162 protein-coding genes, 1 tRNA gene, 1 pseudogene and 1 riboswitch (2 of these 165 only partly in view) are annotated in these 230,686 nt (G+C 49.2%); of the genes and pseudogenes, 75 read left to right on the top strand and 89 right to left on the bottom strand.

Going from position 1 to position 230,686, the window contains the following annotated elements; genetic code table 11:
- The 3 genes from GWG06_RS18780 to GWG06_RS18770 form a co-directional block, all read right to left on the bottom strand.
- Positions 1–5,010 carry the beginning of a T9SS type B sorting domain-containing protein gene (locus GWG06_RS18780; protein ID WP_160715114.1) on the bottom strand. The gene continues 5,928 nt to the left of window position 1, outside the view, so only the first 5,010 of its 10,938 coding nucleotides appear in the window; the start codon lies at positions 5,008–5,010; its stop codon lies beyond the left edge, outside the window.
- 272 nt (positions 5,011–5,282) lie between these two features.
- Positions 5,283–5,993, bottom strand: a complete 711-nt coding sequence (locus GWG06_RS18775; RefSeq protein WP_160715112.1) for a LytR/AlgR family response regulator transcription factor — start codon at positions 5,991–5,993, stop codon at positions 5,283–5,285.
- Positions 5,990–7,015 carry a sensor histidine kinase gene (locus GWG06_RS18770; protein WP_127041522.1) on the bottom strand — a complete coding sequence of 342 codons (1,026 nt, stop codon included), beginning with the start codon at positions 7,013–7,015 and terminating at the stop codon, positions 5,990–5,992. The genes GWG06_RS18775 and GWG06_RS18770 overlap by 4 nt, the downstream gene beginning before the upstream one ends.
- Positions 7,016–7,312: 297 nt before the next feature.
- Here GWG06_RS18770 and GWG06_RS18765 point away from each other — a divergent pair, with 297 nt between their 5' ends.
- The gene (locus GWG06_RS18765) at positions 7,313–8,194 is read left to right on the top strand and encodes an alpha/beta fold hydrolase (RefSeq protein ID WP_160715110.1); all 882 of its coding nucleotides are present in this window, start codon (positions 7,313–7,315) and stop codon (positions 8,192–8,194) included.
- A 31-nt stretch (positions 8,195–8,225) separates the two neighbouring features.
- Positions 8,226–8,588, top strand: a complete 363-nt coding sequence (locus GWG06_RS18760) for a DUF4260 domain-containing protein (protein WP_160715108.1) — start codon at positions 8,226–8,228, stop codon at positions 8,586–8,588.
- A 137-nt stretch (positions 8,589–8,725) separates the two neighbouring features.
- Here the strand turns inward: GWG06_RS18760 and GWG06_RS18755 are convergent, their stop codons facing one another.
- The gene (locus tag GWG06_RS18755) at positions 8,726–9,676 is read right to left on the bottom strand and encodes an FkbM family methyltransferase (protein ID WP_148128186.1); all 951 of its coding nucleotides are present in this window, start codon (positions 9,674–9,676) and stop codon (positions 8,726–8,728) included.
- A gap of 237 nt (positions 9,677–9,913) precedes the next feature.
- Between GWG06_RS18755 and GWG06_RS18750 the strand changes: the two genes are divergently transcribed.
- Positions 9,914–12,280: an ABC transporter permease gene (locus GWG06_RS18750; protein WP_160715106.1), complete on the top strand. Its 2,367-nt coding sequence runs from the start codon at positions 9,914–9,916 to the stop codon at positions 12,278–12,280.
- Between the two features lie 396 nt (positions 12,281–12,676).
- Here GWG06_RS18750 and GWG06_RS18745 read toward each other — a convergent pair whose 3' ends face one another.
- A complete protein-coding gene (locus GWG06_RS18745) occupies positions 12,677–13,129 on the bottom strand; it encodes a hypothetical protein (protein WP_127040193.1) in 453 nt (150 codons plus the stop codon).
- Positions 13,130–13,300: 171 nt separating this feature from the next.
- Here GWG06_RS18745 and GWG06_RS18740 point away from each other — a divergent pair, with 171 nt between their 5' ends.
- Positions 13,301–15,286, top strand: a complete 1,986-nt coding sequence (locus GWG06_RS18740; protein ID WP_160715104.1) for a tetratricopeptide repeat-containing sensor histidine kinase — start codon at positions 13,301–13,303, stop codon at positions 15,284–15,286.
- Entirely contained in the window at positions 15,273–15,914 is a 642-nt protein-coding gene (locus tag GWG06_RS18735) for a response regulator transcription factor (RefSeq protein ID WP_127040199.1), read from the top strand. The genes GWG06_RS18740 and GWG06_RS18735 overlap by 14 nt, the downstream gene beginning before the upstream one ends.
- On the opposite strand, the gene GWG06_RS18730 is transcribed toward GWG06_RS18735, so the two are convergent.
- Positions 15,911–17,737 carry a cytochrome c peroxidase gene (locus GWG06_RS18730; protein WP_160715102.1) on the bottom strand — a complete coding sequence of 609 codons (1,827 nt, stop codon included), beginning with the start codon at positions 17,735–17,737 and terminating at the stop codon, positions 15,911–15,913. The genes GWG06_RS18735 and GWG06_RS18730 overlap by 4 nt on opposite strands.
- Positions 17,738–17,830: 93 nt before the next feature.
- On the opposite strand from GWG06_RS18730, the gene GWG06_RS18725 reads away from it, so the two are divergent.
- Positions 17,831–20,179 (top strand): metallophosphoesterase, encoded by a 2,349-nt coding sequence (locus GWG06_RS18725; RefSeq protein WP_160715100.1) that lies wholly within the window; start codon positions 17,831–17,833, stop codon positions 20,177–20,179.
- 32 nt (positions 20,180–20,211) lie between these two features.
- Positions 20,212–21,090, top strand: a complete 879-nt coding sequence (locus tag GWG06_RS18720; protein ID WP_160715098.1) for a protease complex subunit PrcB family protein — start codon at positions 20,212–20,214, stop codon at positions 21,088–21,090.
- A 144-nt stretch (positions 21,091–21,234) separates the two neighbouring features.
- Here the strand turns inward: GWG06_RS18720 and GWG06_RS18715 are convergent, their stop codons facing one another.
- Together GWG06_RS18715 and GWG06_RS18710 are read right to left on the bottom strand one after the other, a co-directional pair.
- On the bottom strand, positions 21,235–21,621 hold the full coding sequence (locus GWG06_RS18715; RefSeq protein ID WP_160715096.1) for a DoxX family protein: 387 nt from the start codon (positions 21,619–21,621) through the stop codon (positions 21,235–21,237).
- Positions 21,622–21,836: 215 nt separating this feature from the next.
- Positions 21,837–22,655, bottom strand: coding sequence for an SDR family oxidoreductase (locus GWG06_RS18710; protein ID WP_127040211.1), 819 nt, complete (start codon positions 22,653–22,655; stop codon positions 21,837–21,839).
- Between the two features lie 149 nt (positions 22,656–22,804).
- Here GWG06_RS18710 and GWG06_RS18705 point away from each other — a divergent pair, with 149 nt between their 5' ends.
- Together GWG06_RS18705 and GWG06_RS18700 are read left to right on the top strand one after the other, a co-directional pair.
- Positions 22,805–23,314, top strand: a complete 510-nt coding sequence (locus tag GWG06_RS18705; protein WP_160715094.1) for a 2'-5' RNA ligase family protein — start codon at positions 22,805–22,807, stop codon at positions 23,312–23,314.
- A gap of 192 nt (positions 23,315–23,506) precedes the next feature.
- Positions 23,507–25,918: a DUF5686 and carboxypeptidase-like regulatory domain-containing protein gene (locus GWG06_RS18700; protein WP_160715092.1), complete on the top strand. Its 2,412-nt coding sequence runs from the start codon at positions 23,507–23,509 to the stop codon at positions 25,916–25,918.
- Here the strand turns inward: GWG06_RS18700 and GWG06_RS18695 are convergent.
- The 3 genes from GWG06_RS18695 to GWG06_RS18685 all read right to left on the bottom strand — a co-directional run bounded on the left by GWG06_RS18695 (position 25,902) and on the right by GWG06_RS18685 (position 28,106).
- Complete coding sequence (locus GWG06_RS18695) at positions 25,902–26,648, bottom strand: protein phosphatase 2C domain-containing protein (RefSeq protein ID WP_160715090.1); 747 nt, start codon at positions 26,646–26,648, stop codon at positions 25,902–25,904. The two genes, GWG06_RS18700 and GWG06_RS18695, sit on opposite strands and share 17 nt — an antisense overlap.
- Positions 26,649–26,723: 75 nt before the next feature.
- A complete protein-coding gene (locus GWG06_RS18690; RefSeq protein WP_127040223.1) occupies positions 26,724–27,191 on the bottom strand; it encodes a glycine zipper domain-containing protein in 468 nt (155 codons plus the stop codon).
- A 30-nt stretch (positions 27,192–27,221) separates the two neighbouring features.
- Positions 27,222–28,106, bottom strand: coding sequence for a helix-turn-helix domain-containing protein (locus GWG06_RS18685; protein ID WP_160715088.1), 885 nt, complete (start codon positions 28,104–28,106; stop codon positions 27,222–27,224).
- Between the two features lie 88 nt (positions 28,107–28,194).
- On the opposite strand from GWG06_RS18685, the gene GWG06_RS18680 reads away from it, so the two are divergent.
- Both GWG06_RS18680 and GWG06_RS18675 read left to right on the top strand, forming a co-directional pair.
- Positions 28,195–29,607 carry an MFS transporter gene (locus tag GWG06_RS18680; protein WP_160715086.1) on the top strand — a complete coding sequence of 471 codons (1,413 nt, stop codon included), beginning with the start codon at positions 28,195–28,197 and terminating at the stop codon, positions 29,605–29,607.
- Positions 29,608–29,613: 6 nt separating this feature from the next.
- Positions 29,614–29,991, top strand: coding sequence for a hypothetical protein (locus GWG06_RS18675; RefSeq protein ID WP_160715084.1), 378 nt, complete (start codon positions 29,614–29,616; stop codon positions 29,989–29,991).
- Here GWG06_RS18675 and GWG06_RS18670 read toward each other — a convergent pair.
- Both GWG06_RS18670 and GWG06_RS18665 read right to left on the bottom strand, forming a co-directional pair.
- Positions 29,988–30,359: a VOC family protein gene (locus GWG06_RS18670; RefSeq protein WP_160715082.1), complete on the bottom strand. Its 372-nt coding sequence runs from the start codon at positions 30,357–30,359 to the stop codon at positions 29,988–29,990. The two genes, GWG06_RS18675 and GWG06_RS18670, sit on opposite strands and share 4 nt — an antisense overlap.
- Positions 30,360–30,456: 97 nt before the next feature.
- Positions 30,457–31,527 carry a winged helix DNA-binding domain-containing protein gene (locus GWG06_RS18665; protein ID WP_160715080.1) on the bottom strand — a complete coding sequence of 357 codons (1,071 nt, stop codon included), beginning with the start codon at positions 31,525–31,527 and terminating at the stop codon, positions 30,457–30,459.
- Positions 31,528–31,643: 116 nt separating this feature from the next.
- Here GWG06_RS18665 and GWG06_RS18660 point away from each other — a divergent pair, with 116 nt between their 5' ends.
- The 5 genes and pseudogenes from GWG06_RS18660 to GWG06_RS30610 all read left to right on the top strand — a co-directional run.
- Positions 31,644–31,940, top strand: coding sequence for an isochorismate lyase (locus tag GWG06_RS18660; RefSeq protein WP_127040240.1), 297 nt, complete (start codon positions 31,644–31,646; stop codon positions 31,938–31,940).
- Positions 31,941–31,997: 57 nt separating this feature from the next.
- A tRNA-Lys gene (locus tag GWG06_RS18655) sits at positions 31,998–32,070 on the top strand.
- A gap of 321 nt (positions 32,071–32,391) precedes the next feature.
- Complete coding sequence (locus GWG06_RS18650; protein ID WP_160715078.1) at positions 32,392–32,787, top strand: hypothetical protein; 396 nt, start codon at positions 32,392–32,394, stop codon at positions 32,785–32,787.
- Complete coding sequence (locus tag GWG06_RS18645; RefSeq protein WP_160715076.1) at positions 32,787–35,546, top strand: KGGVGR-motif variant AAA ATPase; 2,760 nt, start codon at positions 32,787–32,789, stop codon at positions 35,544–35,546. The genes GWG06_RS18650 and GWG06_RS18645 overlap by 1 nt, the downstream gene beginning before the upstream one ends.
- 245 nt (positions 35,547–35,791) lie before the next feature.
- Positions 35,792–36,067, top strand: a pseudogene (locus tag GWG06_RS30610) (helix-turn-helix domain-containing protein); the annotation flags it as partial.
- 201 nt (positions 36,068–36,268) lie between these two features.
- On the opposite strand, the gene GWG06_RS18640 reads toward GWG06_RS30610, so the two are convergent.
- The 6 genes from GWG06_RS18640 to GWG06_RS18615 form a co-directional block, all read right to left on the bottom strand.
- Positions 36,269–36,559 (bottom strand): hypothetical protein, encoded by a 291-nt coding sequence (locus GWG06_RS18640; RefSeq protein WP_160715074.1) that lies wholly within the window; start codon positions 36,557–36,559, stop codon positions 36,269–36,271.
- The gene (locus GWG06_RS18635; protein ID WP_160715072.1) at positions 36,553–40,812 is read right to left on the bottom strand and encodes a DUF6443 domain-containing protein; all 4,260 of its coding nucleotides are present in this window, start codon (positions 40,810–40,812) and stop codon (positions 36,553–36,555) included. The genes GWG06_RS18640 and GWG06_RS18635 overlap by 7 nt, the downstream gene beginning before the upstream one ends.
- A 25-nt stretch (positions 40,813–40,837) precedes the next feature.
- Complete coding sequence (locus GWG06_RS18630; protein WP_160715070.1) at positions 40,838–41,302, bottom strand: hypothetical protein; 465 nt, start codon at positions 41,300–41,302, stop codon at positions 40,838–40,840.
- A gap of 6 nt (positions 41,303–41,308) precedes the next feature.
- Positions 41,309–44,575 carry an RHS repeat domain-containing protein gene (locus GWG06_RS18625; RefSeq protein ID WP_160715068.1) on the bottom strand — a complete coding sequence of 1,089 codons (3,267 nt, stop codon included), beginning with the start codon at positions 44,573–44,575 and terminating at the stop codon, positions 41,309–41,311.
- A gap of 457 nt (positions 44,576–45,032) precedes the next feature.
- Positions 45,033–46,505 (bottom strand): flavin-containing monooxygenase, encoded by a 1,473-nt coding sequence (locus GWG06_RS18620; protein WP_160715066.1) that lies wholly within the window; start codon positions 46,503–46,505, stop codon positions 45,033–45,035.
- Between the two features lie 597 nt (positions 46,506–47,102).
- Entirely contained in the window at positions 47,103–47,534 is a 432-nt protein-coding gene (locus GWG06_RS18615) for a hypothetical protein (RefSeq protein ID WP_160715064.1), read from the bottom strand.
- 490 nt (positions 47,535–48,024) lie between these two features.
- On the opposite strand from GWG06_RS18615, the gene GWG06_RS18610 reads away from it, so the two are divergent.
- The gene (locus tag GWG06_RS18610) at positions 48,025–49,911 is read left to right on the top strand and encodes a hypothetical protein (RefSeq protein WP_160715062.1); all 1,887 of its coding nucleotides are present in this window, start codon (positions 48,025–48,027) and stop codon (positions 49,909–49,911) included.
- A 68-nt stretch (positions 49,912–49,979) separates the two neighbouring features.
- A complete protein-coding gene (locus tag GWG06_RS18605; RefSeq protein WP_160715060.1) occupies positions 49,980–50,492 on the top strand; it encodes an AAA family ATPase in 513 nt (170 codons plus the stop codon).
- Positions 50,493–50,514: 22 nt separating this feature from the next.
- Here GWG06_RS18605 and GWG06_RS18600 read toward each other — a convergent pair whose 3' ends face one another.
- Positions 50,515–51,657, bottom strand: coding sequence for an abortive infection protein (locus tag GWG06_RS18600; protein ID WP_160715058.1), 1,143 nt, complete (start codon positions 51,655–51,657; stop codon positions 50,515–50,517).
- Between the two features lie 260 nt (positions 51,658–51,917).
- Here GWG06_RS18600 and GWG06_RS18595 point away from each other — a divergent pair, with 260 nt between their 5' ends.
- The 8 genes from GWG06_RS18595 (at position 51,918) to GWG06_RS18560 (ending at position 64,654) form a co-directional block, all read left to right on the top strand.
- Complete coding sequence (locus GWG06_RS18595) at positions 51,918–52,880, top strand: ornithine cyclodeaminase family protein (protein WP_160715056.1); 963 nt, start codon at positions 51,918–51,920, stop codon at positions 52,878–52,880.
- 50 nt (positions 52,881–52,930) lie between these two features.
- Positions 52,931–53,968, top strand: a complete 1,038-nt coding sequence (locus GWG06_RS18590; RefSeq protein WP_160715054.1) for a proline racemase family protein — start codon at positions 52,931–52,933, stop codon at positions 53,966–53,968.
- 440 nt (positions 53,969–54,408) lie between these two features.
- Positions 54,409–60,753 (top strand): type I polyketide synthase, encoded by a 6,345-nt coding sequence (locus GWG06_RS18585; protein WP_160715052.1) that lies wholly within the window; start codon positions 54,409–54,411, stop codon positions 60,751–60,753.
- A 109-nt stretch (positions 60,754–60,862) separates the two neighbouring features.
- Positions 60,863–61,780: a bestrophin family protein gene (locus tag GWG06_RS18580; RefSeq protein ID WP_160715050.1), complete on the top strand. Its 918-nt coding sequence runs from the start codon at positions 60,863–60,865 to the stop codon at positions 61,778–61,780.
- Positions 61,781–62,027: 247 nt separating this feature from the next.
- The gene (locus tag GWG06_RS18575) at positions 62,028–62,984 is read left to right on the top strand and encodes an SPFH domain-containing protein (RefSeq protein ID WP_160715048.1); all 957 of its coding nucleotides are present in this window, start codon (positions 62,028–62,030) and stop codon (positions 62,982–62,984) included.
- A gap of 10 nt (positions 62,985–62,994) precedes the next feature.
- Entirely contained in the window at positions 62,995–63,243 is a 249-nt protein-coding gene (locus tag GWG06_RS18570; RefSeq protein WP_160715046.1) for a hypothetical protein, read from the top strand.
- Positions 63,244–63,246: 3 nt separating this feature from the next.
- Positions 63,247–64,077, top strand: coding sequence for a hypothetical protein (locus tag GWG06_RS18565; RefSeq protein ID WP_160715044.1), 831 nt, complete (start codon positions 63,247–63,249; stop codon positions 64,075–64,077).
- A 7-nt stretch (positions 64,078–64,084) separates the two neighbouring features.
- Entirely contained in the window at positions 64,085–64,654 is a 570-nt protein-coding gene (locus GWG06_RS18560) for a DUF6620 family protein (RefSeq protein WP_160715042.1), read from the top strand.
- Between the two features lie 101 nt (positions 64,655–64,755).
- Here the strand turns inward: GWG06_RS18560 and GWG06_RS18555 are convergent, their stop codons facing one another.
- The gene (locus GWG06_RS18555; RefSeq protein ID WP_160715040.1) at positions 64,756–65,712 is read right to left on the bottom strand and encodes a tetratricopeptide repeat protein; all 957 of its coding nucleotides are present in this window, start codon (positions 65,710–65,712) and stop codon (positions 64,756–64,758) included.
- Positions 65,713–65,954: 242 nt separating this feature from the next.
- On the opposite strand from GWG06_RS18555, the gene GWG06_RS18550 reads away from it, so the two are divergent.
- From GWG06_RS18550 to GWG06_RS18530, 5 genes are all read left to right on the top strand, one after another.
- Complete coding sequence (locus tag GWG06_RS18550; RefSeq protein WP_127039859.1) at positions 65,955–66,566, top strand: RNA polymerase sigma-70 factor; 612 nt, start codon at positions 65,955–65,957, stop codon at positions 66,564–66,566.
- 81 nt (positions 66,567–66,647) lie between these two features.
- Positions 66,648–67,622: a FecR family protein gene (locus GWG06_RS18545; protein WP_160715038.1), complete on the top strand. Its 975-nt coding sequence runs from the start codon at positions 66,648–66,650 to the stop codon at positions 67,620–67,622.
- Between the two features lie 171 nt (positions 67,623–67,793).
- A complete protein-coding gene (locus GWG06_RS18540; RefSeq protein WP_160715037.1) occupies positions 67,794–71,123 on the top strand; it encodes a TonB-dependent receptor in 3,330 nt (1,109 codons plus the stop codon).
- A gap of 20 nt (positions 71,124–71,143) precedes the next feature.
- Entirely contained in the window at positions 71,144–72,643 is a 1,500-nt protein-coding gene (locus GWG06_RS18535) for a RagB/SusD family nutrient uptake outer membrane protein (RefSeq protein ID WP_160715035.1), read from the top strand.
- 36 nt (positions 72,644–72,679) lie between these two features.
- Positions 72,680–73,741, top strand: coding sequence for an alkaline phosphatase (locus GWG06_RS18530; protein ID WP_160715033.1), 1,062 nt, complete (start codon positions 72,680–72,682; stop codon positions 73,739–73,741).
- Positions 73,742–73,899: 158 nt separating this feature from the next.
- Here GWG06_RS18530 and GWG06_RS18525 read toward each other — a convergent pair whose 3' ends face one another.
- The 7 genes from GWG06_RS18525 to GWG06_RS18495 all read right to left on the bottom strand — a co-directional run bounded on the left by GWG06_RS18525 (position 73,900) and on the right by GWG06_RS18495 (position 83,699).
- A complete protein-coding gene (locus GWG06_RS18525) occupies positions 73,900–74,820 on the bottom strand; it encodes a DUF4302 domain-containing protein (protein WP_160715031.1) in 921 nt (306 codons plus the stop codon).
- Between the two features lie 20 nt (positions 74,821–74,840).
- Positions 74,841–75,725, bottom strand: a complete 885-nt coding sequence (locus GWG06_RS18520; protein ID WP_158631499.1) for a substrate import-associated zinc metallohydrolase lipoprotein — start codon at positions 75,723–75,725, stop codon at positions 74,841–74,843.
- A gap of 26 nt (positions 75,726–75,751) precedes the next feature.
- Positions 75,752–77,257 carry a RagB/SusD family nutrient uptake outer membrane protein gene (locus GWG06_RS18515; RefSeq protein ID WP_235938416.1) on the bottom strand — a complete coding sequence of 502 codons (1,506 nt, stop codon included), beginning with the start codon at positions 77,255–77,257 and terminating at the stop codon, positions 75,752–75,754.
- 10 nt (positions 77,258–77,267) lie between these two features.
- The gene (locus GWG06_RS18510; protein WP_235938414.1) at positions 77,268–80,918 is read right to left on the bottom strand and encodes a SusC/RagA family TonB-linked outer membrane protein; all 3,651 of its coding nucleotides are present in this window, start codon (positions 80,916–80,918) and stop codon (positions 77,268–77,270) included.
- Positions 80,919–81,102: 184 nt separating this feature from the next.
- Positions 81,103–82,269 carry a FecR family protein gene (locus tag GWG06_RS18505; RefSeq protein ID WP_160715029.1) on the bottom strand — a complete coding sequence of 389 codons (1,167 nt, stop codon included), beginning with the start codon at positions 82,267–82,269 and terminating at the stop codon, positions 81,103–81,105.
- 82 nt (positions 82,270–82,351) lie between these two features.
- Positions 82,352–82,909: an RNA polymerase sigma factor gene (locus GWG06_RS18500; RefSeq protein ID WP_160715027.1), complete on the bottom strand. Its 558-nt coding sequence runs from the start codon at positions 82,907–82,909 to the stop codon at positions 82,352–82,354.
- Between the two features lie 340 nt (positions 82,910–83,249).
- The gene (locus GWG06_RS18495; protein WP_160715025.1) at positions 83,250–83,699 is read right to left on the bottom strand and encodes an SRPBCC family protein; all 450 of its coding nucleotides are present in this window, start codon (positions 83,697–83,699) and stop codon (positions 83,250–83,252) included.
- Between the two features lie 215 nt (positions 83,700–83,914).
- Between GWG06_RS18495 and GWG06_RS18490 the strand changes: the two genes are divergently transcribed.
- The 6 genes from GWG06_RS18490 to GWG06_RS18465 all read left to right on the top strand — a co-directional run bounded on the left by GWG06_RS18490 (position 83,915) and on the right by GWG06_RS18465 (position 92,470).
- Positions 83,915–84,811: a helix-turn-helix transcriptional regulator gene (locus GWG06_RS18490; protein ID WP_160715023.1), complete on the top strand. Its 897-nt coding sequence runs from the start codon at positions 83,915–83,917 to the stop codon at positions 84,809–84,811.
- An 84-nt stretch (positions 84,812–84,895) separates the two neighbouring features.
- Positions 84,896–85,795: an aromatic alcohol reductase gene (locus tag GWG06_RS18485; protein ID WP_160715021.1), complete on the top strand. Its 900-nt coding sequence runs from the start codon at positions 84,896–84,898 to the stop codon at positions 85,793–85,795.
- Between the two features lie 183 nt (positions 85,796–85,978).
- The gene (locus tag GWG06_RS18480) at positions 85,979–87,058 is read left to right on the top strand and encodes a calcium:cation antiporter (protein WP_160715019.1); all 1,080 of its coding nucleotides are present in this window, start codon (positions 85,979–85,981) and stop codon (positions 87,056–87,058) included.
- A 343-nt stretch (positions 87,059–87,401) separates the two neighbouring features.
- Entirely contained in the window at positions 87,402–88,646 is a 1,245-nt protein-coding gene (locus GWG06_RS18475) for an alpha/beta hydrolase family protein (protein WP_160715017.1), read from the top strand.
- Positions 88,647–89,148: 502 nt separating this feature from the next.
- Complete coding sequence (gene ppsA / locus GWG06_RS18470; RefSeq protein ID WP_160715015.1) at positions 89,149–91,758, top strand: phosphoenolpyruvate synthase; 2,610 nt, start codon at positions 89,149–89,151, stop codon at positions 91,756–91,758.
- Positions 91,759–91,897: 139 nt separating this feature from the next.
- Positions 91,898–92,470 carry a M15 family metallopeptidase gene (locus GWG06_RS18465; RefSeq protein WP_160715013.1) on the top strand — a complete coding sequence of 191 codons (573 nt, stop codon included), beginning with the start codon at positions 91,898–91,900 and terminating at the stop codon, positions 92,468–92,470.
- A gap of 19 nt (positions 92,471–92,489) precedes the next feature.
- Here GWG06_RS18465 and GWG06_RS18460 read toward each other — a convergent pair whose 3' ends face one another.
- The 17 genes from GWG06_RS18460 to GWG06_RS18380 form a co-directional block, all read right to left on the bottom strand.
- On the bottom strand, positions 92,490–93,356 hold the full coding sequence (locus tag GWG06_RS18460) for a polysaccharide deacetylase family protein (protein ID WP_160715011.1): 867 nt from the start codon (positions 93,354–93,356) through the stop codon (positions 92,490–92,492).
- A 3-nt stretch (positions 93,357–93,359) separates the two neighbouring features.
- Entirely contained in the window at positions 93,360–95,099 is a 1,740-nt protein-coding gene (locus tag GWG06_RS18455) for a biosynthetic peptidoglycan transglycosylase (RefSeq protein ID WP_160715009.1), read from the bottom strand.
- On the bottom strand, positions 95,096–96,049 hold the full coding sequence (locus GWG06_RS18450) for an HlyD family secretion protein (protein WP_160715007.1): 954 nt from the start codon (positions 96,047–96,049) through the stop codon (positions 95,096–95,098). The genes GWG06_RS18455 and GWG06_RS18450 overlap by 4 nt, the downstream gene beginning before the upstream one ends.
- A gap of 9 nt (positions 96,050–96,058) precedes the next feature.
- The gene (locus GWG06_RS18445; protein WP_160715005.1) at positions 96,059–98,302 is read right to left on the bottom strand and encodes a peptidase domain-containing ABC transporter; all 2,244 of its coding nucleotides are present in this window, start codon (positions 98,300–98,302) and stop codon (positions 96,059–96,061) included.
- 7 nt (positions 98,303–98,309) lie between these two features.
- Positions 98,310–99,578: a glycosyltransferase family 25 protein gene (locus GWG06_RS18440; RefSeq protein WP_160715003.1), complete on the bottom strand. Its 1,269-nt coding sequence runs from the start codon at positions 99,576–99,578 to the stop codon at positions 98,310–98,312.
- A gap of 6 nt (positions 99,579–99,584) precedes the next feature.
- Positions 99,585–100,652, bottom strand: a complete 1,068-nt coding sequence (locus GWG06_RS18435) for a hypothetical protein (protein WP_160715001.1) — start codon at positions 100,650–100,652, stop codon at positions 99,585–99,587.
- Between the two features lie 41 nt (positions 100,653–100,693).
- Positions 100,694–101,887: a lanthionine synthetase LanC family protein gene (locus GWG06_RS18430; RefSeq protein WP_160714999.1), complete on the bottom strand. Its 1,194-nt coding sequence runs from the start codon at positions 101,885–101,887 to the stop codon at positions 100,694–100,696.
- Entirely contained in the window at positions 101,884–105,096 is a 3,213-nt protein-coding gene (locus tag GWG06_RS18425) for a lantibiotic dehydratase (RefSeq protein WP_160714997.1), read from the bottom strand. The genes GWG06_RS18430 and GWG06_RS18425 overlap by 4 nt, the downstream gene beginning before the upstream one ends.
- A gap of 14 nt (positions 105,097–105,110) precedes the next feature.
- Positions 105,111–107,459: an outer membrane beta-barrel family protein gene (locus GWG06_RS18420; RefSeq protein ID WP_160714995.1), complete on the bottom strand. Its 2,349-nt coding sequence runs from the start codon at positions 107,457–107,459 to the stop codon at positions 105,111–105,113.
- 136 nt (positions 107,460–107,595) lie between these two features.
- The gene (locus tag GWG06_RS18415; protein WP_127037908.1) at positions 107,596–107,793 is read right to left on the bottom strand and encodes a class I lanthipeptide; all 198 of its coding nucleotides are present in this window, start codon (positions 107,791–107,793) and stop codon (positions 107,596–107,598) included.
- A gap of 630 nt (positions 107,794–108,423) precedes the next feature.
- Entirely contained in the window at positions 108,424–108,705 is a 282-nt protein-coding gene (locus tag GWG06_RS18410; protein WP_127037906.1) for a hypothetical protein, read from the bottom strand.
- Between the two features lie 371 nt (positions 108,706–109,076).
- Complete coding sequence (locus tag GWG06_RS18405; protein ID WP_160714993.1) at positions 109,077–110,075, bottom strand: M57 family metalloprotease; 999 nt, start codon at positions 110,073–110,075, stop codon at positions 109,077–109,079.
- A gap of 179 nt (positions 110,076–110,254) precedes the next feature.
- On the bottom strand, positions 110,255–110,992 hold the full coding sequence (locus tag GWG06_RS18400; protein ID WP_160714991.1) for an SDR family NAD(P)-dependent oxidoreductase: 738 nt from the start codon (positions 110,990–110,992) through the stop codon (positions 110,255–110,257).
- Positions 110,993–111,080: 88 nt separating this feature from the next.
- Positions 111,081–111,980, bottom strand: coding sequence for an SMP-30/gluconolactonase/LRE family protein (locus GWG06_RS18395; protein WP_160714989.1), 900 nt, complete (start codon positions 111,978–111,980; stop codon positions 111,081–111,083).
- Positions 111,973–113,139 carry a mandelate racemase/muconate lactonizing enzyme family protein gene (locus tag GWG06_RS18390; RefSeq protein WP_160714987.1) on the bottom strand — a complete coding sequence of 389 codons (1,167 nt, stop codon included), beginning with the start codon at positions 113,137–113,139 and terminating at the stop codon, positions 111,973–111,975. Before GWG06_RS18390 ends, GWG06_RS18395 begins: the two co-directional genes overlap by 8 nt.
- A 21-nt stretch (positions 113,140–113,160) precedes the next feature.
- Complete coding sequence (locus GWG06_RS18385) at positions 113,161–115,986, bottom strand: glycoside hydrolase family 2 TIM barrel-domain containing protein (protein ID WP_160714985.1); 2,826 nt, start codon at positions 115,984–115,986, stop codon at positions 113,161–113,163.
- Positions 115,987–115,988: 2 nt separating this feature from the next.
- Complete coding sequence (locus GWG06_RS18380) at positions 115,989–116,714, bottom strand: RraA family protein (RefSeq protein ID WP_160714983.1); 726 nt, start codon at positions 116,712–116,714, stop codon at positions 115,989–115,991.
- Positions 116,715–116,860: 146 nt separating this feature from the next.
- Between GWG06_RS18380 and GWG06_RS18375 the strand changes: the two genes are divergently transcribed.
- On the top strand, positions 116,861–117,730 hold the full coding sequence (locus GWG06_RS18375) for an AraC family transcriptional regulator (RefSeq protein WP_160714981.1): 870 nt from the start codon (positions 116,861–116,863) through the stop codon (positions 117,728–117,730).
- A gap of 52 nt (positions 117,731–117,782) precedes the next feature.
- Here the strand turns inward: GWG06_RS18375 and GWG06_RS18370 are convergent, their stop codons facing one another.
- A complete protein-coding gene (locus GWG06_RS18370; protein WP_160714979.1) occupies positions 117,783–118,307 on the bottom strand; it encodes a GNAT family N-acetyltransferase in 525 nt (174 codons plus the stop codon).
- 461 nt (positions 118,308–118,768) lie between these two features.
- Here GWG06_RS18370 and GWG06_RS18365 point away from each other — a divergent pair, with 461 nt between their 5' ends.
- Together GWG06_RS18365 and GWG06_RS18360 are read left to right on the top strand one after the other, a co-directional pair.
- A complete protein-coding gene (locus GWG06_RS18365) occupies positions 118,769–135,004 on the top strand; it encodes a DUF7507 domain-containing protein (RefSeq protein WP_160714977.1) in 16,236 nt (5,411 codons plus the stop codon).
- Positions 135,005–135,092: 88 nt separating this feature from the next.
- Positions 135,093–135,283, top strand: a riboswitch (cobalamin riboswitch).
- Positions 135,284–135,463: 180 nt separating this feature from the next.
- Positions 135,464–135,844: an acyl-CoA thioesterase gene (locus GWG06_RS18360; RefSeq protein ID WP_160714975.1), complete on the top strand. Its 381-nt coding sequence runs from the start codon at positions 135,464–135,466 to the stop codon at positions 135,842–135,844.
- 175 nt (positions 135,845–136,019) lie between these two features.
- Here the strand turns inward: GWG06_RS18360 and GWG06_RS18355 are convergent, their stop codons facing one another.
- Positions 136,020–136,448, bottom strand: coding sequence for an SRPBCC family protein (locus GWG06_RS18355; RefSeq protein WP_127043305.1), 429 nt, complete (start codon positions 136,446–136,448; stop codon positions 136,020–136,022).
- Between the two features lie 230 nt (positions 136,449–136,678).
- Between GWG06_RS18355 and GWG06_RS18350 the strand changes: the two genes are divergently transcribed.
- Both GWG06_RS18350 and GWG06_RS18345 read left to right on the top strand, forming a co-directional pair.
- Complete coding sequence (locus GWG06_RS18350; RefSeq protein WP_160714973.1) at positions 136,679–137,719, top strand: RNA ligase family protein; 1,041 nt, start codon at positions 136,679–136,681, stop codon at positions 137,717–137,719.
- Between the two features lie 126 nt (positions 137,720–137,845).
- Positions 137,846–139,615 (top strand): peptide MFS transporter, encoded by a 1,770-nt coding sequence (locus tag GWG06_RS18345; protein ID WP_160714971.1) that lies wholly within the window; start codon positions 137,846–137,848, stop codon positions 139,613–139,615.
- Here GWG06_RS18345 and GWG06_RS18340 read toward each other — a convergent pair.
- Both GWG06_RS18340 and GWG06_RS18335 read right to left on the bottom strand, forming a co-directional pair.
- Complete coding sequence (locus tag GWG06_RS18340) at positions 139,584–140,891, bottom strand: hypothetical protein (RefSeq protein ID WP_160714969.1); 1,308 nt, start codon at positions 140,889–140,891, stop codon at positions 139,584–139,586. The two genes, GWG06_RS18345 and GWG06_RS18340, sit on opposite strands and share 32 nt — an antisense overlap.
- 14 nt (positions 140,892–140,905) lie before the next feature.
- Positions 140,906–142,294: an aminopeptidase P family protein gene (locus GWG06_RS18335; RefSeq protein ID WP_160714967.1), complete on the bottom strand. Its 1,389-nt coding sequence runs from the start codon at positions 142,292–142,294 to the stop codon at positions 140,906–140,908.
- A 262-nt stretch (positions 142,295–142,556) separates the two neighbouring features.
- Between GWG06_RS18335 and GWG06_RS30705 the strand changes: the two genes are divergently transcribed.
- Positions 142,557–142,691: a VOC family protein gene (locus GWG06_RS30705; RefSeq protein WP_262888704.1), complete on the top strand. Its 135-nt coding sequence runs from the start codon at positions 142,557–142,559 to the stop codon at positions 142,689–142,691.
- Between the two features lie 8 nt (positions 142,692–142,699).
- Here the strand turns inward: GWG06_RS30705 and GWG06_RS18325 are convergent, their stop codons facing one another.
- The 3 genes from GWG06_RS18325 to GWG06_RS18315 form a co-directional block, all read right to left on the bottom strand.
- Positions 142,700–143,614 carry a helix-turn-helix domain-containing protein gene (locus tag GWG06_RS18325; RefSeq protein ID WP_160714965.1) on the bottom strand — a complete coding sequence of 305 codons (915 nt, stop codon included), beginning with the start codon at positions 143,612–143,614 and terminating at the stop codon, positions 142,700–142,702.
- A gap of 6 nt (positions 143,615–143,620) precedes the next feature.
- Entirely contained in the window at positions 143,621–144,514 is an 894-nt protein-coding gene (locus GWG06_RS18320; RefSeq protein WP_160714963.1) for an NmrA family NAD(P)-binding protein, read from the bottom strand.
- A gap of 113 nt (positions 144,515–144,627) precedes the next feature.
- Positions 144,628–145,329, bottom strand: a complete 702-nt coding sequence (locus tag GWG06_RS18315; RefSeq protein WP_127044544.1) for a hypothetical protein — start codon at positions 145,327–145,329, stop codon at positions 144,628–144,630.
- 217 nt (positions 145,330–145,546) lie between these two features.
- On the opposite strand from GWG06_RS18315, the gene GWG06_RS18310 reads away from it, so the two are divergent.
- The 5 genes from GWG06_RS18310 (at position 145,547) to GWG06_RS18290 (ending at position 151,212) form a co-directional block, all read left to right on the top strand.
- Entirely contained in the window at positions 145,547–146,113 is a 567-nt protein-coding gene (locus tag GWG06_RS18310; RefSeq protein WP_160714961.1) for an RNA polymerase sigma factor, read from the top strand.
- 61 nt (positions 146,114–146,174) lie between these two features.
- Positions 146,175–147,206 carry a FecR family protein gene (locus GWG06_RS18305; RefSeq protein ID WP_160714959.1) on the top strand — a complete coding sequence of 344 codons (1,032 nt, stop codon included), beginning with the start codon at positions 146,175–146,177 and terminating at the stop codon, positions 147,204–147,206.
- Between the two features lie 82 nt (positions 147,207–147,288).
- Positions 147,289–149,922, top strand: a complete 2,634-nt coding sequence (locus GWG06_RS18300) for a TonB-dependent receptor (RefSeq protein ID WP_160714957.1) — start codon at positions 147,289–147,291, stop codon at positions 149,920–149,922.
- Between the two features lie 3 nt (positions 149,923–149,925).
- Positions 149,926–150,789 (top strand): DUF4249 domain-containing protein, encoded by an 864-nt coding sequence (locus GWG06_RS18295; RefSeq protein WP_160714955.1) that lies wholly within the window; start codon positions 149,926–149,928, stop codon positions 150,787–150,789.
- A gap of 36 nt (positions 150,790–150,825) precedes the next feature.
- On the top strand, positions 150,826–151,212 hold the full coding sequence (locus GWG06_RS18290; RefSeq protein WP_160714953.1) for a DUF5946 family protein: 387 nt from the start codon (positions 150,826–150,828) through the stop codon (positions 151,210–151,212).
- A 123-nt stretch (positions 151,213–151,335) separates the two neighbouring features.
- Here the strand turns inward: GWG06_RS18290 and GWG06_RS18285 are convergent, their stop codons facing one another.
- From GWG06_RS18285 to GWG06_RS18275, 3 genes are all read right to left on the bottom strand, one after another.
- The gene (locus GWG06_RS18285; RefSeq protein ID WP_160714951.1) at positions 151,336–153,075 is read right to left on the bottom strand and encodes an amidohydrolase; all 1,740 of its coding nucleotides are present in this window, start codon (positions 153,073–153,075) and stop codon (positions 151,336–151,338) included.
- 356 nt (positions 153,076–153,431) lie between these two features.
- Positions 153,432–153,809 (bottom strand): hypothetical protein, encoded by a 378-nt coding sequence (locus tag GWG06_RS18280; RefSeq protein WP_160714949.1) that lies wholly within the window; start codon positions 153,807–153,809, stop codon positions 153,432–153,434.
- 353 nt (positions 153,810–154,162) lie between these two features.
- Positions 154,163–156,712: an Ig-like domain-containing protein gene (locus GWG06_RS18275; protein ID WP_160714947.1), complete on the bottom strand. Its 2,550-nt coding sequence runs from the start codon at positions 156,710–156,712 to the stop codon at positions 154,163–154,165.
- A 426-nt stretch (positions 156,713–157,138) separates the two neighbouring features.
- On the opposite strand from GWG06_RS18275, the gene GWG06_RS18270 reads away from it, so the two are divergent.
- A complete protein-coding gene (locus tag GWG06_RS18270) occupies positions 157,139–158,110 on the top strand; it encodes a dimethylarginine dimethylaminohydrolase family protein (protein WP_160714945.1) in 972 nt (323 codons plus the stop codon).
- Here GWG06_RS18270 and GWG06_RS18265 read toward each other — a convergent pair whose 3' ends face one another.
- Together GWG06_RS18265 and GWG06_RS18260 are read right to left on the bottom strand one after the other, a co-directional pair.
- Positions 158,111–158,626 (bottom strand): GNAT family N-acetyltransferase, encoded by a 516-nt coding sequence (locus GWG06_RS18265; RefSeq protein ID WP_160714943.1) that lies wholly within the window; start codon positions 158,624–158,626, stop codon positions 158,111–158,113. It lies immediately after the preceding gene.
- Between the two features lie 174 nt (positions 158,627–158,800).
- Entirely contained in the window at positions 158,801–159,370 is a 570-nt protein-coding gene (locus GWG06_RS18260) for an RNA polymerase sigma factor (RefSeq protein WP_158631636.1), read from the bottom strand.
- A 187-nt stretch (positions 159,371–159,557) separates the two neighbouring features.
- On the opposite strand from GWG06_RS18260, the gene GWG06_RS18255 reads away from it, so the two are divergent.
- The 14 genes from GWG06_RS18255 to GWG06_RS18190 all read left to right on the top strand — a co-directional run bounded on the left by GWG06_RS18255 (position 159,558) and on the right by GWG06_RS18190 (position 182,731).
- Positions 159,558–160,541: a FecR family protein gene (locus GWG06_RS18255; protein WP_160714941.1), complete on the top strand. Its 984-nt coding sequence runs from the start codon at positions 159,558–159,560 to the stop codon at positions 160,539–160,541.
- Between the two features lie 46 nt (positions 160,542–160,587).
- Entirely contained in the window at positions 160,588–164,037 is a 3,450-nt protein-coding gene (locus tag GWG06_RS18250; protein WP_160714939.1) for a SusC/RagA family TonB-linked outer membrane protein, read from the top strand.
- Between the two features lie 10 nt (positions 164,038–164,047).
- Positions 164,048–165,412, top strand: a complete 1,365-nt coding sequence (locus GWG06_RS18245; protein ID WP_160714937.1) for a RagB/SusD family nutrient uptake outer membrane protein — start codon at positions 164,048–164,050, stop codon at positions 165,410–165,412.
- An 11-nt stretch (positions 165,413–165,423) separates the two neighbouring features.
- Positions 165,424–166,605, top strand: a complete 1,182-nt coding sequence (locus GWG06_RS18240) for a TlpA disulfide reductase family protein (protein ID WP_160714935.1) — start codon at positions 165,424–165,426, stop codon at positions 166,603–166,605.
- Between the two features lie 236 nt (positions 166,606–166,841).
- Positions 166,842–167,414: an RNA polymerase sigma factor gene (locus tag GWG06_RS18235; RefSeq protein WP_160714933.1), complete on the top strand. Its 573-nt coding sequence runs from the start codon at positions 166,842–166,844 to the stop codon at positions 167,412–167,414.
- A gap of 96 nt (positions 167,415–167,510) precedes the next feature.
- Positions 167,511–168,488, top strand: a complete 978-nt coding sequence (locus GWG06_RS18230; RefSeq protein ID WP_160714931.1) for a FecR family protein — start codon at positions 167,511–167,513, stop codon at positions 168,486–168,488.
- A 42-nt stretch (positions 168,489–168,530) separates the two neighbouring features.
- Entirely contained in the window at positions 168,531–171,968 is a 3,438-nt protein-coding gene (locus tag GWG06_RS18225) for a TonB-dependent receptor (RefSeq protein WP_160714929.1), read from the top strand.
- 23 nt (positions 171,969–171,991) lie between these two features.
- Positions 171,992–173,776, top strand: a complete 1,785-nt coding sequence (locus tag GWG06_RS18220) for a DUF4397 domain-containing protein (RefSeq protein ID WP_160714927.1) — start codon at positions 171,992–171,994, stop codon at positions 173,774–173,776.
- A gap of 8 nt (positions 173,777–173,784) precedes the next feature.
- On the top strand, positions 173,785–175,029 hold the full coding sequence (locus GWG06_RS18215; RefSeq protein ID WP_160714925.1) for a hypothetical protein: 1,245 nt from the start codon (positions 173,785–173,787) through the stop codon (positions 175,027–175,029).
- 10 nt (positions 175,030–175,039) lie between these two features.
- Positions 175,040–176,062 carry a fasciclin domain-containing protein gene (locus GWG06_RS18210; protein WP_160714923.1) on the top strand — a complete coding sequence of 341 codons (1,023 nt, stop codon included), beginning with the start codon at positions 175,040–175,042 and terminating at the stop codon, positions 176,060–176,062.
- Positions 176,063–176,080: 18 nt separating this feature from the next.
- Positions 176,081–177,379 (top strand): fasciclin domain-containing protein, encoded by a 1,299-nt coding sequence (locus GWG06_RS18205; RefSeq protein WP_160714921.1) that lies wholly within the window; start codon positions 176,081–176,083, stop codon positions 177,377–177,379.
- Between the two features lie 11 nt (positions 177,380–177,390).
- Positions 177,391–178,419, top strand: coding sequence for a fasciclin domain-containing protein (locus GWG06_RS18200; protein ID WP_160714919.1), 1,029 nt, complete (start codon positions 177,391–177,393; stop codon positions 178,417–178,419).
- Between the two features lie 20 nt (positions 178,420–178,439).
- Positions 178,440–179,384 (top strand): fasciclin domain-containing protein, encoded by a 945-nt coding sequence (locus tag GWG06_RS18195; protein WP_160714917.1) that lies wholly within the window; start codon positions 178,440–178,442, stop codon positions 179,382–179,384.
- A 20-nt stretch (positions 179,385–179,404) separates the two neighbouring features.
- Positions 179,405–182,731 carry a TonB-dependent receptor gene (locus tag GWG06_RS18190; protein ID WP_160714915.1) on the top strand — a complete coding sequence of 1,109 codons (3,327 nt, stop codon included), beginning with the start codon at positions 179,405–179,407 and terminating at the stop codon, positions 182,729–182,731.
- A 136-nt stretch (positions 182,732–182,867) separates the two neighbouring features.
- On the opposite strand, the gene GWG06_RS18185 is transcribed toward GWG06_RS18190, so the two are convergent.
- The 5 genes from GWG06_RS18185 to GWG06_RS18165 all read right to left on the bottom strand — a co-directional run bounded on the left by GWG06_RS18185 (position 182,868) and on the right by GWG06_RS18165 (position 189,680).
- Complete coding sequence (locus GWG06_RS18185; RefSeq protein ID WP_160714913.1) at positions 182,868–184,331, bottom strand: S8 family serine peptidase; 1,464 nt, start codon at positions 184,329–184,331, stop codon at positions 182,868–182,870.
- 268 nt (positions 184,332–184,599) lie between these two features.
- Positions 184,600–184,752, bottom strand: coding sequence for a hypothetical protein (locus GWG06_RS18180; protein WP_158631486.1), 153 nt, complete (start codon positions 184,750–184,752; stop codon positions 184,600–184,602).
- 173 nt (positions 184,753–184,925) lie between these two features.
- The gene (locus GWG06_RS18175; protein WP_160714911.1) at positions 184,926–185,903 is read right to left on the bottom strand and encodes a hypothetical protein; all 978 of its coding nucleotides are present in this window, start codon (positions 185,901–185,903) and stop codon (positions 184,926–184,928) included.
- Between the two features lie 167 nt (positions 185,904–186,070).
- Positions 186,071–189,313, bottom strand: a complete 3,243-nt coding sequence (locus GWG06_RS18170) for a TonB-dependent receptor (RefSeq protein WP_160714909.1) — start codon at positions 189,311–189,313, stop codon at positions 186,071–186,073.
- Positions 189,314–189,470: 157 nt separating this feature from the next.
- A complete protein-coding gene (locus tag GWG06_RS18165; RefSeq protein ID WP_127039121.1) occupies positions 189,471–189,680 on the bottom strand; it encodes a hypothetical protein in 210 nt (69 codons plus the stop codon).
- Between the two features lie 479 nt (positions 189,681–190,159).
- On the opposite strand from GWG06_RS18165, the gene GWG06_RS18160 reads away from it, so the two are divergent.
- The gene (locus tag GWG06_RS18160; RefSeq protein ID WP_160714907.1) at positions 190,160–191,698 is read left to right on the top strand and encodes a S8 family serine peptidase; all 1,539 of its coding nucleotides are present in this window, start codon (positions 190,160–190,162) and stop codon (positions 191,696–191,698) included.
- A 216-nt stretch (positions 191,699–191,914) separates the two neighbouring features.
- Here GWG06_RS18160 and GWG06_RS18155 read toward each other — a convergent pair whose 3' ends face one another.
- The 4 genes from GWG06_RS18155 to GWG06_RS18140 form a co-directional block, all read right to left on the bottom strand.
- Positions 191,915–192,103 carry a hypothetical protein gene (locus GWG06_RS18155; protein ID WP_127039129.1) on the bottom strand — a complete coding sequence of 63 codons (189 nt, stop codon included), beginning with the start codon at positions 192,101–192,103 and terminating at the stop codon, positions 191,915–191,917.
- 349 nt (positions 192,104–192,452) lie between these two features.
- Positions 192,453–192,986, bottom strand: a complete 534-nt coding sequence (locus tag GWG06_RS18150; RefSeq protein ID WP_160714905.1) for a DUF4240 domain-containing protein — start codon at positions 192,984–192,986, stop codon at positions 192,453–192,455.
- A gap of 74 nt (positions 192,987–193,060) precedes the next feature.
- On the bottom strand, positions 193,061–194,608 hold the full coding sequence (locus GWG06_RS18145) for a M20/M25/M40 family metallo-hydrolase (protein WP_160714903.1): 1,548 nt from the start codon (positions 194,606–194,608) through the stop codon (positions 193,061–193,063).
- Positions 194,609–194,746: 138 nt separating this feature from the next.
- Complete coding sequence (locus GWG06_RS18140) at positions 194,747–195,502, bottom strand: class I SAM-dependent methyltransferase (RefSeq protein WP_160714901.1); 756 nt, start codon at positions 195,500–195,502, stop codon at positions 194,747–194,749.
- Positions 195,503–195,952: 450 nt separating this feature from the next.
- On the opposite strand from GWG06_RS18140, the gene GWG06_RS18135 reads away from it, so the two are divergent.
- On the top strand, positions 195,953–196,942 hold the full coding sequence (locus GWG06_RS18135; protein WP_160714899.1) for a hypothetical protein: 990 nt from the start codon (positions 195,953–195,955) through the stop codon (positions 196,940–196,942).
- On the top strand, positions 196,929–197,609 hold the full coding sequence (locus GWG06_RS18130) for a TauD/TfdA family dioxygenase (RefSeq protein WP_160714897.1): 681 nt from the start codon (positions 196,929–196,931) through the stop codon (positions 197,607–197,609). The genes GWG06_RS18135 and GWG06_RS18130 overlap by 14 nt, the downstream gene beginning before the upstream one ends.
- A gap of 142 nt (positions 197,610–197,751) precedes the next feature.
- Here GWG06_RS18130 and GWG06_RS18125 read toward each other — a convergent pair whose 3' ends face one another.
- The 15 genes from GWG06_RS18125 to GWG06_RS18055 form a co-directional block, all read right to left on the bottom strand.
- The gene (locus tag GWG06_RS18125; protein ID WP_160714895.1) at positions 197,752–198,348 is read right to left on the bottom strand and encodes a DNA-3-methyladenine glycosylase; all 597 of its coding nucleotides are present in this window, start codon (positions 198,346–198,348) and stop codon (positions 197,752–197,754) included.
- 124 nt (positions 198,349–198,472) lie between these two features.
- Positions 198,473–199,009, bottom strand: a complete 537-nt coding sequence (locus tag GWG06_RS18120) for a hypothetical protein (protein ID WP_160714893.1) — start codon at positions 199,007–199,009, stop codon at positions 198,473–198,475.
- A 27-nt stretch (positions 199,010–199,036) separates the two neighbouring features.
- A complete protein-coding gene (locus tag GWG06_RS18115; protein WP_160714891.1) occupies positions 199,037–199,651 on the bottom strand; it encodes a hypothetical protein in 615 nt (204 codons plus the stop codon).
- Positions 199,652–199,737: 86 nt separating this feature from the next.
- A complete protein-coding gene (locus tag GWG06_RS18110; protein ID WP_160714889.1) occupies positions 199,738–202,518 on the bottom strand; it encodes a CHAT domain-containing protein in 2,781 nt (926 codons plus the stop codon).
- A 3-nt stretch (positions 202,519–202,521) separates the two neighbouring features.
- On the bottom strand, positions 202,522–203,955 hold the full coding sequence (locus GWG06_RS18105) for a S8 family serine peptidase (RefSeq protein ID WP_160714887.1): 1,434 nt from the start codon (positions 203,953–203,955) through the stop codon (positions 202,522–202,524).
- 2 nt (positions 203,956–203,957) lie between these two features.
- Positions 203,958–204,677, bottom strand: a complete 720-nt coding sequence (locus tag GWG06_RS18100; RefSeq protein ID WP_160714885.1) for a hypothetical protein — start codon at positions 204,675–204,677, stop codon at positions 203,958–203,960.
- Entirely contained in the window at positions 204,670–205,275 is a 606-nt protein-coding gene (locus tag GWG06_RS18095) for an RNA polymerase sigma factor (protein ID WP_127043039.1), read from the bottom strand. Before GWG06_RS18095 ends, GWG06_RS18100 begins: the two co-directional genes overlap by 8 nt.
- Positions 205,276–205,473: 198 nt before the next feature.
- Positions 205,474–205,950, bottom strand: coding sequence for a DUF4943 family protein (locus tag GWG06_RS18090; RefSeq protein ID WP_127043037.1), 477 nt, complete (start codon positions 205,948–205,950; stop codon positions 205,474–205,476).
- A gap of 207 nt (positions 205,951–206,157) precedes the next feature.
- Positions 206,158–207,081: a protein-glutamine glutaminase family protein gene (locus GWG06_RS18085; RefSeq protein ID WP_160714883.1), complete on the bottom strand. Its 924-nt coding sequence runs from the start codon at positions 207,079–207,081 to the stop codon at positions 206,158–206,160.
- A 549-nt stretch (positions 207,082–207,630) separates the two neighbouring features.
- Entirely contained in the window at positions 207,631–207,936 is a 306-nt protein-coding gene (locus GWG06_RS18080) for a thioredoxin family protein (protein ID WP_160714881.1), read from the bottom strand.
- 108 nt (positions 207,937–208,044) lie between these two features.
- The gene (locus GWG06_RS18075) at positions 208,045–208,995 is read right to left on the bottom strand and encodes a helix-turn-helix domain-containing protein (protein WP_160714879.1); all 951 of its coding nucleotides are present in this window, start codon (positions 208,993–208,995) and stop codon (positions 208,045–208,047) included.
- Between the two features lie 9 nt (positions 208,996–209,004).
- Positions 209,005–209,679, bottom strand: coding sequence for an ArsR/SmtB family transcription factor (locus GWG06_RS18070; RefSeq protein WP_160714877.1), 675 nt, complete (start codon positions 209,677–209,679; stop codon positions 209,005–209,007).
- 129 nt (positions 209,680–209,808) lie between these two features.
- Entirely contained in the window at positions 209,809–210,684 is an 876-nt protein-coding gene (locus GWG06_RS18065; RefSeq protein WP_160714875.1) for an NAD(P)-dependent oxidoreductase, read from the bottom strand.
- A gap of 237 nt (positions 210,685–210,921) precedes the next feature.
- Positions 210,922–211,899: a cyclase family protein gene (locus GWG06_RS18060; RefSeq protein ID WP_160714873.1), complete on the bottom strand. Its 978-nt coding sequence runs from the start codon at positions 211,897–211,899 to the stop codon at positions 210,922–210,924.
- Between the two features lie 191 nt (positions 211,900–212,090).
- Complete coding sequence (locus GWG06_RS18055) at positions 212,091–212,669, bottom strand: TetR/AcrR family transcriptional regulator (protein ID WP_160714871.1); 579 nt, start codon at positions 212,667–212,669, stop codon at positions 212,091–212,093.
- A 184-nt stretch (positions 212,670–212,853) separates the two neighbouring features.
- Here GWG06_RS18055 and GWG06_RS18050 point away from each other — a divergent pair, with 184 nt between their 5' ends.
- Together GWG06_RS18050 and GWG06_RS18045 are read left to right on the top strand one after the other, a co-directional pair.
- Positions 212,854–213,219 (top strand): hypothetical protein, encoded by a 366-nt coding sequence (locus tag GWG06_RS18050; protein ID WP_160714869.1) that lies wholly within the window; start codon positions 212,854–212,856, stop codon positions 213,217–213,219.
- Positions 213,220–213,313: 94 nt separating this feature from the next.
- Entirely contained in the window at positions 213,314–213,508 is a 195-nt protein-coding gene (locus GWG06_RS18045; RefSeq protein ID WP_127036901.1) for a hypothetical protein, read from the top strand.
- A gap of 115 nt (positions 213,509–213,623) precedes the next feature.
- Here the strand turns inward: GWG06_RS18045 and GWG06_RS18040 are convergent, their stop codons facing one another.
- The 3 genes from GWG06_RS18040 to GWG06_RS18030 all read right to left on the bottom strand — a co-directional run bounded on the left by GWG06_RS18040 (position 213,624) and on the right by GWG06_RS18030 (position 217,725).
- Positions 213,624–214,961 carry an ankyrin repeat domain-containing protein gene (locus GWG06_RS18040; RefSeq protein WP_160714867.1) on the bottom strand — a complete coding sequence of 446 codons (1,338 nt, stop codon included), beginning with the start codon at positions 214,959–214,961 and terminating at the stop codon, positions 213,624–213,626.
- Between the two features lie 3 nt (positions 214,962–214,964).
- Entirely contained in the window at positions 214,965–216,155 is a 1,191-nt protein-coding gene (locus GWG06_RS18035; RefSeq protein ID WP_160714865.1) for an ankyrin repeat domain-containing protein, read from the bottom strand.
- 172 nt (positions 216,156–216,327) lie between these two features.
- Positions 216,328–217,725 carry an MFS transporter gene (locus tag GWG06_RS18030; protein WP_202183056.1) on the bottom strand — a complete coding sequence of 466 codons (1,398 nt, stop codon included), beginning with the start codon at positions 217,723–217,725 and terminating at the stop codon, positions 216,328–216,330.
- 59 nt (positions 217,726–217,784) lie between these two features.
- Here GWG06_RS18030 and GWG06_RS18025 point away from each other — a divergent pair, with 59 nt between their 5' ends.
- A complete protein-coding gene (locus GWG06_RS18025; RefSeq protein WP_160714863.1) occupies positions 217,785–217,949 on the top strand; it encodes a hypothetical protein in 165 nt (54 codons plus the stop codon).
- Here GWG06_RS18025 and GWG06_RS18020 read toward each other — a convergent pair.
- Positions 217,939–218,502, bottom strand: coding sequence for a TetR/AcrR family transcriptional regulator (locus GWG06_RS18020; RefSeq protein WP_127036907.1), 564 nt, complete (start codon positions 218,500–218,502; stop codon positions 217,939–217,941). The genes GWG06_RS18025 and GWG06_RS18020 overlap by 11 nt on opposite strands.
- Positions 218,503–218,609: 107 nt before the next feature.
- Here GWG06_RS18020 and GWG06_RS18015 point away from each other — a divergent pair, with 107 nt between their 5' ends.
- The gene (locus GWG06_RS18015) at positions 218,610–219,113 is read left to right on the top strand and encodes a DinB family protein (protein WP_127036909.1); all 504 of its coding nucleotides are present in this window, start codon (positions 218,610–218,612) and stop codon (positions 219,111–219,113) included.
- 13 nt (positions 219,114–219,126) lie between these two features.
- A complete protein-coding gene (locus GWG06_RS18010) occupies positions 219,127–220,164 on the top strand; it encodes an SDR family oxidoreductase (protein WP_160714861.1) in 1,038 nt (345 codons plus the stop codon).
- A gap of 13 nt (positions 220,165–220,177) precedes the next feature.
- Here GWG06_RS18010 and GWG06_RS18005 read toward each other — a convergent pair whose 3' ends face one another.
- The 3 genes from GWG06_RS18005 to GWG06_RS17995 all read right to left on the bottom strand — a co-directional run bounded on the left by GWG06_RS18005 (position 220,178) and on the right by GWG06_RS17995 (position 224,397).
- Positions 220,178–220,588 carry an iron chaperone gene (locus GWG06_RS18005; protein ID WP_127036912.1) on the bottom strand — a complete coding sequence of 137 codons (411 nt, stop codon included), beginning with the start codon at positions 220,586–220,588 and terminating at the stop codon, positions 220,178–220,180.
- Between the two features lie 149 nt (positions 220,589–220,737).
- On the bottom strand, positions 220,738–222,561 hold the full coding sequence (locus GWG06_RS18000; protein ID WP_160714859.1) for a T9SS type A sorting domain-containing protein: 1,824 nt from the start codon (positions 222,559–222,561) through the stop codon (positions 220,738–220,740).
- 33 nt (positions 222,562–222,594) lie between these two features.
- Positions 222,595–224,397 carry a T9SS type A sorting domain-containing protein gene (locus GWG06_RS17995; protein WP_160714857.1) on the bottom strand — a complete coding sequence of 601 codons (1,803 nt, stop codon included), beginning with the start codon at positions 224,395–224,397 and terminating at the stop codon, positions 222,595–222,597.
- Between the two features lie 221 nt (positions 224,398–224,618).
- On the opposite strand from GWG06_RS17995, the gene GWG06_RS17990 reads away from it, so the two are divergent.
- The 4 genes from GWG06_RS17990 (at position 224,619) to GWG06_RS17975 (ending at position 230,422) form a co-directional block, all read left to right on the top strand.
- Positions 224,619–226,049, top strand: coding sequence for a sensor histidine kinase (locus tag GWG06_RS17990; protein ID WP_160714855.1), 1,431 nt, complete (start codon positions 224,619–224,621; stop codon positions 226,047–226,049).
- Positions 226,046–226,738 carry a response regulator transcription factor gene (locus tag GWG06_RS17985; protein ID WP_127036920.1) on the top strand — a complete coding sequence of 231 codons (693 nt, stop codon included), beginning with the start codon at positions 226,046–226,048 and terminating at the stop codon, positions 226,736–226,738. Before GWG06_RS17990 ends, GWG06_RS17985 begins: the two co-directional genes overlap by 4 nt.
- A gap of 250 nt (positions 226,739–226,988) precedes the next feature.
- Positions 226,989–229,766, top strand: a complete 2,778-nt coding sequence (locus tag GWG06_RS17980) for an outer membrane beta-barrel protein (RefSeq protein ID WP_160714853.1) — start codon at positions 226,989–226,991, stop codon at positions 229,764–229,766.
- Positions 229,767–229,771: 5 nt separating this feature from the next.
- Positions 229,772–230,422, top strand: coding sequence for a hypothetical protein (locus tag GWG06_RS17975; protein ID WP_160714851.1), 651 nt, complete (start codon positions 229,772–229,774; stop codon positions 230,420–230,422).
- Positions 230,423–230,449: 27 nt separating this feature from the next.
- Here GWG06_RS17975 and GWG06_RS17970 read toward each other — a convergent pair whose 3' ends face one another.
- A protein-coding gene (locus tag GWG06_RS17970) for a P-loop NTPase family protein (protein WP_202183055.1) crosses the window boundary here: on the bottom strand, positions 230,450–230,686 show its end. 321 nt of this gene lie beyond the right edge of the window; the window shows 237 of its 558 coding nt (coding positions 322–558); its start codon lies beyond the right edge, outside the window — the gene reads right to left on this strand; its stop codon occupies positions 230,450–230,452.

Here is a 230,686-nt window from a genome sequence, read left to right as displayed (position 1 = left end):
TTCCTGCAGCCAGGGCGCCAGCTGGTCTGTAATGACTACCTGCTGCGCTTCCGACGGACCGGTATTGGTAACAATGATGTCATAGTAAATAAAATCTCCGGCATTCACCTGATCAGGCCCTCTTTTGATAATGGAAACAACCGGCTTTCTTTCCACCGTCGTCAGAATTTTATTGGAAGTATCCGGTGTTGTTCCTGTTTCTGCCGGTACCGCTATCGCATAATTTTCAAAAGTACCGCTGAAGGAAGGAGATACTTTTCCGTTGATGGTGATTTCCACTGTTCCGTTGCCACCACCAGGTATATTGGCAGTCACCTGCAAGGTATTGCCGGTGCCGGTAGCGCCGTTGGTAACTACCGCACCGCCGGTAGCGGCGGTGGTCCAGCTGACCTGTCTTACTTCCGCCGGAATAATATCATTGATGACGACTCCTGTAGCATTTGATTTGCCCGGGTTGTTCACCAGCAGTTTATATACAACGGGGTTACCTGCGGCTGATTGCGCCGGACCTGATTTTACAATCTTCAGCACCGGCACGCGGCGTACTGTTACAAACTTGGTAGCAAAAACGCCCTGCGGTGTTTCAGCCGGTTGTATGGCCGCCGTATTAGTGATTATCCCTTCAAAGGCAGGATCAGTTTTTCCGGTAATGGTCACAAAAATTTTATTACCGGCGCCTGCGGGAATACTGGCGCTGAAGGTAACGCTGTTGCCGGTGCCGCTGCGGTTACCGTTGATGGTGGCTGTTCCTGCGGTGGAGGCAAACCAGGTAACGCCTGTCAGCTGCGCCGGAACAATATCCGTAAAGAGGGCGTTCACGGCATCTGCTACGCCGGTATTGCCGATCTCAATATGATATTTGAGGCTGTCGCCTGCAATCACTTCATCCACTGCTGCTTTGGATATAGACAGCTGCGGTATCCTGGATACGATGGTAGATTTGCTGGCACTGTCGCCCCGGTTGCCGGTTCCGGAAGGAGTAGCTACCGCTTTGTTGGTGAGCGTACCCTGGAAGGAAGGAGCAATCACGCCATTTACCGTCAGCACAATCACATTACCTGCGCCTGCGCTGATATCTGCATCCAGCGCAATACTGTTGCCGCTGCCGGCGGAAGTGCCGGTGATGCTGGCATTACCGGTGGCTCTGGCCGACCAGGTAACCTGCTGCACGGATGCAGGCACTACATCGGTGATATGTACCGCTCTGGCGTTGCTGGGACCGTTGTTGCCTACCTCTATCGTGTATACGATACTGTTACCGGCAGAGGCGGAATCAGGTCCGGCTTTGGTGACGAACAGCCTGGCCTGTTGCCGCAGCTGTGTGATAACCACATTGGAGGTCACCGGTTGCAGGTTAGGTTCTGAAGGATTGATGGCAGCTGTATTACGGAGCGGGGCCGTAGCTGTTGGGAGTATGGTACCGCGCACGACTATACGGATAGTAGAACCGGGACTCATATCTGCGTCAGTATGCAACTGATTTCCCGTGCCGGTTGCGCCGGTAAGAATGGCAGCAGTGCCTTTGAGCACTGTAGCTATCCAGCTGACACCGGTGAGTTCAGGTGGCAGCATGTCGGTGATGGAAGCGTTGCTGATGGCGGATGGTCCGTTATTATCCACATCGATGGTATACGAAATCTTTTCTCCGGCGGTGGCCGTATCAGGTCCGCTCTTGACGATATGCAGCGCAGCCGATTTCCTGACAGGGGTAATATCAATATCTGTCACCGGCTGTATACCTGGTTCTGCCGGAGTAGCAGTAGCCATATTCAGGATGTTTCCTGCAAAGGAAGGACTCACCACACCGGTTACCTGCAGGCGGATGATGTTACTGCCGCCCGCCGGAATATTACCTGTAACGCGGACGATATTACCGCTGCCGGTACTGCCGGCTGTAATGGCGGCGGCTCCCTGCACGGAAGTAGTCCATTGTACCTGCTGTATCATGGCTGGCACGGTATCCGTAATAACAGTGCCGGCTGCATTGCTGGGACCATTATTCACGAGCAGTATTTCGTAGGCGATTGGTTCACCGGCAATGGCAGTCACCGGCGCAACTTTCGATTTGCTGATGACCAGTCCGGGAGAACTGATGATTCTGGTGTCTGTCACATTTGAAATGAACGGATCCACAAATGGTTCAGCCGGTGTTACGCTGCCCTGGTTATCAATTTTGCCGGTAGCATCCGGTGCGATGGTGCCGGTAATGGTCACCAGCAGCATACCGGAGCCGCCGCCGGGGAAGTCGGCGTTCACCTGTACCTTATTCCCGGTGCCGGCAGCGCCGCTGCGTATGCGTACGCCACCGGTGGTGGTGGCTGTCCATGATACGTTTTGGATACGGGCGTCGATACTGTCTTTGATAGCGGCATCCAGCGCATCGCTGAGACTGGTGTTGCGGGTAGACAATACAAACTGTATGGTTTCTCCGGCAACAGCGGTGGCCGGAGCAGATTTTTCCTGTTCGAAGTAGGGTCTTCGTGCAACCGGTACCGTTACGGTGCTGGTTGCGCCGTCGGGGTCCCTTTGCACCAGGGAGGTGGCAGTAGCGGTATTGGTCAGGTCGCCGCTGAAGTTACCGGCGATCTTCCCTTCGGCTTCAATGATGATACTGGCATCGCCGGTGGGTATCAGCGCATCCATGTCTACGCTGCTGGTATTACTTCTGTCGTCCAGCACACGGGCCGCACCGGTAGCGGCGGCCATCATGGAACCGGGCACATATCCTGCCGGCAGGATATCCCTGATATGTACGCGGCTGGCAGTACTCGGACCCGCATTGGTTACTTCTATGCGGTAGGTGACCGGCTGCCCGGCGAGGTAAGGCCCCTGCGGTGAAATGGTTTTATTGATCCTGATATCTGCCAGACTGGTAAAGGTCAGCACCACGGTATCTATATCGGGCGGACAAACGCCGCCATTGCTGATAGTCCAGGTAAGGGTGGCGCTGCTGTTGGGATTGAGGGTAGCCGTTGTCTTCGGATCGCTGGCGGTACCGATGGTGGCGCTGCCTGCAATTACTGCCCAGGCGCCGGTTTCGCCGGCAGCCGGGTTATTGGCATTCAGCTGGAAGATGCCGGAGTTATATTGTGTCATGTCCGGTCCTGCATTGGCTTTGGTCAGTGCAGGAGTAACGGTGACGGATACGTTGGAGGAAGAAGGTTCGCAGGAACCGTTGGTGATAGTCCACCGGAAATTGTAAGTGCCGGGTATCAGTCCGGTGACCTGTGTATTGGGCTGATGAATATTACTGAAGACAGCATTATTGGGCCCGCCTGTCTGCGACCACGTACCAGTACCAGCCACGGGCGTATTGGCCGCCATTGTGGTGGAGGTAGCGGCGCACAAGGTTTGGTTGGGGCCGGCATTGGCAACGGTGGGTAAGGAATCCACCTTTACCGTGAAAGGATAGGTAACAGATCCGCAGCCGCTGGTGGTATTGGTAAAACGGATATTGAGATGATAGGTTCCCGGTACTGTGTTGGCAGGCAATGTGAAGCGCAGCGGGCTGGCTGTCAGCACCGCATTGTTCACGGCAGTGAAGCCGGGCAGGTCGGTGGCTGCAGCGCTGAACCGGTCCGGGTTACCGGAATTCACCGCGAACGGCAGCTGGAACTGTGTGGCGCCCTGGCATATGGCTGGCACGGGTTGCAGGGTAGCGGTAATATCAGGCAGTACGGTAACGCGGAAAGGGGCTGATACACCGTCGCCGGTGCAGCTGCTCACGGTAGCGGTTACACGATACCAGGCATTGGCTGTCAGCGGTGGTACCGTCAGGCTGGCGTTGGTCTGCCCGCTGATAACAGTCCAGTTATTGATGCCATCGGGGCTGGTTTCCCACCGGTAGGTGAAGCCGGTAGCAGGTGTACCGCTGCCGGGCGCGCGCGTGATGGCGGCTGTGAGCGCCGGTGCTGTATTGTAACATATCGTCTGGTTGCCGTTGATATTAACGCTGAAGTCTACTACTTTCAGTTCTACCGGTACGGATACCACCCGGCAGTTGGCGTTGTTGATTTCGTCCAGGCCGCCGGCTGCCAGCACGCGGTATTCAAATCCGCCGCGGGCATTGGGAATAGAGAACGTACGGCTGTTGCTGCTGCCGTTATCCAGTATGGCTGTTTCACTGTTCCAGGTGGTAGTGCCCAGGGCACGTTTCTCCAGCTGGAAATAATAATGGGAATAGCTTCCTGCCGGCAGCGATACTGTCATGGAAGTAGTTGCATTGCTGCATACAATACCGGGAGCTTGTGTAAACGTAATGGGAGGGCCGCAGGCGGCGAAGGCAATATCATCCAGAGCAAGGTCGTTGCCGTTACTGCTGGGGGTATTGCTGAAGATGCGCAGGATAACGGCGCTGGTGGTGGCAGGCATCTGGAATATACCGGCCTGCCGCACCCATACGCCGGGAGACTGATACGGCACATTGCCGGTAGATACGCTTTTCAGCGGCGGACCGGAAGGGTTATTGGCATCAAGGATATCAAAGCGGAGACTGGGGTCCGAGCCACCTGAACCCGAATTGATATTCATGATCCAGGCAGAAAATTCAAAAACAGAACCTGCGCATAACCCCGTAATAGTGCGTTCATAAAACTGGTCGGGAGTGGCATTGGCATCCACCACCATACAGAAGCCGCGTCCGTTGGTGGATGTATGATCCGGTCTGTCTACAAAGTAAATATTGTTATACCCGCGGGTGGTATTGCTGATGGTGTATTGCCCGGGGTAGGGTCCTGTGGGCCTCGATATGGTAGCCGGACTGTAATACGTATAGGTGGTGATGCCGGGAGCAAGGGCAGGGCCCAGTGTAGGCTTTGCTGCTGTAGGCGCCTCGCCGAAGGTTTCCTTAAACACCGGATCTCCCAGAGATCCGGTACATTGCTGCGCACTGGCACTATAACCTGCCAGCGTAAACAACAGTAACAGGTAACAATGCTTCAGGATCAGCATGGCGGGGCGTTTACATAGCATGCGTTCTCCCTGAGAAGCAGGCATCAGCTTTTTACTCATAAGTTCTACAATTTGAAATATAAAAGCTACCGGGGTAATTGTTGCCGGAAATCAGGATTTGCAGGGTCAGGATTTATCACCGGAACGGGGGTACGCAGGATCAGCAGCAGCTATAACAGCCCCCTTTAATCAATTTTGGTAATACGTTATGAATCACCTACATACATCTTGGTAACTACTTCTTCATAACAACTGTTACCTGATAATGTTTAAGGAGGAAGAGGGCTGTACAGAAAATAAAAAGGGGTTACAACCGGGAAGAAGAAAAGTGCTTACTTACGGATTAGTTTCCGGTCAATCAGTTCCAGCAGGGCGGCTTTATAATTTTTACTGACAGGCAGTTCCCGCGTGCCTATTCTGAGAATGTTGCCATTCAGGGAATGTATTTTATCAATAGCTACAATAAACGATTTCTGGATACGTAAAAATCTGCCGGAAGGCAGTTGTTCTTCCAGTGAGCGCATGGTGGTCAGCGTCATATATTTTCCGCCGGCAGTATGAATGCTGCAGTAGTTTTCACATCCTTCTATATATAAAATCTCCTGGAAGGAAATCTTTTCAAACCCGTTGCCGGAGCGGATAAAAAAGTAATCTTCCACGGTGTTGCCGGTTTCGGATTTACGCGATTCCATTAATGTTCTGGCCCTGTTAACAGCCGTCAGAAAGCGTTCCGGTGTGATCGGCTTTACCAGGTAGTCCAGCACATTCAGTTCAAAACCTTCCAGCGCGAAGTTGGGATAGGCGGTGGTGATGATAATCATGGGCGGATTAGTCAGGCTTCTCACAAAATCAAGCCCCATAATACCCGGCATCTGTATATCAAGAAAAAGCAGGTCGGGCTTGTCCTGGGCCATCAGGCTGTTAGCCTGCATAGCGCTGCCGCAAACGCCCGTCACTTCCAGAAAGCTGTAATCTTTCACGAGCATCATCATGCCTTCGCGTGCCAGTGGTTCATCATCTACTATGATGCATTTTATTTTCATGGTATATTGATTCGTAACAAAACAGAAAACAGCTGACCGTCATTGGTGATGTGCAGCCGGTGTTGCCCGTTGTACAGCAATTCCAGCCTGCGCTTTACATTTTCCAGTCCTATACCTCCCGGCGCCTGTCCGTGCGTATAGCCGTTGTTGATATCCATTGTATTGACGGCGCTGAACTCAAATATATGGTTATCGTAGGTTAAATTGATAATTACGTGGTTGGATTTATCCGGGAAGACAGACACATGTTTAAAGGCATTTTCCACAAAAGGAATGAGCAGCAGCGGCGCAATATGGAAATGCCGTACCTCCGGCGCCACATGATATTGTACCGCCACGGTATTACCTTTCCTGAGCTGTTCTACTTCCAGGTAATGATTGAGATACCCTATTTCCTTATCTATGGAAATATGACTGCTGTTACATTCATACAGCTGATACCGCAACATATCGGCAAACCTGGCCAGCATAGCGGCTGCATAGTCCGGATCTTTTTTAATCAGGATATAAATACTGTTGATGGCGTTGAACAGGAAATGCGGATTCAGCTGTGACTTCAGAAATTTCAATTCATGTGCTGTCTGCTCTTTTTCCAGCTGCTGCTGCCTTTTTTGTTGCAGTATCTTATCCCGCCCCCATTTTATAGCCAGAAAAAGAAAGGTCATATAGAAATTGGTCAGCAGAATGGAAGGCCCCATCTGCCAGGCTTTTAAGGGAAAAGCAGGCATCAGGTGCCTGATGACCGGTAAAGTAGTTAAGGTAATGAAAGCGGCGCCCAGTACCAGCACCACCAGCATGGAAAGCGCCAGCACCACATACCTGCGGGAAGCCAGGAGCCTGGGTATCAGTAGATAGGCGATGATATATAAACTGGAACCCTGCCCGATCATCCATAATAACGTTAGGAAAGCTGCCCCCCCAAGCGGAGTACCGTAATATAACATGGAATAGGTAGTCCAGAAGATGGCATAAATCATCCAGAATAATACATGGTACAATGCAGGAATCAGTTTCTTGTTCATCAGGCAAAGTTCAACAACCGGGGAGAAGATAGGAATTATTATTGACGAAAGTGGGGTATGAATGGATGAAACAGAAAGGGGGGATATTTTATTATTTTTTTATTTGAGATGTTGTGCCCTATCATTATTTCCCTTGTACCTGTGAGTACAAAAGAATACCGTGATCAGGCACAACATCTCAAATAAAAAAATAATAAAATACCCAAGCCGGCATCATTCATAATCCCAACCACGGTTTTGGTCAATCTCATTTTATCTGCTCGTTTATATAGGCGCTATTTGTGGAAATTTTATTTTATGAGACAGTTGGTAAAAAAAAGTGTATTCTTTATTTTTTTTTGGGCGGGTTATTTGGGAGTAGTGCAGGCACAGTCGCAGTATTCATTTGCGGTGAAAAAAACAGGGAAGGGTGCGCCGATGATTTTTATTCCGGGATTGTATTGCGGGGGAGCAATATGGGAAGAAACGGCAGCGGCTTTTTCGGACAGGTATACCTGTTATATGATTACCTTACCGGGATTTGACGGGCAGCCGCCGGTAGTATCGGATTCATTGCTGATGAAGGTAACCCGGGAGCTGGCAGCATTTATCAGGGATGAAAAATTAAAGCAGCCCGTGGTGATAGGCCATAGTACCGGCGGATGGCTGGCGTTGAACCTGGGTGTTAGCAGCCCGGAGCTGACGGGAGATATTATCTGCGTGAGTGCCGCGCCTTTCATGGCGGCATTGTCTATGGGAATGGATGTCAGCGTAGACAGCTGCCGGCAGATAGGGAAGAGGATACAGCAGTATATGGCTGCGCAGCAGCCGGAACAGGTGAAGTCCGGCCAGCAGTATATACTTAAAACCATGATACGCGACAGCGTTTATATTGCGAAGGTCATGGACATGGCGCTACGCTCTGATAACCGCACGCAGGCGCAGGTGATGTACGAACTGTTCAGTAACGATCTGCGGCCCGCCTTATCTGCTATCCGTTCGCGCATCCTGGTACTGGGCGACTGGTACGGCTACCGTCAGTTTGGGTCCTCACGGCAAAGGGTAAACGAAAATCTGGAGTCGCAGTTCCGTCTGGCACGTCGTACCACCATTGCCATATCAGACAGTTCTCTGCACTTTATTATGTACGATGAGCCACAGTGGCTGCGTCAGCAGATAAGTCAGTTCCTGCGCAGATAAATTACTTTATTATCTTGCAAAAAATTTCGGAATGAAGACATTATTAAATCTGGAAGAAGCGGGTATGCTGTTGTTGTCTGTGATAGCATTCATGTTGCAGTCGCCTTACGCCTGGTGGTGGTTCCCGCTCTGCCTGTTGCTACCGGACCTGAGTATGCTGGGATATGCCATGGGTAACCGTGCCGGCGCCCGGATCTACAACTTCTTTCATCATAAGGGTATTGCCATACTGGTTTACCTGGCCGGCTTATACCTGAAGCTGGACTGGCTGCTGTTTGCAGGCATTATCCTGTTTGCCCATTCCTGTATGGACCGCATCTTCGGCTATGGCCTGAAATATTTACAAGGCTTTAGCCACACACACTTAGGAACAATAGGAAGAAACAACAAATAGGAGTTATTTTATTATTTTATTATTTGGTTATTTGGTTATTTGAGATTTAAAAAAATGCAGCGAAGATCTACATGATAGATCTCCGCTGCATTTTTTTAAATCTCAAATAACCAAATAAAAAAATAATAAAATAACGCTTATTTGTTGGTGAGTTTGTGCCATACATCTCTGAGGAATCTGAATTTCCAGATGGTGCGGCGGATATTTTTTATGCTGCCGCGACGTAGTTCTTCGAAGAGAGGGGCTTTATATTGTGCGGCGCCCTGTGTGGCAATCTGCAGGGCCAATCCGTATTCTTCATTGAGTGTGGCGATAACCCAGCCCAGCAGGAGGTCGCGTTGCGACATATTTTCCCGCGGATCAAAGCTGTTGAGGTATACCATTTCGCCCCAGCCGGCAGTTTGTTTGTGGGAGGCGGCCAGCAGTTTCTGCATGAAAGGGCTGGAGGTGATATCCTTCAGCTGTTGCTGAGAGATGCGGTTAGGACCTTTTACGGTGATCTCGCTCAGGTAAAACGGCAGGTTGTCCATATGACGGAGAACAGCGTGCAGCTTATCTTCCCCGTGATAGGCGTGCATGATGCCCGGTTCAAATTCGGCCACTTTCATCCTGCGGGTGATGCCTTCCTCCAGCGACTGGAATATGCGGAGGTCGAGGCCCTGGGAGTCTGTTTTAAACCAGTCTATATAGCCGATATTCAGTTCCTGTAATACTTCCTGTACGGTGCGTGTCATCAGTCGGGTTTCTCTTTCCACCGTAAATTTCTCCGCAAAGGCATAGGGCTGCAATTCATCCGTGCGCGGGGTCAGGAAGCTGGAGCAGTAGGGAGAGCGGGTCAGGTAAAACGGTTGCTCCTCGCTTGCAGCATCTGTTACCACGCAATTGAAAACATACAGTTTGCGGTAGTTGTCATTTTCACGGACGATGTAACCATATTTACGGTCATCCGGATCAAAAGCAATGCAAATGGCATATTTTGCGATCTTCTTCCATCTGAAATGTATGGCTCCTGATGCGCCGATATCCAGTAATACCGGCGGCTGATTAACTAATTCCGGTGTGTTGAGTACTTTTTCTATTAATGACATATATGTAGATGACTGAAGATACTGTTTAAGCTGGTGTAGTTTTTATAGGTAGAAAAGGGGGTAAATATAAGCATCATTCCCATAAAATAAAAATAGGTCCCCGGTATCCGATACCGGTCATTGCCTGTATCAAAACCGGACATTTTAGTAAAAACAGCTTACGGAATGTGTTTATTGTCAGTCTGTTAGATGTTGGCATGTTTTTTAAATCCGGTTCCGTGTCAAATCCTGTTGATTATGATGAAGAATTACTTTCTGATAGCCTGGCGCAACCTGCTCCGGAACAAGGCTTTTTCGTTGGTGAACATTTCCGGGCTCGCCCTGGGGATGGCCTGTAGCCTGTTGATTATACTGTGGGTACAGGAGGAGCGGGGTGTTGACAACTTCCATGTTAATGGTTCATCGCTTTTCCAGGTATATGAGCGCAGGATATCAGGTGGTAAAACAGATGGCACCTACCAGACGCAGGGGCCGCTGGCTGCGGAGCTGAAACGGAACTACCCGGAAATAAAAGCCGCCGCCAGCCTGGAAATCAACAACCGGTACACGTTTGAAGCCGGCAAACAGATCAGCAGGATGGATGGCACTTATGCCGGCGCTGACTTTTTCTCCATGTTCAGCTACCCGCTGCTGGAAGGCACAGCGGCTACCGCATTGCAGGCTCCGGGTGCAGTGGCAGTCTCCCGTCATATGGCGGAAGTTTTCTTTGGCAGCGCTGCCGCCGCTATCGGTAAAACCATCCGCTTTGAAGACCGGGAGAACCTGCAGGTGACCGCCGTATTTGAAAACATTCCCGACAATGCTTCCCGGCAGTTCGATTTCCTGCGTAACTGGGATGACTATACGAAAGCTAATGCCTGGGTGAGCACCTGGGGCAGCAGTAACCCCGACACCTATATCCAGCTGGCGCCCGGCGCTGATGCGCAAAAGCTGGAGGCATCCATCAAAAATTTCATCGCCAGGTATTATACATTCCCTCCCGGCGAACAGATAGAACTGGCGCTGCAACCATACGGCGAACGCTATCTGCACGGCAGGTTCAGTGATGGCAATATCAGCGGCGGCCGTATTGAATATGTACGGCTCTTCAGCTTCCTGGCATTGTTTATCCTGGTTATTGCCTGTATCAACTTTATGAATCTGGCTACCGCCCGTTCTGCCAACCGGGCAAAGGAAGTAGGCGTACGCAAAGTGCTGGGGGCCATGCGTTCCTCTCTGGCCGGGCAGTTTGCAGGAGAGGCATTGCTCATCACCTGTATCTCCGCCTTCATAGCGATAGTGATAGTACTGCTGCTGTTGCCCGCCTTCGGCAATATGACGGGCAGGCACATAGCATTACCGGTCACGAAGCCGGTGTTCTGGTACTGGTTCTCCGGATTGTTATTGTTCACAGGACTGCTGGCAGGCAGCTATCCGGCTTTGTTCCTGTCATCCCTGCTGCCGGTAAAAGTGCTTAAAACCAACCAGGTCATTAACAAAGGAGCAGCGGCTTTCAGAAAAGGGCTGGTCGTATTTCAGTTCTCTGTGGCGGTAGTGCTGATGATCGGCATGATGGCCGTTTACCGGCAGATGGATTATATCCGTAACAAACACCTGGGATATGAACGGGAGCACCTGTTATATATTCCGGCGGAAGGTGAGCTGCTGAAAAATTATGAACTGTTCCGGCAGGAAGCAGAAAAGATTCCCGGCGTAACCGCCATCTCCAGGATGCGGCAATCGCCTACAGTACTGGATCATCATAAGGGAGGCATTTCCTGGACGGGTAAAGATCCCTTGCAGGAAGCATCTTTTGCAGATGCAGCTGTAGATTTTGATTTTGTGAAAACGATGAAACTACAGCTGAAGGAAGGGCGCGACTTCTCCAGGGCTTTTGCCACCGATTCTGCTAATTTTCTTATCAACGAAATGGCCGCGGCACGGATGGGATATGCGCATCCGCTCGGGCAGCAGATGGCCTGGGGAGATAATCGCGGAGAGATCATCGGGGTGCTGAAGGACTTCCATTTCAATTCCATGCATGAGGCAATAGAACCATTGTTTATACGATTGGACAACGCTCCTCGCTGGGGGACTATTCTTGTCAGAACAGCTGCCGGCAAGGAACGGGAAGTACTGGCGGCATTGGAGAAAACAACAAAGGCCCTGAATCCCAGGTTCCCGTTCACCTACCAGTTTTCCGATCAGGAGTTTACACGCCTGTACCGCAGCGAGGAAGTGATCGGGCAACTTACCGCCTGGTTTGCCTTCCTGGCGGTCTTCATTTCCTGCCTGGGTTTGTTCGGGCTGGCAGCTTTCACGGTAGAGCAGCGTACAAAGGAAATAGGTATACGCAAAGTGCTGGGCGCTTCTATCGGCGGCATTGTGGTATTGTTGTCCGGCGATTTCCTGAAACTGGTACTGCTGGCCGTGATGATAGGAGCGCCGGTGGCATGGGCCGGTATGCAGCAGTGGCTGAGTGCATATGCTTACAGAACAGATCTTCCGTGGTGGTTGTTTATATCAGCAGGTGTACTGGCTACGGGGATTGCTATGATGACGGTAGCCCTGCATAGCATCAGGGCGGGGATGACTGATCCGGTGAAGACGCTTAAATCAGCATAACATTTTTATCTGTGCTTCCGGGCCAGAAACTGGTGACATTCCGGTTTCTCCTTAATGCCTGTGCTGTCAGCACGCGGCATCCGGCAGCTGGACCTTGCTTCCGGGCGAATGCGGACTAACAGCTGCAAAGGCATAATGTTGCCTACTGTCTCCTTTACATGAAAGAAAATGTTCCGGCAGGCTGCCCGGATTGTTTTTCAGTTGTGTTTGTCTTGCAGGACTATTTATCAGGAAGAGAAGAAATAATGATTACGGATGAAACGCTTTTAGCCGTTACCCCACAGCATCCGGTAGTTCCAGGTTGGGTGATTGGTACTACCTGAACGCTGCAGGTTAACGGCTAAAAGCGCATTCTGGCATTAACTGCGAGCCGCCAAAAGCATACAGTTAATAAGTTTAGAGATCGTATGTTTTATCGAAACTGTTGGCTACAGTCTGATTCAGATCGATGATCGTTTTGCCGTCTACTTCTATTTTCAATTTCACATTGAAAGCTGTTTCCAGATTAAGTGCCGTTAAGGAAACATAGCATACATCCAGCGGTACCAATGATTCTATAGTATAGGTTCCACCTGCTATCAGCTGTTTCTCATCTATTTTAACAATCGGCTCATTGGTCTGTGGTACACCATTCAGCTTCAGTAAGGTCTTGGTTTGTTTGTAATCGCTGCCTCCTACCTGCAGCAGCACCAGATCGTGATCGGCAGTTGACACACCAGAACCGGAGAAGGTTACTTTCAGCGTTCTTCCCGCCTTGGGGGCCGGATCATCTTTATCTTTTTTAGAACAGGAACTGAGCGTCATTACTGCCAGGGCAACAATTGCAAAAATGGAAAAAGGTTTCTTCATAAAAATTTAAATTCGGTTAAATACTGCTTCGGAATATCCCGGTTGATGACTCAAAAGTATTTACAATGGCGGGTTTCAGCAATCCTTAGAATTGAGTGTTTTTTTCTACTGGTTTCCCGGTATTTTGTATCAAGCTAATTTTTAATTGAAATCTCCATACTATTTTTAGGTATGGCAAAACTGATTAAGTCCCTGTTTTGCTGTATCGTATTTGCATACAGCGCTATGGCGCAGGTTCCATTGAACGACCAGGCATATACGGACAGCCTCAGCGCAATACTGAACGGGCAGCACAATGACAGCAGCAAATCGGGAGCAGCATTTCAGCTGACAGAATACTATGCACAGAAAGATACTATCCGCGCCATGCAATACCTGCAGCAAAGCAGGGCATGGCTGGGCAACTCGCCGTTGCTGCACGCACTGTATCCCTATTATTACGGATTACTGCTGGCCAGAACACAACCGCCGCTGGCAGAAGCGCAGTTCCTGCTGGCCGACAGCCTGCTGAAGAAGATACCAGGTAGTGTATCCTGTGGCTTTCAGGCCAGAGCCTGGCAGAAATACGGAGTCCTGCAACAGGTCAAAGACAATGAAGAAGCCTATATGGATATTATTATCCATAAGGTGATGCCGCTGGCCAGACAGGCGGGCGACAGTATCTTCATCGGTAAAAGCCTGCTGGATCTGGGCATTGTGTTTAAAAACAACGCTAAGCGCGATAAGGCGGAAGCATATTGCCTCGAAGCTATCAGCGTGCTGAAAGGAAGAGAAGGTGCTGAAAGCCTGCTGGTAGAGGTGTATTACACGATAGCAGAAAACAATATCCTCTCCGGAAAAAACCCGCAGGCCAGGGCCATGCTGGATAGCGCCTGGGTATTATTGTCGCCCTATCCTGAATCTGATAAGGTAATAGATTATTACGGGGCAGAAGGTATGTATTATACTATGCAGGCGCAGTTTGACAAAGCGCTGGGCAGCCTTGACAAGGGTATTCAGCTGGCGCGCAGGCGTGGCCTGCGTTACGAAGGGCAACGGCTGGAACTGCAGCAGTTCTATGCCTATTATAATCAGAAAAATTTTGCGAAAGCGAAAGAGGTCATGCTCCGTCTGATGCAGCAACCGGAGATGATGGCGCGTGCCAATAACAGGATACAGCTGTATTATGGACTTGCTGAAACCTATCGCGCACTGGGGCAGATGACGCCGGCATACCAGTGGCTCATGAGTTTCAGCCAGCTGAGTGATAGTCTCAGCGCCAGCCGCTCGCGTAATGAAATCAGTGCGCTGGAAGCAAAATACCGGAATGCAGAAAGCCGGAAAAGAATATCTGTGCTGGAAGCAGCATCGGAAAGTAGTTCCCTGTCTGCCCGTAACACCCTGCTGACGCTGTGGTTGCTGGCGGCTGTCAGTATTGCGCTGGTCATCGCTTCTGCCTTTACGCTCTTCTATTACCGGAACAACAAAAAGCTATCTGAACAGAAAGAAATCAACTATCAGCAGCAGTTAAGAGAGATGGAACAGCAGCAGCAGCTGGGTATTTCCAGGGCGATGCTGGAAGGAGAAGAAAGAGAGCGCCGCAGGGTGGCCAGGGATCTGCATGATGGCCTGGGCGGTATGCTGGCCGGTGTAAAGATAAAGCTCTCTAACCTGGGCGCGGGTCACGATCATCATGCGGCGTTGCATAACATTGTGGGGCAGCTGGACAGTTCCATGAAAGAGCTGCGGCTGATTGCCCGCAACCTGATGCCGGAAAGCCTGCTTAAATTCGGGCTGGAAACCGCGTTGAAAGACCTGTGTGAATCGCTGCGCTCAGAGCATACGCAGATTGACTTCCAGGCATTCGGCATTGAACCGGATATAGCGGAACCGGTACAGGTAACCATTTACCGTATTGTACAGGAAACCCTGACCAATGCTATCCGCCATGCCAATGCCTCCGAAATATTGCTGCAATGCAGTCAGAACGGGGACGCATTTTTCATCACCGTAGAAGATAACGGAAAGGGTTTTGACCTGTCAGGTATCGCCAATGCAGCGGGTATCGGCATGAGCAATATTAAAAACAGGGTAAAGTACCTGAAAGGAAAATTAGATATATCTTCGGTGCTGAATGAAGGTACCACGATAAACATCGAACTGAATGTTGGAGACTAATGAAAAAATTATACTGGCCATTGTAGACGACCATCCGGTGGTGATAGAAGGGCTGAAAACCTTGCTGAAACAAGAGCCGAATATAGCGGTAGTCAACAGTTTCACCAGAGGGAAGGAATTTGTTTCGTTTCTGCGTACCAACGAAGTAGACGTGGTACTGCTGGATATTATGCTGCCGGATGTGAATGGTATTGACCTCTGTAAGGAGATCAAGCAGGTGGCGCCGGATATTATTGTGCTGGCGCTGAGCAACCAGGCCGAGCGCAGTATCATCCTGCAGATATTACAGAACGGAGCTAATGGCTACCTGCTGAAGAACGCTTCTGCAGAGGAACTGATCCGCTGTCTGAATGAAGCGCTGAGCGGAGAGCTGGCCTTCAGTAAAGAGGTGAAGGAGATGATTACCCGGCCAGGGGTAAACGAACTGAAAAAAATTCCTACCCTTACCAAAAGGGAAAAGCAGATACTGCAGCTGGTAGCAGAAGGCAAAACCACGCCGGTGATGGCGAAGGAGCTGAATCTGAGTCCGCTGACGGTAGACACGCACCGTCGTAACCTGCTGCAGAAGTTTGAAGCGCGTAATGTGGCAGAGCTGATTATGGCTGCCGTACAGCACAAGATGCTTTAATATTTTTTATAGCTGACCGTATCGGTGAGTGCCTGCATAAAAGCGATCAGGGCTTTTTTCTCCAGGGCGTTCAGCTGTAGCTTATCTTTTGGCAGGGTCTGATTTTCCGGTGCAATACCCAGACCTTCTCCGCCGCCTTTATCATAGAAGTCTATAACGTCTTCCAACGTACGAAAAACGCCGTTATGCATGTAAGGTGCGGTGAGGGCGCTGTTTCTGACGCCGGAAGTTTTAAAGGCATATTGCTGGATAGGAATCTGCCACAGGATATATTTCCCGGGATCTTTATCCAGCGCGGATTTGGGCTGATCGCTGGCTGGTACGCCCAGCACTTCTGATTCGGGTTCCAGGAAGTAAGGCGGCGCTACACCGTTGAACAGCGGGGCAAAGTGGCAGGTGCCGCATTTTCCTTTTCCCATGAATACATTAAACCCTTTCTTTTCCAGGCTGCCCAGCGCGGCGGGATTACCATTCATATACTGATCAAACCTGGATTGCAGGCTGTTGAGTGCACGCAGGTAGGACGACAGCGCATTGGCGATATTATCGGCATTTACCGCTTCGTGTGCACCGGGAAAGGCGTCCGTAAACAGGCGGCGGTAGGTGGTATCCTTGCGGAATGCCGCTGCCGCCAGCTGAAGGGAGCCGTCCATTTCCGTTTTGTTATGTACTACATCAGCTACCTGCCGTTCCAGGAATACGGCGCGGGAGTCGTAGAAGAGCTTGGACTGGAAGCCGACATTGAGCAGGGTGGGGGCATTGCGGGCAACAGTGCTGCTGCCGTCCAGGGACGGGCTTTTAGGTAGCCCGTCGGTAAAGGCTTTGTCCGGCTGGTGGCAGGAAGCGCAGGAGCGTTGTCCGTTGCCGGAGAGGGCTTTATCATAGAACAGGCGGGCGCCCAGCCGGATTTTTTCGGCAGTGGGGTCCGCCTCCCGGGCCGGCGTATAGCCGTTGGGGTGAAGCCATGCCGTAGCGAACAGATGCGGCGCATCGGGAGATAATATTCTTCTTTCCGCCGGTAAGGTCAGCTGTAGTTGCTGCTGCCAGCGCAGCAGGAGGGTGCTTAACGGGTTCGCATATACGGTGATGAAGTGCAGGCGGTCAAAAGTATTGAAAGCGCGGTGCTGCAGCAGGTATTGCCGGGCTGAGCGGAACAGCAGCATGGTACGGCGTTGCAGTGCCGTATCCTGCAGGCGTTTACTGTAGCGGTCAAGGCCCAGCTGTACGCCTTGCAGTGCAGCGGCGGCTTCCGGTACAGACAGCAGGGCTACCGGAGAATCGTAGCCGGAGATACCCAGGGCTATGATCCTGTATATTTCAAAACGCATGGCGTCAAACAGGTAAGGGTCCATAAACCCGTAGGGGTCTGTCTGCCGGCCTATTTCTTCCAGTTGCGATTTCAGTTCAGCCGTTAACGTTAGTACGGCAGTTGTATCTTCCGGTACCTCTCCCGAAAAAATCTTTTCTTCTATCAGTTGAAAACCTTTGGGCGGCAGTATGGTTTTGGAATTCTCCCCGTCGGCAAAAGGTAATGCCGGTCCGTTGATACTGCGGATCAGGTGAGGATAATAATATTCTGTCAGGAATTCTACCTTTTTATAGGCCAGGCGGCTTCCGCTGAAATGCAGTCTGACAATGGCCGGTGTTGCCTGCCGGCTGACGGCCTCCTGTAAGCGTGTAAGGCTGTCCGTTACTGCCTGCAGTTGCCGGCGGAAATAGGTTTCCAGACTGGCGGCTTCTTCTCCATGGCCGGTGGGCAGTGCCGGATACAGGTGAATAGCAGCCAGCCCCGTTAACAACAATGCTATTATCCTGGTCTTCATGGGCTTTTGTTAAGGGATGATTAACAAGAAAAGTTTTACTGGAAAATATAACTTTTTTCTATTATTTTCACTGAAAACCTAAATGTAACCCATATGAAACCCCTGTATCTCCTGTCTGTACTGGTGGCCCTGTGCACAGCCACCTCGTTGACAACGAATGCACAAACAACACTGTTGCCTTTTGGCGCAACCTGGAAGTATCTCGACAATGGCTCCAACCAGGGTACTTCCTGGAGAGCTGCCTCCTTCAACGACGGCTCCTGGGCATCCGGTCCGGGCCAGCTTGGCTACGGCGACGGAGATGAATCTACTGTAGTCAGCTATGGCTCCAGTTCTTCCAGCAAGTATGTGACCACCTATTTCCGTAAAACATTCAACATTACAGGTATCGCCAATTACACCGGCTTCAGCCTGGAGTACCTGCGGGATGATGGTATTGTCGTCTACATCAATGGCACCGAAGTAAAAAGGGATAACCTTTCTTCCGGCACCATATCCTACACTACACTGGCAACAGATGCCGCAGATGATGGCACGGCCATTCAGACTACCAGCATCGGTACCGGCGTGCTGACAGAAGGTAGTAACACCATTGCCGTAGAGATCCATCAGTCCAGCAAAAGCAGCAGCGACATCTCTTTCGACCTGCAGCTAAAAGGAATTACCAGCAGCACTGTACCCTCCATCAGCCGCGGGCCCTACCTGCAGATGGGTAATCAGACCGCTGTAACCGTACGCTGGAGAACCGGCATCGCTGCCACTGGCAAAGTAAAATACGGTACCGTACTCGGAAATCTGACAGACAGCGTGGTACATACCAACGCACTCACAGAACATGAACTAAGGATCACCGGCCTGCAGCCCGATACCAAATACTACTACAGTGTTGGTACTACCACCGGTGTTATTGAAGCCAGCGACAAGAACTACTTCAATACCGCACCTCCGGCAAATACCACCCGGAAAATCAGGATTGCCGCATATGGCGACTGCGGTACCAACGAAGCGAATCAGCGCAGCGCCCGCGATGCCTATATCAACTATGTAGGCGCCGGACATACAGACCTGTGGCTGCTGCTCGGCGATAACGCCTATGACGGCGGATTTGATGCCGAGTATCAGACCAACTTCTTCAATAACTATAAAGACAACCTGCTGAAGAACATCCTGCTGTTCCCGGCGCCCGGCAACCACGACTATGATAACGACGGCGCCCGCCAGGATGACCATAATATTCCTTACCTCGCCAACTTCACCCTGCCGGCCAACGGCGAGTGCGGCGGTGTAGCCTCCGGCAAGGAAGAATATTATTCCGTTGACTACGGCGATATACATATCATCAGCCTTGACTCCTACGGAAGAGAAGGCGGCAAACGCTTTTATGATACCACCAGCCCGCAGATACAATGGCTGAAGAGGGACCTGGCAGCGAATACCAAAAAATGGACCATCGCTTACTGGCATCATCCGCCCTACACCATGGGCAGCCACAACTCTGACACAGAGAGCGAACTGGTAAAGGTAAGGCAGCAGCTGATCCGTATCCTGGAACGTTATGGCGTTGACGTTATACTCAATGGCCATAGCCATAACTATGAACGTTCCTATCTCATCAAGGGACATTACGGACTGGAAAATACCTTCTCCTTCTCCTCACATGCTGTGAGCAACAGCAGCGCAAAATATGACGGTACTTCCAACTCCTGCCCGTATGTATTGCCTTCAGCGAAAAGCTACCATGGCACCGTGTATGTAGTGGCCGGTTCCGCAGGACAGATAGGCGGTACGCAGTCATCCTATCCGCATGCCGTATCCTACTATTCCAACTCCGACAAAAGCGGTTCGCTGGTGCTGGAAATAGAAGGTAACCGCCTGGATGCCAAATTCGTAGCGTCAGATAAAACCATCAAGGACCGTTTCACTATCCTGAAAGATGCGAACAAGAAGACTACCGTGCAGGCTACAGCTGGCCAGCCGCTTGAGCTCACCGCATCCTGGATTGGTAACTACCAGTGGAACAACGGCGCGGTAACCCGGTCTATTACCGTTACTCCGTCAGCAGGTACCAGCACCTATTATGTAAGCGATAATTCCGTTGCAGGCAGCCAGTGTGTAAGGGATTCCTTTGTAGTGGTAACCACTGCGCTGGCGCGTCTCGGACAAACAGACAGCATACCGGCCAGCTCAAAAAAGGTAGCTTTCACCTTCAGGGTATATCCTAATCCTGCACCGGCTAACATCATCCAGGTGGAAACAGACAGCCAGCGGGAACAGCCCATGCAGTTCACCATTACCGACTTTAGCGGTAAGCAGGTGCATAACAAGCTGCTGCGCGTACCTTCCGGGGTGAGCAAACAAACATATACGCTTTCGCCGGGCATCTACCTGGTGACCTTCAGCAACGCAACGGAAAAAGTAACACAGAAAATCGTGGTACAATAATTACCTTCGTGGCTTAATATCTTTATTTTTTTATGAAACTTAGCACTGCATTGACATTACCTGTTTTCCTGCTGGCGGTTAACGCACAGCCGCTGTTCAGCATGGAGAAGAACGTAATGACTGCTTCAACGGAAACCATTATTGAACTATTGGAAGAACAAACGCCTGCAGCCAAAGGCGTAACCATCGGCGCCGGTATTGACCTCATCGTAAAAGGACTGGGCCTGAACATTGATAACATCCGGTTTATCAAAGCTCCTAAAGCCACCGATTACTACCGGAACGCCAATGACAAGGCGCCCTACGCATCATCACTGATTATTGCGGCCAATAACGGTATTCAGCTGAATCCCGCTACCCGCTTTGATAACGCGATGACCCGCGAACAGTTCGCCCTGGCGCTCTATCAGGCTATGACCTCCAAGGAGCAATATCCTGCCAATATGATGTGGATCATCGTAAAGGATGAAGCTAAATTTTCCAAAGATGCCCTGAACGCCGTACAAATGCTGGTGAAATTCAATGTGGTAAAACTGGAAAACGGCAGCTTCCGTCCGAAAGCGCCCATCACCTCCCAGGAAGCCGCTACCATGATTAAAAAGGCAACCGCCTTTATCAGGGAAGCGAAAGAAAGAGAACAAGGCAGCAACCCTTCCGCTGAAGAAGTTACCTTTACCTCCACACCGGTTAATAATAAGGTTAACAGCATCGTTATCTCCCGGGGAAGTAAACCCAATGCCGGCTATCGTATAGCCGTTACCGGTATCTCCTTCACTGATAACAAAGAAGCCGTTATCCGCTATAAACTCATTGATCCTGCTCCCGGCGATATGACGGCACAGATAATCACGGAGCCTAAAGCTGAAACCTATGTGGGGAAAGAGTTTAAGGTGGTGCTGGAGAAAGAATAATAATAGTTAATTACGAATTACGAATTGCGAATTACGAATGAAGAAGCGAAGATTTAAACGAAGATTAAAGGTGATAATCATTAAATATCCTTTTAAATCTTCGTTTAAATCTTCGCTTCTTCATTCGTAATTCGCAATTCGTAATTACTTTTTAAACGGAATCATTTCCCTCAACCTCGCGTCCTGCAAAAATAACCCCGCCCACACCAGTATACCGAAAATCACGCAGAAGTACAGTGGCATATGCACCCTTACCATGATGGCGGTAGCGCCGCCGAGATAGGCTGTTACCAGGATAGCGCCGAGGATGGCAGTTCTGGGAATGGCGTACAGAATGGTAGACAGTAGTAAGACAATACCAATGGCTCTTACGGATTCGGCGGGCCAGCCAAGTGCTACAGAGCCTTCCATGGAATAATGATTTTCTGCGATTTTGCCGATAGCATCGAACAGGAGGAAAAGTATTAACAGGATGGTGATGATACGTCCGGTTATGCGCATGCCTTTGGAGGTAGTGTTAATCGTTGTCATGTTGAAAGATTTGATGTGGTTCAGTAATAGTTTGTCTGTGTTTGATTTGTTGATACAAACTTACTGCGCATACGCAAATCCTATGTTGTGTGGATACGACATCCTTAGGGGCTGAATACGACAATCTTTTGCAGGAGACGGGAAGATGAGGTTGTAATGTAGTACAGCAGCCGGTTTTAAGGGATATGTACAACCAGCTGCTGTATATAATAGTATTAAAGGAATAAGTCGGGTTGTAATTTACCGCCCGGTGTAACGGCATATTTTTCCAGGTCTGTGATACCGGCTTCTTTCAGAATAGTTTCATCAATAAAATTATTGCCGCTGCAGGTGGCTGCCGTCTTTTCCAGCAGGAGGGCCACCGCGTCCGCCATGATGGCTGGCGTACGGCTTCTCTGCATGAGGGCTTCGCCGCCGAGCAGGTTTCTGATGGCAGCTGTGGCAATGGTAGTTGCCGGCCAGATGGAGTTGGCGGCGATGCCAAAGGGCTTCAGTTCTTCTGCCCATCCCAGCGTCAGCATACTCATGTTATACTTGCTGATGGTATAGGCTACGTGGCTGCCAAGCCATACGGGAGCGAGGTTTACGGGAGGTGATAATGTGATGATGTGCGGATTGTTACCTTTCTTCAGCCAGGGAATACAGTGTTGTGTAACGAGGAAAGTACCGCGCACATTAATATCATACATGAGGTCAAAACGTTTTGCCGGCGTTTGTTCCGTGTTGGTAAGCTGGATAGCGGAGGCGTTGTTGATGAGTACATCTATGCCGCCGAATGTATCCGCCGCCTTTTGCACTGCTGCCTGTATCTGTGCTTCCTCGCGGATGTCTACCTGGATGGGCAATGCTTTACCGCCGGCTTTTTCTACAGCTTCCGCCACTGAATAGATGGTGCCGCCAAGGCGGGGGTCTTCTTCAACGCTCTTGGCTGCAATGACGATGTTGGCGCCTGCTGCGGCGAGTCTGAGTGCGATGGCTTCTCCTATACCCCTGCTGGCGCCGGTGATGAAGATAGTGCGGTTCTGAAATGTCATGAGCGGGTTTTTTAACGTGAAATCAATATTATCACTTTTTTGCCAGAGGACCACGAACGATTTTTTCCCGGTAGATGATAAAGCAGCAGGGGGAATGAGCAGGAATACATCCCGGTATTTCGTAGCTTCGCGCACCAGATACACTTGTGATGACGCAGCCGAAACCGATGATTGTTACGCTTGAAATTGCCGCTGATGATATGCTCTTTTTTCAGCAGCTGCGGGATGCCCATTTCCCGGCGCATGCCAATTATCTCGATGCCCATATTACCCTGTTTCACCGCCTCCCCGGCGGAGAACCTGCCATCACGGATACGCTGGCGAAACTGGCTGCACGGCCGCCTCTTAGCCTGCAGGTAAACGGAATTGTAAAGTTTACTAACGGAATAGCATATACGCTTTTTTCGCCGGACCTGCAGGCGTTGCATGAGGAACTGCAGACAGCCTTCATGCCCTGGCTGGTACGGCAGGACAAGCAGCCGCTGCGCCCGCATATTACCATACAGAATAAGGTTACTGCTTTTAAGGCGGCACAGCTCCATAGTACCCTGCTGGCCTCTTTTACCCCTTTTGCCATACAGGCTACCGGTTTCGGTACCTGGTCCTACCTGCGCGGCCCCTGGAAGGCGCTGCAAAAAATCAATTTTAACAAACGGTAACAATTACCGGATAGGGGGTGGCCGATAATTATACGTCATATACATAACACCGTAACACGGGAGATGTAGCATTTATGTGAGTATCAAATTTTATTAATGCGGGCTGCCTACAACTGTATTGGAAATCGTTGGATTTTTTGTTTTTGCCTGCTCCTGATTGCGCTGTCTTTACAGGCGCAAAGGCCGTCTGTCGTGGCCGGGAAGGTAGTGTCAGGGTTTTCCCAGGAACCATTGCCTTATGCAACGGTTTACTGGAAAGCCGGAGGATTTGGCTGTATGACGGACAGTATCGGGCGTTTCAGCCTGAACAGCAGTCACTATACCGGAGATACCCTGGTAGTGCGTTACGTAGGCTATCTCGTAGCCCGGATACCGGCTCCTGCTCCCGGTCAGCAGGCCGATCTGCTCATTCAGCTGGAAACAGCCGTGAAAGACGCAGTGGAGGTAAAGGGGAAGATGAACCGCGGACTGGTCTGGTGGCGGCAGATTGTAGCCCGCAAACCGGAGAATGCTCCCGGGCATTATGATAGTTATCACGCACAGTTATATAATAAGCTGGAAATTGATATCTCCAATCTGAATAAAACCCGGTGGCAGCATTCGGGTATGCTCAAACCTTTCCGGTTTGTGCTGCAGCAGGTGGACAGCACCTCAGAAAACCAGGCGTTTCTGCCGGTGTTTCTCAGCGAGTCCATCTCCGACTATTATGTATCCTCCGAACCCGCCCGTGTGCGGGAAGAGATCCGGGCGCTGCACAGCGGCGGCATAAAGAATGAGTCCGTGATGGAGTACCTGGGGGGCATCAACCAGAAAATCAATGCCTACCAGGATTATATGATGGTGTTCGGCCGGGAATTCATCAGCCCGGTGAGCGTGGCCGGCGACCGCTACTATCACTACCGCGCGCTGGATACCGTAGTACGTAACGGAGAACAGTACTTCCACCTGGCCTTTTCCCCGAAGCGGGAAGGCGAAAATGCTTTCAGCGGCGACTGCTGGATACAAGCCTCCACCTGGGCTTTGCAGAAAATTACGTTGTCAGTCAACGGAGCAGTGAACATTAATTTTGTAAAACGGCTGGACATTATCCAGGAATATTCTCCGCTCAACAAAAAGGAGTGGGCCGTAACCAAAGACAGGTGCGTTGTAGAGCTGGCGCCGCTGGGCAAGGAAAAAGCCACTTTCATTGCCCGCAAAACAACGCTGTACCAGCAGATAAAAATAAATGAGCCTTATATCAGCGAGCGGCTCAATGCCAACCGGAAGAAGGAAGAAGTGGTGATTGCGGACAGCGCCACCGGAGCAGGAGCAGGCTACCTGGCACAGCACCGCCCGGAAGCCCTCACCGTAAATGAAAGAAATGCCATCACGCTGGTGGATACGCTGAAATCCCTGCCAGCCTTTAAAAGTCTGAGCGATAAGATAACCTTCCTGTTTGACGGACATATTAAACTGGGGAAAATAGAAATAGGCCCCTGGTACAAATGGCTGAGCCGTAACCGCGTAGAAGGATTACGTATGCGTTTCGACCTGGGCACCACGCCCGCTTTCAGCCGTAACCTGCGCCTGTTCGGCTACCTGGCCTATGGTACCCGCGACGAATCCCTGAAGGGCAAACTGGCGATGGCCTGGGAGCTTCCCGGCAACGGCGGCTATAGTATACTGGCATCCTATAAAGACGACCTGGACAACCAGCAGCGTGGCTTCAACGGGGAAGAGGTATCGCTGGATAATATATTCGGACAACTGATCCGCCGCCGTGGTATCCCGCAGAAATTTATCCGGGAGAGGGAGATGAAATTCAGCCTCACCAAAAAGCTGCCTATGAACTTCTCGCTGCAGGGGACCCTTAGCCGCAGCTGCTTTACCACGTATACACCACTGCCGCCGCATCAGATATACAATGACCGCGGGCAGGTCATCAATACAGAACTCCTGCTGAAAGCGCGGTATGCACCCGGAGAAAGGGAGATACGCACTTTCCGTAAAACGCGCCGTATGCGCAGCAACCTGCCGGTAGTAGAAGCTGCCTGGAGCGTGGCCACCGCCGGTGTGCTGAACAGCCATTACAATTACCAGAAAGTGAGCCTGAGCGTAGCACAGAAGTTCCGTATCCCGCAGTGGGGGCAGGTATCGTACCTGCTGTATGGCGGAAGGATTTTCTCGGACCGGCTGCCGTTTATGTTACTGCATATACATCCGGGCAATGAAACGTATTACTACAATAAGGAAGCGTTCAGCCTCATGAACAAATATGAGTTCATCAGCGACCGCTATGCAGGTCTCAGTATAGAACACAATTTTGACGGAAAGTTGCTGAACCTGCTGCCTTTTATGCGGAGAACGGGTATCCGCCAGTTCTGGAATCTGAAAGCCGTAACAGGGGATCTTTCTCCGGAGAACCGCAGCTATAACAGATTTGAGTTCCCTGCGTATGGCATGCGTTCCTTCCGGGGGAAGGTATATACAGAAGTGGGTACCGGGCTGGATAACATTTTTCATTTCTTCCGCGTAGATGCCGTATGGCGGTTTTATCCGAATGGGGCAGCCACTTCGCATCCGGCCAACTTCGGTCTGTTCGGCAGTTTCAGGCTACAGTTTTAATCATCCTGATGATGGCGATATCATCGGCAGGTCTTAATCCGTATATATGTTCCAGGGTTTTTAGTTTCCGTTGCAGCATATCTTCCGCAGCGATGCCGGTAGTGTCATGCACCAGGAAATCTACCGGATCGGTTTCCGTTTCGGCCGGCCGGCGCTGATATGGCTGAAAGAGGCAGATACCATCTGTAGCAATGGTAATGTCGGTAATGTCATTGAAATAAATTTTTTGCGTGAGAGATGCATACCATTTGCTGAAATCCTTATGCAGGTGATAACCCAGGTAATCCGGTTTATTATCCTGGTCAAAGATGGTTGTTTGTCCGTTTATGCTGATAAGTCCATCACCGATGGCAATCGCAATGCCTTCTCCGCGTTGTTCATCTGCCAGCAATACTATCAGGGTGGTCAGCATATCCTGTTGTTCCAGCAGTAAATCCTGCTGCATTTTTTTCAGCGCTGTCCACAAATCAGCCAGTATTACCCGGAGGAGCGCTTCCGTTGTTAAAGCGGCGAGCGCCGGTTCATACCATTGGCGCCAGTGATAGGTGCAGCATATCTTCCTGAGAATTTTTCCGGCGAGGGTAGAGATAAAATAGCTTTCCCTGCCCATTGTACAGCCATCCAGTACGGCTATCAGTTTTTTGTTTTGTCCGGCGTCAGCTATAACCAGGTAATCTTCGCAGTGTTGAAGATGGTAATCTCCCATCTGGAGGGCGGAGTATATTTGCATAGAGAAGTGCTGCAAGGTAGCAAAAAAAAAGCGTCTCCCGGAGGAGACGCTTTTAAGAATATGTTACCGCAGGTATTATTGCTGCGCTCTTTTTTTCTTCTGATGATCTACAATGGCTCCGGTGCCCGCACCGATACCAGCGCCGATCAGTGTACCTATGGCTGCGCCTTTCACGCGGTCCTTGTTGATGATGGCGCCTGTGATAGCTCCGGCTCCTGCGCCGACAACCGCTCCTTTGGCAGTATGACTCCAGCCTTTTTTCTTTTTGGCTACGGGAGCAGGCGCTGGTGCTGCGGTAGCAGGTGCGTCGCCGGCCACATAGCTGGCATCTTTAAAGCCGGATGCAGCTGTACCGGTGTTGTGGCGGTGCGCTGGTTTTTTTATAGCGTTCATGGAATCAATCACCTGTTGTTTAACGGCGTTGATGGCATTCATGGAGTCGATGGTAGCTTTTTTAGCACTTTCAATAGCGGCGGAATTGTTACTCTGGCAGGATGTGAGTATCATCACTGCTGCGGCAAAGGCTACAAGTATCTGTTTCATGGTTTAAAATTTTTTCTGAAATTTTAGGTTTCATTCAGCAGTCTGCGAAAACTGTGCCATTTTCCTCAACCTGCGGTGGGCGCCGGGTGTAAGGCCTTTATGTTTTTTAAAAAGCCGGGAAAGATAGCTTTCATCGGAGAAGCCCAGTTCCTGTGCTATCTCTCTGATACGCATATTACTATACGATAATCTTGTTTCCACCAGTTTCAGTTTATAGCTGATGATGTAATCCTGCACGCTCTGGCCCGTAAGCTTTTTAAAATATTCTCCCAGGTAGTTGACTGACATATGAAAGCGGGCTGCGAGGGTGGGCATACGCAGCATTTCCGGCTGATAGATATTTTCCTGCAGATAGCTTATCATTTGAATGAGGGAGAATTTGCCGCTGTTGTCCTGTATGTCGCCGGATTCGCTGCGGAGCAGGTTGCGGGCGATGAGGTTCAGCAGGATGGAAACAGCCTGCCGGATGATAAGCTGATGGCCTTTACCGGGTTGCTGTTTCTCTCTGGCGATGGCTGTCAGCAGGCTGTGTGCCAGCTGTTCATCGGCGAGGTCCCGGAAGATGCAGCCGGCTTTCGCGTGGTAGTTATTGAAGATGTAGTCTGTTTTTTTCATCCAGTCGCACAGTTCCAGCCGGGCGGCATCATCGCGCAGCTGGGTGACAAACAGTTGTGTAAACCGGATGAAGATAAAGCGGGTAGGCGTCTGAATATCGAAGTGGTGGGCATCGTCCGGAGCGAGGAGGAACAGTTTACCTGCCTGATACGGATAGGCGTTACCGTTAGTGCAGTGCATTCCTTCGCCTTCCTGAATAAAAGCCAGGCGGTAGTATGGTTGCGGCCTGGCGGGCGTAGTCCAGTCTGATGATGCTTCCGTAATAATATCGAATGGTTCCCCGATGATGCTGTTGAACATGCGGCAAAAATACAGGCAAAACCTCTTAAAGTGCAATTTTTTATTGTACAGAAGCGCTTTCCTTTGCAGGCATAACAGAAAAGGATGTATGGAAGCAAAGCGTATGACTGCCTGGCCGCGGCGCTGGTGGGCACTGACCGTATTATGCATGGGGGCGTTTTTATCGCCGCTGGATTTCTTTATTGTCAATGTAGCCCTGCCGGGTATCAGGAGCGGGTTGCATGCGTCAGCGGCTTCGTTGCAGCTGGTGATAGCGGGTTATGGGGCTGCCTATGCCGTTTGTGTAGTTACCGGCGGGCGGCTGGGCGATATGTATGGCCGGAAGCGGGTATTTATTGTAGGGATGGTACTGTTTACGCTGACCTCCGCCTTATGTGCGCTGGCGGTCAATGTGGAGTGGCTGATAGCTGCGCGGGTGATGCAGGGCATGTCAGCTGCGATGCTGGCGCCGCAGGTGCTGTCGACCATCCGGGTTATTTTTCCGGTAGCCGAGCAGCCTGCCGCGATGGGAATTTTCGGCGCTGTATTCGGGCTGGCGGCCATCGCCGGGCAGCTGCTGGGAGGTATGCTGATCCGGGCAGAGATTTTTGGTTTTACCTGGGAAAGTGTGTTTATGATTAATATTCCCGTAGGTATTATTACGTGTATAACGGGCATGTATATACTAAAAGAGAACAGGCCGCCGGAGCGGCAGCAGCCGGACCTGCCGGGGATGTTGCTGATAACGGCAGCGTTGCTGCTGTTTATCTGTCCGGTTATCCTCGGACGGGAAGCGCATTGGCCGGTATGGACATTTGTAAGTATGGCGTTATCGGCAGTTGCCGGCGTATGGTTTGTGAAGACCGAACAGCGGGTATTGCAGCAGGGCGGCTCCCCGCTGATATATCTGCCCTTGTTGCGTGATCCGTATTTTGTAAGATCGCTGATAATAATTTTTCTCTATAATCATACCGCTGCTTTTTTTCTCGTTTATCCATATTATCTTCAGAACGGGCTGCATTGGGATGCGCTGGCCGCCGGATTTTCGGTGTTGCCGTATGCCGCAGGGTTCTTTGCGGGACCGCTTATAAGTCCGCTGCTGGCGAGGCGTACAGGCATTTACGCCGCGGGAGCCGGGCAGGTATTGCTGAGTATCGGGTTGATGGGTGCAGCAACGGTGTTGTGGCTGGATGCACCACCCGGATGGGCGCTGAAAGCCGCGCTGTTTGTGGCTGGTATCGGGCATGGCATTGTGATGCCCTCCATGGTGCGGCTGGCGATGGTGGGAATGGAGGAGCATATGGCCGGGCAGGCATCCGGTATGGTGAGTACGGCGATACAGGTAGGGAGTGTGCTGGGCGTGGCTTTGCTGGGAACGCTGTTTTTTGCGTTACTGGACAGGTATACCGGCATTGTGGCGGTTACCGTAACCCTGGCGTGCCTGGCATGTATCCAGTGTGTTGCTCTGATGATGATCTTCTTTTTAAAATCTGCTTTAACATCTTCCGAAAAAATAAAATAACCATACATGGACACATTACAAACAGCACAGCAGGAAATCTATGACTTTCATACCGCCATCAGGGATTGGTTCAGGGGAGCAGGAGCCGCGGATACCGATGTATTGCTGCAAAATTTCAGTACTGATTTTAAGATGGTATCTCCTGATGGCTCGCTTAAAAGTCTGGCAGACCTGGCCAGCTGGCTGCCGCCGGGATTTGGCAAGATACCGGATATGGAGATCAGCGTGAAGATCATTGATGGTTATGCCACAGACAAACATGCGCTGATCAGTTATGAAGAAACACAGGCATCCGGCGGACAGTCCTATTCCCGCATGTCCAGTGCTGTATTTATCAGGGAAGGGGCGCGGATGCTTTGGCTGAATCTGTGGGAAACGTTTTAGCTGAAGCTGGCCGTAGCGATTTCAATCATGATATCATCATAGTGAAAATAAAATCCGAAGGTACGGCGGATTTTCTGCGGCGCCTGTGGCAGCGGAATACCGCCGTCCTGTAAACGCTGATAGGTGGCGAGTACGTCTGCATCGCCGGGCAGGTAGAAGCCGATGTGGAAGCTGTCCGGATAGGTGCTGTTACCGTTTTCGTTGAGTCGCTGATGCATGAGTACCAGTATGAAATCGCCGGGGCCGTTGAGTACCGCGAGGGTATCGTTCGGTTTGGTGTCTGCGGAAGTAAATCCCAGATAGGTTTCGAAGAAGGTGCGGGAGGCGGCTACGTCCCGTACGCTGAGGTTGAGGTGATTGAGTTGCATAAGTATGTCGTTACATTTGATATTGCAAATATAAACGAACATTCGTTCTTTTAAAATTTATTTTTGAAGAAATGTGAAATAAGCGGGAGATGACCGCCTATTTCAGTTGCACGGGCATACCTGTAAACAGGCTATAGTGTTCGATTGCAGCGGAAAGGGCAGGAATGTCGGATTTTTTCAGCGGCAGCAGGTGTTTGCACGTTACCTCGATATGTTTGGTTTTGATGGTGCGTTTCCAGGTACCGGTGATTTGTCCGTCGGTAACAATGAGGTATCCCAGCGACTCCATCGGGGCGAGTTCTTTTTTCAGCAGCAGCTGCTGGAGGTCGCGTTTTTTATATCCTACATTGAATTCATCGAAAGCGGAGAGGAGCTTCACCTCAGCGGTGGAGGTCTGCCGGCGTTTACCGGGCGCGGTCCAGTAGCTGATACCTTCGATCGTCATTTCCGCGAGCTGGTCTTTTACCGCATCCAGCCCGGCTTTGGACTCTGTAACAGTCAGTCCGGACCACCAGGCGAAATCCTGCAGCTGTGCCGGGCCGTGGCTGGAGAAGTAGCGCAGGGCCAGTTCCGCGAGGGCTTCCGGCTTGCTGCGTGGTTTGGCGGGCGGCACATGTTCATCTATCAGCACATAGGAGAACTGTTTACCATGGCGGGGGCCACTGCAGATGATGCCATCCAGTTCCGCGTGTGCGAGCAGGGAACCGATACGGTATTCGTCCGTAGGGATACCTTCCTCTTTCAGCAGGGGGGCTATCTGGTAGCGGGTAAGCTGTTGTTTGTCACGCAATATTTTCTCCAGGAGCTTATGGCTGCGGTGGATGATCCTGGTATCAAGTCCCCATTGGTTATCATTGTATACCATCAGCTTTTTTACGCGGGGTGCGGTGAGCTGCTGTATCCAGCGCAGGTCTTCCGGCGCCACAAAATGCCAGGTAGGGCGCATGATATGTGTGCGGATGATCTCCCATTTATCCAGCGCCTCGTCGAGTCTTGCTTCTGTAGCGGTTTTGAGTCTTTGTCCCACCGCCCATTTGGCGGCGCTGTAATCCTGTGCCTGTACGGCGCCCATCCATCGTACCAGATCTGCCGGCTTTTTAAATTCGGGAGTAGCCAGATGTTGCTGGCGCAGGCGTTGGAGGGTAATATCGTGATTAGTCATTTTCATATGGTGGCTGTTAAGTTAATAGATATGCCGCTGATTACAAAGTAATACCCTGATGATGACAACAGTGTGTCAGGAGCAGAGAAACTTTTTTATCTTACCACCTTAAAGCATATACGATGAAATTACCGGAAGCATGCGAAAGCATGGAAGACATCCGCACAGAGATAGACCGCATAGACCAGACCGTGATTCAGTTGCTGGGAGAGCGGTACAGATATGTACAGGCCGCCGCCGCATTTAAAAAGGATACCGCCGCCGTAAAAGCGCCCGCCAGATTTGAAGCCATGCTGGTCAAACGCCGGGAATGGGCGGTGGCAGCAGGTTTGAGCCCGGATGTAATAGAAAAAATGTACACCGACCTGGTGAATTATTTCATCGCAGAGGAGCTAAAACATTGGCAGTCTAAGGGTTAAGTGTAAATTTTTTTTGGAAGTGAAGGAGAAATTTATATCTTCGCGCTCCGTTTAAATGATTCCGTAGCTCAGTTGGTAGAGCAATACACTTTTAATGTATGGGTCCTGGGTTCGAGTCCCAGCGGGATCACTGGAGAAATGGGATAGGGCTTTTTATCAAGGCTTATCCCATTTCCTTTGGGGTGAAATATTTTTCCCTCTGCATATATTAGCTTTGTTGCCTCATTAAGTTTAGTGGTTCGATTCTAATAGCCGGAATAGTGCTTTCTAGAGGCTCTGATAATTTTTCTTCAAGCTTTATTATTCTGTTTAATATTCTTTTTTGTCCTACCTGAAAATATTTCCATTGGCTAAAAGATTTTGTGTACTTACCAGAATTTATTCACCATTGATATAAAATCCTATTCTTTGCTTATTTTTTGTAAATTGCTCAACTTCATAATGACTTATCATGAGTGTAGTTAAAGTTACCTTAACTCAATTAATTGGAGCATTCAAAAAACACTATGCTTTTTCCTCCAAAGATGATCAAATATCTCATTTATTGATCTTGTTTTATGCTGTTGAATGTGGCCTGAAGGCTAAATACTTGAAAAAGTATAACCGTTTGAATACCGACGATTTTGAGACATTGCCTGTAAATAAGAAATATGGGCATGGACATGACATATATGCTTGGGTGAAGGATTTGAAAATCCCTGCACTTGGGTATATTGATAGTCGCACAAATAAACCTTTAGTTCAAATGCATGAGAGATTAAGGTATGGTACTTATTCAGCAGGAACTGAAAATTTGCAAGTTAAGTTTTTACGAGATTTATCATTATACTTGAAAAAAGAGCTCTAATGCAAAGTAGCAAACTTTATACTTGGATTGACATTCAAGACACAATTGACTCATTTTTTAAAGAAGAGGAGAATAGTTTACAATTACAAAATTTGACTTTTCGCGCTTATTGGGATGGATTAAATATTTCGTTTTCTAAACCTAAAAGCAAAGACGAGATTGAGGGTATTCTCGAATCTATTTTCTTATCAAGGTTCGTTAAACTTGATGCAGAAAAATGTAATATATTACTGGAAGGAAACAGGGGGTTTCCAGTTTTGTTTGAGGAGGTTATTCCGGATGAGCTAGAGTTGATTCCTTTTCAACCAACTTTATCAAGAGCGCCTATTGTTGCATCTAAAGAAACTACCAATTTTTCAAATAGGAATGCTAATGATAAACCTGTCTTTTTTGCATTTCATTCTTTTAAAGGAGGGGTTGGCCGAACTTTGCACGCCATTTCTTTAGCATTGAATCTTTCTGAAAAACACAAAGTTCTATTAATAGATGCGGATTTTGAGGCACCTGGTATCTCATGGTTAACTAATAAATCGATTTCTTTTTCTGATTTTTTAGCAATGCTTCATGGAGATTCTGGTGTTGAAGACAATTATGAGAGTATTATTAAGCTTACTGCTGATAGTCTCCGAGATGACTCAACTGAAGATGAAAATCTATTTGTTTTTCCAGCTTTTAGATCACTTAAGTCAACATCACCAATTCTTGAAATTAAGCCAGAACATATAATAAAGTTTAATTCAAACCCGTTTTTCTTAACTGATATTTTAGTAAAGCTAGCTACAGAATTAGCTGTCGATTTTATTATTCTGGATTTAAGAGCCGGGATTTCAGAATTGTCTACAAGCTGGTTTCTCGATCCGAGAATTAATAAAGTATTTGTAACAACGCTTAGTAGTCAGTCTGTTTTAGGAACTGCAATGCTATTTAGGTTATTATCTAAGTTTGAGAAGCAGAACAACCTGAAGAATCAGGAATCTCCGTTGCCTTCAATTATTATATCACAAATTCCCAAAAGCTCAATTAAGGAAATTGAATATAATTGGGGAGATACCTACTCGCAGGAAACAACGTTAAGTACTTTGAGAGGTGCCTATGCAGAGTCGTTTTTGAATTTGTCTGAGTATAATCAAATGGAAGGATTTTCGGATCTGACAGATGAACAAATCGTTGGGAGGCTGTTAGGGCCTATTACTCTTTTTTCTCAGGAATATGATACTTTAAAATCATTACCTGATAATTGGGAGGAAGTAGTGAAATTGATAAAGCAAAATGAGTTAGACAAAAAACTAATTAAACTTGCGGAAAACTACCCTGTATCAGAAGAAGAAACTAGTGTACTTCAGGAATTGCCTGCTCTGAGAGAGAGATTGAAAGAAGCAGCTAATAAGCTAATTTTTGCGGAAACTGAAAAACAAGACGATTTCTTAATTACACAACCAATAAGGAATTTGGCAAGCGGTTTTAAGACCACTTTACCTATTGCCGTAGTAGTTGGAGCCAAGGGGTCGGGTAAGACCTTCCTCTTTAATCAAATTTCGCATTTGGAGAACTGGCAGGAATTTGGTGAAAAAGTATTAGGTAGTTATTCAAATACGGCAATTGTTCTGCCTATTTCGCTTCCTGCAAATGCCGCTCCTGTAGATATAAGAAGTTTTGCTAAAATTCCTCAAGAACTGTTGGCGTTGAAACCTCAGTCAAATATTGAAGCACTGCAGATCAATAGTATTTGGCTTGAATATATAAAACCGGATATTGATTTGTCGATAAAAGAGGATTTAACAAATAGTCAATGGCGAGAAAAGTGGCTTGATTATATAGCTTGGGCTGGAGGTTTTAGAATTAATGAAAATGGTGTAGGTAGAGGCTTTTTAGAATTATTAAGAAATGAAAAAGTAAAAGTTATTGCTGTTTTCGATGGGCTTGAAGATTTATTTAAGCAGTTCAATAATAACGCGAAACAACAAGCTGCATTAGAATCTCTATTACAAGATGTACCTAACTGGTTGGAAAGCTTATCTGAAAGATATCTTGGAATATTAGTTTTTGTTCGTAAAGACATTGTTTCTGTAGCTATCTCTCAAAATTCTAAGCAGTTCCTGAAAAAGTATGAGAATTATGAGTTACGTTGGAATGTTGAAGAAGCTTTAAGGCTATTGCATTGGATATTGAACAAATTCACAATGGGAGAGCATCCCACTTTTTCCGATTGGAAAGACTCATTAGGTCAGAAAAGCGAAAATGAATTGGTACAAAACTTACATATACTTTGGGGAATACGAATGGCGAAAAATACATCCAAAGAGGCGTATTCGCATAACTGGGTATTAGGATCTCTTGCAAATTTAAAGAAGGAAATTCAGTCTAGAGATATTGTAAGGTTTCTCAATTCAGCAGCAAATAAAACCTTATCAACAACTGATGCCAAGATTGTAACTTTATATAATGATCGTATACTATTTCCCGCTGCTATTAGAGACTCAATTGATGAAGTCGGTCGAAATAAAATTGATGAAATAAAAATAGAGAATCAACCCTTGAAGGAAGTCCTAGAGCTTTTGGAAGACCAAACAAAGAATATCAAATTCCCCTGTAAACCGGAAGATATAAAGCAGATTGTTCATGAGTCAGGTGTACGAATACTAGAGGATAATGGAGTAATAGTTCTCCATAATGGAGAATATTATATGGCTGAATTGTATAGACGCGGTATGGGATTCGATTATTCTAGAAAGGGACGCCCTAAGGTTTTGTATTTTTAAGCAAAAGTTAGTAGCTCTCCAACGTGTGTATGGTAGTTAAAGAATAAGGTTTAGTTGAAATAGCTGCGATTTAATCTGACAGTTAGGGTTAATTTTAAGTAACCACACTTTCAATCAACCCTTTAAAACTGCCAGAAATGAATTGAGCAGCTAAGGCTGTAACCGAAGATCTTGCATGCCTGTGATACATTTCCTAATTCTTCGGCCAATCTGAGCAGGCCAACTTTGTTTTTGATTAACTTAGTAGCTTTTATAGATACAAGGAGCTATTTGAGGAGGGAGGAGAAGTCGCCCTTCAGGAAATCAGCAGAAAGAAGCCGATATTAAAGAATCGGATAGAACCTGAAATAGAAACAGTCGTTGTTGAAATGGCAACCTTAAATCAGGCATTTGGCCAGCTCCGAGCTAGTCGTGAGCTTTGGAAACAGGGTATTTTCATTTCACCAGCGGGTGTACGATGTATCTGGCTACGGCACGATCTGGAAACCTTTAAAAAACGTCTTAAGGCGCTTGAAGCCAGATCTATAGGGGAAGCAATGGCGTTAGCACGCGATCCTTACCTAAAAGCGTATCTCCATTCTTCAAACGGCTAGCCGCTAGCTACTTGAAGACTTCAAAATCAAAGTTTTGCTTTCCATATTGTGATATCAGTTTTAAGTTAAAAACTTTTTACTGACACACTTTATGTAATAGTCTCGATTAGATGTTATTTATGTTTTTGTTTATTTTATCCATCCTTCACCTAAGACACTTCCCCCTTCATCAAAAGTAAATTTCATCCCTGATTTAAAATAACTATCATCTATCATGCCTTTTATAAAACTAATCTCAACATCACCTTTCGACCCTGGAGAAAAAGAATCCATATCTATAAGTTTAATACTACCCGATACTTTTGTTTGAGCACCTGAAAAATTAAATAATGGCCTATAACCACTCGTAAAAGGTGTTTTTCTTGACCGTTCATTGAAGAACAGATTTATTGTTGCCAAAACTTTAATAAAATCTACCATCCTGAAGAATTAAAAGGGTTCGTTGGACGAGGTGAAAAATTTAAAGGCTTTATAAAATTAATTTTAGGTAATTGATTTGCGGGTATAGATACGGCAGGCATGCCATCAGCTTCAAACATCGTTACAGTCTTCATTACCGCATTGGGAACCCTTACTTTTATAATTGTATTAGGAATTTGATCAAATGCAAAATTAGCTTTCCCAAATTGTGCAGCATCAGAAGCAGCTATAGCAAATAACTTACCAGTTTCATAGCTGCCAACTCCCATACTTAGACCGCCCTTTTCAGCTATACTAGTTAATTCTGCGCCCGATACCGATCTATACAACGTAGTAGAATTAAGTATTCCTATACCTCCTTTTACCAAACTAACCCCTTTACTCGCGACTACAGCCTCGCCAACCTTTTCGACGCCGTATCCAACATCATGTCCTATTTGGTCACTGGTCTTATTGGGAATATCTGCAGCATAGTTTACAGCATTGTCTATCATTTGAGCTCTGGCTCCTATCGCTCCTTCATCTACATTAAAAGGAGAAAAAGCAGCAATTCCATCTAATGTTTGGCCCCACCCTTCAGCAGTCCCCAAACTTTTAACCCATTGCCCTGTGGACCGTCCACCATCTTTTATCCCTTCCCAAGCATTCCTCCAAAAACCTGCTCCCTTTATCGTTGTGTCTCCCCAAAAGTCACTATAGCGAATAGGATTATTATTCATTGCAGTATATGGTGAGATTGCATCATTTGGCTTCGGATCTATCTGCCACCATCTTCCTAACTGGGGATCCAGATTCCGATAGTGTGCCTCATAAGAATATAAATCCAGATCGCTATTTAATTCAATGCCATTAAACTTATTTTTATTAACCGGATAGTTCGTGCCTTTTAACGCATTCGAACTAATCCCCGCCATCGTCAACCCAAATGGATAATAATGTGTTTCCTCCAATAACGGACCACTTATATCCAATACGGATATATTATCAAACAACACGTCCTGTGGACTTTCATTTGTTGTGAATACGTACAGGAAACCACTTTGGGGGTTAGGATATTTTTCCTGTGCCAGGGTTTGCAGCTGATCAGGAAGGGATTTTACCTGCTTAACACCACTTCCTGCTTTGACTAAATTAAACTGATCGTCGAACAATACAAAATTTAAATATGCCTTTGGCCTGGTAGCATCTGCCTGATCTGGCTTCTTTTGTTTTAACTGCTGATAATCGCGAAGGCTGAAATGATCGGTAAAAGGAGAAGAGCCAGTTGCAGGGCTGTTACCATGAGCATTGGAGGAAGGCGTACTTCCTGCCAGTACCTGCAAAATGTCGGGAAAAATGTTTTCTGCTGACACAGCACCGGGCTTACCTTCGGGAGTTGTAACTGATTTATAATAAGCCTTTGTGCCAATACTGACGGTATCACCGGCCATTACCCGCAATACAATAGAGGGGCCTGTTTTCTTTGAACTACCTGCCGCATTCAGTTTGGCTACTGAGGTGTTTTTTTTAGTGCTGTTATCGACAGGATACCCTGGTGGAAGTGGTACCCGAGTCTGATCTACATTATTGAATAAGGCATTTTCCACCGCGGACTGGTCAGGCTCCATAGAAGCCATGTATACGGTGAAATCTGTCTGGTCTGTCAGCACAGCCCTGGTACTGCCCAGGTGGTCTTTTAGAAAATAATCAAATGCATAGGCTGGTGGCTTCGCGGACTTATATATGGTACGAATACGCCCTTCTTCATGGGCAATCAACTGCAAGGTATCATTAATATACACCAGGCCATCCAGGTAGTCGATCGTGGTAATTTTACCGGTACTGGTGACATCTGTAATTTTCTTTCGCCACTTGCTGCCATTGGCATCATACGTAAATTCAAAATAGCCTTTCCCAATAATCATTATACTGTCCGGCAGATTCAGATAATTATACCGGCGAACGGAGGATAGCTTATTCATATCGACCACGCAGTTGCCGTTCCGGTCGTATGTATAATCCTGATCCTGGGCGCCATTCAGCTCTGTGAAATCTCCGAGCGTACTGGCAAGGTTATTCTTTCGGTCAGTGATGAGGAAGGGCTTATTGGATTTAGGATAATAGGAGTACAACAGGCTGTCTATAGTAGTGATGACGGCGCCATTCATGCCTTTCTGGCTCATGGATCGGATGTTACCATTGGCGTCGTAATCCAGTCCACTAACGGAAAAATCAACGGTATTCCTTGTCCAGGCAGCGCCAGCAATGTTCTGCTGTGTAAAATCTGCTGATAATAAGCGATTGGTATTATCATACCGGTAGCCATACGCCCTGGTGATGTTGTTGCCTTTACTCTTCCATTTAATGCCGGAGATGTTGCCATTGTACTGCCTGGCAGTAAATCCTGAATCATAGCTAAGCACCTGCCCGAACCAGTTGGTGCTGCTGGTGGAATTAACATAGGCTTTATTAATCCCGCTGAGCCATCCGCGAATATTGTATTCATATGATAGCTGCTCCAGTGGTGCGCCGGCATTCCTGATGCCCAGCTGCTTTAGTTTCAGTTGCCCGGATTCATAATATTGATGGGTGGCAATGGTGCGTTCCAGTGAATTCAGGTCATTTATTTTCTTCTTTATACTGGTTACCCGGCTGGCGGGGTCGTAGGCAAGTGTTGTCAGTATGGTCGTCTGCGGCGTTAAACTGCTGCGCGGATTGGTATGCCGCTGATAGGTACTGAGTACTTTACCACTGAAATCATACAGGGTGGTGACGGTATTTTTTCCGCCCGCCAGGTTATCGTTTACAGATTGGATTAATCTGCCTTTTTCGTTGTAGTAGTGAGTGGTTGTTAACCAGGTACTGGTGTTGAGCACCCGCACGCTGCTGCCGGTGAGGAGGCCGGTGGTTTTGGTAGTGTAGGCGGTATTGGCCTCTGCATAAGGGTTTGTACCTGCCTGTGGTTTGGCGAAGTCAGTGGTCAGGGCGCTCTGGACACCGGCGAAACTGTAATTGTGATAATAATTAAGTGTCAGGGGAGTTAAACTTCCGGCGCTAAGGCCCGGCAGGGGCAAGGTAGCTGTTACAGCGCCATTCACTATAAACGTACCACTGGTAACACTGTTCATACTGCTTTGCAGCGAGCCGCGGGAGGCGTTGCTATTATAGATGGCAGTGGCTACGACCCTGTTCAGTGAATCATAAAAAGTAGCCAGCCAGGTATTCTGTTGCGCCCTGTTTCCATCCCTGGAAAATACCTGCCGGTCACGCACGTCATACACCATTTCTACGGAATCGGCGCCGGGGAGCTTTTTCACAATCATTCTTCCCAGAGCATCATAACGATAGGCGAAACATAACTCCGCTGCAACGGCAGCATCTATAACCCAGGTGGTGCGGATAGTATCCACCGCTAATGGCGGAATTACATAACGCAGCCGGTTAAAATCATCATACACGTAATAAGTGCTGAGCCAGCCGGGATGCCCGTCAGCAGCTCCGGCGGACAGTTCACTTTTCTTCAGCAGGGCGCGTCCCTGCTTATCAGTGAAAACGACGGACCTGATGTTATGCTCATCAAGGGTCACCTGTTTGCTCAGCTCACCAGCGGCATAGGCAGCAGTGGATACGGGAATGCCATTGGCGGGAACCGTCCAGATACGCACGTCATCGCTGGTGCTGTTTAACTGGTATTGCGAAGAAACCGGCTTATTGCCTCCTTCCTTTGCCCAGCTTCTTCCGGGGGCAAATGATTTTGACAGCCTGTTCAACGGGGATGGCTCAAACTCCTGCTGACTATAAAAAATAGTTTCTCCCGCTATGCCGGGATGCAGCGCTGTGTTTTTATAGAAGGTCTGCTGTGCGGTAAAAGGGTCACTCTTGAACTTGCCATCGCTGGTATTGCCACTCTGCTGCGCATAGGGCAGGTATATATATTGTCTTCGCCCCAGTGCATCATAGGTTACAGGCATTACCATATCCCTGCCGCCAGGACTGATGCCCTTACTGACAGTTTGTAACAGACGGCCAAGACCATCATAATATTCAACGGATTGCCTTACCTGGCTAATGCTGGCCGCCCCCGTAACGGCGGCATCTGTAGCAGCCGGCATAGATGGCTCCCACACCCGGATATAGTTGACAGGAGTATCTGCATAGGCAGCAGGTAAAGTCACAGGATTGGCCAAGGGCAGGGTAGTAGGGGCGGGTATATTCTGCCCTGCGCATAGCAGCGCACTGCCTGACCATAACAATAAAAGCAACAACTTCTTCATGGGATTAACGATTTACATTGCCTGGTTAATGAGGTATGGTATCGATATGGCTTTTCGGGACGGCTGCCAGCACAATTCCTCTCACAAGCGGCAGATCCAGCGGGATGTCAGGTCCCAGATGGGCGTACAGTCTTCCGTCTTCACTGATAAAGTATTTACTGCCGGTTATTGAAGGCATCCTCCCGGTCAGCCATTCCAGTACCGACTGGCGTGGATCTTTGGTGCCCGTTCTCGGAAACCCGGCGGTAAATACAACGCCAGCTTCTTCCAGTTGCCGGGATACAGCAGGACATAAGGCTATGACCGGCATGGTATCTTTATACTGCTGCCGGAAGCGCAGCAGCTGGTTATTCAGGGAAGTATCTTCAATAGCCGGCAAAATGATATACAGTAGCCGCTTTCCTGCGTACTGCTGTAGATCCGGGGCGGAAGTCTGCGCAAAACAATGACCGGTATAACAGAGAAGTATCATCAACAATGTCTTCTTCATAAATAACTATTTACCTATTTGAAAATCATACAGCTTAATAATATTACCATCTTTATCCTTTATACGCTGTAGCCGGCCGAACGAATCATACTCGTAATAGGCGATTCTGCCTTCCGGTCCCGTCTGGGAACTCATACCACTATACAAGGGAGAATAGGTAAATGTATTTACCAGGGCAGATCCTGCCGGTAAGCCGCTCCTGATCTTATTCAGCTCTGTTCGCAGCGCATTATCGGAAGCAGGATTATTCAGGATGGAAAGATTAACCAATCCGGCTACTGTAGCATAATTGCTGCCTGTGACCTGTGCTACCGGATAGTTGCCATTATATCCCCAGAGAAAAACCTCTTTTATATCATTGGCCTTGTACTGTTCGGTGAGATTGCCTTTCGCATCATAACCGGAGAAGTACATAATGGCACTGTCAGTTTTGGAGAAGTAGTTTCTGAACTGGGAAAGATGCAGCTTATTACTATTGAAAAAACTGAATACATATTTGCTTCCATTGATGAATAAGGGACTCAGGCCATTCTTTTTGATGGAATCGGTTACCTCTACCGGCTGCAGGTAATGGCGTTTCAGCAGTGTATCTTTCATCGCCAGCTCCCCGGCATTCAATCCCAGTGAAAATTCTCCGGAAGGAGTGAAAGCATATTTGTACGTCTGTTCACGGGTCTGGTTATTATTGATAGTGATTTTTTTCTGTTTCAGCAGATAGATATAATCATGGAGATAATAGCTGTAACTGGTTTGGGCGCCCATTGCGATATTGCCGGCATAGGAACTATCGGTGGCCTGCGCCAGCGCCACTACCGGCATGGTAACCGTGTAATAGGACTGCGCGGCATAGTCGGGGATACAGTCATTGAATATATCGTTGCAATTACCGGGGTTACGCCGTATATCCGTCCAGATATAGGCCAGACCATCCACCTGCCAGTAAGGCTTGGCTTTATAGCCAGGTTGCGATGGCGGGTAAGACCAGATCCACTGCTGTTCCGTTTTTCTCAGTAAGGTCCCATCCTGGCGATAGACTTTCTCTTTTAATAACTTCCCGCGGTAATAGCTGGGGTCAACCGGAGGAATGGGAGGGAAGCCGGTAGGCGGATTATTATACATATAGGCGAATATCCTGTCCGTCCAGCCGTTGTTGCTTTCAATCGTTCTTACCTCCGGATATACCACAAAGGAACCGTTGTCTGAAGCCAGAGGATAACTGCTGCCGGGAAATACTTTAAAATACTGGCACCCGGTAGTAGAGGTGTTCTGCAGGGACATAATATTTACCGGAGAAGCCAGCAGCCCGCTGCCAACGGTGGAATCATTGGAGTACATTTTATACCGGTAGCTGGTAACATTGCTTTTACCGGTAACCGGATCATAATCTGTCAGTGATTTTACCCGCACCCCGCCGGCATAATAAGACCTTCTTCCCATCTGGTACGTATTGCCATAGGTAAACTGGACAGTAGTAGTATCTGGCACGCCCTCCAGCCACGAACAGGACAGCGTACCGGCGGTACAGGGAAACTGCAGGCTGGTGGAATAAATATCCACGCGGTAGTTGCCATTCTTTAATATCAGGCTACCTGTGCGCTGGCCGTCAAAAGACTGTATGAGATAACCGCCGTTTAAATCTCCCGGAGAATTGACCCGCATAAATTTTATGGAGAAGTTATTACCGCAGGGCAAAGAGAGATTACCCAGGTTGAAGGTAACCCGCGAGATATTAAAGGAAGTGTTAACGGTGAATGCATGTTGCAGCGATGGACTGGTAGTGCCTCCCGCACGAAAATTACTTTCGCTGAAAGACCTGCTCACCATATACCTGGAATCAGGATGATAAATGAAAAAATCTCCCAGGCCAAGCACCTCATTCCCTTCGTATTCAATTTCCCGGTATCCACCGGTGGGATAGGTGATTTTACGGAGCACATTTGCTTTGCCGTAATAAGGATCGGCAGTACGGATGGCCCAGTAATCCCAGTAGAAATCATTAGCACCGTTGGAGAAGATCAGGTTGGGAATCAAGCCGGAATTTAAATTGGCTTTACCGTTGAAAAATCCCCATATATCTACAGCAGGATTAAGTACTGTAGGTAATGCCACGGATTCAATGTATTCAAACTTATGCGTAAGGCTATCAGTACCAGCAGCACCAAACTGTGAAAACGAACTTAATTTAAACCGGTTGCTGGTGAAATCAGGACCATAGTTAAATGTAAATTTTCCCCTGAAATTACCATTGGGATCATACTGCTGAATAGACAGCAGTCGTTTGGGACCATAGGTATAATCCGGCGCCGCATTAAAGATAAGATAACCACTGCCTGCATCAATCCGGCTGACCATATATTCAGTACCGGAGGTAGTGACTGTACCTATATCACTGATTACATTAAAGCCCCTGCAGTCCAGTCCGGCGGTAGTCAGCGGCATAAAGCTGCCGGAAATAGTGGTGAAAGCATCTCCTGTAGTGACGTAGGAGTATTTTATACTGTTCTCCTCATTCATATCATAGGATTCCGCGAGGTGCCATGATACGGAAGATGTTTCACTGGGAGAAGAGCCGCCATTACCATTATAGGTGGATTGGTTTACTATTCGCAGGTCACCTGTGCCGGCTTTATTTCTGCCAAAATAATATTTATGGCCGTTTTCATCCGTGATGATCCATGACCGGATACCTGGTCCGGGTGGCGCCTGGCTGCTATCGCGGGTGTAAGTAATATCGATGGCGTCATTGGTCATCATAATAACATCTCCATTTTCCTTCAGGAAAAATTTACCGGAGCGACCATTAAAGTTGTACAGGAATACATCCGGCTCCAGGTCCAGGCGGTCCTGTCCTAACTCGGCCATGTGGGAGAGGTTATTGACATTGAACGTAGAGGGCCGGGCAAAAGGGTTCATCAGCATGCCTAGCTGGCTGTCATCAGGCTTTCCATTCACCATTTGCGTTATCCGGCCGGCGCCATCCGCCAGGCTGAACCCCAACCCCACACAACCTGACAGCTCTTCAACCCGTATACCACCGGTATTATTATAGCTGAGGGAAATATTCGCTGATAACGGACCACTGTTCACGCTGCATAAAGGAAAGCTAATGGGAATAGTCCCTGTGAATGTTCCCAGGGGCCGCTCCAGTACTTTAAACATAGCGGCTGCATTGGGAGGAATAGGTTTCGCTTTGGGAAGATGTTGCTGATATTGTCCCAAAGTAAATAACGGGAATAGCAGGGATACTGGGAAAACAATAAAACGCAGACGCATAGTAATGATATTAAATTTCAGCGTGTTTTTGAGGTATAGGACTAAGCCAATCGTCAGATTCAGCAGCTGGGATTTATCCGGGAGCAGGTGATATAAATTTTATAAAAAAGAATGCAATGAGGCAGCAGTTAAGGAACTATTGCCTAATAGGCTATGCGCAACGGAATGCTGAGCGCGAATCATATAAATAAATCGGAATTGTTTGTTGCCAGATCTTATCAAGTCTGGAAGCTTACAATTTTACTATAGGTTCTTCATCTTTAATTCAGTGCTGGGTTCAGGGTTGGCTGCAGGAGGATAATGAATAAACTAATGGTAGGGAGATATCTGCATGGAATTGAGACTTGTTTTCAGGCATCATGGGTATGGCAGACGATTACATACAGATATAAGTATCCGTATTCTATCTTATTGAAACCAGCTTGTGAAGAATGTGCCCCGGATATGATGGCCGTTGTTATCCGGTAACATTTTTTTTGTAATATTTGAGTAGTTTGTAGTAATCTTTAGGGCTCACAGGTCTGATAAAATCGTATAAAGGTAGTTTGCTGACTTTTCGCGGCAGGCCCATATCTTTCATTAATTTATCCAGGTATTGCAGGTTAAGAGGGGCTATACAGGTTCCGTCATGTGTGCTGGTCACATGGTTTCGATGCTGTTGCCAGGCTGACATAGTTAGTATTTCTTCCTTTATCTTATCTTTTGATGGAAGCTGTAAGTTGCCATTAACAAGTCTAAGTACCCAATGAGATGCTATCTCGGAAGTAAGGGATGTGACAAAACTGGTATTGAAACCCACAAAGGCAAGTTGCGGAATGTCTGGATGAATTATATTTCTGTAAAGCTGAAAGCCCGTTTCTTCATTGAATATTATATTCCGGTTTTTTTCTTCCAGGAATGGAAGGCGCCGCAGAAAGCCGGTACCAAAGATGATCAGGTCTGGTTTGATCGTTGATCCATTCTTTAATTCAATATGACTACCGTTAAATCTGTCAATTTCTGTCTGGATAGCTTTTATCTGTCCTTTTCTGATTTTAGGGTAGAAATCTGGATGGGCTACTCCAAGGGCGCAATTTATCTGAGTTTCAATGGGGTCTTCAGGTATCATGTTGCAGGATTTTAACCTGAATTGTTTTTTTAGAAGTAATTCCACCATACGCCATTGTAACCATGCAAAGAGCCGTTTGGGCAGCCGAAACTGATTTTTGTTGCCGCTTTTATGAGGCGGCGTTATGAAAATTTCGGAGTATCTTGAAAGTAGTAAGTATTTCAGATTGATTATATTAGCAAAATAGCGCGGTACTTTCCATCGTGCTTTTCTATAGATAAGTGTACAATCCTTAGCATGATCAGTTACCAGTGTGGCAACATCTGTGGCCGATTTAGCGAATCCGACAACGACTACGGATTTATTTTCTACTAATGATGCATCGGAAACATCTGTTGTATGAAGTACCTTGCCGCCGTGATCAATGAATTCCTGCATACCTTCAAATGCTGGAATATAAGGGACATTAAAAGTTCCGGTACAGATAATTACGAAATCAAATAGTAAGGTAGCATTTTTGCTTTTTTTCCGATCGAAAACCTCTACAGACCAGATATTGTCCAGATATTTCATTTCAATAACTTCAGTATTGAAGCGAATATGTTGAGATAAGCCAAAATGTGTTGCATAGTTTCTGAGATAGGACAATATCTGCTCTCCGGAAGGCCATTCAGGAAAGGATGCCGGCATAGGATAGTCCGAAAAGGCGTATTCGTCCCGGGTGGTCTGAGTGGATGCTCCAAAGTAACAATGATCCCGCTTCCAAACACCACCTATTCCAGACGTTTTTTCTAATACAGAAACGTGATGATTGCCTTCTAAGAATGTTTTAGCGGTTACCAGGCCGCTCACTCCTGCACCAATGATTCCAATACTTGCCATAATGGTTACTTTTATGTCAGATACAGATAAACAGAAATTATGAAAGGGGGCTGTTTAAATTAAGAACTTGTTATCATATTCTGATGTTTTGAGGTATTGCCCTGGAAGTTACTTAATGATAAATTGAGACTGATTGAACATGAATAATATCAGTTGGTGCTTCAATGCCCATTATTACTGCTACTCCTGTTTTTTATAGGCTACCGGCATCTTTTTGTGTTAATCCGGATATCATCAATAACCTGTCTGCTACAGGGTTTTAGTATGTATGAGAAATTTCTGGAGTGCCTGCATTTTATTGAAGTATACTTGAATGGGATAAAATTCATGAAAAAAACAATACGGAAGAAATAATTCTATGCACCGTACAGTTGGTTTTGCATCCCGTACAGTGCTAATCTGATATCGTGTAATCAATGGAAAGGTATGGGGACGAGGCTTCTATATTGATTAGTTTCAGCAGGAAAAACATTATGGGAAGGATGGGAAAACACTGCTGCTGCCATGAAAAATGCAGCAGCATCACAACCTGCCTGACAACAAAAAGCCTATACCGGCAGAAATATGGTAAACATCCTGCCGGTATAAAACCAGCTGTTATTGCAGATGCTCATTGTTGGTATATCCAACACTCAACTCTATTGTTCCCCTGGTTATATCCTCCTGCGTAACAGTATAAGGCCCGCTGGCAAGCGGAGAACCGCTATTCCCGGAAGTAGGCTTGTATCTTAACTCTAGCTGATCTCCAACTGATACCACTACATTGGTAGCGGAGGAGGGACAACTGATATAATTGTAGCTGTTGGTCTGCCGGTTAAGCACATACGCTTTTGCAGTAGCCATGATGCTACATAACGGATTGATATACTCATACCCGTTATCACGGTAAATATAAATGGTGGTAACAAGGATAGAAACACCGCGTGCACTGTGTACACCGGCAGTCCTTTTCTTTGAAGGAGGGTTGGCGGCAACAACTATCAGTTGTACGGCAAAGAGCATGGTAATGATTAACGTTAACTTTTTCATATTTTTTTTTATGAGGGTGAATAAAATACAGAAGGGGATATCTGCGATAAACCGGAATTCTCAGGTAAACAGATGGACATGATTCTCCGTTGTACTACAGTCTGGGTTAAATATTTATCGGGAAGCAGAACAGGAAGATGATAATCTGTATCCTGCGATCTCATTTTGTTGCGGAAAGAAAAGTATATGCTGGCTGTCAGTCCCTGTCAGGTTTATCTTACATCATAAGCGTTTCTCTTATATCTGGAACGAATAGGTCATTCAATCCCGAAGCTACAGCAGATGGCTGCATACAGTATGCGGTCAGTAATTATAGGTATACCGGATTACAGGGTAAATAAGCACCTGATAAGCAATAAAACCACTTCTGCAATACTATCATCTTATTCATAAGATGTAATACCCTGGCAGTAATTCATATTATATTGCGGATGATTATTTCCCTCCATGCTGAATTGGTATTTGCTACAGTAACCATTAAATGATTATTATGGGTGCTCCTATGACCGGCAACTTCAGGGCAGATCAGATAGCTGCACTACGGCATCATTTAAAAATGAAACAGCCGGATGTTTGGAGTATCGAAGCATGTGGCTTGTCAGATAGTAATATCAACGACAGGTTTTTGAAACTCCTCAAAAAACTGGCATCTCCCCAGGGTAAAAATGGTCCTCATACAATTTTTGTAAAGGAACCAGTTTACGTTCCATATGAATCAGCAAAAGTCCCTGAGACAACTCCCTTCGGGGAATTATGCCGGCTGGTGATTGATACTGCACTGTCCGATGAACTGCGTTTTGCTGTGTCATCAGGCCCTTTGGCCGCTATGGCGGTGCTGGCTGCTGCAACTGCATTGATCGGTAAACATCGGTCGGGCGAATGGATAGATACAATAGGAACAGTAATTCCGGAAAAGGGCAATGAGGCGAAACTGCTTTGGCAGGAGTATCAGCAGCAGTGCCGCGGAAAACTGGATAATGCGCTGCCTGTGATAATACGGAATACCTTTGCCAGCGTTTTTATCTGGCAGTTTATCCGGATAGCCGATGAGCGTATACTGGACTTATGCAGCTCACTCCTTATTGTGCTGATAGCAGTTGATAATGTAGGCGCTCATGATGATGTTGGTGTGGGAGAATATGCTACCTATATAAAAGTGATGAACGAAGGTATTACATGTCTGAGAGGATCTGCTGTGGCTGCCGGACTCAGAGACGCCGTGGTAGCGGGTGCATTTATGAAATGGCGGGAAATGGTAACAGCCGGAATAGAAATTATGGCAGTAAAGGAGCTGGAGCATCTCATTTTATCATGCGGAGGGCCCGTAACTCCGGAGGAATACCTGAAAATGCGATGGTGGGACGGATTTATGGTGCCTTATTTCAGAGTGCCCATGGGAGCAGATGGGTATCACCATCTGGCAGATAAGGCAGGTACTTTTATGAGTGCACGAAAATGTGGCAAAATCAAACGGGTACTTGACAATACTTTTCGTTATAACGATATCATTGATTTCTTTTCTGATAGTAAGCAGGGAGATGGCGTTAATGAATTACTGGTAGCATTATCCGTCGCAGGTCCAATAGGAATGGCCGGATATGCGGAAGCGTTGGCGATGATAACGGATGATGCACTGGCATGTGACTGCGGAGAGGCCGGACATGCAGAGGCTGCGGAATCTGCTATAGGGATATGTGTATGGTATGCTATTAATCCGCGCTATCAATTGCGACGACAACTGGATGTTTTATGTGCTGCAGATGAGAAGTCTGCGCAAATATTTGGTTTTAAATTACAGGAAGACAGAAATGTCTCCTGCAGGATTGCTGATGGCGATTTACTACATACAGGTGAGTGGCTCCCTTTATGGGAGCTGTGCAGGACAGACATCCGGGAACTCGTGCAAAGAGCTGTCCGGAGAGTACTGCCGGGGGATATTACAGAAGGGCCTGTATACGAGCGATGTTGTGAGGTGGCGGCAGTAACGCTCAAAAGCTGCATGACTGCCGGTAATGATATCAAAAGTTTATGGGCACTGGCAGATCAGTGGTGCTGCTTCTTTGATGAAGCCATTTCCAGCCACGACCAGCTTCATCCGGTGGTAAATACTTTACGGAATATTATCTCAGGAATCTGGAAACACCATATCATTGGAGGAGGTGAAGGAAACAATGAAACGGATGCAAAGCTGTTTATTGATGCTGATAAGGCTTTTAGAAGTACCTACACATTGGAACCCAACAGGGGCGTGGCTGTCCGGCGGGCCTTTTTAGGAGTATTGTCCGGAGCCATTGAACTGAGCGGCTTCAATCCATATAGCCGTATTGTTGATGGGATTGTCTGTTTATGCAATACAGGATATAATAAACACGCATAGATATACCGCTGACAGCAGACATATTTTTGAATGTTAACTTCTGTAATATTTCCCGAACTTAGCATGCTATGAAAACAGTACTCATCACCGGTATGTCCGGCACCGGGAAAACCAGCACTATTTTAGAACTCCAGGCACGCGGCTTCACCACAGCCGATCTTGACAGTGCTGCCTATTCTGTATGGGCTGATGCGGGGACTGATCCGGACTACCCGGACAATGAGGTGAAAGAAGGGAAAGACTGGATATGGGACGAAAGCCGCGTGGAAAAACTGCTGACCGCAGATACCGCTGAGCTGCTTTTTGTAAGCGGATGCGCCAGCAATATGAGCAGATTTTATCCTTACTTCGATTATATCGTATTACTCACTGCGCCGGACCATGTCATCCTCGACCGGCTGGCATCCCGTGGGAGTAACAGTTACGGCTGCACGCCGGAAGAAGCCGCAAGGGTACTTCGTTTAATACAAACCATTGAACCTCTGCTGAGAGATGATGCCGATCTGGAAATAGATACCGGTATTCCCGGGCAATCAGCAGTAGATGTGATCCTGGCATATATCGGTGTGCGAAATTTTTAGCATACGGACAGGGTAGGAGATATCAACGCTCCGGGATATGGCCGTCGCGGAACATGGCGGCTACTGCGTGAAAAGATGCCTTACGTTCCCATCGCCGGCTAACATCCTGGTTGCCGCTGTCGGCAGGCAAGGCCTTCACCAGGCTATAGCTCCCCATATCCAGGTCATACCGTGTTGCTGCAGCGTGAGGCAGCTCCGCATTGTTAAATACATATACAAATGCACCATGCACTTTTTCACGCTGATAGATGCTGAACAGATCACGGAGATAGTCAGCCTGTGTTTTTTCGCTACGGATATAACCCGTTTTGATCTCCGGACCGCTGTTCTTCCAGTCAATAATTTCATGACCGGCAGCGCCTTTTTTATCCGCTCCTTCATAGGTACAGCAGCCAAATTCTGTAATCACCACCGGCTTGCCATATTGGTGAAAGGCGCGTAATGCTTCCGCATAGTTTTTCTCATTGGTTGCTTCGCGGTAATAATCCAGTCCTATTATATCGAAAAGCTGCCAGCTGACCGATTCCCAGGGACCGGCAGCATACGTGATTGTTCCTTTGAATCCGGCCCTGGCAGTAGCGCTTACTTTAACGAGAAAGGCATTCAGTTTTTCATTCCAGGCGGGAATAGACTGCCAGTTGTCAGTCAGCTGCCGCACCCTTGCCTCCATATTATCGCCGGGAATAATACCGGATACGAACAGGCTGCTTTCACAGCCGGTATTTAATATGAGGCCGGGATATTGCTGCCTCAGCTGTTCCGCCTCCCTGGCTGCTATAGATAAATGCGTCAGCATCTCATCCTGGCTGCTGTGAAATAACCGGGGCTGTATCCATACCTGCAGGCCCTCTGCGGCCGCGAAGGCGGCGGTTTTAGTAAGCCGCGGTATATCGGTGCCGAAAACATTCACGGCATTGCAGTGCAGCTCCCGGCGGATAACGCGGATATCGAACTGCATCGCCTGCTCGTCCCAGTCCGCTGATAAATTTCCGGGCGAGAAATTTGTTCCCGTATCATAGTTGACGCCCTTATATTGCATATGGTTGTTCCGGGGTGCAGGTATACCGGCACAAACCTTTTTCAGGTAAGCCGGAGCCGGAAGCAGGATCAGCGCGTATCCCACCTGCCTCAGTAAATTCCTCCTGGTAATAGCTGTCTTATTCATATGGTGCCATCTGATGCTGTTGGTATTATATCTTCAGTTACGCCCGGCTGATAAATGTAAGACAAAATTGTAAGTTACCCCTGAATGCCACCGCCGGATGCCGGTTAATTTCGGCAAAGAAACGGTCAACATCGGTGCGGCCCGCCACGGCAATAAGTAATACATTCACACTGTTAAAATATTTATCACTGAAATTTCAGGGTTAATTGTATCTAGGTTTACCTGTCTGGTAAGACAGGTTATTTTCATGTATATCTGTAATGCTGATATTAAATAACAATGATGTTGCAAACCTGCTTTCTCTGGAAGAAGTGATCGCAACCGTAGAGGCGGCATTGATTGCCAACGAGCAGAATAGTTGCCTGGTACCCAAACGCATGCATATCGATTGGGGAGAAAATACTTTTCTTTCCATGCCTTCTTTTTCCCATGACTATTTTGGTACGAAGCTGGTATCGGTAGTGCCGGGAAACCGTGAGCAGCAGCTGGCTGTCACCAACGGCGCCATGTTGCTCAACGATGCGCATACCGGTTTCCCGCTGGCGATGATGAATGCCGCAAAGCTGACGGCATTGCGTACCGGCGCATTGGGCGCCATAGGCATCAGATATATGACTCCTCCCGATGTTGATACTATCGGATTAATCGGCGCGGGCGTACAGGGAATCCAACAGGCTGTTTTTGCCTGCGCGGTGCGGCCAGTGACGAAAATATATTGTCTGCAACGATCCCAGACAGGTATGGATGCATTTGTGACAGCACTCCGGGAGCAATTCCCGGCAGTCACCGTCATACCCTGTAAAGATGCGGATACCATCCTGCAACACACAAACGTGATTATTGCCGCCAGCCGCTCTGCCACGCCGGTTTTACCGGATGATCCGCGTTTGCTGGAAAATAAACATTTCATCAGTATCGGTTCCTACAAACCGGACATGCAGGAGCTGCCGGATCAGGTTTTCCGGTTATCCGGGAAACTGGCCATAGATTCCGTATTCGCTAAAAAAGAAACCGGCGATATTATCAATCCGCTCATGAAAGGAATTTTACAGGAGGAAGATGTATTCACTATCGGAAAACTTTTAACCGGTGAAGTGAAGATAGACGTTAATGTTACTACTGCCTACAAATCCGCCGGCATGGCGCTTTTTGATCTGTTTATGGCCAGGGCGCTGTATGAAAAGGCCAGCGCCGCAAACATCGGTACAGCAGTTTCTTTTTAAACCTCCTGTAGTGCAGCAATAACAATTCTTCATCATTCATGATTCATCAGATGCAAACACAGCTTCATAATTTTCACTGGGAAGCGCCGGCCCGGTGGTTAAAGATAGAAACGATAGACATGCATACCGGCGGCGAACCGCTGCGTGTCTTTATCTCCGGATTACCTGCTGTAAAAGGAGAAACTGTGCTGGAAAAAAGAAGATATTTCAAGGAACACCTGGATTACATCCGTACGGGTATCATGTGGGAGCCGCGTGGCCATGCAGACATGTACGGCGCGGTGATATCTGCTTCCGCAGACGCGGACCTGGATGTGTTCTTCCTGCATAACGAAGGCTACAGCACCATGTGCGGCCATGCGATGATTGCGTTGACCAAACTGGTGCTGGAAACCGGCATCATTAAGAAAGAGGGGAATCATCCTGAGCTGATCTTTAACGTACCTGCCGGGAAAATCTATGCCCGTGCTATCATAGACAATGGTAACGTAAAAGATGTATCCTTCCGTAATGTCCCTTCCTTTCTGTATTTAGCTGCCCAGGAAGTAATGGTGCCCGGTATCGGCAATGTAACATTTGATGTGGCTTATGGCGGCGCTTTTTATGCATTTGTAGATGCTGACAGCGTTCAGCTGCATCTGGATGCCAGCCACTATAACCAGCTGATTGATTACGGGCGCAGGATTAAACAGGCAGTGATGAACAATTTTACCATCAGACATCCTTTTGAAGAAGACCTGAGCTTTTTATATGGCACCATCTTCACAGGCAAGGCCCATAAAAAAGAACATCACAGCCGCAATGTATGCATCTTTGCAGAAGGAGAGGTAGACCGTTCCGCTACCGGTTCCGGCGTTAGCGCGCGTGCTGCGCTGCACCATGCCAAAGGGGAATTAAAGCTCAATGAAACTATAATAATAGAAAGCATTACCGGCAGCACGATGGGGGTAACGGCAAGGGAGCAGACCACCTTTGGTGATTACAACGCTGTCATACCGCAGGTAAGTGGAACTGCTTCTATCACCGGGCGGCATACTTTCTATTTTGATCCGGAAGATCCGTTTAAAGAAGGATTTATTTTCAGATAGCAACTCACCTGTAAACCGGTCCCGGTGTTTTATGCGGCATGGCCGCTCTGTTGCATCATAGCCTGTTGGGATATTCACTTGCATTGGGGTACGCTGCTGCGATCCGGATTAAACGGTAACTTATTGTAACGGTTTTTCCGGCATTCCCCAGGATGCCAGAAACCCTGTTTGTTATACTACCCGGACATGATCCGGAAATATCACCGGAAAGGGCTCTAAAACCTGCTGGCCGGGATATAGTTTATTTAGCACCCCCTCCATCTATGTTTCTACTTTTGTAATGTGTTAACCGTCAGGATAGAGAGCAGGTCTAAGATCTGTCTATTGAAGCTGTGTCCGTCCAGGGCATAGGTATTTAATTATATCAGCAGGTAATACGTAATACTCCGGTACAAAGCTTTCGTTGAGAGTTCTTTTATTGTATGCTAAATTTTGTGTGTATGCTATATAATTCCGCACATGAAGATAATCTGAAAAATGCAGTAGCTGTCATTGGTATGAGCTGCCGTTTCCCAGGCGGAGCCACTTCTCCGGAAAAATACTGGGAAATATTGAAGAATAATATAAATGTAATCCATGATATACCGAATGACAGATGGAACTTTGACCGGTATTATGATGAAACCGGAAAAATTCCGGGAAAAATATACACCAGGCACGGAGGATATCTTGAGAATATTGATTTGTTTGATACAGGGTTCTTCAATATTACCCCCCTGGAGGCAAAAGCAATGGATCCGCAATTCCGTCAGCTGCTGGAATTGAGCTACGAGGCATTTGAAAACGGCAATATAAAGATCAATGAACTGAAAGATAGCGCTACCGGGGTATACACAGGCATTTTGTGGGACGAGTATGAAGATATTGCCAACTGCGACAATAGCCAGCTGCTGACAGGCAACATGCGGTCATCCAGCTGCGGACGTATTTCATATGTTTACGGACTACATGGACCAAGTATTGCAACAGATACTGCCTGTTCTACTTCCCTGACAATTATCAGTCTTGCCTGTAATGATCTGTTGTCCGGAACGTGTAACCTGGCCGTGGCCGGCAGTGTTAATCTGATCCTGTCTCCTGGCCGGTATATCAGCCTTTCCGAACTGGGAGTGCTTGCCGCTGATGGCTGCTGCAGATCATTTGACAACGATGCAAAAGGTTTTGCAAGATCGGAAGGGGCCGGAGTTGTTGTATTAAAACGGTACGGTGACGCCCTGAAAGACGGAGATAAAATACTGGCGGTTATTGCCGGCACTGCGACCAATACTGCAGGGGGCCGGTCCAGTTATGTTACCACTGATCCGGTAACCCAGGAAAAAGTGATCCGGGAGGCACTGAAAAAAGCAGGTGTATCTCCTGATGATATAGACTACTTTGAAGCCCATGGCACCGGCACTCCGGTTGGCGACCCGATTGAAATGAGCGGGATTGCCAGCGTCTTCAGAAGTAGTACGAGAACGAAAAATTTACTGGTAGGATCTTCCAAAACAAATATCGGTCATACGGAGTCTTCTGCCGGCATGGCCGGATTCATTAAAGCAGTGCTGGCGCTACAGCATAACTGCATTCCCGCTAACCTGCATTTCAAAACCCCCAGCAAAGCTATTCCCTGGGAAAACATGCCTGTAACCATACCGGTCAGTAATACTGACTGGCTGCCCGGTAAGCGTATCAGGTATGCCTGCGTGAATGCTTTTGGGCTGAATGGTACCAACGCACATGTGGTACTGAGAGAAACACCTGCTGTTAATATGCAGGAGCCGGCTGAAAAAACATCTGAACAGCCGTATATAATATTGCCTGTTTCGGCTGCAAACGATCAGGCCCTGACCATACTCGCAGGTGAATATAGTACACTGCTTGCTCAGCGAAAGTTTGCTGCATACAATATCGCTGCTGCTGCTGCGCTGCGCCGCTCGGATCTACCCTGCCGCCTATGTGTTTCCGGAAAGGATGCAGTTACCATACAGCAAAGATTACAGGAAGCACTTGCGGAGAGCCTGCCGTCTAAACCGGTTATTAAATGGCAGCATAGGAAAATAGCTTTTGTCTTCCCCGGTCAGGGCGGACAGTGGCAGGGCATGGGAAAAAGCCTGCTGGAAACATCGCCCGTTTTCAGACAGTCCATGATCGCCTGCGACGCTGCCATCAGCGCTGAAACGGGATGGTCTGTAATAGCGGAAATCAATAAAACAGGCGCAGACAACCGCTTGGGAGAGATCAACATCCTGCAGCCGGTATTGTTTGCCATTGAGATATCCCTGGCCCGCCTCTGGGAATCCTGGGGCATCAGCCCAGATGTTGTCATAGGACATAGTATGGGAGAAATAGCCGCCGCCTGTATGGCGGGAATTCTCTCTTTACCTGATGCGGTGTCGGTTATCTGCCGCCGCAGCAGGTTGGCCAGGAAGTTATCCGGTCAGGGAGCCATGGCATTAATTGAATCGGGTATGGAAGATACGATGGAAATCCTGCGTCCCTATGAAGATAAAGTTTCCATTGCTGCCAGTAACGGCCCTGTCTCCACCGTGATTTCCGGAGATCCGGCAGTTGTTGATAGCATACTTCATCAACTGGAGGCAAAAGATATTTTCTGCCGGCGTATCAATGCAGATATTGCCTCTCACAGCCCGCTGGTAGATTCGTTAAAAGAAGAACTGGAGGAACAGTTAACCGGCATTTTACCCGGTAAAGCTGATATCCCTTTTTATTCAACAGTAGTCAACAGTTTCATACACGGAGAAGCGTGTAATGCCTCCTATTGGGTGAATAACCTGAGAAAACCGGTATTGTTTTCCCAGGGAATACAGCAAATGCTGCAACAGGAAGAATATATATTCATTGAATTGGGCCCTCATCCTACACTGCTTCCTGTAATACAACAGAACATGGAATATCTCCGGAAAACAAATTGTACAGTCATTGGCTCTCTGAAGCGTGAACAGCCGGAGATGGAAGAAATGCTTGAACAGCTTTGCCTGCTGTATAAAGCAGGTGGAAAGGTAGACTGGCACAGTGTTTATCCGCTGAGAACGGCTGAAATAGCAGCGATACCACTTCCACGATACCCCTGGCAATGGGAGAGATGCTGGGTGGATGAAAGAAAGCCCGGAACTATTCCGTATCAGGCTACAGATAGTCTGCATTCTTTTGGCAGTACCCGTCTTCATCTGGCATCTTCAGATGATAAAAAGATTTACTGGGAATCCGATCTCAGTACCAGTTTGTTCCCGTTCCTGAATGATCATGCTATAAATAATGTGGCCGTATTTCCTGGTACAGGATACCTGGAGTATGTTATGAGCGCTGCAACAATCAGTTACCCTGACAGGCAGTATGTGATGGAGAAGATCGAATACAAACAAACGCTGATACTGGATGAATCGGCAACACGCGTACAGCTGATCCTCACTTCATCTGCAGAGGGGAATATTGAATTTAGTTTTTACAGTAAAGACAAACAGCATAATACAGACTGGATACTGTTAGCTACAGGGTATCTCCGTTTAACTACCGCTTCATTTCCTGTTACAAATTATCCGCTGAAGGATCTCATACAGGAGCTCGACAGTTATGAGCATCATGCCAGGGAAGAATGTTATGCGAAGTTTGAAAAATACGGATTACAGTACGGGAAAAATTTTAGCCTGCTGAGAGATTTTTATATCAAAGATGACCAGGCGGCAGGAAAAATTGAAGTATCCCGAACATTAATAAAAGCGGGTAACCGGCATATCTTTCATCCCGCCATACTTGACGCTTGTCTGCATACAGGATGCCTGCTGGGTATCAGCGAAGATAGAACAGGGGGAAGCATTCTGGCGGCAGCCTTTCATAAATGCACTTTTTTTGATGACAGCACAATAACTCCTGTGCTATGGGTAAAGGCAACAATTATACGGTTGTCAAAAGCCATCAGGGGAGAGTACCATATACAGATTTCCATTTATAATGATACCGGAGATAAGATAGTAACTATTGAAGATTTATGCTTTAAGAATATGGAAGTCATGCAGGAAAAGAAACCGGCGGATTTCCTGTACAACCTGAAGTGGCAACCTTATCACCTTCCGGCTGATGCAGATAAACCCGCACACCTTCCTGCAGGCCGGTGGCTGGTATGGTCCAAAGACAAAGACCAACATCCGGAAGGTTTAATCACGCAACTGATTAAAACCGGCAGGGAAGCAACACTGGTGAATAGCGAGGCGGATTTACAGGATGCATTAACGCATGATAACGGATCTCCTGTACGGGGAATCATCTGTCTGAACCGTACACCATCCGTACCCGTCAGTAATCCGGCGGAATATATTACGGCAGATTGTATGCCGCTGATAAACTTGTTGCGTACCCTGCAGCAACGGATTTCCGGCACTCCGCTTAAATTGGTAATCATTACATCCGGCACCCAGGCTATACTGCAGGGTGAACGGGTTGAACTTTTTAATGCCCCCCTGTGGAATCTGATGCATACCGCCTTTCATGAATTCCAGGAATATGATTGCACACGCTTTGACCTGTCACTACAGGCTACCGGGATAGAGTGGGAATCAGTTTGCCGCTTGCTGGAATCGGCAACAAACGATAAGGCATTTGCTGTACGCGGTGAAAATATTTATGTGAGCAGGTTGACGCATTATTCACCGGACGAAAAGAAACATACGGCAACAGACATCATACAGGTACCGGTTGCAGCTGACTGTCCTTACCGTTTTGTAACAGATACCCCCGGCCTGCTGGAAGGTATTACTCCAATTGTGTGTATGAGATCTGTTCCGGGAGAAGGAGAGGTGGAGGTGAGAATAGCCGCCTGCGGACTTAATTTTATGAATGTATTGTCGGCATTGGGAGTGTATCCGGGAGGAAAAATGAGCCTGGGAATAGAGTTTGCAGGGGAGGTAACCCGCGTGGGTCCAGGAGTTGCAGGGGTACGTCCGGGGTATCGCGTTATGGGAATAACGCCTGCCGGCGATGCGCTGGGCTCCTTTATTGTAACCAGGGAAACATTCGTAATAGTGATTCCGGATAATCTTGATTACGAAGATGCGGCCACTATACCTGTTGCATATGGTACCGCATACAGGGCATTGGTAACCAATGCCGGCCTGAAAAAAGGTGAACGTGTGCTGATACACAATGCATCCGGAGGGGTAGGCCTGGCTGCCATCCATATCGCCAATATGATAGGCGCAGAAATCTATGCAACGGCAGGTACAGCAGCTAAAAGACAATTGCTGCGGGATATGGGAATACAGTATGTGATGGATTCCCGCTCCACCGCTTTTGTACAGGATACCTGGAATTATACAGGTAATGAAGGAGTAGATGTAATATTGGGCGCAGTTACAGGAGAGCTCCTGGTGAAAAGTATGACATTGCTGCGTTGTGCCGGCAGGTACTGCGATATAGGGAAAAAGGATATCTACGGTAATACCAGCCTGGGTATGTCAGTTTTCAAAAAAGGCATTGCCTATTCATTCCTGGACCTGCATGTGTTGTATATGGAACAGCCGGAAAGCATATACCAGTTGCATACGGAAATTATGAAAGGTGTCCTGGCAGGACATCTGCCCCCGCTGCCTAAAACTGTTTTTCCTGCTTCGGCTGTGAAGGACGGCTTTTCCCTCATGGCAGGAGGGCAACACACCGGGAAAATTGTTTTCAATATGACACCATCCGGATTTTCCGTTGTACCTCTCCTGTTTAATGCGCATGAAACCTATATCATCACCGGTGGGATGGGTGGGCTGGGTATCACTATTGCCCGGTGGATGTCCCAGAACGGAGCTGCACACATAGTACTGACAGGCCGCAACGATCCCGGTCAGGCAGCCGCTAATATTATTGCCGATATGCGGGCAGCCGGTTGTGAGCTAGAGATCATAAAAGGAGATATCAGTGATTTTAATGCAGTAAAGAATATGCTGGAGGAGGTAAGAGGAAAATTTCCTCCGATAAAAGGTATTTTTCATGCTGCACTTGTATTAGATGACGGCACTTTAATGACAATGGATGAATCTCAGTTTAACAGACCACTGTTGGCTAAAACCAATGGTGCATGGTTGCTGCATCAATTGACACAACAGGACGAATTACAGTACTTTGTACTGTTCTCTTCTGCGGCTTCCTTCCTGGGGTTGCCAGGACAAGGTAATTATGTAGCAGCCAATGCTTTCCTTGATGCGTTATCAAAATACCGGCAGGCAGCCGGCCTGCCCGTGACCTGCATCAACTGGGGAACGGTTGCAGATGTCGGGCTGGCGGCAGCAAAGGATATAAGAGGAGCAAGGCTCCATGAAGAAGGTATAGGCAGTTTTACTGTAGATAGCTTCCTCGAAATATTCTCGTATATACTGAAGAATAGCCTGACAGATGTGATGTCCATAAAATTTAATCCATATAAATTCATCTCCTGCAATCCGTCCTATCTCCGGGATAACCTGTTTAAAGAGCTGCTGGATGAAAAGAAGGTCAACACTGGCAATACATCAGCATGGAAAACAGCTCTCCTGAACTATGAATCAGCCGCCGTCGCTGAAGAAAAAATGGAACAGTTGTTACAGGGACTATTAGGCTCCATCACCAGGATGACGCCTTCGCGCATTATGACAGACACGCCCTTCGGTGATATGGGAATAGATTCCCTGATGATAACACAGCTGCGCAATAAAATTGAAAGCAGTATGGGCCTGTCAATTCCGCTGATTGTTATTAATAAAAATCCCAGGATTAAATTCCTGGCACATTATATATTACAGGAAAGCGGTATCATCAGCGCCTGATGCAGAAAAGTGAATCCATGCTGCCGCGGTGCGGCAATGGCTCAGCATACCTGAATTGCCTTACCTTTGCTGGCAGGAATCGCCGGAAACTAACAGGCGGATCAGCACTATGATTATCAGAAAGAAAGAACACTGGTTCAGGATGCTTTTTGTGTGGCACGGTTCCGTGCTTCCTAAATTATTGCCACGCCTGCTGGCACTGTTTTTACTGTCATTGGGCATTGTATACCTGCATGGAAATATTCTTTCCTACAAAGTACCACTGAATCCTGCACCGCTTACCCTGTTTGGATTTGTGCTGGCTTTGTTTCTGGGATTCCGTAACAGTGCAAGCTACGAGCGTTTCTGGGAAGGACGTAAACTCTGGGGCGCACAGCTGAATATCACCCGCTCTCTGGTGCGTCAGGCCCTGACACTGGTGAATGTAAACACAGATAAGGCCACAGTGATGGAATTTGTACAGCTGCTCACTGCCTGTACCTATGCACTGAAACATCAGCTGAGAGGAACAGATCCGGCAGAAGACCTCCGCCAAAGGCTGACGGAAGCACAGTTTCAGCTGGTGGAACAGGATCGCTACAAACCAATTGTAATAACAAGGCTTTTAGGCGAATGGGTACAACATGCAAAACTTGAAAACAGGATCGATTCCATTCAGCAGGCCCGGTTTGACGAGAACCTCGATAAAATAGCCGATGTGATAGGCGGTTGTGAAAGAATCGCTTCTACGCCAATTCCATACAGCTACCGTGTATTGCTGCACCGCACGGTGTATATCTATTGCTTTCTGCTGCCCTTCGGACTGGTAGACAGCCTTAGCTGGTTAACTCCTTTTATAGTAGTATTTATAGCCTATACCTTCGTGGCCTTTGAAGCTATCGCCGATGAAATAGAGGACCCGTTTGGTACAGATACAAACGACCTGGCACTTGGCAGTATGTGTGAAATGATAGAAACCACCTTGCTGGAGCTGGCAGGAAAGCGTACCGAAATAACACCTAAAAACACGCATGGATTTATAGATTAAAAGACCAAATTCTCCATTTCTATTTTCATCATGATAAGTAGGCGGCCTGTCCCACATCACTTAACAATATCTTAAACCTTTATCCGGCCGCCTGTTCTCCGTCTCCCGCCACATCTCACAGCCGGCCCATGCTTTGTTTTATGGATTTTTACACTTATTTTAGATAGTTACCCCGCACAGCAGCAGATCCTGTCTGCTGAGGTATGGCGACAGAGTCATTCGGATCATGCTTTAAAATAGTCATACAATGGCATTGCCCTTTATTGAAGTTATTGAGTCATTAACGCCGGACCCAAAGGTACTCATGTGGAAATTTCCGGATGCCGACAAGGAAATTAAAAACGGCGCGATGCTCACTGTCCGCGAAAGCCAACAGGTCATGCTGCTCAACGAAGGACAGCTGGCAGACGTATTTTCCGCCGGCCGGCACAGCCTGAAAACAGAGAATGTTCCCGTGCTTTCCAGGCTGCGTGGCTGGAAGTACGGATTTGAAAGCCCTTTCAAGGCAGATGTATACTTTTTCAATACGCACCAGTTTGTTAGCCTGAAATGGGGAACACCTGCGCCTGTTCTCATGACAGATCCGGTATTTGGCCAGGTGCGTATCCGCGCTTTCGGCACTTATAATGTACGCATCACGGATGTGGCGAAATTCTTTAAAGAATATGCAGGCACCTGGCCCATGCTCACCGTTACTGAGCTGGAATTACAGCTGCGCGATTTCATATCCCCGAAGTTCGGGGAAGTACTATCGCTCGCAAAAATACCTGCAGTGGAAGCTGCCGCCAATGTTTCAGCGCTGAACGAAAGAATACAGCCGCTTATTCAGCCATATTTCGCTGACTTCGGCGTGGAGGTGACCCGCTTTACCATCACCGGTATCACCCTGCCGGAAGAGGTATTGCGCCAATACGATAAGGTAACGGGTATGAATATGGTGACAGATATGAATAAGTTCTCGCAGTATAGTATCGCGGATGCTATGGATAGGGAAGGATCGGTACTGGGCGATGGCGCGCGGCAGGGAGTGGTGCTGGGAATGATGGCTGGTATGATGAACCCGGCCAACGCTGCTCAGCATAAACCCGCTCCTGCGGATGACATCACAGAACGGCTCCGTAAGCTGAAATCACTGTATGAAGCGGCACTCATTACCGAGTCAGAATATACTGCCAAAAAAGAAGAACTACTCAAATTACTCTGATCCTGCCTGTATGACAGACGATAACAAAAAAAGAACCGCCTCCTTCCTGGAAAAGCTCCGGCAAAAGGCCACCACGCAACAGCATTATGGCGGTGGGGTACCGGAGGAAGAAGCGAAAATGGATATCCGCGACTGTCCCAACTGCGGCGCCGGAAGGGCTTATCATAAAGGCCTGACCAGCTGTGCCTACTGCGGCTTTGCATTTATGAACATCACGCTTACAGACGGTATTCATATCAGGAAAGAAAATAACTCCTAATACATGTTTGATTTCTTTAAGAAAAAGTACAGTAACCCCGAACTGCTGGCGGAGCTGCAATCCAGGCAGCAACGCTGGTTTGTATTTCTTGACAGGCTCGAAGCCCGCATGGAAGAGCTGACAGACGCCGGTATCCCGGAACTGCAGCAGGTTTTTAAAGAAGATACAGACCCGTACAAACGTTCGCACTACCATATGTTGCTGGGGCTGATGGGACAGTTCAACAATATGCGGGATAAGGCGAATGAGGTGAAAGAAGAAAATATTATTTCCTTCATATACAGTGCTGAAGCAGCTTTGCCGCCGGTTACCTCTCCGGCCGGCAGTGAGTATTACAGGTATGTACATGATTTCAGGATGGCCTGCCTGGACCGCTATCATCTTTTCGATGACCGGCTCAATGAAGCGTTGGAAGCGTTGCGCCATGCAGCAGGGGAGCAGGACCTGGAAAGTGCCTACCAGCAGGAGCTGGCGGCTTTCGAAAAAATAAAGGACCAGTTTACCTGCAAACAATGCGGTGGTAATATAACCATTCCGAAAATGTTTTTCATCGACACCTATATTCCCTGTCCCTTCTGCCAGTCGCAGAATACCTTTAGTCCGTCTACTGCCGCAAGAATGGTACTGCACAACGCGCGGGAACTGGCAGAGCAGCGTACGGCGGAGCTTCGCAGGGCATATGAAAGCAGCCGCCCGCAGGACCCGGTACTGTATAAAAAATACCTGCGCGCCATGTTTGATGAGTGGAACAGGATAGTGCCGGATATGGCAGGAGAGAATGAAAAATTCTATCAGCGATTATTGGAAGAGTACACTTTTAACCATTATAAATAGATTGTTTATGTCTGAAAATCCTTTATTAGCGCCTATTCACGGCATTACCCTGGAAGATTACAGCGCAGCCTGCGCTAAAATAGGCAGCGGCCTGAGTGAAGACGATGTGGCCAAAGCACTGGGAGTGGAGTTACCCGTATGGCAGGAAGCCAACCTCCTGTGGCCTGAGCGCATGAAACAGGATGCTTCCTTCGAGATTGTTACCCTGTTCGGACAATACTTTGGCCAGGCAGATCAGCATCCTAAATTCAACGGTCTGAAAGCTGATACTTCTGCAGCAGGAAATGAGAATACTGTAAGAATCAAATCCGATAAAGACTTTTACCAGGAGCTGGAAGTAGCGAGGAATGTGGCCTATGAATACGGCCTGGATGGCGCTCAGTGGGTAGCTGATAAATACGGTATTACCCTCGGTGACTTCCAGATAGCAGCGTCACTCTGGAATGAACAGATTCACCAGGATATCCAGGCAGACTTCCAGGGATATACATCCAGGCAGGATGGCTATAAAACCAAGTACCAGCAACTGTTTACGGATGCGCAGGGTGGCAATGTCGCTGATGATATTCAGTTCTGATGATCTGAACCAAATAGATAAACTGAAAAAGCCGGGCATCAGATCCCGGCTTTTTCAGTTTATCTATTTATCAGGCTATTTTATATCTGCGGTAAATTTATCTAAATTTCCTTTGCCATCAACCTTTCCAGCCAGTTGTATTCTTCCTTCAACTGCTCCTGCATGCCTGATTGTTCAATAAGATGGTAGCAGTTAACTACTGCATCCTTGTACCACGGCATTTCCTCAACCAGACTTAGCAACTTCGCCAACCCCCGCAAATGTTCCTGCCTTTCAATCAACCGATATGCATGCTGCGCACGAAAATACGGGCTGTAATAAAACTCATCGTTTGCCCAGTTCCAGATTTCTTCTGATGTATCTTCCATATTGCTTAACCAGGAGAATGCATAAACCGGAGAGTTGATGTAGTCTCCGTCAAACCCGAGCAGCTGTTGAACAGACAGAGACAGTTGCTGGTCCCTTGTCAGTTTCTTATTCAATATCTCCTCATATAACCGGTGAGCCTGTTCTTGCCTGCCTGTGCAATGAAGTACGTCTGCATAAATACGTTTAGTCCTGATATGACCGGGATCAAGTTCCTGCGCCTTCAAACAGTATTGCTCTGCCTGCTCAAACTGAGTCAGTAGAAAGTAGGTTCTTGCCATGGCAGTATTAAAATCCGGTTGCTGCTCTACGGTTGCATCCATGTATTGTAATGCAAGTTTCAATGCTTTCTGTGAGTTCCGATCGTCGTTAAATCGTTCCATTATTTGCCATAGTTGCAGCTGAGGCCCCAATTGCTCATCAAGCAGGGAATAGATGATTCCGCGCCTGTCTGCAACCGATTTTACAGTTTTCCAGGTATTGAATTGATCGGGATAAGCGATAGCAAATGAAATGATTTTGTTTGTTTTACTATGCCGTACCCGGATGTCAACAGCTGCACCCGGCATAGAGAAATATCTTGGAATGGTACGTAATACTTCCTCTTCAAATTGTGTTTCATAGGAATTATCAGCTTCGTTTGAGTGGCTGGCAGGAAGATTTTTCTTTTTTAAAAAGTCGAACAGACCCATAGTATAGTTTAATCTGGATAAAAGGTTGAAGCCAGGCTACTACGGATAGCATTACCATTTAATACCATGCAGTAATTAGACGTAAACGTTGCAAGATAAAGTAAATACTTAAAACTCATCCTGGTGGCTTTTCCTCCGGTCTGTACTCCACCCTCCCTACATTAAATTATTGTAAACAGCTACTACTTTATCAATCAAACCAGAGCTTTGCGGCTGCATTATAAACACTAACTGCAAGCAGGATGCGCGGATCAGATAGCAGAACAGGCAACGGCGAACCAACCTGGCAGCACAGCCGGCCTTATTTTGATGAAATCTATGAACTGTACTGGAAAGAACTGTATGAAACTGCCTGCAGACGCTTGTCTGCGGCTGAAGATGCAGAAGATATCCTGCAGGAAGTATTCCTGTCACTGCTTAAAAACCCGTCCGTGATAGAAAATGAAGGTTCTATCCGGGCGTACCTGCACAAAGCGCTGAAAGGAAGAATCATTGATTTCTACAGGAAAAGTTTATTGAAAGAAGCTTTTGAAAGAAATACTACGTTTACGGCTCCCCGTTATAGTACGCATCCTGACGTACACCTGATGCATAAGGAACTGGAAAGCCTGCTGGAAAAGGAAATCAGCAGTATGCCCGAACGGATGCAGACTGTTTTCCTGATGAGCAGGAAACGCATGCTCTCCAATGAGGAAATTGCCCATGAACTCTCTATCTCACATCAGACCGTTCGGAACCAGATCAGCGCGGCCATTAAAAGAATACGCAAAGCCCTGCACCAGTATAACCTGGCGAATGATGCCGGTGTTCATGTAATACTTGCAGTGACCGCAGCACTGCTCACCCGGTACTGATCAATGTTACCTTAATGTTAAGCCTGGAAATATACCGGTACATCCTTCTGTGTTGTTCGAGTATGTTCATAAAGACCACAGGTGAACAAACGCGAATTACTTGATTTACTGCAAAAAGAAGTACAGGGAAAATGTACATCCGAAGAAACGGCCCGGCTGGATGCCTGGTATGCTTCCTTCGACAGTCGTACTATTCCTGTATTCGGCAGTCAGGCGGAAGAAGAGCTGGTGCGGACACGCCTGCGCAACCGTATCTACAGCCGGATAACAGCAGATATGCCGGACCTGCCTGCCCCCGCACATAAACGGAAGACAATGGTATTTTTCCGGATGGCTGCTGCCGTACTGGTATTACTCGGACTCGCCTGCGCAGCATATTTATTCCGTCAGGAACAACGTGTGCCGCAACCGGCCGCCACATTACTCAGCAGCGTTTCACCCGCCGGCAAAATGCTGAAGGTCATTCTGACCGACGGGAGCGAGGTATGGCTGAATGCCGGCAGTACGCTCACCTATCCTTCCGGATTCAAAGGCCGCGCCCGCGAAGTATTCCTGAAAGGAGAAGCGTTCTTCCAGGTGGCCACACAGGCGGAACAGCCGTTTATGGTACATACAGACACGATCAGCACTGTGGTGCTGGGCACCTCCTTCAATATCAAGGCTTATCCTGAACTGGGAAGCATCCGTATCAATGTGGCCACAGGAAAAGTAGGCGTCCTCATGGGCGGCAATGCACTCGGTACTTTACTGCCGGATCAGCAGCTCACCTACCATAAGCCGGATCATAGCTATGAGATTGAAACAAAAGATGGCGTTACGGCCAATGCCTGGAAGGAAGGAAACATCCACCTGGACGGTGTTACATTTGATGAGCTGGCGGCAGTACTGGAACACAATTTTGGCTATCGCCTGCAAACCAGCCGGACGGATATCAGGAACGTACGTTTTTCCATGAACATTATCAGCAGCAGTAAAATTGAAGAGGTGATGCGCATTGTATGCAGTATTACACAGGCGCAATACAACATCAGACAACAGGTTATCAGCATATATTAATCATCTGACAGCATAAAAAAACGGAAGCTGCTGGAAACAACTTCCGTCACAATCAGCGCGGTATTCAGTTCCCGGGAAGGTCTTTGAATACCGTTGCATCTAAACAGTATTTCACCATTTAAACGATTCGAAATTATGAAAAAAAACCTTTCGGGGTCCATTAAACATCTTATGAGAGTTTCTGTACTTCTTCTGGGAATTATGGTGGCCGGCACGCTTTGCCTGCATGCCGCTGCCGGCACAGCCCAGGATCTGAGCCACATCCGGCTGCAGATTCAGCTGAAGGGTAAAACACTGGCTGCTGCTATCTCAGAGTTATCTGCTGCCAGTAAATTATCCTTCGCATTCGACAAGGCTGCGCTGCATGAAAAAGCGGTCGCTGAAAGCAGCTTCAATAATGTAGCGCTGAGCGATATCCTGCACCGTTTATTACGGAACAGCGGTTACCGCTATGAAATCATGAATCATACGGTCGTTATCGTAAAAGAGGTGAAGCCCGTAAAAATTAATCCGGGTAAGATAACGGGCAGGGTTACGGACGAAAAGGGCGATGTACTCCCCGGCGCCAGCATCCGTATTCCGGAACTGAATAAAAGCACCGTCAGCGATGGCGAAGGCGCTTTCAGCCTGGTGGTGGAGCCTGGCGTATATACTGTAGAGGTGAGCTTTATCTCTTTCGCTCCGCAGCGGATCATGAAAGTTGTGGTGGAAGAAGGAAAGCACCGGGAGCTGTCTGTAGTAATGAAACAGGCTTCCAGCGCATTAAGTGAAGTGCTGGTAGTCGGCTACGGTACCCAGGAGAAAAAGGATATCACCGGCGCGGTAGGCTCTGTGGCGGGCGATCAGATCAACAACAGAACATTGGGTAGCCTGGATCAGGCGCTGGTAGGAAAGGTAGCCGGATTAAGCGTTTCCAATAACTCCGGCGCACCCGGTACCGGTATGATGATCCGTATCCGCGGGGTGGGCACCATCAACAACAGCGACCCGCTGTATGTAGTGGATGGTAACCCGTTTGGTAACATCAACAACCTCGATCCGGAAGATATTCAGTCCGTGGAGATCCTGAAGAGTGCTTCTGCTGCTGCTATCTACGGCTCCCGTGGCGCTAACGGCGTAGTGCTGGTGACAACCAAGAAAGGCAGCGCCGGCGCGATGAAAATAGATGTACATACGTTTACCGGTATGCAGCAGGTGTATAAAAAACTGAAGCTGACCAACGCAGATACCTATGCGAAGTATTACAACGCAGCCCTGGTATCCGGTGGCCTGGCGCCTGTTTTCAATAACCCGGATGGGTATGGCGAGGGTACCGACTGGCAGGATGCTATTTTCAGAACAGCGCCTATCAGCAAATATGAGGTGGCATTTTCCGGTGGTAAGGAAGGCTCCGTATACCGCATGAGCGCCAGCTACCTGAAACAGAAAGGAACCGTGATAGGAACGGATTACGCTAAAACAGGCGTATCCCTGAACAGCACTCACCAGCTGAAACGCTGGCTGAAATTCGGAGAGAACCTGAACTACGCTTTTACGACGCGTAACAGTATTTCCGATTACGACAGTGATGCCAGAGGTATCATCAGCACAGCTATCCAGATGTCGCCCACCGTGCCTGTAAAGAATGCAGACGGCAGCTATGGCGTATCGCCTTTTGCCAATACCTACAATCCGGTGGCGGCAGTAGAAAATATCCAGCGCCTGAATAAAAGCTGGCAGTTGATGGGATCACTGTATGCACAGGCAGACCTCTTACCCGGACTGAACTTTAAATCACAGTTTAATATCAATGTGGGTAATGGCCGTCAGCGTTCCTATATCCCGGCGTATTTTGTCAGCAATTCACAGAAGGAAGATGTGAGCAGCCTGGAAGAAGAAGCCTCCAACGGCACTGACTGGGCCTGGGAAAATACCCTGAACTACAGCCGCAGCTTCGGTAAGCATCATATCGACGGGTTGCTGGGCGTTACTGCGCAGCATTCCTTTGATTCGTATATCACGGCCTACGGACAAAACCTGCCGGCCGACGCCAGGCTCACCGGTTCGCTGCAATACCTGGACCTCGCCTCCACAGGGATGAAAGTCGGCGGTGGCGGCGATGAATGGGGCATGTTATCCTACTTCGGCCGCCTGAACTACAGCTACCGGAATACCTACCTCGCAACGGTGAATGTACGCCGCGACGGATCTTCCAAGTTCGGCGCCAACAACCGCTTCGGTACGTTCCCGTCTTTCTCGCTGGGCTGGCGCTTATCCAATGAGCCATTCCTCCGGGACGTGAAATTTATCAACGACCTCAAACTGCGCGGCGGCTGGGGATCGCTGGGTAATGAAGGCTCTCTGTCTACCAGCGCTACCGTTTCTACCCTGAAAGTAAACATACCTTATCCGTTTGGCCGTGGCAAAGAACAGGAAGTACTGCTGGGCGCCACGCCTTCCAGCATCGGTAATATGAACCTGAAATGGGAGGCCACCAGAGAAACAGATCTGGGTATCGACGCTACCTTGTTCAATAACCGTATTACCGTGGGAGCTGATTATTATCACCGCGCCACTTCCGGTGTCCTGGTGAGATTGCCCATCCTGGCTTCTGTAGGCGTTTCTGAACCGCCTTATGTAAACGGTGGTAATGTAGTCAACAAAGGTTTTGAGTTTACGGTGGGCATCCATAGTAACCGTAAAAAAACCTTCGGATATGATATCTCCGTGAATTACGCGATTAACCGCAACGAGGTGACCAGCCTGATGAACGAAGGTGCAGCCTTCTATGCAGGTGAAATCACCAGCGGCGTAAGAGTCAGCAAAACAATGGCCGGCCATCCTATCGGCGGTTTCTTCGGATATGTGACAGATGGCATCTTCCAGAATCAGAAGGAAGTAGACGAGGCAGCAAAGCAGCCCGGCGCGGCTCCCGGCGATATCCGCTATAAAGACCTGAACGGGGATCATGTGATAGATGACAAAGACCAGACCTACATCGGCAGCCCATGGCCTACCCGTATCTATGGCCTTTCTGCTTCCTTCTGGTATAAGCAGTTCGACCTGAACATGACCCTCAGCGGCCGCGGTGGAAACCAGATTTATACCGGCTGGAAACACTATACCAATTCATCCGGGATCTCCAACTACTTTGCGCCCGATAAAGAGCAGTCATGGACCGGCGAAGGATCTACGAATAAGGAACCCCGCGTTACTATCCTGGATCCCAATAACAATATGCGACCTTCTGACCGCTGGATTCAGAACGGCAGCTTTATCCGCCTGAACAGCCTGCAACTCGGCTATTCCCTTCCGCAGTCATTACTGAAGAGATGGGGCATTGCTAAAGTACGGGTATACGCCGGAGGTGAGAACCTGCTTACCATCACCAGATATGATGGCTTTGATCCGGAAGTAGGTATGCGCGACGGTAACGACGGCGATCCGCTGGATGTGGGTATCGACCGTGCTTACTATCCGCGTCCGCGCACGCTTTCCGTTGGCCTGAATGTAAACTTTTAATACCAGAAATATTTGATCGTATGATGATGAAACGAATTGGCATAACTATACTCTTCCTCGCTGCCGGCGCTTTTTCCGGATGCAGTAAACTGCTGGAAATTGAACCGCATGGCAGGCAGACCACCGCTACCTTCTTTACTACGCCCGCTACTGCCAGGCAAGGGCTGATAGCGGCTTACAAGGCACTGCAATCTAATTACCGTACCAATTATCCCGGCTATGTAAGATGGGTGTTCGGAGATGTATGCTCTGATGATGCCAGGGCTAACGGCGGCGATAATCCGGACATGATCCAGGTAGAATTTTTTACCGCCAACGCTACCAATCCTTTCTATGAAAACGCCTGGTCTACCTTGTACCAGGGTATACATGCCGCCAACATCGTTATTGAAAAAGCGCCTGCCGTAAAAGGTATGGACGATAAAACAAAACAGGTGTATGTGGCGGAAGGTAAATTTCTCCGGGCCTACTATTACTTCAACCTGGTACAGATCTTCGGCGGCGTACCATTGATGCTGAAAGAAACACTCACAGATTATAACATCCCCAGAAACACCAAAGCAGAGATATACCGGCAGATAGAAGCCGACCTGCTGGATGCAGAAGGCGTACTGCCGGAGAAGAGTGCGCAGGAAAAAGCCGATTATGGCCGTGCCACCAAAGGCGCTGCACAGGCCCTTTTGGCCAGGGTATACATGATGCAGGGGAAATTCACGGAAACGGAAACATGGACTAAAAAAATCATCGATTCCCGCCAGTACAGCCTGGATCCTATATATTACCACAACTTCACCATAGACGGAGAATACGGCGTGGAAGCCATTTTTGAAATCAACTTCCAGTATGATGCCCGCTTCTATGATGAAGAAGGTTCCGGCGACGGAGATGGCAGAACCCGCGGCCCCCTGTCCTACGGCTGGTGCTATGACAACCCTACCCAGGACCTGGTGGATGCCTTTGAGCCCGGCGATCCCCGCAAAAAAGCAACGGTGTACAAAACCGGTGATGTACTGCCGGATGGTACCATCGGTAACACAGGTACCAGCGCTACCGGTTACCTCTGTACGAAATATCTTATCCTGAAAAATGAAATGCCGGATCAGCCGAAAAGCTCCGGTAAAGATCAGATCGTTTTCCGTTATGGACATATCCTGCTCTGGTATGCTGAAGCTGCCAATGAAAACGGACATGGCGCAGAAGCGCTCCGGGTGCTGAACCAGGTGAGAGCCCGCGCCAGGGAAGGAAATGCAGGGATCCTGCCGGATATCGCCACTACGGATAAGGAAACACTGCGCCAGGCTATCTGGCAGGAGCAACGCGTGGAATATGCCACGGAAGTGTTCCGCTTCTATGACCTGGTACGCACCGGCAGAGCCGCCAAAGTACTGAACGATTTTGCGAAGAAGTATAACAGCCTCAAAGGGGCGTCTTTTAAAGCAGGTGTGAATGAAGTATTTCCTATCCCGCAGTCACAGATTAACCTGAGCCAGGGGGTATTAATACAAAATCCCGGACTTTAAAAACAGACGTTGTATATTATACTGTAAAAAAACGACATGAAAAGATACGCTATTGCAGCAGCTCTCATCTTTCCGGTGCTGATGGCCTATGCACAACCGAAACAGCAGCCTGCTCCTAAAATTAAAAATATCATTTTTATGGTGGGAGACGGTATGGGTACAACGCAGATCTATGCAGGGCTGACCGCCAACAAAGGTTCGCTGAACCTGGAACGCTTCCGCTGCATCGGTTTTTCCAGGACCAATTCTGCCAGCGACTACATGACAGAATCGGCTGCAGGGGCTACCGCCTTTTCTATCGGGCAGAAGACCTATAACGGCGCTATCGGGGTAGACAGCGCAGGGAACCCGCAGCCTACCATACTGGAAATTGCCAAGCAGCATGGATTATCTACCGGTATCGTGGTAACCACTGATATCACAGATGCCACACCCGCCACTTTCGCCGCCCATCAGAAAACCCGTGACATGCAGGCTGAAATAGCCGCAGACTACATAAAATCAGAAGTGGATGTGCTGATAGGCGCAGGCCGCGAACATTTCGACCAGCGGAAAGACGGGCGTAATCTCCTGACAGAATTCAGCGGGAAAGGTTACCAGATAAAGCATACTACCGATGATATCGTTCAGGTGAAACAGGGGAAACTGATAGGACTGGTGAAAGAAGAACGGGTAGCCGGAAGAGGCGATCAGCTGGCACGTACCACCAATGCGGCTCTTCAGCTGCTGCGGCAGAACAGGAAAGGCTTTTTCCTCGTAGTGGAAGGCTCCAAAATAGATGATGGCGGTCATGCCAACGATCTGCAGTATGTTACGGAAGAAGTGATCGATTTTGACAAAGCTATCAAAGCGGCGCTGGACTTCGCAGACAAGGACGGCGAAACGCTGGTGATTGTTACGGCCGACCATGAAACCGGCGGACTGACCATTGCGGAAGGAGATCTGAAAACCGGTAAAATCAGCGGCAAATTTTCTACAGATGACCATACCGGTGTGATGGTGCCGGTGTTTGCCTACGGCCCCGGAGCAGAAGCATTTATGGGCATTTATCACAACAATACCATCTTCCGGAAATTTATGCAGGCATTAAAATTCTGATGAACTGCACATAACGTTACCGTAAAAAAGAGAAGGGGCAAGGAATTGCCCCTTTTTTTTTCTGAAGAATGCGACATGTAAAGTGGAGTGCTATCGACAATCATGCTCACATCATAATCCATAATCCATAATCGGGGTTACAGAACAACCAGAGAGATCTAATTTTTTGTCAGTGTTTCCTCTGTAATCCTGCCGGAGCCGGCAGTGTTTACATAAATAGTTTTCAGATAGAGCTGCTTTTTAGCATCATCATAACTGACACGCAGCACCTGAAAGGAGCCGGCCAGAATGCCTCCTGCGAATATGTTATCGGGCTTCACACTGGTAATTGCTTTGGTGACAGGATCAAAAGTGATAAGATACTTCCAGCCGGAGCCACCCAGGTCCGCATAATCAACGGCATAGGTGCCGGGGTATACAGGCATTATCTGCTTGATACCGGACAGGTTAGCGGTACTTCCCAGGATACTGTCTTTCAGCGCACCGGTGTAAAGTTTCCTGTTGCCGGAACTGGTATAGGCGCCGCTCAGGTAATTATTCTGCCGGAATAGATTGCGGGTGAATCCCGCTGAATCGCCGGGTGCTGCTTTTATCAGTCTGGCGTAACTCTTATTGTATTTACCATACAGGACAATACTGTCTGGAGATACATACCTGATCTCGTATTCAAAATCTGCCATCAGTCCCTTTCCTCTTACCGCGCCGCTGATGCCGGGTGAAGGAGTGGCGTCCGACAGGCGGTGGAGGTAGCTGTAGGTGTCGAAGATCAGCTCCGGCTGCATCATGGCTTTCAGGCGGTAACTGCTTTCCTGTGCCGGCAGTGTATCCATGTTGGAAGTAACCCGGTTTTGCGCAGAGAATTTCATCCACAGATAAAATATATATGGCTGCGAAGTATCTGCAGGAATGACGGTCATTTTCCACCCGTTGGGGGCAGCTGTTAACAAGGACTGATAATCTGCCATTTTACTGTTGAGTCTTTCGTCTGCCGGCTCAGGAAACACCCTGTCGTCGGCTCCTTTGTTGCAGGCGCTCCAGGCTATTGCCAGCAGCAGTATGTATAAGATGGAATTTTTCATGTGGTTGCTGTTTATAGTTGTTATTTCCGGATAATAGCCTTGAGAGCCGCCTGTACGCGGGATTGCAGGCTGTAGAAGTCAAGGTTGTAGGAATCCCTGAAGTACTGCACAATCAGCGCTTCCTTTTGTCTGAGCTTATTTACACCATCGGTATATTGGGCACGGTTAACCTGTGTGGCGGATGCGAGGAAGCGGGTAAGCCTGTCTTCATACCCTGCCTTCCCCAGCACCATCATCCAGGATACCATTTCTGCGATATCTTCTCCGGGTTCTTTTCTGGCATAATTGGAAATATAACCGAGGGAAAGCGGATTCTCCTTGGCTACTGTCCAGCCGCCGGTATAGCCATCCGGAGTAACGCTCTTGTAGGTGATGGGATACGCTTTCTGCTGATTGAGGATATGCGTAAACTCATGATGCAGCAGATGCGCCATATCATAAACCCCGGCAGAATCTTTCTGATTAAAGGAGTTGATGGAGAACAGCAGGATTTTCAGCCCGCCTTCTGCGAGGCCCTGAACGGAAGAACCATCGCTGTTTACAGCCGGACTACCGGAAAGTACCAGAACTTTGGATGCATACTGTTTCATGAACAGTTCGGTACCTGCTTCTTTGTTGTAAGGCTCTATCCACATGCGTAATACAGCCTGTGCGGTAGGTATCACCATGGCTTCGGCAGGCGGCACCAGCGTATAGGCCATATCAAATTCAGACTGATCCCATTTGTATTTTACCTCAATGTTCAGCGGAACGGTAAGGGAGTCATAGAGCCATTTGTCTATCGGGCTTTTCACCCAGGTATCTCCGCCCAGCCCGTTCAGCGGCACATTCAGGTTATCCTTTTTGTTACAGGCCGGCTGAATGGTGATCAGCATCAGCAGGAGCAATATTTTCAGTTTGTTCATGTGGTCTGATTTTAAGAATGAAATCATTAACGCGGATTGGCTGCAATGCCTGCCGCCTGCGCTGACTGCGGGATCTGTATTACTTTCCGCCTGTCGTCTGTTGTCAGAATAATCGGAGAGCCGTCAGCGTTAGTATGCGTTACAGTCAGCCGGTGACGGAGTATGTCGAACCAGCGCATTCCTTCCTGTATAAACTCCACCCGTTTGATGTCCAGCAGCGCATTGATGAGCGCCTGCCTGGTGTCCGCTGTCTTGTAATAGGAGGTAACTTTGGCGGTAGTCAGGGCATTGGTACCTGCATCATAATTATTGATGCGGGTGCTGATAAATGCGTTCAGGTCTGTGAGTGCGGCATCGTATTTTCCGCTTTGTATATTGGCCTCTGCGCGGTTGAATAAGGCTTCTTCGGCTGTCAGCAGTGGTGCAAAAACATAGGGGTTGCCTACATCAGCACTGGTGTAGATAAATTTTTCAATCAGCTTTTTAGCGCTTCGCCTGTCCGGTGCTGGCCCCCAGTAATAGGTAAGATCACCGTAGGTCCAGTAGCCGCCGGTAACATTATTGCTGTAAAGCAGCTGTTGTGCGAGCGCCTGGTTAAAACCGTACTGGTAATCTGTCTGGCCTCTTGACCATACGGACAAGTTGGTAGCCAGTAACAGGTTGGTTTTTTGTGACGAGCTGGTGTAGTAATTCTGGAACTGGTCAGACGTGTAGGCTTTATATACGGTGTTGAGCGGCCTGAGCGCAGCGCTGATAGTAGTACCGGGGAATGCCTGGCTGACATGTGTAATCACTTTGTCGTACTGTTTTTGAAAGAGATAGAAGCGTGCGGCAAAGGCATGTGCGGCCACCCTGGTGAAATGAAAGGCCGGTACTTTGTAGGCGTTGTCATTCAGCAGCGGCAAGGCTTCGCTGATATCTTTATCAATCATTTCATACACATAGGCGACCGATTTCCGCTCATAGTTTTTATAGAGTGTTTTTTCGGGTTCCTTTACATAGGGGATACCCGGATCGCCGGCGGCGGTGGCGGCATCATAGGATTTGGCAAACAGGCTTACCAGCATGAAATGTGCATAGGCGCGGGCCATCAGCGCTTCTCCCTTGTAGGGCAGATAGGCTTTGTTACCCGAATGCTTATCGCATGCTTCCAGTGCCTGGTTGGCTGCGGCAATAGCCTGGTAGCAACTCTGCCAGTATGCGCCGACGGAGCCTCTGATGTCAGTATCGAAATCTGTATAACGGAATGGATGCTCATTGATCCGCACATCGCCGACATACTGGCTGGCAGCCATTTTCCGGTCCTGCGAATTGTCGGACATTGTTTCCGTGAAGGTGTAATAATCCCGGTCAGGGTACGCGGAAGTGAGCAACTGCGCTACTTTTTCCGGGCTGTCAAGCTGGGTGCGGTTATCAGGCACCTGCTCCAGGTATTTTTTACATCCCGGCAGGAGTGAAGCGCCGAGCAGCAGGAAGATGACCGGCAGTATACGATCGGTACAATGATATATAGCAGCAATTTGTTTTTTCATATCTGTATGTTTATAAGCCTACTTTTAAGGAGATAACCACCTGCCGTTGCAGCGGCTGCGCCACCCCGCCGGCGTTGAAGAATTCAGGATCCTGTCCTTTCAGTTTTTTGTCTGCATAGAGCAGCCACAGGTTGGAGCCGGAAGCGGTGAGGGATACATTGGTCAATCCGGCCGCCTTCAGCAGGTAAGGAGGAAGCTGGTAAGTCAGCGCGATGTATTTCAACCGTATAAATCCGCCGTCGGCAATCCTTGCGGAAGAGTAGTTGTAGTTATTGTAAGGATAAGCTCCGCCCATCCGGTAATTCGTCAGCGCATCGAGCAGGGAGGGAATGTCAGTACGTTGTTCATCTCCCGGTAATGTCCATCTGTCGGCAAATTCTCTGGGCAGTGCATTCAGATCAGAATAGGTAGGCTTGAAGACCGGCGACAGCCTGATTTTATTGCCTGCCTGATAGGTCAGTAACACATTCAGGGAAAGTCCTTTATAACGGAAGGTGTTGGAAAGCCCGCCGGTAAAGGTGGGATCTACCGGCCCTTCATACTTCAGGTACCTGGTTTCTATATCCTGCATGTTCACATCCCTGCTGACATCGCCTTTTTCGTTGACAAACAGGGGGATGCCGTTGAGCGGATCCAGTCCTCGGAAATCCAGGGAGAACAGGCTGCTGACAGGATATCCCTGTTTGTTGCCGCCTTCAGCTTTTACCTGGTCGAAGATGATGGGGGTGTTTCTGGCGTTGGTGATTTTGTTTTTATTGTAGCCTGCCGTAAAGTTCACTTTCCATCCCCAGTCCGGCTGCCGTACGGGTTCTCCGCCTATTGTCAGCTCTACTCCATGGGATTTCATATCGGCATAGTTGACTGTTTTATAGGTTTGTCCGCCTATCCCGGAAGTTTTGATATCAGCAATCAGATCGAATCCGTTTTTATTGTAGACATCTGCCGTTACGGTGAGCCGGTTGTCGAATAAGCCTGCATCCACGCCGATATTGCCAACGTATTGCTTTTCCCAGGTAAGGTCAGCATTTTCGAGGTCCTGGATATAAATGCCGGGTTCAATATCTGAGGCTACGGCCCTGATGGTGCTGGCATTTTTCAGGACGATGGAAGAGTTGGTAGCTGCGCCCATGCTGGCGTTCAGGCCATAGCTTCCCCGGAGTTTGAGGTAGCTGAGATGGCGGGCGCCTTTCAGAAATGCTTCCTGGTCTATGTTCCAGGCGCCGCTGAAGCTCCAGGTAGGCAGCCACCTGGCGGTGCGGGATTGGCCCAGCTGGTTGGACCCGTCGTAACGCAGCGCCACCCCGAAATTCAGGCGTTTGTCATAGGTATAGTCTGCTTTGCTGAAGAAGGCCGCGAAGCGGTCGTAGTTGTTGGACATGCCGTAGTAGGGCAGGTTCGCTTCAATATTTTGTTTGATAATCCGGTAGTCTGTCAGCGGTACGCCGCCATACTCATACTGGTAGCCATATCCGTAGTTGAAAGCATTTTGCCGGTTGGCATATTTTATTTCCTGGCCCAGCAGTACATTCAGATCATGTTTGCCGAAGCTCCGGGAATAATTCAGGCTGTTTCTGAAGTTATAGTTGGTCAGCGCATTTTCGGTACGGTTGTAGAAGCCGCCGGAGGGCAGCACTACACGGGGCAGGGCATTGGGGAAGTCCGGGTCCCGGTAGAGAAAACGGTTGGCGTTGGCAATGGTGGCATTATAATCTGCGCGGTATGCCTGCGCTTTGTTGGATTGCTCGTTAACCATGTCTTCCTGCGTAGTCTGCGCATATCTCAGCGCGCCGATAAAGTCGTACCGCAGGTGATCCGTAATTCTCCATGTAGCGTTTGCCTGCAGCTTAACATCTATGACGCCCAGCTTCAGCTTATTTTGCTGCAGTTCATTGATGATATTGAAGGAGGCATAATTCTGCGTGAAATATTCCAGGTTGCCATACTCATCATAGGGCGTGATGGTACGGTTGGTATTCATGGCATAATTGTACGGGTTGATATCAAAATCACGGCTCATCTTACCGAAGTAGGAGTCCTGTGTGCGGTTAACGGTACCGGGCGCCTGCTGCTGTCTGACAGATCCGGTGGCTATCAGTCCCGCGGAGAATCTTTTGGAGAACTGATAGTTGTTCTGTGAGTTGAAGGTGAATCGCTTCACCTGATCGGCGATGGTCCAGCCGTTATCATTATAGAAGCCGGCGGAGAAGTAACTCTGGAATTTATCGGAACCGCCGGACAGGCTGATGGTATGTTCCTGGATGAAAGAGTTGCGGAAGAGATACCGGAACCAGTCTGTATTGGCCTGTGCATATCGTTGCAGGAAGGCAGCCCTGGCCTCCGGCGTGTTTTCAAGCGCAAATTTACCGGTGGCAGCATCTACCTGCTGCAGCATGTTGTACATTTTGCCAAATACTCCTCTGTCCGGCGCATTGGCTACATCGTTGATGTTGAGCATGCCTTTCCTGTATAATTCGGATAAGACAGACATCTGCTCCGCTGAGTTCATGATGTTGAAATTACTGTAGCTGGGGCGGAGCTGCGAGCTGAAGTTACCGGTGTAGTTGGTCTGCATTTTCCCGGCACGGCCTTTTTTGGTGGTAATCACCACCACGCCGTTCATGGCTCTGGCGCCGTACAGGGAGGTGGCCGCCGCATCTTTCAGGATATAGATGTCTTCCACGTCGTTCATATTCAGCCCGGCTACGGAAGATGCCAGGAGGGTAGCGGGATCTCCGCTGGACAGCTGGTCGTTCGATACGTCTATCACATCTTCCAGTACCACGCCATCTACCACCCATAAAGGTTTGTTAGCGCCGGTGAGTGAGGTGGCGCCCCTGATACGCAGTTTGGGAGCGGACCCGAAGGTGCCGGAAACATTTTGCACAGAAACGCCGGCAGCGCGGCCTTCCAGCATACGGCTGATATCTGTGGCGCCGTCCATTTTGATGTCGTCAGCTTTCAGCTTTACGGCAGCGCCGGAGAATTTATTTTTTTCTATCTGCTGAAATCCTGTCACTACTACTTCATTCAGCCCTTTGGTACCGGGTGTCATGCGGATGTTCAGCGTATGGCTGTTCTTCACCTCTTTTTCAGCAGCGGCGTATCCGATGAAGGTGAAGATCAGCTTATCGTCCGGATCGGCGCCGATGGTGTAGGTGCCGTTAGCATTGGTGACGGCGTTTTTTTTACTTCGTATAGCCCTGATCGTGACACCGGGCATAGGCTGTCCTCTTTCGTCCGTTACAGTGCCGGTTACAGTGATGCTGGTATCTGCGGGAGCGGGTATGGCCGCCGCCTTCTGGATGATGATATTTTTCTCCACCACTTTATAGGAAAGGGGCTGCCCTTTCAACGTCTCGTCCAGTGCGTCTTTGAGAGAAGCGTTCTGCAGGGAGAGGTCTATCTTGTTATACAGTCCTGGCATCTCACTGTTTTTTCCGCTGAACAAAAGCAGGAATCCTGATTGCCGGGATATTTCAGCCAGCGCTTTCCCAAGTGGTATCTTACTTGCGGAGAGAGAAATCTGTTGTGACCGGGCTACAGCGCTCAACTGCATACAACCGGCAAATAGCAGAAAGGTAACTATTCTCATTACCAGGTAAATTTTGGTCAATACACTCCCCATACGCCGCGGGGGCATACCATTTGGTTTAAAATGCATACATTTGTTTTGTTTAGGTTAGTTCCTTAAATCTGCGTACATGGATGACAGGCATAACCCGGACATTACCGGAGATGCGCGAACATCTCCGGTTTACTTTAGGTCATACCGGCTCCTCTTTTACTCTTTTATCATTGGTTTAGTTGATTGGCTGACTGGCAGCGTTATAGTGCTCTACAGGTATTCAGTTGCTGACTGTCACGATGTTTCCTTTTACCTTGCATTGCAGTCCTGTGGCATTCATCACGGACAGCGTCTGTTCAAGGGTGTAACTACGGTACAGTTTTCCGGAAAATTTTTTGTCCACTGCTCCTTCATAACTTATTTCTATATTATACCAGCGTGCCAGCTGTCGCATAACGGCGGTAATATCTTCGTCAGAGAAAAGGAATATGCCGTCTTTCCAGGCAATTTCTTCTTCCGCATTCACGGCATTTACGGATAAGCGGTTGTCCTGGTTCATGACCGCCTGTTCTCCCGGTTTCAGTACAAAGCTCTGCTGCTGATGGCCTACTCTTACGGCGCCGTCCAGCAGGGTGGTACGGATTATCTCTTCATCTTTGTAAGCCATGATATTGAATCGTGTGCCCAGCACATCTACCGTCATGTTGCCGGCTTTAACCCGGAAGGGTTGATGTGGATTGGCTGCGGCTTCAAAGTAGGCTTCTCCGGTCAGCATTACCTGACGGGAGTTTCCCTGGAAAGATGCCGGAAATTCCAGCGATGATCCGGCATTCAGCCATACGCGGGTGCCATCGGCTAAAGTAAGCTGGTAGTGCCGTCCTTTGGGTACGGTGAGTATATTCATGGCGGTAGCGGAAGCCGGCTGCTGTTGTTCATAAAACAGTTCTCCGTTTCTGTTCTGAATACTGGAGCCTCCCTGTTGCCCCAGATGTATGTGGGCACTGCTGTCCAGCGTCACCACGCTGCCGTCGCTCAATGTTAAGGTGGGCGCTTCGGCTGGCAGTGCCGCATGTGCCGTCGTCTGGTTGTCTGCCAGGCGGGATGTTTTGTCCGGAGAAGTTACGAACCAGGTGATACCTGCCGTGAGCAACAGACCGGTTACCACCGCGGCGGCGGCATATTTCCACAGGATATAACGCGGTTTAACAGGTGTAGCGTTATCCTGCCGTACGCGTTGCAGCAGCCTGTCCATTACGGCCTGCTGTTCGTGCTGCCCCCATCCGGATGCTTTCCCCTGGCTGTTTTGCAACGTATGCAGCAGATCGTCCTGCAGGTGCTGATTGTAGCGGCCGTCTCTGACCAGCTGCATAAACCGCTGCCTGTCTGCTTCATCCAGCTGATGTTGTTTGTAGGCATGTAATAAATAAAGAAATTCCTGTTCTGACATAGACTTTGGCTTGATACTTCCGGCTGGTTGTCTGATTAAAGACGAATGAAAAAAGGGGGAGGACTATCGGGCGGAAAAAAAATTATTTTGCGCGTTCCTGTATATAGGATCTGATAAAACGAAGGGCCTTTACCATCTGGTTTTTAACAGTGAAAGCGGAGATCTCCATACTGGAGGCTATTTCTGCATAACTCTGCCCTTCTTCCTTGGCGAGCTGGTATATGCGTTTCCGCTGAGGGGGCAGGCAGGCTACCGCCGACCGCAGCAGCTGATTATAGAGCCGTTCTTCCACCAGGTGGTCGGTGTTATTGACAGCCGATGGCTGCAACATCTGTATGGCAGCTACCGCATTGGCTTCGGCAGCTTTTTTACGGAGAAAGTCGAAGATGAGATTACGGGCAATGATAAAAAGGTAGTCGCGCAGATTTTTTATTTCCGGCAGCGCAATCCGCTTTTCCCAGATACGGTAGAACACCTCCTGCACTACTTCCCCCGCCTGCGCCTGATCCTGCAGGTACACCATTGCTGCCTCATAAATAAATTTATGGTAATGGAGGTAAACGGCAGTAAATGCATACTCATCTCCGTCGGCTATAGATAACAACAGCGCGTGCTCATTATGTAATGGGACCTGCTCCAATAGGCAATATTTAGTATTTGACAGATTATGATGTTAAAATAATAACTTTTTGATAATCCGGCAATTTGTTTTTAGTTAAAAGTAAGGGCTACTGCGGGGATGTTTGTTTTTTTAACAATTATTAACGCCGGTTAACTTTCATTAACACCTGTTAACAGATGGGGAATGGGAATGCGTGATTTGAAATAATTGCGAATTACGAATTGCGAATTACGAATGTAGAAGCGAAGATTAAAACGTAGATTTAAGGTGATACCTAATACTTATCTCCTTTAATCTACGTTTTAATCTTCGCTTCTACATTCGTAATTCGCAATTCGTAATTCGCAATTATTTCAAATCACGCATCAGGTATCTCCGGTTCCACCAGCTTCGCCAGCTTTTCCAGTGATTCCTGCCAGCCCAGGTAGCACATTTCTGCGGGGATACCGGCAGGAATGCCTTCCTGCGTAATTTTTATTTCGGTGCCGGCAATGGTTTGCCGTAGTTGAACGGTAGTCGTCATTTCGCCCGGCATATTAGGATCATCAAACTGATCGGTGTATTTGATAAATTCTGCAGGCAGGAGTTCCAGGTAGGCGCCGCCAAATGAATGGCGGTAGCCGGTAGTGAAATTCTGAAATGACATTTTGTGAATGCCCCCGGGTCTGACATCCATTTCATGAACAGTGCAGAGAAATCCGTAAGGAGGCAGCCAGGAAGCGATGGCCGCAGGTTCGGTAAACGCGCGGTATACTTTTTCCGGAGATGTTTTAAGTACCCTGTGGAGTGAAACACTATTGTCTGACATAAGAGATATTTTTGTTCCTACTCGTCTGGCTTTTCGGTGGCGCCCGTTTTTAAAGTGGTTACTGCTCCACTGATCGTTTGGCTTACTGTTTTGACAAAGATGATAAGAAAATCAGATCCTGATGGGGGCTGTATCTGACAATTACAGGGTTATTTGCGACGGAAGTGCGTCTGCAGATAAATGCTTAATTTTGCTTGTCTAAACAGGCTGTGCGAATGCAGGATAACAGTATATCTACTTTCTATCAACAATATCTGGATCAAAGACCGGAGGAGAAGAACAATTTCCTCGGGTACTTTGATGTATTTTCCTGGAATCAATTGAAGGAAGATCTTTCTGCGTGCGACCGGCTGCAACGTAAGCCTTTTTACAAAATTGCCCTGCTAAGCGGTGATGCCGTCTATTATTCCAATGAGGAGCAGATCCGGGTATCCGGCAAAACCATTGTGTTTATTAACCCGATGACACAGAGCCGCTTTAAAACAGCGGACATACATTTCACCGGAGAATATTGTGTTTTTAGTGATGACTTTCTCCGGGGATCAGGTAAAATGGCTACCGGCAGCTGGCCGGTCTTCCAGGGACATGATATGTATGTACAGCCGCTGACCACGGAAAACTATGATGCTTTAAGGAAAATATTCCGGGAACTGGAAACGGAGTACGCCGCATCCTATCAGTTTAAGGAAGAGCTTATCCGGAACCGGGTGCTGGACATTATCCATTTTACACAGAAGCTGGAAACCTCTTCCGCCGCCGGCCGGCCGGCACAGCATGACCCGCTCACCACCCTGTTTTTCAACCACCTGGAACAGGCATTCAGCCATATCAGCCCCAGGCATCCGCTGGCGTATAAAACGCCGGCACAGTTTGCACAGCTGCTGAGCACGCCCGTTGACAGACTGAATAAAACGCTGCGTAAAAGTACCGGTAAAACGACCATAGCGCTGTTACACGGCCGCCTGCTGCAGGAGGCTAACGTATTACTGCGGCATACGTCCTGGAGTATCAAGGAAATTGCCTGGTGTTTAAGTTTCCGGGAAACGGCCCATTTTCAGAACTTTTACAGGAAACATGCCGGCTGCACCCCGCAGGAATACCGTACGGCATAGTTTATTCGCAATTATTCACCGTTTTTTTGCAACACCGGCGCCTGTCCGGCACTTTACCTTTGTCCGTACAAAAAACAAGGTAAAATGGATCAGTCATTTTTAATTATCGGAACCGGAGAAGTAGGCATGGCTATGTTACGCAGCCTGTACGATTACCGGCAGGATCACGCAAAAAATTTCAGCATCGGTGTACTGGTGCAGTCATCGCGGTTGGGAGAAGATGAAGTCAGCCGGCATCCGGCGTTTAAGGACGTTATTATAGCAGGAGCAGACCTGCAGGAAGACAGTCACGATACCCTGGCAGCCATTTTCAGTAAGTATGATACGGTGATCTGCTGCAGCGGATTCTCTGCAGGAGCGGGGATACAGGTGAAAATAACCGAAGCCGTACTGGCGGCCGGTGTAAAAAGGTATATCCCCTGGCAGTTTGGGGTAGATTATGACCGGATAGGCCGCGGAAGCGCCCAGCCCACCTTCGATGAGCAACTGGATGTACGGGATCTGCTGAGAAAGCAAAGCAATACCCGCTGGATTATTGTTTCAACCGGTATGATTACCAGTTTCCTGTTCCGGGAAGATTTCGGGGTCATCAGTCTGTCGCGCAGAATAGTACATGCGCTGGGCAGCTGGGAACATTCGCTCACGCTGACATCCTGTGAGGATATTGCCGCCCTCACAGTGGCTGTTTTATTTCATACGCCGCAGATACTGGATCAGGTGGTATTTGTTGCCGGTGATACCGTAACATTTACTGAAATCGCGGATAAAATGGAACACCTCTTCCAGACAAAATTTGAGCGTGTGCTGTGGCGTGTCTCCGACCTGGAAAGAGCGCTGCAGCAGCATCCTGAAGACCAGCTGCTCCGTTACCGGCTGGTGTTTACCAATCCCGGAGTAACATGGCCGCTGGCAGATACCTTCAATGAAAGGAACCGTATCCCGACGATGAATATAACGGAATGGGCCACACGAAATATCCTGTAATCATCGTTTTTATAATTTGTAAAACAGCGGGTATGCCGGCAATTTTTAACAGGCCGGCATACCCGCTGTTTTATAGTTGTGGCAGCAGACAGGCAGGAGTCAGTACTATTATTTATGCCGGAAATAAATAAATTCCTTCCCCGGCACGCTCAAAAAGCCGTGAGAAAGTTTATATTTAGACTTATGAAGCTAAGATTGTCAATTCCTGTATGGCTTATTGCCACGCCCGTGCTGGCCTGGCTGTCAATAGCCCTGATCTCTGCTGATACCGGTATATTATCTGTTGTTTTGCTGTCCGTAGTGCTGATTGCAGCGGTGATGGCTTCCGTGCATCTGGCAGAGATAATAGCCCACAAGGTGGGGGAACCCTTCGGTACGCTGATACTGGCGCTGGCGGTTACCATCATTGAGCTGTCGCTGATTGTTTCGCTGATGTCGGCAGGAGGGGAGCAAAGCCTCACGCTGGCCAGGGATACCATCCTTGCGGCCAATATGATTATCCTGAACGGGCTGATAGGGCTCAGTATATTAATGGGTGCACTGAAGTACCATGAGCAGACGATCACGCGGCATTCTGCCACTTCTGCGCTGGTAGCGCTTATTTCTATCCTGGTACTGACCCTTGTACTTCCCAACTTTACCACCAGCATCAGCGGCCCTGAATATAACAAGGCGCAGCTGGCATTTGTGGCAGTGATATGTATCGTTATCTATGTCGCCTTTGTATTTGTGCAATCTGTACGTCACCGCGATTATTTCCTGCCAGCCGGAGAAAGCAATGAAGACCACCATGCGGAACCGCCATCCGGCAAAACGGCGCTATTGAGTCTCCTGCTGCTGCTGGCCTGCCTGGGCGCAGTCGTATTACTGGCCAAATCACTCTCGCCCGTTATAGAATCAGGCGTTGAAAAAATAGGCGCGCCGCAATCACTGGTAGGCGTTATCATCGCCATGATTATACTCCTGCCGGAAGGCATTGCCGCCGTGCAGGCCGCAAGGAAAAACCGCTTGCAGACCAGCATGAACCTGGCCCTCGGTTCCGCCCTGGCAAGTACCGGACTTACCATCCCCGCCGTTGCAGCATATTCCATGTTCACCGGTTCCACCGTACTGCTGGGAATAAGCACCGCATCCACCGTATTACTGCTCCTCTCCATATTTATTGTGATGCTCTCGCTGGTAACCGGCAGAACAAATGTATTGTACGGCATTGTACTGCTGATGGTGTTTGCGACGTATCTTTTTACGAGCATAATACCCTAGGAGGAATTACGAATTGCGAATTACGAATGTAGAAGCGAAGATTAAAGTGAAGATTAAAGGTGATACCTATTAAACATCTCTATTAATCTCCGTTTTAATCTTCGCTTCTACATTCGTAATTCGCAATTCGTAATTCGTAATTCCCAGCTCAACCTCTATTCTCTCCGTTTCATCAGTTATTTCTTCCTGCAGGCTGTAAAGAATATCATATTTGTACCTGTGAAGGATCCGGGTATAAAGCCTATGCATTAAGCAAAAAATAATCAGACTTATTTAGTTATAACCCTCAGCTGGTATGCTATATAACCGGCCATGCTATGCCATGCCAGTACAAATATTTCTTATGGAAAATAAAATTGTTGATCTGAACCCAAAAAAATCCTGGTACCCGTTAGGACTCTTTAATGACCAGGTACTGGAAAGCGTATTTCTTTTTTATCTGGGAAGTACCTGGCAGCAGTTGTCCGATATCGGCGAATGCTTTGATACCGCCTCCCGTATTGATGAGCGTAATGAATACAGCTGGTCTGATGAATGGACGAAAACAGCCGACAGGATAAGTGCCCTGGGCGATGATTGCCTGAAAGAACATCACCGGCTTACGGCGGGAGCGTCTTATCTGCGGGCATCTACCTACTACCGCGCTGCGCTGCACCGCTACCCCGATCCTGCCAATGCGCTGGTAAAGCAGCTGGCCGGGAAGGTGGTGAAAAATTACCAGACGGCACTCACGCTGCTCTCCGTGCCTTATGAGGCGGTATCTATTCCTTATATGAATACACATCTGCCTGGCTATTTCCTGCGGGCAGCAGGCAAACATCCGCATAAAGCACCGGTAATTATTTTTCATCCGGGCAGAGATGCCTGGGCGGAAGATAATTTATGGATTGCCGAATATGCCGTTAAACGTGGTTACCATTGCCTCCTCTTTGAGGGCCCCGGACAGGGTAAAGTTATCCGCCTGCAAGACATTCCGTTCCGGCCCGACTGGGAAAATGTGGTGACGCCGGTAGTGAATTTCCTGGAACACTACAAAGGAGTAGATATTAAAAAGAGCGTGCTGATGGGCTTCAGCATGGGCGGGTTTCTGGCCCCCAGAGCTGTAACCGCCGAAAAAAGGATTAAACTGTGCGTGGCTAACCCCGGTGTGTTGAGCTGGACAGAAAGCATTTATTCGTCGCTGGATTTACTGATACCACAGCTGATGCCCATATTCCATGCAGGTAATTATGATCTTTTTGATGAGCAGCTGAAAGCATACATGGAAGAAAATGCTTTTGTGAGATGGGGTATCACTGACGAGCTGTGGAAACACGGCGCCAGCCGGCCTTCGGAGCTGCTATTGAAACTGCAGCAGTACAGTATCGAAAGCACCGTTAAAAATATCAGCTGCCGCACACTGGTGGTAGACGGTACCGGGGAAGAATTCTCCAGAGGACAGGCGAAGAAACTGTACGATGCGCTTATCTGCCCGAAAGATTTTCTGCTCTTCACAGAAGAAGATACCGGATACCTGCATTGCCAGCCAGGCGCATTGGCCATCTGCTATACACGTATTTTTAACTGGATAGATAAACACATTCATTAATTCAGCTATCACCATCCTGTTCTGAATGAACAGATAAATCCGGGTTCTGGAACCAGCTGTCAGCAGGGGTTTCAGGGCCCGGTACATTTTTTTCTCAGAAAATGCCATAAGCGGTTTCTACCTTATGGTAATGTTCAAATGTGTATGCCCCAGAGGTAAGGGTTGAATGAAATTTTTCAAAGATGCCGGAGAAGAAAATGGCAGAATCCGGGCAGCTGTGCGGGACAGATTTTTTGCAGTGCTGTACCCGTGCCTGGTTGTAAGGTAAACGCTTTGCTTACCTCGTTTATTGCGCAGAAAAAAAATAGTACGAAATGATTTTTTGACAGGGAACGATTAGATACTTTTGACCCTGCAGTGCTGGTTTTTATCAGTGAATTCACTACTCATATCATCATCAGGAAAGAAGAGAACAGTAGCGGAGCGCCGCCCGGCGTACCCCGTTACCTGTGAATGACAGCGCTGTTACTACAAATCGGGAGAAAAACAAAACACAGCTAATATGACGGATTCGTTTGTATTTGATTTCCGGGAAACAGACTACACCCAAACGGCACTTGCCGGCGGTAAAGGCGCCAACCTGGGAGAACTGACAAAGATAGCCGGCATCCGTGTACCGGAAGGATTCATTGTTTCAACAGCAGCATTTGAAAGCGTAATAGCTGCAGCGCCTGCCGTGGGAGCATTGATGGACGGGTTATCCCTGCTGAAGGCGGATAACCAGGCGGAGATCAGCCACCTCAGTGCGCAGATCCGCAGTATCATCGAAGGAATCACCATTCCTGCCGGTATAGCGGAAGAGATCAGCAGGCAGCTGTCCCGGCTGGGAGCCGGCGGCGCATATGCGGTAAGGTCCAGCGCTACGGCGGAAGATTTGCCGGCAGCGTCGTTTGCCGGACAACAGGATACTTACCTGAATATTACCGGCGAGGCAGCGATACTCCGGCATATCAGCAGGTGCTGGGCTTCCCTGTTTACAGCCAGGGCTGTCACCTACAGGATCCGGAACGGCTTCGGTCACCGCAAAGTGCTGCTGGCAGTGGTTGTACAGCGGATGGTATTTCCGCAGTCGGCAGGTATTATGTTCACCGCCGATCCTGTTACTGCCAGCAGAAAAGTAGTTTCAATTGATGCCGGATTCGGGCTGGGAGAGGCTCTGGTAGCTGGTCTGGTGAACCCGGACGTATATAAGGTCAGCGACGGAACAATTATTGATAAGCACATTGCAGTCAAGAAACTGGCCACCTATGCGCTGACGGACGGCGGTACAGAGGAGGCCGCAGTTGAGCCTGAAAAGCAACACAGACAGGTGTTGACAGATGAACAGGTTTTGTTGCTGGCGCATACCGGCCGGATAATAGCGACTCATTTCGGACAGCCGCAGGACATAGAATGGTGCCTGGCGGAAGATGGATTTTATATTGTCCAGAGCCGGCCCATAACTACCTTATTTCCCATCCCGGAAGCAGATGACCGGGAAAATCGTGTATACGTTTCCGTAGGACATCAGCAGATGATGACAGACCCCATTAAGCCGCTGGGGCTCTCCTTTTACCAGCTTATCACGCCAGCGCCTATACGTAAGGCCGGCGGCAGATTGTTTGTAGATATAACACATTTTCTATCCTCACCGGCAGGCCGGGAAAGACTGATGAATACACTGGGGAAATCCGATCCGCTGATCAACGATGCATTGAAGACAATCATGGCACGGGAACATTTTATCCCGCAATTGCCGCAAGAAACGGAAGTGCAGCCGGCAGATAAATGTAAGGAAGCGCCACCCGCGCCAGCACCCCTTGGTAATGACCCCGCGATCGCCTCCGCCATGATACAGCGTTTCGAGGAATCGGCAACAGCGCTGAAAAAGCATATCCTTACAAAATCAGGACCGGAACTGTTCGATTTCATCATAGCAGATATACAGGAACTGAAGACGATCATGCAGCATCCACATAACATGGGCATGATTATGGCCGCCATCAATGCCGCCTTCCGGATTAATGAAAGGATCTATGAATGGCTGGGGGAAAAGAATGTGGCAGATATCCTTTCCCTGTCTGTATCCGGTAATATTACCTCGGAAATGGGGCTGGACCTGCTGGCACTGGCAGATCTGATCCGCCCTTATCCCGGTATTATAGCTTACCTGCAACAGGTAACAGACGATAACTTCCTGGAAGCACTGCCGCAGTTTGCCGGCGGGCAACAGGTACGTGAGGCTATAGACAATTATCTCAGCAGGTATGGTATGCGTTGTGCCGGAGAGATAGACATATCCAGGCCCCGCTGGAGCGAAAAGCCATTTACACTGGTACCCATGATCCTCGGTAACCTGCGGAATGCAGCGCCGGGCGCAGGTAAGCAGAAATTTGAAGAAGGGCGGCAGGCAGCCCGGAAAAAAGAAGCGGAGCTGACGGAGCAACTGCTGCATCTTCCGGATGCCGGAGAGAAAATAAAGGAAATAAAGGAAAATATCAGCCTGCTCCGGAATTACGCCGGTTACCGGGAATACCCCAAGTATGCCATCGTGAGCCGTTACCTCATCTACAAACAGGCTTTGCTGAAAGAGGCGGCGCAGCTTGTGCAGCTGCGGGCTATACAGGATACTGCTGATGTCTTCTATCTTACCTTTGAAGAATTCCGCGAAGCTGTGCGTACGGGGAAGGCTGATGAGCAGCTGATTCGCCGCCGGAAGGAAGAATATACCGTTTATGAAAAACTGACGCCACCCCGCCTCATCACATCTGATGGTGAAATTATAACGGGAGCGTATAAACGTGAAAACCTTCCTGCAGATGCCATCGCCGGATTGCCGGTATCATCCGGTATGGTAGAAGGCCGGGCACGGGTGATCCTGAACATGGAAGATGCCGACCTCGAAGAAGGGGATATACTGGTCACCACTTTTACGGATCCCAGCTGGACGCCCTTGTTTGTCACCATCAAAGGGCTGGTCACCGAAGTAGGCGGTATAATGACCCACGGCGCTGTTATAGCGCGCGAGTATGGCCTGCCTGCAGTCGTTTGCGTCGAAAATGCGACCCGCCTCATAAAAGACGGACAACAGATCCGTGTACATGGCACGGAAGGATATATTGAGCTGCTGTAGGCAACAGATATGTATCCGGCGGCCTTGCTGCACGCGCCGCCGGATACACCGGTCAGCAGCTTTGATTATTGCCGTCTTTTTTTTAAATTACAGATAGTGTATGCCTGTGTGTAATCCCTCATTGTTAATAACCTGAAATATGCCTGACAGTCACTTATCCCGGCTTATACCTGAATTCCGGATCAAAGCCTCCGTATTGCTGATGCGTTGTTCGCAGCGCGGTGTTGTCATGCGCCCGACGGAAGGGCTGCGCGACCCGCTTATACAGGCTGCTTACTGGAAACGTTCCAGGAATGCGGAGGAAATAACCGCTGAAATAACCGGTCTGCGGTCCGCAGGCGCACCCTTCCTGGCCGAATGCCTGGAACAGGTGAACCCGCAGGAGGGCCCGCATGCCACCAATGCTATACCCGGACTTTCATGGCACCAGTGGGGAGAAGCATTGGATTGCGTATGGATGGCCGGTAGCCGGCCCATATGGGATGCTACGGTACTGATTAATAACGTGAACGGCTATCAGATTTACGGAGAAGAAGCAAAACGGCTCGGACTGGATTGCGGACTGTACTGGTCCGGTTTTACAGACGCGATGCATGTACAGCTCCGGAATATCTCCAGCCCCGCAACCATCTATTCCTTACAGGATATAGACCGGCAGATGGAGCTTAGCTTCCGGCATCAGCTGGAACATTATGACGGCCAGCTGCTCTGATCCAGTAACAGCGGTACAGCTAGACGCTTCCGTTACGGAGCGGTTTCATATAATCAGCTAATGTACGGAAACGTATACCGGCCGATTTTAAAAACCTGATTAACAGATGCAGCTGATCGGCTGCCTGATACGCAGGATGCTGCCGGAATGCACGGTCATGCATCAGCAGTACAAAATGTTGTTTGGGGTGCAGGAGTATCCTTTTGAAAACATCCATCCATGGCTCTGTCAGACGATCTTTATGTATATGCTCCGGCGCCAGCATGTCAAACCAGGGATATAGCCGCGTATAATCCGGATAGCCGGTAATGGCTGCCATCACTTCTTCCTTTCTCTGTTTAATGTCCTGTGCAAAATCAAAACTCATTTTCCATTCATCATCCCAGCCAAATACCTCGTAGCCAGCCTGAAACAGGCTGCCGGCGGCTGCTTCAGCGCCACGCTCCGTTTTACGGAAGGGTGGGGCAGACAGCTGCCAGGCATTTTTCGCAGGCAGCCTGGCCAGTCGCGGAACAGCTGTAATAAACGGGTATATATCTTCCGTCAGCCTATGTATAAAATGATCCTGCTGCTGAAAGTCCGATGTTACGCTAAGCCGTGTGCCCCGGTCATCTGTCAGCAGCCCCTGCTGATAATATTCCTGGTAGCACCCGTAACAGTGGGTGTAGCTGTGATTTCCCAATGCATGATGCTGCCTGATCCGGTTTAAAATGTCCAGCGTGTCCGCACGGTCTTTATCACAGGAGTACCGGGTATGAATGCCGGTGAGAAAGAAGGTGGCAGCGGTATTGTTTTCTTCCAGTACGTTCAGCACTTCCTGCGTACCGGGTTCTATACCGTCGTCAAAGGTCAGGTATATTGTTTTGTCTGATGGCGTGTGGTGCATGGATCAGGATAAATCAAGGGTTCCGAATCTTTCACTGAAAACAATTTTCTTCTCCAGATTTTCATAATCTTCCCGGGTAATTATTTCAAACTGCAGCAGCCAGCGTCCGGTGTCACCGGTGTATTTTCTCAGGTTGCCGGTCAGCTGCGGCGTGCGGGCCAGCAAGGCTTCGCAGAAGTGCACCGGCCGGGGGATGATGTAGGTCAGCACAATGATCTCTGTTAACGACAGCTCATTGGGATGCTTGCCGAAATAAAATGCGGTCCCTTCCTTTACACCGTAAACCATCGGTGCAAATTCAATAATGTTCAGGTATATTTCCAGTATCCTGTCTTTCGGTACGCTGAACATCGTTTCCATGGAAAGCGCAATGGCCGTTTCTTCCAGCTTCCGCAGCAAGGATGTTTCCGGGCTCAGAAAAAGATTTTTGGTTAACTGCATGGTGATGGTGCTGGCTCCTGACACAATTTTCCGGTTCATGATATTCCTGATAACGGCCTTGCAGATAAAGTATTTGTCTACGCCGGCATGTTTATGAAAATCGGGATCTTCACAAAAAACGACCAGCTGCGGGAGTAGTGGCTGTATGTTTTGCAACGGAAGAAAAGCGGCCGTTTCAACAGTTTCCAGGCGGATCGTCTTATCCGTTCCTGCAACGGTATGTACAAACGGATGCTTCAGGTAGTGCAGGTCCAGCTCCATCCTGTCCATATCAAATCCTCCCGCCTGCATATCCAGGCTGACAGATAATTTCTGCGGATGAAACAGATCTGATTTTACTAACAGGATCAGCCGGATGCTATCGGAGTCGCCTACACGCAGCAGTCTGTTCCGGAAGCGTGCGGTAATGCGCTGAATGATATGATGGCCGGCTTCTGCCACGCAGAAGCAGTTGATTACCGGCCATGTTTTTTTCAGGGAAAAGATGCGGACGGAAACCGGGCAGCCATCTATGTCTACCGTGGAGTCATCTGTAAAAGCTATTTTCTCCCTGTTCAGCGCTATCTTAATGCCGGCTTCTATTTTGTTGAGGTGACAGGCTTCCTGACTGATGTACCTGTGCTGCAGCTGTATGCCGGTCATCTCCATATCAAAAGAAAAGGTGTAACCCGCCTCTTCCTGCCTGCCTGTTTCCTGCCAGGCTAACTGTAACGCACCTACGCTGATACCCCGGCGGCTGTCAAAAGGTGTTTGCAGCCGGAGCGTTATCCTGCGTTGCGGACCCTGGATTTCGCCGGTAAGGAGCTGGCCGTGGAGCGCTATGCTTATCCGGTTGCCCTGTATACTGACCGATTGCAGTAACGGAAGGCGGTATTGCTCAAAAGAAAAACCTTTCACGGTTATGTGCAGCGGATAGTTAAACAGTATCCGCGATATTTTCCGGTACAGCTGCATCAGTTTTAAAAAGGGCTCAGGTGGGGGAGTATCGCCTGCAGCCTTTGGGGTATCCGTATCTCCGGGTGGCAGCCGTTGCAGGTGTATCATATCTGCTGTAAGGCTGACGGCCGCGCTCCATGTTTTCTTCCGCAGGATGGCACGCGGATGAAAGCGGAGATGCAGCTGCGCAATGGTCACACAGTATTTACGGGCAGATACGAGTTTCAGGCCTTCTATCCGGAGCTGATTTATGCCAATAATACGTATGCGGGAAACCGTCATCAGCAACTGATATTCAGGCAGACGGATTTCCTTCTTTGACCTGAAAAGCCCGCAGAGCAGGAGGTATAGTATTTTGATTATCATTTGCCGGTGATGTTTTCAAAGATCCTCCGGAGGATGCTTTTCTGTTCAATGATAATATCAGCTGTGCCTGCAATTTCCGGACGCCGGGGAATCTCCTGCTGTTTAGTGGTCCGCAGTCCGTCTTTCAGCGTCAGCACTACGGTATAGCTGCTGTCGAGCGGCACATGGGAGAGGCTGCCGATAGTGGCTTTAAGTCTGCCGAATTCCCCCTCCGGAAATTCCTGTAGCCTGATCAGCGCGGTTTGCCCGGCTTTGACTTTGCCTGCCTTGTACCTGGGTAACTGCAGATACACGTTGTAAGCCAGCGGGGAGGAGGGCGTTATTACGCAGACTGTTTCGCCGGCGGTTACGTATTGATTTTTTTCCCGGATACGGAAGAAGGAGGCAATGCCTTTCACCGGGCTGCGAAGCACATAGCGGCTTTCCCAGATACTGAGCTGCGCTGTTATACGGCTGGCCATACTGCGGATAGCGGCGTGGTTGCCGGGTTGTCCGGCTATAGCCTGAAGAAGTGCGAGGTAGTCGGCCTGCAGGGATGCTGCCTGTATATCTTTGCGTAAAGTCAGCCTGCTGATGCTGTGGGCCGGGTCCATGGCGGTATCCAGCTGTGCGCAGATTGTTTTCAGGTAAAACATATCCCGGGTTACCGCCGGGTTGTCAATGACAGCTATCACCTGTTCTTCCTGTACCTGTTCATTGTCTTCGATGTATAATGCTGTTATATGACCCGCCGTTGCGGCCACCAGCTTCACGGGTGGCGGAGAGGAGGTCAGCGTTACCGGAGCGGTAACTATGGCAGGGTATTTAATCAGCGAGGCTCCCAGCAGCAGGAGCACCACAACGCCGGCCACCACGGCAGAGCCGCGGCGTATTACCCATCGCGGTGGCCTGCCGATAATTTCCTGCAGTTCTTCGCTGTGTACTGTTGTCAGATCAATATTTTCCGGCATAGTCATTTTTTAGTTTCCCAGCTCCAGCTGGTTTTTTACCAGGTGATAATATTTTCCCTTCAGGGCTGTCAGCGTCTGATGATCGCCCTGTTCTACAATGCGGCCGTTGTCCATCACGATAATCTGGTCAGCATGTTTCACGGTGCTTAACCGGTGTGCGATGACCAGTACGGTACGGCTTTCAAAGAAGCGTCCCAGGTTTTCAATAATCATCTTTTCATTGTTGGCATCCAGGGTACTGGTGGCTTCATCAAGAAAAAGAAAAGCCGGTTGTTTGTAGACGGCCCTGGCAATCAGGATACGCTGGCGTTGCCCGGAACTGACGCCCCTGCCGGTATTCCCGATTTTGGTGGCGAAGCCCTGGGGAAGGCGGTTGACAAACGAATCCAGGTTCGCAATTTTTACCGCAGCCATCAGTCTTTGCTGATCTGTTTCGTCCTGTACAGAAATATTATGTGCGATGGTATTGGAAAAGATGTAGCCGTCTGACATTACGGCTCCGCAGTGCCTGCGCCACCATTGGGAGGATACGGCCCGCAGCGGAATATCGCCGAGATGTATATCTCCTTCTGTCGGTTCGTAAAACTTCAGCAGCAGTTTCATCAGCGTGGTTTTACCACTGCCGCTGGCGCCTACGATGGCGGTAGTTTTTCCGAAAGGAATGGTAAGATTGATATTATCCAGTACCATCGGCGAGCCGGGATCGCCGTACTGAAAGGATACATTTTCCAGCGTGATGCCGCTTTCCGGATACGTTCCGTTCAGCCGGCCGCGAGCCGCCGGCGCAGTGAGATGCAGCAGCGCTTCTTCCGGCTTCAGTTCATGCGGCTGTTCTTCTTCTTCCCGGTTATGTATTTCGCTCAGTCGCTCCACACTGATTCTGGCATCCTGTGCTGCCTGTAAAAAGGACAGCAGCTGGGCAATAGGAGAGTTCAGCTGTCCGATGATATAAGAGATACTGAGCATCATCCCCAGCGAGATATGGCCGTGCAAGGCTTCCCTGGCTGCCAGAAAGGATATGAGGATGTTTTTCAGCTGCGTGAAAAATGAAAAGCCGATATGCTGGTATTGAGCCAGACTGAGACTGCTGACACTGATTTTAAACAGCTTTGCCTGGGTATGTTCCCAGCCCCACCGGTGAGTGGTTTCGCTGCCGTTCATTTTAATTTCCTGCATGCCGGTGATGATCTCGAAGAGATTATTCTGATTTTCACTCCGCCGCTGGAAACGTGCGTAATCCAGTTCCCGCCGTTTTTTCAGGAAGAAGGAGATCCACCCGACAGACAGTGCGGACCCTGCGATGAAAATAAGGAAGACAGGGATGCTGTAAACTGCCAGTACCACCGAGAACACCAGCATATTCACCAGAGAAAACAACGTATTCAGGGAAGTGCCGGTAAGAAACTGCTCAATACGTGAATGATCGGAGATGCGTTGTGTGATGTCGCCTACCATTTTGGTGTCAAAGAAACGGATAGGCAGTTTCATCAGCTTTATCAGGAAATCGGAGATGATGGCAATATTTACGCGTGAGCTCATATGCAGCAGCAGCCACCCCCGGATCATTTCAATGGCTGTACTGCCTGCAAACAGCGCCAGCTGCGCCACCAGTATCAGGTAGATAAATCCGATGTCCTGCTGGCTGATACCGTAATCGACCAGTACCTGTGTCAGGAAGGGCGCTGTCAGCGAAAGCAGGCTGGCCACGAACATGCCGGTGAACAACTGACCGAGGTAACCTTTGTATGGGCGCAGGTAGCGGTAGAGAAAAGTGAGGTTACGGCCCGTTTTCTTTTCTTCTTCCTGTTCATAGAAAGCGGGTGAAGGATCCAGCAGCAGGGCAAATCCCTGGCTGCTGCTGCCCAGCCAGGACCGCAGGAAGGTTTCTTTTGAAACATTCACCAGCCCGTGTGCGGGGTCTGCAATCAGTATTTTACTGTTCTTTTTATGACGGTCATAGTTCTGGGGAGGCAGCACCACGAAATGATTCTGATTCCAGTGCAGGATACAGGGCAGATTGGCCTCTTCGTCCAGTTGTTCAAAGGTGAGCCTGGCGCCGCATGTTCTGAAACCTATTTTAACGGCAGCCTCGCTGATACCCTTGAGCGTAACACCTTCGCGGGTGATAAACGATGATTCCCTTAATGTCTGCAGGGAATAATGTTTACCGTAGTGCTGCGCTATCATGCGCAGGCAGGTAGGTCCGCAATCCATCTGATCGAGCTGTCTGTATGTCGTAAACGTTCTTCCCACTACATAATTATTTTAGCCGGTGAATGTCATAAATGCGGCGCGCCAGCTGCAGCCGGGGTACTGCATTGTTGAAGCTGAAGTCTTTGTGCGCCGAGATAAAGGGAAACAAGACCATCTTATAACTGGTGATGTCCGACAATGCTCTGTGGACGGCCATTTTACCGGTTGTTTCCTGCTGCAGTATTTTTTGAAAGATGCTTTTGTAGACAACCAGGAATTGTAAAGAAGAAAGGCTGTTCAGCCAGAACCGGTTGGTAGTAACGGGAACGGCTATATCAAATTCATACACCATGCCGGAAAGGAGGGTGGTTCCCTGCCGGTACGCCTCTATGATATTCCGCAGCAGGTAGTCCCTGGAGTAGTGTGCGGTGAACAGGTGGCTGTCCTGGCAGATGATGATGACATCATCCTCGTTACTGTGTGCGGTGGCAATGATCTCCCGGAAGGTCTTCCACAGGTCCGGCCCGCCGTTTTCCTGTCTGTGTGCCGTAAGGTGAACAACGGAAAATTCACTTTTCCCCCGGAACTGCTGCTGTACATGCGCTTGTCGGTCGGGTCCTCCGGGCAGGCTGATAACAAAGGTCGGAATGGATATGCCGTCGTAGGTGGCGGTATCATCAGTCACCATCTTTTCATGCAGCTGACGGTAATATTCACAGATATATTTTACGGCGCCTGCTTTTTTCAGGCTGTTGTCAAACAGGGTACTCACGCGGCCTTCCCGGTTGTTCCGGGGTGTTACATCGGAGTATCCGAATTCACGCTGACCGGAGATGAAAGGGTATATGAAGTATTTATTATCCGTCAGGTGAGATGTTTTGGTATCAGCGGCATCATCTGTTGTAAAGGCGGCATCCAGCAGGGGCTGAAAGAAACGGCTGAAGATGATGGTGAACTGCATGCCGGAGAATTTCTCCACCCAGTAAAGCGTATCCGAAACAGGCAGGGCATTGTTAAACCAGCTGACGCCGCCGGAGAGGATATCCGCCTGCCGGGCATCAGCTTCGGCAATAGCAGCATGCAGAACAGATGCCTGATAATGTGGGAGGAAGGTGTGGTCATCTTCACAGAGAATAATATATGCCTGCTGCAGGGTTACCGCTTCCTGAATAATCTGCCGGATGGTCAGCCATAAGCCCAGGGCGCCTTCCTCACGTTCCTGCGCTTCCACAATACGGGGGCTGAATTCCGCCCGCCCGCTGAACTCCAGGAGGATATGCTCTTTTCGCTCTGCTCTTTTCTTCAGGTTAATGATATAGGTCGGTATCGGCTGCATATAATATTATTTTTCCGGGCTGTCATCAATAGAAACAAGATTGGCGGCGCTCAGGTCTTTGTTGAGATATTCCTGTGCGTGCAGCTCGTTTTCGAGGTAGTTGCCGATGTTTTGTAACAGGGCTGCCGCGCCGGGATATTGTGTTTCTTTTTTTACCAGTTTGATCGTCTCCAGCAACAGATCTGTTTTCAGTATATCGTAAATTTTACATTTCGGATCGTGCATGAATTCCAGCAGCTCAATGAGAAATTCTTCGTAGTCGCCGGTATGGAAGGCTTTCCTGATGTGCATCCAGTGTGCCAGGATCTGACGGTCGGGCGTATTGATCTCAAATCTGAGATCTCCGAATATGCCGGGAAACAAATGCGGCGCAATAACGGGATGGCGTTTTTCTACATGGATCATAAGAGATACCATAACCCGGAAACACTGATAGGCATAACCTTCTCTTACATAGGGGATTTCGTTCCAGAAAGTTTTTTCCCGGAAGATGGTGCCATACAGCTGCCCCGGTTCTCCGTTCAGCAGGTAGTGCAGCAGATCTTTTGCGAAGGTGGCGCCGGCCTGCCAGTTACCGCTGCGGAAAAATATCCGGGAGATATTTTTATTCTGTTCTGCTGCACGGAACAGCAGGGTGAAGATACCTTCCCTGATGAGGTATTCATTCAGGATCACGCATTCCAGGCTATAGTCCAGCGCTTTTTCAAAGTTGTGCTGCTTATAGTAATAAAGTGCTTTAACGGACAGCCCCCACTGTTTGGCGTAGATATACATAGGGCCGCTGAGGCTTTGTTCTATTTCTGCCTGCAATGCATCGTAGGTCCGCATAGGATCAGGGTCTTCACCGGTGAGAATACTCCTGGTGATATAACCGAATTTAACAGAGAGCTGATGAGCGCCGGCAATAATGGCCGGGTCGCTGACGATGCCTGCAATTTCTTTCTTCTGCAGAATATTCATCAGCTTATTGAAGTTATAAAGCATGGGTGATTCTTCCGTAGAGGGAGGAAAGTTGCTGCATGCTGCCAGCAGCTTATCTAAGAGGGAATAGTAGTTTTGGGTACCGATCATCATGGCAGTAGTTATTATTACGTACGAAAATATTTACAGGGTTTTCAGGCGATGAGCAGCAAAGGATCAATGGCAGGGAGCTCCGGTTTCATCATCCGCATGAGCGATATGCCTATACCGATGATACCCCATCCGAAGCTGGTATTCCACAGCGGGCCGGCGTCCGGCAGCCGTGTTTTATATCCTGCAAACTCATTTTCATGGACAGCATAGGAAGGTATTTGTTCATACCAGTAACCGGCAGCCTGCTGATAACGCTGGTCGCCGCTGATCCTGTGGAGCTTTTCAAAAGTAGCCCCTACGCCTGCGGCGCCGTACAGTATGCTGGCATCCAGTGTACGGTTATCTTCGCGGTTACGGGTGAGGCAGTCATTGAGGATGATGCCGGCTACGGTAAGCAGGTGTTCATCCTGCAGCACGTGACCGGCTCTGTACAGCGCATAGCCTATGCCGAGATCGCCGTAGCAGAGTGAAAATTGTTTGGGCCCTGTTTCTTCATCTCCGATAAAATGAGGGAACATTCCCTTCTCGTAACCGGACCTTTGCTTCAGCAGGTAGCTGGCAGCCTTACGTATAATCCGGCTGCAGGCTTCTGTTTCAATGCCTCTTTCGCAGACGTTGGCGAGAAAGGACAGGAGCAGCGCGCTTCCGTGGGAAATGCCCAGATAAATGCGGTTATACAGGGGTGGCGTTGTCCAGTAGTAGTCGCTTGCCTCATCGGTAAAGGCCATGTTCTCAATGCCCTGCACCAGCAATGTCAGCGGCGCCTCAACATTGCCTTCGCTTCTGCCCAGGAAATAATATCCGGCAGCCAGTGCGCCACTGTTGATATCAAAATTACCGATGGCTATTTTACTCTGCATCAGTTCCAGGAGTGTGCTGTCTATATCTGAGAGGTAATCGCCGGTATCTACTTCCAGGATTTTATGGGCTTTGGTAAATTCGAGGAAACGGCCGATATGCGCCAGATGCGCATCCAGTGAGTCCGTTTTATAGATGCGTTTGAAATTAGCCAGGTCAAGAGACGAAATACCCCGGATGAGAAAGTCTTCCGCTTTTTCAAAGTATTGCGTATCTCCTGTGTACCGCGCATAATAGGCATAAAAGAGAGACAGGCCGGGTAGTCCTGTTTCATAGGAAGCGTTCTGAATAACCTCCCATTTTATTTCCAGCGCTTTCTTTATTTGTTCGGTATGGGCGGCTGCTACGGTCAGTATATTTGCTGCAGATGATATCATGATATATTAATTTTCATGGAGGTAGCGGATGTCTGTTTCTCTCTGGCTATCAGCGACTGGTAATATTTATTCAGGTAATGATAGATGACCAGTTCATGTGCTCTTTGCCTGGCGAGGAAGAGCCGGTTCATATTCATGTGGATGTAGCTGATCAGTAATTTTTTCAGGGCGGCCTGCGGGTTGCCGGCTGCTGCCAGTTGCTCCTTAATGGCGTTGGCAATGGCAGTTATGGTGTTGCTGCGTTGCCGGAAGCAATCGTACATGTCTGCCATTTCTTCCGGAAGGGCATCGCTCAATACTTCTTTTATCTGCGGGTAATGCTTCCTGTATTTGTCGTTGAGGGAGCGCTCCAGCCGGGAGGCATTGCGTTTGTCGTGGTTGCTGAACTCCTGCGTAAATGCTTCCCTGGTGGCGTTGATAATATCTTTTTTTTCTGCCAGGCTACAGGAGAAGTCCTGCAGTAACCTGTCCACACTGTACAAGGCCAGTTGCCACCGCAGCTGTTCGCCTTCATCTCCTTCGATCATATCCAGGAAACTGCTGACAGCCACGCTGTCGGCAAAGAACAATGTTTCACTTTCCGTGATCGTATCTGCGCCATAACGCTCTATCTCACGGATGTAGGTGTCTGCAGTCATTTTCGCTACGCGGTTATCCTGTATGAGCGGCGCTATGGCGTTATTCAGTGCCGGCAGCAGTTCCAGCCATGCCTGCCGGTTTCCGGCGGCATGAAAGCGTATCCGCAGGTGTCCTTCCGGATCGTTGTACCGGATAAAAAACCATTTGCTGATGGCGTTATCCTGCAGGGCCTTATCTGCGAATGGTCTGATAATACTGACCAGGAGTGTGTCCAGCGTTTTGTTGCCGGCATAGATCTTTACGTACAGCCAGTCGCTGCCGGGAGGGAAATGCCGTACGGGATCTGTTTCCCTGACTGCAGGCTGCGCCACGGTATCGGCAAAGAAAGGGAGCCGCGTACCCAGCGGAATCACCACCTGGTTGTTGTATCCGCCGTGCTGATCGCGGATAAAACACTGATCAGAGGTATGGAGGAATTCCAGCAGGATAACAGCTGAATTTTTCAGCTGCCGCACAATATGCTGCCGGCAGATAGCGCTGTCCAGGTCAATGAACAATTCGTTGTCGCTGTTTTGTGTGAGTACCACGTAGCGGGGAATATGATACAGGGCTCTTACCTTATGGAAGTACGCATCCGTGAGCGCCGGTGTGGACAAGCTTTCCCCGCTTTCCTGCTTCAGCTGCCAGCGGGCGCGCTGAAGGATAAAATTCCGGTATTCTATGCGGGGAAGATAAGGTTCGTTGTAAAACTCCGTCCACTCCCATTTAAAGGGCGGCTTCACATACTGCGACCGCAGGTCGGTGAGGAAACGATACATGGGTTGCCCTTTTCTGGCGTTGAAAGCGTTGGATACCTGCGGAACAATTTCCCGGTTGAATGTACGGGAACGGAGTACTACCCGCCGGTTGCGGACAGATACCATCAGGTCATTGATGTTGATGGTCTGTTCTTTTGCTGCTGCCGTATTACACAGGTAGGGAATTTCAAAATCCCTGAAACGCGGACGCAGCACCACGTTGGCGCCACGTCCTTCGGGCATGTATACCACTTCTGCGAGGATCACACCGGGGTTCGCCTGGTCTTCGTCAGCAGCGCATGCGCGCAGTTTTTCCTGCAGCGCAGGTTCGCCCTGCGCAAACCTTCCCAGCATCCTGCCGGCGGCATAGGCATGCAGCTGCAGGGCCAGGAATTTATAGTCGCCCTGATCGAGCGCCGGCTGCGATGGCGATAATATGCTGCCAAAAATATAGGCGCTGTGGTTTTGTACAGGCGTATGGCTGTTGTTATTGACAGCTATCAGCTGATCTACATCTTCTTCTGTCAGCACAATTACCGGTGTGTGCTGCTCCAGGAACAATTTCAGTTTTTCAAATAACAGCTGTTCGTATGCTCCCCTGAAAACGCGGTTGTCTTCCGGCGGCGGCGCAATAGCCAGGGTATCGATCAGCGGCATGTTTTCCGCCACACCGCTGACGGCCAGCCCGTAACCGATGCCAATGTCAGGGTCCAGGGCCTTCACCAGCGGTATCTCCTGTTCTTCATATCTGGCATGAAAACGCTGTGCAAACTCTTTCAGTTCAGGAGATACATACACCGGAACAATATCCCATAGTTTTTCGGAGGTCTTCGCAATATCCTCCACGACATGCCGGCTGATATTGTTGCTGTTCATATTGAAGTAGGCATCTTCCTGGATGATTTCTATTTTCTTATCCGTCAGCAGGGCTCCGGCAGTCTTTTCAATTTTCGTATAGGCGTCCAGGTCAGGTATGCCGGTGTGCAGCAGCTGCTGTGCGTTGCGCAGCAAATCGTGTACGACCGACAGGTGGGGTATGCCGGTTGTACGGTTGAGCAGCGGCTGTACAAAGTCGTCGCCGGTGACGGCCGGCTGCAGCTCGCTGATTAATACCTGCATACCAATCATGCCACGGATAAACTGCTGTACGGCTTCTTTCTTTACGCTTTCATTCAGGATACAGTCTTCCAGTTCCTGTATGGTGGCGCCATCGGCCGCTCTTTTCAAGGCTTTTTCAATATACGGCGATACGCTGAGCGCACTCATGATATAGCTGGACCTGCCGTTTTTCATTGTGTTCTCCAGGTAAACATACCGGTTGCCGGTACGGTATAACGTGTTATTGACAAAGAACCGGGTCTGCTGCTGTACGGCAGGATCGCGCTCAATGAGCCTGGTAAGCGCTGTTATATAAGCCATGTCAAAACGGACATGCCTTCTGATTTTTTCTGAAGCGAAATTTATCTGCGTGGGCTGCGTACTTACACTGCCACAGGCACATCCCGCGAAAAGCCCGAATGGCGTGCCACGGGTACACATCCGGGAGTAATACCTGTGCAGCCCCTTCAGTAATTTACCGGACTGCGTGTAATTGTAATCCGGCTGACGCAGCCATTCCTGCAGGGCGGCATACAGGTCTTTAGAGGCAAAGTAAACAGCCTCAAGAAACCACGGGTGCGAGAACCGCTCCCGGAGCTGATCCCAGGATGCCGTATCTGTTTCATCCTGCACGATCTTATCCAGTATTCCGTTCAGCTCCTGCAACTCGTCTATAGAGAAAACAGGAGCTCTCAGCAGATAGAAATCATACAAAAAAAATCTTTCATCAGACATAGGATTATACAGGTTTAATTGGCCCTTTGGGTTTCTTTAAAGTTGATCTGTTTCTGATTTCCCCTGACTTTGGTTTTGCCAAACAAATAGGTAATACTCACGTTGAGTCTTCTGGAATCGTAGTAGGTATTGTTATACTGGGTGAAATCTTTATAATATAACTGGCCTCTGCTGATGGCGCTTCTCAATATATCATTGACGCTGGCGCTCAGCTGCAGCCGGTTTTGCAGGAGCGTTGTTCTGCCGCCGGATGACAGCATATATTGTCCTGCATTATACAGGTATCCTTTGGTTGACGGCAGCGAATGGGTGAAATTCACGAATAGGCTGACCTTGCGGCTCACAGGAAAAGTGTTGTTGGTGCTGTAGCTGAATCCGCTGCCATTCTGCGTAACGGCATCCGGAACAGCCGATTTTGAATCCGCATAGCTGAAAGTCAGGTAGCTGTTGGTTTCCCACCAGGGAAAGAATTTTTTGTTCAGGGTGATGACGATGCCTGCGTTGTATTGGGTCAGGTAATTTTTCGGACTGTATACCCGCAGCGTTCCATCCATTTCTCCGATGAATCCGAAGCCGTCAAGTACTTTGTCGCCAAACAGCGAAACAGACAGAATACCTTTATACAACCACGATAATTCGATGTTGTGGCTGTAGGAGGGCTGCAGGAGCGGCGCACCCACATAATACGTATAGGGATTGGAATACCATCTGGCCGGATTCAGCGCCCTGAAATAAGGGCGGTTAATTCTTTTGGAATAGGTTAATCCCCAGCTGTGGCGTGTATTGGGCTTATAACTGAGATAGGCTGTAGGAAAAAATCTGCCATATGCTGTTCTGTTTCTTGTATCTGTAGTAGGAGAAAAGCCTGTTACGATAGCATATTCATACCGTAATCCGGCCTTGGCAGACCATTTCCTGCCGAAGTCCCTGCGTGCGCTGAAATATCCTGCCAGATTTTTTTCGTTGCAGTAAAAAATATTGCTTCTGGACGGATCGATGATAAAATCCTTTCCTGCAAGATTGTAATAGGATATATCCGCATCATTGCTGAAACCGGTTACCTTGGCGCCTGTTTCAATTTCCGCCACGGGATAGGGCAAGGTAAGGTCAGCCTGTGCGGACCATATATGATACTTTACATCGCTGTAACTATTTACTACAGCTGTTACCGGTTGTTTATCAGAACTTGTCAGGAAGCTGATCGCTGTTTCCGGGGTTGTAGAAAAATAGTTGAATGCGGTACTTAGCTTTTTACCTTTGTTATCCAGCCGGTGATCGGAATACAGGTTCAGTGTCTGCGTGAGTACAGGGTTACGGTTGTCCGATAATGTGGTCAGGACGGAATCAGTACGGTCATGGGTCTGGTAAGTGGTGTGATTATCAATATAGGCGTTAGCGTTAGATTTGCCTATGTCGTAAATAAACCCGGCGCTGGATTTTTTACTGAGTTTATAATCCATGCTGAGATTCAGCCCGATGCCGTCAGACATATCTTTCCGGTTATCGTTGCCGCGGGCGGAGTTGATGCCGATGGCATCCAGTTCTTCCGTAATCCTGGAAGCACGGTCATATTGCCTGAGTTTAAGGGAGCTGCTGAGTTTCTTTGACTGGTAATTGAGGTTCACGTTATTGGTAACAGCGGCATAGGTAGCCTGGGAATAGGCAGTGCTGATAGTGCCGCTCCATCCGAGGGACGGATTTTTCTTCAGGATGATGTTGATTAACCCGCTGTTGCCCTGCGCATCATATCTGGCGGGAGGTGTGGTAATTACTTCGATGCTGGCAACATCATCAGAGCGCAGGGATTTTAAATAATTTAAAAGATCGGTTCCGCTGAGGGGAAGTATGCGGTCATTTATCATCACTGCTACACCGCTTTTGCCTACAATAGAGATGCCGCTCTGGCTTATCCTCAGCCGGGGGGTGAGTGCGATGGCCTCCGTCAGGTCAGTGCCTTTGGCGGCAATGGAATTTTCCACGTTGAATATCAGTCTGTCAATTTTTTTCTCCAGCAGTGGTTTGCTGCCGGTTACCTCCACTGTTTTGAGTAGTGCGCCTGACTGCCGGATAATAAGGGAAACAATGGTATCCCTGTTAAGCCGGAAAGGAGGCAGCAATGCCTTGTTGCCGATGTAGCTGCCTTCTATGCCATATATTCCGGGGGCCAGGTCTGTAAAGCTGAAATACCCGGTGCTGTCAGACAATACGGTTTGGATCACCAGGGTATCAGTACGCAGTTTCAGCGTACTGTATAACAATGGTGTGCCGGCAGTATCCTGGATATGACCGGTAATTTTCAGTTGTCCTGCAGCAAGTATGCTTTTCATCAGGAAGGTAAGTATGAGGGTAATGCTCCTATTCATATCTTAAAGACACGCGTTTGCCTGAAAAAATGCATGGAACAGGCGAGAGACCTGGAAGTTTTTTTAGCCTTCCAGGTCTCATACATCCTGGTACGCCTGGCTTATGGGTATAAGTAAGCGACACAAAGTGCTGTTATCAGCATTTGCTGCTACCGGAAGCGCAACCACCTGACTGGCCGGTTTCGCCACAGTCGGAACCGCCGGTATCGCAGCCACTGGAAGTAGCGGCGAAATCAGCGATAACGCCACCTACGATTTCCTGTAACTGTTGTTCGTCCAGTTTGGCAATGGTTTCTCTATCTAAGGCCAGAGGATCTAATTTGATTTTTTTCATAATAAGTGATTTTGATTTGACTCTACTCTATTATGGGGCTTTTCGAGATCCGCCCATTGTTGCGCAACAATGATTTTTATTAAGTGATTTACTTTCAGGTGAGAATAATGGCAATAGGAAGAACAGCGAAAATCCCGTTTTCGCTTACGCAGCATTACAGATAAAGGAATAGTGCCTGTTACTTTTCCATTTCGGGAATCATTTCATAGATAAAATTTAAAAAAGATGATTGACTTATCGGGTGACAACGCATAACCCAGGGAGTGGTGCTGAGGGGTTCCTGGGATATTCAAGGGCTTGTTTACTACGGTAAAATAAATATAGCAAGAATTATCGGTAAAAAAAATACCTGATACAGATATTTTAAGTATGTGGCAGTGTGATGTTTCTTCGTGTCAGATGAACGCTTCTTCCGGCAATGGGCTGATCCTGCTGGTATGGATGGCCGGTACAGGTATGTTCGGAGTACTGTCTATATTACTGTAACCGGGAAATCGGGCTGATGATTAAAGGAGCTGTTGCTTCGTTGGTAGTGCGTGCCGGATAAAAGGAGAAGCCTGGTACTACTGTGCTTCACAGGGTGCGGATACATACAGGGGCCAGCATTGCTGCCGCCCCTGTAGTTAACAATTAATTGCAGGGACCAAGCCAGATCCAGTAAGGACCAAATCCAGGCCACTGGCTTGAATTGGTTTGTGAGGCCTGGTAAAGAGTGTTAGCATAAACCACGCGCTGTCCGGGGTAATAGGTGAAGCCATAGAAAAACGGTTGCACTCCTGCGCAGGAAACGAAGATTTTAAACTTAGGTGCGGCAGGGGCTTTCTTGTCAGCAGCCTTCTTGTCAGTTGCATTTACACTGGACAGGAAGAGGGTGGAACATAACAATAGTAAACAGGTTACTTTGAATTTCATGGAATTTGTTTTTTGATGTGTTACGAATGTAAACTGCAGTAATGCAGTAATGCAGCAGTAATTTTATAAAATTATCGAGGATGTAAAAAAAATATATTTTGTGTCTGTTGTCATTTAAAAAGCATATGGCCATATGACATTTTATTCTTCTGCAGATAAAACAGATAAGCGGTTGTCCATGGCATGTATGCATATTGTTGTTTTAAAGTGCCGCCGGATAGGGGTTTTGTTGAGAAGCAGATAAGTGTATCCTGCTTGTGGTGCGTGATGAATGTGGTTGATGGTAAGAAACTATTGGAAGCAGTCCTGATATTTTAGAAGCGAAAGCTGGTCGCCAGATATCCCCTGCTCTGAAGGGGAGCCGTGCGCAATTAAATCGGGTCTACCAAACAGGGGAAACTACCGGTGGAAAAGAAAGACCTGCTGACAGAGCCGTCGCTGAAGACATAGACATAAGTACACCGGTAGACGTTCCCTTGTCTGACTGAACTTGTATATCTTTTCTCACCAGTTTCACAGATTCCGTTGATAACCTTACTGCCTTCATAACCGCATCCATAGAGATAGTTCAGCGCCAGCTGGTCATTGGTGGTAAACGGCCTGTCTGTACCATTGCTGCAGGCCAGCATCCAGCTGTCTGCATCAGGGCCTGACGGTGTTCCGGGAATAAGTATGGCGCCGGAAGAACTTTGTCCTTCATCCGGGTGGGGATCAGATCCACAACTATAGTTGCGGTTGGCATAGTCCGTATGGCGGAAACCAATGCAGTGACCTAGTTCATGTGTAATAATGCTGGTCATCCAGCCTATAGGGAAATTGTTGCCAATAGCGCCAACATTCAATACTATCCGGTTGGCAGGGTTGCCGTTTCCGTCTGGAAATCCGGAAGAACCCAATACATCAGCTGGCAGTGCACCATTGGCGATTACAATTTGTCCTCCGCTTTGTATCCTGGTAAACCGGATTCTCAGCTGAAGAGCATTATATCTTGCTATTGCCGCATCAACGGCGGTGATGTAATTAGCAGAAAGATTCTCCACGGAAACATACAAGATCCTCGAGCCAATATCGTCCACCCCGAAAAGAATCAGGCGGTTGGTGCGGTAATGTTCTGTTTCTGCAACATGCAGCCGGATTATATCCTGTTTCTTATCAAGATCGCTCTCAGTAAGCAGTATATCTCCTTCCACCAGATATCCGCTCTTTACTTTTATCACGCCCTTTTTACTGAATCCCAGGGCGGATATTTTAGTGAGAACCGTTGCAGGAATTTCTTCGGTAACCTTTGCTGGTTGCTGGTCTTTTTGACATGCGAAGAAAAGTATACCTGTCAGTATACAGCATGTCGTTAGGGTAATTAATGTTTTCATTTTGGTTAACATTTTTCATTCATGAAATAAATTTCAGAGCAGGGGAGAAGGAATATACAATATTTCGGGATTTTGAGATTTTATGATTTACGGATTTGAAATGCAGCGAAGCGAGTTAATTGCTGCATTTTAAATCCATAAATCATAAAATCTCAAAATCCCGAAATATATCACGAGTATCAGGCATCCTGCATAAGTGCGGATCTTCCGCCATCTATGAGGTAGGTGACGCCGGAGGCGAAGGAGGCGTAGTCGCTGCTCAGAAAGGCGCACCAGGCGCCTATTTCGGCTGGTGTGCCCAGTTTTCTGACCGGGTGCAGGTTGATGGTGCGTTGTCTTTCTGCGGTGGGGTCAGGGAAGGAGTTGAACCATGTCTGGTTGCCGGGAGTATCTATGAATCCGGGTGCAATGCCTACTGTACGTATCTGCGGGCCCCATTCTGCGGCCAGGCTTTGTACCAGTCCGGTCAGTGCGGTTTTGGCAACATTGTAGGGAAAGCATCCGGGAATGGTGCGATACGCATGATTGGAGGTAATGATGATGATGACGCCGTTGCCCGACTGCTGCAGCCAGGGACGGCAGCATCGCGCCAGCTGCCAGTGCGATCTGAGGTTAAGTTGCATATTCTGCTCCCATTCTTCCGGCGTGGTAGTTGCAGCGCCGGTGAATACGTTGCTGCCGGCGCAGGAGATGAGGATGTCAATTTGCGGATGCTGCTGTGCTATGCTGGCTACGAACGACTGTACCTGAGCGTCATCAGTTACATCAACCGGCTGAATGTCGCCGCTGCCGGTGATGTCAGCGCCATATACCGTGGCGCCGGCCTGCAGCAGGGCATGATATATGCCCGCTCCTATTCCGGAAGCGGCCCCGGTAACAATAGCTGTTTTTCCTGTTAAATCTATCTGCAGTGACATAACCTGTTTATTTATTCCTGGTGATTTCCGGTTGTATAAAAGCTGCCGGTGGTATCACGAAGATCAAAAAACCTTTTCATACCAGCAATTAAAAGCGTGTGTGTGGCTGCTTCCACGCAGGAATGGAGAAGGTGTGAGCGGGTAATCCCCGTACCGGCAGCTTTACGGCAAACAGGGCGCCGCTGTCGGGATATGCGGCCAGCTGCGCGGCTGTCAGGTCTTTGCGGGCAGTGGTGATATACAATGTATCCATCTCAGGGCCGCCGAAAGCACAGGAGGTTACATGTGGCGCATTCACCCTGACGCTGCCTGTCAGCTCGCCCGTCTGCGGATGATACCTGTTGACGCAACCGCCTCCCCACATAGCTACCCACAGCATACCTTCCCGGTCCATGCACATACCGTCGGGGTATTCCACGGTACGTGCCACCACGCGGGGATGACTGATGGCGGCTGTTTCCATGTTGAAGTCATATGCGCGGATGGTCCGCTCGTGTGTATCAATGTAGTACATGGCGGTATGATCCGCAGACCAGCAGAGGCCATTTGAAATACTGATGCTGTCCAGCTTTTTATGCAGGCTCCCGTCATAGCAGTACAAAGCTCCCTGGTGAGGTAAGGCATGTATATGCATGGTGCCGAACCAGAGCCTGCCCGCTGCATCGCATTTACCGTCGTTGCAGCGGTTCAGCGGAATATGTGGCTCTACAGCCAAGATGTTTTCCATAGAGCGGAAGCGTTTATCCGTTAACGTGAGACTGCCCTGTAACCCCAGCAGCAGCCTGCCGTCATCGGCGGGGATAACGAGGCTGACAGGCCGGCTGGTGCGAAAGGATGTACAGACGTGTACTGCGGGAGAATATCTCCACACGTGCTGCCCGGTAATATCGGTGAAGTACAATGCCTGTTCGCTGCTATCCCATACAGGCCCTTCGCCCAGCAGGGTGTTGCAGTTGTAAACGGGCATTGCTTTCCACACCCTATACATAGAATCCTGGTTTGGGCGTCAGGATACCCGGGTGCTTTTCCATTTCCGCTTCTACCAGATCTACACCGAGGCCCGCACGGTTGCTGAGCCGCAGGTGCCCGTCGTGGATCATATCCGCAATAGGATGAGTAATGACGGTATCTCTCCAGGGTACATCATTGAACATAAATTCCTGCCGGAAAAAATTGGGAACAGCAGCACAGACATGTGCGGATGCGAGTGTAGACAACGGCCCGTTGGGATTGTGCGGGGCCAGCAGCACATTATAGGCTTCCATCATGGTAGCCATGCGTTTCATCTCAGAAGGGCCGCCGCAACGGGTGATGTCCGGCATCATGATATCGCATACCTGTTTTTCCAGCAGCGGACGGATACCATGACGCGTATAATGGCGTTCCCCCACACAGATAGATACGCCGGCAGGAATACGTTCCCGCATGGCGCGCAGGGTATCGGCGCTTTCCGGACCTGCCGGCTCTTCATACCAGGTAATATCCAGTTCGGCAAGGCGCTGTGCCATCTTTACAGCTACGCGGTAGTTGAGCATGGCATGTGTTTCAATCATTATATCGAAATCAGGACCTACTGCATCCCTTACAGCCTTGCTCACATGAAAGGCCAGATCCTGCTGGGCCGGCGTCAGCGTAAGGCTGGAGGAAAGGTCTTCTCCATACAGATAATTCGTGTGTGCAAAGGGATCAAACTTCAACCCGGTAAATCCGGCATCTTTTACTTTCTTCGCCTGTGCCGCATAATCGGTGGCATTGTGCCCTCCGCCGGTGAACCAATAGTTGGCATACAACTGAATATCATGGCGGAAAGCGCCACCCAGCAGTTCGTAGCAGGGTACGCCCAGCGCTTTGCCTTTCAGGTCCAGCAGCGCCATATCAATACCGCTGATAGCGCAGAGAGAAGCGCCATAAGGTCCCATCCAGTTCAGGTCACGGTAAAGTTTGGTCCAGATGAAATCTGTTTTCATCGGGTCCATCCCTGTAATACGTTCGCCAACATGCCGGGCGGCATGATATACAATAGGGCTGCCCGGCCAGTTGGTAGCTTCTCCTACACCGGTAAGGCCCGTATCCGTGAATATTTTCAGCAGTGTCCAGTTATATTTTACGCCCTCTACGAGCCATACTTTCACGTCGGTGATTTTCATGTCCGTTGTTTTTATGCACTATTACGGCAGCTGTACAATAAGTTTTCCCTGCAATGTTTTATTCCTGATGTTGATTTTTCCGTTGCTATGCGGTGAACCGTAAAATGGTTCGGAGCCGTTGTTGCTGTAATCGGCCAGGAGCCATTGAACGGCTCCGTCCTGCAGCCAGGAGCGGGAATGCTGTCTGCCATCTGATACCGCCTGTACGGTGTTGCCTGTTTTGTCTGACAAGGCTGCCTGCAGGATGGTATGTTTGGTAGACCTGAAATCATTCGATCCCAGCTCGTTCGCATCATCTTTCCATAACCCTGACGGCTGTACGCCGAAGGGTTCCACGGCATTGAGCTGCGTCGCATGCAGCATGGCAGTGCCGCTGCTGCGGCCTATATCCGTGGTATCGCTGACGGAGAGCGCTCCTGTACGTTTCCAGCTCAGGTGATTAAACCGTACCGGCAGCTGCAGAAGCAGTCCGTATTGATAGGGAAGTGTATCATGACCGGTGTAATGCACGGCATATTCCGTTATCAGTTCTCCGGCAGGCGTTATCAGGTATGATTGTCTCCCGCTGCCGCTGGTATAGGTAACGTGCATGTCTATACGAATACCGGCATCTGACTGCGTTGTTTTTATATCTTTTGCAAAGATGGTATATAGCGGATAATTTTTCAGCGGGTAGATGTTCTGCTGATAGGTTTCTCCTGCAACATTTGGTTTGCCGCCGTCATCATCATTCGCGGGCACAACGCTGAATACGGGACCTTGCTGCAGCAGGGTGTCCTGGCCTTTACGCAGGCAGGTAATGATGCCTTTGGTTTTGCTGATAGTATAGGAATAAGGTCCCTGCCGGATAAATACAGCGCCGTTATTTTCGGTGTAGTGCAGGGCGTATACCGGTCGGGGAACAGGCATTACAGTTGCTGCTCCTGTTATTTCTTCAGCGCAGATAAATCCGCGTGGGTCCGTAAACGTTATATGTACCGGTGCATGCTCTTTTTTCGGAATGCGCAGCGTGCCGGTGGCGCCGGCCGGAATAGCAGCGTGAAGAAGTTGCCCGTTGGCCGTGATCTTTACGTCTTTCAGGGAGGTGAAGTCGTACCTGTTCTGTATTGTCAGCTGCAGGTAGTCATTTGTTTCCTGTACCTGTAATATCTTCACGGGGGCGTAGGCTTTTTTCATGCCGGTGTATTCCGGTTTGGGTCTTCTCCAGGCATCCACAGGCCCCCAGGGGCCGTAGCCCGCAATTTGCCCGCCAGGCAGGTGGAAGATGTCGTCTATGCCACTCCAGATAGCGCCGCCGAGGCAGCCTTTATAATGATAAACAGAATCGTAGAAGGTAATCAGCGGTGCATTGTAGGCGCTCCGGATACCCGGATCAGTAGCCAGTTCCCGGCGGTTGTAACAGGAGAGGTGCGCATATTCGCCGAAAAGTACGGGCCTGCCGGAGGTAGCGGCTTTCGCCGGTCCGTTGATACCCGGATAGTGATATACTGCAATGTCGGCCTTACTGCCGGCATTGTTGAATCCGCCCCAGCACTGATCGTGAAAGGTGGTTGGCCGGGAAGGATCGGTTTTCTTTACAAAAGCCAGCACCTTTTCCCAGAGCGGACTCCAGAGGGATTCATTTCCCAGCGACCAGATAATTACCGAAGGATGATTTCTGCCAGCCCGGATATTATCTGCATTGGCCTGTATCATATACGGCAGGAATTTTTCGTCTTTATAATCCCATAATTTCCAGATGGGAGATGCACCGTGTTGTATCCAGGTGAGGGCAGCCTCGCTTTCCACAAAGAGTCCCAGTTCGTCTGCCGCCTCCAGGAATTCTTCAGAAGGGGGGTAGTGGGAGGTACGGATATAGTTGCAGTTGGCATCGCGGAAGAGGAGCGCATCGCGGCGGTTCAGCGGCGCTGCGATGCTGCGGCCGGTGAGCGGATGCACATCGTGGCGGTTAACGCCGCGGAGCTTTACCGCCTTGCCGTTGACCAGCAGTTCATTGCCTTGTATGTTAACCTGTCTGAATCCTACTGTAGAGATAGTTGTTTCCGTTATTTTTCCCTGTTGCAGCAACTCCACCTGTAACTGATACAGGTAGGGTGTTTCAGGCGTCCAGTGCCTGGGAGTGCGGATGCTGAATTGATAGTTGCCGGCCGATTGCCCGCCTGCTGCTATTTTCCCCATGATACCGGCAGATGACTGCAAGACAGTTTTGCCCGCAGCATCGCGGAGGGTGAAGCGCAGCGCAGCATTGGCCGGCATGGTGGATTCATTGGCTATGGTTGCGGCAATATGGAGGGTCGCGTTTTTATATAATGCATCGAAGGTGGTGTGCAGGGAAATGTCGGAGAGGTTTACCTCCGGCAGCGCATACATGCTCACCTTGCGTATAAGTCCGCCTACCGTATGCACTGCATACTGGCTCGTACAGGCGAGGTAATCGCTGATGGTGAGCGCCTGCACTTCCACGGTGAGCGTATCTGCCTTACCGTTAAGAGCGCTGGTGATATCTGTTTCAAAAGGGACGAATCCGCCTTCATGTTCGCCTGTTTGTATACCGTTTACTTTCACCCGTGCATGGCTGCTGACAGCATCGAAGCGGATTTTGATGCGCCGTCCTTTCCAGGCGGCGGGGATGTTGAGCGGGCGGGTATAGACGGCGGTTTCTCCTTCGCTGACGGTAAACCCCTGCATGACCCATTCACCGGGAACCTGGATGGGGTAGCGATGCTGGAAAGTCCAGCTGCCGTTGAGTGAAATGACTTCCTCCGGCCTGGGCGACAGGCGTTGCGTCTGGGCCATGGCAGCCGTGAACAGTAAAGTATAGATAAGTGTAAGGATATTTTTTTTCATAATCACATGATGCCAAATTGTTTGAAAGCCTGTCCGGCGCTCATGCCTTCCAGTATTTTCTGCTGTACCATTTTTTCTCCCCGTGCTTTTTCGATAGCGCGGGCAAATACTTCCGCTGCTGCCTCCTGTGGTACAATACATACGCCGTCCATATCTCCAAATACGATGTCGCCGGACATAATACGCACTCCTCTGATTTCCAGCGGAACGCGGAAATCAATGACCTTGCCCCTGGGGGCCTGGTCCTGCGCATAGCGGCCATAGGAGAACGTCGGGAAGTTGAGCTGCAGGATACCTTTGGTATCGCGGGAGTAGCCATCTACTACTGCGCCGGCAGCGCCGAGTTGCATGGCCCTGGTGCTCATCAGCTCACCCCACAGTGCGTAGGAGGGAGAAGCGCCGCTGCAAATATATACTTCATTCTTCTTCAGATCGTCGAGTGCTTCCAGCATCAGGCCGAAGGGCAGTTGCAGCACATCGTTCCTGCCCGCCGCCGCAGGGGAGGTAATGACATCCGCTTCCAGTACGGTCATGGCGCGTCCTGCCACTATCATATTGCTGTGGAGGGGTTGTATCTGCGGGGGCAGGAATTGCCGGAGCAATCCCATCTGATCCATGATATCGCCTACTACAGCGGTATACAGTTCATTTCTGACAATAGAAAATAGTTCATCATCGTTCTGCCACAGACGGGAGGCTGCTCCCGGGTGATGGATATTATTGTTCATATCTGCGTCTTTTACTAACCTGATTGGTCTGCAAATTAGTATGGACGATTGGTACGGGTCATAACGATTTTATCCAAAATATAAACAATATTAGCATGGGTGGTTATTTTTTTGATAATTCATGTAATAATATTTAATTTTCTTTCATGAAAGCAAGGTTGATGGATACGGGGTTACATGCCAGCCGGCAGTTCCGTGTAAAGCAGGTAGACGAGTATTTTCTGAATTCGCCGTTTCATTTTCATGATACCTGTGAGATCGTGCTCATTGAAGAAGGTTATGGGAAGCGCATTGTAGGAGATCATATCGCTGAGTTTGAGCAAGGTGACCTGGTGATGATGGGGCCTGACCTGCCACATATCTGGCAGAACGACAGCATTTATTTCCAGCAGCGTAAGCATCTGCGGGTGAAGGCTACGGTATTGTATTTTGACCCTTCGATGGTGATGAATCTCATTGCCGGAACGACGGCGGAGCGGCATGTACAGCAGCTGTTTACCAGCGCAGCCCGCGGTATCAGTATCCAGGGTGATACCCATGCATGTATCGTGGAAAAATTTAGCGTTATCCGCAGCACAGATGGCCTGAAGCGGATGGCTGTCTTCCTGGAAGTGATAGACCTGCTGGCCGGTTCCGCAGATCATCATCTTCTTGCCAGCAGTAATTACAGCCATGCGATGACGCTTAAAGACACCGGCAGGTTCAGTGATGTGTACCAGTTCCTGATGATGAACTTTCACCGGGATATTCCGCTGGAAGAAGTTGCCGCCGTTGCGAAGATGTCACCCACGGCATTCTGCCGCTATTTCAAAGCCAGAACCCAGAAATCCTTTGTCAGCTTCCTGCAGGAGATCCGTATTTCCCATGCCTGCAAGCTACTGCGCAACAGCGAACTTTCCATACTGGAAACAGCCTTGGAAAGTGGCTATAATAATCTCGTCAACTTCAACAAATGTTTCCGCAACGTCACTTCACAAAGCCCGTCTATGTACAGGAAGGCAATGCGGAAGAAATAAATGCCGAATGATGCGCTTCAATCTCCGCTGCTCATTCGTCATTCGCAATTCGTCATTCGTAATTCCCCGCCAGGGGTTTTTCATATAGATTATTTAGCGCATGCGGCATTTTCACCTGGCCGGCTTTGGTAAATCCCTGACTTTCGTAATAGCGGCATAGCCATTGGTTACCGGCGTTGCAGTCGAGCCGGAGCAGATGATACCCTTCTTCCAGCAGTTTAGCTTCAATCATTCTCAGTATGGTTGTTCCCAGGTTATGACCGGAAAACTTTTTTCTGACAACCAGTGAATGGACATATCCCGCGGGTTTATCCTGTTTCCCCCAGTAGAGGAGATCGCTGTATGAAAGGCGGAACATGCCGGCGGTTTCCTGGTTCCCGGTTATGACGGAGAAGAATTCATTGTTCAGCAGGCCGGCTTGCAGCCAGCTGATATTATCATCGGTGGGTTGCAGCCAGGTATTCCACTGGTCAAGACCTTTATTTTGTATAGCAGTTGCAGCTTCCCGGAGCAGTTGTAATATGAGTGGCAGCTGGTCCGGGGTAAGCTGCCGGAAAGATAAATTTTGTGTCATCATGATCTTTGGGCATGGTGTATTAAGCAGGGGCAAAAGTATCCTGAAAAATCAGCATGAAAAATTCTTTCCGGGAAATGTTTGCCGGACACTGGCGTTAATGTTGCCCTGCGGGATGATTGTCAAAGAAAGTACCGCTGCAGGCAACAATTTCGGGGCCAGGCTGTTTAACCATTAACAGTTGTTATGATGATGGCAGTGTAAATATAAAATCCTGTTGATGTGAGAGATGCAGTGAAAACAGGAGAATCCGTTGGAAATATACTCATACACTCATTGGAGGAACGAACCAGTAATTAAGCATATCGTGTGTTAACCATGAATTCCGTTGATGCAGAAGGCCGTACCGCTTTCAGCAGGGAAGTATTTTGTCAGCATATCAGCCATTACCGTGTACCGGTATTTTTTGCGAAAAACATTATTCCATTATACATGATCTGGTGAAACAGCAAGAAACAGACATCATGAAGAGAATTTTACTGTTACTATGTTGGTTATTATTATTGGTGGGAGGTAACCTCGAGGCACAAACGAAGTTTATTATTAACAGCGCGGGTACTCCCTATGCGTTGAGGTACCAGGATGTAGTGCGGGGGGGAGTGTTGGTGGCAGGTAATGCCAATGTGGTACGTACCAGAACAGTACCTTATTCCTATTATATTGATATAGACGGAGATCCGGTCACCTTTAATTCTTCCAGTGAGAACCTGACGATTCCTGCAGGAGCCACCGTAAAGAAGGCTTTTTTATACTGGCAATCGAACTGTTACAGCAGTGGCGCCGTGTATAATATCAGTAATCCGCCTGCAGGCAGGGCGAGCTTCACGCATGTAAAACTCAAGACGCCGTCTTCCTCAGCATATACCGACCTGATTCCGGATATCGCGTGGCAGTCTAATACTTATTTCTGGCAGGGGATGAAAGATGTAACCGCACTGGTGCAGCAATCCGGAACCTATACCGTAGCTAATATTGATTCTGATCCGAAGCCGCCGGCTACTAATGGTTATCCTCCTTATGCCGGCTGGTCTTTGTGGGTAGAGTATGCCTATCCGAATACCGATATTTCCCAAAGTTACCGGATGATTTCGCTGACAGATGGATTTAAATATGTGACAGGCGGATCTAATGATGTTACCTCCACCGGTTTCAAGGTGCCGGAAAGCGCGGCTGTAGCGATAGATGGCGAAGCAGGTTGGTTTATCGGCGGCGCCAATGCCCCCTGGAATGATGCCGTAACCTATAACAGGCCTGCTTATGGCGCTTCTCCGGCGCTGAATAATTTTTTCCTGAGCGATGGCGCTAATCCGGCCAATAACCCGTTGAATGAATCCCGGAGTTACAGGGGAACGCCTGTTACCAGCGGGCGTAACCCGGCATCATCTTTTTCCTACACCAACGCCGCATCGGGGAATGAGGTAGCATTCCCCTGGTTTGACCTGGATGTAATTGATATTTCTGCTTTGCTGGTGCGGGGGCAGACGCAATACACCCTGAAATTTTATCCGCAGGCCAACGGGGCGCCGGGAGGATGTACTGCGCCATATGGTTGTGACGACTGGAACCAGCCGGGATACGTGTATACTTCCATAAGAGTGGTGCCGCCGATAGCCGTAAATGACACCGTTACCACTCCCGTCAATGTTGCTGTTACCATTCCTGTGCTGAATAATGATATTGCAGTGGGAGATGCGTTGGATCCGTCTACAGTAACCATTACGCAGCAGCCGTCGAACGGTGTGCTGACCGTTAATGCCGACGGTACGGTTACTTATACGCCCAATGCCGGGTTTACCGGTGAGGATACGTTTAAGTATACCGTGAGGGATGTCACCGGTTCTTTGTCGAATGAGGCGACCGTGCTTATCCGGATTGGCGCGAAGCCGGTGCTGGGCATTGTGAAAACGGCGGACAGGCACTTTGTTAATCCGGGTAACCAGGTAACGTTTACTATAACGTTGAGTAATACCGGTTCGGCAGATAGTCTGGGGGTAAAAGTGATAGAGAAGCCGGTGGGCTTTACCTATGTCAGCAGCAGTGCATCTTCGGGGAGTTATGATAACAGTACCCGGACCTGGACTGTAGATGCGCTGAAAGACAGCACAGAGACCCTGACGCTGGTGATGACTGCAGATGCAACAGGACCATACGGCAATGTGGCTGGCATCGGGGATCCGGATGATCCGGTTAATCCGCGTGATACCACAAGGTTCAGTACATTGAGCATTAAGAAGACGGCAGACAAAGGCAGTGTACGGTCCGGGGATACGGTAACCTTTACGGTCACGGTAAAGAACAGCGGGCAGAAAGATACATTGGGACTGGAGGTATTGGATATTTCAGAAGGGTTTACCTATGTGAGCAGCAGCCTGACAACAGGTACGTATAACAGTGGTGATGGCATCTGGACGTTGGATGCCTTGCAGGGTAGTACGCATACGCTGACATTGGTGATGAAGGCAAATGCGGCAGGGCCTTACAGCAATGTAGCCGCCATCGGGGATCCGGGAGATCCTGATGATCCCAGTGATACCGCAAAGTTTGTGGTGCCGGGGATTCAGAAGGTAGCTGATAAGAGTAGTATCCGGGCGGGTGATACGGTGACATTTAAAGTAACGGTGACGAATAGTGGTTTAAAGGATACATTAGGGTTGCAGGTAACCGACCAGCCGCAGGGCTTCACTTATGTAAGCAGTAGTGTGTCTACCGGTAGCTACAACAGTGGTAGCGGTGTCTGGACACTGGATGCCTTGAAAGGCAGTACACAAACGCTGACCTTAGTGATGACAGCGAATGCGAGCGGCCCTTATGGTAACGTAGCTGTGGCTGGTGATCCGACTGATCCTGTTAATCCGCGTGATACGGCAAAATTTGCAGTCATTGGTGTAAAAAAAGTAGCAGATAAGAATAATGTTAGACCGGGAGATACGGTGACCTTTACGGTGACGGTGACGAATAGTGGCTTAAAGGATACATTAGGGTTGCAGGTAACCGACCAGCCGCAAGGCTTCACTTATGTAAGCAGCAGTACGAGTACGGGTACGTATAACAGTGGCAGTAATGTTTGGACGTTGGATGCGTTGAAAGGCAGCACACAAACGCTGACATTAGTTATGACAGCGAATGCGAGTGGTCCTTACGGCAACGTAGCTGTGGCTGGTGATCCGACTGATCCAGTTAATCCTCGTGATACGGCAAAATTTGCAGTCATTGGTGTAAAAAAAGTAGCAGATAAGAATAATGTTAGACCGGGAGATACGGTGACCTTTACGGTGACGGTGACGAATAGTGGCTTAAAAGATACCTTAGGTTTACAGGTAACCGACCAGCCGCAAGGCTTCACTTATGTAAGCAGCAGTACGAATACGGGTACGTATAACAGTGGCAGTAACGTTTGGACCTTGGATGCGTTGAAAGGCAGTACGCAAACGCTGACATTAGTTATGACAGCGAATGCGAGTGGCCCTTACGGCAACGTAGCGGTAGCTGGTGATCCGACTGATCCGACTAACCCACGTGATACTGCGAAGTTTGCGGTCATTGGTGTAAAAAAAGTAGCAGATAAGAATAATGTTAGACCGGGAGATACGGTGACCTTTACGGTGACGGTGACGAATAGTGGCTTAAAGGATACATTAGGGTTGCAGGTAACCGACCAGCCGCAGGGCTTCACTTATGTTAGCAGCAGTGTGTCTACCGGTAGCTACAACAGTGGTAGCGGTGTCTGGACCTTAGATGCGTTGAAAGGCAGCACACAAACGCTGACATTAGTTATGACAGCGAATGCGAGTGGCCCTTACGGCAACATAGCGGTAGCTGGTGATCCGACTGATCCGACTAACCCACGCGATACCGCGAAGTTTGCGGTCATTGGTGTAAAAAAAGTAGCAGATAAGAATAATGTTAGACCGGGAGATACGGTGACCTTTACGGTGACGGTGACGAATAGTGGCTTAAAGGATACATTAGGGTTGCAGGTAACCGACCAGCCGCAGGGCTTTACTTATGTGAGCAGTAGTACCAGCACTGGCACATACAACAGTGGCAGTGGCGTCTGGACCTTAGATGCGTTGAAAGGCAGTACACAAACACTGACATTGGTAATGAGGGCAAATGCGAGTGGTCCTTACTGCAACGTAGCCGTAGCCGGCGATCCAACTGATCCGACTAACCCACACGATACCGCAAAGTTTGCCGTCATCAGCGTGAAGAAGATATCAGATAAAAGCAACATCAAACCCGGAGAACAGGTAACCTTTACTGTTACTGTGAGCAACACTGGTTTAAAAGATACCTTAGGCTTACAGGTAACCGACCAGCCACAGGGCTTCACTTATGTCAGCAGCAATACCAGTACTGGAACTTATAACAGCGGTAGCGGCGTATGGACCTTAGATGCTTTGAAAGGCAGTACGCAAACACTGACATTAGTAATGACGGCAAATGCGAGTGGTCCTTATGGCAACGTAGCTGTGGCCGGTGATCCTACAGATCCAACCAACCCACGCGATACGGCGAAGTTTGCTGTTATCAGCGTTAAGAAGGTAGCAGATAAAAGCAACATCAAACCCGGAGAACAGGTAACTTTTACTGTAACTGTGGCTAACAGCGGCTTAAAAGATACTTTAGGCTTGCAGGTAACCGACCAGCCGCAAGGGTTCACTTATGTCAGCAGCAATACCAGTACTGGCACATATAACAGCGGTAACGGAATATGGACCTTAGATGCATTGAAAGGCAGTACACAAACACTGACGTTAGTGATGACAGCTAATGCGAGTGGTCCTTACGGTAACGTAGCGGTAGCCGGCGATCCTACTGATCCGACTAACCCACGCGATACTGCGAAGTTTGCCGTCATCAGCGTTAAGAAGGTAGCAGATAAAAACAACATCAAACCCGGTGAACAGGTAACCTTTACTGTTACTGTGAGCAACAGTGGCTTAAAAGATACCTTAGGCTTACAGGTAACCGACCAGCCGCAAGGCTTCACTTATGTCAGCAGCAATACTAGCACTGGCACATATAACAGTGGTAGCGGTGTCTGGACCTTAGATGCGTTGAAAGGTAGTACGCAAACACTGACATTGGTGATGATGGCAAATGCGAGCGGTCCTTACGGCAACATAGCTGTGGCCGGTGATCCGACTGATCCAACCAACCCCCGCGATACTGCGAAGTTTGCAATCATCAGCGTGAGGAAGGTAGCAGATAAAAGCAATATTAAACCCGGAGAACAGGTAACCTTTACTGTTACTGTGAACAACAGTGGTTTAAAAGATACCTTAGGCTTACAGGTAACCGATCAGCCACAAGGCTTCACTTATGTAAGTAGCAATACCAGTACTGGTACGTATAACAGTGGCAATGGTATCTGGACCTTAGATGCATTAAAAGGCAGCACACAAACACTGACATTGGTGATGACGGCCAATGCGAGTGGTCCTTATGGCAACGTAGCTGTGGCCGGTGATCCAACTGATCCGACTAACCCACGCGATACTGCGAAGTTTGCAATCATCAGCGTGAGGAAGTTAGCTGATAGGAGTAACATCAAACCCGGTGAACAGGTAACCTTCACTGTTACTGTGAGCAACAGTGGTTTAAAAGACACCTTAGGTTTACAGGTAACCGACCAGCCGCAAGGCTTCACTTATGTAAGCAGCAGTGTGTCTACTGGTAACTACAACAGTGGTAGCGGTGTCTGGACACTGGATGCGTTAAAAGGCAGTACGCAAACACTGACATTAGTGATGACGGCAAATGCGAGTGGTCCTTATGGCAACGTAGCGGTAGCCGGTGATCCTACTGATCCGACTAATCCACGCGATACTGCGAAGTTTGCGGTCATCAGCGTTAAGAAGGTATCAGATAAAAGCAACATCAAACCCGGAGAACAGGTAACCTTTACTGTTACTGTGAGCAACAGTGGTTTAAAAGACACCTTAGGCTTACAGGTAACCGACCAGCCGCAAGGCTTCACTTATGTAAGCAGCAGTGTGTCTACTGGTAACTACAACAGTGGTAGCGGTGTCTGGACACTGGATGCGTTAAAAGGCAGTACGCAAACACTGACATTAGTGATGACGGCAAATGCGAGTGGTCCTTATGGCAACGTAGCGGTAGCCGGTGATCCTACTGATCCGACTAATCCACGCGATACTGCGAAGTTTGCGGTCATCAGCGTTAAGAAGGTATCAGATAAAAGCAACATCAAACCCGGAGAACAGGTAACCTTTACTGTTACTGTGAGCAACAGTGGTTTAAAAGACACCTTAGGCTTACAGGTAACCGACCAGCCGCAAGGCTTCACTTATGTAAGTAGTAGTGTGTCTACCGGTAGCTACAACAGTGGTACCGGTGTCTGGACCTTAGATGCGTTGAAAGGCAGCACACAAACACTGACATTGGTGATGACGGCAAATGCGAGTGGTCCTTACGGTAACGTAGCGGTAGCCGGCGATCCTACTGATCCGACTAACCCACGCGATACTGCGAAGTTTGCCGTTATCAGCGTTAAGAAGGTAGCAGATAAAAGCAACATCAAACCCGGAGAACAGGTAACCTTTACTGTTACTGTGGCTAACAGTGGTTTAAAAGACACCTTAGGTTTACAGGTAACCGACCAGCCGCAAGGCTTCACTTATGTAAGTAGCAATACCAGTACTGGTACGTATAACAGTGGCGATGGTATCTGGACCTTAGATGCGTTGAAGGGTAGTACACAAACGCTGACATTAGTAATGACGGCAAATGCGAGTGGTCCTTATGGCAACGTAGCTGTGGCTGGTGATCCAACAGATCCGACTAACCCACGCGATACCGCGAAGTTTGCGGTCATCAGCGTGAAGAAGATATCAGATAAAAGCAACATCAAACCAGGAGAACAGGTAACCTTTACTGTTACTGTGGCTAACAGTGGTTTAAAAGACACCTTAGGTTTACAGGTAACCGACCAGCCGCAAGGCTTCACTTATGTAAGTAGCAATACCAGTACTGGTACGTATAACAGTGGCGATGGTATCTGGACCTTAGATGCGTTGAAAGGTAGTACGCAAACACTGACGTTAGTGATGACGGCAAATGCGAGTGGTCCTTATGGCAACGTAGCTGTGGCCGGTGATCCAACTGATCCGACTAACCCACGCGATACCGCGAAGTTTGCGGTCATCAGCGTTAAGAAGGTAGCCGATAAAAGCAACATCAAACCCGGAGAACAGGTAACCTTTACTGTTACTGTGAGCAACAGTGGTTTAAAAGACACCTTAGGTTTACAGGTAACCGACCAGCCGCAAGGCTTCACTTATGTAAGTAGCAATACCAGTACTGGTACGTATAACAGTGGCGATGGTATCTGGACCTTAGATGCGTTGAAAGGTAGTACGCAAACACTGACGTTAGTGATGACGGAAAATGCGAGTGGTCCTTATGGCAACGTAGCTGTGGCCGGTGATCCAACTGATCCGACTAACCCACGCGATACCGCGAAGTTTGCGGTCATCAGCGTTAAGAAGGTAGCCGATAAAAGCAACATCAAACCCGGAGAACAGGTAACCTTTACTGTTACTGTGAGCAACAGTGGTTTAAAAGACACCTTAGGTTTACAGGTAACCGACCAGCCACAAGGCTTCACTTATGTCAGCAGCAATACCAGTACTGGAACTTATAACAGCGGTAGCGGTGTATGGATCTTAGATGCGTTAAAAGGCAGCACGCAAACACTGACGTTAGTAATGACGGCTAATGCGAGTGGTCCTTACGGCAACGTAGCGGTAGCCGGTGATCCAACTGATCCGACTAACCCACGCGATACCGCGAAGTTTGCGGTTATCAGCGTTAAGAAGGTAGCTGATAAAAGCAACATCAAACCCGGAGAACAGGTGACCTTCACGGTGACGGTGGCTAACAGCGGCTTAAAAGATACTTTAGGCTTGCAGGTAACCGACCAGCCGCAAGGGTTCACCTATGTGAGCAGTAGCACCAGCACTGGCACCTATAACAGTGGCAGTGGCGTATGGACCTTAGATGCGTTGAAAGGCAGTACGCAAACGCTGACATTAGTAATGACGGCAAATGCGAGTGGTCCTTATGGTAACGTAGCGGTAGCCGGTGATCCAACTGATCCGACTAATCCACGCGATACCGCGAAGTTTGCGGTCATCAGCGTTAAGAAGGTATCAGATAAAAGCAACATCAAACCCGGAGAACAGGTGACCTTCACTGTAACGGTGACGAATAGTGGTTTAAAAGATACTTTAGGTTTGCAGGTAACAGACCAGCCGCAAGGGTTCACCTATGTGAGCAGTAGCACCAGCACTGGCACCTATAACAGCGGCAGTGGCGTATGGACCTTAGATGCGTTGAAAGGCAGCATCCAAACACTGACATTAGTAATGACGGCGAATGCGAGTGGTCCTTACGGCAACGTAGCGGTAGCTGGTGATCCAACTGATCCGACCAACCCACGCGATACTGCGAAGTTTGCAATCATCAGCGTGAGGAAGGTAGCAGATAAAAGCAACATCAAACCCGGAGAACAGGTAACCTTTACTGTAACTGTGGCTAACAGCGGCTTAAAAGATACTTTAGGCTTACAGGTAACCGATCAGCCGCAAGGCTTCACTTATGTAAGCAGTAGTGTGTCTACCGGTAGCTACAACAGTGGTAGCGGAGTATGGACACTGGATGCGTTGAAAGGCAGCACACAAACACTGACATTGGTGATGACGGCCAATGCGAGTGGTCCTTACGGCAACGTCGCGGTAGCCGGTGATCCGACTGATCCGACTAACCCACGTGATACCGCGAAGTTTGCGGTCATCAGCGTTAAGAAGGCATCAGATAAAAGCAACATCAAACCCGGAGAACAGGTAACCTTTACTGTTACAGTGAACAACAGTGGTTTAAAAGATACTTTAGGCTTACAGGTAACAGACCAGCCACAAGGCTTTACTTATGTGAGCAGTAGCACCAGCACTGGCACCTATAACAGCGGCAGTGGTGTCTGGACCTTAGATGCGTTGAAAGGCAGTACGCAAACACTGACCCTTGTGATGCGCGCAAACGCGAACGGTCCATACAGCAACGTAGCTGTGGCCGGCGATCCGACAGATCCGACCAATCCCCGCGATACCGCGAAGTTTGCGGTCATCAGCGTGAAGAAGGTAGCAGATAAAAGCAATGTTAAACCTGGTGAACAGGTAACCTTTACTGTAACTGTGGCTAACAGTGGTTTAAAAGATACCTTAGGTTTACAGGTAACCGACCAGCCGCAAGGGTTCACTTATGTCAGCAGCAATACCAGTACTGGCACATATAACAGCGGTAGCGGAATATGGACCTTAGATGCATTGAAAGGCAGCACACAAACACTGACATTAGTGATGACAGCAAATGCGAGTGGTCCTTACGGTAACGTAGCGGTAGCCGGCGATCCTACTGATCCGACTAACCCACGCGATACCGCAAAGTTTGCCGTCATCAGCGTTAAGAAGGTAGCTGATAAAAGCAACATCAAACCAGGTGAACAAGTGACCTTTACTGTTACTGTGAGCAACAGTGGTTTAAAAGATACTTTAGGCTTACAGGTAACAGACCAGCCACAAGGCTTTACTTATGTGAGCAGTAGCACCAGCACTGGCACCTATAACAGCGGCAGTGGTGTCTGGACCTTAGATGCGTTGAAAGGCAGTACGCAAACACTGACCCTTGTGATGCGCGCAAACGCGAACGGTCCATACAGCAACGTAGCTGTGGCCGGCGATCCGACAGATCCGACCAATCCCCGCGATACCGCGAAGTTTGCGGTCATCAGCGTGAAGAAGGTAGCAGATAAAAGCAATGTTAAACCTGGTGAACAGGTAACCTTTACTGTAACTGTGGCTAACAGCGGCTTAAAAGATACTTTAGGATTGCAGGTAACCGATCAGCCGCAAGGGTTCACTTATGTAAGTAGTAGTGTGTCTACCGGTAGCTACAACAGTGGTAGCGGAGTATGGACCTTAGATGCGTTGAAAGGCAGTACGCAAACGCTGACGTTAGTAATGACGGCAAATGCGAGCGGTCCATACAGCAATGTAGCCGTAGCCGGAGATCCAACTGATCCGACTAACCCCCGCGATACCGCGAAGTTTGCGGTCATCAGCGTTAAGAAGGTAGCTGATAAAAGCAACATCAAATCCGGAGAACAGGTGACCTTCACTGTAACGGTGACGAATAGTGGTTTAAAAGATACCTTAGGCTTACAGGTAACCGACCAGCCGCAAGGCTTCACTTATGTGAGCAGCAGTACCAGCACTGGCACATATAACAGTGGTAGCGGAGTATGGACACTGGATGCGTTGAAAGGCAGCACACAAACCCTGACCCTTGTGATGACGGCAAATGCGAGTGGTCCTTATGGCAACGTAGCTGTGGCCGGCGATCCTACTGATCCGACTAACCCCCGCGATACTGCGAAGTTTGCCGTCATCAGCGTTAAGAAGGTAGCAGATAAAAGCAATATTAAACCCGGAGAACAAGTGACCTTTACTGTTACTGTGGCTAACAGTGGTTTAAAAGATACCTTAGGCTTACAGGTAACCGACCAGCCGCAAGGGTTCACTTATGTGAGCAGTAGTGTGTCTACCGGTAGCTACAACAGTGGTAGCGGTGTCTGGACCTTAGATGCGTTGAAGGGCAGCACACAAACGCTGATATTAGTAATGACGGCAAATGTGAGTGGTCCTTTTGGCAACGTTGCGGTAGCCGGTGATCCGACTGATCCGACTAATCCCCGTGATACCGCGAAGTTTGCAGTCATCAGTGTGAGGAAGGTAGCAGATAAAAGCAACATCAAACCCGGTGAACAGGTAACCTTCACGGTAACGGTAATCAACAGCGGTTTAAAAGATACCTTAGGCTTACAGGTAACCGACCAACCGCAAGGCTTCACTTATGTGAGCAGTAGTGTGTCTACCGGTAGCTACAACAGCGGTAGCGGTGTCTGGACACTAGATGCGTTGAAAGGCAGCACACAAACACTGACATTAGTAATGACGGCAAATGCGAGCGGTCCTTATAGCAACGTAGCTGTGGCCGGTGATCCGACCGATCCGACTAACCCCCGCGATACCGCGAAGTTTGCGGTCATCAGCGTTAAGAAGGTAGCAGATAAAAGCAACATTAAACCCGGAGAACAGGTACCCTTTACTGTTACTGTGAACAACAGTGGTTTAAAAGATACTTTAGGTTTGCAGGTAACCGACCAGCCGCAAGGGTTCACTTATGTGAGCAGTAGTGTGTCTACTGGTAACTACAACAGTGGTAGCGGTGTCTGGACACTGGATGCGTTAAAAGGCAGTACGCAAACGCTGACATTGGTGATGACGGCTAATGCGAGTGGCCCTTACGGCAACGTAGCGGTGGCCGGTGATCCAACCGATCCGACCAATCCCCGCGATACTGCGAAGTTTGTCGTCATCAGCGTTAAGAAGGTAGCAGATAAAAGCAATGTTAAACCCGGAGAACAGGTAACCTTTACTGTTACTGTGAGCAACAGTGGTTTAAAAGACACCTTAGGTTTACAGGTAACCGACCAGCCGCAAGGGTTCACTTATGTCAACAGCAATACCAGCACTGGCATATATAACAGCGGTAACGGCGTATGGACATTAGATGCGTTGAAAGGCAGTACGCAAACGCTGACATTAGTAATGACGGCAAATGCGAGTGGTCCTTATGGCAACGTAGCGGTGGCCGGTGATCCAACCGATCCGACCAATCCCCGCGATACTGCGAAGTTTGCAGTCATCAGCGTTAAGAAGGTAGCAGATAAAAGCAACATCAAACCAGGTGAACAGGTAACCTTTACTGTAACTGTGGCTAACAGCGGCTTAAAAGATACCTTAGGCTTACAGGTAACCGACCAGCCGCAAGGGTTCACTTATGTGAGCAGTAGCACTAGCACTGGCACGTATAACAGTGGCAATGGTATCTGGACCTTAGATGTATTAAAAGGCAGTACGCAAACACTGACGTTAGTGATGACGGCGAATGCGAGTGGTCCTTACGGCAACGTTGCGGTAGCCGGTGATCCGACAGATCCGACTAATCCCCGTGATACCGCGAAGTTTGCAGTCATCAGTGTGAGGAAGGTAGCAGATAAAAGCAACATCAAACCCGGTGAACAGGTAACCTTCACGGTAACGGTAATCAACAGCGGTTTAAAAGATACCTTAGGCTTACAGGTAACCGACCAACCGCAAGGCTTCACTTATGTGAGCAGTAGTGTGTCTACCGGTAGCTACAACAGCGGTAGCGGTGTCTGGACACTAGATGCGTTGAAAGGCAGCACACAAACACTGACATTAGTAATGACGGCAAATGCGAGTGGTCCTTATGGCAACATAGCTGTGGGCGGTGATCCTACTGATCCGACTAACCCCCGCGATACCGCGAAGTTTGCGGTCATCAGCGTTAAGAAGGTAGCAGATAAAAGCAATGTTAAACCTGGTGAACAGGTAACCTTTACTGTAACTGTGAGCAACAGTGGTTTAAAAGATACTTTAGGCTTACAGGTAACCGACCAGCCGCAAGGCTTCACTTATGTAAGTAGCAATACCAGTACTGGTACGTATAACAGTGGCAATGGTATCTGGACCTTAGATGCGTTGAAAGGCAGCACCCAAACACTGACATTGGTGATGACGGCAAATGCGAGTGGTCCTTATGGTAACGTAGCTGTGGCCGGCGATCCTACTGATCCGACTAATCCACGCGATACCGCGAAGTTTGCGGTCATCAGCGTGAGGAAGGTAGCAGATAAAAGCAACATCAAACCAGGAGAACAGGTGACCTTTACTGTTACAGTGAACAACAGTGGTTTAAAAGATACCTTAGGTTTGCAGGTAACCGATCAGCCGCAAGGCTTTACTTATGTGAGCAGTAGTACCAGCACTGGCACATATAACAGCGGTAGCGGAGTATGGACCTTAGATGCGTTGAAAGGCAGTACGCAAACGCTGACGTTAGTAATGACGGCAAATGCGAGTGGTCCTTATGGCAACGTAGCGGTGGCCGGTGATCCAACCGATCCGACCAATCCCCGCGATACTGCGAAGTTTGCAGTCATCAGCGTGAGGAAGGTAGCAGATAAAAGCAACATCAAACCAGGTGAACAGGTAACCTTTACTGTAACTGTGGCTAACAGCGGCTTAAAAGATACTTTAGGTTTGCAGGTAACCGATCAGCCGCAAGGCTTTACTTATGTAAGCAGCAGTACGAGTACGGGTACGTATAACAGTGGCAGTAACGTTTGGACCTTGGATGCGTTGAAAGGCAGTACGCAAACACTGACATTGGTGATGACGGCAAATGCGAGTGGTCCATACAGCAACGTAGCGGTGGCCGGTGATCCAACCGATCCGACCAATCCCCGCGATACCGCGAAATTTGCCGTCATCAGCGTTAAGAAGGTAGCAGATAAAAGCAACATCAAACCAGGTGAACAGGTAACCTTTACTGTTACTGTGAGCAACAGTGGTTTAAAAGACACCTTAGGTTTACAGGTAACCGACCAGCCGCAAGGCTTCACTTATGTAAGCAGCAATACCAGTACAGGAACTTATAACAGTGGTAGCGGAGTATGGACCTTAGATGCGTTGAAAGGCAGCACCCAAACACTGACATTAGTAATGACGGCGAATGCGAGTGGTCCTTACGGCAACGTAGCGGTAGCCGGTGATCCTACTGATCCGACTAATCCCCGTGATACCGCGAAGTTTGCAGTCATCAGTGTGAGGAAGGTAGCAGATAAAAGCAACATCAAACCCGGTGAACAGGTAACCTTCACGGTAACGGTAATCAACAGCGGTTTAAAAGATACCTTAGGCTTACAGGTAACCGACCAACCGCAAGGCTTCACTTATGTGAGCAGTAGTGTGTCTACCGGTAGCTACAACAGCGGTAGCGGTGTCTGGACACTAGATGCGTTGAAAGGCAGCACCCAAACACTGACATTAGTAATGACGGCAAATGCGAGTGGTCCTTATGGCAACGTAGCGGTGGCCGGTGATCCAACCGATCCGACCAATCCCCGCGATACGGCGAAGTTTGCCGTTATCAACGTTAAGAAGGTAGCGGATAAAAGCAACATCAAACCCGGTGAACAGGTAACCTTTACTGTTACTGTGACTAACAGCGGCTTAAAAGACACTTTAGGCTTACAGGTAACCGATCAACCGCAAGGCTTTACTTATGTGAGCAGCAGAACCAGTACTGGCACATACAACAGTGGTAGCGGTGTTTGGACCCTAGATGCGTTGAAAGGCAGCACCCAAACACTGACCCTTGTGATGCGCACAAATGCGAGTGGTCCTTATGGTAACGTAGCGGTAGCCGGCGATCCTACTGATCCGACTAACCCACGTGATACTGCGAAGTTTGTGGTCATCAGCGTGAAGAAGGTAGCTGATAAAAGCAACATCAAACCCGGAGAACAGGTAACCTTTACTGTCACTGTGAGCAACAGCGGCTTAAAAGATACCTTAGGCTTGCAGGTAACCGACCAACCGCAAGGCTTCACTTATGTAAGCAGTAGTGTGTCTACCGGTAGTTACAACAGTGGCAATGGTGTCTGGACACTGGATGCACTAAAAGGCAGTACCCAAACACTGACGCTCATTATGCGCGCCAATGCGAGCGGTCCTTATAGCAACGTAGCGGTAGCCGGTGATCCGACTGATCCGACTAATCCACGCGATACCGCGAAGTTTGCGGTCATCAGCGTTAAGAAGGTAGCAGATAAAAACAATGTTAAACCTGGTGAACAGGTAACTTTCACCGTAACGGTAATCAACAGTGGCTTAAAAGATACAGCAGGCTTACAGGTAACCGACCAACCGCAAGGCTTCACTTATGTGAGCAGTAGCGTATCTACTGGTAACTATAATAATGGTAACGGCGTCTGGACCTTGAATGCATTAAAAGGCAGCACACAAACGCTGACCCTGGTCATGCGTGCCAACGCCAGCGGTCCATACAGCAACGTAGCCGTTGCCGGCGATCCAACCGATCCGACCAACCCACGCGATACCGCGAAGTTTGCCATCATCAGCATTAAGAAAATAGCCGATAAAAGCAGTGTCAAACCTGGCGAACAGGTAACTTTTACCATAACGGTAACCAACAGTGGCTTAAAAGATACTGTAGGCTTACAGGTAACCGATCAGCCACAAGGCTTCACCTATATAAGCAGCAACACCAGCACAGGAACCTATAACAGCAGCAGCGGCGTCTGGACATTAAATGCATTGAAAGGCAGTACACAGATACTGACCCTGGTCATGCGTACCAACGCCACCGGCCCTTATGGTAACGTAGCCATAGCCGGCGACCCTACTGATCCCACCAACCCGCGCGATACCGTGAAATTCACCGCCATCAGCCTGAAGAAAACCGCCGATAAAAGTAATATCCAGCCCGGCGATCAGGTCAGCTTCACGGTAACGGTTACCAATAACGGTTTAAAAGATTCCACCGGCTTACAGGTTACCGACCTGCCGCAAGGCTTCACCTATATAAGCAGCAACACCAGCACCGGCGCCTATAACAGCGGCAGCGGCATCTGGACATTAAACGCCCTGAAAGGCAGCACGCAAACACTGACCCTCCTCATGCGCGCCAACGCCACAGGACCTTATCTGAATACAGTACACACCGGAAACCCCGCTGATCCGAACAGCCTCAGAGATACCGTCAGGTTTGTAGCCCTGGCAATCAGCAAAACAGCCGATAGAGCCAGCATACAACCCGGAGAAAAAGTAACCTTCACCATCCGGTTACATAATGCCGGTACCAAAGATACGCTCGGTGTACGGGTACAAGACCTGCCAGCCGGATTGTCCTACGTCAGCCATAATACCACTGCCGGAACATACAACAGCACTACAGGCATCTGGACTACCGACGCATTACAGGGTACTGCGCAGACGCTCACACTCATCATGGAGGCAGGCATAACCGGACCTTATAAAAATACAGCAGCAACCGGCAACCTGGCAGATTCTGTTATATTGTCTGCCACCCAGGTGAATCTCAGCATCGTTAAAACAATCCGGGAATCCGGACCCTATGTATCCGGACAAAAAATCACTTACCAGCTCACAGTACGCAATGCCGGCCCCGCAACCGCTACCGGCGTGGTGGTGAACGATGTATTGGTGAAAGACCTGGCCGAACCGCGGAATATCCAGCCAGATACTGGTACAACCCTGTACGATCCGCTCCGCAGAACGCTGACATGGAACATAGGTAGTCTCGGTGCCGGCACTACCGCTACGCTCACTATGATTACCATGTTTAATAACGGCGGCGATATCGCCAATACAGCCACTGTCTCAGGAAATGAAACGGATGCCGACCCATCCGATAATACATCGGTAGTAACGGCAAAAGTGATGGGAGATATCTTCATACCCAATACTATCACACCAAACGGCGATGGCAAGAATGATAAGTTTGTTATACCCGGATTGGATAAATACCCAGGCAGCAGACTGGAAATATATAACAGATGGGGTAATCAGGTGTATTTCAGCAATAACTACGCTAACAACTGGGATGGCTATGGATTGAACGAAGGCACCTACTACTATGTACTCAAACTGAAAACACCATCAAAAATAATTGCCTACACCGGATGGATCCTGCTGATAAGATAACAGCCGGTACGTGCGGCTGTTTTATCTTCCGGTAGTTGAAAAAATCATGTAAAATACCCTATTTTGCAACCTGAAGTTCTTTTCTAACATCCTATCAAACAGCAAAGGTTCCCACTCATCGTGGGATTAATAGGGAATTGTGTGCAAATCACAAGCTGTCCCGCAACTGTAAGTAACGCAAAAGTTTTACCCTTGTTGTCCACTGTACTGTATTCGCAGCATGGGAAGGACGGTAAAAATGTTACAAGCCAGGAGACCTGCCTCTACTGTATCTGACAATGCTTTCGTGGAATGAAGCAGCCGTTGGACTGATATGCGCATCAACCGCCTGTAGCAACAGCCGGATAAATTCTCCGTGCGCATATTCCCACACTTTCTTTCCTGCTTAGCATCGCTGATGTCGCAAAGAGCTTTTAGCTGATTTTTTATCATCTTAAAAGCATACTTAAATATATCATTATGAATCAGGAGAGAACAGATCAGTCAGTAACGAGAATTTTTAAAGCCGTTTTCCCGGACAGCGTCAATCATTACGATACCCTGTTCGGAGGTACCGCCATGGCACTCATGGATGAAGTAGCCTTTATCACCGCCACCCGATACAGCCGCCAGAAAATGGTCACCGTAAGCAGCGACCGCATCGACTTCACCAAACCTATTCCGGCCGGTACCATCATAGAACTGGTAGGCATGGTGTCCTTTGTAGGGAATACCAGCCTGAAAGTAAAAGTGGAAGTATTTATCGAAGAAATGTACTCGCCAACCCGGGAGAAAGCTATCACAGGGGAATTTACCTTTGTGGCGATAGATCATGCGAAGAAACCGGTTAAAATTCTTTAGAATTACGAATAATGAATTACGAATTACGAATTGCGAATTGCGAATGAAACGGGAAGATAAAAGCGAAGACCCAAGCGAGATATATTTAAGTATTTGCTTTGGTCTTCGCTTTTATCTTCCCGTTTCATTCGCAATTCGCAATTCGTAATTCGTAATTCATCATTCGTAATTCCTGCTACTCATATTGATGCGGATACGCCAGCCCTTTCCCCGTTTCGCACAGTAATCTCAGGCTTCTTAAAAACATCGCCCAGTCATAGGTGCATGAAGCCATAGACGGGGTGTATTCTTTCCATCCGTCATGGCGGAAAAGCAGGACTGCGCCGTTTTTATGCGGTTCAATGTTGAACGAAACAGTGGTGCCGATCCAGTCTTCGAAAGCCTGCACGCAAACCCATTCTACCTGCGATGATGGCGTGAGCCTGGTTACTTTCATTTCCTTGAAATAATCCGGACCAAATGAAAAACGAAGTATACTACCCGTTTCAGGCTTCGCGATGGTTTCAGGTGTCCACCATCCGGCTAACCCTTCCTGTGTGGTTACTGCTTTATAAACTTCTTCCGGAGAAGCTTTAATAACCAGCTTGTGCCAGATATTTGCCATAGTTATGCTGTATTGTTGAAACACAAAGCTATCGGATATTCATCACGCAGAAGGGGGGAGAATCAGACATTGTAGAAGGGTAATTTAGACAGATCAGCGCTGCAGATACTGCCTTTTTTTAATACATTTGCAGCTCCTTCCGGAAGCGGAAGGAAATTATTTTTGTTACCCGGATGAATACGTTAACCATCAGCTATAAAATACCTGCAGCCAGGCAGGAACGATAAACAATGAACAGGAACGCCGAATACGAGAAAATGCCCAAAAACCTGAAAGGATTGCATCTCTCTGAAAAAGCCATGAAGGAACTCAATAAACTGAAATGGATTGTAACAGAGAAAATACATGGCGCCAATTTCAGCTTCGTATACGAACAGCGCAAACTGCTGTTTGCAAAAAGGAAAGCATATCTCAGCTGGACAGATGATTTCTTCGGATTTCAGACAGTAGTCAATGAAATGGAAGATAATATCCTCCGTCTTTTTGAACAGCTGAGCAGCGATATGCCAGCACAGCGGTATATCATTTACGGAGAATTGTTCGGCGGGAAATATCCTCATCCGGAGGTTACGCCGGTACCTTATGTGCAGGCTATTCAAACCGGCGTATATTATGCGCCTTCCATCAGGTTCTGTGCATTCGACATCGCTGTGGAAGATACGGCAGGAGGGAAGCAATACCTCGACTACGAGTCTGCCCTTGCCTATTTTGAACGCTTCGGCATTTTTTGCGCGAAAGCGCTGTTCAGCGGCAAATGGAATGAAGCGCTGCAGGTTGATATCAGGATAAATTCACTCATTCCCGCACAGCTGCGGCTGCCGGAACTTGATACCAACCTGATAGAAGGCGTGGTAATTAAACCGCTGCGCCATTCCGGACTTATCAGCACAGATATACGCCCCATCATTAAGGTAAAGAACCCTGAATTTGATGAGGAACAAAAGTTCCATGAAGCAGAAAAATGGTCTTTCATTCCGAAGGTAACTTCCCGGTCGGAAAAGCTTTCTTTCCTGGTAGAGGAGATATCCGGTTACATTACCGTGAACCGACTGAACAGCGCCATATCCAAAACAGGCCGCCTGGACTTCTCCGATGAAGCCCGGCTCTCAGCCATAAAACAGGAGTTTCTGGAAGATATATGTGTGGATTTTAATGAAGATAACGACCGTATACTGGCTTACCTGGATACACCTGAGATGAAATGGGTGCAGGACCGCATCGCAGTACGCCTGACTGCGTTCCTGGCCGCACAGGCAGGATCAGATACCTGATGCCGGCATCGGCAGTCCGGGTTAAAATGAACGCAGTTTGTGTTAATTATGGCAAATATTTATCTGCCAAAGAAAAGCATATTTGATACCGTGCCGGGATGAAACCGGTATGGTAAAAATATCGCTATGCCTGATTATTCCCGTTCGTCATCTCATCCCAAAGGTCTCTACATCCTGTTCGTAACGGAAATGTGGGAGCGGTTCAATTACTACGGTATGCGCGCTGTGCTCATCCTGTATATGACCAAAGCGCTGCTGTTCAGCAAGGTGTTTGCCGCCAGCCTTTACGGCAGCTACACCGGCCTGATCTACCTCACTCCGTTGCTGGGAGGCTATATCGCCGACCGTTACTGGGGTAACAGCCGGTCCATCATCACCGGAGGAATAGTGATGGCAATCGGAGAGATCATTCTCTTTATCAGCGCGTCTGTATTTCAGCATCAGGCTGACTTGTCCCTGCTGCTGTTCTTTTGTGGCCTGAGCTGCATGATTTCCGGCAATGGCTTCTTTAAACCGAATATATCTTCACTGGTAGGGCAGCTGTATGAAGATGGCGACAAAAGGAAGGATGCGGCCTATACCATTTTTTATATGGGTATCAATACCGGTGGGGCCTTAGGTCCTGTAATATGCGGGCTTGCCGGCGATACCGGCAATCCGGCTGACTTCAGATGGGCCTTTCTCGCCGGGGCCGTGAGTATGGTGATCGGCGTGATCGTACAGGCAGTATTTCATCGCCGTTATGTGATTGCGCCCGATGGGAAAGCGCTGGGGCAGACTCCGGAAAATGCGCCTGCCAGATTGCTGCGGCCGCTGGTGATCACAGGCGGACTGCTGCTGTTCACGCTCCTGATGATCGGATTGCTCTACCTGGATGCCAAAGTAGTCAGCTACCTCTCTTATCTGCTGCTGGCTGCGGTGGTACTGATCGCTTTCGTTATCTTCCGCGACACCTCACTGACGCGCCTGGAGAAGCAGCGGATAAAAGTAATTTTCATCATTTCCTTCTTTGTGATATTTTTCTGGGCTGCCTTTGAACAGGCAGGCGCTTCGCTGACATTTTTTGCTGATGAACAGACCAACCGGCAGCTGAACTGGAAGATACCGGTATGGAGCATCCACCTGGTATCCGGAGCAGGGCTGCTCCTGTTTTTCAGGTTATTCCTTGCGGCGCGGAAACGCCTGTCAGCAGCTGCTGACCACATATTACGCAACAGCGTATATGGGTTGCTGTTAGTCCTGAGTGCCGGATTGCTGCTATTGAATCTGTATCTGCTGGCCATGCCGGAAGCCTCGCTGCTGCTGGATGAAATTCCTCCGAGCCTTTTCCTGTCCCTGGGGTCTGTATATATTGTTTTATTTGCGCCATTCTTTACCTGGCTGTGGCCGCGGTTAGGAAAGCGTGAACCCGGCGCCGCCGTGAAAATGGCTATAGGGCTGTTGTTACTGGCGTTGGGGTATCTGTGGATTGCATTCGGGGTGAAGGAAATAGCACCCGGAACAAAAGTGAGCATCATCTGGATTACCGGCATGTATGGCCTGCATTCCCTTGGCGAATTGTGCCTGTCGCCCATCGGTCTTTCGCTGGTGAATAAGCTCTCGCCGCTTAAATTCTCTTCTCTGCTGATGGCGGTATGGTTCCTGGCTACAGCGGCGGCCAATAAGTTCGCCGGCGTGTTAAGTACTTTATATCCCGAGCAGGGCAGAACCGTAAATTTCTGCGGATACCTTATCCGTAACTCCTACGATTTCTTTTTGCTGTTTGTGGTGATGGTAGGGGCGGCGGCGCTCTTGCTGCTGCTGCTTTCCCGGTGGTTGTCGGCGATGATGGCGCCGGCCGTTGAAAAGCCGGCGCCGGAGATAGTTACTTTGCTTTCAGCAGGTCAGCAGGTGTGATTTCATTGGAAAGCAGGTGACCGAAACTTTCCCATCTGCCGTCTGGCCGGGATTGGCCGGCGCTGGCGGAAATATACGCTTTAATCAGGTCCTGTCCGTAGTTATAGTTGATAACATAACTGCGGTTTTTCCGGATGAACTGTAACCCCTTTGCGGCAGCTTCCTGGTTCAGGAGCGTATAATTCAGCAGCCACTGTACGGCGGTAGAATCGGACATACTCCCATTCAGCAGCCCTCTGCCTACTTCATTGCGGGCATAGTTCAGCTGTCCTTTGATGTCCAGCGCTCTGAAGTAGGTGTCTATGCCGGTGGTATCCAGTCCGGCCAGCGGAAGCAGCACGTTTTTCGTGAAGATGGTTTTTTCATCTCCCGGGAAGGCGATCTCAATGCCGTAATTGGCGCTGCCTTCGGCTATCAGCGACTGCGGACTGAATAAAGGATACAGCGAAACTTCCGGCCAGCCTTTATCGTGATACAGGTTTTTTTCCAGCAGCATATTATACACATGATGTCCGGGGTAACCTTCATGGCAACCCAGGTCGATGGCCTTTTCTATAAAGATGCGCAGGTCGGCGCTGATCTGTATCAGGCTGGTGTAATGGCCCTTGTACCAGTTATATCCCATCCAGGGTTTGCCGGAAACATATTCCAGTGTAAAGCTCTCCGTTGATGGCAGCGCATAATGCTGCAGGGTACGTTTACGGGCTTCTGCAATGCCGGTTTTAAATACGGTGTCCAGCTTTTCCTTCGGGATGATAAACCGGTTGGCCAGCTCCTGGAAACGTTGCTGTACAGCGCCTTTGCCGGGCAGCAGGCTGTCCAGCCTGGCGATGAGCAGCTGGTAATGCTGTTCAGGATAAGCCGGCGCTACTACGTCGAATAATTCTTTTGACTCTTCATCAAAGGAACTGAGTTCACCGGAAAATATTTTAATTCGCCGGCTGAAAGCAGTGAGCTGTTTGGTGATCCAGTTGGCGCGGATACGTACGGTATCTTCCTTTGTGGCCGCGGCTATCTCCTGCAGGGAGGTTTTCATGGCTGCCACAGCGGTCAGGAAGCTGTCTTTCGGAAAGGAGGCCTGCCGGGATACTGGTTTCAGCGAATCCGGGCCGTAATAGGCATCTACAAAATCCGGATCATACTGTCCGATGGCAAGGCCCAGCCGTACATAATCTTCCGCGATCCGGTGCAATGTTTTGCTACTGGTATCTTCCTGTTGCCGGGTGTTACAGGCGAATAAAAAAAGGAATGACGCTAACAGTAATCTGTTCTTCATGTATAACGGGATATTTATTGAGCGATTAGATGTTCTATTTCTGCTGCGGTACGGGCAAATGGCCGTCCCAGCAGGCGGCCGCCGCCTGCGGTTACTACGAAATTATCTTCCAGCCTGACGCCTCCGAAATCCTGGTAGGCCGCCAGCTTATCGTAATTAATGAACGACGCGTGTTTGCCTGCTGCCTGCCAGGAGGCTGTCAGCAGCGGATTGAAATAGATACCGGGTTCTATCGTAAATACAAATCCTTCTTCAAGCTCTCTTCCCAGGCGCAGTGATTTTAATCCGAACTCGGTACTCTGTTTGAATGTTTCGGTGTAGCCCACATATTTTTCGCCGAGGTTTTCCATATCATGAATATCCAGTCCGAGCATATGTCCCAGTCCGCAAGGGAAGAAAAGTGTATGTGCGCCGGCTTCCACGGCTTCGCGGGCATTCCCTTTCATCAGGCCCAGCGCAATGAGTCCGGCGGCCAGCTGTTCGCAGGCCAGCAAGTGAACATCCTTAAAGCGGATACCTGGCCTGATGGCGTCGGCAGCTGCTTTATAGGCGTTATATACAATGTCGTAGATCTCCCGCTGTGCAGTAGTAAATTTTTTATTGACAGGGTGCGTGCGGGTCAGGTCGCCGGCATAGCGCATGGCATTTTCTGCGCCGCAGTCGCATAGCAGCAGCTGTCCGTTCTGCAGGGGAACAGGATGGGCATGATTATGCAGGAACTGCCCGTTGGCGGTCAGGATAACGGGAAAGGATATATTACCGCCTGCTGCAATGGCCACTGCCTGCAGCCTGCCGGCGATCTCTGTTTCGGTGACGCCGGCTGCCGCCAGCTCCATCGCTGTCAGCTGCATGTCTATGGTAGTGTTCACCGCGATCTCTATCTGTTCCAGTTCTTCCGCAGTTTTAACGGCACGCTGTGCGATAATGGCTTTTATCAGCTTCACGGAAACGCGGTCTGCGAGCTGGTTTACAGGTATGTCCAGCCAGGCGCTCAGCCGGATGCTGAGGTCGCCGCGGTAGGGCTGCAGGAAATGTACTTCCTGTTTATGACGGATGCATTGCGCCAGAAAGTCTGCCAGTGCGGAAGACGGGCGTATATCAGTAATACCTGCACGCGCCGCCTGCGCCGCCAGCGATGCTACCGGACCGGTCCACATAATCTGCTCTACGGTCAGTTCATCTCCGAATAATATCTCCCGGTTATTATCTGCATCTATAATGAAATGAATTCCCGGCCTGTCTATCCCCGCAAAGTACAGAAAGCTGCTGTCCTGGCGGAAAGGAAAGATATTATCTGTATAGTTCATCGGACTGTCTTCATTCCCCGGCAGCAGAATAATACCGCTGCCCATGTCTGACTGCAATCTTTTTCTCCTGTTGATATAAGTCTGCGCTGAAAACATATGGCTGTATTTTTAGAATAATTTATAGATAAAATGGCATTAAAAGTAATTAACAAACCCCGATAATCATTTATTGGGTTAAAAAGGGCAGACAGATGGTTAAAATTTGATTATTTGGTTATTTGAGATTTGGTTATTTAAAATGCAGCGGAGATTTTCGCGTATATCATATCCGCAACGATCTCCGCTGCATTTTAAATAACCAAATCTCAAATAACCAAATAATCAAATTATCGATGATTTCCGGCGGGATTACCGGAAAATGCCGGAAAGAAATATTCATTTTGTAAGTCCGCCCAGGGAAGAAGTATATGGTATGGTCGCTGTATTTGAAGATTTGTATGGTAACCGCTGGGACCTGCTGCAACCTCATGAAAGCAACAAAGGCTTGCGTTGATATCTCCTTCAGCTGAATTGCTGCCGGAATTGCAGCGGAGATAAATTTGTTTTTATCTTAAACAGTTTACTGAATGACTGCGGATGTTCAAAGCCAAGTTCATAGGCTATTTCACTGACAGACAAGCCGGTGGTAGACAGTTTCTCCTTTGCCTTCTCTATAAGCCTGCCGTGTATATGCTGCTGGGTATGCTGGCCTGTCAACACTTTCAGCAGGCTGCCCAGGTAATTGGCGGAGAGGTTTAACTCCTTCGCAAAATATTGTACCACAGGTAATCCTGTCCGTGCCAGGTTGTCGTCACGGAAAGAGTCGGACAACAATTCTTCAAAACGGTCAAGTATCCGGTGATTGGCAATTTTCCGGGTAATGAACTGCCGGTGATAAAATCTTTCTGCATAGGTGAACAGCAGTTCCAGCTGCGCAATCATTACCGGCTGACTGAACTGATCGATATTGGAATGGTATTCCTGTTCAATATGCTGTATAATACCGGAGATGGTGTTTTCTTCCTGTTCCGACAGGTGCAGCGCTTCATTCACAGCATAGCTGAAATACTCATACTGCCTGATAGCCTTTGCCAGAGGCGTATTCCAGAGGAAGTCAGGATGGATCAGCAGGATCCATCCCGAATGTTTCGGACCTTTGTAGCCTTCGATGGAAAAAACCTGGCCCGGCGAAATAAAAAACATGACCCCTTCATTAAAATCATACGCCTGATGACCGTATTTTATTTTTCCCTCAAAATTTCTTTTCAGGGAGATAGAATAAAAATTCATGACCATACTGGCAGGCTCCTGTTCGCGCAGATGTTCCAGGTCTTTGCAGTTGACCACGCTGATGAGCGGGTGCCTGGGTTTGGGCAGTTTCCGGAACTGGTGGTAATCTGTGATCGTATTGATTTTATAGGGAGATGTATTTTTCATGTCGCTTTAATTTCCGTGACGGAAGGCTGCGGCAAATTCCTGCGCGAAATCTTCCAGCTTGATTTTCCCCAGCGGTATCGGCTGGTGTTTGCGGTAATCAGCAGCAAAATCACCGCTGTGAATATTGGCAAAGATATCAACAAGATTGACAGCAACATTTTCCGGTATACCTTTTTCCAGGCAGTCTGCCAGGGTTTGTTCCCGGGAGCAGCGCCGCCATTGAAGATCCGGTTGCCCGATGGCTTTACCAATAGCTGCGGCTACTTCGTTGCAGGTGCGTTCATCGCTGACAATATACCTGATGGCAGGAGTTGCCGCCGGCGTGGCTTCCAGCTCTTCCGCCGCAACTACGGCAATGTCTGCCGGCGCAATCAGCTCAATCATATCCTGCTCTCCATAGGAGGCGCGGATATGTCCCAGTTTCCTGATGGTGTCCATAAAGCCGTAGAGGTTGTAGTAGAAATAGCCAGGGCGCAGGTGTGTGACGGATATGCCGGGTATGTCATTGAAGATGCTTTCCACATCATGAGCGCCCAGGATAATACCAATGCCGGCATCCAGGTGTGCGCCCATGCTGCTGAGAAAAACCACCCGTCTGACGCCGGCGGCTTTAATGGCGGCGGCATAGCGGCGGCCTGTTTCCTGGTACCAGGAACGCTGGTCTGCGGCGGTGAAGCTGGGAGGTACCATTGCATACAATGCATCGGCGCCCTGCAGGGCGTTGCGCAGAAAATCTGCATCTTCCAAAGTACCGATGGCGGCATGCGCGTGCAGCGCTTCAATATCTTTTTGTCTTTCAGGCTGACTGCTGATGACGGTGACGTGATGTCCCTGCTGTACAAGCAGTTGGGTAAGTGGCTTACTGATGTTGCCTAATGAACCGGTTACTGTTATTTTCATATGCAGCTGTTTACTGCAAAGTTCAGCAGATGCCGGCAACCGGCTGTAGTCAGATCAACTATTGTTGTAGCCATATGAAGGATGCAGGGCCTGGCGTTATTTTACTGTCAGTATTACTTTTTTTGCAGCTGCAGCAGCATCCTTCCAAATTGCGGATGCATCGGAGTAATACGGCCGCTGTTGATGGAAATGCCTACGGAACCTGCAGGCGGTACGGCTCCGCCCAGGCCCGGACCGGAAACGGAAAGAAACACAGGCGCTTTGCCTTCTTCTCCCTGTATGGTCCAGGAAGCGCCGGTGATACCGCCTTTGCTGAGTTTCAGTGTTGAGCCGGGCGGCGTTTCATATCGCAGGAAGCTGTTGGCGGGGATGTCCACTTCTTCGCCGTTTACTTTTACCGGCATGGGTTTTCCCTTGTTGCCGAAAAGGTATACCACATTTTTTTCTTCCCTTTCTGTATTCCGGCTGAGCGCCGCTTCACTGGCCAGGTAAAGGTCCAGGATCAGTTCTGCTTTGGCATCGCTGCTGTCTGTGAAGGAACGGCATATAAATACGTTGGAGCCCAATCTGACGGAACGGTTGCCGGCATGGTTCCATATTTCCCAGAGTGATTTACCACCCATCGCGGAAGCTTTGGAAGAAAGGGTAGCCACATATTCCAGCCCGGCGGTATCGGAAGGGTTGTTCCAGTAAATGAACTGCCGGTGTTTTCCCTGCCGCTGAAATGTTTCCGACTGGCGCAGTATGTCAACATCCTGGCTATATGCCCGGCCTGCCAGCAGCAGGCAGATGATAATAAGGTAAGGGGATTTCATAAAAGGGATTTATTCAAAAATAATATAAAAACAGCAGGAAGAATGACCGGCAGTACAGCAGGTACTGTTGCCCCGTGCCATATGCCTGAAAGATAGCTGTTATCTCCGGATTTTTTTCCGGACACGCTGCTGAAGTTATCTTGAATGCAGATATATTATACAGGGAAGATTTTAACAAGTGTTTTATTAACTTCGGCGCTGATTTTTATCCGCTTACATGTCTAAACCTATCCTCCAACAAACTCCGGATACTGAATTATGGCAGCAGGTCCGGGAAGGCAGCCTGCAGGCATACGGGGAAATTTACGAACGGTACTGGGAAACCCTGTACGAAAGTGCTTACTGGCGGCTTTATGATAAGGCCGTGGCCAAAGATATTGTGCAGGAGGTATTTATCTACTGCTGGCAGAAGAGAGAGCAGATACAGATTACCACTACGGTAGAAGGGTATCTTCGTGTAGCCGTCAGGTTTAAGGTGCTGAACCACCTGAAGTCGGAAGAGGCCAGGGAGAAATACCGGCAACTGGCTGGCCGGGAGCTGCCTGAAATTACCTGGTCCACAGAAGAAGCCGTTGCCGGCGCTGATCTGCAGGCCAGCTACCACCGTGAGCTGCAACGGCTGCCGGATAAAATGAGGCAGGTATTTATTGACAGCAGGGAGCATGGGCTGTCTGTCCGTGAAATTGCGCAGAAGCATACGCTCTCGGAACAAACTGTCAAGAACCAGCTTTCTGCCGCACTCAAAAAATTACGGGAAGGGTTGGGCGGCTTCTTCCTGGATTAAAAATTTTTTTCTTCTACATAGTACTCCCGGAATCTGAGGATTGTCTATTAAACAACAGCATATGAGTCATCCTGATCAACATATCATCCGTCAATTGCTTGAAAGGCACGCGTTGGGCATCTGTACGCCCGAAGAACGTGCTATATTGGAAAGATGGTATGCATCATTTCCCGGCGAAGGTCCTGTATTTCATGACCAGACCGAAAAGCAGGAAGTGAAGGCATCGTTGAAGGCAGGAATTTTCGGCGCGCTTCAGGCAACAACTTCTGACATAATAACGTTACCGCTGCCGCAGGAACAGGTACATACAGCAGTTGCAGACAATGCTGCGCCGGGTAAACGGGCTTTCCGGCGCATGTACTGGCGTGCGGCTGCGGCTGTACTTATCCTGCTGGCGGCCGGTACGTTCTTTTATGTACAGCGTCAGCATCCGCAACCCGTTTCCTATACTACGGTAAGCGCTCCGGCAGGCGGTAAGGTGTACCACCTGCAGTTGCCCGACGGATCTGCCGTATGGCTGCAACCTGGGTCAACGATCCGTTATGCGGACGGGTTCGGGAAACAACGCCGGGAGGTGCAGCTGGTAGACGGCCTGGCTTATTTCGCAGTAGTGCCGGCAGCAACACATCCCTTCCTTGTCAGCGCCCCTTCCGGTATTAAGGCAAAGGTGCTGGGAACGGAATTCAGCGTAAAAGCCTATAACGGCCTCCCCTCCATAGAGATCTATGTGGAGAGTGGTAGCGTGCAGGTGGCAGACAGTAGTCAGACGCTGGGCATCCTGACCGCCGGCCAGCACCTGGAATATCGGCAGGTAACGCAGACGGCTACACGCTCTGAAGGCCATCTGGACGACTGGCGTCGTGGAAACCTCACCCTGCAGCATGTTTCGTTCGCTGAAGTAGCCCGCATTCTGCAGAACCGTTACCAGGCACAGGTAATATACGACGCCACCCGCATGTCGCCCTACCGCTTTAACCTGCAGATTAGCGGCAACGCTACCCTGGAGGAAACGCTGGAAATGCTGAAAGCCCTGAGCGGAATGACTTATAAGCTGAACAACCGCCAGGTAACTGTTACCGGCATACAACAATAATCATTCAATTACCTATCAGCAACCCGAAAGCAGCTGCAGATGCGGCAGGGGAGACTAATGCCCTTTTGTTAAACAAAAAACCATGCAACGATTTCTATCTATTCTGTTACTGATATGCTGGCAGGCAACTGCCGCACAACAGCAGGAAATAAAACTCACTATAAACATCCCCGCTACCTCGCTGGAAAACGCGATTAAGCTGCTGGAGCAGCAGAGCGGCCTCCACTTCTCGTATGAATATACGCGGATACAGGGCATCACCGTAAAAGCGCACAGCTATAAGGATCAGCCGCTGGCCATCATCTGCCGCGACCTGCTGAAAGGTACCACGCTGATGTATAAACGCATCGGGAACCAGGTGATCATCGGACCGGCTTTTAAAAACGACCGCACACTCAGTGGATATGTGGAGGATGCAGTCTCCGGCGAACGGCTGATCGGCGTTTCGCTGGCAGCGCCGGAATTTCAGGCAGGTACTGCCACTAACGCCTACGGCTTTTACAGCATCACCGTACCGGCAGATTCTATCCGGCTGCAGTTGTCATACCTGGGGTATCAGCGACTGGATACGGTAGTAGCCATCAATAAAGCCGAAGCTGTTACCTTCCGGCTGAAGGCCGCCAACAGGCAGCTGGGAGAGGTGACGATCCGCGGGGGACAGGCAGAGAAAATTGAGCATGCTGTTCAGATGAGCCGCATGACTATTACCAGCGCTATGGTACAGGCTATGCCGCGCCTGCTGGGAGAACCGGATCTGCTGAAATCCCTGCAGCTGATGCCTGGCGTAAAGCAGGGAACAGAAGCTACCAGCGCTTTGCTGGTACGTGGCGGAACGCCCGACCAGAACCTTATCCTGCTGGACGGCGCCCCGCTGTATAATCCCATGCACCTGATGGGATTGTTCTCTACCTTCAATACCAGCATCCTGAAAGATGTAACGCTGTATAAAGGCGCTTTTCCGGCGCGTTACGGCGGGCGGTTGTCTTCTGTGATCGACGTTTCTACCAAGGACGGTGATATGCATAAAATGCACGGCGATTTTTCCATAGGACTGCTTTCAACCCAGGCTACCCTGGAAGGACCTATCAGGAAAGGGAAAACTACATTCGTCCTCTCCGGACGGAGATCTTACCCGGACCTGGGCGCTAAAATCTATCTCAATGCCGCCGGCGACGGGCCGGAGAAGTTCAAACTCAACTTCTACGATCTCAATGCCAAGCTGCATCATAAATTTTCTGACAGAGATAAGATTTACCTGAGCTTCTATACCGGCCGCGATCAGATGTTTACAAAGCATCGTTACACGGACGATGCCAACATGAAAGGGAATGCAAACCCGGATTATTATCTCACAGATGCGGGCGCCTATGCAGGCAATATCTCCGGTACTATCCGCTGGAATCACGTCTACTCGCCTAAACTCTTTTCCAACGTGATGCTCATTGGCAGTGACTATTATTTCCGCTCTGTATTTTCACAGGAAGGACGTAATCAGGATAAAGGATATACAGATTATCAGCAACTTAAATCTGGTATCCGGGATTACGGAGCCAAGGCAGATTTCGAATACCAGCCCGTTCCGGCACATGCCATCAGGGCCGGTGCTGATATCATGCTGCGCAGATTTACACCAGGCACGCTGAGAACCAGGCAAACAGATCAGGAGGTGGTAACGGCCGATTCCATCAATAACAACCGTGATATCTACGGTACAGAAATCAATCTCTATGCAGAAGATGAATGGGAGCTGAGCCAGCGACTAAAAGTTAATGGCGGCCTGCATTTCAGCGCTTTCTATGTAGAAGGGCGTTCGTACTATTCCCTGCAACCCCGTCTGAATGCACGTTACCTGCTGCCGGGCAACTGGGCACTGAAAGCCTCCTATTCCCGCATGACACAATACATTCACCTGCTGGCCAATAATTCTATTACGCTCCCGACAGATTTATGGGTGCCGGTTACCGACAAGGTAAAGCCGCAGGATGCAGACCAGTTTGCATTGGGCGTCGCCCGCAACCTGTTTAAGGATAAGTTTGAATTCTCCGTGGAAGGCTACTATAAAAAGATGCACGGTGTGATCGAATACAAGGAAGGAGCAGACTACCTGACCAGTAGCAAGGGCGATACCTGGCAAAGCCAGGTGGCTGCGGGTAACGGGCAATCATACGGTGTGGAATTGCTGCTGCAGAAGAAAAGCGGCCGCCTTACCGGCTGGCTGGGGTATACGCTGGCCTGGGCCAACCGTAATATCCCGCTGGTCAACCGGGGAAGGGACTTTCCCTATAAATACGACCGCCGTCATGATCTGCATATCGTTGCAGTTTATAAACTGCGTAAAGGCATTGAGCTATCCGGCTCCTGGACATTGCAGAGTGCTTCGCCTTTCACCATCCCCGTGGGAATATATGAAAAAGCCGGCCTGCCGCTGTCTGCGCACGAATCGTATTACCCGCAGCCACATGTACAGGAAATCAATACGCGCAACAATATGCGTCTCCGGCCTTATCACCGGTTAGATCTCGGCATCAGCTTCATCAAGTATAAAAGGAACGGATTGATCAGAACCTGGAATGTCAGTGTACTCAATGCCTACAACCAGTTTAATCCCTTCTTCTATTACGTCGATAAGTTCGAATATGAGAAGGCAAGGGTAAGCCTTAACGCCATTAATCTGATACCCGTTATGCCCAGTATTTCTTACAGCCTGAAATATTAAACAATGAAAATAAAGTTATTACTGTTGCTGGCACTGACTGCTGCCGGCTGCACCAAAAAAATAGATGTAAATTTCCCCGATCAGACCAGTAAACCGGTACTTAATTTGCTAATGGTAAAGGACAGTTTGATGGAGGCGCGGGTGACCCTATCCGGTTATATGAATAAATCGAATGACTTCCCCGCAGTGGAAAATGCAGTTGTAAAGCTGTATGAAGATGGCATATTCCGGGAGGAAATGACCAGGTTGACGAAAGACGAGAAGGTCGTCTATATCAGTACCGTAAAAGTGCGGACAGGAGTAACATACCGGGTGACGGCAGCTATTCCGGGTTATCCCGAAGCTGAAGGCAGTGACGTGGTGCCTGAGCCGGCAAATGCAGGAGAGATAAAGCTGAAGCTGATTCCAACCAACGGTTTTTATCCAAAGGCCAATATCACAGTAGAGCTGCATGATAGGGCCGGAGAAAAAAACTATTACCGGATAAGATTGCTGAACGCATACAAGTTTGATAGTAACGAAGGCCCGCGGGAATACAGGTATGCTTTTAAATTTACCTCCGGCGATCCGCGTGACGTAATATTTGGTACCAAAGACCGGTATGAATTTTTTACGGATGATGCCTATTTCGATGGCCAGCGTGCAAAATTCATATTCGTTTCCGGCGCCACCGGTGATTTCAGAAGGGTGATGGTAGAAGTAACCACGCTCACCTATAACAGTTACAACTACCTGTTCAGTGCCTTTATGGCACATGAAAAAAATGATGATCCGCTGGCAGAGAAAGTAATTGTATTCAATAATATTGTACACGGACTGGGCGTTGTAGGAGGCGCCACAAAACAGGAATACATTGTAACACCATAAACGAAATATCCCTTAAAACAACTTAATCTGCTCAAAATGCGACAGTTAAAAAAGATGATATTGTGGAAAGAAAAATTTGCAGATTGTTTATCCGTTGAATTTTCCAATCCCGTTTACTTTGAAGCGCATCATCTGCTGGTCACTGCCTACATGCTGCAGTCCGACGGCTACAGTCCTGAGTATCAGCCGGAAGCCCTGAAGCTGCTGGAAGAATTTCTCTACTTCAACGCAGCGCCTAACCACATCATCATCCGGAACAGGTACGCAGGTTTCTACGGCAACATAGAAAACAATGGCGAAAGAAACATTGACCGCTATAACTGGAACCTCGACATTTTAAGTGTCAGCACCCAAACCGCCGACATCTACCGCCAGGATGTCAGGCGTTGGGCTGCGGATGTACTACAGGTGATGAAAACCTGAATAAATTCAATTATGAATTAAGAATTAAGAATGATGAGTTAAAGCGAAGATCAGAGCAGATATGTAGAAAATTATCCGCTCTGATCTTCGCTTTAACTCATCATTCTTAATTCATAATTGAATTTATTCATTATCATATACCAGCACTCCATCCTTAAATACTCCTTTAACTCCGATATGTCGCTGGTCGTCGACAAGCGGGTCACCTTTCAGGAGTACCAGGTCGGCGCGTTTATGGAGTTTAATGGAGCCTTTGCTCTGTTGTTCGTCCCATTGGATGGCGGCGTTGATGGTGATAGCTTTGAGGGCTTCGTAGGCGGAGATGACCTGATCGGAGCCCAGTACAACGGTGCTGTCCATGAGGGTGCGGCGATGAACGGCACTCCAGACGGCAGTTAATAAATCCGGCGGTGTTACCGGTGCATCCGTGTGTATGGTGAATACGAGGTTGTTGTCAAGGCCCTGCCGGAGTGGACTGATATGATTGGCTCTGGCTGCGCCCAGAACTGTATCGCGGTGCCATAGTCCCCAGATATAGCAGTGGGTGGGAAACCAGCTGGGCATGATGCCTGTGCGCTTTATATGCGGTACCTGGTCTTCCCGGCATACCTGGCCATGCACCATTACATTGATCATATCTTTGGTGATGTAAGGCTTCAGCGTATCAATGAGGCGTAAGCCTTCATCAATGGCAGCGTCGCCGTTGCAGTGCATATGTACCTGCATGTTGAGCGTATCCGTCACATAGCGGAGGTAATGGTACAGCTGCATATGGTCATAGATGGGATGGCCTTTAAAGCCCGGCTTTTCACCGAGTGGTGCATTGACATACGGATCTTTCAGCCAGGCTGACCTGCCCTGCGGAGAGCCGTCCAGCGTAAATTTGACTGCACCTATCTTGAAATGTTTATCGTATTGTTTGTAGTAGGTTTTCCATTGTTTCAGCAGCTCTTTGTTGGTGTCAAAATCCGGCAGCACAATGAAATCACCTCTGAGCCGTCCCAGTTTATTGGCGGTTTGTACCAGTTGTATGGCAGCCGGACTGGCACGTCCTTCACACAGGGTGGTGATGCCATAGGCGAACCATTCCTTTTCTGCGCGCTGCAGTTTCCGGAGGGATTTCTCCAGGGCTTCCTGCTCTGATTCTTTTGGCATCAGATGTTGCGCGATATATATCATAGCGCCTACGTTGGCATTTTCAATCAGCAGGCCGGTAGGGTTTCCGTTGGCATCGCGGACAATTGTGCCACCTGCCACCGTGGTATCGGGATTATCAAATCCCAGCAGGTGCAGCAGCTTTGAATTGGCAACTCCCATATGTCCGCTGACATGTTCAATGAATATGGGGCGGTCTGCCGATACCTGGTTCAGCTCTTGTACCGTAGGATGGCGGCGCTCTCTGAGGCGGGAGTCATCATAGCCATTTCCCATGATAATAGTGCCCGTATCCGGGCATTTACGCAGGCTATCCTTCAGTTGCTGCAGCAGGGTGTCAATGGTATTGGTGTGCCCGTACGGCAGCGGGTTCAGATCTACCGCATCATAGGTACTGGTGTACTGCACGGCGTGGGCATGTGCATCAATGAATCCGGGCATCAGTGTTTCCCCTCTGGGAATTTCATACACTTTGGTAGTGGTGGTCCTGTACTGCAGCGCAGCATTGTTGGTGCCGGTAAAAATTATTTTTCCGCCATTCACAACGATGGCATCCACATAAGCAGGGCTCTTGCCTTCCATAGTAAGGATTTTGCCGCCTTTAGTAGTAAATATCCGCTGGTCCGATCGCTGCGTATAGCCGCTGTAGGGTATGCTGACCAGCAGTACGCTGCATAGCAGCAGCGCAAAAGTCAACCGTGTTTTCATAGCATATGTTTTATAAAAGGAAAAAGCCGGGGGAACACTTTCAGGCCAGCAGGTAAAAGCTGTAAATATGGTCTGTGATCCATTCTTCCGTTAAAGGATGAAAAATAGCGGTCATCTGAGGAAATAATTTCATTAGCTGCTTTTATATGGTTATCAGGAGAACAAGTTTAGAGGGAAAAGGTTCAGTGAGAATGAATAATTATAAATTACGAATTACGAATTGCGAATTACGAATGTAGAAGCGAAGATGAAAATGAAGATTAAAGGTGATATTTAATACTTATCCTCTTTAATCTTCATTTTCATCTTCGCTTCTACATTCGTAATTCGCAATTCGTAATTCGTAATTCTCAACTTTATCTATTACAATCAGCCGTCCATGTCCTTCCGTCTTTGGTATAACCTATCACCAGTTTATCTTTATTGATAGTGATAAGGCCGGTGCCGGACGATCCTATGTTAACCATGGTATTGTCATCCTTACGTTGAAATTCAACACCGGTAAGATCAGGAATGCCATCAGAAAATCTGAAATCATACCGGGTACCTACTTTGGTAACAAACACGCTGCCGCTCTCCGGTTTAATATTTTTTTCATTGTCATTGTAAGTAATTTTTCCTCTGAAAGTACCGGCAAAGACGTCTACGTCTGCGGGATCTGTGTCTTTACTGCAGGCAGCAAACAGTAATGCAGGAATCAGTAATACGCCAAGAATTCTCAGAATCGATTTCATATGTTCAGATTTGGGTTACAGAAAATGATTTCAGAGACAGACAGGCAATCGCTGTACCAAAATGTGCGGATATGCTTGTAAATGCTTGTAAATGTTGAGTTTGTATGGTTTAAATGTGTGCATATTACATGAAATGCAAGTGGGTGAACCGATCCCCAAAATGTACAGATATATTCCTTATTTGGTTATTTAGTTATTTGAGATTTGGTTATTTAAAATGCAGCGAAGACTTCCGCGGAAATCTTCGCTGCATTTTAAATAACCAAATCTCAAATAACTAAATAATCAAATAAGGAAATCTTCGCTGCATTTTTAAATAACCCAATCTCAAATAACCAAATAACCAAATAAATTCATCGTTTAAGGATGATGGTGGTGGTGAGTGTTTTTCCGGACAGGGTGCGTACCTGTATGATGTATGCGCCGGCGGTAATGCTGGATGGCAGATGAATGGTGTTGCTGTTCAGCATGGTACGGAAAACAGGTTTCCCGTCCAGGCTGTTGACAATGGCTATGCTGCCTCTCAGGTCTTCTTTCAGCTGCAGCTGAATAATGCCGTCAGTCGGATTAGGATATACCAGCAGTTTTTCCGTTGGTGTCCTGTGGTGGACAGATGGCTGAACGGGAACTTTTTCTGTTGCCGGTGAAACGGCCGCAGCAGCGCGATCAGCAGGGTTGCTGGTCAGGAAATAGGAGTGGTAGAAGTCACTGATTTCGGTGGCATTCAGCGCTCTGCCATAGATATATACTTCATCTATGCGTGCATCTATCGGATAGAACTCATCCTGATCCACATATGCACCCAGGCCAAAGAAGTCGGTAGACAATCCCTGGTAAAGGATGTTGCCACTCTGGTTGGTAGAGCTGCTATAGAGCGTGCCATTCAGATACAGCTTCATGGTAGTGTTATCGTAAGTAGCCACTACATGATACCATTGGTTGTTCAATACCGTTTGCGGACCCGTCAGATAAAAAGCGCTGCTGTTGTTGGAGCCTCTGAGATAGAACTGCAGGCTGTTATTCCTGTGTCCTACAGCGAAGCCATATTCATTGGAAAGATTATCCTGCAACGCGCCGTTAACGACCATCGGGAAGTTGCCGCTGCTGAATTTCTTTACCCAGTAAGAAACGGTTAATGCCTGCCTGGGTAGTATGGAGGAAGCGTTGACGCCGGATGTAATCGCTACAAAGGCGCTGGAGAATACGCCTGCCCTGTTGCAAACATTATCCTGTACAAACGGTACCCCGCCTGTGGCCAGCGAGCCGTTATGCCCGTTACCGGATTCATCGTCGAGGTTGCCGGAGAACCTGTAGATAGCCAGCGCCCCCGATGGCGGAGTGGCGCAACTGATGACAGATACATACACGGCTTTCCTGGTAAGGCTTTCACAGCCATTGCTTTCCAGTCCGGCATAGTAGTAGGTGGACGCTGACGGCGCCACTTTATATGGATTGCCGGCATACAGCAGCGTTCCGCCGGTGGAAGCATTGTACCACCTGATATTGCCGCTGCCGCTGGCAGTAAGGTTTACGGAATCGCCGGGATGGATGATGATAGTGTCCGGAGCGGAGGGCGCCGGCAGTTTCCTGCTAACCGTAAAGGAGTCCCGTATGGTAATGGAAGTACATCCGTTCAGGGTGCTGATGGTTTTTACATATACATCGGCACGGGCATTCAGCACATTGTTCAATGCCGGTGCATGAATGGTGTCGCCGTACTGTAAGAAGGAAGTGTCCTGTACGGACAGGCCATCCGCATATTTCAAACGTACCTGATATACTACGTTGTCCTGATGATTGGCAATAGGGATATTGGCTGGCTGACAGGCCACACCCAATGGCGGTATCAGTACTGCAATCGCGGGAAGGGGCTTCACGATTACAGTTACCGGCTGGCGTGCCGCGCTCACGCAACCGTTGCTGTTGAGGGCATCCACATAGAAGGTGGCAGAAAGCGGCAGGTTGTGTATGACAACCCTTGGTGCGCTGATTTCCGGCGAACCGCCCGTAGCTGTCAGGTACCAGCGGAAAGTTACATTGGCCGGCGCTATAGCCTGCAGCACAACACTGTCACCATAACATACCGATACGGTGTCTTCCGCAAGTGTGGGTATGTCCGGCCGGGAAACCACGGTAACGGTATCGGGTGTACGCTGACTGAGGCAGCCACCATTGTCAGCTTCTGCATAATATACTGTAGTGGCAGCGGGGCTGACTTTAAAAGGGCTGCCGCTGCCCAGCAATGTTCCGCCGGCAGCGCTGCTGTACCACCGGATGCCGGGACCGCTGGCAGTGAGGGTAGCGGTATCTCCGGCGCAAATGGTGACAGGAGAATTCACCACCGGTGCCGGTGGCGCAAGCGATTTGCGGTAAGCATAATACAGCCGGAAACTGTTCAGCAGGCCTACCAGTGTGCTTTGCAGACTTACCTTCACACGGTCAAATTTTGCAGCAGGTTTAAGCGTAACCTCGGCGCGGGTGTTGTTGTCTAATAATCGCAATACGCCGGAGTACACAACGGTGGCATCATTGTTGGAAATGCTGCCGTTGAAGGTCTCTACTGTAATGCCGCCAAACAGGCTGGCAGACAATACCGGGTTGCTGCTGCCGATGCCAACTACCAGCGAGTCGCAGCCGGCATTGGCAGATGCCGGAAAAATCAGTGTCTGTTCCACACTGACGCCGAGCAGCCCGACATTAATCACAAAAGTGGAGTAATCATTCAGGTTGCTATTAACAGCATTGTCAGGATTACTGACACCACATAAAATGCATAGCCCGTTCACCTTGTTGGTTTGGATAGTAGCATATGTCTTTTGTCCGTAGCTCTGCACCGGCAGTGCTAAAACGGACAAAAGCCAACATAGCAGCAGGGCTGTTGATCTGAGGGATAAGGGTTTCATAAAAGGTAGATTTAGAGAATAAAAAAAGATTTAAGTGTGAAAAATAGGGTGCCTGCAGGCATGACTACAGAAGGGTCATCCCTGATTTGAAAAAATAGAAAGTGTAGGGTATTATGGATACAAACAATCATCCGTTGTCAGAATAGTCGTGCAAAAGCAGCAGCGGAAGGAACATTTAACTGGTTACTGATCCGGCCGACAAAAGATATATAAAGCATCCGGGTTAATCTCTGTAAAGCTACTTACACCGTCTGCACCTGAACAGCAGCTTATACAATCAGTATCTGTCCGTTACATTTCATACTTCATGATATGAAAATCAGGCAGGTCAATACTCTTTTTCTGATACAGGTACAAGAATTTTTTTCAAACATTTTTACTGCAGGAAGGTTTATTATAACAACATCATCATCTGAAGATAATTTTATGATTTATGTAGAAAATGAATATGCCCGGTTGCAGAAAGTTGTGCTGGCAGCATCTGAATTCGGATATCCGGAAAAGGTGCGTACAGACGATCTGCGGTTCCTTGCACCGGAAGCCGTTACGGATAATGAAAACAGCAAAGGGAAAGATTTCCGTGAGGTGCATCCGGAGCTGCAGCAGCGCTGGGAGCAGGAAAGGAATGCCCTGGAGCAGGTGCTGCTGAAATATGGTGTGGAAGTATTGCGCCCGCGGATGCTGACCAGTGCTGAGAAGCAGGCAGGCGGAGAAGATGGTTACGCCAATTTTTTTGTGCGTGATCCTTTCTTTACGGTGGGCAATTGTGTGATAGAAGGCTCCATGCGTTTTCTGCACAGAAGGGGAGAAGTGCTGCCTGTCAGGAATATTATGCAGGCGGCAGTGTATCCGGAAGATTGTTACTATGTAGCTACACCCCGCCCGGAAATAGCGCAGCCGGATGATCCTTCACTAGGCCCCGGTCCTTTCCTCGAAGGCGGAGATGTGATCGTGATGGGCAACACCGTACTCGTCGGAAATTCGGGCCTGGCTTCCAATGCGCTGGGCGTGCAATGGCTGAAGAAATTCCTGGGTAAGCAGGGTTATACGGTGGAAATGGTCCGGCTGCATCCCAACATATTGCACCTGGACTGTGCGCTGGGCCTGATACGGAAAGGGCTGATGGTGGTATGTCCGGATGCCTTTCCAGATGGTGTGCCGGCGGTGCTGCATGACTGGGAAAAAATTCCCGTTACCCTGGAAGAAGCCTCTATATTGGCTACCAACGGGCTGCCCGTTTCTTCGGAGGTGTATATTACTGACCCGGTTTTTAGTGGTGTGGGAGAGCGGATAGCTGCGCACGGCGTACAGGTGCAGTACATCGATTTCCGTATCAGCAGGAGCTTCGGCGGTTCTTTCCGATGCAGCACGCAGCCCCTGCTGAGAAAAGATGATTAGCTACCGGCTGCTGGTAATTTTATATACCAGGCTCCATTCCTGTCCCGGCACATCGTCCAGCCGGCCGGTCAGCACCATGCCGCTTTTCTCCAGCACATGAATAGACGGTTTGTTGACCGGTCTTACTATCGCAAATACTTCCGGCAGCCGCAAGGTGTTGAAAGCCGTATCGATGGCATGCTTCGCCATTTCTGTGGCATAGCCGCGCCCCCAGGAGGCCTCCCGGAAACGGTATCCCAGATTCAGCCTTTCATCAGCACCATACATCTTGTATTGTATGCCGCCGAAACCGATCACATCTTCGGGATGCTCTGTGGTGGCTACCGCCCAGGCACCGAAACCGTAAGCTGCCCAATGGGCAATCGTCTTCTCTATATTTTTTTCTGCTACCTCGATGCCGGTAATAGGTCCGAAAGGATTGTACAGGTTGGTCTGCGGATCAGCAAAGATGTCATAATAACGTTGTACATCTGCGGTGGTGGGCTGTCTGTATATAAGTCTGCTCTCCTGTATCATTGGTGGATAGTCATTTTTAATACCATGGAATGCGCTGTAAAGTTCTGCGCCGGATAGTAAAAGTATTAAAGTCCGCTAACAGGCCGGCTATAAATTTATTGATAGTGGTATAGAAACTATATATAATTTGTTGTAGGGAAATAAGAAATGTCTATGTAGTGCGCAGCATGATGTTCAGGAAAATAATAACACGAGCAGGATGAGTACTCCTTCCCGCAGGCGTTTGAGGGCTTTGCGCATGTGTTGTTCTACGGTATTGACAGATATACCCAGCGCAGCGGCGATTTCATTGTTCGACATATTTCTTTCGCGGCTCAGCAGGAATACGGTTCTGCATTGCTGGGGGAGATCCATGATTTTCTGCCGCATGGATTTTACCAGGTCGGCATGATAGAGGGGCAGGGAGGGATCTTCTGTGGTAGTAGGCTTATGCTGCATGGCGGCAGCGGTGTGCTGCTTGCTGATGAGGGCCTTGCGGAAATGGTCATATATTTTGTTCCGCAATATAATCTGCAGATAGGCGGGAATATTTTCGATGCGGTGATCCTTGCGGTGATAGAAGGCCAGCATGCTTTCCTGCGCCAGTTCTTCCGCCAGGAAACGATCCCTGGTTTTATGGTAGGACGTAGTGACCAGCAGCGGAAAGTATCTCCGGTAGATCTGTGCAAACGCTTCTTCGTCACCGCTTTCCCAAAGCGATAACAACTGTTGGTCTGAAATATCTGTGTGATGTACGCTCAACATTTTCTCCTCAGCGGTTCGGGCTAAAGATATAATAAAATGCAGGTAAAAAAAATCTTGATACGGACTAACGGTTCTGCTGTGTTCATGCGTCATATCAACAGACTGTCTTCAGATGATGTAAAAAAATATTTGTTGACGGAGTAACGGTAAGGCATCATTGCTTCGTCCTTACTTATATCAGGTGTTTATGCAACAGGAAGAATTAAGGCAAATACTGGAGAAATATCATGCCGGGCAATGCAGCCAGGCAGAGGAGGATGCATTGCACGCCTGGTATGCCTCCCTGGGTGATACGGACACTGCGCCGGAATGGGATGTACAGCAGCCGGACTATCTCAGGGATAAATACAATGAGTTTACACTGCGTGCCCGCCGTACCGGCAGGTATCGCTGGTTATACCGGGCTGTGGCTGCTGCTGCCGTGACAGCCGGCGTTTTCATTACGGCTGGTTATTTCCGTACCGCCCGCCGCCCCGTGGCCTATCATACTACCGTGGTAAAACCGGCAGTTACAGCGCCCTTACCCGGAATGAACGAACCGGTAGCTTATGACCGCCATCTACAGCTGCCGGATAGTTCTGTTGTGCTTCTGCGCGCAGGCAGTACGCTCACGCTGGCAGAAGCTTTCAATCAGCAGGCAAGAAGAGTGGAACTCAGTGGTGAGGCTTTCTTCGATGTCCGGACCAATGCCCGCAAACCATTTATCATCAAAGCTGCCGGCGTATATACCTATGTGCTGGGTACCACCTTTAATATTAAATCAGAAACCACTACCGGTCATGTTACCGTTACTGTAGCCAGCGGAAAGGTCAGAGTGGAGAATGAAAACAGGAAAATAGCCATCCTGACAAAAGACCAGGAGCTGGTATGGCAGCAACCCCGGCCGGAAATCCCGGCAGCGGTACAGCTCAATACTGCCCGCAAGGTAACCTGGATAGGCAGGGACCTGCTGTTTAATGATGTAAGCCTGGAGGCTGTCTGTAGCAGACTGGCAGCACGCTATCAGCTGCAGATGTCATTCGACAGGCAGGTAGATACCTCCAGAAGAGTGACCATCACCGATGCATTTTACGGAACTGAATCCATCAACGAAATATTAGACATTGTATGCACCACTTTAGGGTACACTTATACTGTCAACGATAATCATGTGACTATATCGGGAATGTAATTATCCATTTACCGTATTTCAAAAATCAACCAAACCAGCCTTTATCATGAGGAGAGTATGCCTGTTGCTATTACTGGCCATGCATGTACTGATAAGTCATGCCCAGCATTTACAGAAAATTATCAGCCTGTCTGCGCAAAACCGCCCGTTGGCGGAGCTGCTGACAGAAGCCGGAAAGCAGGCGGGGTGTAAAATTTCTTTTCCTGTACAGGAAGTGAACGAATGGAAAGAGGTAAGCATACATGCTGTCAGCAAACCATTGGGAGAAGTCATCCGCCAGATGCTGGATAACACCGGCCTTGATTACAAAACGGTGGCTGGAACCATCGTGGTATTCAAAAAAACGAGCCCCCTGCTGCAATCCGGTCCTGTAGTGCACCTGCAGGGGATAGTCAGGAATGAAAACGGATTGCCGCTGCCTTATGTTACCGTGCAGGTGAACAGCTCCGGTATCATCACCAATAACACCGGCGCCTATACGTTGCGGAACGTGCCGGTCAAAGCTATGGTGAGAATATCATGTGTAGGCTATGATCCGGTATCTGTTACCGCAGATGAACTGTCGGGTATGAAAGAAGTGGTGCTGCGCGCCGGCAGGCATAACCTGGGTGTGGTGGAAGTCAGCACCGCCTATCAGCGCATACGCCCGGAGCAAAGTACCGGCGCCATCGCGGCTATTACTACCAAAGAGTATGAATCCCGTATCAGTACCGACTTCCTCTCCGGTATACAGAACAAATTGCCGGGGGTGCTGATTAACAATGACCTGAAATTTGAGAATAATGCCCTGTTTCAGATCAGGGGTCTGTCTACTATCTCTGCCAACAAACAGCCGCTGATTGTAGTAGACGGTTATCCTACAGAGTTATCGCTGGATGCGATCAACCCTAATGAGATAAAATCCGTGACAGTGCTGAAAGATGCAGCTGCCGCCACCATCTATGGCGTGCGTGCCTCCAACGGCGTTATCATCATCGAACGTAAACAGGCAGAAATAGGCCGTACCAGGTTTGCACTTCGCACCACCATGGGCATTACCGGCAAGGAGAATTACAGCACCTACCGCCTCGGCGTCAATAATGCAAAGCTGAACTACCTGCGCGACAGCTACAAAGATGGCGCAGATATACCGGTAGACTGGGATTACTATAAAAACAGGTATTCTATTTACCAGCCGGGATATGAAATATTGCTGGACAAAAAGGCGGGGCTTATTACGCAGGACCAGCTGGAGCAACGTTTCGCGGCGATGGGCGCATATGATAACGCTGCGGACTACAGCCGGCTGTTTCTCCGCAACGCCTTCACCCAGCAGTATGATATGAATATCTCCGGAGGTACGGAACGCGCTACCTATTATGTTTCCGCCAACTACACCGGCAACCGTGCCGCTAAAATCAATAACAGCAACAACCGCTTTTTACTGTCAGGCCGCGGTACCTACCGGTTTAATAAACGCCTGTCCCTGGAACTGACTACCGACTACCTGGAAACAAGCGGCAAAGTAGCGCCTGTGCCGGATTTTATGAATGTATACGGTTATGAGCGTTTCAGAGACAACAATGGTAATCCTGCCGCTATTTTTCAGGGCTCCGGTATGAACCCGGTATTCAATGATTCCATCAAGAAACTTGGTCTTTATGATAACCTGGCCTATCCGCTGATTGATGTCAATGAAATCAGCGATCTCAATAAATCTGTCAACAATAAGATCATCGCTAATTTCAGCTACCAGATAGGACATGGATTCAGTCTGCGTTTCGGAGGTATCTATGAGAACTCCCGCAATGACCTGAAACATTATGCCAGCGAGCGGTCATCAGAAGCGAGGCAGTATGTAAACCAGTATGCAGAGCAGGGACCCACGGGCATTATCTTCAATATTCCTATGGGCGGATATATTAACCAGACAGGTATCAATACCCTGAGTTATACGCTGCGCGCTCAGCTGGATTATAATAAAGTCATCAGCAACCAGCATTCCTTCAACTTTATACTGGGTGCGGAAAACAGGAAGGTAACTACAGAATCTTCTTCCAGCGCTACTTTCGGGTATAACGATCAGACCTTGCTGCAACTGCCGGTTAACTACGGAAGAATATTCACCGGTTACTGGGTATCGCCGTTTGCCGGCGGTAACCCGCGTCTCAGCTATGAAAGGCTCTTCAATAAAGGATTTACAGACGATCGCTTCGTGTCCGGTTATTTCAATGGCGTATATGCCTTCCGGGGTAAATACTCAGTTTCCGGAAGCGTACGTATCGATCAGTCCAATCTGTTCGGTACAGATCCGAAATACCGCTATAAACCGCTGTGGTCAATGGGTGCTGCGTGGAATATAGACCAGGAAAAATTCCTGCATAATGTCCGCTGGATAGATGCGCTGAAGCTGCGTGCTGCCTATGGGTTTAACGGGAATACCTCCAAAGCCAGTATCCCGCAGATTGTTGCGAAGTATGCGAGTAACCTGAGAACGTCGCCGGCTTCCACTTCCCTGGACCTGGCCTCCATGGAAAATGCCGCCCTCCGCTGGGAACAGACGCAGAACCTGAATGCGGGACTGGATTTTCGTTTCGTAGGAAGAATTTACGGTAGCCTGGATTACTATCTCCGCCAAAGTAAGGACCTGCTGGCCTCCTCCCAGATAGATCCCACCAAAGGCGCCAGCAGTGCTGTCCTCAACGCCGCTTCTATCAGAAACGACGGCGTGGAACTGAACCTGCATGCCGACTGGATCTCGCGCAGAGGCTTTAACTGGAATACAGGTCTGGCTATCTCCCGCAACATCAACAAAGTGCAGGCGCTGTATGTCAACAACAAACAATTCTCTTACAACTTCCTCTCCAACAACTATGTAGTGGGCTACCCGGTAGGCGCTATGTTCAGCTACCGCTATGCCGGGCTGGATACCACCGGCCTGCCGCTGATGTACGATGTGAACGGAAAAATCAAACGGCCGGGATATGGCGTACTGGATGAAGGTTTCAACGACCTGGTATATAACGGCAACAGCATCCCCGCTATCACAGCCGGTTTAAGTAACCGCGTGGACATCGGTAATTTTTATGTGTACTGCATGATTGATTACTACGGCGGATTTAAAACCAGGGTGCCTTCACCGTCTGTTTACGCTACACGCCCCCTGGAAGGAAGCGAGAACTATTTCCGTAAACCCGGCGATGAAAAAACGACGGATGTGATGGGATTGTATCCGTATGCCATCTATAATAACTACCATACCTATGTCTACAATTATGCAGACAAGTATGTGGTCAACGGCGCCTATTTTGTATTACGCGATGTAACCGTGTCCTACGACTTCCGTAAGGTGAAGAAGATCCGTCAGATGGGCTTCTCCAGCTTTGAACTGAAACTGCAGGCCAGCAACCTGCTGACAGTAGGACTTAACAAATACAATTACAGCGTGGCTACCGGCAGCTTCGCCCGCAGAAAGCTGGTACCTACATTTACCATCGGCTTATTCACCAATTTCTAAATGACGAACCATGAAAAAAATCCGGATTATATACATACTGACAGGATTGGTGATGACCGCCGCTTCCTGCAAAAAATACCTGGACGTACCGCCTAAGGGAAAAGTAATACTGACCAATGTCAGCGACTATGATTTGTTTCTGAACAGCCAGACGCTGACAGCCAGTGGTGCACGTGAGCTGAACCTGCTGTCAGATGAATCCGATGCGCCAGCCATGCCGCAGGTGCCAGACAGACCTGAAGACCTGGTATATCTCTGGACCAGCCAGTATACCAACGATACGAAGGTAGATCCGTTGTTCTGGGGCAGGCATTATGCCAATATCTACCGCTTCAATGCAGTGCTGACCGGTATTGAGCTGGCAGGCAACGGCACGGTGGAGAGTAAAAAAAGGATTCGCTCGGAAGCCTTGCTGGGACGTGCTTTTGAATATCTCTACCTGGTGAACCTGTATGCGAAGCCTTACAATGCCGCTACCGCCGCTACTGACCTGGCCACGCCTTTCGTGACTTCTACGGACTTATCCGCCCAAACACCTCCCCGCAGTACTGTTGCGGATATCTATAATCGTATCATCACAGATATCAACGAAGCCCTGCCGGGGCTACCGGCAAACAATGCAGGTAGCCGCTTCAGAGGCTCTGTGGCAGCAGGTTACAGCGTGCTCGCCAGAACTTACCTGTATATGGGACGTTACAGCGACGCCGCAAAGTATGCTGCACTGGCGCTGGGTGACAAACCCGTTCCGCTCATCGATTATAATACGCTGGCTTCCGGGAAAGTTATTCCGGGCATGGCGCAGCGGGCAGTGGAGATATATGCGCGCTATTCTACCAACGCATCCTACACTGAAATTCCCACCCTGGATTTTCTGAAGAAGTTTGATACCAGCGACCTGCGCCTGCGCTTCTTTTATACTAAACTGGAAGATTTCAGCTTTAAGAAAAGAGGCATCAGCTTATTTGATCCTAATGCCGCCGTTGTGCAAAGCTATGGCACATCGGTAGAAGAAATGAAACTGATTATCGCGGAAGCTGCCGCCCGCAGCGGAGATATTCCGAAAGCGCTGGAGCAGCTGGATGATATACGCAGATGCCGTATCCGCAAAGATAAATGGGCAGCACTGACAGCCGGCAATAAGGAAGAAGCCCTGCAGCTCGTTATACGTGAACGCGGCTTTGAGCTGGCCTTCCGCGGTTTCCGCTGGATAGACATGCGTCGCCTGAACGCGGAAGGAAAGATGCCAACAGTATACCGCTACGGAGCTGATAATGCTATCCGTGCTACCCTGGCTCCGAAAAGTCCGAGGTATACGCTGCAGATACCGCTGAGTGTACTATCCTTCAATCCGGAGATGCCCATGAATGAAGAATAAAATAATATGCCATGAAGAAAATTTGTATAGCCATATGTCTGCTGCCGCTGCAGACAGCCATCGCACAGCAGTTTACGCTGAAGGGCAGCGTACAGCAGACCACCTATGCTGTCAGTGATTTTGTCTACCTGACCTATCGGCAGCAGCACAAAACCATCCTTGACAGCTGCCGCCTGGAGGGAACAAAGTATCATTTCAGCGGACAGCTGCAGTATCCTGCAGAAGCAAAATTGTACCTGAAGGTCGCCGACAGTACGTTACAGTATTACAATACCACGCATTTCATAAAACCGTTTGAATGTACTTTTTATTTAGATGCTGGCAGTCTTACCGCCACCAGCAAAGAAAACCTGTATGAAACCATCATCAGCGGATCTGCTGCGCAAGACGACCGGCAGCAGCTGCGTAAAGAGTTGCATGAGATCAATGACAGGGCAGATGCAGCCTATGGTAAGGAGCGTGAAGCAGCCTACAAGGCAAATGACAAGGCCGCCATTGCCATCGTGTCCCGTAAGATGACGGCTACCGGTGAAGAGGAAAAAGCAGCACAGCTACGCTTTATACAGCAGCACCCGAAAACCGGTATTATGCTGGATCTGCTGGCAGAATATACCCGCACTAAAATAGATCCTGCCGTAATAGGACCTGTATATGAACAGATGCTGCCTGCACTGAAAGCATCGCCGGAAGGAAAAGCCTATGGCATAAGGCTGGAGAAAGCACGCAAGATTGCAACCGGCATGCCGGCGCCGCCCGTTGTGCTGAAAGACAGAAACGGCAAAACCATCCGGTTGTCTGACCTCCGCGGAAAGGTAGTGCTGCTGGACTTCTGGGGCAGCTGGTGCTACCCGTGCCGGATGACGCATCCGCACCTGCGGGAAACGTATGCGCGTTACCGTGATAAAGGTTTTGAAATACTGGGCGTGTCCAATGAAAGAGGCGATACTGCTACCCGCTACGCCAAATGGACCAAGGCACTCGATGAAGATAACATGACCTGGCTCAATGTTATCAATGAAAATACCAGCACCGAAAAAGATAAAGGCGTACTGGACAACTACGATGTGAAAGCCTTCCCCACCAAATTCCTGATCGGCCGCGACGGACGTATTATCATTAAACTGGTAGGTAATACGCCACAGAATAATGAGGAGCTGGAAGCGCAGCTGAAAAAAATGATGGAAAATATTTAGTTGTAAATTACGAATTACAAATTGCGAATTACGAATGTAGAGGCGAAGATTAAAACGAAGATTAAAGGAGATAACTATTAACATCTCTATTAATCTTCGTTTTAATCTTCGCCTCTACATTCGTAATTCGTAATTCGCAATTCGTAATTCCCAACCAAACTCCCCCAGAATTAATAATTATATAAAACGCTTCCTTCTCCGCCCTCACTACCTTTGCCTGTCAAAATCCCCCTTTTATGAATGCTGTTCAGGAAATGGAATGGTTCCGCCGGATAAAGCAGGACGACGTGCAGGCGTTCAACCTGTTATTCAACAGGTATTGGGAAAGGCTTTATTTATTTGCTTACAGAAAGATACAATCAGAAGACGACGCCAAAGATATTATACAGAACATTTTTATTACCTGCTGGCTGAAGCGGCATCAGATCGATATACAGACCTCCGTGGAGGCTTACCTGTTCAGCATGACCCGTTATGAACTGTTATCGTTTATCTCCCGTTCTATCAAATTAAAAGAGAAGCTGGACCTGCTTACTCAGGTGATATTACCGGCATTTGAGGAGCCGCTGTTACCGATGGAAGCCAGGGACATAGATCAGCTGGTGAAACAGGAAGAAGAGAAGCTGCCGGCCAGGATGAAACAGATATTCAGGATGGCCAGGGAGCAGAATCTTTCTATCCGGGAAATTTCGACTCAGCTGCAGTTATCGGAACAGAATGTCCGGAACCAGCTCAATACCGCTATCACCAAAGTCAAGATAGGGCTTGGAGAAGTTGTACTGGCGGCTATTTTCATCAGTCGCCTCTAAGCGTAACCATCCTTTTTTCCGTTGTTAACAATTTCGTAATACAGTCAGGCTAGTTAAAGTAACGCGTTTCCTACGCATGTAGATAAGCGTAGTTATATGAAATTATCTGAACTGGAAATTCTGATTGACAAATACCTGGCAGGAAAAGCTGCTGCAGAAGAAAAGCGATTGGTAGAGCGATGGCTCGACGATCCGGAAGATGGCCGTGAAGCGCTGTCGCCGGACAAAAGAGCAGAACTGGCTCAATACTTCCGGAGCAATATCCTGGCGCGTATCAGCGCCGGGGAGCGTTTACCGGAGACGCCGCCGCTGCGTATTGCTCATCAAGGAAACAGAAAGCGCTTCCTGAGAATTGCCGCTGCGCTGCTGTTTGTTATCATCTCTGCTGCCATCATCCGGCGTCTGCTGCCGGCATATCAGCATACATCACCTGCCTATACTACCATTACTGCCGGCAGCGGCAGCGTTACCCGCTATGTATTGCCGGATGGCTCAACAGTAAGCCTGTTCCCCGGTTCCTCCATTCATATCCCCGATCATTTTAACCTGTCCGACAGAAAAATAAAAGCCAGCGGAAGAGTTTACTTTGAAGTGGTGCCTGATGAAAAAAGGGCGTTCTACGTTATTTCCGGCGCGTTGGAAACGCGCGTGTTGGGAACCTCTTTTGAAGTAAATACCTTATCCGGTACACGCCCGGCGGTGGTAGTGCGCACCGGTAAGGTAGCCGTTTCCTGTAACGGCCGGCAGCTGGCAACGCTGCAGATGAATAAACGTATCTGCGTTGACGTATCTGAGCAAGTGCCCGTTGCCCGTGTAGACAGTGTGGATGCTGCCGGCATCTGCAGCTGGTGGAACGGTCCGCTGGCATTCAGTCAGACGCCGTTGCCGGAAGTATTGCAAACGCTCAGTCAATGGTACAGCATTCCGGTAACCCTGCATCATGAAAGATGGGCATCTGAAAAGATAACCATGCAGATTGAAGCGGGCTTGCCTGCCGCAGAGGCCATGCGTCTGCTCTCCGGTATACTGGGTTGTCAGTACCGCATCACCGGGCAGCAGATTATTATCTACTGACGGAACCATACATCCAACAAATAAACTGTAGAAACAATTATAATGCAGCACAAAGAAATTATCAGGCATTTTATTTTCATTTTTTTGGCGGCCATGTTCATGTTGCGGGTACATGCACAAACAACGCAACGTATTCAGCTGCGGAAATCCACGCTGACAGTAGCTGAACTGGCAAAGTCCATCGAATCGCAAACCAGTGTCCGCTTCTCCTATGGAAGTGAAGTGATGGGAAAGTTAACGGAATCGGTGAAATTCAATTCGCTGTCTGTTTCGCTGCAGGAGGTGCTGGAAGCCATCCGGATGCAGACCGGTATTCAGTACAGTATTTTTTCTCCCGTAAAAATTATCCTGAAAGCAGATGGTAAGAAAGAAATACAGCCGTCGCCGGCCGGCAGCAGTATTGTTGTTAACGGTGTTGTAACCGATGCAGAGAATGGTTTTCCGCTGCCCGGTACTACCGTAGTTACCATTGATTCCCGTAAAGGAACAGCCACCAATGAGAAAGGACAATTCAGTCTGCCCGGTGCAACCGCCAATGCAGTCCTCGTTATCAGCCATGTAGGCTACGACCGCCGGGAGGTGGCGGTATCCGGCAATACCTTTCTGAACATTAAACTGGTGCAGACTAAAAACAAACTCAGCGAAGTAACGGTATCGGCTGTACGAAATCATAATACCGATGCTTCCCTGCTGTCGGAACGGAGAAAATCGGCGGTTGTTTCCGATGGCATCTCCGCCCAGCAGATAGAAAGAACGGCCAGCGTGACCACCGTACAGGCCCTGCAACGTGTTACGGGTGTATCTGTAACGGACGATAAGTATGTAGCGGTACGCGGACTCGGTGACCGCAGCGTGATTGCAGAATTGAACGGCGCACGGCTTTCCTCTGCAGACCCCGACCGGAGCGCCGTGCCGCTGGACCTTATTCCTGCCGGCCTGCTGGACAATATCACCGTATACAAAACACTTTCCCCGGACAGAGCCGCCGATGCTTCCGCAGGTATCGTGGAACTGAAAACAAAATCAGTACCCACACGCCGCACGCTGGAAGTCATTGCCCAGGCGGGCTTTAACTCCAACATCGGGGTAAACGGAAAATACAATGGATTCTATAATGATAATACCGGCTTCTGGGGACAGCAAGTAAAAAAACATGGGCTGCAGGACGACTTCATGCGTTTGTCTGCACAATATCCCGGCGGATTGATTCAGATGCAGGACCTTTTTATTCAGAGCCGTAATAACCCGGCCATGGCGCAGGAAGCTATGCGCATCAACAGTATCATGCAGCGCATTGATCCCGTACTGACCACCAGCTACAGGAAGGCAAGTCCCAATCAGCTGTACGGTATCTCCTTCGGTGATTCCTACAAGGTGTTCAATGGGCATAAGCTGGGCCTTGTGGTCAGCGCCAATTATTACCAGCGCTATGAAGATATCTATAACGCAGAAAGAAATCAGTACAGCCTGTATCAGGGTGTGGTGACGGGCTCCCCCCGGATTTTCAACCAGCTGCATATTCCGTCTTTCATCACACCGGCATATCCGCGGCTGGGGCATTACATCGGGTATAATGAAAATACGGGCAAGCGGACCATTAACTACGGCGGACTAATAGGCGTTGCCTATCAGTTCAATCCGCGGCATGTACTGCAATTCCAGTTTGTAGGCAGCCGCGGGGCAGAAGCAATCGCCAGCAACCTGACCGGACAGTGGAAAAATACAGGGCTTAATTACCCGGTGTATAATGTCATCAATCAGCTGAAATTAACTTATCGCTCCTTTGATACCTACAACCTGCAGGGTGAACATAAGCTGCTGGATAAGGAATGGTCGCCGCGCATCACGTATAATCTCAGTACATCAAAAACGGTGCAGGATGAACCGGATTACCGCTCCAGCAACTACGCGGTGATGCGTTCGGCACAGCAGATAACACCCGGCGGCGCGGGCATAGGAACGGATACCTATGCGTTTGTAACCGGTCTTACACACGGACTGGGAAACGATTATTCCAGCGCCATTATTGCAGACCCCAACGGCAGGCAGTACCGGAAGCTCTACGAAGATAATTACAATGCCAGGGTAGACCTGACACAACCCTTTACTGTAAAAGGTTTACAGCAGGTGATAAAAATCGGTGGAGCATTTCTCAGAAGAGAACGCGATTACCGGGAGAATATACTGGGATTACCCGGCAGCAGTCTGGGGGGCGGCGGAGATCTGCTCACCGGCGTAAAGGGAGATATAGACCGCCTGGTATCCACGCGTTACATCGGGCTGAAAGATCCCGGCGCCTATGATGAAGAAGGGCAGCCGCGGGCAGGCGGCTTTCTGTACCAGATCAAGAAGTCGCCCAATAATTACACCGGCTCCTATGAAACGAGGGCATTCTACCTGATGGCAGATGTACGCCCGGTTTCCCGCCTGCGTGTAACCGGTGGCGTGAGGTTTGAGTCAACCGTGATTAAAGCGGCCGTAGATACCAGCCAGGTGTATATGCCGCCGGCGCTGGACCTGATGACCAACCTGCCGGGCGTTAAAATACGCAACCTCACCGACAGGCCGTTTTCCAACTATACTGTGGATTATAAGCCTTACTATTCCGCCAACATCACCTATGCAGTTACCGGCAGCATGAATGTGCGGCTGGCTTACAGCACTTCGCTGGCACGGCCGGAGTTGCGGGAGCTGACCAACATCTATGCCTTTGATCCGTTTCAGTTTGCCGTAGTGGGAGGGAACCCGGGGCTGGAGAACCAGCTTACGCGCAGCCTGGACTTTCGCTGGGAATGGTTTACGGCGCCGAATGAAGTGCTGGCGGTATCTGCTTTTTCAAAATCTATCCGCCACCAGCTGCAGAAAGTCTTTAACTATAAATCGCAGGGAACATTGTCTACCTCGCCGGAATTTCCGCTGATCAATTTTCAGAATGACCCGAACGAAGGCCGTGTGTATGGTCTTGAATTTGAACTGCGGCGTAACCTGGGGTTTATCGCACCGCGTCTGAAGTATTTTTTCTTTAATACCAATATCATGATGGCGGTGAGCCGTATTGATAAAAATCCGCAGCGTCTGGAAGCCTCGCGTATCAATGACCGGCGCTCACCAGCCACCAGTCCGGTATTTGAGCAGGCGCCGTATTCCATCAATACCGCACTGGATTACAGTAACCCGGCCACACAAACCAATATATCCTGCAATTTCAATATAGTCGGGGCAAGGCTGGTACAGGTGCAGCTGGATGGTACACCCGATATCTTTGACCGTCCCGTACCCGTCCTCGACCTGGTATTCACACAACAGTTAGGGAAATATTTTCTGCTGAAAGGATTTGCGAAAAATGTGCTGGACCCCGACTATAAGCAGGTATATACGAACGCCGGAAATAACGGCCGGTATCATGGCGCCACCTATGTCTACCGCCAGTACCGCCGTGGTGCTGAATTTTCACTGGGTCTTGCCTACAAAATTTTATAAGCTCATTTTTAAAACAGCGTGTCATGTATTGTTCTCTGCAACATCGCTTATTACCACTGTTATATATACTGATGCTGGCATTCACTGCTGCCTGCACAAAGCCCAAGGTAGCTGCCGGTATACCGGAAGACAACCTGCTGACCATCAGCAGCTCCAACATCCGTTTGTTCAATGTCAGCCAGCGTACGCTGAATGTGACGGTAAACAATACGGTACTGGCCATGCAGCGTACTTCTCCGCTTGAGGAACCAGGTATCTCCGTTATCGGTAAACAGCTTTTTCCGGACGGGATGTGGAAGAACGGAACATCTTTTTCTATTCCTTCACTGGTGCTGGATCAGTCTGGCGATGCCCGGTTGTCTGCCGGCGATCCCGGTACCGGTATTACCTTCCGGGATACAGTGCTGAGGAATGATCCGGCGCGTCCGGCGGATGTATACCTGCTGCCAGCAGGAAAGATAGTCTGTTTTCCGCGTAACAATACACCGCCGGCGGATCCGCAGCATTTTAAAATCCGCATCGTGAACCTGGGTGCAACACAGGATGACTTCAATACTGCTGGTCCGGTATCGCTCACCTATGCCGATGGTACCGCCGTAGATCCGGTATTGAACAATATCGCTGCCGGTACCTCCTCCCCATATGCAGAAATACCCTATGGCGCATATCAGTTCAAATTGTTTGCCGGCGGCGATTACAGCCGGCAGCTGGTAACCGGCGATATGCAACCGGCCTTCAACAGCTGTCAGCCGGGCCGGTTGCCGCAGGCGGGTTTTATGCCACCGGTGGTAACATTCAAGCCTGGTGGTGTGTATACCATTATGGTCGTTAACCGCATGTTTTTGTTTTCTTCTGTCTGCGGCGGCACTTCCTTTAATGAATCAAAGTATGCCAATGCCTATCAGCTGATTACGGACCTGGATGCCGGTATTAACCTTACCTATGCCCGTGTGCATGCCGTGAATGCCATCCCCGGAAAAAATATAACGGTGAGGGTAGATGGAAGGCCGCTGGGAGAAGGCCCGCTGGGCTATATCGGAGATATTTTCCGGGAGAAGGCAATAGCCGCAGACTACCATACCATTGTGCAGGGAAGCCATACCGCTGAAGCGCTGGATGAAAAGGGCAATACGCTGGCAGCGGTATCTATGCAGCTGTTTCCTTATGATAACTATACTATCTGGGCATATCGGGAAAAGGGGGGAAGTGTAAAGCTGCTGTTCACTTCCAATGATATGACCCACACGATTTACAGAACAGGAGGCAATACGAATATACAGGGGCCTGACGACGGTACAGACGGAGAGCGCCGCCGGCTGCGCTTCACCTATGCGTGGCAAAGCCGGTTCCTGAATTTATGCAACGAACAGCCGGAAATTACCTTCACCAATAACGGACAGCTCTTCCTGCCGGAATTTGTTTATCCGGATACCCTGCGCTTTGCGTCTGCCTACCGGCATCTCAGACCCGGTATTCTTCCCGAAAGAAATCCGGCTGTCATCTACCGGCTGAATAACATATCAAAGTATACGGAAGAGGGCAGGCCCGATACCTTCGGTTCCAATGATGACCTGCTGTATTTTCCTGAAAAAATATGGGTGAACAATACCGCCGGCGGGCAGTCGCCGGGTACGCTGCTGACAACGGTAACACCGCTGACCTGCCGTAAAACATTCATCGCCAACAATAGCATGTATGCCGCCACCATTACCACACCACCGGCAGAAAACGGTATTTATACGCTGGCACTGGTGGGGGGAGAAGCAGGTGCTGCACCCCGTATCATAGCTATCAAACACAATAAATAAAAATATTTATGAGACATAGAATTACCTGGCTGACCGCTATACTGCCGCTGGTTTTATTGCTGGGCAGCTGCTATAAATATGCAGAGCGCGATCCCGTGGAAACCCCCGCCTACCTGCGGGTATTCAATTCAGTGGCTGTAATGCCGGATGCTTTACAGGGTACTGCCGTCGCCTCTTTCTTTACCTTCCTGATGGACCCGGAAACCGATGCGGCGGGCATACCGCTGAAAGCGGCGGTAATGGGTGATTTCCTGACCACGCGGCAGCTGTACAGCGCTTCCGTGCCACTGAATTCCGGCAACAGCTCAGAAGGACAGTATGTGATAGATAAATTCGGCAGAAGGATTTACAGCACCACACCGCTGAATTACGAATATCCCGGTAATGCGAAAGTACTCACAGCGGCTGTTATCAACGGTTTTGACCTCTCTGCATGGGCACAGATCACTTCCGGTAAGCACCGCATTGTTTTCGTCAGCAGACCTAAAAACAGTATTGCCTTTCCTGAGCTGTCAAAGGAAATAAGAAGCCAGGTGCTGATAGATACGGTCGTGGATTTCAGCCAGGGAGAAGTATATACCATGCAGATACTCTGCCGCGACCTGGAGAAAAATCAGTACGGCCTGTATGTCCGCAATGAACAATTCACACATCAGCAGTTTGATGATAAGAAAATTTATGTAGGCTTTCTGAACCTCTCCGGCGCGCCCACCCGGCAGATGCAAATGGGTATGGAGGCTGCATTTCCGCAGAAGATCCGCATCAGCTACAGCTACAAGCAGCAGGAGCTGCAAGGCACCCTGCCCGTGCCCATGGCAGGATATAACAATAACTACTATACCACGCTGACAGAAAAAATGAATACAGGCATCAGTTACCTGACACTACCGCTGTTGCCAAGAGCGTCCTTCTTTGAAAAAGATACCCTGCGTTCGTATAGCCGGGTAGATCTGAGATACACTGGCCTGGTTACCCTGCCACATGCCGAGTTCTATTTTGAAGATGCTGACAGGCCCGGATTTAAAATGCCTCCGGTGCAGTATTCCGCCGATCCGTCTGTATATAACATCTACAGGTACAGCAGCTTCCTCACCGACAGGCAGACGGAGATCAATGTTGCACCCGTGCTTAACCTGATTACCAGCTCCGGCAATAAATATCATATATCCGCCACCGTTAACATCATGGAAATTATTTACGACAGGATTTACATGATGCAGGTGCAACGCGGATTCAATGAAATTCCTCACTAACTAAATCTGAATGATGCGGGAATATAACAAATACCTGCTGTGTGCATTAGTATGTGTCATGGCAGGATGTATCAAGAAAGAAGCGATGCAGACGGCTCCGGATAGTACTGCTGCCAGCCTGAGAAGCCTGATGAAAAGTAATTTTTCGTTCAGTATGTTCTATGAAGTGATGATGCAGACAGGCACGGATTCGCTGCTGGATAATAACGCAGCCGGCTATACGCTGATGGTGCCCGATAACGGCGCTTTTGCCCGTTCCGGCATATCAAGAGACAGCCTCCGGAAAATACCGGCTGCCGATTTACGCAGGATGGTACTGTATCATATACTTCCGGGGAAAACCGGCAGTGCAGCCATTCCACAGGCGATCGGCTTCTCCTGGAACACCCTTTCTAACGACCGGCTTTTCACCTCCACCACTTCTGCAGACACCAACCTGTACGTGAATGGTATCACCGTCATCAGGAAAAATATCCAGGCAGCCAATGGTATCATTCATGCGCTGAACAATCCGCTTACCGTACCTGCAGCCTCTGTGCAGGACCTCCTGGTACAGCAGGGTACTTACAGGTGCCTGATTGCAGGGCTGAAAAAGTTCGGCCTCTGGGACGGCCTGAAAACAAAAAAACCGGTGGTCATCATTGCACCGACAGATGAGGCTTTTGCGCTGCATAACTGGAACGCAGATGCCGTGGAACAGATGGACCCGGCGGCCTTCAGAAAACTGGTGTTTGGCGCCTATATCATCAGCCCCGCTTTCTTCTTTCTGCAGGATCTCAAAATGGCGCCGGTAGCAGGCCCTTTTCTGCAGGAAGAGTCACTGTACCTGGTGAGGAATGTAGTATCCGTTACCGAGGCAGAATTCAAGGTTGTGCCGACCAATTACCGCGACCCTGAATATAGTATGCGGGATATCTTCTTCGGTAAATGGTTTCCTGTTCCCTTCAGCAGGCCGGGAGCACTCGCGGTCAACGGTATCGTGCACCAGGTGGATCAGCTGCCGGTAATACCTGACAGCACGCGGATTAAATAATCTCAATACAAACAGGGTATGTACTTTAAACTGAACATAAATATAAAAGCCATAACAGTTTGCCTGGCAGCTATGGTGCTGGCAGCGGGGTGTATCAAATCATCCGACTCACCGCTGCTGTCTGCTCCCATGCCGGAATATAACCAGGCCAGCCTGAAACAGGCTATAACGTCAATGGATACACTGAGCTTGTTTTACCAGGCAATAGATAAAGCAGGATATAGCAGTCTGCTGGCCGGTAACGATGTATACACGGTCTTTGCGCCGGGTAATACTGCCATGCAGGCTGCCGGACTGAATGCGGAAAAAATCCGGCAGCTGACGCCTGATTCGCTGCGCAAACTGGTGGGCTATCATATGCTGGCAGGCGCCTACGATGATTATTCCCTGCGCGGGCTGCTGCTCACCTCCTTTGTTCCCACGCTGCGGGAAGATACCGTGCTGATACCGCAACAGCAGTTCTATGTAAAAAAATCATGGCTTTCCATTCAGCAGTCCGATCAGCTGTATCTCAACAGCTGCGCCGTTGGCGGAAAAATACGGCCGCTGGCATGTGCCAACGGGTTTATTTATCCTATCGGCAGCGTCGTCAACTTCGCGCCGGTAGATGAAAGCCGGACCATGTGGGAGGTCATTGAAAACGACCCTGAGCTGAGCATGTACCGGGATGCCGTACTGCTGCTGGATAGTATCAAACAAACAGACGTCTATTTTGAGGGAACTGTCTTTGGCTCCATACTTACGCCGCCATTGGATTATCCGTTGCTGTCAGAACGCAAAACCAATCCGGATAACGGTACAGTGAATCCCAGGAGTACGCCCGCCGTATTTGCGCCTACCAATAAAGCATTTCATGATGCGGGATTCCATTCCCTGGAAGACTTGCGCGCACTGGCATACCGTTACCCTTTCGGCGTAACCGGATGGGCCAATGAAGATTATACAGAGGTGATGATTACGTTTAGGTTTTCCTCCCTGGATACGCTGCTCGCCCGTAACATCCTGGTAAGCGGCAACGGGGATGCTGCACGGTATCCTATACGTATTCTGTACAGCGACCTGGTGAAAGGAACCGTCAATAACGGGATCTTCAACAGAATGACAAGAGTAGAGGGGCAGAGCGGCAGCGCCTACATCAGGTATCCGTTTGACCTGCAGTTCAGCGCTGCTAACGGTGTTGCCTATATGCAATGGCGCAGTAACGGCGATAAAATCATTATCCCTAAAGATGACAACCCGCTGAAACCGGTGAATAACTTCAACGTCGATAACGGTGTGATTTATAAAGTAGATAAACTGTTTTACCCTTTCAATTAAGTGATGCGTTTATGATACATCGGAAACTATCCCGGTTGGTATACCACTTTCTGCCGGCAGCGGGTATGATACTGCTGCTGTTATCCGCCTGCAGCAGGAACAACGAAATAGCCCCGCAGGAAGAAACAGACAGAAGCCGGACCGGTTATATGCTGGAAGATAACTTCAATTTTACTGTATGCAATAAGCTGTTTCAGTTCAGCGGACAGGCAAAACTGTTGAAGGGACAAGAGCTGTATACCGTGCTGGCGGCAGATAATGAGGCTTTCAAACAGATTGCGGCAGCAGACATACCTCAACTTTCCTACGAAAATAACTGGTTCAGGGAGCTGGCAGCCAATGCTATACTGCCAGGCAATCACCTCATACGGAAAATGCCGCTGGGAGATAATCAGCCGCTGATGTCCGCCAGTGGAAATAATGTATATGTGAGCCGTTACCTGGAAGGCAATGATACCATTACGACCATCAATGGCAGCCAGGTAACAGATACAGATGTAAAAACCGGTAATGGCAGCCTGCAGGTCACCAGGCAGGTTGTACAGCCTGCCCGGTTCAGACACTTGCCCCAGCTGCTTACCGGCGATACTACCCTGACCCTTTTTGCGCTGGCAGTACAGCACAGCGGGCTGATGCCCCTGCTGCAACAGTCGGAATATACAATACTGGCGCCCGTTAACGCGGCCATGCGTGCGAAAGGAATGATTGGCCCGGCCATCAACCTGACATCCCCGGATGGTATCCTGGCAACTGATAAAGCTGCACTGGCAGCCATCGTGCAATATCATATCCTTAAAGAAATTCATTTCCTGGACCGTATTCACCGCCGCACAGATACCGCTGCCCAACATGCGCTCATCATGCTGAACGGAGAGCCGGTAGTAACAGGAGGTAATCCGCAGCAGTATAATGCTACCACCTTTACCGGGAAGAATAACGGCCAGGCAGCCAGGATTTACAGATTTGAATATTTTAATCTGGCCAATTGCCCGGCTGGTAACGGAGTGGTGCATCACATCGATAATATTCTTCTTCCGTAATTCCCACAAAACAAGTCTTTATGTTTAGAATAATACATTATACCGGCTGGACCATCATGGCGCTGCTATTGTTTGCCTGTTCGCGGGAAGAGCTGAACAGGGAAGTGAATATGCCCCGGCAGACCTGCCTGGATTATATCGCTGCTGATCCGCAGCTGTCGTGCTTCAACGCGGCACTGCAGCGTACTGGCCTGGCTGCTGATACGGCTTACCTGAAGCGCGGGCCTTTCAGTTTCTTTGCACCCACCAATGCTGCATTTGCCGCCGCCGGACTGGATATACAGACGGTGCAGCGATTTGATAAGGATTCGCTGAGAAAGATTGTTTATGCGCATGTATTGAGCGGCAGACTGGGCAACAGTACCTTGTCAGGGTTTTACAGGATCAGCGCAGTATGCCTGGATACTATTTATAAACCCATGCTGATACGCAACTACTACGGTCTATTTCTCAATGGCCATATCACGGAAAATGCTACAGACCTGGGAGATGGTATCGTGCATAAAATGAATGCCATTGCATTCCCGATATCGTCTACACTTTGGGAATTTATCCGCGACAACCCGCAGCTGACCATGCTGAAAGCAGCTATCGAAAGATCCGTTCCGCTGCCCGGCCAGCCTGCCGTACAACTGAATTACCGGGAGATATTGGATACCGGCCTGCCAGGCGTCTGGACCACTTCAACGGTATTATGCCCTGACAACGATGCATTCCGCAAACTGGGGTATAATGATGTGGATGATATACAGCAGGCCACAGAACAGCAGATAAAGAATATACTGAGAATGCAGATATCGAGGGGATACTTTTTTGTCTGCGATTACCTGGGAGCCGGAACCATGCAGCCGGGATCAGATATACTGAGGGCCGGCAGCAACATTATCTATCCCAGAATAACCAGGGCTAATATCAAAGGCAGCAATGGTGTTGCTCATATGACTGACCAGGTTGTTTTACCATGATTTTTAATATGCACTGTATCATGAAAAATAAATTTTTATCCGGGGATAAAGCCTACCTGCTGTTCCTGGTATTTATACTGTCATTATTCCCGGCGGACCTGCAGGCGCAGGAAACAGGCGGAGCCCTGGAAGGATGGGTTACCGGCTCCGGTAAAAAAGGACTGGAGGCTGCCGCCATAACGCTGACGCATATACCTTCTTCCACCCGTTATCACCTGACTTCCCTGAAAGACGGACATTTTTACTTCAGCAACCTGAAGCCGGGAGGGCCTTATCACCTGGAGGTATCGCATGTGGGGATGAAAAAGGCAGATACGCTTATTGCTAAAATTTCACTGGGAGATGCACAGGTTATCACTATAACATTACAGGAAGCTACGGTGGCGCTGACCGGTATCACTATCACGGCTGCTGCCGGTAAACCCGCCATGCCAGCAGGCTCCGGTGAACAGATCAGCCGCCGTACCGTACAGGATATGCCCACTATTTCCCGCAGCCTGACAGACATCACCAGGATAGTACCACAGGCCACAAAAGATAACAGCTTTGCAGGCACCAACTTCCGCTATAACAATGTTACCCTGGACGGTGCTGTCAATAACGATGCTATCGGCTTCAGCCCTTCCCTGGGCGGGCAAACCGGCAGCTCCAATATGCCCGGTAGTTCCACCAGAACAAACCCCATATCCCTGGATGCTATCGGTGAAATGCAGGTATATCTGTCTCCCTTTGATATTAAAATCGGTAATTTCACTGGTGGCAGTATCAACGCAGTAACACGGTCAGGCACCAACGAAATACATGCTTCCATATATGCCTACGGCCGGAATGCCTCGCTGACAGGTCCTGACAGAACAGGTACTGAAAGCAGTAAAGCCCTGCCGGCTTCTTTCCACGATATGCAGACAGGTGCTCGTATAGGCTTTCCTGTTATAAAGAATAAATTATTTTTCTTCACCAATGAAGAAATTACCGACAGGCAGGAACCTGTACAGCAGGTAGCCGGAAGTCCCGGCTCCGCCAATATTCTCAGCCGGGAAGATGCAGATAAGATTACACAACATGCGGAAAGCCGGTATAACTTTAATCCCGGAGAACATCAGCTGTATAACACCTACGCGCGCTCCCGGAAATTATTTAACCGCCTGGACTGGAATATCAATGAGCAGCACCAGCTGGCCATCCGCAACAACACCGTATTTTCAGAAGCGTTGCATATGGAAAGGGACCAGTTTAACTTCCGCTTTTCCAGTATCGGTTTCCGGCAGGTCAATACACAATCATCTACCGTTATTGATCTGAAATCAAGGATCAGCAACCGTATGTCCAATAACCTCCTGCTGGGATATACTACTATCCGCGATTACCGGGAACCTTCCGCCAGAACGGATTTTCCGCAGGTGCAGATTGTTGGCCGCACGCCAGGATCCACCATTTTCTTTGGTACAGACAGGGAGGCGGCTGTTTTCAATTTAAAACAACGGACATTTGAGCTGACGGATAACCTGACGGTAAGAATGGGCAGGCATACGCTGACAATAGGTACGCATAACGAGTTTTATAACATCAGCTATGGTTTTGTTAACAGTTGGAACGGAAGGGTAACCTATCAGAGCATAGAAGATTTTCTGTCCAACAACCCGCAGCGGGTCCAGGGCAATTTCAACTATTTCAACAACAGCCGGGAATACCTGTACCATCATCCGGCGGCGAAGTTCCGTGTTAATTTCATGAGTGGTTACTTGCAGGATGAAATCAGGGTGTCACCCCGTTTTAAAGTTACCCCCGGCCTGCGTATCGACTGGGTGCATATTCCTGACAAGGCGCCGCTGAGCAGCCGCAGCGCAGACGCTTTTCACGATCAGTACTTTGGTAACACCTACGCCTATACGCCGTTGAGCCAGTATAACCAGCGCTATTTATCCCAGCCGCAACTATCGCCCCGCATTGGTTTCAGGGCGGATCTCAATGAAAGCCGGACGTTGGTACTGAGAGGAGGGCTGGGTATATTCACCGGCCGCATTCCGCTGGCATGGATGGGGTACGCCTATTACAATACCGGCAGTACCTTTGGTTCCATCGATCTGCGGACAAACGGTATTCCGCCGAATCCGTTTCAACCCGGTACCGATCCGCTGCTGCGGCCGGCCGGCAGCCCGTATGACGGCATCGCTGCCTTTGCATACCAGCAGGGACGCATAGTTAATAATCCCAACGCCGGGCAGACACAGGTAGACGTTATTGATAATGACTTTAAGATGCCATCTGTTTTCAGAAGCAGTCTGGCACTGGATTTTACAGATGCACACGGATTTAACTATACGCTGGAAGGTATCTTTACCAAAACTATCCAGGATGTGAAATTTATGCAGATCAACCTGAAGGATAATCCTACGTATTACGCCTATGATACTGCGCAGCATCTGCGGAAACAGCCCGTATACAACGGCAGTGTTGATCCGCGTCTGGCCAATGCCTATATGCTTACCAATACGTCCAAAGGATTCCGCTACAGCATTACCAGTAAAATCAGCAGAAAGTTCAGTAATGGTTTTCATTTCATGAGCGCCTACACCTACGGTAAATCAAAGGATATTTCCAATGGTATACGCAACTCCATGGAATCCAACTGGCAGCTCAACCAGGCGCTGAACCCCAACGATCCTGCCCTGGCTTATTCCAACTTCGACATCAGGCACCGTATTATTGCCATGACAGGCTATGAACGCAGCTGGTCAGCACGGTGGCGCAGCGTGATCTCCCTGTTTTTCTCCGCGCAGTCGGGTAGCCCGTTCACCTACGGTTTCGTGAACTATACGCCGCAGAATACGCCGCAACAGGTATCACTGGCCTATATTCCTTCCCGGGGGGAGACAATCAATTTCTTCACTACAAAATATGCGGCAGACGGCGCCATCATCAGCACCGCCCGGCAACAGGCTGACGCCTTCGACCAGTTCATCGATGACAACAGCTACCTCAGCTCCCGCCGTGGCAATTTCACAGAACGCAATACCGGCCGCACTCCCTGGAACATCAATGCTGACCTGCACTTTGCGCAGGACCTGAACCTCTTCACCGGCAAACCTCTGAAAGACCGCCATACTATCACCCTCACTGTGGATATTATGAACTTCACCAACCTGCTCAGCAAAACATGGGGATGGGTATATTTTTCTCCCAATACCTACAACTCCACTGCCAGCATAGGACTGCAACCATATATCCCCGGCCGCAGCGCACAGGGCTACCCGCTGTATCAGTTCAGGGATCCCGGAAAACCATATTCGATAGATCCGCTGGGATCAAGGTGGCAGATGCAGGTAGGAATACGTTATAGTTTGTAAACAATTACGAATTACGAATTGCGAATTACGAATGAGGAGCGAAGATGAAAGCGAAGAAGTAAATTCTTTATCCGCTTTCATCTTCGCTCCTCATTCGTAATTCGTAATTCGCAATTCGTAATTCGTAATTACTTCTTTACGGGTTTGCTATCAGCCACTCAATTGCTGTTTTAATATTCGGCAGTGGTCCTATGTGTCCGCCGGTGCCCTGGGCAGTGCCGGTGCTGATCAGTACAGATCTGATTTTTCTGGGTGCGAGTACCTTGCCTGTTCTGGCTTTGTACCAGGACTGTACAGAGATAACAGCAGAGGCCACGATGGGGGTGGCAGAAGAGGTGCCGGAGAAATCTTTGGTATAGCCAGCGTTAGCACCACCATTGTACAGGGAGGTGTAGCCGGTGCTGGTTACGGTCCAGTCGCCCCAGCCCTGCAGGTGAACGGGGGTACCATAGGTGGAGAAGCTGGCTTTGTTTCTGCCTGATTTAGTACCGGCGCCCACGATGATAGCGCCGTTATCACCACGTGCCCTGTAGGCATTATAGAAGGCATCGTCGAGGTTCTGGTTACCGTTACCTGCGGCAGCTACTACTACGATACCGGAGTCGGTAGCGGTTTTGGTGATATCCCATACAGCCTGGTTGTAGTCTGCAGGTACATACTGGCCGCCGTTGCCGCCGGTCTGCATTTCATACAGGAATACATCGCCGCGTCTCAGTTTTTTCAGTCCTTCCGCGATACCACCGGGTCTTCCCAGTACGCGTTCGGAGATGATGTAGCAGGCATCAGCGCCGTATACCATACCAGTTACGCCGAAGGTATTTTTCTTACCCATGAGGATGCCGGCAACGGCAGTACCATGATCTTTGAACTGATCGTCCGGCGGAGGTAAAATTTCCTGGCAGGTAGTAGTTACCAGGTCTTCATGATTTTTATTGTATCCCCATTCGATGTCTGCTATCCTGATACCGGCGCCTGTAACGCCGATAGACCAGGCATATTCGGCATTGATGCCGCGTACATTTACGCCGCTGCCGTCTACATCATTTTTATAATACTGCTGTGCAGTAAAATCGGGTGTAGCCGGTGGTGGCGGAGGAGTTACCGGTTCCATGGCGGCGTATTCCACCATGTCCAGTTTTTCAAATTCGTTTGCGAGATCCAGTACTTCTTTAGGTGTCATGTTAACGGCTTCCCGTACGTAGAGCAGTCCGCGGAAAGCATAGCGGTTGAATTGTCCGGGTTCCGGCGGGGCTACTCTTCCCTGTTTCATAGCTGCCTTGTCCTGGGAGCTGAAGGGAATGGCCTGCTCATAGGTGTAAGACCAGATATTGTTACCTGACCTGCCCCAGGTACCGGCATCAGCGGTGGCGCGTGCATTGGAGAAAACGGGTTTATTTTTCTCTACATCCGTGATGGATGTTGCCTTGAATTTCACCAGCAGCCGGTATTGATCGGTACCGGGCACAATCTGGTTCTGACCTTTCAGACCAACCGGATGAACAATTTCCTGAGAAGGAGAAGGAGGAGCATCCTGTGTTTTTTTAGTACACCCCATGATGCTCAGGCAAAGGGCGACGGCTAACAATAGACGACTTTTCATATGGTTTTTATTTAAGTGAAGAAATGGCTGGGATGAATGGGACAGATAATGGTTGAATAAATTTTACACGGGTTATCAGTATCGCGTCAGATAGTCGGATGGTGGTTCACTGTATATATCGTCGGGTTACTGGCGTACAGACGTTCACGTTGGTTGCCCTGCAAAATAAACAGGGTGGGTTATCATATCACTTCAGTGGCCGGATTAAAATGAAAGCCGCATAAACCAGTTGATATATGCGGCTTTATAATCTTTTTGTTGGAATACATCAGCAGATCAGCGTGCCTGATGTTGTACAGGTGAAGTAGCAGGTATTGGCGGTGGCAAATTGTAAGCCGCCTTTTACAACGTTTTGGGTCTCCTGCAGATTGGAAATTTTAATTTTTCCGAGTTTAAGTTTTTTCGTTGTGATCTTTTTCATAACTGTGATTTTGAGATAAGTGGGTTGAAAGGGTCAGTAAGTAGAAAGTATCATCTCTCTAATTTAAATGATTTCTCTGAATAATGAACAGCTGTAACCGGTAAAAATAAAAAGCCGCCTCTGGAAAGAGGGCGGCTGCAGTATACCCGGTATCTGCCGTTATGAAAAAGAACTTAGTAATAAATGTCTACGATGCCGCCCGGTGTTCCCGGCGTAACAACGGTGGAATGTTGTCCGCAGTCGGTTACAGGATTGGCTACCGTCCATGATAGGGGCGCCTGTGCACCGCCTACTTTCAGTTCGATGTTGCTTAACCTTGTTTTGGCGGTGGCGGGATAGTTGTTGCAGGTAGCAACGCTGTAGGCTTCCATTGACTCAGCTGCCCAGTAAAGTTTGGCGACGTTGTTAACTGTTAGGGTGATGGAAGGATAACCGGCGAATGCGGACGTATAGCTGTACTTCGTGCCGCTGCTGCCGGTGAGCGTCATAATGCCCTGCAGGCTGGTGCCTGGATTTACGCGGATCAGATTACTGTATAAGGCGGTACCATTGGCGCCGTCAACATACCAGTTGGCAATAGCCCAGTAGTTACCGCCGCCGGCTGCTGATACGCCCCATTGCAGCACAGGCTGCAAAATATAGGATGCATTCTGCAGCCCGTTGAAAAGGAAGATGGTCTGACCGGAATTGGTAGTGGGCGCAGGCGGCACTACCCAGCTGGTACTGAAATAGGAAATGGGGGTGGCGGAAGGATTAGTCCAGTAAGTATAGGTAATCCAGCCGGAACCCAAAGGAAGTGCACGGTCTTTGGGAATGTTTACATTGGTGGGATAATCAGGAAGATGACCTGCTTTATTTTCTACGGGTCCGTAGTCGCTGAGAATTCCGCGACCTGTTGTGCTGCGTTTTACCAGTCTGTCGTTGCTGGCGTCGAGGTATTGTCCGCTCCCGATGCTGCCTGTTTTTGAGGCAGGTCTCCAGCCGCCGGGAGTAAGTACTTCGTCCGGATGTGCTGCAGACGGATGAACGCCGGCTGTTGCTGTCTGCGGGTCTGCCTGATCGGCAGCAGTACCGGATTTAATATCTTTCCGGCAGGCAGTGGAGAAGAGTATGCCCGTCAGCAGCAGGGTGAATAAAATTTGTTTGCTCATAAAAGGGGTGATGAAAGGTGAAATAATATGGATAGTGGCCCCGGGTATAACAATGCTATGTGAATATAGGGAAAGTGATTGCAGTGCTGCTGCAATGACCTGCGCTGTACAGGTATAAAAAAAACGGCGCCGCAGGTAGCAGCGCCGTCGTGAAATATGGCGGGCGATCAGAAAATGTAGCGTAAGCCGGCCTGTATCTGCCATCTGGACGGCAGGTCGGGGCTGGTGATAAAAGTAGATTGCAGGGAAGGATCAAACTGATATACCGGCGCATTGTTGTTATACGCAACTGATAATGGCTGCGTATAACCGGAAGTGGTGGCATACTTCACCACACCCCAGTTGCTGTTCAGCATATTACCCAGGTTGATGATATCAAGACTCACCTGTATTGTCTGGTTTTTCTTCTTTCCCTTTATCACAAAATCCTGCAGGATACGCATGTCCACCTGGCTCATCCATGGATTTTCCCCGGCGTATTTTTCAGTGTATTGCCCTCTTCTTGAACGCAGATATTTATCCTGACTGATGAACCGGATCAGTGCCTGCCTTTGTGCGGGCGCATCCTGTACCTGCCCGTTAATATCTGTCAGGGGGGCAAACTGCATTTTATTTATTTCGTCATCGGTGGGTACATAGAGCAGATCGTTGGTAGAAGTGCCGTCGTTGTTGATGTCTCCGCCATATACATATGCAAAGCGATTGCCTGAGTTGACGGAAGCAAATAACGATACGGTGGTGCCCAGCATTTTATCTTTTCCGTAGCTCCACTTTTTAGAGATGACGCCGATGAAACGGTGACGGTTACCGTACAGGGAGTTGGACAGTACGGCTGCATTGGCGTTGTTGAGAATAGGGTTACGGTCAAAGGCATCGCTGGAGATTTCTGCTGAAATGGAGCTGGCGTCTTTGGCGATGAGGTAATTGTATCCCAGCATGGCATACAGCCCGTTTTTAAAGGTCTGCTGCGCCTGCAGGGAAAGGTTAAACTGATAGCCTTCGCGGGTATTGGTGAACACGTAGGCGTTATTGGCGCCCTGGTTGGCCGGGAGATAGACGGAGCGCTGATCACCGGTGCCTGAATTCAGCTTGCCGGCAGGTGTACCCAGTTTGTAGTTGCGTACCATCATGGCGTTGACATCTTTGGTATAGGACACATCAGCCGTGAACACCGTTCCGAAAGGTATCTTCACATCCGCACCCAGGTTGGATCTCCAGACCTGCGGCCATTTGAAGTTCCTGTCTGTCACATTGTAGAAGCTGCTGAACGGATTGCCGATATGGTTACCTATCCATACAAACGGGAAGCGGCCGGTGAACAGGCCGGTACCACCTCTCAGCTGCAGGGTTTTATCTCCCTTCACATCCCAGTTGAAGCCCACGCGGGGCGACAGCAATGGTTTCCGGGCAGGCAGCCGCGTGTTGTCCACGTCTTTACCCACGCCATTGGTAAGCGGCTTTCCGTCAGGATCAAACAGCACCAGGTTGTCGTTGTTGGGAACGGTGGGCCTGCCTTCTGTAAACGTTCCTTTGAAAGTGCCGTCTGTATTAACATCCGGTGTGGTGTACCGCATGTTGGAATAAAAAGGCACATCCATACGCAGGCCATAGGTAAGCCGGAATTTTTCATTTACCTGCCATTCGTCCTGCAGGTAGGCAGACAGCTGCGCAACGGTCAGGTAGTACCATGTCCATTCTCCTGCAGCAGCGCGGTTACGGGCATAAGCTACATCCACATCCAGCGGATAGGAGCCGAATACCACATTTCCGCCGTTAGGTACCTTGGTGAGGAAGTCGTTGATGTCCACCTCACTGAAGAGGGTAGGGCCATAGCCTGTCAGGTTAAACGAATTGCCGAATTTGAATGATTCGAAGGACGCGCCGGCCGTCAGCGTATGTTTTTTCAGGAAGATATTGAAGTTGTTGGTCACCTGCAGGGCATCCTGGTTCAGCCTGTTGTTGATAGAAAACGGTTCGTTGCCTGCAATGATGTAACGCACGCCGTTTTTGGTTATGTTAACAGGCGGGAAGGGTGCAGAGAACGGATTTCGTTTATCCCTGAACGTTGTATATACTACCCGCAGCTTGTTGGCGTAACTGCTGCCGAAATTAGACTTCAGCTCAGCGCCGAAGGAGTGGAGGCGGTTGATCATCTCATAGCCTGAATTCCGGAACTGCAGGGTAGTAAAGTCCGGGCCACGGCGGCCGATTGCGCTGGGATGCGCAGGCTTTTCCTTGCTGGCATCCATGCCGTTATAGGTAAAGGAAAGCCGGTTGCCGGCATTGATGTTCCAGTCTAACTTAAACAGCCACTTATAGCTTTTTTGCTTCAGCGTAAATTTCTGCCACGGACCGGTATCATAATCAAATCTGGACTTCAGTATCTGGCTCACCTGCTGCAGATCTGATTCCAGTACGCGGGAGGTGTTGGTCTGCCCGGTATTGGAGCTGTTCTGCGCCACATAGCTGGTGGCTTCATCGCTGCGCTGATCTGTTTCGAAGTTGACAAAATAAAAGAGCTTGTCTTTTACAATAGGACCACCGAGCGAAAATCCTGCCTGCAGCTGCTGCAGGTCGGGTACTACCAGCTTATTACCCGCTACGCGTGATCCGCTCATGGCCTGATTGCGGTAGAAGCCGTACACTGTTCCGGAAATATTGTTGTTGCCCGATTTGGTGACGGTGTTGACACCTGCGCCGGTAAAGCCTGCCTGCGTTACATCATAGGGGGCAATGTTTACCTGGATCTGATCTATCGCATCCAGTGAAATAGGCTGGGAGTTGGTTTGTCCGCCCGGTGTTGGCGCATCCAGCCCGAACGGATTATTAAATACGGCGCCATCCAGCGAGAAATTATTATACTGCCCGTTACGGCCGGCAAAAGATAATCCGTTATAGGTAATGGAAGCAGAAGGTGTTAAGCGCAGGTAATCATCTGCAGAACGGGAGATAGTAGGCAGCGCCTTCAGCATACGGCTGCCGATATTGACGGAAGCGCCGGTCTTTTTATTGTCGAAGACGGTAGATCTGCCGGAAACAGTAACGCTGTTCAACGACACCGTTTTTTCCTGCAGACGGATCTCTATGGCATTGTTCAGCCCCAGCTCCAGAAAGATGTTTTCAGTTACCGATTCCTGGTAACCGAGATAGGTGATGGTAACCCGGTAAGGGCCTCCGACGCGCAGGTTGGGAACGGTGAACCTGCCGTCGCCTTTGGTTGACAGTTGTTGTCGTATACCCGCATCCGTTAGTTCCACGGTAACGGATGCTCCGGCAACCGGCGTGCCGCCGGGTTCCTTCACTATACCGCTCAGGGTAGCGGTTGTCACCTGTGCCAGCAATGGGGTGGCGCTCAGTAGCAATAACAGGAGCCCCGACAGATAAACTTTACATCTGAAGTTTTTTCGCATAGTAATAATCGTAATTGTTTTTCGGATAAAGAAAATGAGAATGGAAACAGGTGTCGTGCTGAGGCAGCATGACAGTCAGTATTTAAATATTGGTTGATGCGGTTGACAGCCGGTAATTACCAGAAAACATAACACATGTGCAGGACTTCATTTACTGTTAGTGATGCGTCTGAGGATGCAGCATGTTATACAGCGCTTTTTGGAGGTCTTCGTTCTTCAGTTTATTCAGTTCTTCAGTGTGGATCTCATACCAGCCTTTTTTATGCCCGAGCACGCCTATAACATAGGTAAGGCCCGCAGGCGCCGGTTCTCCGGTTTCAGGATGTTTCCGGGAGAGGGTTACTATTACATCTTTGACTTTAGACATATAATGAATATAATCAAAAGTTCCGGATTACAGAAAATAATTATGAAGAACGCAGATGCCTTCCTTTTTTTTGCTGTCAATAATGATTATTACTGCAATCCTGCGGCGTTTCACGTTTATTTTCAGGCGCTTAATTTTTGCAGGTTTGAATATGTTTATTAAATTCGGAGTACTAATAATGCAGGCAGTCATCTTTGTTGCAAAAATGTGCTGCCGGTCTATAAATTGTTAACTATGTAACCCAGGCACATAACCCGACAGTATAACCCGGATAAATTTCCTGACATTACATTTTGACGCTGCCACCGCCGGGGTTTACCAGCACGGACCTACGGTTGAAAAACTCATGCGGACACAGGAAGCCACATGAGCGGAAGCTGTGTCATTATTACCCCGGACGCCCGTACTATCCATCAACATAAGCGATCAGAGAAACCTCCTGTAATCATTTCAAATCTTTGTTAACTTAAATTTTATTCATGAGAATTTCTTATTTACTCGCAGCCTGTCTGCTCATAGTGGCCTCTTCTTCCTGTAACAGACAGGAAACGCCGTTGAATCCCGGTTCTGCCGGTGAAAACCCGAATGAAGTGATCCCAAAATCTGCTATCAATGCCCTGGTAAATGAACAACTCCGCCTGAACGACCGCTTCAACTGGAAGATGGTAGGCGATAAAGTAGCCTGGAGTGCGCTCGTACAGGGCGACAGCATCCTGGCGGTAGGCTACCGGCCTGCGGGTACCGGTAACCTGGATGAGATGATCGATAAAATCGACATCCGCAGTCAGTCCTGGCAGGCAGCCAGACAAACCGTACTAAATCTAATTGCAGAAAATGAAAAAGTTACCGGCGCCAATGCCAAAAACATCATTACCTACGAGGCTTCCCGGTTACCTGTGTTTTATGTAAAAGCCAGCCGGCTGGCTACCGTGAAGGCATTGCGCGCATCAGGCATGGTGCGTTACGCCGAACCTTCCGGCTACGGAAAATATATGAATGATGGCCAGGCTGCAAAACGTTCTCCAGCCACAGAGTCCGGCGGATTATCATTCGGCTGCGATGCCAACCTGCCTAATACTTCCCTGGTAGCAGGTACGGATTACCTCAATATTACACCCGGCGCCAAACAATCCTGGAACTATGCCCTGCACAGCATTCCACAAGCATGGACAAAATCTACCGGCAGCAATGTAAAAGTGATGGTGATAGATACCGGAACCAGTCCGGATCAGGCTAACCTGGGCAGCAGCTTTAACCAGGGCGCTTCCACCGGAAGAACTGTCGAAAAAGGCGTTACCTATCCCGGTGGTACGCCGGCAGATGTCTGTGGTCATGGTACCAAAATGGCTGGTGTAGTTGCCGCTCCCAGAGGCGTAAACGGCAACAGCGCCGGTATTGCGTACAACTGTAACCTGCTGGCCGTACATGCGGCGGAGAATGTGGTGCTGCTGTCTTCAGAATCTTTACAGGGCGTTGCTGATGCTTATGTACAGGGCGGCGATAACGCTTCCGTGAAAATTATCAGCATGAGTATGGGCACCATCTTCGAATCAGGACAGGTTACCGACGCAGTGAATTATGCGAACAATAAAGGTAAGCTGCTGTTCTGCGCCGCAGGTACAACCAACTCTTTCTTCGGCGGACTGCTCGGTGTGATTTATCCTGCGTATCTGCCGGCCGTACAGGCGGTAACCGGTGTTACAGAGAGCATTACCACGCCCTGCGAGAATTGCCATACCGGAAGCCAGGTGGCCTTTACCATTATCATGGAGAAAAACGGCAACCGCAGAAATCCGCTGACCACTACTGCCACCGGAGATGCGCCTGGTACCGTAGGCGGTTCTTCCGTGGCTACTGCCAGCGCAGCTGGCATTGCGGCACTGGTATGGAGTAAATATCCTTCTTATCCGAAAGACAGCATCGTTGCCAGGATGAAACGTGCTTCCAGCAACTATCCCAACCGGGATTCCAAACTGGGATGGGGCTATGTAAACGCTGCCGTAGCCGTTGGCAACTGATGTTACTCTTATATTTGTTGATGGAAAGAAACAGGCACAAACAAAGAGAGGATGTACCGTCAGGTACATCCTCTCTTTGTTTGTAGCTGCCGTAAAGAAAGGTTATTTGATTATTTTTTTATTTGAGATTTTCTTTCCCGTCAGGGTGCCTTCAAAACCGTTAAGAAGAGATACTGATGAGAAAGAAAATCTCAAATAAAAAAATAACTACATGAATCAGCAGTCAAAGAAAGTAGGAACGCAGTCTCCACAGGTATTGTAGTGCGTTCTGATACAACCGCCGCCGGGTTGTGTGTTACACCCAACAAATATGGTGGCATCCTTTCCGAAGTGCAAAGGCTGGTTACTCAGACTGGAAATTTTAATTTTAGACAGCACCAGCTTTTTTTCATTGGTCTTTCTCATAATTGATTTGGTTTATAGATTAGAAAATCGGGAGAACGGATTTCCTGTTCCTCCCGGAACAAAATCGTATATGATGGCCAACGCCAGCCGGGCTTGATGCGGGCGGGAACCACTATTGGATGATTATTGATGAACGTGCATTACAGGAGCCGGCACTTTTCCATAAACAGGCTTTTCATAACGCCATCGGTTTTCACCTGATAAATGTACATAGAAATATGCATCGGATTATTCACTGAAAAACGGGATTTTTATCAGCGGCAGTAATTATTTATTTATGGGGTAGCTGGTTCTTTGCCGGAGAGGTGTTGTCCGGCATAGAACCAGCACAGGTAATGATTTGCGCGTGTTAAGCGTTGTAAACAGCCCAGAGTTTCGGATAGAGCCGGGGAAGATCATCTGCTGTCCATTGAATACCTTTTGTAGGCGGCGCTTCAAAATCATAATCCAATCCTCTTTCGTATGCCACATTCCGGGGCAGGTTATCTTCTGCTTCCTCTTCTGTAAGGCCGCTTTTCTGCAGGTAGGCATCGTCCGCTACATACAGCAGCTCTTCGAAATCAGGATAGGTATTTTCATGCACGATCGCTGCCAGGTTATCCGGCTGTGTGCGGGCGGTTTCAACAACTGCTTTCCCCTGGCTGATCAGCCAGCATCGGAAGTATACGTAGGCGTCGTCGCTTACGCGGCCGGTCATGACTTTCAGTATGCCCATGATACTGAAATCGTCCAGTTCGATGATGGCTTCCCGCAGGATAATTTCAAAGTCTGTTATGTCTTCCAGAGAGCAGGAGGTCAGCAGTTGCGTAATTTTTCCTGCCTTTTCTTCTTCAGCTGCCGTGGAAGCTGTCTCCATGATTTTCCAGAATGTTTCTTTTTCCATACTGCTATATATTATTTGGGCCGCAAGATAAATGAATCCTGCGGCCCGTAGGAAAATGATGTACAGCAAAAATTTTACAGCGGATAGTTCAGGTCAAACACAAACTGCTCTGCGTGGGGCTGCGGCTTGCGGGGCAGCTTTTCATCGCGCATGGCGGCATTGTACAGGAAGGCGGCCATTACTGCAGATGCCTGTTTGATATCGTCCATGGAGAGGTGCTCGTAAGTATCCATGTTGGTATGATGCGTTCTGGTTTCATATTCCAGCGGGTCCTGTATAAACTGGAATGCAGGAATACCTACTGCATCGAAGGGGAGGTGATCGGTGCTGCCGGTATTGCTGCGGGTAACACCGGTGGCGCCCAGATCGGCAAACGGTGCTAACCAGCTGCGGAATACAGGGCCGGCGGCATCGTTTTGCTGCAGGTAGATACCCCTGATCTTACCGGAGCCGTTATCCAGGTTAAAGTAAGCAGATACCTGCTGTTGTGCCGGCAACAGCTGCATGTCTGCCGGGTTGCCATAATGTTTCTTGACGTAATTGAAAGAACCGTATAATCCCTGTTCTTCGCCGCCCCACAGGGCAATGCGTATGGTGCGCCTGGGCTGTACGCCGATGGCTTTCAGTATTCTCAGTGCCTCCATCATAATAACACAGCCTGCTCCATTGTCTGTGGCGCCGGTGCCGCTGTGCCAGGAGTCCAGGTGACCGCCTGCAATCACCACCTCATCTTTCAATGCCGGATCTGTACCGGTAATATCGCCGATAACATTGTAACCGTTGAGATCATCGGTATACCACTTGTTCTGTATATCCAGTTCCAGGTTAACGGGAACGGATGAACGAAGCAGGCGGCTGATGCGCAGAAAATCTTCTTTGGTAACTGTCAGCTCCGGAACAGGCAGCTCAAAACCTTTGGCATAGCCGTTATGGCCATTTACTTCCATGGTGCCGTCTCTTCCGTTGCCCTGCAGGGATATTAATGCGATCACGCCTTTTGTAGCCAGGTGTTTTTTCGCGGCGGCTGTAAGCTTCGCTGTTTCCAGGTGCCTGGTTAATGACTCGCGCCGTACCATGTATTTATCCGGCAGGCTGTTCAGCACGCTGTCCGGATACCGGTAGATGGCAGGAGCAGGTTTCAGCAGGGTGTCTTTGGTATGCAGCAGTACTATTTTGCCGCGGAGGTTGCTGCCCAGCCTGTCAATAGCCGTAATGGTCATACTATCCAGCAGGATGGCATTGCCTGTAACAAGCCCTTTGGTACCCTGGCTCCATGCCAGCGGGAAAGCAATCAGCGGCTGGTAATATGGTTTTTTGATGGCAGCATACACATGTTCTGTGCTCCAGCCTTTGCCAAACACGCCCCATGGCTCCAGTGCGGCTTTGTTCAGTCCCCATTGCCGCAGGGTTTGTACGGCCCATTTCGCTGCCCGCATATACCCCGGAGAGTTGGTCAGCCGAGGCCCGGCAATATCCGTCAGCTGATGCGCTAGCTCTGCTGCTCCGGAATGTTCCAGGGCTTCAGTCCTGATCTGCTGCATCACCTCCATATTTATTTTCTCCTGCGCCAGTAAAGCCGCCGGTAACAGTATGCCGGCTAAAAGGGATAGATGTTTTCTCACAAGTGGTAGATTTTAATTGATGTATTTTCGATTTTCGGATTTTTTGATTTTGGAATTTAAAATGCAGCGGAGAACTTCGCGAAAATATCCGCTGCATTTTAAATTCCAACATCAAAAAATTCCAAAATTCCAAAATCTTCAGTGGGCTTTCGCCATATACAATGTTGTCGTATAATCCAGCTTTACCTTCCCGTTTTCCGCATAGCGGTCAAAATTTTCTTTCAATACTGCTATCATCTCTTCGCAGATATCATCTTCTTCTGAAGGCATAAAGGAGGTAGACAGCAGCCGGCCGCGTACCACTTCATATGTCAGCTCCTGCGTGCTGGAAAAAATCACCTTTTCAAAGGGGCAGGGGGCGAAGAAGGAAATGGTTTTGGATTCCGCTGTCACATCCCGGCCATCGTCGGAATAATTGGTGCCGTAGGTGGCAAAAATATTTTCGTAGGCGGCAGAAAAGGGGTTGCTGATCTCACGCATGTTCCACATCAGCAGAATGTAGGCATCTTTCCGGGCAATGCGGCTGAATTCCCTGCGGGCTTCCGCCTGCCGGAACCAGTGAAAGGACTGGCTCGCGAGGATAATATCCATGCTGTTATCTTCCAGCGTGGTGGCTTCTGCCTGTCCGTTCACGCTGTTGAAAGCTGGATAATCCTGCAGCAGCAGTTCTGCCTTTGCCCGCATTGCGTCGTTGGGTTCCACACCATAAACAGTATTGCCGTTCTTCAGAAATACTTCGGCAGATATACCGGTACCAGAGCCTATATCTGCTATCAGCATCCGGGGATGCAGCCCTATAGCTTCGCGCAGATGATCGATGACAACCGGTGGGTATCCCGGCCGGTAGCGTGCATAAAGGTCCGCTCTTCCGGTAAATCTGGTGGTACTGTTCATGGGTTAATGTTTACAACAGTGATTAATGGATTAAATCATCTCTGTGAAATGATTTTTTAAATGTAAAATTTTTGATGCAATACCAGGATGATTTTCTTTTCACCGGTAAAAATAGTAACAAGATAAGGTGAAGGGAATGATCAGTGGCAGACTGCGGTTTAATAGCGGTGAATGGCACTATAATGTTGATGCGTAGCGTGTTTTGACGATTGCTGATTTGTTATTGGAGATAACATAATGATAATAAAAAAAATTGCGTGGCTCAATTTATTTTTATTACATTCGGTTTAACGATCCCTGGATTAACCCGAGAGAAAGATTTGTTAACAGTATTCCTATTGCCAGCGTATTGTTATCGATTAAATGATTCAATCTAAGCCCGATTCTCTGTAACGTATAGCCATTAACGTTTTTGTAACCTGTTTTCCTTCATCACTAAAAACGAACGACATGAATCATTTGTTGCACTTTGATGACAGCAGGGCCATTGCCTTCCAGCGGCCGTCGCTCAAATCAATCAGTGAAAAAGACCTTGCTGAAATGCCCGTCTATGACATTCTCTGTGGTAAAAGCGCCGGCCTGCCTTTTGATTACCTGATGACAGATGTTTACTCCGGATGCCTGCCGATCAAAAGTATCTGCTATGGTAACTGCTCTGCAGCTGAATACTGGATCAATAAAGGATTCAACTTCGGTATGCGTCACATCAACCGGTTTGATGAAGCAAAATTCCGGGAATCAATTGTTAACCTGCCGTCACAGCAACGCTGGTTAAGACAGGGATGGGTATCCGACTGTTCTCTCTCCAAAAAATCCTGGGACCTGCTGGGACCTGCCACGGACATACTGATGGAATACAATATCCGGCTGGTCATCATCTCCAAAATATTTACCAAACCATCCCTGGAAATCATGAGGCAGCTCGCGCAGAACAAAGCCGAGATCAGGGTGTCTATTTCAGCGATAGACACTAAAAGGGAAATCGAAAAGCGTTTTGAGTTTCTCGATGCCTACCGTCAGGTGGGCGGCCTGGCAGTACCTTACCTGATGTCTTTCCGTTATGCTGACGCTGCCCTGAAAAATAACCAGGAACTGATTGTGAGCAAAATCATAGCAGATGATTATATCGCGTCGGAACATCCGCTCAGGCTCAGCAACGATAACGCCGGACTGGAAAGTGCGGAGGAAGACCGTCACTATCATCCCAAATTTGCAGACCAGACCTGGTTTGGCCGCCTGTACAATGATGCCGGCAATTTCGTACTGCCGCCGCCTACCTTCCTGCCTCCGGAATATGATTTCAACTATATCCGTTATTCCGATCTGGCGAAGGCAGGAGCGCAATTCTCCTTCAACAACCTGCCTACCTACCAGGACCTGATAGAAAAAAATTTAATTCACACCAATACTTTTGACCATGCAAACTATGACGTTAAATAAAGACCTCGCCACCCTTGAAAATGAAGAAGCAGCGATCCTGCAGGCTATCACCGGCCCACTGGAAGCGCAGGGATATGTGTCGGCAGACATCGGAGAGATTTCTCCCAAAACATTACTCTCCGTTGCCTATTTCTTCGGAGAAGTTATTCCCATCGGAAGAGGTAACGATCATGTCACTGAAATCCGTACCAGCGCAGAAGTAGGTTCCAAAAACGTACCCCTGCACAACGATAAATCCTACTGGAGAATACCTCCGAGGTACCTCATTCTCTACTGCCGCGAAGCCAATGGCTTCGAAAATAATCACATGCATGTTTCAGATATTCACGGCGCCTTCCTGCAACTCACTGAAGAAGAAAGAGCCAGCCTCTCCGAACGCGTACTGGATATCCATCATCCTTCCAACCGCAGCAGCGGCACCCTGCAAGGCAAGGTAGTCAACTATCTCAACGAAGAAGTCTTCTACCGCTTCCGCTCCGATACCATCGAAAAAAACTGGGATGCCTTCAACAAATGGGACCAGCTGGTCATCGACAACCTGGTAGAAGTACCCTTTAATCCCGGCACCCTCCTTATTATGGATAACTGGAAATTTGCCCATGGCAGAAGACTAACGTCTGTCGTGAATTCTTATTCGAGGAATATAGATAGGGTGCTGATTATGTAATAATAGAATTACGAATTACGAATTGCGAATTACGAATGTAGAAGCGAAGAGCTAAACGTAGATTTAAGGTGATAACTTAAAAATATCCTCCTAAGTCTACGTTTAGCTCTTCGCTTCTACATTCGTAATTCGCAATTCGTAATTATTTCCCCCGGCTTACCCACCCATTCCCCTCCACATAATACCTGTACAACCGCAATGCGTCTTCTCCGGCGTACTGTACGCCTATGCGCGGGGTGGCAACAATCTGTGCATCCGGGATGCGGCTGCCTGCTTCTATCCATACTTTATGGCCGTTGAGGCTTTCGCCGTTGAAGGAGGGATCTATGCCCAGGGCCTTGCAGAGATTGCCGGGGCCGGACGTATAGGAGGGCCGGATTTTATGCTGATAGCGGGCTTGCATGAGAGGAAGGCCCTCCAGGGGCTGCAAGGCTCTTATCAGTACGGCGTCTGGAACATCCTGTATGTTGGTGACTACGTTGAACAGGTAATGTATGCCGTAGCAGAGATATATGTAGGATACGCCGCCGGCGGCGTACATGATGCCGGTGCGCTGGGTTCTGCGGTTATTCCAGGCATGGGAGGCGCGGTCCGTAATGCCGGCATAGGCTTCTGTTTCCACGATGATGCCGGAAGTACGTTCCCCGTTGATGTTAGTGACCAGGTGCTGTCCCAGCAGCTGCCGGGCTATCACAGTGACATCTTGCTGACGATAAAATGTAACCGGTAGTTTACTCATGCATTAAATGTAAACATTTGCGGGCAATGGAGGAAAGACCAGCGGAGTAACTACCGGAAAGGTGTCGGCGGGAAGAAGAAGGGATAAGCCGTGAGCGGCCTATCCCGTTGGTTTATGTGTAACATTACAGGGGAATATTGTAGAGGCGGCAGACTTCCTCATAAGTCATTTTCGTATAGTCACGGCCAGCTACGCGCGCATTAGGCACGCCGCCGGGAATAATGAGATAGCGGACCATGTTACTTTCAGAAGGGATGCCGGCGGGCAAAACATCAGCGATGATCCTCACTTTACCTGGAAATAACCCGTATTGAAAACGGTATTGCGTACCGGCGCCACCTATATTGTAATAGATGCTGGGCAGGAGTTTGGCAATGCCGTCGCCATCGGGGTCCGAAACAAATTTCATGTATACGAGTACAGTGCCTTTATCGACGATTTCCTGCGTCACCTTAGCGGCAGCGATGTCAAAGTAATAGGTTTTTTTACCGGCGCCTGCGGAGGTGGTAGAAGCCACCCAGATACTGGTAGGCACCCAGCTGGTGTAAATCACATTGGCAGCGCCTGCCGGGCCTTCCGGACCGGTATCGCCTTTTTTGCACCCGGAGAATAACAAGCCGGCAACTGCCAGCATCAAACAGGATCTGAAGATAGATTTCATGATAGTCTGATTTATTTAAGTGATAGTTTAAAGACGGTCGTTATCCAGCTTGAATCCTGCCTCTGTCAGCTGTTCTGCGGCAGACAGCAGCGCTTTCTGCAACGCTTCTTCTGCGGTGAACTTAGCTGCCTGCCTGAACTCCAGTGCCATCACAAATAATTCCAGCGAATCAAATTTCGGCTTCGGAGGAATGTGTGGTTTCACGAAGTAAGGCGGACATAATTCATCTGTTAAAGCCTGCAGTAGTCTCACCCCGCCGGAATGGCCGCTACCGCCATTGGTATTACCGCTGATAAAGGCTGCCAGCTCCACCTTTTCAATAACAGCATACGCTACGTTCCGTGCAAACGTAATCCGCCAGGCTTCTGCTCCCAGCCAGGGATCAGGGCGGGGACCGGCGGTGTACTGATACTTCCAGGGCTGCGGACCCGGGCCGTTAATGATTTCCCATAATACAGGATGCCGGTGCGCTATCAGTGTCAGCAGGCTGTTTCTGTGGGCCTCGCGGATCACAGGGCCTATAGGCCACGGCCACGGCTTGGGATCCGGATCTTCCGGATTGGGATAGTATCCGTAAGTCCTCACATAATGATCGGCCTGTGAGAATATTTGCTCATGCCTCGATGCAGTGGTATTTTCCATAGTAGTAAGTTTTTGGAGTCAGAAAATATATCCGGAATACCGGACTATATTATTAGTCGCATCAACCACACTAAAAGGAAACAAGGTTATGACCGTTTTTTACGGAAGAGATAAATAAGCGTGAGGATACCCACGACTGCTACGGCCAGCCACCAGTAAAGACGGCTGTTGCCTGCTGCCGGTGCAGGAATGGCGGACGTATCACCGATCAGGATAGCTGCTGCCCAGAAATAGGGTAGCTGATGGCCGCTGTCATGGTTACGGAGGTATTGCAGTCTGGCCTGCTGCAAGGCCTCATCTTTACGGAGGCCCTGTAGCAGTAGCCGGTGAAAGTTTTCTGTCAGCTCATAGGTGGCTTCGTTGTTCATCTGCCATAAGGAAGTAACTACAGCCGGTATGCCGGTCAGTGTAAAGCCGCGTGCCAGACTGAGTACGCCTTCCCCGCGTGCATGGCGGCCGGCGCCGGATTCGCAGGTAGACAGTATCAGCAGTGAAGTAACCGTGTCGCGTAACAACTGTATCTCCGGAAGATATAATGCGGAATCAGCCAGGTATAATACGGGGTCTTTATCCTGGTCGCCGGCGCTGGCATGTGTGTAGAGCTGCACGATACTGCTGTGGGGTAATTGTTCCAGAAAACGTTGCCTGGTAGCTCTTTCACCGGTTATATTCAGGGCGCCGCGATAGTTACTGCCGATAAGGCGTAAGGACTGATCGGCTCCGTTCAGGGGTTGCAGCCGCAGGGAAGCGGCATAGTTCACCGGCGCGATGCCCAACAGGGAGTGCGTGGCCGCTGTGCGTACCGGCATTGTCTTCATCAGCGAACCGGCAGCATAGGTATAGCTGAAGGCAAATTTTTTAAGCAGGTAGCTGCTGTAATCTGTACTGTCAGATTGTAATACTTCAAAAGGAATCAGGTATTCATCCGGAGAGATGATGACCCTGCCTGCCGTAAGCTGCAGGGGAGCAAACAACCGGTGATACAGGTGCCAGGCCAGCCGGCAGTATTGCCGGTACTGCACTTCCAGCAAGGTCGGTGAGGTACATAGCTGCATCAGCTCCTGTACTTCTGTATGCCGGAAGGTTGTTTTCAGCAACTTGCAGCTGCCGGCGGAGATACCGAGTATATAGGCGCTGCTGTCGGCCACAAAATAACTGACCAGCGTTTCTCCCTGTGAGAGGAGCCGCCGGCGTATATCCGTTACCGTATGTACTGCAGTGTCATATTTGTACTGATAGTAGGCGGGATGCGCTTTTTCGAGCCCGCGTATGAAACGTTCCAGCGCATCGCGGGCATGCAGCAGTTGCTGGTACACTGTCTGATGCATGGATGAATCCGGCGGGGTGGCGTCCAGTTCTTGCTGCAGCGATACCACGCGGATACGCAGCTGCTGTTCCCTGGAAATATCTGCTGCAGAAAGGTACTTCCGCGCACCCAGTTCATTCAGCTTGTCATTGAGCAGCACGGCGCGGCTCTTTTCAAAGAAGCGGAAGGCTGCGGGAGCATCCTGTAACAGGTAACAGGTTTCAATAGCTTTTTCATACATCGCCCTGGTGCGGATGCGCCAGAACAGGCGTGAAGGTTCGCCGTACTGCTTCCACCGCATCAGGTCTACAGACATATCTGCGGCCTGGTAGGCCTTCAGCGCATATTGCAGCCACAGGCTGTCGCCGGTAGATTTAAACAGGGCCAGTAATGATTCCCCTTTATTGCTGAGGAGGGTAGATACAAAATAATCGTTGGTAGCTTCCCGCAGCATATGATAGTCAGGATTGGCCTGCAGGGAAGAGTCCCTGAAATGCACCGGCAGCGTGTTCAAACCACGCTGATACCAGGAGAGGGCTTCCCGGTATTTGCGCTGCTTCCAGCAGGCCGTACCGATATTGTTGTATACGCCTGCCAGGATATACGGATCGCCGGACTGCCGCGCAAATGGTATCCCTTCCTTATAGGAACTGAAGGCATGCCCCGCATCTTTCATATCATCCATGTACAGATTGCCCAGGTCCAGCATATTACGGGCGCACTGATCCCAGCTCTGCTGCTGCCTGTTTACGCGGAGCGCCTGCCGGTAGGCGGCGATAGCCGGACGGTATTGTTTCTCCTTACCCAGAACGCCGGCATAGATGGTATAGCAGGCTACCTGGTGTGCGGGTGGAGCATCCGGTGGCAGTAGCCGCAGGGCTTTGCGGATCAGAAGGCCGGCAGTGCTGTCTTCCATTGCCAGCAGGGATTGTGCTTTCTGGGCCAGCATGGCTACTTCCCACAGCGTGTCCTGCATGCGCTGCGCTACCAGGATTCCCAGATCGGCCGCTTCTGCGGCCCGCTGGTAATCGCCGGTACCATAGAGGGAAAATGCCCTGGCTTCCAGTGCCATCATCACAATTCTTCTTTTCTCCGGATAATGCAATCCTGTAAGAATACAGCTGTCAAAATAATGTTGTGACTCCGGGTAAAGAAATAGTTTATTATAGAAAACGCCCAGATTGAAATAACTGTTGACAAGAAAAGACTCCTGCCGGCCTTTGGAGCTACGGTTGACGGCTACGGCTTCTTTCGTAAAGGCAAGGGCGTCTGGCCACTTTTGTGCGTAATGATACAGGTCGCCCATGCGATGCAGGATACGCGCGTAAATGCTGTCTTTTTGCGGAAAACAACGCAACTGCAGCAACCGCAGGGAGTCCAGCTGCTGTAGCCTGATATTGTCCGGCAGCCCGCTCTGTTCAATGGCGGTAATCTTTTCCATGAACCAGGAGGGCGGCGGACATTGAGCATGGGCACAAAAAGCAGACAGCAGGCAGCTGATGATCAGCAACTGCCTGCGTAGGATATTTTTTATGTGAGATGCCTGCGTACAGGTATACATACGTTAATGATGCCTGATAAATTTGCCTCCGTTAACCTGGTGTTCCAATGTTGTTTTGTTGCCTACCGTAGTGCCCAGCTTACTGAGAACATCAGCTTTCTTCGGTGAGGAAGGCGGGGCCGGCCAGGACGACATGGGGAACAGTGCGGCTATTTTTCCGGTAGCGATAGCGGTAGCATAGGAGGAGCCGGCAATATATTCCGGCGGCCCTGCTACCAGCGGTATTTTAAATTTCAGCGAGCCTTCGTCCAGCGTATCTGCTATCACCGCCAGGTCAGTATAGGTGGTGGAGTAATTCTGGGAAGGACTCACCATGGTATCATTGGCGCTGGTGACTACCAGTACATTATTGGGCTTGCCGCCGAAGCAGGCAGGATAGAACCGGTGTCTGTCCAGGTTCCGGAGGTCTGCCGGCGCTATGCCCACATGCAGGGCACTGTCGTCGGCTGCGGCTATCCTGTTACCGGCGGCTGTTACCACCAGGATGCCTTTGGATGCCATGATCCTCGTAATGATAGCATCAATCGGCTCATACGGAGATACAAAATAATACTGACTGTAGAAGCCCCAGCTGGCATTGATGATCTTTGCCTTTTTGCTGGCGGCATAAGACATGGCGCACATGATGTTGAACATGTCGCCTTCGGAGTTTTTATTATGCGTCTTCAATATCAGGAGCTGCAGCGCATTGGTATTGTTGCGCTGGAATTCGTTGATGATAAACAACGCTACGCGCGTGCCGTGGCCATCGCGGCTGTCGTCTGTAATATCATTGTTGCCGTTGGCAAAATTCCAGCCTTTCAGATCATCTTTCAGACAGTTACTATCTTCATCCGCACCATTGGCCTGCTCTGTTTTGTTTACCCAGAAATACTGCGGATAGGAGAAGAAGAGGTTGGGATCAATACCGGTATCGAGAATGGCTACACGAACGGTATCGGCAGTATGGCTGTAGATGGTATCTGTTCTGAATTTCTGTCCGCGGGACCTGTAAGGTTCCTTCGGTATTATTTCAGGCGGGGTGTTGATCACGTAATTCGGCAGATAGTAGCCCAGGTCGTCCTCGCCTACGGTGTGGGTGCCGCCGCCGGTACTGGCACCGCCTTTGACGGTTTCGGCATGTACGAAGGTTTCAATATGCGGTGTTTTCCATAATTCCATGAGGGTATCTGTACAGTTTTCACAACGCTGTACTTCAATGTGCAGGGTATCGATGCCTGCGTCTTTTATTTTCTTTTTGAGATCGGTAAGGTCCTGTGGGGAAGGGGCATGTTTATAGAAAACAACCAGCTGGTCGGGAATACGCTGAGGGGCCCTGGAGGGACTGTCTGTACGGTTGCCGGTAACAGGTCCGGGATTACAGTGACAGTGCCTGATGCATAAAATAATGATGATGATGATACAGAGTATCAGCAGCAGCAAGAGGGGTTTTTTCATGATTATATTTTTTTAAGCCATTCAGTAGCCTGTTGGTTGCCTGGTAACTGCCTGCTGCGTACTTCTTCCAGCAGTTCCCTGGCCTGTTGCCTGTCCTGTGGGCCGGCGCGCTGCAACAGCGCCAGCGCTTTATAGAAGGGTCCGGGGTTGGCATACAGCGGCAGCTGTATGAGCCGGTCAAACTGCACGATGGCCTGGTCATATGCTCCTGTGTTCAGGTAAACAAGCCCCAGGTATTTAATGGCGTCGGGCGCCTGCTGCTGTTGCGTGCTGAGGGTCCCGAATATCTTTGCTGCCAGCTGGTAGTCTTTGCGGTTAAAGGCGGCGATGCCGGATTGCAGGCTATCCTGACCACTATCCATCGTAGCGCTGAGTTGTTGCAGATGGTCTTTGATATAGCGGGCAGAGAGCTGTTTGACGGATGGCTCTCCTGAAAATATCCACCAGCCGGCCAGTAGCATGCCTGCTATGACGGCGGCGGCGAGGTAAGACCACAGGCGGCGTACTTTTGTCGTTGGGGGCGGCGCGACTGCTACCGCAGTAAACGACTGCCGCTTTTCAGCGTGCAGCTCTTCCCTGATGGCACTGCGGGCGCTCAGGTAAAAAGCTACTTCCTGCGCAAACGCCTGATCGGTGGTGCAACGCATTTCAAATGCCTGCTTTTCTGCCGCTGACAGCGTGCCGGTAAAGTAATCATCGATATAATGTAGCAGTTCACTCATAATTCTGGTTGAAGGGCAGCATTTTTTCTTTTAGTTTATCCATACACCTGCGCCTGCTGACTTTCACCACATCCGCTGTGTTGTAAGACAGCATCGTGGCTATTTCCCGGTCGCTGTATCCATCTTCAAACAGCAGCAGCAACTGCCGGCATTTTTCGCCGATCTCTCCCAGGTACTTTTCCAGCAGGGAACGGTTGCTGTTGTCTATCAGCTGTTGTACGATACTACGCGCGTTGTCGGGAAGCATCCCGATCAGGGTGTCAAGATCGTGCGTCTGATGAACCTTCTCCTTATTAGTCGTAATTTTTCGGTGGAGGTCAACACATTTGTTGGAAAAAATCTGATACGTATATGATTTGAGGGATGACCGGCCCTCAAAGCGCCCTTTCACAATATTATCTATGACGCTGATAATGGTGTCGGAATAGGCGGAGGCGCTGTCGTCTTCCGTCAGGTGGTACTTTCTGACCCCTTCGGTGGTAAGATAATGGAATGTACGGTATAACTGCTCTTCAAATGAGCGTCTCCGGGGGCCTCCCTGCTTTAATCCGGCAAGGATTTCCTGTTCCTGGCTGCTGTATGCTGATGCGGGGATCATAAGATAATTAAAAGCGCAGAAAAGGTTTAGCCCAATTTACAGAAAAAAAAATTCAATTCTCTGTTTCCCCCTTGTAATTATTCTACGACTAATTAATCAGTACAACGTGGTTTCCTATATCCGGCATGCACCCGGAAAGTTGTTAACCCCCAAAAAAGGAAGGACCGGTTTCTCCAACCGGTCCTTTTTATTTGCTGTTTACCACCGGAGGGTGGTACCCGCCAGCGGGGAAATGTCTTTCAGCTCTGCTGCGCTCTTGTCCTTGTTGCGCTGCCACCAGGCATTATACAACGGCACCAGTTCTTCCAGCGGTACCTTGCGGGAAGGCGCAGCCGTATCCTGTACATAAGGATAGCTGGATACGCCCTGCGGGCGCTGGGTGCGGATGCTCTCCACTGTATAGAGAATAATCATGCCTACCTGCTGCGGACCATAACGCACCGCGGAAATCGCCGGGATCGGATAATGGTTGATCAGCCGGTTGTTGCCGGCATGCTTCAGCAGCTCGCCTATATCTGACTTGTCCAGTTTGGGAACAAGGTCGTATTCCGGGTACTTATCGGCGCTCAGCGTAGCTATATATTGTGCTGCAGTCATATCATGTTGCTGGTTTCCGCTGTTGCAGGAGCTGACAGCGATCTGTAGGGAGGTAATAATCAGCAGGAAAAATTTCATACGATGCTAATAAAATAATCAAATAACCAAATAACCAAATAATTAAATGGAACGTTGCCGGCTAAAGATAATATAATAATATCGTAAAGGATTGTTAATAACGGTATCGGCTACACGTATATCCGTTGCTGGATAATTTGAAAGATAGATACAGTCTCTGTTTCCATATACCGGAAACAGAGACTGTTCATTTACCGGAGCCGGAACTCAGGGGCAGTTCAGTACCGGAGCGGGGCCGCAACCGGAATAACCGCTATACGTAGCTATTACACAGTTGGTACTGGCGTAGTTGTTGTCATACAGCGGGGTATTGCTGGTGGCGGACACATAGTAAACGTTGCCGGGCATGGTTCTGGTGCTGCTCACATAGGCGCTGCTGCTGCAACCGGTATTCTTGCAGGCATTCAGCCACTGGGTCTGTGTTACCGGGCCGCTGAACAGGGATGGGTCCAGGATACGGTATTCGATGGCGCCGCTTGTGGTTTTAAAACGTACCAGCGGCGCTACGTGATAGCTCCATAATACACAGCAGGAGCCGGTAGAAGCAGCCAGGTAGCCGTAAGCGAAATATTTGTTGCAGTCGTAACCGGCATTTAAAATGATCTGCCTCATTTTATGCGCACGGGCATAGCAGCCATCTGTGGCGAAAGAGAAGGGGATAGGGGCGGAGGCCAGTTGGGACCACAGGCTGTTCAGTGCTGCCTGGCTGGGGATTACCGGCGGTTCTGCCTCCGGCAGAGGGCCGGCAGGAGCCTGCTGCATTTTCCTGTAAGCCGCCAGCGCCGGTTCGCCAGCCGGTTTTACCTGGGCAATTTTGTTGGTATTCCGGTACAGATATACTTCTACCGGTATCTCATCCTGTATGGCTTTGCGGAGTAGGTCCGCATCAACGTTGGCGCCTATACGGGAAAGATCAATTTCATACAGCCGGGCAGACTGCACAAACCCAACGGTAGATGGGCCGGCGTTACCCGTGTTCAGGGTGAAAGGGGTGAAGTTACCTGCCATCACGATATCACTGTTAACCGCCTGGGGGGTGGCTGTTTCAGGATGACCGCCTTTTTTACAGGATACTACGCTCATGACAGCAAAGGCTGCTACTGCAATAAGCCCGATGAAAATTTTCTTCATGGTTTGAAAGATTGATGGTTAATAAATGTATGTTGATTGTGATGTGACAATAGTCCGGCTATGCTGATCCGGAGTTGGATCAGCGGCACGAAAAAAAACAAAAAGGTCATGCAAACGCAGGCGACGGTTGCTTGTTCAGGTTCAGACTAATAGAAATGTTGCATAAAAAACTCAGGTCCGGATTTGTGGTAAATGGAATGCGTGAAAATGTAGGCTGATGGCCTTCTTAGCTCTCTCGGGTACTTGTATGGGTTAAAAAAATCGGGCTACAGGATTATCTTCAGGCTGATATGGCAATACAAGTATTTCAGTAAGTAAAGAAATGTAAAAAACTGAAATCTTCAAAATTTAATTTCTGTGTTACAGTAACATCCGGAACGTAAACAGCTGAAATGCTGCATGGAAGAAGATCTGTATAAAAAGCACTGCAGCGCCGGAAGACGCTGCAGTATAATGGCAATAAAAATCAGCATGACGCGATATGCTGCATTGGAATAGTTGGTAACTATTTTCGTATAATCGTTACTGTTATAAAGGAAGGGCAGGTGTTTATCTGCCGGCGATAGCCGCTGCAATGGCTGTCCGCAGATTTCCTTCCGGCAGCAGTCCGGTATGCCGCCATATTTCCCGGCCACCCCGGAGCAATACCAGCGTTGGCACGGCCATAATATGAAACTGATTGGTCATCTCCTGCTCCTGGTCTATATCCACGCGGCTCACCGTAATGGTATCCGACATCTTCTCTTCAATGGTATTTACCACGGGTGATAATAGTTTGCAGGGATGGCACCATGTGGCATAAAACTGTATCAGGGTTGCTCCTTCACTATGCTGACTTACGGATGATGTATTCATGTCGATATATTTTTTATGAATGATCTGCCACAAAGTTAATCAGCACCGGGAAGCGTATCGTTACACGTATCGTTGGATTGTTGGTACAAAAAGCATTTCTGCTATCCGTTAATGCTGATGGTTTTTCCGGAACTGCAAGGGAGTAAGACCGGTATGTTTTTTAAAGAACCGGCAGAAGTAGGACTGATCTGTAAAGTTCAGGCTGTCAGAGATACCGGCAATGGTTTCGTCTGTCTGAATGAGCTGAGCCTTGGCTTCCGTCATCAGCTGATGATGAATAAAGCTGCTGGCGGAGCGCCCGGTCAGTTCTTTCACGGTATCGTTCAGGTAATGCGCATTCACATGCAGTTGTCTGGCGTAGTCGGTAACATGCCGGAGTTCCAGGAAGTGTTGTGATACCAGCTGCCGGAAGCTGGTTGTCAGCTGTTCCTTGCGTGGCAGCTCCCTGCTTACGGGGATATGCTGCGACTGATAAACCTTTTCTGTTTCAATCAGCAATACGTTGAGGTATAACCGTACCAGCAGGTCGTCGTTCAGGGTTTTCCTACTGCAGTACTCCTTGCTGAGTTTCATGAAAAGCGGTATCATCATGGCAGTTTCTTCTTCCGAAAGTTTGACATACGGGTCTTTTCCCGGCTGAAAGAAAGGAAACCGGTTCAGCTTCACCTGGTTTTTAATGCAGAGCAGGAAATAGTCTGTATCAAAAATGCAGTGATACCCTTTTACATCTTCACTCCAGGAGTGAATGGTATGCAGCTGGTTTTCCGGAATGAAATACAGCGTGCCGGCGTCAAAAGTATAGGTATGGTGACCGATGGTTTCCCGTACGTTGCCAGCGGTAAGGAGTATGGCGGTGTAAAAGCGGCGGCGGGCGCTGTCGAACGAGGCGCTTTTATGCAGGCTTTTCAACGCTTCCAGCGGCGCAATTTCCAGGAAGTTATTTTTCTCCTGGTGCGGCAGTATATCGCAGGCGGCACAAAAGGAATGATGCCCGTCGGAGAGGTATTGCTGCTTGAAATCAAGCGGCGTTTTCAGTGTGTTTTTTGTTTGATCCTTCATACGTACGGTTTAAGGTCGTGAAGCCATATCTACAGGATACCCTTTCATGGTCCAGTCCTGGTACCCCTTATCGAATTTTTTTACTTTATATCCTTTTTTCGCCAGTAGTTCCACTGCGTGGTTGACCAGCATACAAAGGGTGCCACGGCAATAGGCTACTATCTCCTGTTTTTTAGATAGTTCCCGGATGCGGTTTTCCAGTTCATCCAGTGGTATGGAGATGGCACGATGAATATGTCCTCGCTGATATTCTTCTTCCGGGCGGATATCCAGGATGACCACCTTGCCGGCTTTCGCTTTTTTCAGCAGTTCTTCCGCAGAGATACCCTGTTGCTGTTGCTGCTCCTGGTAGTCTTCCACCAGTTTTTTCGCTTCCGCGTTGTAAGTCACGCCCAGCTCACGCAGGGCGCTCCAGGCGCTGAATACATGCTGGCCCGCCAGCTGGTAATAAATGAAGTTGCCTTTGCGGGTAATCTCGGCCAGCCGGGCGTTTTTAAGTACCTGCAGGTGCTGGGAGGTATTGGCAATGCTCATGCCCGTGTATTTGGCAATGGCTTCCACGGGGAATGGTCCCTGTGCCAGAAGGTCTATGATTTCCATCCGGCGGGGATTACCCATTGCCTTGGCAGTGATGGCCAGCTCCTCATAAATCCTGTCTTTCAGTATGCGTGCGTTCGTTTTCATGATTGGCAGCAAATACCAAAAATACAGTTAATATTCAAGTATTCAATAAATTTATTGAATAGATAGACGGACGCCAAAAAAAGACGCCCGTAAGCAGGGCGTCTTTTGGGAAGAAGTTATCCGGTAGTATCAGGACAATGCCCCGATGGTGCGGGCCACGGCAGTCACATCATGATCGCCCAGTCCGCCGGCTACCGATTCCTGCAGCAGCTGCTGTACCTGTGTACCTACGGGCATTACCGCCTGTACGTTAGCGGCCTGCTGCAGTACGAGGTTCATATCTTTCAGTCCCAGCTTCAGGGAGAAACCGGCCGGCTGAAAGGCTTCCTTTAATATCAGCTGGCTGTAGCTTGCATAAACGGGGGCATTGAAAATGGTGCTGGTGAGCATTTTCATCCAGAGGTCTGCATCAATGCCACTGCGTCTGGCGAGGTTGATACCTTCTGCGAGCGCTTCCATGGCGGTTAATATGAGATAGTTGCTGGAGAGCTTAGCCACGTTGGCTGCGCCGGCCGTGTCACCGAATTCCCATATGCCGGCTGCACCGGCCTGTTCCAGCAATGGTCTGACCTGCTGAATAGCTTCCTGGTTGCCTGACACGAGGAAATTGATTTTTCGCTCACGCGCCGCTTCAGGTCTTGCCATCAGCGGAGCTGCCAGGTAGATGCTGCCGTGCTGCCGGTGTAAAGCCTCCAGCGCAATAGCGGTATCCGGTAAAATAGTGCTCATGGCAATGTGAATGCCACCCGGTTTCAGGTGTGCGGCAATGCCATCTGGCCCCTGCGTAATATGGTTCAATGCAGCATCGTCAGATACAATGCTGAAAACAATATCACATTGCGCTGCCAGCTCCTGCACCGAGGTACAGACGATAGCACCTTGCGCTATGAGCCCCTGCGCCTTTGCGGCCGTACGATTGTATACATAAAGCGGCTGCTGTGCAGCCAGTAGATTTTCCGCAATAACAATTCCCAGATTGCCTAATCCGATAAAGCCAGTTTTCATAATTGATGGTTCCCTTTAATGATAAAAATAATTACAAATTACGAATTACGAATTACGAATGAAAGCGGAGATGGGGTATTTGAGATTTGGTTATTTGAGATTTTGCACCCAATCATAATATTCTTTTGTACCAATAAGTGCAAGGAGCATAAGGATTGGATGCAAAATCTCAAATAACCAAATCTCAAATACCCCATCTCCGCTTTCATTCGTAATTCGTAATTCGTAATTCGCAATTTAAAACGAAACAGCTATTGGTCTCAACGGTCCTGCACTCGCTCCTCTCAGCTTCAGCGGGGTGCCTATGAAAAGAAATTCGCGTACTTTGGCAGCGGCCAGTTCTTCCAGGTATACCAGTTCAATGAACATACTGCCTTTTTGTGCCAGCAGGTAAGTGTGGCCTGGTAACCAGTTGGCGCTGTCGGTTGATGGCAGCGGTTCCAGACTGAGGTTATCGGCGCCCAGGGTCATCACGCCTTTTTCTTCTATCAGCCAGCGGATGGCTTCTATGCTGACGCCCGGTGTGTTGTGCATGAATTTTTCCCGGTCTGTATAAAAGTATTTCATCAGGCCTGTTCTGAACAGCACAATATCGCCTTTATTGATCTGCAGCTGCTGCGCCTGTATCAGTTGCTGCAGTTCTTTGAGTGACAGTACATAGTTACCGGGTACTACATCGATGCCTTTGTAGGCGGGAATGTCTATCAGTATGCCGCGTCCGATGACGGGCGGGATCTTTTCCGCACCGGCTTTATCCCAGCCGCGGTCGCTCAGGTGCTCGTCTGCCGTGTAGCCATTCCATATTTTGCCATGCAGTCCGAAATGATTCAGCGCATCGATATGCGTGCCGGTATGGGTATACATGGAGATCGCATCTCCGGTGTAGCTGACTTTTCTGTTGATGGCGGCGCCTTGTTTGCTGATATTGCCTACTACCGTACCTCTTGGCGTATGTGTCATCCAGAACTGGTAAGGCGGGTCGCCCAGCTCTGTGAAGCCGGGCATGCCGGTGAAGTATTCCACGCCCAGGTCATATACCTTGCCGGAACGGACGGCGGAGAACAGCGCACGGGTAGTGCTTTCATTCATCATGTTGAGCGTGCCTATTTCATCGTGGCTTCCCCAGGGACTTTTACCTGCCTGTTCCGTCTGCGCATGTACGGCCGCTGCTCCCGCCAGGGCTAAGGATAGCAGCACTGTCTTACGTTTGTTCATGTCTGTCTGTTTTTTAAGATGAAGATGTTTGTATTTATTTGAATGATTGTTCAAGAAAAAAATAAAAAAATAACGTCCTTATATTTTTCCGCAGCCTCCTGCTACTGTCATCCGGTAAGCAAGGTAGCGGAGGGAAGGGAACATCTTCCGGAAAATTATTGAATGATTATTCAAAAAACAGGTAAAAAAAATCAGCGCCGTACGCTGTCTATCAGCTGATCAATCACACTGTTCACATAACGCTTGTCATTCAGCAGGATATCTATCTGCCAGACCCCGTTGAAACCGGCGTACAGGAACATGGCCATCTCCCGTGGCTCCCGCTGGGCGTGTACTTCGCCGGCTTCCTGCGCTTTCACCAGCAGCGCTTCAAAAATATCGATGATGCTCTTCACCTGGGAGGTGACTACCGTGTGGGCCTGTTTATTTTTTTTGCCCAGTTCCAGCATGGTTCTCACCGTCATGCATCCTTTGCCCTCGCGGATAAGCACAGACGCGCCTTCGCGGATGACCTGCTCCAGCACCTGCAGGGGAGAACCTTCTCCGCCGGCTTCCTGCCGGAAAGCTGACAACCGTTCGCCGGCATACTTTTTCAGGCACTCCATAAAGAGCTCCTGCTTGCCGCCGAAAGTGCTGTAAATGCTGCCCGGATTGAGTTTCATCACCGTCACAATATCTTTCATGGACGTGGCATTATATCCCTTCGCCCAGAAAAGCTGCTTGGCCTTCTCCAACCTTTCTTCCGGATTAAATTCTTTTAGTCTGGCCATGATGCCGCAAATGTATATTTTTTAACAATCGTTCAAAAATTTTTGAGATGCCCTGCCGGCTTTTTACAGTCTTGCCCTGACAACTGTTCCACATCATGACAGGATCAACTGCTTTCCTCCGGGTAACCGTTGCTGTTATCCACAGCAATACTATATCAGGGGAAAAGGATTAATTTTAAGCTGTATGAAACCGCTTTATGATTCACCCGGCTGCCGGGACAGGCGTTATTCCCTGCTGACAGTATTCCTGATACTGGCCAGCATATCCCTGTCATTACCGGCCACTTCCTGTAAAGGTGCAGGAGCTGCCGGCGTCCGGACGGAGTGGTTGTATGCCGGCCATCAGTACAGGACCGGCAAAACAGCACATTTCCGTTACTGCCATCATCTCTTTCCACCGCAACCTGCAGGAAGCTGCACGCCTGCTACACCGGAGCTGACAGCCACCCCGCTGCCCGTTCTCCATCGCCACACCAGCCACCGCAGCCAGCTGCCAATGAAGCTGCCAGCCCCCGCCAATACAGACGAAGACCCGCTCCTCACCACCTGATTCCCGCCACATCCGGCTGCTTACATTTTATTCTCTATTCATCACCCTGTCGTACCGCCATCACGGTAACGGCTATACTAAATTATTGTCCAACGTGAAAACAATGAAACTCCTGTCCGGCATCCTGCGGATAGTTATATATATCATGATTGCCATGATCGGCGCCTTCGCGGGCGCCATTCCGCCCACCATGCGCAAGAAGGATGAAACCACGATCATCGAATCCGTCATGCAGGCCACCGCCCGCAAGGACGACGGAAAAACAATAGACTTTACGGAGATCAGATAGGAATTATTTTGTTATTTGGTTATTTGAGATTTTGTATCCGATCAGGGTATTCTCTTGTACTTAGCGGTACAAAAGAATACCCTGATTGGATACAAAATCTCAAATAACCAAATAATCACATAGCCAGTATTTTGGTCTTCTCGGCATCAAATTCGGCCTGGGAAAGGATGCCTGCGTCCAGTAGTGCTTTCAGGTCCAGGAGGGCCTGTTTTTTATCGCTGATGCTTTGAGCAGGGGGCGTTGCCGGAGATGAGACCACCGGAGCTGTCCTGGGCTGAGGGGAATGGTGACCAAGCAGGAGGGTGGCTATTTCATTGAATCCTTTAATGGAGGCGTAATCAATAGCCTTCTGCTCCCGGGTGTTGACTACGGTAACGTCTGCACCGTGTTCCAGCAGGTATTTTACGATATCTTTTTTCCCTGCGGAGGAGGCATAGTGCAATGCCGTATTGCCAGATTCATCCTGTATATTGATGTTGGCGTCTCTTTCCAGCAGCAGCTTTACCATGCTGAGATGACCGTTTTTGGCCGCTACATGGAGCAGGCTTTCCCCGCCGTAGCTATAGGTATGGCTGAGCGAGAAGGAGCTTTCCATGGAAAGGCTGGACGCGCTTTCCACCCATTCGAGGTAGCTGTTCATGCTGACGGTTTCGGCAGACAGCGGCTGACTGAAATTCACATCTATGCCCTTATCCAGGAACATGCCCACTATTTCCTTCTGGTTGTTGGCACAGGCATACCAGATGGGAGATAAACCGTTTTTAGAGGTCACCAGCACATCTGCGCCATGTTGTACCAGCATGTTGGTCAGCGCCCGGTTGGTATCATAGCAGGCGATGAGCAGGGCAGATTCGCCGGCATGATTGGTATGGTTAACATCCGCACCGTTTTCCAGCAGGGTGGTAACCATAACCGGATTTTTGGCACGGGTGGCTACTATCAGCGGATGATCGCCGGCCTTGTTGGTGGTGTTTACATTGGCCCCGTTGTTCAGCAGCGTTTGCACAATCTCTTTATTACGCCAGGAGGCGGCTATCAGCAAAGGCGTTTCTGCCTCGTTGTTTTCCAGGTCTGCGGGAACACCTTGTTCCAGCAGCTTGTCTACCAGCTCTTTCTGGCCTGTTTTGGCGGTCAGGTGCAGCAGGCTGTTTCCCTGCAGGTCGTTGATATTGGTACGTGCCCCTTTCTCCAGGAGATAGAGTGCGGTTTGTTTCTGTTTCTGCAGACAGGAAAAGTAAAAAGGCGTTTCCCCGTTATGATCTTCGTAATCCAGGTCGGCGCCGGCATCCAGCAAAAGTTTTACGAGATCAAGGTAACCGTGGTGCGAGGCATAGTGCAGCGCTGTTCTGCCTTTTTCATCGGTATAGGCAACATCCACTTCGTTATTGGCCAGCAGGATTTCTGCTATTTTACGTTTGCCGCTTTCACAGGCAACAATGAATGACATGGACATATGCTATGCTTTATTTTTTAAGAGTAATTCAACGGTTTTTGATTTCAGGTTATCCTGTGCGGCGAGGTCCATGGGTAGCTGATCTGCATCGTTGGTAATGCTGCTGTCTGCCCCGTGTTCCAGGAGGAGCTTCACTTTGCGGTAAAGCTGGCGGGCAGCTTCCTGGTCATAGTTAACGTTATAGCCGCAAACCTTGTGCAGCAGTGTATTTCCCTGGTTGTCGCGGCGGTCTGTTTCAATTACGCCTGTATCCAGAATAGCCTGCAGCATATCGGCCGGATATTCAGTGACCCAGTCGAGCGCCGCTTTATCCTGCTGGTACCAGGGAGATGTCTGGTACACATCTGCCCCATCGCGGATCAGCGCTTTAATCAGCGTGGTTTCATGGTCATCTCCGCGCCTGCGCATGCGTAAGGCGCCGCACAGCAGCGTTTCCCCGTTTTTGTTGACCGCGTTGAAGTCGGCCGGCGCATAGGTGGTCAGCTTTTCATACAAAGCCGCATCGCAAACGTAATGCACGATGGCCTGGTAGAAGGCGGATTCTCCGTCTTTCCCCGGTTGATTGGGATCTGCGCCGCGTTCCAGCAAAAGATCCGTGTATTTATTTTTTTTGTTGCGCAAAGACAGGTGCAGGGCGGTTTCTCCTACAATATTTCCTTCGTTGGGGTCCAGTCCTTCGTCCAGCAGGTATTGCAGGTAGGCAATACCGGTATCTTCCTTAATGGCATATTCCTGTGCAATCAGGTACAGGTAATTCTGCTCATAATTATTTTTATAGCGGATGTTGCAGCCTGCATCTGCCAGCAGCTGTATATATTCCAGGGGGGCAGATTTCTGGAAGGCGATTCCCAGCAATGTTTTATCCTGTACGGCATCATTAATGTTATCAAGTTTGCCCAGCAGGGATTCCAGGTATGCCAGGTCAACGGATTCCTTTGCGCCGTTGCGGAACAGGACTTCAAAGATGCTGCCGTCTAATTTTTCGTATTCATAAATATCGGTTTCAATGATACGGTCTTTAATCAGGGCGTCAATCAGGTCATATGCTTTGGTCCTGGCAAGCACATCATAAATCTGGCTTTTGTCAAAGGGGGCAAGGTCTTTTGGAAGTTTTTCTCCCTGTTCCATCCGTTGTCTGGCTTCATCCAGCCTGTTACTTCTCAGGGCGTTGTGCAATGCATTCACTTCATTCATAAAAATAGAGGATTAATATTCGGGTTGCTTTGGGTCAATTTTCCTGCCAAAATTATTTACGAATTTAAGGATTTTGGAATTTTGAGATTTGAAATGCAGCGAAGATATTCGCGTAGATCTCCGCTGCATTTCAAATCTCAAAATTCCAAAATCCCTAAATCCCAAAATAATTTTACCGGGTTTTATCCGGCATGATATACAGGCAGATGCTTGTCAAAAGTAAGAGAAAGATGCTCAAGGAGATGGCTATGCGGTAAGCATGCACATAGTCGGGCAGTACGGGGTTGTTGCCGGCGGCGTAGAAAAAGACGCCGCCGGTAATACCTGCTCCCAGGGCGATGGCAGATTGTTGTACGGTATAGTAGGTGCCGGAGGCTGCGCCGGCAAAATGATGCGGAATATTCTTTAATGACCAGGCGAGGAGCGAAGGCAGTACGGAACCGCATCCCAGTCCGTAGGCGAAAAGAATGAGGGCAATACTGACAGGAGGCGTTTGCGGGGAGGTGAGGAAAAGTATATGCAGCAGCAGGGATATAATCATTATCAGTATGCCTGACTGTAAAACCTTTTTGCCGTATACCGGTATCAGTTTTACGGAGATGACAGAAGCGATGACATAACCGATGCCCTGGAATACAAAGTAGATGCCGGCTGTAGAGGAATGCATGGCCAGCCCGTTCTGGAAAAAGATACCGGTAACAAAGAAGTAGGGCTCCTGTACCAGGAAGTAGAATATGGTGGCGTATAGTCCGATTTTAAAATCCCGGAAGTGAAAAAGGCGTGTATCCATGAGCGGGGCTGCGTTGCGCGCCAGCTTCCGTTGCTGATCGCGGCGGAATATCAGCAGCAGGGCCACAGAGAGGAGCAGCAGGAAAATGCTCCAGGCAGGCCATCCCAGCTCCCGGCCCTGTATTACCGGATATATCAGGGAGAAGAGGGCGGGGGTGAGCAGGGCTACGCCGCCGTAGTCAAACCGCTGTGTTTTGTTTGCCGCCGTTTCGGGAAGGAAAAGCAGCGCGGCTGCCAGTGCCACGATGCCCAGCGGCAGGTTGATGAAGAAGATAAGCCGCCAGCCTTCCATCAGAAAATGTATATCGGGCAGGAGTCCTCCCAGGAATTGCCCGATGACCGATGCCGAGCCGGCAATGATGCCATAAACGCCGATCGCTTTCAGGCGGGCATTGGTGTCCGTAAAAAGTACCTGTATGTAGGAAATGCCCTGTGGCGTCATGAGCGAAGCGGATACGCCCTGGAAGAAACGCGCTGTATTCAGTTGCAGCCCTGTATTTGCCAGTCCGCAGCAGCAGGAGCTGATCGTGAATAACAACATGCCTGCCAGGAAGATTTTCTTACGGCCGTAATAATCTCCAAGCCGGCCGCCGGTAATCAGGAAGCAGGAGTAGCCGAGGAGGTAGACAGCGATGACCAGCTGCAACTCTCCGTTGGTGGCGTGTATGCCTTTCTGTATGGAAGGTAGCGCTACATTGACAATGAAAATGTCTATCACTGCAAGAAAGATGGACGATGATACAATGAACATCGGTAACCAGGGGGAAGTGTGTTGTTTCATGGCTTTTTAAATTATATAGATAGATCTATCTATTTTTAAAACAAAAAAAATGTACCGGCATGGTTATCCCTTTCTCCGCAGGCGGAGTGGCAGCACCGGCTGTTTACTACGGACAGCAACTTCTCTTCGCCGTACCGGCGGTACGGGCATTATTGGAAACGCCGTCAGCGCAGGGGAATATCAGCTGTAATAATGATGAATGCGCGGGCGCGCTCAGGCAATAATTTTTTTGATGAATTTTTTGACGTTCTCCAGCGCCTGCATATTACGTGTAATGGTGGTGGTAATAGTAGCGCCTTCCGCCATGAGGAAAAAGGTTTCGCACAGCAGTTTCCGGTCCCACGCATCATCGCACTGTACCTGTTTAAAGTAGCCCTGCAACATGGTGCGCTGTTTATCTTTATGGCTTTGTACAAACGCCGTCAGCACCGGATCATGTGTGCCGGCTTCTGCAATGATCTTTACAAAAGGGCAGCCACAGAAGCCGGAATGCTGCTGCTGTTCTATGCGGAAGTCAATAAACCGGAGAATTTTCTCCCGGGGGGTGCCTGCCTGGCGGCTGAATTGCTCAAACTGCTCAAACCAGGTTGTATCTTCCTGTTCCAGGTAGGCCATCAGCAGGTCGTTCTTGGAGGGGAAGTGATTATACAACGAGCCAATGGCAATATCCGCTTCCGCAATGATCTGATTGATGCCTGTCTGATTATACCCCTGCCGGTAGAATAAATCGGCCGCCACCTGCAATATCCTGTCCCGTACTTTCAGTTTCCCGGTCATACGCTTAATTTTTTCTAAAGGTAGGCATTCTTTTGAAAAAATAGAGAACTCTATCTATTTTTTTAAAACGGCGCAGAATACTTACATTTATTGTACAATAGATAGTCATGAAAAAAACAGCATGGTTCGACAGATCTTTCCCGGCCATCACCGACAATGGCCTGTTACCTTCCATCATTGAACGTTTAAGCGGCACACCGGCAAGGGTGGAAGAAATGATCAGCCGTATTGCCCCATCAAAATTAACCCTGCGCCACGGCGACAAATGGACGATTCATGAACAGGCCGGACACCTGGGAGATATGGAGCCGTTATGGCTCGGCAGACTGGAAGATCTGCAGGAGGGCGCTACGGATCTGCGGGTGGCGGACCTGACCAATCAGCGTACGCACAACGCACAGCACAACAACACCGATATTAAAATAATATTGCAGCATTTCAGGGAACAAAGGGAAATATTTGTAAACAGGCTGCTGCAACTGGAAGACGTCCAGCTGGAACATACCGCGTTGCATCCGCGGCTGAAGACGCCGATGCGTATCATAGACCTCGCCTGCTTTGTGGCTGAACATGATGACCATCATCTGTCCGCCATCCGCGAACTGTCATAACAAAAACAACGATATGGAAACCAGGGTACTTGTCACCGGAGGTTCGGGATTTGTAGGCTCGCACTGCATTTTACAGCTCCTGCATTACGGGTATCGTGTGCGTGCCGCCGTGCGTTCGCTGCAACGCGAACCCGCCGTACGCGCCCTGTTACAGGCGGGGGGCGCCCATCCGGGCAATATGCTTTCTTTTGTGGAAGCGGACCTGCATACCAGCGAAGGCTGGCCGGAAGCCGTTACCGGATGCGATTATGTTTTACATATAGCTTCGCCCGGCCCTGTAGCCGCACCTAAAAATGAAGACGACCTGATAATCCCCGCCAGAAAGGGCGTCCTGCATGTATTACGCGCCGCCCGCGATGCCGGCGTGAAACGCGTGGTGCTTACTTCTTCCTTTGCCGCTATCGGCTACACGCCGAAAAAGGACCATACCCCTTTCACGGAAAAGGACTGGACCAACCCCGATGTAAAAGGTACCGGCGCCTATATTAAATCCAAAACCATTGCAGAACGTGCCGCCTGGGAGTTTATGTCCAGGGAAGGCGGCGACCTGGAGCTGTCGGTCGTAAATCCGGTGGGCATCTTCGGTCCGGTACCGGGTCCTGATATGCCTGCGGCTGTACATATCATACAACGCATGCTGAGCGGAGCCATGCCCGGCCTGCCACGTATAGCCTTCGGCGTAGTGGATGTTCGCGATGTGGCAGATATTCACCTGCGCGCCATGACCAACCCCGCAGCCAGAGGGGAGCGTTTCCTCGCCGCTGCCGGCGAGCCCATGACGCTGGCGGAAATTGCACAGCTGCTGAAAGGTAACCTGGGAGAAGCTGCTGCCCGCGTGCCTTCCCGCTCGCTGCCCGACTGGCTGATACGTTTTGCTGCACTCTTTAACCCTGAAATGAAAACCCTCCGCGCCGAACTGGGCGTAGTCAGGAAACTAAGCAATGAAAAGGCAAAAAGCGTACTCGGCTGGGAACCACGATCCAATAACGAAACTATCCTCGCAACCGCTGAATCCCTGATTCAGCGCGGCCTGACAAATCCGCATAAATAACCCGCGTTACATCTCAGGTAATCCCTGGCTTATACCAGGGCGGATTTCCTGTCGGATTTCTCCGGTTCTGCTCTACCCGGTACTGTACAATCCTGGCAATCAGATCCAGTGGCATCGGTTCATCCAGCGGAAACTGCACGGAGCCTTTCCCGGTCCTGTACCCGGATAGCTCTTCCCGGAACTCTTCTACCCCTACCGGCGCAGGATAAAAACCGATATGATGTTTGAAAGCAGCAAAATGTACCAGGTTACCATAGAAAATGAAAGTCGGCATGGAGTATCTGATGGCTTCCCTGACACCGGGGGGAGCAGTGGCATGGATAGTTTCGCGGATCTGACTGAGAACCCGCTGCATCGGTTCGGGAAAAGCTGCAATATACTCGTCAATGGTTTTAACATGCAAAGATTTAACTCTACCTCGCATAGACGTTTGCAATTTTTTAGTTACTATAAATTTACTGACTCAGGCGCAGAAAGCAGTGTATCCATTCCGACAAATTACAAGTATAATGCGACAAAAAAAGCGCCAGTTCCTGCCGGAAGCTGGCGCTGATATGTAGTGTTAGCGGCTGCTTAGTCTTTTCTGATCTTGAATATTTCCTGGTGCGAACGCGTACCTACCTGTATGAAATACAGTCCGGCCGGCAATCCATCCAGTGAAACGGCTTTTCTGCTGTTATCACTGGCTTCCTGCTGTCGCAGCAAACGCATATCTGCCCCGAAAACTCTTATCAGTACTTTTTCTTTTACAGGTTGGGTAAACTCCACAAAAACCTGGCTGGTAGCCGGATTCGGATATACTTTTACTTTCGAGTCCTTCCGCTGTGCATCTTTTGCAGCATTGTCCGCTACAGGCGTCACTTTTTCAATAATATTGGAATTCAGTGCGCCACGGGCATCTACGCGGAATTGTCCGCAGAGTAATTTCGGCAGCACACGCAGCAGCTGGCTCCAGTTTTCCGGATATTGCTTGAATAACGGCGCTGAAGGCGTAATGCCCAGCTGCTGAGGACTATACTGGTAAGGTGTTATCGGTGGCTGATGCAGCTTGATACACTCGGTAGTACTTACCTGCAGATCCCTTATCAGCACATTGGAAAAAGTGCTGAGCGGCGCTGCCGGCTGCAGTATATAATCAGCGTTGGCTAATATCGCAAACCTGTCTTTTCCGGCAGCCTTGATTTCCACGCCTGTCCGCGTGGTATAGTTGGCTGTTTGCGGATAGGTATTGAACTGCATTAGGCTCAGGTTGCCGGGTATATATCTTAGCCAGGCAAAGTATACTTCCCGCGCTACCTGTGTATAATAGCTGGTCGTATAGCCGGTCAGGTACAGATAGTAGCTCTGGTTGCCCAGGTCGCGGATCACCAGGTCGTTGGCTTCTTCCTGGCCGCCGTCGCCTACATGGAACAGGCTGACGATACTACCGTTTTCTCTTACGTCCAGCACCTGTATCTGACGGTTAATAGCGCCGGTAGGCAGCTGTACGTCAATGTAGCCGGTGATGAAGAAGGCATCATTGCCGGCAGTAAAGGTGCGTTTAACAATTTTGCGGCCGGCAGACTGCGGAACGCCTGTATAGGCAAAACCGGTAATGGGCAGTCCGGTCGGCTGCAGGCTCATGAACAGGGTGCGTTGCGGGCCTGCGAAGCCCGGAGGGGTGCAGTTTTCAATGTATCCTGTCAGTATAATGTTGCCGTCAACTGCTTCGGTGAGGGACAGCGCATTGGCATTACAGGGCTGATTGGGAGGGTAAATATAATTCCAGATGATAGCGCCGGAATTTTTCAACCGGGTAACTATGACCACCTGCTGCTGTCCGGCAGGCGCACCGCTGAAACGGCCGGCAAGAATGATTTCCCCGTTGGCTGCCTCAATGATATCGTTGTATTCTATCAGCGTGTTGGCATTGGCGGTAGTGACAGTGGCGAAGTGCAGCTTCTGTATCCAGAACGGGCTCAGAGAAGGATTCAGCCGGATAACTACCGGTGTCGAATACACGTTGATGCCACCGGTCGGGTTGGGAGACTGAATCACATACCCCAGCAGGTAGTAGCCGATCCCGTTTTTAATACGGATGATTTTTTTGGGCAGCAGGTAAGGCAGCGTGCGTCCGGGTTCCGGTACCACGCGCTCCTGCAGGAAGTTGCCGGCAGCATCGAACTGATCCAGGGATAAGGCACTGCGGGTGCTGTCTGCCAGCACATTACTGCTCCACAGCAGAAATGCCTGCTGCGGGCTGGTAGTGCTGACTGGCGTATCTACCACAAAGCTGGCCGCTTTATAATGGTATCTTAATACCAGGGAATTGTAATACTGCTGGTCGGCATTCTGTGCCTGTACCTGGCTGAAACTCAGCAGCCATAGGGTAATGATAAGGTATAGATGTTTTTTCATGATGAAGAATGGATTGAAAGTGAGTAACAGGGATTAATCCTTTCTGATCTTGAATATTTCCTGATGTGAGCGGGAGCCAACCTGAATGAAGTAAAGTCCGGCAGGCAGGCCGTCCAGCGAAACGGATTTCCGTGTATGATCGCTGGCTTCCTGCTGCCGCAACAGGCGCATATCTGCCCCGAATATTTTAATCTGTATCTTTTCTTTTACGGGCCGGGTGAATTCTACAAATATCTGGCTGGTGGCCGGATTGGGGTATACCTTCACCAGCGCTGCCTGGTGTCCGGAAGTTGCCTGCGGCGCATCATTTACCGGCACTGCTTTTTCGATAATACCCGCGTTCAGCGCGTCTGCGGCATCAATCACCAGCTGACCGCACAGTTTCTCCGCATATACCTTCAAACCTTTTTTGAAGGTTTCCGTATATTCCTTGAAGTCCAGTACATCTTCCTTGGCGCCAAGATCTTTGGGCGCCTGTTTGTAAGGCTCTACAGGCGGCTGATGCGCCTTGTAGCAGTCGCCGGTACCGCTCTGCAGATCGCGTACCAGCACATTGCTGAAGGAGTTGGCGGGGCCGCCGTTGCTCTTGTAGTCACCGTTTGCCAGAATAGCAAACTTATCTTTGCCCGCCGCCTTAATAGCTACGCCTGTTCTGTTATAGTAAGACACCTGTGCCGGGAAGGTGTTGAATTCTATCAGGTTCAGGGAGCCCACATCATATTTGAACCATCCGAAATACGCTTCTGTAGCGGGTTGCTGATAGTAGCTGGAAGTATAGCCGGTGAAATAGAGGTAATATACATTGTTGCCAAGATCCTTTAATATCAGGTCATTACCGGTTTCATAGCCTTTATCGCCCGTGAGGAACATACTATTGAGCGTACCATCCTGTTTCACATCCAGCAGCTGTATCTGTTTGTTGGTAAGCCCTGTGGGGACTACCTGGTCCAGGTAACCGGTAATGAGAAACTGATCTTTCTCCCGTTTGATAATTTTATAACCGGCAGATGCAGGGTTGCCGGTATACATCCAGCTGTTGACCACTGTACCGCCGGATTTCAGGTGGAAGAAAAGTGTCTGCTGCGGACCTGAGATACTGCCGTTGCATTCTTCTGTATAACCGGTCAGCACAATACCGCCATCGCCGGCCTCTGTGAGTGAAAGGGCGTTGGCGCTGCAGCCGGTGTTGATTTTGTAGACATAGTTCCAGAGGATAGTACCGGAAGCCTTCAGCCGGGTTACCAGCACGCGGGTAATGGCGGTAGGCTTCGGGCTGTAACGTCCTGCCAGTATAATTTCCCCGGTGAGTTCCGACTCAATGATATCGTTGTACTCAATCAAGGCTTCCGTATTAACGGATACAGCGGCAAAATGCAGTTTCTCCACCCATACCGGGTTCAGGAGTTTATCCAGCCGCAGGACTACCGGTGTCGAATACACGCCGACACCGCCAACAGGATTGGGGGATTTAATAACATACCCCAGCAGGTAATAGCCGTTACCTTTCCGCATCCGTATAATTTTCTTCGGCAGCAGGTAAGGCAGTGTGCGGCCGGTTTGTGGTATTACGCGCTGCTGCAGGAAATTGCCGTTGGCATCAAACTGGTCCAGCGACAGCGTACTCCTGGTGCTGTCTGCTGGCGCGTTGGCACTCCATAACAGGAACGCCTGCTTTGGGCTGCTGGCAGAAGCCGGCGTATCTATCACTATACCGGCAGCCTTGTAGTGATGATAGGGGAGCGCCTGGTTGTAATAGAGATAGTCGGCATTCTGGGCTTTCACATGGCTGAAATGCATCAGTATACCGATGATAAAAAGGGGTAGAAACTTGTTCATAATAAGGAGGGTTATAGTTAACAATAGGTTCCGAAACAATGCGTCGACAGTATATCCTGTAAAAGTTAGCATACTTGTCATGTAATGCAGGTGCAGTATGGCCGGAGATTTCCCCGGTGTAGTTTAAATGGCTGACCGCCAACTGTTAAGATTTCCTGCAAAAGTGTTAATGAGTGTTAATACCCGGTTGGCCGCTACTGCGCTTGCCTTACATTTGCAGTATGGACGCTATTATCAAACGTATCTGGTGGATTGTGGTACCTACCGCGCTGGCGGTACTGGCCTTCCAGCTGTACTGGCTGCGTTCTTCCTGGCGCAGCCAGGAAGACAGCTTCACGCAGGTGGCCTCCGATGCGCTGGCAAAAGCACGCGACCGGGCAGTGGTGGAATCTGTCAAGAAGATCGGCAATGCCACAGATTCTTCCTTTAAACTGAGCAGCAGCGTCAGCATCAATTCGGACAGCTATAATGATTACATTGACTCATTAATGAAGCAGAACGATCAGGTGAAGGTGTTTAAAAAGGTAATCAAGTCGCCTGCTGATTCCCTTCACCTGTCGGGGAAAAAAGATACCGTCATCCAAAAAAATATTGACCCTATCCGTGCCGGGCTGGACATGACACAATTCCTGGCCAGTGTTTTCGTGCTGTCAGATTTTACCCGCCCGGATACCGCACTGCTGGCGAAGAAATACCGGGAGGAACTGAAGAACAGACATATCCTGTTACCCTTCCAGCTGACGATTTACAACAAGGATACCACCATTACCAAAGCGCCCGGCGTCATTGCACTGGGAACACCGCACTCCGGCAACCCCATGCTGGTAGTAGCGCGCTTCCCCGGCCTGAACAGTATGCTGCTGCTGAAAATATTATGGCCGATAATATTGTCTTTTCTGCTGGTACTGCTCATCATCGGCTGTATCTGGACGTTATGGAGAATTATTGTACGGCAGAAAAAACTGGAAGTGATGAAGAATGATTTTATCAGCAATATTACCCATGAACTGAAAACTCCCGTTGCCATACTCAGCGCTACCAATGAGGCTTTGCTGGCATTCGGCGGTATAAATGATCCGGAGAAGACAGCGCGTTACCTGCGCCTCGGCCAGGATGAAATCCGTAAGCTGCAGGGCCTCGTAGATAATATTATGGCGCTCACCCGCCTGGAACACGGCGACGATGACATGACCGGTGAGATGGCCGCCATCGCGCCGGCTGACCTGCTGAAAGCTGTGGTATCCAGGTTTACAGGGCTGCCCGGCGTACATATAGACCTGGACACACAATTACAGCAGGAAACAATACTGACGTATCCCGCCGCCCTGAAAACCATCTTTTCCAACCTGGTGGATAATGCCATCAAGTATACCGCCACCCCGGAAAAGCGTGTAGTCATTCAGGTTAGAGAAACAGAACAGTACATCATCTTCTTTATAAAAGATCAGGGTATGGGTATTGACAAACAACATCAGCCCTTTATCTTTGACCGGTTCTACCGGGTGCCGCACGGAGATATTCATGAAGTAAAGGGGCACGGCCTGGGGCTCAGTCATGTTAAAAGCCTGGTAACCCGCCTGAACGGTACCATAACCGTAGAAAGTACACCTGGACAGGGAACCACATTCATCATTCAATTAAAGAAATCATGAGTCTGCATATTCGCCTGCTACTGGTGGAAGACGAGGAAATACTGGCCGGCGTAGTGGCAGAAACGCTGGAAATGAAAGGCTTTGAAGTGATGAAGGCGGCCAATGGCGTACAGGGCCTTGAGCTGTACCACAGCTTCCGCCCGGATGTATGCATCATCGATGTGATGATGCCGAAGAAAGACGGACTTACCTTAGTGCAGGAAATCCGGGCCACAGATCAGCATATTCCGCTGGTACTGCTCACCGCCAAAGGAGAAGTGCAGGACGTACTCAAAGGCTTCCGTGCAGGAGCTGACGACTATATCCGGAAACCTTTCAGTATGGAAGAACTGATACTCCGTATTCACGCCCTGCTGAAACGTACCATGACAGCCCCGGTACAGCAAACGGCTTCCGATCATATACGCCTGGGCATGTATGTATTTGATTTTAACCGCCAGGAGCTGCACCACGGTGGCAGCATTCAGCATCTTTCCCAGCGCGAAGCAGAAATACTGAAGATGCTGGCAGATAACCGCAATAACATTACTCCCCGTAAAGAAATGTTGCTGGAGCTGTGGGGCGATGACAGCTTTTTCAATGCCCGTAATATGGACGTATATATTACCCGCCTCCGTAAGTATCTGAAACAGGATGAAAGTATTCAGATTGTTAATGTCCGCGCCCGCGGATACAAGCTGATTGTGTAATATACAGGAATTACGAATTACGAATTGCGAATTACGAATGTAGAAGCGAAGAACTAAACGAAGATTAAAAGTGATAAGTATGCAATATCTCTTTTAATCTTCGTTTAGTTCTTCGCTTCTACATTCGTAATTCGCAATTCGTAATCGCAATTATTTAAAACATTAACACTCATTAAGACTAAATCCATACTCATTAACCCATTCCTGACATAACCACTGCTAGTTTTGCCACAGAATAATCAATGTGGCTATGATCAGTTTTTTAAGATATGTTTTTGTGTTATTGTTTTTAGCGCCGCTGACACTGAAGGCGCAGCAAATGCTGCAGCTCACGGTGCGGGATACTGTCAGCGGCAAACCGCTTCCCGGCGCTATGGTACGTATCTGCGCCGCCGGAGATACGGCGTTGTTAAGGTCTGCGCTTACAGATCAGCAGGGTAAAGTTTCCTTCAGCAATATCAGTAACGGGAAATATGATTTACAGATCCATAGCCTGGGTTACCAGGACCGGCAACAACGTGTATCCGTTCCCGGTAGCTGGCCGGAAACCATGCTGCTTACACCAGGCCTGCAGCTGAAGGAGATCACCATCCGGGAAGACATACCACCGGTACGTATGAAAGGCGATACGATTGAGTATAACGCCGCTAAATTCAAGACAAAAGATAATGCCGTCGTGGAAGACCTGCTACGCAAATTGCCCGGCGTAAAAGTTGACCGCGACGGTTCTATTAAAGCCCAGGGGGAGGATGTACAGCGGGTACTGGTGGACGGCAAGGAGTTTTTCGGCAGTGATCCGTCGGTCGCTACCCGCAATCTCCCTGCTGATATGATCGATAAGGTGCAGGTATTGGACAAGCAGAGCGATATGGCCGAATTCACGGGGGTGGCAGACGGGCAGCAGACAAAAACCATCAACCTGGTTACCAAAAAGAACAGGAAGAAGGGTTACTTCGGCAATGTCAGTGCCGGCGCCGGTTCCAATGGGCGTTATGAAGGCGGCTTCAATGTAAACAGCTTCACCGGGGATATGCAGCTATCTGCCCTGTTAAAAGGTAATAATGTCAACAAATCAGGATTTAATCCTTCCGAACTGCTGAAAATGATTATGCAGAATAAGGACATGCTCCGGAACCTGCCTCCGTCTGCTATGTCGGAGCTGGCGCGGATGAAGGGCGTAAGACTGGAAGGCAGCCAGGATGCACTGGCGGAGATAGTGCGGCCGTCAGGGCTTACGGACACCCGTTTCGGCGGACTTAACTTCAACAACGACTGGCGTAATCTGAAACTGCGCAGCAGCTACTTCTTCAATGATAATCATACCCGTCAGGAATATAACTATGCCAGACAATACCGGTTGCAGGATACCGCTTACAACTACCTGCAGTCGGGCACAACCAGGGCGGATAATATCAACCATCGCGCAGATCTCAGCGGGGACTTTAAAATAAACGACCGTACCTCTCTGAAAGTATCCCCGCACCTGGATGTTACCCGGACGCAAAACCAGGGAGAACGTAGCTACAGTTCCTGGTCTGCCGACGGTCTCCGGCTGCTGAACACGGGAACACAATTCAACAGCAGCGATTTCCGCCAGCAGCTGCTGACAACCGATATACTGCTGCGGCACCGTCTTCCCAAAAAAGGCCGTACCATTATGCTGAACGTGAAACCGGAATATTTTCATTCAGATGGAACTTCGTATAACCGCTCCACCAGCGATTTTTATAATCTGCCAAAAGGACCTAAGCAGGAAATTATTGACCAGCAGCGTAAAGATAAGGCAGAGATCTACAGTGTAAATACCAATGTCGTATATACGGAACCGTTATCCCGCACGCACAGTCTGCAGATAGGACAACAGCTGTATTACAGTCAGGGCGACTATCAGCGCCTGGTGCAGCTGCCGGATGCAGCAGGACATTACACCGCGCCGGACCGGCTTTTCAGCGACCAGTACGAAGCGCAGCAGTTGCAATACACCGGGAAAATGCTGTTGTCCGGTAATCATAAACGTCTGCTGTACACAGTAGGGGCGGGCTGGCAGCAGAGTAGCATTGACGGGCATTCCGGTATGAAAGGGTATCACGTGAACGGCCGCTACCAGGCGCTGTTACCGGAGGCCTATGCAGAATGGAAAACAGGCAAACATGATAAACTGATTTTCCGCTATGATATGCAGACTTCCAGGCCCTCTGTATCAGAGCTGCAGCCGCTGGAAGATAACAGCGACCCATTGTATATCCGTCGCGGAAACCCGCTGCTGGAGCAACGGAAAAGTCAGCATGCGGGGCTGACATACAATTCGTTCCGGCTGAACAACAATAACAGCCTGTTTGCCAAACTGGATGCCACCTATTACAATACCGACATCGCAGACAGCAGCAGTATAGATCTGAGCAGCGGTAAACAAAGTATTGTACCCGTGAATGTCAGTGGTAATTATCTGCTTGCTGCTGCCGCCGGCAAAAGCATGGGATTGGGAAAGAATGGGTCTTCCTTTACAGTTGGCCTTACCACCAGCCTGGCAAAGAATACCACTTTTACCAATGGCTTGTCCAATATCATCCGCACATTTTCCATTACACCAGATATGAATGTCAACTATTACCTGGGCGACCATGTAAGCCTGACAGCACGCGGCAGCGCTGCCTGGAATAAACGCAGCTTCTCCGGAGCATCGCTGCTGCCGGAAAGCAACTGGCTGCTGATGTACGGACTGGAAGGAATTGTAACGCTGCCCTGGAAAATTACACTGGAAGGAAGCCTGGACGGGTTCAGCTCCCTGGGAATGGCCGCGGGTTATAACAATACCATATTACTCGTGAATACCGCCGTGGGCAAAGAAATCGGCAACCGCTTTACCCTGCGTGCGGAAGTCCGAGATCTGCTCAACCGGAATGAGAGCGTTAACCGCATTAACGGAAACGGCTATATCGAAGACCGGAGAAATAATGCGCTGGGAAGATTTTTCCTGCTCAGCGCCGGCTATAAACTTAAACATTTTGCAAAATCAAAAAACAAGTAATACTCATGAAAAAGTTCATGTTACTGCTGGCATTGACCGGCATCAGCGCCACTACGCTGCTGGCGCAGGATAAACAACAGGGAAGGATCGATTATGATGTGACGCTGAATGTGCGCGCAGCGCTCAAACCGGATCAGCAGCAGTTCAAAGACCTGGTTCCCGAAACAATGATCAGCAGGGAAATGCTCTTCTTCAACGGCAATAAAACACGACTGGCCCGTAAAGATCCTGAAGAAACCACCTCAGAAGAAGGTGCGAAAATAAAAATGGTCAGCAACGAAGGTCAGATCGCCGTATACACCGACGGCTCCGCCGGCAAAGCGTGGTCGCTGATGGAGGAAGACGGAAAGAAACTACTGGTACCACAATCAGATAACAACCTGGGGAAAGACAAGACCGGCGCGCGCACCAGACAGATACTGGGATTTACCTGCAGGGAAGTGCTTACCAAAAGGGGAGATGGCCCTACCACGCTCTGGGTGACGGATGAGCTGCCGTTCAGTGCAGGTCCTATGGGGATGTTGTCCGGCAAGGGCGCTATCCTGGGGCTGGACAGCAAAAAGATGAATATTATCGCGACGGCTATTAGCTACGTACCGGTAACTAAGGAAGATGTCAGCATTCCGGCTGATGTTCCGGTAAAGGAAACAAAGTAACAATCTGTGAGGCCCGTCATGCGGGCCTTACCTGTTTTTGATGGCAGCTATTATCCGCGCCATCCGTTCTGTCACGGAGAGGTCGCCCCGCAGTTGCAGCACCGGCGCCTGCTGCCTGCTGATCCAGGCTTCATGCGCATGAATGGTTCTTCCTGAAAGACCGGTAGGCTGATCGTAGTCCGCCGCCCATGCTATAAAATCTTCGTATAGCCGTTTACGCACAGGGTCTGTAATAATCACGGTGCCATATCTATCCAGTTCTCT

It is taken from the genome of Chitinophaga solisilvae (assembly GCF_009928525.1).
In the GTDB taxonomy this organism is placed as follows: domain Bacteria; phylum Bacteroidota; class Bacteroidia; order Chitinophagales; family Chitinophagaceae; genus Chitinophaga; species Chitinophaga solisilvae.
The sequence above is the reverse complement of the archived record's forward strand: the minus strand, read 5'-3'. Positions and strand labels throughout refer to the sequence as shown.

Coding starts and splice junctions, on each gene's coding strand:
- GWG06_RS18480 (WP_160715019.1), top strand. CDS start 85,979: ATGAAGCTAAGATTGTCAATTCCTGTATGGCTTATTGCCACGCCCGTG.
- GWG06_RS17980 (WP_160714853.1), top strand. CDS start 226,989: ATGATCAGTTTTTTAAGATATGTTTTTGTGTTATTGTTTTTAGCGCCG.
- GWG06_RS18405 (WP_160714993.1), bottom strand. CDS start 110,075: ATGAAAACATTAATTACCCTAACGACATGCTGTATACTGACAGGTATA.
- GWG06_RS18280 (WP_160714949.1), bottom strand. CDS start 153,809: ATGAAATCGATTCTGAGAATTCTTGGCGTATTACTGATTCCTGCATTA.
- GWG06_RS18505 (WP_160715029.1), bottom strand. CDS start 82,269: ATGTCAGAACAGGAATTTCTTTATTTATTACATGCCTACAAACAACAT.
- GWG06_RS18355 (WP_127043305.1), bottom strand. CDS start 136,448: ATGGCAAATATCTGGCACAAGCTGGTTATTAAAGCTTCTCCGGAAGAA.
- GWG06_RS18120 (WP_160714893.1), bottom strand. CDS start 199,009: ATGAAATCTATCTTCAGATCCTGTTTGATGCTGGCAGTTGCCGGCTTG.
- GWG06_RS18590 (WP_160715054.1), top strand. CDS start 52,931: ATGCAAACACAGCTTCATAATTTTCACTGGGAAGCGCCGGCCCGGTGG.
- GWG06_RS17995 (WP_160714857.1), bottom strand. CDS start 224,397: ATGAACAAGTTTCTACCCCTTTTTATCATCGGTATACTGATGCATTTC.
- GWG06_RS18510 (WP_235938414.1), bottom strand. CDS start 80,918: ATGCATTTTAAACCAAATGGTATGCCCCCGCGGCGTATGGGGAGTGTA.
- GWG06_RS18425 (WP_160714997.1), bottom strand. CDS start 105,096: ATGTCTGATGAAAGATTTTTTTTGTATGATTTCTATCTGCTGAGAGCT.
- GWG06_RS18410 (WP_127037906.1), bottom strand. CDS start 108,705: ATGAAATTCAAAGTAACCTGTTTACTATTGTTATGTTCCACCCTCTTC.
- GWG06_RS18755 (WP_148128186.1), bottom strand. CDS start 9,676: ATGTCATTAATAGAAAAAGTACTCAACACACCGGAATTAGTTAATCAG.
- GWG06_RS18475 (WP_160715017.1), top strand. CDS start 87,402: ATGGAAAATAAAATTGTTGATCTGAACCCAAAAAAATCCTGGTACCCG.
- GWG06_RS18630 (WP_160715070.1), bottom strand. CDS start 41,302: ATGAAGAAGACATTGTTGATGATACTTCTCTGTTATACCGGTCATTGT.
- GWG06_RS18585 (WP_160715052.1), top strand. CDS start 54,409: ATGCTATATAATTCCGCACATGAAGATAATCTGAAAAATGCAGTAGCT.
- GWG06_RS18390 (WP_160714987.1), bottom strand. CDS start 113,139: ATGAAAATCACCGACGTGAAAGTATGGCTCGTAGAGGGCGTAAAATAT.
- GWG06_RS18305 (WP_160714959.1), top strand. CDS start 146,175: ATGAGTCATCCTGATCAACATATCATCCGTCAATTGCTTGAAAGGCAC.
- ppsA (WP_160715015.1), top strand. CDS start 89,149: ATGACGGATTCGTTTGTATTTGATTTCCGGGAAACAGACTACACCCAA.
- GWG06_RS18235 (WP_160714933.1), top strand. CDS start 166,842: ATGAATGCTGTTCAGGAAATGGAATGGTTCCGCCGGATAAAGCAGGAC.
- GWG06_RS18075 (WP_160714879.1), bottom strand. CDS start 208,995: ATGAAGGATCAAACAAAAAACACACTGAAAACGCCGCTTGATTTCAAG.
- GWG06_RS18275 (WP_160714947.1), bottom strand. CDS start 156,712: ATGAAACCCTTATCCCTCAGATCAACAGCCCTGCTGCTATGTTGGCTT.
- GWG06_RS18570 (WP_160715046.1), top strand. CDS start 62,995: ATGACAGACGATAACAAAAAAAGAACCGCCTCCTTCCTGGAAAAGCTC.
- GWG06_RS18250 (WP_160714939.1), top strand. CDS start 160,588: ATGAGGAGAGTATGCCTGTTGCTATTACTGGCCATGCATGTACTGATA.
- GWG06_RS18720 (WP_160715098.1), top strand. CDS start 20,212: ATGAAACTTAGCACTGCATTGACATTACCTGTTTTCCTGCTGGCGGTT.
- GWG06_RS18595 (WP_160715056.1), top strand. CDS start 51,918: ATGCTGATATTAAATAACAATGATGTTGCAAACCTGCTTTCTCTGGAA.
- GWG06_RS18670 (WP_160715082.1), bottom strand. CDS start 30,359: ATGCAACTCAATCACCTCAACCTCAGCGTACGGGACGTAGCCGCCTCC.
- GWG06_RS18310 (WP_160714961.1), top strand. CDS start 145,547: ATGTCTAAACCTATCCTCCAACAAACTCCGGATACTGAATTATGGCAG.
- GWG06_RS18710 (WP_127040211.1), bottom strand. CDS start 22,655: ATGACATTTCAGAACCGCACTATCTTCATCACCGGCGCCAGCAGGGGT.
- GWG06_RS18690 (WP_127040223.1), bottom strand. CDS start 27,191: ATGAAACAGATACTTGTAGCCTTTGCCGCAGCAGTGATGATACTCACA.
- GWG06_RS30705 (WP_262888704.1), top strand. CDS start 142,557: ATGCCGGAAAGAAATATTCATTTTGTAAGTCCGCCCAGGGAAGAAGTA.
- GWG06_RS18580 (WP_160715050.1), top strand. CDS start 60,863: ATGATTATCAGAAAGAAAGAACACTGGTTCAGGATGCTTTTTGTGTGG.
- GWG06_RS18125 (WP_160714895.1), bottom strand. CDS start 198,348: ATGAGTAAACTACCGGTTACATTTTATCGTCAGCAAGATGTCACTGTG.
- GWG06_RS18375 (WP_160714981.1), top strand. CDS start 116,861: ATGAAAGCAAGGTTGATGGATACGGGGTTACATGCCAGCCGGCAGTTC.
- GWG06_RS18380 (WP_160714983.1), bottom strand. CDS start 116,714: ATGAACAATAATATCCATCACCCGGGAGCAGCCTCCCGTCTGTGGCAG.
- GWG06_RS18260 (WP_158631636.1), bottom strand. CDS start 159,370: ATGTTGAGCGTACATCACACAGATATTTCAGACCAACAGTTGTTATCG.
- GWG06_RS18455 (WP_160715009.1), bottom strand. CDS start 95,099: ATGATAATCAAAATACTATACCTCCTGCTCTGCGGGCTTTTCAGGTCA.
- GWG06_RS18070 (WP_160714877.1), bottom strand. CDS start 209,679: ATGAAAACGAACGCACGCATACTGAAAGACAGGATTTATGAGGAGCTG.
- GWG06_RS18030 (WP_202183056.1), bottom strand. CDS start 217,725: ATGAAACAACACACTTCCCCCTGGTTACCGATGTTCATTGTATCATCG.
- GWG06_RS18190 (WP_160714915.1), top strand. CDS start 179,405: ATGAAAAATAAATTTTTATCCGGGGATAAAGCCTACCTGCTGTTCCTG.
- GWG06_RS18270 (WP_160714945.1), top strand. CDS start 157,139: ATGATTTATGTAGAAAATGAATATGCCCGGTTGCAGAAAGTTGTGCTG.
- GWG06_RS18335 (WP_160714967.1), bottom strand. CDS start 142,294: ATGTTTTCAGCGCAGACTTATATCAACAGGAGAAAAAGATTGCAGTCA.
- GWG06_RS17975 (WP_160714851.1), top strand. CDS start 229,772: ATGAAAAAGTTCATGTTACTGCTGGCATTGACCGGCATCAGCGCCACT.
- GWG06_RS18640 (WP_160715074.1), bottom strand. CDS start 36,559: ATGGTAGATTTTATTAAAGTTTTGGCAACAATAAATCTGTTCTTCAAT.
- GWG06_RS18210 (WP_160714923.1), top strand. CDS start 175,040: ATGATGCGGGAATATAACAAATACCTGCTGTGTGCATTAGTATGTGTC.
- GWG06_RS18535 (WP_160715035.1), top strand. CDS start 71,144: ATGATGATGAAACGAATTGGCATAACTATACTCTTCCTCGCTGCCGGC.
- GWG06_RS18430 (WP_160714999.1), bottom strand. CDS start 101,887: ATGATATCATCTGCAGCAAATATACTGACCGTAGCAGCCGCCCATACC.
- GWG06_RS18035 (WP_160714865.1), bottom strand. CDS start 216,155: ATGAATGAAGTGAATGCATTGCACAACGCCCTGAGAAGTAACAGGCTG.
- GWG06_RS18175 (WP_160714911.1), bottom strand. CDS start 185,903: ATGAGCAAACAAATTTTATTCACCCTGCTGCTGACGGGCATACTCTTC.
- GWG06_RS18350 (WP_160714973.1), top strand. CDS start 136,679: ATGAACAGGAACGCCGAATACGAGAAAATGCCCAAAAACCTGAAAGGA.
- GWG06_RS18675 (WP_160715084.1), top strand. CDS start 29,614: ATGGACACATTACAAACAGCACAGCAGGAAATCTATGACTTTCATACC.
- GWG06_RS18240 (WP_160714935.1), top strand. CDS start 165,424: ATGAAGAAAATTTGTATAGCCATATGTCTGCTGCCGCTGCAGACAGCC.
- GWG06_RS18385 (WP_160714985.1), bottom strand. CDS start 115,986: ATGAAAAAAAATATCCTTACACTTATCTATACTTTACTGTTCACGGCT.
- GWG06_RS18300 (WP_160714957.1), top strand. CDS start 147,289: ATGCAACGATTTCTATCTATTCTGTTACTGATATGCTGGCAGGCAACT.
- GWG06_RS18645 (WP_160715076.1), top strand. CDS start 32,787: ATGCAAAGTAGCAAACTTTATACTTGGATTGACATTCAAGACACAATT.
- GWG06_RS18065 (WP_160714875.1), bottom strand. CDS start 210,684: ATGAAAACTGGCTTTATCGGATTAGGCAATCTGGGAATTGTTATTGCG.
- GWG06_RS18665 (WP_160715080.1), bottom strand. CDS start 31,527: ATGAAAATGACTAATCACGATATTACCCTCCAACGCCTGCGCCAGCAA.
- GWG06_RS18765 (WP_160715110.1), top strand. CDS start 7,313: ATGAGACAGTTGGTAAAAAAAAGTGTATTCTTTATTTTTTTTTGGGCG.
- GWG06_RS18180 (WP_158631486.1), bottom strand. CDS start 184,752: ATGAAAAAGATCACAACGAAAAAACTTAAACTCGGAAAAATTAAAATT.
- GWG06_RS18520 (WP_158631499.1), bottom strand. CDS start 75,725: ATGAACAAACTGAAAATATTGCTCCTGCTGATGCTGATCACCATTCAG.
- GWG06_RS18415 (WP_127037908.1), bottom strand. CDS start 107,793: ATGAAAAAAATCAAATTAGATCCTCTGGCCTTAGATAGAGAAACCATT.
- GWG06_RS18050 (WP_160714869.1), top strand. CDS start 212,854: ATGAAACCGCTTTATGATTCACCCGGCTGCCGGGACAGGCGTTATTCC.
- GWG06_RS18750 (WP_160715106.1), top strand. CDS start 9,914: ATGATGAAGAATTACTTTCTGATAGCCTGGCGCAACCTGCTCCGGAAC.
- GWG06_RS18020 (WP_127036907.1), bottom strand. CDS start 218,502: ATGACCGGGAAACTGAAAGTACGGGACAGGATATTGCAGGTGGCGGCC.
- GWG06_RS18130 (WP_160714897.1), top strand. CDS start 196,929: ATGACGTTAAATAAAGACCTCGCCACCCTTGAAAATGAAGAAGCAGCG.
- GWG06_RS18185 (WP_160714913.1), bottom strand. CDS start 184,331: ATGAAAAGTCGTCTATTGTTAGCCGTCGCCCTTTGCCTGAGCATCATG.
- GWG06_RS18245 (WP_160714937.1), top strand. CDS start 164,048: ATGAAAAAAATCCGGATTATATACATACTGACAGGATTGGTGATGACC.
- GWG06_RS18555 (WP_160715040.1), bottom strand. CDS start 65,712: ATGGGTCTGTTCGACTTTTTAAAAAAGAAAAATCTTCCTGCCAGCCAC.
- GWG06_RS17985 (WP_127036920.1), top strand. CDS start 226,046: ATGAGTCTGCATATTCGCCTGCTACTGGTGGAAGACGAGGAAATACTG.
- GWG06_RS18095 (WP_127043039.1), bottom strand. CDS start 205,275: ATGATCCCCGCATCAGCATACAGCAGCCAGGAACAGGAAATCCTTGCC.
- GWG06_RS18775 (WP_160715112.1), bottom strand. CDS start 5,993: ATGAAAATAAAATGCATCATAGTAGATGATGAACCACTGGCACGCGAA.
- GWG06_RS18060 (WP_160714873.1), bottom strand. CDS start 211,899: ATGAACAAACGTAAGACAGTGCTGCTATCCTTAGCCCTGGCGGGAGCA.
- GWG06_RS18460 (WP_160715011.1), bottom strand. CDS start 93,356: ATGCACCACACGCCATCAGACAAAACAATATACCTGACCTTTGACGAC.
- GWG06_RS18760 (WP_160715108.1), top strand. CDS start 8,226: ATGAAGACATTATTAAATCTGGAAGAAGCGGGTATGCTGTTGTTGTCT.
- GWG06_RS18135 (WP_160714899.1), top strand. CDS start 195,953: ATGAATCATTTGTTGCACTTTGATGACAGCAGGGCCATTGCCTTCCAG.
- GWG06_RS18025 (WP_160714863.1), top strand. CDS start 217,785: ATGGTTATCCCTTTCTCCGCAGGCGGAGTGGCAGCACCGGCTGTTTAC.
- GWG06_RS18620 (WP_160715066.1), bottom strand. CDS start 46,505: ATGGCAAGTATTGGAATCATTGGTGCAGGAGTGAGCGGCCTGGTAACC.
- GWG06_RS18220 (WP_160714927.1), top strand. CDS start 171,992: ATGTATTGTTCTCTGCAACATCGCTTATTACCACTGTTATATATACTG.
- GWG06_RS18465 (WP_160715013.1), top strand. CDS start 91,898: ATGCCTGACAGTCACTTATCCCGGCTTATACCTGAATTCCGGATCAAA.
- GWG06_RS18105 (WP_160714887.1), bottom strand. CDS start 203,955: ATGAAAAAACCCCTCTTGCTGCTGCTGATACTCTGTATCATCATCATC.
- GWG06_RS18110 (WP_160714889.1), bottom strand. CDS start 202,518: ATGTATACCTGTACGCAGGCATCTCACATAAAAAATATCCTACGCAGG.
- GWG06_RS18325 (WP_160714965.1), bottom strand. CDS start 143,614: ATGAAAAATACATCTCCCTATAAAATCAATACGATCACAGATTACCAC.
- GWG06_RS18165 (WP_127039121.1), bottom strand. CDS start 189,680: ATGTCTAAAGTCAAAGATGTAATAGTAACCCTCTCCCGGAAACATCCT.
- GWG06_RS18320 (WP_160714963.1), bottom strand. CDS start 144,514: ATGAAAATAACAGTAACCGGTTCATTAGGCAACATCAGTAAGCCACTT.
- GWG06_RS18490 (WP_160715023.1), top strand. CDS start 83,915: ATGCAGGATAACAGTATATCTACTTTCTATCAACAATATCTGGATCAA.
- GWG06_RS18685 (WP_160715088.1), bottom strand. CDS start 28,106: ATGTTCAACAGCATCATCGGGGAACCATTCGATATTATTACGGAAGCA.
- GWG06_RS18495 (WP_160715025.1), bottom strand. CDS start 83,699: ATGTCAGACAATAGTGTTTCACTCCACAGGGTACTTAAAACATCTCCG.
- GWG06_RS18635 (WP_160715072.1), bottom strand. CDS start 40,812: ATGAAGAAGTTGTTGCTTTTATTGTTATGGTCAGGCAGTGCGCTGCTA.
- GWG06_RS18140 (WP_160714901.1), bottom strand. CDS start 195,502: ATGAACAGTACCACCAGATTTACCGGAAGAGCGGACCTTTATGCACGC.
- GWG06_RS18735 (WP_127040199.1), top strand. CDS start 15,273: ATGTTGGAGACTAATGAAAAAATTATACTGGCCATTGTAGACGACCAT.
- GWG06_RS18080 (WP_160714881.1), bottom strand. CDS start 207,936: ATGAATACATCATCCGTAAGTCAGCATAGTGAAGGAGCAACCCTGATA.
- GWG06_RS18525 (WP_160715031.1), bottom strand. CDS start 74,820: ATGAAAAATTCCATCTTATACATACTGCTGCTGGCAATAGCCTGGAGC.
- GWG06_RS18770 (WP_127041522.1), bottom strand. CDS start 7,015: ATGAACAAGAAACTGATTCCTGCATTGTACCATGTATTATTCTGGATG.
- GWG06_RS17990 (WP_160714855.1), top strand. CDS start 224,619: ATGGACGCTATTATCAAACGTATCTGGTGGATTGTGGTACCTACCGCG.
- GWG06_RS18215 (WP_160714925.1), top strand. CDS start 173,785: ATGAGACATAGAATTACCTGGCTGACCGCTATACTGCCGCTGGTTTTA.
- GWG06_RS18715 (WP_160715096.1), bottom strand. CDS start 21,621: ATGACAACGATTAACACTACCTCCAAAGGCATGCGCATAACCGGACGT.
- GWG06_RS18015 (WP_127036909.1), top strand. CDS start 218,610: ATGAAAAAAACAGCATGGTTCGACAGATCTTTCCCGGCCATCACCGAC.
- GWG06_RS18450 (WP_160715007.1), bottom strand. CDS start 96,049: ATGCCGGAAAATATTGATCTGACAACAGTACACAGCGAAGAACTGCAG.
- GWG06_RS18285 (WP_160714951.1), bottom strand. CDS start 153,075: ATGAAAACACGGTTGACTTTTGCGCTGCTGCTATGCAGCGTACTGCTG.
- GWG06_RS18255 (WP_160714941.1), top strand. CDS start 159,558: ATGCAACAGGAAGAATTAAGGCAAATACTGGAGAAATATCATGCCGGG.
- GWG06_RS18625 (WP_160715068.1), bottom strand. CDS start 44,575: ATGCGTCTGCGTTTTATTGTTTTCCCAGTATCCCTGCTATTCCCGTTA.
- GWG06_RS18560 (WP_160715042.1), top strand. CDS start 64,085: ATGTCTGAAAATCCTTTATTAGCGCCTATTCACGGCATTACCCTGGAA.
- GWG06_RS18485 (WP_160715021.1), top strand. CDS start 84,896: ATGGATCAGTCATTTTTAATTATCGGAACCGGAGAAGTAGGCATGGCT.
- GWG06_RS18160 (WP_160714907.1), top strand. CDS start 190,160: ATGAGAATTTCTTATTTACTCGCAGCCTGTCTGCTCATAGTGGCCTCT.
- GWG06_RS18000 (WP_160714859.1), bottom strand. CDS start 222,561: ATGAAAAAACATCTATACCTTATCATTACCCTATGGCTGCTGAGTTTC.
- GWG06_RS18085 (WP_160714883.1), bottom strand. CDS start 207,081: ATGAAGAAAATTTTCATCGGGCTTATTGCAGTAGCAGCCTTTGCTGTC.
- GWG06_RS18740 (WP_160715104.1), top strand. CDS start 13,301: ATGGCAAAACTGATTAAGTCCCTGTTTTGCTGTATCGTATTTGCATAC.
- GWG06_RS18315 (WP_127044544.1), bottom strand. CDS start 145,329: ATGAAATCCCCTTACCTTATTATCATCTGCCTGCTGCTGGCAGGCCGG.
- GWG06_RS18115 (WP_160714891.1), bottom strand. CDS start 199,651: ATGGAAAATACCACTGCATCGAGGCATGAGCAAATATTCTCACAGGCC.
- GWG06_RS18225 (WP_160714929.1), top strand. CDS start 168,531: ATGCAGCACAAAGAAATTATCAGGCATTTTATTTTCATTTTTTTGGCG.
- GWG06_RS18440 (WP_160715003.1), bottom strand. CDS start 99,578: ATGCAGCCGATACCGACCTATATCATTAACCTGAAGAAAAGAGCAGAG.
- GWG06_RS18725 (WP_160715100.1), top strand. CDS start 17,831: ATGAAACCCCTGTATCTCCTGTCTGTACTGGTGGCCCTGTGCACAGCC.
- GWG06_RS18170 (WP_160714909.1), bottom strand. CDS start 189,313: ATGCGAAAAAACTTCAGATGTAAAGTTTATCTGTCGGGGCTCCTGTTA.
- GWG06_RS18370 (WP_160714979.1), bottom strand. CDS start 118,307: ATGATGACACAAAATTTATCTTTCCGGCAGCTTACCCCGGACCAGCTG.
- GWG06_RS18660 (WP_127040240.1), top strand. CDS start 31,644: ATGAAATTACCGGAAGCATGCGAAAGCATGGAAGACATCCGCACAGAG.
- GWG06_RS18090 (WP_127043037.1), bottom strand. CDS start 205,950: ATGAAATTTTTCCTGCTGATTATTACCTCCCTACAGATCGCTGTCAGC.
- GWG06_RS18100 (WP_160714885.1), bottom strand. CDS start 204,677: ATGAGTGAACTGCTACATTATATCGATGATTACTTTACCGGCACGCTG.
- GWG06_RS18290 (WP_160714953.1), top strand. CDS start 150,826: ATGCGACAGTTAAAAAAGATGATATTGTGGAAAGAAAAATTTGCAGAT.
- GWG06_RS18705 (WP_160715094.1), top strand. CDS start 22,805: ATGACGCAGCCGAAACCGATGATTGTTACGCTTGAAATTGCCGCTGAT.
- GWG06_RS18515 (WP_235938416.1), bottom strand. CDS start 77,257: ATGAAAAAACAAATTGCTGCTATATATCATTGTACCGATCGTATACTG.
- GWG06_RS18365 (WP_160714977.1), top strand. CDS start 118,769: ATGAAGAGAATTTTACTGTTACTATGTTGGTTATTATTATTGGTGGGA.
- GWG06_RS18650 (WP_160715078.1), top strand. CDS start 32,392: ATGAGTGTAGTTAAAGTTACCTTAACTCAATTAATTGGAGCATTCAAA.
- GWG06_RS18680 (WP_160715086.1), top strand. CDS start 28,195: ATGGAAGCAAAGCGTATGACTGCCTGGCCGCGGCGCTGGTGGGCACTG.
- GWG06_RS18265 (WP_160714943.1), bottom strand. CDS start 158,626: ATGATACAGGAGAGCAGACTTATATACAGACAGCCCACCACCGCAGAT.
- GWG06_RS18345 (WP_160714971.1), top strand. CDS start 137,846: ATGCCTGATTATTCCCGTTCGTCATCTCATCCCAAAGGTCTCTACATC.
- GWG06_RS18420 (WP_160714995.1), bottom strand. CDS start 107,459: ATGAATAGGAGCATTACCCTCATACTTACCTTCCTGATGAAAAGCATA.
- GWG06_RS18565 (WP_160715044.1), top strand. CDS start 63,247: ATGTTTGATTTCTTTAAGAAAAAGTACAGTAACCCCGAACTGCTGGCG.
- GWG06_RS18530 (WP_160715033.1), top strand. CDS start 72,680: ATGAAAAGATACGCTATTGCAGCAGCTCTCATCTTTCCGGTGCTGATG.
- GWG06_RS18615 (WP_160715064.1), bottom strand. CDS start 47,534: ATGAAAAAGTTAACGTTAATCATTACCATGCTCTTTGCCGTACAACTG.
- GWG06_RS18745 (WP_127040193.1), bottom strand. CDS start 13,129: ATGAAGAAACCTTTTTCCATTTTTGCAATTGTTGCCCTGGCAGTAATG.
- GWG06_RS18230 (WP_160714931.1), top strand. CDS start 167,511: ATGAAATTATCTGAACTGGAAATTCTGATTGACAAATACCTGGCAGGA.
- GWG06_RS18575 (WP_160715048.1), top strand. CDS start 62,028: ATGGCATTGCCCTTTATTGAAGTTATTGAGTCATTAACGCCGGACCCA.
- GWG06_RS18005 (WP_127036912.1), bottom strand. CDS start 220,588: ATGCGAGGTAGAGTTAAATCTTTGCATGTTAAAACCATTGACGAGTAT.
- GWG06_RS18600 (WP_160715058.1), bottom strand. CDS start 51,657: ATGAATAAGACAGCTATTACCAGGAGGAATTTACTGAGGCAGGTGGGA.
- GWG06_RS18340 (WP_160714969.1), bottom strand. CDS start 140,891: ATGAAGAACAGATTACTGTTAGCGTCATTCCTTTTTTTATTCGCCTGT.
- GWG06_RS18610 (WP_160715062.1), top strand. CDS start 48,025: ATGGGTGCTCCTATGACCGGCAACTTCAGGGCAGATCAGATAGCTGCA.
- GWG06_RS18150 (WP_160714905.1), bottom strand. CDS start 192,986: ATGGAAAAAGAAACATTCTGGAAAATCATGGAGACAGCTTCCACGGCA.
- GWG06_RS18040 (WP_160714867.1), bottom strand. CDS start 214,961: ATGTCCATGTCATTCATTGTTGCCTGTGAAAGCGGCAAACGTAAAATA.
- GWG06_RS18395 (WP_160714989.1), bottom strand. CDS start 111,980: ATGTATAGGGTGTGGAAAGCAATGCCCGTTTACAACTGCAACACCCTG.
- GWG06_RS18400 (WP_160714991.1), bottom strand. CDS start 110,992: ATGTCACTGCAGATAGATTTAACAGGAAAAACAGCTATTGTTACCGGG.
- GWG06_RS18010 (WP_160714861.1), top strand. CDS start 219,127: ATGGAAACCAGGGTACTTGTCACCGGAGGTTCGGGATTTGTAGGCTCG.
- GWG06_RS18360 (WP_160714975.1), top strand. CDS start 135,464: ATGAATCAGGAGAGAACAGATCAGTCAGTAACGAGAATTTTTAAAGCC.
- GWG06_RS18605 (WP_160715060.1), top strand. CDS start 49,980: ATGAAAACAGTACTCATCACCGGTATGTCCGGCACCGGGAAAACCAGC.
- GWG06_RS18195 (WP_160714917.1), top strand. CDS start 178,440: ATGTTTAGAATAATACATTATACCGGCTGGACCATCATGGCGCTGCTA.
- GWG06_RS18695 (WP_160715090.1), bottom strand. CDS start 26,648: ATGCAAATATACTCCGCCCTCCAGATGGGAGATTACCATCTTCAACAC.
- GWG06_RS18730 (WP_160715102.1), bottom strand. CDS start 17,737: ATGAAGACCAGGATAATAGCATTGTTGTTAACGGGGCTGGCTGCTATT.
- GWG06_RS18295 (WP_160714955.1), top strand. CDS start 149,926: ATGAAAATAAAGTTATTACTGTTGCTGGCACTGACTGCTGCCGGCTGC.
- GWG06_RS18205 (WP_160714921.1), top strand. CDS start 176,081: ATGTACTTTAAACTGAACATAAATATAAAAGCCATAACAGTTTGCCTG.
- GWG06_RS18200 (WP_160714919.1), top strand. CDS start 177,391: ATGATACATCGGAAACTATCCCGGTTGGTATACCACTTTCTGCCGGCA.
- GWG06_RS18435 (WP_160715001.1), bottom strand. CDS start 100,652: ATGATGATCGGTACCCAAAACTACTATTCCCTCTTAGATAAGCTGCTG.
- GWG06_RS18155 (WP_127039129.1), bottom strand. CDS start 192,103: ATGAGAAAGACCAATGAAAAAAAGCTGGTGCTGTCTAAAATTAAAATT.
- GWG06_RS18055 (WP_160714871.1), bottom strand. CDS start 212,669: ATGGCCAGACTAAAAGAATTTAATCCGGAAGAAAGGTTGGAGAAGGCC.
- GWG06_RS18540 (WP_160715037.1), top strand. CDS start 67,794: ATGAGAGTTTCTGTACTTCTTCTGGGAATTATGGTGGCCGGCACGCTT.
- GWG06_RS18550 (WP_127039859.1), top strand. CDS start 65,955: ATGCGCGGATCAGATAGCAGAACAGGCAACGGCGAACCAACCTGGCAG.